Origin of the sequence: Nocardioides guangzhouensis (assembly GCF_004519545.1) — a bacterium.
In the GTDB taxonomy this organism is placed as follows: Bacteria; Actinomycetota; Actinomycetes; order Propionibacteriales; family Nocardioidaceae; genus Nocardioides; species Nocardioides guangzhouensis.
The window spans coordinates 1-168,888 of sequence record NZ_SDKM01000006.1 but is presented as its reverse complement, the minus strand read 5'-3'; the positions used below and the strand labels follow the sequence as shown (position 1 = coordinate 168,888).

Genomic DNA, 168,888 nt, shown 5'->3' with positions numbered 1-168,888 from the left:
CCTGACCACGTTCGACCTCGACGAGTACGTCCTGGCCGCACTCCGGGCCGGCGCCAGCGGGTTCCTGCTCAAGGACGCCCCCCGCCAGTCGCTGTACGCCGCGGTGCGGACCGTCGCGGCCGGTGACGCGTTGCTGGCCCCGAGCGTCACCCGACGCCTCATCGAGCAGCACCTGCGGATCGAGGAGCCGGCGCCCGCCCTGCTGCGGCGGCTGGACGCGATGACGGACCGGGAGCGCGAGGTGCTGCAGCTCGTGGCGCGCGGCCTGACCAACGACGAGATCGCGGCCCGGCTGCACCTCGGGGAGGCCACCGTCCGCACCCACGTCGGACGGATCTACGGCAAAGCCGAGGTCCGCGACCGGGCCCAGGCGGTGGTGTTCGCCTACGAGTCCGGCCTGGTGCGTGCGGGCCACGTGTCCGGGGGTTGAGCACCGTGTCCGAGGACTGGACAACCCCGGAATTTTCGGGCATTCCCCTGCGGACCCGCCGCGGTGGGTGAGAATGCCGGAATGCAGAGCACGCCCGCGGACCGCGCCGACCTGCGCGTCCGCCTCGCGGCCGACCCCGCGTGCGTGTCCGGTGCCCGGCGGTTCGTCAGCGACGGGCTGCGCTCCTGGGGCCGCGCCGAGCTGCTCGACGACGCGACGCTCTGCGTCAGCGAGCTGGCCGGCAACGCGGTGCTCCACAGCGGCACGACCTTCATGGAGATCGTGATGCACCGGCTGCGGTCCGGGATCCGGGTCAGCGTCGAGGACGACGGCCCGGTGCCGGCCGCCGCGGTGCACCCGCGGCCCGGCTTCCCGGGCGGGGACGTGGCCCCGGTCCTGGAGGAGGAGCCGACCACCGGCCGCGGGCTCGCCATCGTGTCGATCCTGGCCAGCGACTGGGGCATCGAGCTCACCAAGGCCGGGAAGCGGGTGTGGGCCGAGCTCGGCCCCGGCGACGCGTCGTACGACGTGCGACCGCCGACGCTCGAGGGTGACGTGCGCGCGCCGGTCGAGGCGGCGCCGACCGAGCTCCCCGAGGGCTGGGGGCTGGTGCGGCTGGCCGGCTGCCCGGTCGACCTGAGCCTGCGCCAGGACCAGCACCTCGACGAGCTGATCCGTGAGCTGCAGCTGATATCCGTCCACCAGGACGACCCGCGCTCGCGCGAGCTGTCCGAGCGGTTGCAGGGGCTGCTCCGCGGTCCCACCGCGGCCCGGCACACCGGCCGCAAGGTGGCCCAGCAGGCGGCCGCCGAGGGCCACGAGCTGATCGACGTCGACATGGCCATGCCACGGGAGTTCGCGGCGGAGGTCGAGAAGCTCCAGGGGGCGGTCCGGCTCGCCGACGCCCTCTGCGAGGAGCGGCAGCTGCTCACGCTGGCCTCGCCTCCCGAGCTGACCGCGCTGCGTGCCTGGATGACCGAGCAGGTCGCCGGTCAGCTGCGGGACGGCATCGCCCCGGAGGCGTGGGACGCCTGGGTCGCGCGCCACCCGGTCCCCGAGACGGCGGCCGACTAGGCTCGGGCCATGCAGCGGATCTACCTGCCGATCGTGTTCTGGCTCGGCGTGGCCATGACGCTGCTGGCAATCGTCTTCACCGACCGCACGTGGGCCGTCGGCGGCGTGCTGCTGATGGCCTGGGGACTGGTGCTCGCCCTGATCGGGCACTGGGCGCAGCGGCGCCGGCGCGAGCGGGCGAGCCGCAGCCAGTTCTAGGCCGACTCCGGGCCGACGGTCGGGCCGGCGGGCGGGGAGCGGCCGCTCAGGCCACCGGGCGACGGGGCGCCGGCACCACCCGGGTGGCCTGCGAACGCCGGCGCAGCTCGAGCAGCTGCCGGGCGATCGCCTCGCCGGCGCCGGCGACCAGCTCGGGCGGGAGCCCGTCGAGCCGGGCCCGGTGCACGGCCCGCGCCACGCACCGCAGGACCGAGCCGCTCGGGACGTCGGCGTACTCAGCGGCCAGCCGGTCCGCGACGTCGCGCCAGTCCGTGTCCGGAATTGCCGACAAAGTCACAAATGCACCCTTCCGGCGGTCATTGTCCCTCGGGTCGGCCGGGGCCGTAACCGTCCAGTGGCGCCCAACAGCATGGCCCGGTCGGGTGTCGTCCCCCGGCCCGAACGGGCCATGTCGCTACTGGGGTCCGGCACTGGGGTGGCCGACGTGCTCCGTGGTGCGGGGCCCGGTCAGTCGCGCAGGAAGGACCGGCTGATCACCTGGTTGGAGGCCCGCTGGAAGCCGCTCACGATCGCCTCGAGGGTGAGCTGGCGCAGCCGCGACATCGTGGACTCGAAGCGGGCATCGTCCAGGTCGGAGTGGCGGGCCTCGCGGTAGGGGCGGAGGACCTGGTGGCGGAAGATCTCGGTGAGCTCCTCGGCCAGCGCCTCGGTGTGCCGCTGGATCGCCTCGGTCGCCGCGAGGATGCCCTCGACCGGGATGTCCAGCTCCAGGATCTCCAGCGCCACGTCGAAACCGGGCAGCACGGCATACCGGTCACCGCGACGCTCCAGCGACCCGGACGCCAGCAGGTGGTCGAGCACGTCGTCGCCGAGCGGCCGGCCGGCCCGCGTCTCGAGCTGGCGCAGGCTCAGCTCCTCGGTCGGCTCAGGGGACCAGGAGGTGAGGATCGCGCGCTGCATCGCCAGCGTCTCCGGTGAGGCGTCGACCGGGACCCGGGCCAGGTACCGCTCGATCGCCGAGAGCGTGAACCCGTGGTCCTGCAGCGCCTTGATGAGGTCGAGGCGGCTGCGGTGCCGGGTGTCGTAGTAGGCGACCCGCCCGCGGCGCACCGGCGGCGGGAGCAGGCCGAGCGTCGCGTAGTAGCGACAGGTGCGCACCGTCGTCCCGGTGACGAGCGCGAGGTCGTCGACGGTGAGCATCTCGTCGTCGAGGTCGTGCTGCGCTGTCATGGAGGTCCCTTCGCTGCGGTCGATCACGGGGTCCGATCACGGGGTCCGATCACGGGGTCCGATCACTGGGTCCGATCACGGGGTCCGATCACGGGGTCCGATCACGGGATCCGGCCGACCCTGACACTACTACTGTCAGCGTGTTACTCCCGGGTTTCAGGACACCGCCCACAGGGTGACCACCCCGGCGACCAGGGCGACCGGCGTGACCAGGGCTGCGTGCGCGTGGAACGTCGCCGAGGAGACGGGTACGCCGCGGCGCACCAGCGCCCGGCGCCAGAGCAGGTTGGCCAGCGAGCCCGGCCAGGCCAGGCCCGAGCCCACGTTGAGGCCGACCAGGGTGGCCAGCACGGCGGTGGTGCCGAGGGGAGCGACCAGCGGCACCAGCAGGAGCGTCGCCGGCAGGTTGTTGACCAGGTTCGCCAGCACCGTGGCCACCAGCGCCAGGACCAGCAGGGCGGCCAGTCCGTCGCCGCCGGGGAGGGCGTCGCCGACCACGTCGCGGAGGAACGACCCGTCGAGCGCCGCCACCACCACGCCGAGGCAGAGCACGAACACCCCGAAGGTCAGGTGGGTCGCGTGCAGCGCGCGGGCCGCTGTGAAGTGCCCGGCCCGTACCGACCTGGCTCCGAGCACCAGCGCGGCCGCGCCGGCCACCCAGAACGGCTCCACGCCGTACGTCGACCCGACGGCGAAGCCGGCCAGCATCGCCACCACCACGACGACCGGGAAGGCGGGCAGGTGGACGAGGGTGCGGTCCGGCGCCGGCACCGCTGCGCGCAGGTCGCGGGCGAAGAACAGGCGGACGCCGGCGTACTCCACGGCGATCACCACCACCCACACCGGTGCCATGACCAGCAGCCATCCGCCGAACGAGAGCGCCACGTCGGGCAGCGCCAGCAGGTTGGTGAGGTTGGAGACCGGCAGCAGCAGCGAGGCCGAGTTCGCCAGCCGCACGCAGGAGTGCACCACCGGCCGCTGCGCGGCCGAGCCGGCCACCGCGGCCGCCACCACGGGCGTCAGCAGCACCACCGTGGCGTCCAGGCTGAGCGCCGCGGTGATCACGGACGCGGCCAGGAACGTCACCAGCAGCACCCGGTGGGCGTCGCCGCGCCCGGCCCGGCGGACGGCGTCGCCGACGGCGTCGAACACCCCCTCGGCCGCGCACGCCTCGGCCACCACCAGCACCGCGGCGAGGAACAGCACCACCGGCAGCATCCGCTCGACCTGGTCGGCGGCGGCGTCGACGCCGACCGCCCCGATCAGCAGCACGGCAGCCGCCGCGACGATCCCGGCCAGCGCCTCGGTGCGCCCCCGCGGGTGCCGGAACGCCACGACGAGGAGGCCGACCAGCGCGACCACGGAGACCGCGTCGCGCAGCGCGGATCCGGGGTCGGCGAGCAGCACCCGCGAAGCGTACGGCGCCCGACCCACGGGCCCGGCCGGTGGTCGGCGCGGCCCGTTAGCCTCGCGGACGTGACCGACCTGCGCGACGACCTGGACCATCCCGTCCGCCTCGACGGCCCCCCGTCACGCGTGGTGTCGCTGGTGCCCTCGATCACCGAGTCCCTGGCCGCGACCGTGCCGCACCGCCTGGTCGGGGCCACCGACTGGTGCACCCACCCGGCGGACCTCGACGTGACCCGGGTCCGGGGGACCAAGAACCCCGACCTGGCCGCGATCGCCGCGCTCGAGCCCGACCTCGTGGTCGCCAACCAGGAGGAGAACCGCGAGCTCGACGTACGCCGGCTGCGCGAGCGCGGCACCCAGGTGTGGGTGACCGTCACCGAGACGGTCGAGCAGGCGCTCGGCTCCCTGGACCGCCTGTTCACCGAGGCGTTCGCACTGCGGCCGGACTGGCTGGCCGCCGCCCGGGCCGAGTGGTCGGAGCCGGCAGGCGGGCGGGGGAGTGCCGCGGTCGCGATCTGGCGCGACCCCTGGATGGTGGTCGGCCGGGACACGTTCACCGGCGACCTGCTGCGGCTGCTCGGGCTCGACAACGTCTTCGCGGACGACGACGACCGCTACCCGCACACGACGCCGGCGGCGATCGAGGGCCGACAGCCCGACGTGGTCCTGCTGCCGGACGAGCCCTACGTGTTCACCGCCGACGACGGTCCCGAGGCGTTCACGGTGCCGACCGCGCTCGTGAGCGGGCGGCTGCTGACGTGGTACGGCCCCTCGCTGGTGGGTGCCCGCAGCGCGCTTTTGCGCCAGATCGGGGTCGGGCCCTAGAATTAGTAGGACGTCCTACTAATTTCTCAGGAGCCTGCGGTGAGCGACCTCCACCAGCCCCAGCACCCGGTCCGGTTCGTGACCGCCTCGAGCCTGTTCGACGGCCACGACGCCTCGATCAACATCATGCGACGGATCCTCCAGAGCCAGGGCGCCGAGGTGATCCACCTCGGGCACAACCGCAGCGTGCAGGAGGTCGTCGACGCCTGCGTCGAGGAGGACGTGCAGGGCGTCGCGGTCTCGTCGTACCAGGGCGGTCACGTGGAGTACTTCGAGTACCTCGTGGAGTCGCTGAAGGAGCGCGGCGCCGGCCACGTGAAGGTCTACGGCGGCGGGGGCGGCGTCATCGTCCACGACGAGATCGAGCGGCTCCGCGCCAGCGGCGTCACGATCTTCAGCCCCGAGGACGGCCAGAAGCTGGGCCTGGTCGGGATGATCAACACGATGGTCGAGGCCTGCGACGTCGACCTGTGGGCGCAGCAGCAGGTCACCGCGGACGCGGTGCTCTCCGGCGACCGGCTGGCCGTGGCCCGCGCCATCACCGGAGCCGAGGCCGCCGGCTTCTCCGACGAGCTCCGCGCCCGCCTCGAGCGGGCCGCCGCGCAGCGCGACGTCCCGGTGCTCGGCATCACCGGCACCGGCGGCTCCGGCAAGTCCTCGCTCACCGACGAGCTGGTCCGCCGGTTCCGCGTCGACCAGCAGGACAAGCTCCGGGTCGCCGTGATCGCGGTCGACCCGACCCGCCGACGGGGCGGTGGTGCGCTGCTGGGCGACCGGATCCGGATGAATGCCCTCGACGGTGACCGGATCATGTTCCGCAGCCTCGCCACCCGCGGCAGCCACGAGCTGCCCGAGGCGCTCGCCGACGTGATCACCGTGGCCAAGGCGGCCGGGTTCGACCTCGTGGTGGTCGAGACCCCGGGCATCGGCCAGGGCGACGCCGGCATCCTTCCGTACGTCGACCGGTCGATGTACGTCATGACGCCGGAGTTCGGCGCCGCCTCCCAGCTCGAGAAGATCGACATGCTCGACTTCGCCGACGTGGTCGCGATCAACAAGTTCGAGCGCCGCGGCGCCAAGGACGCGATGCGGGACGTCGGGCGGCAGCTGGTCCGCAACCGCGAGGCGTTCGGCAAGAAGCCCGAGGACATGCCGGTGTTCGGCACCTCGGCCGCGACCTTCAACGACGACGGCGTCACCGCGCTCTACCAGCACCTGCGCGGCCTCCTCGGCGACGCCGGGCTGACCCTCGAGGACGGCACCCTGCCGGCCGTCGACGTCCGGCACTCCAGCGGCATCGCCCAGGTGGTCCCGCCCACCCGCGTGCGCTACCTCTCCGAGATCACCGAGACCGTGCGCGACTACCACGAGCGCACCGACGAGCTCGCCGACGCGGCCCGCCGGGCGCAGCAGGTGGCCGCGGTGCGCGCCCTGCTCGGCGAGGACGAGAACGCCGGCGTGGACGCGCTGCTGGAGAAGGCCCGCCAGGACCTCCCGCGCGAGGTCGCCGACCAGATCGACGGCTGGCCCGCGGTGGTCGAGGCGTACTCCGGCGACGAGCAGGTCGTCACGGTCCGCGACCGGGAGATCCACACCCGGCTGACCCGGGAGTCCCTCTCCGGCAACCACATCCGCCGGGTCTCGCTCCCGAAGTTCACCGACCACGGCGAGCTGGTGCGCTACTGGCGGCGCGAGAACCTCCCCGGCTACTTCCCGTTCACGGCCGGCGTGTTCCCGTTCAAGCGCGACGGCGAGGACCCGGCCCGCATGTTCGCCGGCGAGGGCGACCCGTTCCGCACCAACCGCCGCTTCAAGCTGCTGTCCGAGGGCAACGAGGCCACCCGCCTCTCCACGGCGTTCGACTCGGTGACGCTCTACGGCCGCGACCCCGACCCGCGTCCCGACGTCTACGGCAAGGTCGGCACCTCCGGCGTCTCGGTGGCGACGCTCGACGACATGAAGGCGCTGTACGACGGCTTCGACCTGGTCGCGCCCACCACGTCGGTGTCGATGACCATCAACGGCCCGGCGCCTACCGTGCTCGCCTTCTTCCTCAACACGGTGATCGACCAGCAGGTCGCGAAGTTCCGGGCCGAGCACGACCGGGAGCCGTCGGCGGACGAGCGCGCCGAGCTCGCATCGTACGCCCTCGCGAACGTGCGCGGCACCGTCCAGGCCGACATCCTCAAGGAGGACCAGGGCCAGAACACCTGCCTGTTCTCGACCGAGTTCAGCCTCAAGATGATGGCCGACATCCAGGAGTGGTTCATCCAGCAGCGGGTGCGCAACTTCTACTCGGTGTCGATCTCCGGCTACCACATCGCCGAGGCCGGGGCGAACCCGATCAGCCAGCTCGCGTTCACGCTGGCCAACGGCTTCACCTACGTCGAGGCCTACCTGGCGCGCGGCATGGACATCGACGACTTCGCGCCGAACCTGTCCTTCTTCTTCTCCAACGGGATGGACCCGGAGTACTCCGTGATCGGCCGGGTCGCCCGCCGCATCTGGGCGGTGGCGATGAAGGAGAAGTACGGCGCGAACGAGCGCTCGCAGAAGCTGAAGTACCACGTGCAGACCAGCGGCCGTTCGCTGCACGCGCAGGAGATGGACTTCAACGACATCCGCACCACGCTGCAGGCCCTGATCGCGATCTACGACAACGCCAACTCCCTGCACACCAACGCCTTCGACGAGGCAGTGACCACGCCGTCGGCGGAGTCGGTGCGCAGGGCCCTGGCGATCCAGATGATCATCAACAAGGAGTGGGGCCTCGCGATGAACGAGAACCCGCTGCAGGGCTCGTTCGTGATCGACGAGCTGACCGACCTGGTCGAGGCGGCGGTGCTCGCCGAGTTCGACCGGATCAGCGAGCGCGGGGGAGTGCTCGGTGCGATGGAGACCGGCTACCAGCGCGGCCGCATCCAGGACGAGTCGATGCTCTACGAGCAGCGCAAGCACGACGGTTCGCTGCCGATCATCGGCGTCAACACCTTCCGCCGCCCCGAGGCCGGCGACGGCACCCCCGACCACATCGAGCTGGCCCGCGCCACCGAGTCGGAGAAGGAGTCCCAGCTGACCCGGGTCCGCGACTTCCAGACCGCGCACCGCTCCGAGGCCGACGCCGCCCTGGCCCGCCTCAAGGAGTCGGCGATCTCCGGCGAGAACGTCTTCGCGGTCCTCATGGACGCCGCCCGGGTCTGCTCGCTCCAGCAGGTCACCGAGGCGTTCTTCGAGGTCGGGGGCCAGTACCGCCGCAACGTATGACCGCTGGTCTGCACCACCAGCCCAGTGTTTCTGGTGCAGAGGGACTAGGTAGATGAGCGGATGTCTGGCGGGTGTCCGGGAGTGGGATGGTCGGTGGGAGCACGAGAAGACCGGGACCTGAGGGGGTGTCTCGTGAGCACACCACCTGCGCGGGTCCGCGGGACCCGCGAGGTCCTCGGTCTGGTCGGCGCCTCCCTGGGGCCGTCCGACTGGCTCACGATCACGCAGGAGCGTGTGGACGCGTTCGCGCGGGCGGTCGAGGACTGGCACTGGGTGCACAACGACCCGCGGCGGGCCGCGTTTGGGCCGTTCGGGCGCACGATCGGCCACGCGCACCTGACGCTCGGCGTGATCCCGGGGCTGTTCCACGCGCTGTTGCACTTCTGCGAGGGCGAGGACGCGATGTTCTACGGCTACAACCGGGTGCGGTTCCCCGAGCCGGTGCCGGTCGGCAGCCGCGTGCGCCTGGTCGCGGAGATCGCGGCCGTGGAGGAGCTCGAGGACGCCGAGCAGCTGGTCGTGGACCTGCGCGTCGAGGACGACGCGGGAGGGCGCCCGGTATGCGTCGCGCAGGCGGTGTTCCGCCACTACCACCTCGGCACCGCCCCGGCCTGAGGGGCCGGTGCGGAGGCGACGCACCTACGGGTCGGGGGTGAGCCACTCCCCGGGCGCGAAGTCGCGGCCGAAGTCCGGGCACGCCTCGTTCTCGCAGCGGCCCTGGGTCTCGAACGTCACGCCGGCGTTGCCGGAGGCCGTCAGCAGCGCGAGGTTCTCCCGGGTGAGGTGGCCGCCGGTCCGCAGCGGCTGACCACACGTGGGGCAGTGCGGTTCACGGCGTTCGAGGGCCTCGGTCATGCGTCCACGGTAGGCCCGACCGGCCTCGGTGGACAGCCGGTCCGGACGGCTCCGGGCGGCCCGTCCGGGGATGCGCGTCCGCGCCCGCACACCCGGTATTCTGTGCCGGTACGCCCGACCCCTCGAGAGAAAGCGACTGACGCGACCGTTATGGACGGCCCCGATAGTCCCTTGCTCTCCACCCACGGTGGAGAGCGCCCATGACCGAGTGGATCCTGCTCGGGATCTCCCTCTTACTCATCCTCGCCTGCGGCGTGTTCGTCGCCGCCGAGTTCGCCCTTGTGACGGTCGACCGGAGCGCGGTCGACAAGGCGGCCGCCGCCGGTGACAAGCGCGCCCAGGGCGTGCAGAAGGCGCTCAAGAGCCTCTCCACGCAGCTGTCCGGCGCCCAGGTCGGCATCACCGTCACCAACCTCGCGATCGGTTTCCTCGCGGAGCCGGCGATCGCCGCGCTGGTGCGCGACCCGCTCACCAGCGCCGGCGTCCCCGAGGGCGCGGTGCACCCGGCTGCCATCGGCATCGCGCTGGCGATCTCGACCGCGCTGACGATGATCTACGGCGAGCTGGTGCCCAAGAACCTCGCGATCGCGTTGCCGTTGCGGACCGCCAGGGCGACCCAGGGTGCGCAGCGTGCGTTCACCACCGTGAACAAGCCGCTGATCCGCACCCTGAACGGCTCCGCCAACGCGATCGTCCGGCGCCTGGGCATGGAGCCTCAGGAGGAGCTGCGCTCGGCGCGGAACTCCACGGAGCTCGCCTCGCTCATCTCCCGCTCCGCGGACCAGGGCACCCTCGATGCGGACACCGCCGAGCTCATGGAGCGCTCGGTGGAGTTCGGCCAGCGCACCGCCGCCGAGATCATGACCCCGCGGGTGCGCACCTCCAGCGTCGACGCGACCGACCGCGCGAGCGCGATCATCGACCTCGCCCGCAGCACCGGCCACTCGCGGTTTCCCGTGCTCGACGACGGCGACCAGGTGGTCGGCACCGTGCACGTGAAGCACGCGGTGGCGCTGCCGGTGCCGGAGCGCGCCACCACCCGCATCAAGCACATCATGGTGAAGCCGATCGTGGTGCCCGACTCCCTGCGCCTCGACCCGCTGCTCGCGCTGCTGCGTCGCGACGGGTTCCAGATGGCCATCGTGCTCGACGAGTACGGCGGCCAGGCCGGCATCGTCACCCTCGAGGACGTCGTCGAGGAGATCGTCGGCGACATCTCCGACGAGCACGACCGGCTCAGCGCCCGGGCCCGCCAGCGCCGCGACGGCAGCTGGTCGCTGTCGGGGCTGCTGCGGCCCGACGAGATCGAGGACATCACCGGGATCCAGCTGCCCGAGCACGAGGACTACGACACCCTTGCCGGCCTGGTGCTGCGCCAGCTCGGCCGGATCCCGCTCGCCGGTGACGTGGCCGAGGTGGAGCTGCCGGTCGAGCTCGGCGACGACGACGAGCAGCTGCCGCGCCGGGTCGCGGTGCTGCGGGTCGAGCACATGGACGGCCTCCGGGTCGACCGGGTGCGGCTCTCGCTGCGCGTCGAGCAGGAGACGGACGGGGAGGTGCGCCGGTGAGCGACTACACCGCCCTCGTCGTGGCGATCGCGCTGCTCGCCTTCAACGCGTTCTTCGTGGGAGCCGAGTTCGCGCTGGTCTCCGCGCGCCGTACCCAGATCGAGCCGCGGGCGCGCGCCGGCTCCTCGATGGCCCGGACCACGCTCCGCGCGATGGAGAACGTCAGCCTGGTCATGGCCGGGGCCCAGCTGGGCATCACGATCTGCTCGGTCGGCCTCGGTGCCGTCGGCGAGCCTGCCGTCGCCCACCTGCTCGCGCCGCTGTTCGAGTGGGCCGGCGTGCCGCACGACCTGCTGCACCCGGTCTCGTTCGTGATCGCGCTCGGCATCGTCGTCTACCTCCACGTGGTGCTCGGCGAGATGGTGCCGAAGAACATCGCGCTGGCCGGCCCGGACCGGGCAGCGATCGTGCTCGGTCCGCCGATGATGGCGATCGTCACGATGCTGCGCCCGATCATCGTCACGCTCAACGCGATCGCGAACGGCACGCTGCGGCTGCTGCGGATCGAGCCCAAGGACGAGGTCTCCTCGACGTTCACCCGGGAGGAGGTCGCCGCCCTGGTCGAGGAGTCGCGGGGCGAGGGTCTGCTCGAGGACGACGAGTACGTCCGGCTGGCCGGCGCCCTCGGCTTCACCGAGCGGACCGTCGACGACGTCCTGCTCCCGCTGGACACCCTCTCGACGCTGACCCAGGGCGCCACCGCGGCCGACGTCGAGGACGTCTGCGCGGCCACGGGCTACTCCCGGTTCCCCGTCGTGGACGACGCCGGCGAGCCCGTGGGCTACCTGCACATCAAGGACGTCATCGAGACCGACCCCGAGCGCCGGCGGCGACCCATCGAGGACAAGTGGGTGCACCCGTTCGCCAGCGTCCGTGCCCGGGACGCGCTGCACGAGGCGCTCGAGACCCTGCAGCGCAAGGGCGCCCACATGGGGCGCGTGGTCGCCGAGGACGGCACCACGCTCGGCCTGGTCACCCTCGAGGACCTGCTCGAGGAGCTGGTCGGCGAGATCCGCGACGCCGCGCACCTCGACGACACGGCCGGTGCCACGTGAGTCGGAGTCCGTCCGTCGCGGGGCGGCGGCTAAGGTGATCGTGCCCGGGCGCAGGTAGACGCGCGGGGCCTCGAGCATCGCGTGGAAGACGGTCAGAAGGACGTGCAGGACGAGTCACAGCCCGCCAAGGTGTGGACCCTGCCCAACCTGTTGAGCATGCTCCGCCTGCTCGGCGTGCCCCTGTTCCTGTGGCTGGTGCTCGGTCCCGAGGCAGACGGCTGGGCGCTGGTGGTGCTGGCGGTCTCGGGCTTCACCGACTGGCTCGACGGCTACCTCGCCCGCAAGCTCGACCAGCGCTCGACGCTGGGGGAGATCCTCGACCCCGTCGCCGACCGGCTCTACATCCTCGCCGTCGTCGTGGGGCTGGCGCTGCGGGAGATCATCCCGTGGTGGCTGGCGGTGGCCCTGCCCCTGCGCGACGCGCTGCTCTGGCTGCTGGTGCCGTTCCTGCGCACCCGCGGCTACAGCTCGCTGCCGGTCCACTTCCTCGGCAAGGCCGCGACCGCCAACCTCCTCTACGCGTTCCCGCTGCTGCTCCTCGGCGACGGCGAGGGCAGGGTCGCCGAGCTGGCGCAGGTCTTCGGCTGGGCATTCGCGTTCTGGGGCATCGGCCTCTACTGGTGGGCCGGCATCCTCTACGCCTGGCAGGTGCGCAAGCTGCTGGCCACCACCGAGCGAAGGGCCCCCGCGGTCGATGCCGGCTCGTGAAGACCTCCCCGAGCACGTCACTGCTCCTCTGCTGACCGTCCTCACCCAGCGCTCGCTGGACGAGGACTACCAGCACGTCGCCGACGCCCGCCGGGCGCAGGGCACCACGGGCTCCTCCCGGAAGGGCGCTGCGGTCGTGGTGGGGCTGTTCGGCCTGCTCATCGTGACCGCCGCTGTCCAGACGTCGCAAGACGCGGCCACCGAGGAGCGCGGGCGCGAGGAGCTGGTCAGCCAGATCAACTCCCGGCGTGACGACCTGGCCGACCTCGAGCAGACCATCAACGACCTGCGTGCCGAGAACTCCCAGCTCGGCGAGTCGCTCGACGACCTCGCGGGCGCCGAGCAACAGGCCTCCAACCGCGCCGACGAGCTCGGCGCCAAGACCGGCTTCCGGCCGGTGACCGGCGAGGGAGTCCGGATCCGGCTGGACGACTCACCGGACGGCTCCAAGGACGGGCGGGTGCGCGACGAGGACCTCGCGACGCTGGTCGACGGGCTGTGGAGCGCCGGCGCCGAGGCGATCTCGGTCAACGGCAACCGCCTCACGAACGTCTCGCCGATCCGCAACGTGGGCGGCGCGATCCACATCAAGTCGCGACCCCTGCGCGCTCCGTATACGGTGCTCGCGGTGGGGGACCGGGACACGCTCCAGGCCAGGTTCGCGGAGACGGCCGCGGGCGTGGCGTGGTTCAACCTCGTGGCCAGCTTCGGCTTCGACTTCGCGATGAGCAACGCGAGCTCCCTCCAGCTGCCGGGTGCCGGCAGCCCGGCCCTGCGGTCGGCGGAGCAGGCGCCGGACGGACCGGAGAAGGAGATGGGACAGTGATCGCGGTTCTCGGACTGCTCGTGGGCGTGGTGCTCGGACTGATCTTCCAGCCCGAGGTGCCGCTCGGCCTCGAGCCCTACCTGCCGATCGCGGTGGTCGCCGCCCTCGACGCCGTGTTCGGTGCCCTGCGCGCGTACCTCGACGGCATCTTCGACGACAAGGTCTTCGTGGTGTCGTTCTTCAGCAACGTGTTCATCGCCGCGGCGATCGTGTTCCTCGGCGACAAGCTCGGCGTCGGCGCGCAGCTGTCGACCGGCGTCATCGTCGTCCTCGGCATCCGGATCTTCTCCAACGTCGCGATGATCAGGCGGCACATCTTCCATGCCTGACGAGCGCCCCGACGACACCCGGGAGTCCCCGCCGCCGAGCGGCCGGGACCGGTTGTGGGGCGCGCTGACGGCCAGGCCGAGCCGGGCCCAAGTGGTGGTCGGCGTGCTGCTCGCCGCGGTCGGCTTCGCGGCGATGACCCAGGTCCGCTCCACCGAGGAGGACGACCAGTACGGCGCCCTGCGTCAATCCGACCTGATCCGGGTCCTCGACGGCCTCGCCGGCACCGCCCAGCGGGCTGAGAACGAGATCGACCGGCTGCGGCGCACCCGCGACGACCTGCAGACCTCGACGTCGAGCCGGCAGGCGGCGCTCGAGCAGGCCCGCCAGGAGTCCAACACCCTGAGCATCCTCGCCGGGACGGTGCCGACGGTCGGGCCGGGCGTCCGGATCACCATCACCGACGACCGGGGCGAGATCCAGGACGACACCCTGATCGACATCATCCAGGAGCTGCGGGCCGCCGGTGCCGAGGCCATGGAGTTCAACGACCGGATCCGGGTGGTCGCGCAGACCTCCGTGGAGGAGACCTCGCGCGGCATCGAGGTGGACGGCCAGGTCATCGACGCGCCGTACGTCATCGACGCGATCGGCGAGCCGACCACGCTGGCCGGGTCCCTCGACTTCGCCACCGGCCCCGTCGACCGGGTGCGCGACGAGGGCGGCACCATCACCTTCGAGAAGCACGACGAGCTCGAGATCGAGTCGGTGGTCCCCGACGAGGCACCTCGCTACGCCGAACCCGAGGGCGGGCAGTAGCCTGCGACCGAAGCACGTCCCACCCGACCGGCGGAGGGTCCCAGCGGGCCCGGCCGCCACCACGACGAGGAAGTGACCGTGTACCCCGAGGAACTGAAGTACACCAGCGAGCACGAGTGGGTCCGGGTTCCCGGCGAGGCCGAGGGGTCGGTCCGGATCGGGATCACCCACTTCGCGCAGGACGCCCTGGGCGACATCGTCTACGTCTCGCTGCCCGAGGTGGGGGACACGGTGATCGCCGACGGCACCGTCGGCGAGCTCGAGTCGACGAAGTCCGTGAGCGACGTCTACGCCCCCGTCAGCGGCGAGGTCGTGGCCCGCAACGAGGCGCTCGACGCGACGCCCGAGCTCGTCAACTCCGACCCCTACGGCGGCGGCTGGCTGTTCGAGGTGGTCCCCACGAACGCCGGGGACGTGGACGGTCTGATGGACGCGGCGACGTACGAGTCGTCACTGTCCGACTGATCCACCCGCCGACTGATAGGTTGGAACCGTCAACCTCGACCACCGGTTGAGGGTTCCCGGGTCGATGGTCCCGAGTGTCTGGAGGAGCGTCCATGCCGTACTGCACCAACTGTGGCGAGCAGAACCCCGACGACGCTCGGTTCTGCTCGCAGTGCGGCACCCGGATCGTCACGGCCGAGGCCGAGCCGCCGGTGCCCGCGGAGCCGGCCGTCGAGAGCACCGCGACGATCACGTTCGGCGCTCCCGACAAGGCCGAGTCCGACGACCGCGGACTCAACCACGCGGACTCGGCGGCGGTCGACGCGCTCCCGCGGGGCCACGCCCTGCTGGTCGTGCAGCGCGGCCCGAGCGCCGGCTCCCGTTTCCTGCTCGACACCGACCTGGTCACCGCCGGCCGGCACCCCGAGAGCGAGATCTTCCTCGACGACGTGACCGTGTCCCGTCGCCATGCCGAGTTCCGCCGCAGTGGCGGCGGCTACACCGTCTCCGACGTCGGCAGCCTCAACGGCACCTACGTCAACCGGGACCGGATCGACGAGGTCACCCTCCAGGACGGTGACGAGGTCCAGATCGGCAAGTACCGCCTCGTCTACTTCGCCAGCCACGCGGGCCAGGGCGGGTGACCGTGACCTCCGCAGCGGCGTCGTCCCGGGCGCGGCTCAACATCGGGGAGGTCCTCGGGCAGCTGCGCCCCGACTTCCCCGGGATCTCGATCCCGAAGATCCGGTTCCTCGAGGACAAGGGGCTGATCCACCCGGAGCGGACCCCCGCCGGCTACCGCAAGTTCTCCCCGGCCGACGTCGAGCGGCTGCGCTACATCCTGCGGATGCAGCGCGACCACTACCTCCCGCTCAAGGTCATCGGCGAGCACCTCGACGCGATCGACCGCGGTCTCGAACCGCCTCCGATCGAGTCCGTGGTGCCGACCGTCCCCAAGGTGGCGCTGGCCAGTGACGGCATGCCGAGCGCGGACTCCTTCACCCGCACCAGCGACCTGCGGCTCTCCCGCAGGGAGCTGCTCAAGACCGCCCGGATCGACGAGGACCTGCTGGCCCAGCTCGAGACCTTCGGCCTGGTGAAGGCGAGCCGGAGCGGCCACTTCGGCGCCGACGACCTGCTCATCGCCACCGTCGCCCTCGAGCTCTCCGGGTACGGCGTCGAGCCGCGCCACCTGCGGGCCTTCAAGACCGCCGCTGACCGCGAGGTCGGTCTGGTCGAGCAGGTGGTGGCCCCGGCCAAGTTCGGCCGGGACGCCGCAGCCAAGGCGCGTGCCGAGGAGACCGTCGCCGAGATCGCGGCGCTGTCGGTGAAGCTGCACGCGACCCTGGTCAAGGTCGGCCTGCGCGCCACCCACTGAGCGATCTCCGGCGTCTCGCCGACCGGCGCCACCGACGGGGTTCGGTGGCCCCCACCCCGGGAGTAGGGTGGCCGCATGCGTGAAGTGGATGTCATCGGAGTGCGGGTCGAGATGCCGTCGAACCAGCCGATCGTCCTGCTGCGGGAGGTCTCGGGGGAGCGGTACCTCCCGATCTGGATCGGGGCCGTGGAGGCGACCGCGATCGCGTTCGCCCAGCAGGGCGTCGTACCCCCGCGACCGCTGACCCACGACCTGATGAAGAGCATCGTCGAGGAGACCGGCAACGAGCTCACCGAGGTGCGCATCACCGACATGAAGGACGGCGTCTTCTACGCCGTGCTGGTGTTCGGCTCCGGGGTGGAGGTGAGCGCCCGGCCGTCGGACTCGATAGCGCTGGCGCTGCGCACCGGCTCGCGGATCGTGTGTGCCGAGGACGTGCTCGACGTCGCCGGCCTGGCGGTGCCCGAGGAGCAGGAGGACGAGGTCGAGAAGTTCCGGGAGTTCCTCGACCACGTCACCCCCGAGGACTTCGAGAGTCACTGATGCTCGGAGGAGGGGAAGAAACCTCACCCTCAAGCAGAGGTTGAGGGTTTGCGACACGCCGCCCGTTTCGTTGCGAACCCTCAGGCAGAGGCTTACCTTGAACTGTCTCTGTTGTAACTCCACCGTTGTGGTTGACCCCGACCGCGGCGGCACCTTCCCCCAGGAGTTACGCCCAACGGAGTAGCAACGGAGGAAGCACGTGGGAGTGAACGACAACGGCTCGGCCGGCCAGCAGCCGGACCAGGAGTCTGCACGGATCGCTGCGGACCAGGCCGACGAGCAGGGACTGCTCTTCACCGACGACGTCTCCCCGCTGCCGAGCGACACGGGCTACCGCGGTCCGACCGCCTGCGCCGCCGCCGGCATCACCTACCGCCAGCTCGACTACTGGGCACGCACCGGGCTGGTCGAGCCCTCGGTCCGCGGTGCCTCCGGCTCCGGCAGCCAGCGCCTCTACTCCTTCCGCGACATCCTGCTGCTCAAGGTCATCAAGCGCCTGCTCGACGCCGGCATCTCGCTGCAGCAGATCCGCACCGCCGTCCAGCACCTGCGCAAGCGCGGCACCGACGACCTGACCCGGGTCACCCTGATGTCGGACGGCGCCTCGGTCTACGAGTGCACCAGCAACGACGAGGTCATCGACCTGCTGCAGGGGGGCCAGGGCGTCTTCGGCATCGCCATCGGCGGTGTCTGGCGCGAGATCGAGGGCTCGCTGGCCGAGCTCCCGAGCGAGCGCACCGTCGAGGACGACGGCCAGTCGCACGGCACCGACGAGCTCGCCGCCCGGCGCGCGCGCAAGATCGTCTGAGTCCGCACCCCACCGACCTTCCGGATCGGCCCGTCACCCCCGTGGTGGCGGGCCGGTCCTCGTTGCGGTGGTAGATTCGACCGCGCTGACCAATCCCGCACGGGAGAGTCTCCGCCCGGTCGCCCCAGACCGGAGCGGAGCGCCGAAGGGGCAAATCCTCCCCGGAACCTCTCAGGCGCCCGGACCGTGCGGGCTGGCAACTCTGGAGCAGGGCCCGCGGGCCCGGTGACAGAGGGGGAGGGCGACCCGGACGACCCTTCGAGGAGCCCCCGTTGACCGACCACCCCAGCCTGTCCGAGCTCGACAACACCCCCGGCTTCGCGCGCCGCCACATCGGCCCCGGCGCCTCCGACGTGGACACGATGCTCGAGGCCCTCGGCTTCCGCTCCCTCGACGAGCTGATGGAAGCCGCGGTCCCGCAGGGAATCCGCGCCGCCGACGAGCTCGCCCTCCCGACTGCGGTCACCGAGACCGCCGCCGCCCGCGAGCTGCGCGCGCTGGCCGCCGAGAACAAGCCGGCCGAGGCGCTGATCGGCCTCGGCTACCACGGCACCGTCACGCCACCGGTGATCCGGCGCAACGTGCTCGAGGACCCGAGCTGGTACACCGCCTACACGCCGTACCAGCCGGAGATCTCGCAGGGACGGCTCGAGGCGCTGCTCAACTTCCAGACCATGGTCGGCGACCTGACCGGCCTGCCCACGGCGAACTCCTCGCTGCTCGACGAGGGCACGGCCGCGGCCGAGGCGATGACGCTGGTACGCCGCGCCAACCGCAGGGCAACCGGCCCCTTCGTGGTCGACGCCGACGCGCTGCCGCAGACCATCGAGGTGGTCCGAACCCGCGCCGATGCGATGGGCATCGAGGTCGTCGTCGCCGACCTCACGGACGGCCTGCCCGAGGGCGACCTCTGTGGCGCGCTCGTGCAGTACCCCGGAGCCTCCGGCCGGGTGCTCGACCCGCGACCGGTGATCGAGGCGGTGCACGAGCGCGGTGCCCTGGCCGTGGTCGCCGCCGACCTGCTCGCGCTCGCGCTGCTCGAGGCGCCCGGCTCGCTCGGTGCCGACGTCGTGGTCGGGTCGTCCCAGCGGTTCGGCGTCCCGTTGTTCTACGGCGGGCCGCACGCGGGCTTCATGGCCGTCTCGGCGGGCCTCGAGCGGCACCTGCCCGGCCGTCTGGTCGGCGTCTCCGTCGACGCGGAGGGCCGCCCGGCGTACCGGCTGGCCCTGCAGACCCGCGAGCAGCACATCCGCCGCGACAAGGCGACCTCCAACATCTGCACCGCGCAGGTGCTGCTGGCCGTGGTCGCCTCCATGTACGCCGTCCACCACGGCCCCGACGGCCTGCGGACGATCGCGACCCGAACCCACCGGTACGCCGCGGTGCTGGCGCGGGCCCTGGCCGACGCCGGCGTCGAGGTCGAGCACGCCGAGTTCTTCGACACGCTGTCCCTGCGGGTGCCCGGCCGGGCCGCCGCGGTGGTCGCCGCCGCGCGCGAGCACGGCCTGCACCTGCGCCTGGTCGACGCCGACCGGGTCGGGCTGTCGACCTCCGAGACCACCACGCGCGAGACCGTCGACGCCGTGCTGGCCTCGTTCGGCGTCGCCGGCGTGGACGTCGACGGCATCGACCAGACCGTGGCCGACGCGCTGCCCGAGGCCCTGCGCCGCACCACGCCGTACCTCACGCACGAGGTGTTCTCCGCGCACCGCAGCGAGACCCAGATGCTGCGCTACCTGCGCCGCCTCTCCGCACGCGACTACGCGCTCGACCGGGGCATGATCCCGCTCGGCTCCTGCACGATGAAGCTCAACGCGACCACGGAGATGGAGCCGGTCAGCCTGCCGGGCTTCGCCGACCTGCACCCGTTCGCGCCGGCCGAGGACGCGGCCGGCTACCACCGGCTGATCGGCGACCTGGAGGGCTGGCTGGCCGAGGTCACCGGCTACGACCGCGTCTCGATCCAGCCCAACGCCGGCTCGCAGGGCGAGCTGGCCGGCCTGCTCGCGATCCGCGGCTACCACCACGCCAACGGCGACACCGGCCGCGACGTCTGCCTGATCCCGTCCTCCGCCCACGGCACCAACGCGGCGTCCGCGGTGATGGCCGGCATGCGGGTGGTCGTGGTGAAGGGCGCCGACGACGGCTCCGTCGACCTCGACGACCTGCGGGCGAAGTGCGGGGAGCACGCCTCCGACCTGGCCGCGATCATGGTGACCTACCCGTCGACGCACGGCGCCTACGAGGACACCATCAGCGACCTCTGCACGATCGTGCACGACCACGGCGGCCAGGTGTACGTCGACGGCGCCAACCTCAACGCCCTGCTCGGCTTCGCCAGGCCGGGCGAGTTCGGCGGCGACGTCTCGCACCTCAACCTGCACAAGACGTTCTGCATCCCGCACGGCGGCGGCGGCCCCGGCGTCGGCCCGGTCGCGGTGCGCGAGCACCTCGCGCCGTACCTCCCCTCCCACGGGCAGCACCCGGTCGCGGCGAAGCGGGAGGGGATCGGCCCGATCAGCGCGGCGCCGTACGGCTCGGCCGGCATCCTGCCGATCTCGTGGGCCTACATCCGGCTCATGGGCGGAGCCGGCCTGACCCGCGCCACGGCGGTCGCGGTGCTCGCCGCGAACTACGTCGCCAAGCGGCTCGGCGAGCACTACCCGGTGCTCTACAAGGGCCACGGCGGGCTGGTGGCCCACGAGTGCATCCTCGACCTGCGCGGCCTCACCAAGGAGACCGGCGTCAGCGTCGACGACGTCGCCAAGCGGCTCATCGACTACGGCTTCCACGCGCCGACCATGTCGTTCCCGGTCGCCGGCACCCTGATGGTGGAGCCCACCGAGTCCGAGGACCTCGGCGAGATCGACCGGTTCTGCGACGCGATGATCGCGATCCGCCAGGAGATCGCCCGGGTCGGCACGGGAGAGTGGAGCCCGGAGTCGTCGCCGCTGCGCGGCGCGCCGCACACGTCGCGGGTCCTGGTCGGCGACTGGGACCGCGGCTACTCCCGCGAGCTCGCGGTGTTCCCGGCCGGCGTCGACCCCGACAAGTACTGGCCGCCGGTGGCCCGCATCGACCAGGCGTACGGCGACCGCAACCTGGTGTGCGCCTGCCCGCCGCCGGAGGCGTTCAGTGAGTGAGGTGACCTCCGTCTTCGACCCGACCGCCCGCCGGCTGCTCGCGAAGGTCGCCCACTGGCAGGTGGCCGGCCGGCTGCCGTCGATGGTGGCCGGCGTGGTCCGCGACGGCGACCTCGTCTGGTCCGCGGGGTACGGCGACGTCCCCGGCGACCCGGTCGACACCCAGTACAAGATCGGCTCGATCACCAAGACCTTCACCGCGGTCCTGGTCCTGCAGCTGGTCGAGGAGGGGCGGCTGTCGCTCGACGCCACCGTCTCCTCGGTGCTCGGCGACGTCGGCTACGGCGACCGCACGATCCGCGGCCTGCTCGCCCACAACGCCGGCTACCAGGCCGAGCCGAACGGCCCCTGGTGGGAGCGGTCGGAGGGCGGCGGGTTCGGCGAGCTCGACGCCGCGAACGACGGCTCCGACGCGGCGTTCGGGGTCGGGGAGACCTTCCACTACTCCAACCTGGCGTACGGCGTGCTCGGCGAGGTGGTGTCCCGGCTGCACGGCGGCGCGTGGTGGGACAACGTGCGCGACCGGATCTGCGCCCCGCTGGGCATGGACCGCACGTCCTACCAGTTCTCCGCGCCGCACGCGCAGGGGACGAGCGTGCACCCGTTCAGCGGCGAGGTGCTCCACGAGCCGCACCCCGACACCGGGGCGATGGCACCGGCCGGGCAGCTGTGGAGCACCGTCGCCGACCTCGCGACGTACTGCGGGTTCCTGCTCGACGGCCACCCCGACGTGCTGCCGAAGGAGCGGCTGGAGACGGCGTACGTCCCGCAGTCCGGGGCGCTCGACACCGGCCTCGACTACGCGCACGGGCTCGGCTTCCAGATGTTCCGCGGCGGCTCCGGCACCCTGGTCGGGCACACCGGCTCGATGCCCGGCTTCATCGCCACCTGCTTCGTCGACCGCAAGCGGCGCACCGGCGTGGTCGCAATGGCCAACGCCACCGCCGGGATGCCCGCCGGCCAGGTCGCGATCGACCTGCTCGCCGAGCTCGAGGCCTGCGAGCCGACCATCCCGCCCGCGTGGACGCCGTCGACCTCGGTACCCGACGCGGTGCGCGACGTGCTCGGCCAGTGGCACTGGGGGACCTCGGTGATCACCATGACCTGGGAGGGCGACGCGCTGGTCACCCGCCGGGCCGGCGTGGAGGCCTACCGGCACCAGCTCCGGGACGGTCGCCTGGTCGGCAGCAGCGGCTACATGCACGGCGAGGAGCTGGAGGTCGTCCGCAACGACGACGGCTCGGTCAGCCACCTGGACCTCGCCACGTTCATCCTGACCCGTTCGCCCTACGACCCCGCCGCGCCGATCCCGGGCGGGTCCCCGCTGGCATGAGCAAGCCCGTCGGAGACGCCGAGACGTGGCCCAGCCAGTGGATCGTGGAGTCCTGGCAGGGCGACTTCGGCTTCCAGTTCCGGCCCGGCGAGGACAGCCCGGTCCACGACCCGGCCGCGGCCCGCTCCTTCCGCGACACCCTCGGCCGGTTCGCCACCGGGGTCACCGTGGTCACCTCGACCGACGACGGGCGCCCGGTCGGCCTGACCTGCCAGTCGTTCACCAGCGTCTCGCTGGACCCGCCGCTGGTGCTGTTCTGCCCGGCCCGCACCTCCCGGTCCTGGCCGTCGATCGAGCGGTCCGGGGTGTTCGCGGTCAACCTCCTGGCCCGCGACCAGGAGCACGTCTCCGACACCTTCGCGACCCGGGGCATCGACAAGTTCGCCGGGCTGTCCTGGACCCCGGCGCCGGTGACCGGCGCGCCGCTGCTGTCCGGGATCCTCGGCCACGTCGAGTGCGAGATCGAGGCGGTGCACGACGGCGGCGACCACCACGTCGTGATCGGCCGGGTGGTCGGGCTCGGCACCACCGACGCCGAGCACCCGCTGCTGTTCGTCGACGGGCGCTACGCCGGGCGCCACCACGAGGAGCACCCGGACGGTCGCTAGGGTCGTCCGCGTGGACGCCCCCCTGAGCTGGCACACCGACCTCGCCGTACTGGCTGCCTCCGGCTCGTCGGTCGAGGAGCACGCCGACCACCTCGTGGTGCGCACGCCGGCCAACCCGGCGTACCACTGGGGCAACTTCGTGCTGGTCACCGACCGCGCCGCGGTCGACGACGCGTCGAGGTGGGACGCGCTGTTCGCGACCTGCTTCCCGGACGCCCGGCACCGTGCGATCGGTCTGGCGGCCGACCCGGGCGACCACGCCTCGTGGGAGGCCCTCGGGATGCGGATCGAGCACGAGGACGTGCTGGTCCGGGACGCGCGGCCGGAGCGGCGGCCGCTGCCCGAGGGGTACGCCGTCCGGCCGCTCGAGACCGACGACGACTGGGCCCAGTCCCACGCGCTGCGCCTGGCCGACCTGACCGAGGAGGAACGGGGCCGTCCGGGACGCGTCGAGCACGAGCACGGCTCGACCGAGGCCCGGCGCCGGCTGGTCGGGTCCGGGGACGCCGTCTTCCTCGGCGCCTTCGCCGGCGACGAGCTGGCCGCCGACCAGGGCATCCTCGACTGCGGGGGCGGGGTGGCGCGCTACCAGGACGTCATGACCAAGGCCTCGCACCGCCGGCGCGGGCTCACCTCGCACCTGCTCGGCGAGGCGGGCGCGTGGGCGGCCGGCCGCGGCGTGCACACCTGGGTGATCCTGGCCGATGCCGGCGAGGCGCCGAGCCGGCTCTACCAGAAGCTCGGGTTCCGGCCGTCGGAGCCGACCAGCCAGGCCTACCGGGGGGCGATCGACTGATGCGCAGGCTCGGGATCCGGGTTCCCGTCACGACGGCCGCGATCGTGCTCCAGCTCGGCACGCTGACGGCGTGCACCGACGACGGTGCCCGCCAGGACGCGGCCGAGGAGTACGCAGCCGACCTCGCCGCCGCCCTGACCAAGGGCGACCTCGGCGACCTGACGGTCTCCGGCGGCGGCCAGGAGGACCTCGACCGGACGCTTGGCGACCTCGGTGAGTACGACGTGGAGGTCAGCGCCGGGGACGTCGAGGTGGCCGACGACGCGGGGACCGCGATGCTGCACTGGGCGTGGCAGACCCCCGCCGGCCCCTGGGAGTACGACGCCGAGGCCACCCTCGAGCCGGACGGCGACGACTGGCTCGTGACCTGGGTGCCGTCGCTCGTCGAGCCCTCGCTGGCGTCGGGGGAACGCCTCGAGAGCACGACGCTGCGGGCCCGCCGCGGCGACATCCTCGGCGCCGGCGACGAGCCGCTGGTGACGGCGCGGCCCGTGGTCCGGTTCGGTATCGACAAGACCAAGGTCAAGGCCGCTCAGGCCCCGGTCTCGGCCCGCGCGCTGGCCGGGCTGCTCGACGTCGACCCCACGCCGTACGCGAAGCTCGTGAAGGCCGCCGGCCCCCAGGCCTTCGTCGAGGCGCTGGTGCTGCGCGAGTCCGACGCGGGGTCCGTGCGCGGCGCCGGGCTGGACGCGATCCCCGGTGCCGTCGGCATCGGCGGCGAGATGCCGCTGGCGCCGACCCGCGAGTTCGCGGCCCCGATCCTGGGCCGGGTCGGGCCGGCCACCGCCGAGATCGTGGAGAAGTCGGACGGCGCGGTGCGCCCCGGCGACGAGGTCGGCCTGTCCGGGCTGCAGGCGAGGTACGACGACGAGCTGGGCGGCACCCCGGGCATCCGCATCCAGGCCGTCGGTGGGAAGGAGGAGCGGGTTCTGTTCACGGCCGACGAGACCAACGGCGAGCCGCTGCGCACGACCCTCGACCCCGGCCTGCAGACCGATGCGGAGGCGGCGCTCGCCGGCATCGGCCCGGCCAGCGCCGTGGTCGCGATCCGCCCGTCCACCGGCGACGTCCTGGCCGCGGCCAGCGGGCCGGGTTCGGACGGGTACAACACCGCGACCTTCGGGCAGTACGCCCCCGGATCCACGATGAAGGTGGTCACCTCGCTTGCCCTCCTGCGGGCCGGGCTGCAGCCGTCCACCACCGTGCCCTGCACGCCGTCGATCGTCGTGGACGGCAAGCGGTTCGAGAACTACGACGACTACCCGTCCTCCGCCCTCGGTGACATCGCGCTGCGCACCGCCGTGGCCAACTCCTGCAACACCGCCTTCATCTCCCAGCACGGCAAGCTCGGCGAGCGAGACCTCACTCAGGCCGCCGCGGCGCTCGGGCTGGGGGTGGACCACGACCTCGGGTTCCCGGCGTACTTCGGCTCGGTGCCCAAGGCCGCCTCCGAGACCGAGAAGGCCGCCTCGCTCATCGGCCAGGGCAAGGTGCTCGCCTCCCCGATGGCGATGGCCACCGTGGCGGCGTCCGTCGTGCAGGGGAAGACCGTGCTGCCGCGGCTGCTGCCCGACCACGACGCCAGCCGGGAGCAGCCGGCCGAGCCGCTCACCGGAGGGGAGGCGCAGGTGCTCCGCGAGCTCATGCGGGCGGTGGTCACCGACGGCAGCGGTGCGTTCCTGGCCGACGTACCGGGGCCGCCGATCGGCGCGAAGACCGGCACCGCCGAGTTCGGCACCGGCGACCCGCTGCCCACGCACGTGTGGATGATCGCGATCCGTGGCGACCTTGCGGTGGCCGTGTTCGTCGACCGCGGGCAGTCCGGGTCGCAGACCGCCGGCCCGATCCTGGAGGAGTTCCTGCGCTCGGCGGGCTGACCCGTGCCATGCTCGGCTCCTGGTCCCGCCGCGGGTGGCGGGAGGCACGGGGGAGGTCGGCATGGGGGAGGTCGGCATGGGGTGGCGGTTGCTGGCAATGGCGCTCCTGGTCGCCGGGGCGACCGCCTGCACGGCGTCGAACGGCGAGACGCCGTCCCGGGACGAGCGGAGGAGCGACGCCTTCGTGCGCGGGCGCGTGCTGGCCGACGGCGAGCCGGTCAGCGGGGTCCGGGTGTCCGTGCGCCTCGAGAAGCCGGGTAGCCCCGATGGCCGTCGCCACGCCGACTACCTCGACGACGGTGGGTACGACGCCTCGGCACGGACCGGTGACGACGGGACCTACGTCGTCGAGGTCGACCCGCGCGACCTCGCCGACGAGCTCTTCACCGACGAGCGCTCCGTGACGTACGGACTCGGGCTCACTGCACGCGGCCGGTCGATGGGGTGGGGAGGCACAGCCTGGCTGGTCGGCGACGACCGGACGTGGCGCACCGACCCGCTGGCGGACGGTGACGACCGTGTCCTCGAGGTGGACATCGACGTCGTGCGGGGCAGGGTCCGGGTGACCTCGTCCAGCGGGGACACCGAGACGCACGGGCTTGCCTGGGTCGGGGCCGCGCCCGCGCCATGATGGAGTGGTGACCGACCTCGCCGCTCTGCTCGACCGACTCCCCGACGGCTGGAGCCGGGTCACCTTCGACGGGCGGACGTACGGCGTGACCAGGACGCGCGCCGTCGACGGTCACGCGATCAGCCTGTACGCCGAGGAGCTGGGCGGCACCGACGTCGTCAGCGCGAACGTCTACCGCACCGCGGAGGAGGACCTGCTCAGGCCCTGCGAGATGCCGGGCGCCAAGGTGATCGCGTTCCTGCGCGGCCTCGAACCCGCCTGACCCCGCGCGTCAGGAGAGGGCGCGGATGGCGTCGTGGACGGCGAGCGTGCGCTGCGCCGACTCGACGTGCAGGTTCTCGATCATCCGGCCCTGGTAGGTGACCACGCCCGAGTCGCGCGCCTCCCAGGCCTCGAGGATGCCACGGGCGTCGGTGACCGCCCGCTCGGACGGCGCGAACGCCTCGTTCGCGCCGTCGACCTGGCCCGGGTGGATCAGGGTCTTCCCGTCGAAGCCCATCTCGCGGCCCTGGCGGCACTCGGCGAGGAAGCCGTCGGTGTCCTTCACGTCGTTGTAGACGCCGTCGAGGATCGCCTTGCCGGCGGCGCGGGCGGCGAGCAGCGCCAGCGACAGCGAGGCCAGCAGAGGGGCGCGGCCGGGGACGTGCTCGGCGTAGAGCTCCTTGACCAGGTCGTTGGTGCCCATCACCAGCACCGCCAGGCGATCGGACGCAGCGGCGATCTCACGAGCGTTGAACATCGCCTCCGGGGTCTCGACCATCGCCCACAGCCGTGTCCGCTCCGGGGCGCCCGCCTTCTCCATCGAGGCGACCAGGGCGCGGACCTCGTCGGCCGAGCCGACCTTCGGTACGACGATGGCGTCCGGCCCGGCGGCGCTGGCGTCGACGATGTCGTCGGCGTGCCACGGGGTGTCCATGCCGTTGACCCGGATGGTGACCTCGCGGGCGCCGTACTCGCCGGACGCGGCGGCCGCGCAGGCGGCGTCGCGGGCGGCCGGCTTGGCATCGGGGGCGACGGCGTCCTCGAGGTCGAGGATCAGGCCGTCGCAGGGGATCGTCTTCGCCTTCTCCAGCGCGCGCTCGTTGGACGAGGGCATGTAGAGCACGGAGCGGCGGGGGCGGAAATCATGCATGGTGGGGCCCCCGGGCGAAGCGGAGCGGAGCGAGCATCCGGCTGGGGTGGTCACTCACCGGCGGGCACCTCGATCGCGTCGTACTGCTTCTTCAGCTCGGGGTCTATCGCGGCGAGCTGCTCGGCGAGCTCGACCAGCACCAGGCACTGCTTGAGCGAGGCGTCGTCCTCCATCTTCCCGTCCAGCATCACCGCGCCGGTGCCGTCGCCCATGGCGGCGACCACCCGGCGGGCGTGGGTGATGTCCTCGACCGACGGGCTGAACACCTTGTTCGCGATCGCGATCTGCTTCGGGTGCAGGCTCCACGTCCCGACGCAGCCGAGCAGGAACGCGTTGCGGAACTGGTCCTCGCAGGCCACCACGTCGGCGATGTCGCCGAACGGGCCGTAGTAGGGGTAGATCCCGTGCATCGCGCAGGCGTCGACCATCCGCGCGATGGTGTAGTGCCACAGGTCCTGCTGGTACGTCGGTCGTACGGCGTCGGGCTGGTCGGGGTTCGGGTCCCGCCGGACCAGGTAGCCGGGGTGGCCCCCGCCGACCCGGGTGGTCTTCATCCGGCGGTCCGCGGCGAGGTCGGCCGGGCCGAGCGAGAGCCCCTGCATGCGCGGGGAGGCCCCGCAGATCTCCTCGACGTTCGCGACCCCGCGGGCGGTCTCGAGGATCGCGTGCACCAGGATCGGGCGGTCGAGCCCGGCCTTCGCCTCGAGCTGGGCGAGCAGCCGGTCGACGTAGTGGATGTCCTCGGCGCCCTGCACCTTCGGGACCATGACCACGTCGAGCTTGTCGCCGATCGCCGGCACCAGCGTGGTCAGGTCGTCGAGCACCCAGGGCGAGTCCAGGGCGTTGATCCGGGTCCACAGCTGCGTGGGCCCGAAGCTGGTCTCCCGGGCGATCGTCACCAGGCCCTCGCGCGCGGCCTCCTTGTTGTCGGCCTTGACGGCGTCCTCGAGGTTGCCGAGCAGCACGTCGACGGTGCCGACCATGTCGGGCACCTTGGCCGCCATCTTCGGGTTGCTGGGGTCGAAGAAGTGGATGGCCCGCGACGGCCGGGCCGGGATCTCCCGGAGGGGAGCGGGGGCGCCCACCGCGAGGGGGGCGAAGAAGTCCTTGGCGCTGCGTGGGGAGCCGGTCATGGGGCGGAACCTAGCAGCGCGCCCGGCCGTCCCGGTATGACCCATGCCACGCGCCCGATCCGGACAGGAACGGCCGCGATCCTGCCATTTCGGACAGCCCTTCAGGGGTATCTAAGGCATCTTCCTGATGCCCGGGACTACCTCAGACGGCCACGCTGAGGGACAACGAGGGGAGCAACGTTGTCCGTCCTGCCATGCCAGACCCGTCCGGAGCTGTTCTTTGCCGAGCACTCGCGCGCCCTCACCGAGGCGCAGCGCCTGTGCGCCGGGTGCCCGTTGCGCGAGGCCTGCCTCGCCGGCGCCCTGGAGCGCGGCGAGGCGTACGGCGTGTGGGGCGGCCAGATCCTGATGGCCGGCGAGGTGGTCCCGTTCAAGCGGGGCCGGGGCCGTCCCCGGAAGGACGAGCGGCAGCCCGGCGCCGCCTGAACGGGCGACTCGGCGAGGCGCTGCGAGCGGGTTGGTCAGGCGTCCCGGCGGCGCAGCACCCACCAGGCGGCGAGCAGCACCGCCGCGACCTCGGAGGCGAACACGGCGAACGACGGCCAGGCACCGAGCAGGTCGGGGTTGAACGGCACCGGCGCGGCCAGTACGCCGCCGGCGTTGCCGGGCATCAGCCGCTCCAGCCAGAGGCCGAGGTCGCCGGGCACCAGGATCACCATGGTGCCGACCACGAACACCAGCGCGATCACGATCGAGATCACCGCGGCGGTGTGGCGGAGCAGGAACCCGGCGCCCAGCGCCAGGAGGCCGAGCCCGGCCATGTAGAGCCCGGAGCCGTACATCGCGCGCAGCACGTCGCCCTCGAGCGGCAGGCCGATGCCCTCGCGGTCGAGGAAGTGGTTGCCGCCCCAGTAGCCGAGCAGCGCGGTGGCGGTGCCGGTCACGAACAGCAGCCCCGCCAGCGTGACCGCCTTGGCCGCCAGCACCCGGCCGCGCTTCGGCACCGCCGCGAGCGACGTACGGATCATGCCGGTGCCGTACTCCGTGGTGACCACCAGCGCGCCCAGGACGATCGCGGTGACCTGCGCGATCATCATCCCCCACGTGATGAACGAGCCGGGCGACTCGTCGGCGTCGTCGGAGGCCAGCCAGTCGGCGTTGCCCCAGCACATGAGGACGGTGAGGCCGGCGCCGAGCACGACCATCGCGGCGACGGTCCACCAGGTCGACCGGACGCTGGCCAGCTTGAGCCACTCGGCCCGGAGGACCGCGCCGAACCCGGGGGTCCGGTCCGGCGCGGTCGTACGGGAGGTGGTGTCGGGGGCGAGAGCGGTGCTCATGCCGGAACTCCTTCGGGAGCATCGAGGTGCGCGTGGTACTCCACGCTGTCGGCGGTCAGGGTCATGAAGGCGTCTTCCAGCGAGGACCGGACCAGGGTCAGCTCGTGCAGCACCAGTCCGTGCGCACCGACCAGGTCGCCGACGCCGGCGGCGTCGGCGCCGGCGCCGGTCACGTGCAGCTCCTCACCGGAGGTGGTGGCCACGGCGGTGACGTCGAGCCCGCGGCCCGCGAGCAGGGAGGCGACCTCCGACTGGCGCGGCGCCCTCACCCGGACGAACGACGTGGCGTGCCCGGCGATGAACTCCTCCATGGAGGAGTCGGCCAGCACCCGGCCGCGGCCCACCACGATCAGGTGGTCGGCCATCAGCGCCATCTCGGACATGAGGTGGCTGGAGATGAAGACGGTGCGGCCCTCGTCGGCGAGCTTGCGGGCCAGCGAGCGGACCCAGCGGATCCCCTCCGGGTCCAGGCCGTTGACCGGCTCGTCGAGGATCACCACCGGCGGGTCACCGAGCAGGGCGGCCGCGATGCCGAGCCGCTGGCCCATGCCGAGCGAGAACCTCCCGGCCCGCCGGCCGGCGACGCCGTCGAGGCCGACCAGGTCGAGGACCTCGCCGACCCGGGTGGTCGGGATGCCGTTGCTGGCCGCCATCCACCGCAGGTGGTCGCGGGCCGAGCGGCCGGGGTGGATCGCGTGCGCCTCGAGCAGCGCGCCGACCTCGCGCAGCGGCGCCGGGGACGCGGCGTACCGGTGGCCGTTGACGGTCACCGAGCCGCTGGTCGGCCGGTCGAGCCCGAGGATCATGCGCATGGTCGTCGACTTGCCGGCACCGTTCGGTCCGAGGAAGCCGGTGACCCGCCCGGGCTCGACGGTGAAGTCGACGCCGTCCACGGCCGTCGTGGTGCCGAACCGCTTGGTCAGGGCATGGGCTGTGATCATGCCCGTCAGCCTGCCGAGCCGAGCGCCTCCCCGGCATCGGGGAGCGCCCCTGACCTGCCCCTGAGCCGACCCCGGGGCGACCACGTGACCAGCCCGAGCAGCGGGAGCAGCACCAGCAGTCCGACCACGACCTCGCGGTGCACGGATCCGTCCGGCCACACCACGCCCCGCCAGGCGAGCAGGGCCAGCCCGACGCAGGTCGCGGTCACCCCGAGCAGCGGGACGACGACCGGGGGTGCGGCGCCGGGTGGGCCAGCCGGGTGCTCGAACCGGCCGAGCGCCAGCACCAGGCCGGCAGTGACCGTGCCCACCAACGCGAACCACCAGAACCTCGACCACCACCAGCCGGCGGTGCCGTAGGGGACCTCCAGCAGCGCCGCGAGCGGGGTCCCCGGCACGCCCAGCGCCACCAGACCGACCGCGGTCAGGTGCCACAGGTAGAGCGTCATGATCCGGGCGTTCACCGCCACCGTCGCCGCCCACACCGGCCGCACCCGCGCGACCCGGCCCAGCAGCGGCTCGAGCAGCATCGCCACCCCCGCCTGGGCCACGCCGAGCCCGACCAGCGTGGTCCGCGGCGGCGCGGTGTTGCCGATCTCGGGGCCGCGGACGCCGACCATCGACGTGGCGTACGGCCCGAGGTGGGTCAGCACCACGAGCACCGCGAGTCCTGCAGCCGTCAGCAGCAGCCTCCGGGGCACGCCCGCGACCCGGCCGTCCAGCCACGCGTACCCGAGCTGGTGCAGCGTCGCCCACACCACCAGCGCGTTCACCGCGGCGACCAGCGGCAGGCCGGCGGCCAGGCTCGCGACATCGACGGCCACCACGACGGCGGCACCCGCGAGCACCGACCACAGCCCGATCCGGTCCCAGAGCGCCAGCGTCGCGGGCACCAGCGCCACCACGACGACGTACGTCGCGATGAACCAGAGCGGCACCAGGGACGCCCGGTCGGCGATCCGGAGCGCCCGCGCCGAGGTGCCGAGGCGCAGCAGCCCCGGCAGCAGCAGCCACAGCACCAGCAGCGGCACCAGTGGGCCGACCAGGCGCTGCAGCCGGTGTCGCAGCCACGCGGCGTACGGCGTCCCGGCGGCCACGGCGTGCCGCCACGACAACGCGTTGGCGAAGCCTCCGACCACGAAGACCAACGGCATCACCTGGAACAGCCAGGTCAGCGGGTGGGTCCACGTCGCCAGGCCGAGCAGGCTGCTGCGCCGTACCCCGCCGTCCTCGTCGAGCCAGAGGACCGCCATCAGCCAGTGCCCGGCGACCACGGCCAGCACCGCGCTCGCGCGGACCAGGTCGACCGCCCGGTTGCGGTCGGCCGGCGTGGTCGCGACGAGGTCGCAGATCCGGGTCTGGCTCCGCATGCTCCCAGTCTGGCTAGGTCGCTCGGCGCGCCGCCCGGGTCGAAGGTCCCAACCGGCTCCAACGGGGTCCCACGACGCAGAACGAAAACCGGGTGCGCCGGCCCACCGCGGAGCGGCACGCTGGAGGCATGCAGACCGCCACCCTGACCCTGCGCCGCGTCGATCCCGACGACGTCGACGCGGTGCGGGCGTACGTCGAGGTGACCAACGAGGTCCGCGCCGCGGACACGCCGTGGGAGCACCCGACCACGATCGCGCAGTCCCGGGGCGGCCTCCGGCACGGCTGGGAGGACGACCCGTTCACTGCCTGGCTGGGCGAGGTCGACGGGACCGTCGTGGGCGTCGCGGAGTACGCCGTGATCCGGTGGGACAACCACCACGTGGCGCTGGCCGAGGTACGGGTCCGTCCCACCTGCCGCCGGCGCGGCCACGGCAGCGTCCTCCTCGAGCGCATGGTCGAACGGGCCCGCGAGGACGGCAAGACCACCGTCCTGGTCGAGGCGTACGACGTGCCGGCGTCCCGTCCCTTCGCCGCGCGGCACGGGTTCGAGGTCGCAGCGACGGACGTCGCCCGGCGGCAGCTGCCCGGCGAGGTGGACGCGGAGACGCTGGCGGCGCTGCGGCGCGAGGCCGAGCCGCACGCGGCGGACTACGAGATCGTGCGCCGCCTCGGTGCCAGCCCCGCGGAGGAGCTCGCCGCGATCGCGGGCATGGCGGCCGCGATCAACGACGCCCCGATCGACGACCTCGACATCGAGGACGAGGTGTTCTCGGCGGAGCGGGTGCGGGCCTACGAGCACGCCCAGATGGCGCAGGGCTACCTTCTGCACCGGGTCTTCGCCCGGCACCGGGAGACCGGGGAGCTGGCCGGGCACACCGTGGTCGTGGTGTCGGCGGAGCGCCCCGAGATCGCCGGACAGCACGACACCTCCGTGGTGCGCGCCCACCGCGGACACCGGCTGGGGCTCCTTCTCAAGGTGGACATGCTCCAGTGGCTGGCCGAGACCCAGCCGCAGGTGGCCACGATCGACACCTGGAACGCCGCCAGCAACGACCACATGATCGGCATCAACGAGGCGCTCGGCTACCGGGTGATGGCGCGGGCGTTCGAGATGCAGCGCAAGCTCTGAGGCGTTTGCCGGTGCCCGTCGCGGGCTACGGACCGGGCATGACCGACCTGCCCACCCCCGACCACCGCCGCCCGGACGGCGTCGACGACGCCACGGTCGAGGCGGTCGGCCGGCTCACCGAGGCGCTCGAGACGGTCGAGCGGGCCCGCGGCCACCTCTACTCGTTCCACCAGCTGACCGGAGAGGCGGACTTCAAGCTCGGCGACGCAGCCGACCAGTTGCGCGAGGCCGGACACACCCGGCTGGCGGACCGCCTCGAGCGCGAGATCGTCGGCCGCAACGTGATCGGGGGGCGGTGGACCTTCCAGCTCACGGAGGAGTACGACGACACGTACTGGTCCGCGGTCCGTGCCGCCGAGCGCGAGGTCCGCGAGGCCCTCGTCGGCGGCCGGCGTCACCTCGCCGAGGCCGAGCTCAAGGAGCAGCGCCGGACGCCCGGGCACCCCGACCACACCGCCACACCGGGGGAGTGAGCCAGGGCCAGGCGGCTGCGCCGTCGTACGGCTGCAATTGCAGCCTTGTGACAGGGCGGGCGGACCAGCGCTCTGCCATACGGCTGCAATTGCAGCCGCGTGACAGATCCGGCGGCCGATTCCGTGGCATACGGCCGCAATTGCGGGCTTGCGGCAGGGCGGCACGCGTCGCGCGCTGTCATGCGGCTGCAATTGCAGCCGCGTGACAGATCCGGCGCCGGCGCCGAGGGACCCCCGACCCGGCGCCCGCTGGGTCGGCTCAGAACGGCAGCAGCAGGTCCGCCAGCCCGTCGACGCCCGGGTCCCCGCTCGGCCCGCGGTGCGCGAGCGACAGCAGTGCGGCGGTGGGGTCGACCCGATCGGTGGCCGGACGGTCCTCGCACCAGGTGACGGTGAGGCCCCGAGCGGAGACCCGGGCCTCCGCGACGTACGGCGCCTCCGCGACGTCGAGCACGAACCGGCGCGGGGGGTCGACCGCCTGCGCCGGGTCGAGCCACCGGTGCGCGACCCCGAGCGTGGCCCGGTAGGCGAGGACGGCGCGTTCCGGCGGGACCGCGTGCGGCCTCCGCAGCCCGGCGGCCAGGTCGTGCCCGTGCACCACCAGCTCGCCGAGCAGGCAGCCGAAGGCGTCCAGCGCGCGCACCCGGATGCCGGCCTGGAACGGGATCAGCACTTCTCCGTCGAGGACGTGCGGCAGGATCCGCCGAGCCACCACCGCGGTGTCGCGGATCAGCTCCATGCCCAGCGTGAGGATGTCGCGGGACGGCAGCGCCGCCAGCGACTCGGCGTTCACCCGGGCGGTGTCCTGCGGGGTGCTGCTGCGGCGGCGGTCGCCGAGCGCGCGGCGTACCACCGACAGCAGGTGAGCCGCGGTCTCGGCGACCGTCCACTCCAGCCCGGGGACCGAGTCGCGGCCGTTCACCGGCCGGGCGGCGTGCAGCATCCCGCCGACCGCCCGTCCCTCGGCCTCGATCGCCCGGGCCAGGGCGTCGCGGTCGGTCGGGCCGATCGGCAGGCTCACCGGACGAGGCCTCCCCGCGGCGCCGGCACCGGGTCGGGGGCGACGTACGACCAGCTCTCGGTGTCCTCCCAGACCCCCGGCCGGGAGTAGGTCTGCCGGAGCACGCCCTCGAAGCGGTACCCGGCCCGGCGTGCGACGGTCTTCGACGCGGTGTTGTCGACCGAGATCAGCAGGAAGACGCGGCGCATCCCGAGCCCGAGCGCCCATTCGGTGAGCTGGCGCAGCGCCTCGACCGCGACGCCGCGTCCGCGGGCCTCGGGTACGACGGCGTACCCGAGCTCCGCGGTGCGGGCCTCCCGGTCGACGTGCGGTGCGACCGCGATGCCCAGGAAGCGGCCGTCGGCGCAGTCCTCGATGGCGAAGTTCTCCCTGGCCGGGCGGTGCGCGTCGTAGCGCTGCCGCCAGGTCTTCGCGTAGCCCGGCGGGACTGGCCACGGCAGCGGGGTGAAGCGGGTGACGTCCGGGTCGGCCAGCATCGCGACGAACGGGGCCTCGTGCTCGTCGTCGAAGGCGACCAGACGGATGTCGGGCCGCTCGCCGCCGTCCTGCTGCCGGGTGTCGGGCATGGCGGCAGCCTAGGCTGCCCGGCATGGCCACGACCACGGATCCCGCCACGGCGCGTCAGGGGTACGGCCGGGTCGCGAAGCTCCTGCACTGGCTCACCGTCGCCGCGCTCGTCGCGCAGTTCACGATCGGCTACGTCATGGAGGCCGAGGACGGCGGCCGGGGTCGCGGGCGGGGTCGGGGGCGGGGACGCAGCGGCGACGACGGAGGCGGGCACGGCCGAGGGCGCGGCCGTGGCGGGCACGACGACGAAGGCCTGGTGGAGCAGGGCTGGTCGCTGCTCACCGCCCATGTGGCGCTCGGGCTGGCGATCCTGCTGGTGGCGCTGGTCCGGGTCGTGTGGCGGCGGGTCGACGGCCTGCCGTCGTGGGCGGAGACCCTGTCCGCGCGGGAGCGGCGGATGGCCCACGTCACCGAGCGGGTGCTGCTCGCGATGCTGTTCGTGGTGCCGGCGACCGGGCTGGTGCTGGTGCTCGTCGACGACGACTGGCTGGCCGCCCACGTCACCGCGCACGTGGTGTTCTTCGCGGCCCTGGCGGCGCATCTGGGCCTGGTGCTCAAGCACACGCTGGTCGACCGGGACCGGCTGCTGGCCCGGATGCTCTGAGCGGCACCGCGACGGAGGCGGGCGTGACCCCGGGCGGGCTGGGGCGTTGGACGGGGGAGGACCCACCCAGCCGATGACCCAGCCCGCCCGGAGGACCCGTGACGCCGACCCGCCGCCAGCCCGCCGTTCGCCGCCTGGCCGTCGCCCTGGTCCTCGTGGCCGGGGTGGCCGGTGCGCTGACCGCCGCCTCCAGCTTCGGCTCGTCGTACGACTTCCCCGAGGCGACCCCCAAGGCGCAGTGCGGGCCCGGGGCGCGGCCGGAGACCTCGTACCAGGGGCGGGTGCCGGCCCGTGACTACACGACCGGCCGGGCCGCGAAGGGCTACCGCTGCAACACCCGCGAGATCGCCCACCACGGCACCAGCGGCGGCTTCAAGGTGCACCGCTACACCGATCGGAAGGGCAACACCTGCGCGTTCTACGACTCCACGCTGGTCTTCCCGCGCGACGTGCTGGCGAACGCCGCCAGCGGCACCGGCGTGGTCGTGCTCGACATGACCGACCCCGCGCGGCCGCGGCAGACCGCCACCCTGACCACACCGGCGATGGAGAGCCCGCACGAGACCCTCCTGCTCAACCGCAGGCGGGGGCTGCTGGCCGGGGTCCTCGGCACCGCCGCGACGTACCCCGGCGTCCTCGACATCTACGACGTCCGCACCGACTGCCGGCACCCCAGGCTGCTCTCGACCACGCCGTCCGGCCTGCTCGGCCACGAGTCGGGCTGGTCCCCGGACGGGAGGACGTTCTGGAGCAGCAGCACGGTGGCTTCGCTGGTCGCCGTCGACGTGACCAACCCGAGGCTGCCGACGCCGGTGTTCTCCCAGCTCGGGGTGCAGTACCACGGGATGCGGCTCTCGGCCGACGGCCGCGAGCTGTACGCCGCCAACATCGGCTCGCCCGGCCCCACCGGCGTCACCGGGGGCGGCCTGCGCATCCTCGACGTCAGCGAGGTCCAGGACCACGAGCCGGACCCCCAGGTCGGCGTGCTGAGCGACCTGACCTGGCGGGAGCGCTCGATCCCGCAGGTGGCCGAGCCGTTCAGCCGCGACGGCCGCGACTACCTGCTCGAAGTGGACGAGTTCACCGACCTGTTCTCGTTCAGCGGCCTCACCGACCCGGTGAGCTCGCCGGTCGGTGCCGCCCGGATCATCGACGTGGAGGACCCGCGGCACCCGCGGGTGGTCTCCGACATCCGCCTCGAGGCGCACCAACCGGACCGCCGGGCCGGGCAGACGGGGGACCCCGGCGCCTCGTTCCCCGCCCAGGGGTACGCCGCCCACTACTGCTCGCTGCCCCGACGCAAGGCTCCGAACCTGGTCGGCTGCTCGATGATCCTGTCCGGCCTGCGGGTCTTCGACATCCGCGACGTCCGGCACCCGCGCGAGGTCGCCTACTTCAACAGGCCGCTGATGCCGGGGAAGAAGGTCACCCTCCCGAACGCCGAGGGCGCCTACGCGATGTCCGCACCGGCCTGGGACGTCGGTCGCCGGTCGATCTGGTACTCCGACGCCAACACCGGCTTCTACGTCGTGCGGCTGACCAACGGCGTCGGCCGGCTGCTGGACTGACCGCGGGATCCGGCAACTACAGCCCTGTAGTTCCCGCCGACACCTTGCGGTCGCCGGTGTGGTTCGTGTGACATGAGTGGTGGAAGTGATTCCTGATGCGCTCGGCCGGCGTCGTGCGCGGCCCGTGAAGGGAGCCCCCGTGTCATCTCGGCCCACCCACCGCACCCGCCCCCACCCCACCCGCCCCCACCCCACCTGCCTGGCCCGCCGGCTGGCCGTGGTCACCGTCGGACTGGCGACCGCCGCCGCCGGCCTGGTCGTCGCCGCGCCGGCTCCGCAGGCCGCCCCGGCTCCGGCACCCGCCCCGCTCGCCCTGCGCGCCCCCGACCACTACACCCCGCCCGCCGGCGCCCGGTTCAACCGGCCGATCGGCAGGAAGTCCCAGCAGTACCGCCTGTTCACCCACATCAACCGCGCGATCAACAGCACCCCGTCCGGCTCGGTGATCCGGATCGCGGTCTACTCGTTCTCCGACGGGCGCACCGCCGACAACCTGATCCGGGCCCATCGCCGCGGGGTCCGCGTGCGCCTGGTGTTCGACGACCACCACGTGTTCCCGGCCGAGCAACGGCTCCAGCGGGCGCTCGGCAAGAAGCCGGGGAGGCGGTCCTTCGCGATCCTGTGCCACAACAGCTGCCGGGCTGACGGGGGCGAGATGCACGGCAAGGTCTACATGTTCGGGCGGGCCGGCACGGCCCGCTACGTCACCATGGTCGGCTCGAACAACATGACCAGCACGAACGCCGAGAAGCAGTGGAGCGACCTGATCACGCTCCGGAACAACCCGGAGATGTACGCACCGTTCCGCCGCTGGTTCGAGCAGCTGAAGTTCGACCGCCCGGTCAGCGATCCCCGGATCGTCGAGGCCTCGAGGAGGAACCTCGCGCTGATCATGCCCCAGGACACCGCGAAGTACGGCGACCCGGTGCTGAAGGCGCTCGGCCCGATCACGTGCCGTCGTCCGGAGCCGGCACCGCGAACCCGCGTCCTCATCTCGGCCCACGCGTGGTACGGCCCCCGCGGCCAGGCCATCGCGAACCGGGTCGCTGCGCTCGCGGACAACGGGTGCGTGGTCAAGGTCTTCCACGGGGACGCGTTCGGCTCCGAGATCCGGAAGACCCTCGTCGGCGCCGGCATCCCGCTCGCCACGTCGACGCACCGCGGCATCAAGACGCACCAGAAGCTGCTGATCGTCCGCGGCGCCTACGGCGGCAACAACAACGCGCAATTCGTGTGGACTGGCTCCCACAACTGGAGCCCGTGGGCGCTCAAGCTCGACGACGTGATCCTGCGCAACGCCAACCCGGCGATCGTGAAGACCTACGCGAGGCACTTCACCGACATGTGGAAGAACGCCTGACCCGGGCGCGGACGGGTGGAAAGGGGTCGTGCCGTGGCCCCGCCCAGCGACGGGCGGGACCACGGCACGCTGCGCCGGCGCGAGTGATCAGCTGCGGCCCACCGGTGGGCCGGCCTCCCGGACGAACGTCGCGGCGAGCTCGGTCCGGGTGCGGAACCCGCGCTTGCGGAACACGTTCCCCAGGTGCCGCTCGACCGTCCGGGGACTGAGGAACAGCGACGCGGCGATCTCCTTGTTCGACCGTCCCTGCGCCGCAAGCAGCGCCACGCGGGTCTCCTGGGAGGTCAGGGGCGCGTCCTCCCCGGCACCGGTACGCCGCCGGGCGGTGGCCCCGGTCGCGGCGAGCTCCTGGTCCGCCCGGGTCGACGAGTGGGTGAGGTCCATGGACGCGAACACGTCGCGGGCGGCGGCCAGGTGCTCGCGGGCGGCGACCCGCTCGCCGGCGCGGCGCAGCCCGCCGCCGAAGAGCAGGCGGGTGCGGGCGGCCTCGAACGGGTCCCAGGCGATGGAATGCGCCTCGACCGCGGCGTCGAAGGAGGCCCGGGCGGTGGCATCGTCCGCCGCGGTCAGGAGGTGGCACCGGTGCACGAGCGCCACCGAGAGCGGGGGAGCGGCGGGGGGCGTGACCTCGGCGAAGCGGGCCGCCAGCGCCCGGGCGTCGTCGAGCCGTCCCAGCCCGACGTACGCCTCGACCAGCAGCGGAGCCACGCCGAGCGGCTCGCCTACAGCCCCCACCCCGCCGTCGACGGCCAGCCGTGCCTCGAGCACCGTGACGACACCGGGCAGGTCGTCGCGGCAGAGCGCGCAGAAGGCGGCGGTGAGGGCCTGGTGGGCAGCGGCGCCGGTGGTCCCGGCCCGGTCGGTCAGCGCGCGGGCCCGGTCCAGGGAGGCGCGGGCGTCGTCGTGCAGGCCGCGGGCCGCCTGCTGCCAGGCCGTCATCTCCACGGCCACCGACGCGTCCGCCGCGTAACCGAGGTGGTGGGCGAGCTCGGCCGCCTCGCCCGCGTCGGCGAAGGCGCCGGCATGGTCGCCGAGCCAGGCCCGTCCGGCCGCGCGGATCGCCAGCAGGGGCACCAGCAGGCCGACCGTGCCACGTCGGCGTACCTCCTCGACCCGGGGTGCCCCGACGGTCATGGCGTCGCCGACCTCCCCGGTGAAGCCGGCCGCGAGCGCCGTCAGCAGCAGCGCCCGGGGGTCGGCGCGGAGCTTGGGGAGGTCCGCCAGTCGGCGCACCTCCGCGAGCCGGGGCGGCCCGGCGGTGAGGTCGCCGGCGAGCATCAGGGCCACGCCGCCGCAGAAGGCGGCCAGCAGCCGCTGCTCGGGGTCGTCAGGGTCCGCGACCGCGTCGATCTGGTCGGCGCACGTCGCGAAGCCGGCCACGTCGTTGAGGCGGAACCGCGCCATCGCCTGCTCGGCGAGTGCACGCACCAGCGGGGGACCGGTGAGGAGGGACGACGCGAGCGTGAGGTGCTCGACCGAGCGGGGCACGGAGCCGGCGTACTGCTCCAGCGTCCCGAGCGTGAGCAGGGCCTCGCCCCGTACGTCGTCCGGTGCGCCGTCGGCGAGGACCCGGTCGACCAGGGCGCGCACCCGGGCCACGTCGCCGGCGAGGAACGCGTCGTGCGCGGCCTCGGCCAGGCGCCGGGCCGCCAGGTCCGGGTCGGGGGTGAGCGCGCTGGCGCGCTCCAGGGCCAGGGAGGCGGCCGCGTGACCGAGGCGGACCCGGTCGGCGGCCGCGTGCAGGGCGAGGTCCTCGGCCACGGCCGGTTCGGTGCCGGTCGCGGCCGAGGCTCGGTGCCAGACCCGGGCCGGGTGCCCGGCTGGAAGCGCGGCGGCGAGCGCGGCGTGCGCCGACACCAGCTCGGCGGTGCCGGCGTCCTCCAGCACGGTGCTGCGGATCAACGGGTGCCGGAACCCGTGCCGGGCGCCGTCCCGCACCAGTACGCCGTACCCGCGCGCCTCGTCCCACGCCGCCGCCGGGTCGACGCCGGACGCGACCAGCACCGTGGCCACCGCGGCCAGGTCCGCGTCCCCGGTCCCGGACAGTGCCAGGAGCAGCACAGCGCGTCGCGCGGCGGGGGAGAGGTCGCCCAGGGTCGCACGGTAGAGGCGGTTCAGCCGTTCCCCGGGCGGCAACGGGTCGGGCAGTGGCGCGGCGCCGATCCGCTGGGCGTCGTCGAGCCGACGCCCGGCCTCGAGGAGCGCGAGCGGGTTGCCTCCGGTGCCGGCGACGAGCGCCTCGAGCACCGGGTGCGCCGTACCGGCCGGGAGCAGGGCGGTCGCCTCGGGCGCGGCCAGCCCGCCCAGGGACAGGACCGGAACGCCCTCGGGCGTCTCCTGCGTCAGAGTCCCTGACCGCCCGGCCAGCAGGAACGCCACCGGGTCCGGGCCCAGCCGGCGCGCTGCGAACAGGATCGCAGCCGCGGACTCCCGGTCCACCCACTGCAGGTCGTCGACGAGGACGAGGACCGGCCCCCGCTCCGCCCGGGCCGCGAGGAGGGACAGCGTCGCCGCCGCGACGAGGAAGCCGTCGGCCGCGGCCGGGCCGGGCGACCAGCCGAGCGCGGACCCGAGCGCCGCCGCCTGCGTGTCCGGGACCTCGGCCACCAGGTCGCGGACCGGGCGCAGCAGCTCGAGCAGCCCGGCATGGGCCAGGCCCGCCTCGGCCTCGACGCCGCGGGCGGTCAGCACGGTGAAGCCGTCCGCCAGCGACCGGGCCGCCCCGAGCAACGTCGTCTTCCCGACCCCCGGCTCGCCCTCGACCAGCAGCGCCCGGCAGCGCCCCGCGGCCGCGTCCGCCAGCAGGGTGCGGAGCTCGTGGAGCTCGGCCTCCCGGCCCACCAGGAGGGGCCCCGGGTTGGGGGATTCACCGGACGCGACGGCGCCGACCCCGGTGCCACGCTCGACCGGAGTCGCGTCGTCCGAAGGAGGCCCAGATGCCGACATCACCCCCGATCGTAGGGAAGCTCGAGCGCCTCTTCACCTGGTCGGCCTGGGCGCACTGCACGGCCTGGTACGTCGCCCCGCTGGCGCGGCCCCGCCCCGGCCTCCGCCCGCCGGCCGACGCGCGGAGGCTCGGCTGATGCCCCGGCTCACCGGCGTCGACCACGTCAGCCTCACCGTCAGCGACCTCGACTGCAGCGAGCGGTTCTACACCGAGGTGCTGGGCCTGCTCCGGCTCGCGGACTTCGGGTACGCCCGGATCCTCTGCCACCGCGCCTCGTCGTTCGTGCTGGGGCTGGTCCGGCACGAGGCGGCGGACGGCGGCCGGTTCACCGAGCTCGCCACCGGGCTCGACCACCTCGGCTTCCTCGTGGACAGCCGCGACGAGCTCGTCGTCTGGGAGCGCCGGCTCCAGGAGCTCGGCGTGGAGTACACGCCGATCCGCGACATGGAGCTCGGCTCCCACCTCAACTTCCGCGACCCCGACCACATCGCGCTCGAGCTGAGCACGCCCAACGAGGTGGCGGCCGGGTGGTTCGCAGAGCTGCGCGAGCGCGAGATCCCGCGCGAGGAGATCGACGCCCGGCTCAGCGCCTACCTGATGTCCCTCGAGACAGTGTGACGTCGAGGTGAGCGCCTACCAGCCGCGCTCGCGCCACTCCGGCAGCTGCGGGCGCTCGGCGCCGAGCGCCGAGTCGTTGTCGCGGCCCGGGTAGAACCAGGTCTCGTCGGGGAGCCGGTCGAAGACCTTGGTCGACACCTCGTCGACCAGGGTCCGGAAGTTCCTCGTCCGACCCGGTCTTGCCGACGCCGCCGAGGAACGGAGAGCCAGCGCCCAGGTGACGACCTGCACGAGGCGCAGATGAACCGTGGCGACGACCACGAGTTCAAGGTCAACCCCGGAGACGTCGTGTGAGAGCAGCCCTCAGGCGGTAAGTCGTCGACGACGTGGCGCGTCCGGCCCGAACGCGCTCACCAGCCGCGGGCGCGCCACTCAGCGAGGTGAGGGCGCTCGGCACCGATCGTGCTGTCGTTGCCGTGGCCGGGGTAGAACCAGGTCTCGTCGGGGAGCCGGTCGAAGACCTTGGTCGACACCTCGTCGACCAGGGTCCGGAAGTCCTCGTCGGACCAGGTCTTGCCGACGCCCCCGGGGAAGAGTGAGTCCCCGGTGAACAGGTGCGGGTGCCCGGTCGGGTCGTCGTACAGCAGCGCCACCGAGCCGGGCGTGTGTCCGGCCAGCGCGATCACCTCGAGCACCTGGTCGCCGACCGGGATCCGGTCGCCGTGGTGGAGGCGGGCGTCGACGGCGACCCCGGTCTGGTCGGTGATCGCGTCGGCGTCCGGCTCCCCGGCGTACGTCGTCGCCCCGGTCGCCTCCACCACCTGTGCCAGCGCCCGGTGGTGGTCCCAGTGCTGGTGGGTGGTGATCACGCCCTCAAGCGTGGAGTCGCAGAGGCCGAGCAGCGCGTCGCCGGACTCGGCGGCGTCCACCAGCACCGACTCGCCGGTGGCCCGGCAGGTGAGCAGGTAGCAGTTGTTCGACATCTGCGGGTCGACCGCCAGCTTGGTGATCGTGAGGTGCTCGAGCTCGCGGACGTCGGAGCCTCCGCCCGGCTCGACCTCGCCGGTGTAGGTCTGGTCGCTCATCGCCATGGGCCCAGCGTAGGAACCTCTCCTGACAGGCCGGTACCCGAGCCCCGTCCCAGCAGCCACCAGGCGAGGTCGTGCTCGGAACCCTCGACGACCGGTCCGCCGGAGCCGAGCACCAGCTCCCGCGACGGCGAGCGCAGCGTCAGGTCGTGGTCCCGGCCGCGGTCGTCGGCCAGGTAGTCGAGCAGGTACGTCGTGAACGCGGCCGGCCAGTCCGCCGGCGTGTAGCCGGCGTCCAGGTCGGCATGGTGGATCTCGACCTCGCGCCAGCGCATGTGCACGCACTCGCCGGCGGTGAACGCACCGGTGCCCGGTGTCCGTTCCATGACCGCGTCCCAGTCCTTGACCGACTCGATCGCGTCCTTCCACCGGTCGCAGGCGTCGAAGGAGAGCTCACGCAGCTCGTCGGCGGGCAGCTCGGCGGTCGCCTCGATGTCCGCGGCCCGCTGCTCGGCGCTGTCGTAGACCGGCAGCCGCTCGCCCTGGACCAGCCCGGTCAGGGCCCGCGTGGTGCCGAGCGCGTGCAGGGCGAGGTGGGCGACGACGTGGGCCCGGGACCAGCCGGGGAGCGGCGAGGCTTCCGCCAGCCGTTCCGGCGTGAGCCCGTCGAGGGTGCGGAGGTAGCGTGTCGTTGCGTCGTAGACGTCGGCCAGTCGGTCGGTCGGGGGCACGCCGCTCATGGGCAGGGTCATGGGCACAGCCTTCCACGACCGTCGACCCCGCGCGTCGTGCGAACACCTGTTCGAACTGTCGGTAGTCTGTGCTAGGCACGACCACGACGCAGCACAGGCGTGCATCATCAGGCATCGAGACGGGAACCCCACAGACCTCATGGCCGACCAGCTGATCATCCGCGGCGCCCGCGAGCACAACCTCAAGGACGTCTCGCTCGACCTGCCCCGCGACTCCCTCATCGTCTTCACCGGCCTGTCCGGGTCCGGCAAGTCGAGCCTGGCCTTCGACACCATCTTCGCCGAGGGCCAGCGTCGCTACGTCGAGTCGCTCTCGGCGTACGCCCGCCAGTTCCTCGGCCAGATGGACAAGCCCGACGTCGACTTCATCGAGGGCCTCTCGCCGGCGGTGTCGATCGACCAGAAGTCCACCTCCAAGAACCCCCGGTCCACGGTCGGCACGATCACCGAGGTCTACGACTACCTCCGCCTGCTCTACGCCCGCGCCGGCCGGCCGCACTGCCCGGTCTGCGGGTCCCCGATCGAGCGGCAGACGCCGCAGCAGATCGTCGACCGGCTGATGACCAACGAGGAGGGCACCCGGTTCCAGGTGCTGGCGCCGGTGATCCGCGGCCGCAAGGGCGAGTACGTCGAGCTGTTCCGGTCGCTGCAGTCCCAGGGATTCTCGCGGGCCCGGGTCAACGGCGAGATCCACCAGCTCGACGACCCGCCGACGCTCAACAAGCAGAAGAAGCACACCATCGAGGTGGTCGTCGACCGGCTCGCGATCAAGGAGTCCTCGAAGCGCCGGCTCACCGACTCGATCGAGACCGCGCTGCAGCTCGCCTCCGGCCTGGTGCTCGTCGACTTCGTCGACCGTGACGCGAAGGCGAAGGACCGCGAGGCCCGCTTCTCCGAGAAGATGTCGTGCCCCAACGACCACCCGCTCGACACCGACGACCTCGAGCCGCGCTCCTTCTCGTTCAACTCCCCGTTCGGCGCCTGCCCGGAGTGCCACGGCCTCGGCACCCGCATGGAGGTCGACCCGGAGCTGGTGGTCGCCGACCCGCAGGCCACGCTCGGCGAGGGCGTCATCCAGCCGTGGAGCGGTGCCCACGTCGCCGACTACTTCGTCCGGCTGCTCGGCGCGCTCGGCGACGAGCTCGGGTTCGACCTGAACACTCCGTGGGAGGACCTGCCCCAGCGGATCCGCACGGTCATCCTCGACGGCCACCCGACCAAGGTCCACGTCCGCTCGAAGAACCGCTACGGCCGCGAGCGGTCCTACTACGCCGCCTACGAGGGCGTCCGCCCCTACATCGAGCGCCGGCACCGCGAGGCCGAGTCCGACACCAGCCGCGAGCGGTTCGAGGGCTACATGCGCGAGGTGCCGTGCCCGGCCTGCGCGGGCAGCCGCCTCAAGCCGGTGTCGATGGCGGTGACCCTGGGCAGCCGCGACAACGGCGGCCTCAACATCGCCGAGGTCTGCGCGCTCCCGATCAGCGAGGCCGCCGACCACCTGCGCAACCTCGACCTGTCGGTGCGCGAGCGCCAGATCGGCGAGCGGGTGCTCAAGGAGATCCAGGAGCGGCTCAACTTCCTGCTCGACGTCGGCCTCGACTACCTCACCCTCGACCGGCCGTCCGGGTCGCTGTCCGGCGGCGAGGCGCAGCGGATCCGGCTCGCCACCCAGATCGGCGCCGGCCTGGTCGGCGTCCTCTACGTCCTCGACGAGCCGTCCATCGGCCTCCACCAGCGCGACAACCAGCGCCTGATCGAGACCCTGGTCCGGCTCCGCGACCTCGGCAACACCCTGATCGTCGTGGAGCACGACGAGGACACCATCCGCACCGCCGACTGGGTCGTCGACATCGGCCCGGGCGCCGGCGAGCACGGCGGCCAGGTCGTGCACAGCGGCACCGTCACCGGGCTGCTCGAGCACCCCGACTCCGCGACCGGCCAGTACCTCTCCGGCCGCAAGGAGATCCCGGTCCCCGCCGTACGCCGCCCGCGCACGGTCGGCCGTGAGCTCACGGTGCACGGGGCGAAGGAGCACAACCTCCAGGACGTCGACGTCTCGTTCCCGCTCGGCCTGTTCGTGGCGGTCACCGGCGTCTCCGGGTCCGGCAAGTCGACGCTGGTCAACGACATCCTCTACACCGCGCTGGCCAAGCAGATCTACAACGCGCGCACCGTCCCCGGGCGGCACCGGCGGATCTCCGGCACCGAGCACGTCGACAAGGTGATCCACGTCGACCAGTCGCCGATCGGGCGGACCCCGCGCAGCAACCCCGCGACGTACACCGGCGTCTTCGACCACATCCGCAAGCTGTTCGCCTCGACCCCCGAGGCGAAGATGCGGGGCTACCTCCAGGGCCGGTTCTCCTTCAACGTCAAGGGCGGCCGCTGCGAGGCGTGCGCCGGCGACGGGACGATCAAGATCGAGATGAACTTCCTGCCGGACGTCTACGTCCCGTGCGAGGTCTGCCACGGCGCCCGCTACAACCGCGAGACGCTCGAGGTGCACTACAAGGGCAAGACCATCGCCGAGGTCCTCGACATGCCGATCGAGGAGGCGGCCGACTTCTTCGCGGCGGTGCCGGCGATCTCGCGGCACATGAAGACGCTGTGCGAGGTCGGGCTCGGCTACGTCCGGCTCGGGCAGCCGGCGACCACCCTGTCCGGCGGCGAGGCACAGCGGGTGAAGCTCTCCTCCGAGCTGCAGAAGCGCTCCACCGGGCGCACCGTCTACGTCCTCGACGAGCCGACCACCGGCCTGCACTTCGAGGACATCCGCAAGCTGCTGCTGGTGCTCGGCCGTCTCGTCGACGCCGGCAACACGGTGCTGGTGATCGAGCACAACCTCGACGTCATCAAGACCGCCGACTGGCTGGTCGACATGGGCCCCGAGGGCGGCTCCCGGGGCGGCACCGTGGTCGCCACCGGCACCCCCGAGGACGTCGCCGAGCACTCCGACAGCCACACCGGCCGGTTCCTGGCGCCGATGCTCGAGGGCCGGGCCGCCCAGCAGCCGGCGAAGCCGCGGCGGGCTCCCGCGACGAAGACCGCAAGGAAGGCGACCGCACGGAAGGCGCCGGCGAATAAGGCGGCTGCGAGGAAGGCCGCGACCAGGAAGTAGCCCCGGTCCGGTACTAGTACCACCGGACAATGGGGCGACCCGGTGTGCCGGGCTAGGTTCGAGGGGAACGACCCGGCCGACCCCGAGGAGCGACCTCACGTGGAACCCCTCACCCGCCGCCAGGCCCTCGCCGGCGCGACGCTGGTCGGCGTCGGCGTACCCCTGATCGCCGCCTGCGGCGGCAACAGCGGGTCGTCGGGCTCGTCCGGGACGTCCTCGGGCACGACCTCCGGGTCGACCCCGTCCGGGTCGCCCGGTGCCGGCGCGAAGGCCGGCCAGGGCATCGTCGCCGTCGGCGACGTCCCTGTCGGGGGCGGCGTCATCCTCACGAACCCGGCGCTGGTCGTCACCCAGCCGGAGGCCGGCACCTTCAAGGCGTTCAGCAGCACCTGCACCCACATGGGGTGCACCGTGAACGCGGTGGCCGACGGCACCATCGACTGCCCGTGCCACGGCAGCCGGTTCTCCATCGACGACGGCTCCGTCCAGAGCGGCCCCGCCCCGTCGCCGCTGCCCGAGACCGCGGTCAAGGTGGTCGGCGGGCAGGTGGTCGAGGCGTGAGGTCACCGGCGCGTCGCTACGCTGACCGCACCCTCGACCCAGGAGACGACCACGTGACCGACGAGACCACGTTCAGCCGCCGTTCCGTCCTCGGTGGCACTGCCGCCCTCGGTGTCGGGGTGCCGCTGCTGGCCGCCTGCGGTTCGGAGGACAGTGGTGGAGCCGAGGCGAAGGCGCCGACGTCGGGCACCGTGCTCACCACGACCAGCGAGGTCCCGGTGGGTGGCGGCGTGATCCTGGCCAAGGAGGGGCTGGTGGTGACCCAGCCCGAGCAGGGGACGTTCAAGGCGTTCAGCTCCAAGTGCACCCACCAGGGTTGCGAGGTCACCAAGGTGACCGACGGGAGCATCGACTGCCCGTGCCACGGCAGCAAGTTCTCGATCAGCGACGGCTCCGTGCAGGCCGGACCGGCTCCTTCGGCGCTGCCCGAGACCAAGGTGACCGTCGACGGTCAGGACGTCACGACGGCGTAGCCGCCGCCCGCCACGCCTCGTCGCGACGACATCGACGGCGGTCCAGCCGCCGGTCGAGCACGTCTCGAGCCTCGTCGTAGCGGCCGGCTCGCAGCAGCGCCGCGATCCGGGTCTCCTCCACCACCTCGCGCTGGGCGTCGGAGCCGCCGACCCGCCAGACCTGGGGGCCGAGCGCGGCGAGCCGGTCGGCCGCCTCGGAGCACCGGCCGCGCACGATCAGCCCCATCGCCCGGGCGAGCGGCGCGACGACCTCGGCCTGGGTCCGGTCCCGGTGGCCCCCGGTCCACGTGGCCAGGCGCTCCAGCCCGGCCGCGTCGTCGAGCGCGAGCAGGGCCACCGCGGCGTGCATCCCGAGGAATGGCGTCGCCGGGCGGGTGATCGACTCGTCGTCGACACTGCGGGCGACCTCCTCCATCGGCGGTACGTCGGACGCGCCCGGGGTCAGCGCCCACCGCCAGAGCAGCGACCCGCTGTCGACCAGGGCCCGGCAGCCCAGCCCGCGCTCCGGGCGGAGCTGGTCGTGGTAGCGCCGGCGTACGGCGTCGAGGTCACCGGTCGAGAGCTCGTGCAGGGCGGCGTGCCAGGAGAAGTGGCTGAGGCTGTCGGTGGCGGCGCCGTCGCCGGTGACCCAGCCGTCCATCCAGGCCAGGCCGGCGGCGTGGTCGCCGGTCTCGTAGTGCGCGTGCGCCCGGGCGTGCGCGGAGTGCCCGGCGTCGGGCGCCTCCGCCAGGGACGTGCAGGCCAGGTCCATCGCCTCGTCGAACCGGCCCTGCTCCTGGCGCATGAACGCCAGCAGGCCGGCGTACCACCAGTCGTTGCCGTACGCCGGCGCCGCTCGCTCGACGATCTCCCAGGCCTCCTCGGGCACCGAGGTGACCCCGGCGAAGGCGATGGTGGGGACCGCGGTCGACAGCAGCAGCGCGTCGCCGGGGTGCCGCTCGAGGTGTGCGACCAGCGCGGTCGAGTCGCCGCGGAGGTGCTGGACGATCGCGTGCACGTGGCTGCGCTCCCGGACGGTGCTCCGCCGGGCGTGCAGCTGGGCGTCGCGGAGGCGGGCGGGGATGTCGACCTGGGCGCACATCTCGTGCCCGAGCAGCGCGAGCGCCGCGTGCCCGAGCGCGAACGTGGGGTCGAGTGCGACCGCCATCGCGATCGAGTCGACCGCCCCGTTCCGCAGCCGGAGCACCCGGTCGACGCCGCGGTTGTACGCCGCGGCCGCCTCGCGGCTCGCGGTGAGCTCGAGGCCGTAGCCGTCCACCGTGCGCATGTAAGTAAACTAACTCACTAGACTAAATGAAGGCCATTCCACGCGGGCGTGTCGTCCGGCGTCGGGGGAGCCGTGGGCTGTCCCTGCCGGCCCGTAGGGTTGAGGCGTGGCCGACCCGACGACGTACCGCCCGGAGACCGGGTCGATCCCCACCCAGCCGGGGGTCTACCGGTTCCGCGACGCGCACCGCCGGGTTGTCTACGTCGGCAAGGCGAAGAACCTCCGCGCCCGGCTCTCGTCGTACTTCCAGGACCTCGGCAACCTCCACCCGCGCACGGCCACCATGGTCACCACCGCGGCCAGCGTCGAGTGGACGGTCGTGGCGACCGAGGTCGAGGCGCTCCAGCTGGAGTACTCCTGGATCAAGGAGTTCGACCCGCGGTTCAACGTGAAGTACCGCGACGACAAGTCCTACCCCTGGCTCGCGGTCACCGTGGGCGACGAGTTCCCGCGGGTGATGGTCGGGCGCGGCGCGAAGCGCAAGGGCACCCGCTACTTCGGTCCCTACAGCCACGCCTGGGCGATCCGCGAGACCGTCGACCTGCTGCTGCGGGTCTTCCCGATGCGTTCGTGCACCAACGGCGTCTTCAAGCGGGCCGGCCAGATCGGGCGGCCCTGCCTGCTCGGCTACATCGACAAGTGCTCGGCGCCCTGTGTCGGCAGCGTCACCGCCGAGGAGCACCGGGCGATCGTCGACGACTTCTGCGACTTCATGGCCGGACAGACCCGGCCGTTCGTCCGCCGCATCGAGAAGGAGATGTACGCCGCCTCCGAGGCGCTGGACTTCGAGAAGGCGGCCCGACTGCGCGACGACCTCGGCGCCCTCAACAAGGCGCTGGAGAAGCAGGCCGTGGTGCTCGGCGACGGCACCGACGCCGACGTGATCGCGCTGGCCGAGGACCCGCTCGAGGTCGCCGTCCAGATCTTCTACGTCCGGGGCGGCCGGGTCCGGGGTCAGCGCGGCTGGGTCGCCGACCGGGTGGAGGAGGGCGACACCGACGTCCTCGTCGAGAACTTCCTGCTCCAGCTCTACGCCGGCGAGCACGGCCGCGACACCATCCCGCGCGAGATCCTGGTGCCGGCCCTGCCGCCCGACCCCGCGACGATGGAGGAGCTGCTCGGCGAGCTCCGCGGCGGCAAGGTCGCGCTCCGGGTGCCGCAGCGCGGCGACAAGAAGGCGTTGCAGGAGACCGTCGCCCGCAACGCCCTGCAGGCGCTCGGCCTGCACAAGACCAAGCGGGCCAGCGATCTGACCACGCGCAACCGGGCGCTGGAGGAGATCCAGGAGGCGCTCGGCCTGTCCGAGGTGCCGTTGCGGATCGAGTGCTACGACGTCTCCAACCTGCAGGGCACCGAGGTGGTCGCGTCCATGGTGGTCTTCGAGGACGGCCTGGCCCGCAAGGGCGAGTACCGCCGCTTCGTGATCCGGGGCGTCGACGGCCAGAACGACGTGGCCTCGATGCACGAGGTGATCACGCGCCGGTTCCGGCGGCTGCTCGACGAGCAGGCCAGGCAGGGCGCGCTCGACACGGGCGGCGCCGACGGCGACGGGGTCGATGAGAGGGAGGAGGGCCCGATGCTGGTCGACCCCGAGACCGGGCGTCCCCGCAAGTTCGCCTACGCGCCCGGGCTGGTGGTCGTCGACGGCGGTCCGCCGCAGGTGGCCGCAGCCCAGCGGGCGCTCGACGAGCTCGGCATCGACGACATCCCGGTGTGCGGGCTGGCCAAGCGGCTCGAGGAGGTCTGGCTCCCGTCCGAGGAGGACCCGGTGATCCTCCCGCGGTCCAGCGAGGGGCTCTACCTCCTCCAGCGGATCCGCGACGAGGCGCACCGGTTCGCGATCACCCACCACCGGTCCCGGCGCTCCAAGACGATGGTCGAGAGCCTGCTCGACGACGTGCCGGGTCTGGGCGAGGTGCGCCGCAAGACCCTGCTCAAGCACTTCGGCTCGCTGCGCAAGCTGCGGGCGGCGGAGGTCGAGGAGATCGCACAGGTCCCGGGCATCGGCCCGGCGACCGCCCGGGCGATCAAGGATGCGGTGGCCGAACGAACCGGCAAGACTGTCTCCGTCAACACGTCGACGGGTGAGATCGAGGAGCACTGATGAGCGCGCCGGAGCAGGAGGACGACCCGCGCGGCGAGGTCGTGGTGGTCACCGGGATGACCGGAGCCGGGCGCAGCACCGCGGCCAAGGAGCTCGAGGACCTCGGCTACTACGTGGTCGACAACCTCCCGCCGCAGCTGCTCCGCGACGTGGTCCGGCTGGTCGACGAGAGCAAGGGCGTCCAGCAGCCGATCGCGGTCGTGGTCGACGTGCGCTCCGGTTCCTTCTTCGACTCGCTCCAGGCCAACCTGGCGCAGGGCGCCACCGGCCGACGCACCACCTTGCTGTTCCTCGAGGCCGACGACGACGTCCTCGTACGCCGCCAGGAGGCGGCCCGCCGACCGCACCCGCTGCAGGGCGGCGGCCGGCTGCTCGACGGGCTCGAGCGCGAGCGGGTGGTGCTCAGCGACCTGCGCAGCGGTGCCGACGTGGTCATCGACACCTCCAGCCTCAACGTCCACCAGCTCACCGACAAGGTGGCCGAGGCGTTCGGTTCGCCGCACTCGACCAGCCTCAAGATCACCGTGGTGAGCTTCGGCTTCAAGTACGGCATCCCCGTCGACGCCGACTACGTCGCCGACATGCGGTTCCTGCCCAACCCGTTCTGGGTGCCGGAGCTGCGCGACCAGAACGGGCAGGACCCGGAGGTCGCGACGTACGTCAAGGAGCGGCCGGGGGCGCAGGAGTTCCTCGACCGCTACGTCCCGGTGCTGGAGACCGCCGCCGGCGGCTACCTGAGCGAGGGCAAGCGGTTCATGACCGTGGCCATCGGCTGCACCGGCGGCAAGCACCGCAGCGTGGCGATGTCCGAGGAGATCACCGCGCGGCTGCGCAAGCTCGGCTACTCCGCGCGGGCCACGCACCGCGACCTGGGACGCGAATGACCGAGGGGACGGTCGCGCCGGCGGCCGGCGGGCTGCTGCCGCGGAAGGTGGTCGCGCTCGGGGGAGGGCACGGCCTCGCGGCCACCCTCTCCGCGCTGCGGCACGTGGTCGACGACGTGACCGCGGTGGTCACGGTCGCCGACAACGGCGGCAGCTCCGGGCGGCTGCGCGACGAGTTCGGGGTGCTCCCGCCCGGCGACCTCCGGATGGCGCTGGCCGCGCTCTGCGGCGACGACGACTGGGGCCAGACCTGGGCGAAGGTGCTGCAGCACCGGTTCGCCGGCAACGGCGAGATGCACGGTCACGCCGTGGGCAACCTGTTGATCGTCGCGCTCTGGGAGCTCCTCGGCGAGCACGTCGACGGCCTGGCCTGGGTCGGCCGGCTGCTCGGCGCCCGGGGCCGGGTGCTGCCGATGGCGATCACCCCGATGGACATCACCGCCCGGGTGCGTGGCGTCGACCCGGCCGACCCCGAGCGGGTCGACCTGGTCCGCGGCCAGGTGCAGGTGGCCACCACCGGCGGCCAGCTCGTCGGCATCCAGCTCGACCCCGAGGACCCGGTCGCCTGCCCCGAGGCGGTGCAGGCGGTCCGCGAGGCCGACTGGGTCGTGCTCGGCCCCGGCAGCTGGTACACCTCCGTGCTTCCGCACCTCATGGTCCCCGAGCTGCGCCGGGCCCTGGTCGAGACCGACGCGCGAGTGCTGGTGGTGCTCAACCTGGCGGAGCAGGCGGGGGAGACCAGCGGGTACGCCGCGGAGGACCACCTCGCCGCGCTGCTCGAGCACGCGCCCGACCTGCGCATCGACACCGTGCTGGCCGACCCCTCGACCGTTCCGGACCGGACGGTGCTGGAGGGGACGGTCGCCAGCAGCGGCGGGGAGCTGGTGCTGGCCGAGGTCCGGACCAGCGACGGCACGCCGCGTCACGATGCGCAGCTGCTTGCCGAAGCCTGCCGCGCGATCATGAGTCGTGTGACAGGATCGGCCGCATGGCAATGACGGCACAGGTGAAGTCGGAACTCGCCAGCACCACCACCACCAAGACGTGCTGTCGCAAGGCCGAGGTCTCCACCACCCTCCGGTTCGCCGGGGGCCTGCACATCGTCAGCGGGAAGATCGTGGTCGAGGCCGAGCTGGACACGGGAGCGGCGGCCCGCCGGCTCCGCAAGGACATCGCCGAGATCTACGGGCACACCGCCGAGGTCGCGGTGGTCCAGGGCAACGGCATCCGCAAGGGCAGCCGCTACGTCCTGCGCGTGGTCAAGGACGGCGAGGCGCTGGCCCGCCAGACCGGGTTGCTCGACCAGCGCGGCCGGCCGGTCCGCGGCCTGCCCCCGCAGGTGGTCTCCGGTGGCGGCTGCGACGCCGTGGCCGCCTGGCGGGGCGCCTTCCTCGCGCACGGATCGCTCACCGAGCCCGGGCGCTCCTCCTCGCTCGAGGTCACCTGCCCCGGGCCCGAGGCCGCGCTGGCCCTGGTCGGGGTCGCCCGGCGGCTCGGCATCCAGGCCAAGGCCCGCGAGGTCCGTGGCGTCGACCGGGTCGTGATCCGGGACGGCGACGCGATCGGGGCCCTGCTCACGCGGCTCGGTGCCCACGAGACTCTGATGGCGTGGGAGGAGCGGCGCATGCGCCGCGAGGTCCGCGCCACCGCCAACCGGCTCGCCAACTTCGACGACGCCAACCTGCGCCGCTCCGCCCGCGCGGCCGTCGCCGCCGGGGCCCGCGTCGAGCGGGCCCTCGAGATCCTCGGCGACGAGGTGCCCGACCACCTGCGCATGGCCGGTGACCTCCGTCTCGAGCACAAGCAGGCCTCGCTCGAGGAGCTCGGGCAGCTGCACGACCCGGTGCTGACCAAGGACGCCATCGCCGGCCGGATCCGCCGGCTGCTCGCGATGGCCGACAAGCGAGCCGAGGACATGGGGATCCCCGACACCGAAGCCTCGCTGACCCCGGAGATGCTCGCCGAGGAGGCCTGAGCCCCGGGCCGTTCGGTTACCCGCACGTAGGACGAACGCCCTGTCGCCGCGCCTGCACGCGGGCGATAGGGTCGTGATCGATGTGGCCCGCCGCACAGCGGGCCGACCAGACCGTCTTTCCCGAGGAGCACTCCCGTGACTGTTCGCGTAGGCATCAACGGCTTCGGCCGGATCGGCCGCAACTTCTTCCGCGCCGTGCGCGCGTCCGGTGCCGACATCGAGATCGTCGGTGTCAACGACCTCACCGACAACGCGTCGCTGGCCCACCTCCTCAAGTACGACACGATCCTGGGTCGCCTCGACGCCGAGGTGACCTCGACCGAGAACGCGATCAAGGTCGGCGACCAGGAGATCGCCGCGTTCGCGGAGCGTGACCCCTCGGCGCTGAAGTGGGGCGACATCGGTGCCGACGTGGTCGTCGAGTCGACCGGCTTCTTCACCGACGCCACCAAGGCTCGCGCCCACATCGACGCCGGGGCCAAGAAGGTGATCATCTCGGCCCCCGCGAAGAACGAGGACTTCACCACGGTGATGGGGGTGAACCACCTCGACTACGACCCGGCCAACCACCACGTGATCTCCAACGCGTCGTGCACGACCAACTGTCTCGCCCCGATGGCCAAGGCCCTCCACGACGAGCTCGGCATCGTCAAGGGCCTGATGACCACGGTGCACGCCTACACCTCCGACCAGAACCTCCTGGACAACATCCACAAGGACCCGCGTCGCGCGCGGGCCGCGGCGCTGAACGTGGTGCCCACCTCCACTGGTGCGGCCAAGGCGATCGGCCTGGTCATGCCCGACCTCAAGGGCAAGCTCGACGGCTACGCGCTGCGGGTCCCGGTGCCGACCGGCTCCGCCACCGACCTCACCTTCGAGGCCGGCCGCGAGACCTCCGTCGACGAGGTCAACGGGATCGTCAAGGCGGCGGCCGAGGGTGAGCTCAAGGGCTTCCTCAAGTACTCCACCGACCCGATCGTCTCCTCCGACATCGTCACCGACCCGGCGTCCTGCATCTTCGACGCCCCGCTGACCAAGGTCATCGGCAACCAGGTCAAGGTCGTCGGCTGGTACGACAACGAGTGGGGCTACTCCAACCGGCTCGCCGACCTGATCGAGTACGTCGGCAAGACGCTCTGACCCGGATGGCACAGCTCGACACCCTGGCTGCCGCCCTCGGCGGCAGCCTCCAGGGCAAGCGGATCCTGGTCCGCTCCGACCTGAACGTGCCGCTGGACGGCACCACCATCACCGACGACGGCCGGATCCGGGCGAGCGTGCCGACCATCCGGGCGCTGGCCGACGCCGGCGCCCGGGTGGTCGTGACCGCCCACCTGGGCCGGCCCAAGGGCTCGCCGGACCCGGCGTACTCCCTGGAGCCGGTGGCCGCCCGCCTCGGCGAGCTGCTGGGCACCCCGGTCGCCTTCGCCACCGACACGGTGGGGGAGAGCGCGAAGGAGACGGTGGGGAACCTCCCCGACGGCCACGTGGCCCTGCTGGAGAACATCCGGTTCAACGCCGGCGAGACCAGCAAGGACGATGCCGAGCGCGGCGCGTTCGCCGACCAGCTCGCGTCGCTGGCCGACGGGTTCGTCAGCGACGGGTTCGGGGTGGTGCACCGCAAGCAGGCGTCGGTGTACGACGTCGCGCAGCGGCTGCCGCACGCGATGGGCCAGCTGGTGGCCACCGAGATCGACGTGCTGCGCCGGCTGACCGTCGACCCGGAGCGCCCCTACGTGGTGGTGCTCGGCGGGTCCAAGGTCTCCGACAAGCTCGGGGTGATCGACAACCTGCTCGGCAAGGCCGACAAGCTGCTCATCGGTGGCGGCATGGTGTTCACCTTCCTCAAGGCCCAGGGCCACGAGGTCGGCACCAGCCTCCTCGAGGAGGACCAGCTCGACACCTGCCGCGACTACCTCGCCCGGGCGCAGGAGTCCGGGGTCGAGATCGTGCTGCCGACCGACATCGTCGTCGACACCGCGTTCCCGTCCGGCGACCGCGCGCCCGAGCCCCGCGTCGTACCTGCCTCCGGGATCCCCGAGGACAGCCTCGGCCTCGACATCGGACCGGAGTCCGGTGCCGCGTTCGCGGCCGCGCTCGCCGGCGCCCGCACGGTCTTCTGGAACGGCCCGATGGGCGTGTTCGAGACCGCGGCGTTCGCGGACGGCACCCGTGCCGTCGCCGAGGCCCTGACGAAGGTCGACGGCCTGTCGGTCGTCGGCGGCGGCGACTCGGCGGCCGCGGTGCGCCAGCTCGGCTTCGACGAGGCGGCGTTCGGCCACATCTCCACCGGCGGTGGAGCCAGCCTGGAGTACCTCGAGGGCAAGGAGCTCCCGGGGATCACCGTCCTGGAGGACTGAGAGAACAGATGAGTGCCAAGCGCACCCCGCTGATGGCGGGCAACTGGAAGTCGAACCTCAACCACCAGGAGGCCGTCGTCCTGGTGCAGAAGCTCGCGTGGACGCTGTCCGACAAGCGGCACGACTACGGCAAGGTCGAGGTGGCGGTGCTCCCGCCGTTCACCGACCTGCGGTCCGTGCAGACGCTCGTCGACGGCGACCGGCTCTCCATCAAGTACGGCGCCCAGGACGTCTCCGAGCACGACGGCGGCGCCTACACCGGCGAGATCTCCGCGGCGATGCTGGCCAAGCTCGGCTGCTCCTACGTCGTGGTCGGCCACTCCGAGCGCCGCGAGTACCACTCCGAGACCGACCAGCTCGTCAACACCAAGGCAGGCAAGGCGATCGCGGCCGGCATGGTCCCGATCGTGTGCGTGGGCGAGGGTCTGGAGGTCCGCCAGGCCGGCGAGCACGTGCCCTTCACGCTGGCCCAGCTCGACGGCTCCCTGGCCGGGCTGACTGCCGAGCAGGTCGGCGCCCTGGTCGTCGCCTACGAACCGGTCTGGGCCATCGGCACCGGCGAGGTCGCCACCCCGGACGACGCGCAGGAGGTCTGCGCCGCGATCCGCGAGCGGGTCCGCGAGGTGCACGGCGACGCCGCCGCGGACGCCGTACGCGTGCTCTACGGCGGGTCCGTGAAGGCCGCGAACATCGCGGGAATCATGGAGAGGCCCGACATCGACGGGGCCCTCGTCGGCGGTGCCAGCCTGCAGCCCGACGAGTTCGGCGGCATCTGCCGGTTCCACGAGATGCCGGTGCTGTGATCGCAGGCACGTTCGGTTAGGGTTGTCGACCGTGACTCTGATCCTGACTGCACTGCTGGTCATCACCAGCTGCCTGCTGATCCTCATGGTGCTGCTGCACAAGGGCCGCGGTGGCGGCCTCTCCGACATGTTCGGAGGCGGCGTCTCCAGCAGCCTGGGCGGCTCGTCGGTGGCGGAGCGGAACCTGGACCGCCTGACCGTCGGTATCGGCGTGATTTGGTTCGCTTGTGTCATCGCCCTGGGCCTGCTGCTGGCCTACGGTGGGATCTGAGCAGGGAGGGAAGCAGCGTGGCTGGTGGAGGAAACGCGATCCGCGGTAGCCGGGTCGGTGCGGGGCCCATGGGTGAGGCCGAGCGTGGCGAGGCCGCGCCCCGGCAGAGTGTCACCTACTACTGCTCGCACGACCACCGTTCGGTGGTGACGTTCTCGATCGAGGCGGCGATCCCGGAGGCGTGGGACTGCCCACGCTGCGGGCTGCCCGCGAGCCTCGACTCCGAGAACCCGCCCCCGGCACCGAAGATCGAGCCGTACAAGACGCATCTCGCCTACGTGAAGGAGCGCCGCTCGGACTCCGAGGCGGCCGACATCCTGGACGAGGCCCTGCAGTTGCTGCGTTCGCGCCGCAAGAACGGCGAGATCATCTTCTGACCCGCCGAGGCCCTTCGCCGCCCGGCTATCGTCGGGCGCATGGGGGCTCTCCGCGACCGCATCGGTGCCGCCGTGTTCGCACGCGTCGCCGGACCCGAGGGAGCCGAGCACCGGCGCCGCATCCACGGCACGCCGGGACCGCGCTGGTTCCCGCCCGACAGCGCGATCGCGCGCGTCCACGGGGACGCCTCGATGTTCGTCGGCGGCATGCGGGCGGTGATGCTCCAGACCCTGCACCCGGCCGCAATGCGGGCGGTCTCCGAGCACTCGGGCTACCGCGGCGACATGTGGGGCCGGCTGGCCCGCACCAGCCACTTCCTCGCGGTCACCACGTTCGGCACCGTCGACGACGCCGAGGAGGCGGTCGCGCTGGTGCGGCGGATCCACGTCGCGGTCACCGGCACGCTGCCGGACGGCACGCCGTACGCCGCGTCCGACCCGCACCTGCTGGCCTGGGTGCACGCCGCCGAGATCGACAGCTTCCTGCGGGCGCACCAGCGTTACGGCCACACGCCGCTCGACGCCGCCGGTCGTGACGCCTATGTCGCGCAGGCCGGCGAGGTGGCTGCCCGCCTCGGCGTCGTCGACCCGCCGCAGACCGAGGCGGCCCTCGCCGCGTTGCTGGACTCCTTCCGCCCGGAGCTGCGGGGCACGCCCGAGGCACGAGAGGCGGTGTACGACGTGCTCTGGCGGCCGCCGCTCCCCGCCGTCGCCCGCCCGGCGTACGCCATGGTGCGCACCGCCGCGATCGGTCTCATGCCCGACTGGAGCCGCGAGCCGCTCGGCCTCCCGCTGCGCCCCCGCGTCGACCGCACCGTCGCCCACGCCTGCGGCCACGCCGCGACCTCCTCCATCCGCTGGGCGATGACCTCCGGCAACGCCGAGTCCCGCCGCCTCCGCGCCGCCCACCCCTGACCCGGGGTCGCCGGTTGAGGAGGCCCCGCCGAGCCGTGCGAAGTGGTGGCGCGAGCCGTGCGAAGTGGTGGCGGTTTCGAGACGCTGGCTGGCGCTCGCTCCTCAACCAACGGGGTACGCCGAGGTGCCCGGAATTGCGTGCCGAGGTGCCCCGAGCTGCGCGCCACGACCACAAGTCCGGGCACCTCGGCCATCGAGAATAGGCACCTCGGCGATGAGTGGGGACGGGACGGGAGGTCAATGCAGGCATGGGAGACGGTCAGCTGGACCGGATGGCCCGCGAGGTCATCGACGCGAACGTGTTCCTCGTGCTGGGCACGAGCGAGCCCGACGGCACGCCCCGGGTGTCGCCGGTGTTCTACGGCGTGCACCGGTACCGCGACTTCTACTGGGTGTCGCACCCCGGCTCGCACCACTCCGCGAACGTCGCCGCGCGGCCTGCCGTGTCCTGGGTGGTCTTCGACTCGAGCGTGACCGTGCGCGAGACCCGAGCCGTCTACTGCTCCGGCACGGCGCGCGAGGTGCCGGCCGGCGAGCTCGCCGCGCACGTCGGGCGCGCGTTCCGCGAGATCCGCGGAGCCCGCGCGTTCACGGTCGACGAGCTCACCGGCGACGCCCTCCGCCTGTACGTCGCCCGGGCCGCGACCTGCGAGGTGCACGTCCCGGGTAGCCACCCGACGTACGGCACGGGGACCGATCGCCGGGTGGCGGCGCGCCCCTGGCCCGGCCACGACGGGACCCCACCGGGGGAGACGTGACGCGGGTCAGTCGACGTCGCGCGCCATGAGGTCGTCCCACGTCTCCCGGCGTACGACGAGGCGGGCCACGCCGTCCTTGGCGAAGACCACCGGGATGCGACGGTTGCCGTTGTAGTTGTTGGCCATCGTGAAGCAGTACGCCCCGGTCGCGGGTACGGCGAGGAGGTTGCCCACCGCCGGCGTGGACAGGTCGACGCCGTCGACGAGCACGTCGCCGCTCTCGCAGTGCCGCCCGACGACCGTGACCCGCTCGGCACCGGCGCCGTCGAAGCGGCCGACGATGCCGGCCTCGAACCGCTGCTCGAACAGCGCCACCTCGAGGTTGTCGCCCATCCCGCCGTCGACGGCCACGAACGTGATCGCGCCACGCTTGACGGTGGTCACCTCGTAGAGGGTGCAGGCCGACTCGGCCACCATGCTCCGGCCGGGCTCGATGATGACCCGCGAGTCGCGGGGCAGGTGCTCCTTCGCGGCGCCGATGAGGGCGTCCAGGTAGGCGGCGACCGAGGGCGGCTCGTCGGCCCAGGTGTACCGAGTGCCCAGCCCGCCCCCGAGGTCGTAGACGGGGAACTCCCCGAGTGCGGCGACCGGTGCGACCGACTCGGCGAAGGGCTCGACGTCGAGGATCTGCGAGCCCACGTGCACGTGCAGGCCCAGCATCCGGACCTTCGCGCTCTGCTCGATGCGCCTGATGAGCGGGGCGGCGTCCCGGGGTGCGAGGCCGAACTTGGACCCCTCGTGACCCGTCAGCACGTGGCTGTGCGTGTCGGCGGTGACCCCGGGAATGATCCGCACCAGCACGTCCTGGGTCGAGCCTGCGGGCACGATGGCCTCGAGCCGGTCGACGTCGTCGGCGTTGTCGACGACGACGAGGCCGACGCCGTGCTCGACGGCGATGCCGATCTCCTCGTCGCTCTTGGCGTTGCCGTGCAGCACCACCAGGGCGGGGTCGACGCCGGCCTTGACCGCGGTCAGGATCTCGCCGCCTCCGGCGACGTCGAGGCCGAGGCCTTCCTCCACCATCACCCGCTGGACCGCCGTGCAGGGGAACGCCTTCGACGCGAACACCACCCGCCCTCCTGGCCACCGGGCCGTCAGCTCGTCGACGTACTCGCGGGCGCGCGCCCGCAGCGCCGCCTCGGCGACCACCAGGACCGGCGTACCGAACTCCGCGGCGAGCGCGTCCGCGCGGCACCCGCCCACGACGAGTGTCCCGTCGTCGTCGAGCGCGCTCCCTGCCGGGAAGAGCGAGAGCAGGTCGTTCACGGGCGCGTCACTCGGTCCGGGCCAGGATCTCGCGGACCAGGTCCATGCTCGTGTCGGGATGGAGGAAGACGAAGCGGCCGACGGTCTCACCCTCCCACTTGCTCGGCGGGATGAAGGCGACGCCCTCGTCGTGCAGCTCGTTCGCCCAGGCGTCGTAGTCCTCCGGCTTCCAGCCGACCCGGCGGAACAGGACCACCCCCAGGTCCGGCTCGCGGATCAGCTCGAGGTGGGGCGCGGCCTCGACGAGGTCGGCGGTCTGGCGGGCCAGCGAGACGGCGACCTCGATGGCCTCCCGGTAGGCGTCGACCCCGTGCACGGCGAGCGAGAACCAGAGCGGCAGCCCCCGCGCGCGGCGGGTCAGGTGGTAGGCGTAGTCGGTCGGGTTCCACTCGCCGTCGGACACGTGGATGACGTCGAGGTACGACGCGTCCTGCGTGTGCGTGGCCCTGGCGAGCTCGGGGTTGCGATAGATCAGGGCGCAGCAGTCGAACGGCGTGAACAGCCACTTGTGCGGATCGAGGATGAACGAGTCCGCCTGCTCGATGCCGTCGTACTTCGAGCGGATCGAGCGGGCGAAGATGCCGGAGCCGCCGTACGCACCGTCGACGTGGAACCACCAGCCGTGCTCCCGGGCGATCGCGCCGACGCCGGCCAGGTCGTCGACGATCCCGGCGTTGGTGGTGCCGGAGGTGCAGATGACGGCGGCCACGTCGCTGAGGTCGTCCTCCGCGTCGACCGCCTTCTGGACCGCCTCGGCCGTCAGCCGGTGGTCGGGCGTCTCGACGACGAGCGCGTCCATCTCCAGCAGGCGCAGGGTGTTCACGATCGACGAGTGCGCGTCGGTGCCGACGACGACGCGCAGCCGCGTCGGCTCGTCTGCCTTCCGCGCCTTCTTGGCGGTCTCCCTGGCGACCGCGAGCGCGGAGAGGTTGCCGGCCGAGCCGCCCGAGACGAAGCAGCCACCGGCCGTGTCCGGGAGCCCGGCCTCGTCCGCGATGATCCGGAGCACGGTGTTCTCCGCGGCGATGGCACCGGAGGCCTCCAGCCAGGAGATGCCCTGGATCGAGGCGCACGACACGAGCATGTCGAACAGCAGGCTCGCCTTGGTCGGTGCGCCCGGGATGAACCCGAGGAAGCGCGGGCTGTCGGCCGAGATCACACTCGGTGCGATCACCGACGCGTAGACGCCGAGCACTTCGTCGGGATGCCGCGGTGTGTCGCTGATCAGGCCGTCCAGCCGCTTGTAGAGGTCGGTTGCGGAGAGGGTTCCCTTGTCGAGGGGAACCGGGTTCATCCGCAGCCGGTTCTCGGCGTACGCAAGGACGCTGCGCACCATCTGCTCGGTCGTCTGGTCCACCTCGTGCATGGCTCTCACCTCCGTGTCCGCGGAGTGCCCGGCGTCCACGCAGTCACACCACCCCGCGATTCGGAGTCTGGCACCGGTCGCGACTCGTGGGAAGGAGCTGGTCTGGCCTGCTGGTCCCGAGCCGGAGACGGGTCAGAGGCGGGAAGCGGCGGCCTCGTCCAGGAACCAGACGGTCTCGTCCTCGCCGACCACGCCGGTGGCGGGGATCTCGTGCACGTCGGCACCCCCAAGGGCCTGGGCGACGGCCTCGGCCTTGCCGTCGCCGGAGACCAGGAACCAGACGGCCTTCGCGTGGTTGAGCGCGGCGAACGTGAGCGTCACCCGCTCCGGCGGCGGCTTGGGGGAGTCGGTGATGCCGACCGCGATCCGGTCGTCGACGTCGAGCGCCGCGTCGCCGGGGAAGAGGGAGGCGATGTGGCCGTCGGGGCCGACGCCGAGCATCAGCACCTCGAACGCGCCGGCGCCGTGCTCGCGCATCGTGTGCGAGTACGCCTCCGCGCCGTCGTCCACGGAGGCGGAGTCGGCCGTCGACGGCATCTCGTGCACGTTGGCCGGGTCGACGCCGACGTCGTCGAGGAACGCCGCACGCGCCTGACTGGCGTTGCGGTCCGGGGAGTCCGGCGCGACGAACCGCTCGTCGCCCCACCAGACCACGACCCGCGACCAGTCGACCGAGGAGCCGGGGGAGAGCCGGGCAATTGCCTGATGCACGTGGTCGGCGATGGTGCCGCCGGTCAGCCCGATCTGCGGGACCTCCCCGGCGGCCTGCGCCCGCTCGAGCCGTTGCAGCAGGGCGGCGGCGACGGACTCGGCGAGCTCCTCGGCCGTGTCGTGCCGCTGGATGGTGGGGTCGCTCACGACGTCTTCCCTCCCGTACGTCGGGTGGTACGGCGCCCGGTCGAGCGCCGCTGGGCCCGCTTCGTCGCGCCACGACCGGCCAGCCGGCGCGCGGTGGCCGCGTAGACCTCGTCCTCGTCGAGCCGGCGCAGCTCCTCGGCGAGCAGCTCCGGGATCGCCCGTCGCGGCAGCGCCACCGGCCGGTCCGGCTGGCCGGGGGAGGTGAAGGTCGCCAGGCCGCCGGACGGTCGAGCGATGCGGATGTCGCCCTCACCGGTCTCCAGCACCACCTCGGTGATGCCGGGCCCTTCGGAGCTCCGGCGTTCCACCGGCACCTTGAGCCGGTCCTGCAGCCAGGCCACCAGCAGGTCGGCGCTCGGGCTGATCCGCTCGGCCTCGACGGAGGCGCGTCGCACCTTGAGCGGGTGTTGGTCGAGCGCCGCTGCGAGCAGCGCGCGCCAGCGGGTGAGCCGGGTCCAGGCGAGGTCGGTGTTGCCGCGGGCGTACGACGCGCACTGGATCTCCATCGCCTTCGTGCGGGCCCGGGTCGCGGCCGCGGCGTCGGTGATTCGCCGCTGGCCCAGGGCGCCGAGCGGGTCGGTGGCGGGGTCGTCCGGCGGGTCGCACGGCCACCAGACCGCGACCGGGGCGTCGGGCAGCAGCAGCGGCAGCACCACGGACTCGGCGTGCCGGCAGACCTCGCCGCGCATGCGGATCATCGCGGTCTCGCCGGACCAGCCCTGACCGGTCGCGACCTGGGCGTCGACCCGTCCGGTGCCGCGGCCGTCGCCGAGGATCACGCCGAGCACCCGCGCGGGGTGCTCGTGCGAGGCGGCCTTGGCCGCGTCCATCGCGGCCTCCGCCTCGTCCTCGTCGACCACGATGACCAGGGTCAGCACCATGCCCATCACCGGCGAGCCGGCGCTGGTTCGGGCCTTGACCAGCGCGGCGGCGATGCCGGCGGCGGTGGTGTCGAGAAGCTCGATCACGCGAGCACCTCCGCGGTCATGGCCGCCTCCACGTGCGCCCGTCGCGGGCCAGCATCTCGTCGGCGGTGGACGGGCCCCACATCCCGGGCTCGTACTGCTCGGGACGGCCCTGCCCGGCCCAGTGCTCCATGATCGGGTCGAGGATCTTCCAGGACAGCTCGACCTCCTCGTGCCGCGGGAACAGCGGCGGGTCCCCGAGCAGCACGTCGAGGATCAGCCGCTCGTAGGCCTCCGGCGACGCCTCGGTGAACGAGCCGCCGTACGCGAAGTCCATGGTCACGTCGCGGATCTCCATCTGCGTTCCGGGCACCTTGGACCCGAACCGCAGCGTCATCCCCTCGTCGGGCTGCACCCGGATCACCAGCGCGTTGTGGGTGAGCTCCTCGGTGGCGGTCGGCCCGAACGGCAGGTGCGGAGCCCGCTTGAAGACGACCGCGACCTCGGTGACCCGCCGGCCGAGCCGCTTGCCGGTGCGGAGGTAGAAAGGCACCCCGGCCCAGCGGCGGGTGTCCACGAGCAGCTTCACCGCGGCGTACGTCTCGGTCGTGGAGGACTTCTTGACGCCGTCCTCCTCGAGGAAGCCGCGCACCTTCTCCCCGCCGGCCCAGCCCGCGGCGTACTGGCCGCGCGCGGTGCTGAGGTCGAGCCGCCGGGGGAGGACCACGGACTCGAGCACCTTCTGCTTCTCGATCCGCAGCGAGTCCGCGGCGAACGACGTGGGCTCCTCCATCGCCACCAGCGCGAGCAGCTGCAGGAGGTGGTTCTGGATCACGTCGCGGGCTGCGCCGATGCCGTCGTAGTAGCCCGCGCGGCCGCCGATCCCGATGTCCTCGGCCATCGTGATCTGCACGTGGTCGACGTAGTTGGCGTTCCAGATCGGCTCGAACAGCTCGTTGGCGAACCGCATCGCCAGGATGTTCTGGACGGTCTCCTTGCCGAGGTAGTGGTCGATCCGGAACACCGATCCGGTCGGGAACACGTCGGCGAGAACGGCGTTGAGCTCGCGCGCGGAGGCGAGGTCGTGGCCGAACGGCTTCTCGACGACCACCCGACGCCACGAGCCCTCGTCGCGCTCGGTCAGCCCGTGCTCCTTGAGCTGGCCGACCACGTCGCCGAAGAACTTCGGCGGGATGGAGAGGTAGAACGCGTGGTTGCCGGCTGTGCCGCGCTCCTGGTCGAGCTCCTCGATGGTCCGGCGCAGCTTCGCGAACGCGACGTCGTCGGCGAAGTCGCCGGGGACGAACCGGATGCCCTCGGCGAGCTGCTTCCACACCTCCTCGCGGAACTCGGTGCGGGCGTGCCGCTTGACCGCGTCGTGCACGATCTGGGCGAAGTCCTGGTTGGCCCAGTCCCGTCGCGCGAACCCGACCAGGCTGAACCCGGGCGGCAGCAGACCGCGGTTCGCGAGGTCGTAGATCGCCGGCATGACCTTCTTGGTGGACAGGTCGCCGGTGACCCCGAACAGCACCAGCCCGCACGGTCCGGCGATGCGGGGAAGCCGTCGGTCGCGGGGGTCGCGCAGGGGGTTGGGCGCGGCATCCGTCATCGGTCGCGGTGCCCGAGGTAGTAGGAGATGAGGGCGGAGGTCGACGGGTCCTGCTCGGCCAACGCCTCGGCGTCGCCGGCGACGGCCGGCGCGACCTGCTGGGCGAGCTGCTTGCCGAGCTCGACCCCCCACTGGTCGAAGCTGTCGATGCCCCAGACCACGCCCTGGGTGAACGTGATGTGCTCGTAGAGCGCGATCAGCTGGCCGAGCACCGAGGGCGTGAGCGCCGGCGCCATGATCGACGTGGTCGGCCGGTTCCCCTCGAAGACCCGGGCCGGCACGATCGCCTCGGCGGTGCCCTCGGCGCGCACCTCGTCGGCGGTCTTGCCGAACGCCAGTGCCTTGGTCTGCGCGAAGAAGTTCGCGAGGAACAGCCCGTGCACGTCGGTGTCGCCGTCCGTCAGGGGGTACGCCGGGTCGGCGACCGCGATGAAGTCGGCCGGCACCAGCAGGGTGCCCTGGTGGAGGAGCTGGAAGAACGCGTGCTGGCCGTTGGTGCCGGGCTCGCCCCAGAACACCTCGCCGGTCTCCGTGGTGACCGGCGTGCCGTCCCAGCGCACGCCCTTGCCGTTGGACTCCATGGTCAGTTGCTGGAGGTACGCCGGGAACCGGTGCAGCAGCTGGGCGTAGGGCAGCACCGCGTGGGTCTGCGCGCCGAGGAAGTTGACGTACCAGACGTTGAGCAGGCCCATCAGCGCCGGCACGTTCGCGGCGGGGTCGGCGGTCCGGACGTGCTCGTCGATCGCGTGCATGCCGGCCAGCAGTTCGGCGAACCGCTCGGGGCCGATCGCGACCACCAGCGAGGTGCCGATCGCGGAGTCCACGGAGTAGCGCCCGCCGACCCAGTCCCAGAACCCGAAGGCGTTGGCCGGGTCGATCCCGAATGCCGCCACCTTGTCGAGGGCGGTCGAGACGGCTACGAAGTGCCGGGCGACGGCGTCCGCGTCGTCGTCCCCGATCGCTCCGGCCGCACGCAGCCCGTCCAGCAGCCACGCCTTGCACAGCCGCGCGTTGGTCAGGGTCTCCAGGGTGCCGAAGGTCTTGCTGGACACGATGAACAGCGTCGTCGCTGGGTCCAGCCCGGCCAGCTTCTGCGCGGCGTCGGTGGGGTCGATGTTGCTGATGAACCGGCACTGCAGGCCGTCCTGGCGGTACGGCGCGAGCGCCTCGTAGGCCATCACCGGACCGAGGTCGGACCCGCCGATGCCGATGTTGACCACCGTCCGGATGCGCTGACCGGTGACCCCGGTCCAGGCCCCGGAGCGGACCCGGTCCGCGAAGTCGTAGACCCGGCGCAGCACCTCGTGGACGTCGGCGTCGACGTCCTGGCCGTCGACCTCGAGCGGCTCGCCCGCGGGCCGGCGCAGTGCCGTGTGCAGCACCGCGCGGTCCTCGGTGACGTTGATGTGCTCGCCGGCGAACATCGCGTCCCGCCGCGCGGCCAGCCCGACCTCCTCGCCGAGCGCGAGCAGCGCGTCCAGCACCTGCTCGCCGAGGAGGTTCTTGGACAGGTCGACGTGGAGGTCACCGGCGGTGAACGTCAGCCGGTCGACCCGGCCGGGGTCGTCGGCGAACCACGACCGGAGGTCGGGGACGAAGCCGTCGGCGAGCGCGGCCAGCCGGGCCCACGCCTCCGTCGTCGTCGGGTCGACCGGCGGCTCGCTCACCGCGCGCTCTGGGCTGCCTCGAGCTGCTCCTCGACCGTGTCGAGGAGCTCGTGCCACGAGGTGACGAACTTGTCGACGCCCTCCTTCTCCAGGGTCGCGATCACGTCGTCATAGTCGATGCCGACCGCCGCGAGCCGGTCCATCACGGACTGCGCGTCGTCGTACTTCGTGGTGACCTGGTCGCCCGAGTCCACCTCGCCGTGGTCGGCGAACGCCTGCAGGGTCTTCTCCGGCATCGTGTTCACGGTGTTGGACACGACCAGGTCGGCGACGTACATCGTGTCGCGGTAGTCGGGGTTCTTCACGCCCGTCGACGCCCACAGCGGGCGCTGCGTGTTGGCGCCGGCATCGGCCAGCGCCTGCCAGCGGTCGCCGCTGAAGAACTCCTGGTACGCCCGGTACGCGAGCCGCGCGTTGGCCACACCGGCCAGGCCGCGGAGCGCCAGCGCGTCGTCGGAGCCGATCGCCTCGAGCCGCTTGTCGATCTCGGTGTCGACCCGGCTGACGAAGAACGACGCCACCGAGTGGATCTTCGACAGGTCGCGGCCGGCCGCGTGCGCCTTCTCCAGCCCCGCGACGTAGGCCTCCATGACCGAGCGGTAGCGGTCGAGCCCGAAGATCAGCGTGACGTTGACGCTGATCCCGTCACCGAGCGCGTCGGTGATCGCCGGGCCGCCCTCGGTGGTGGCGGGGATCTTGATGAACAGGTTGTCGCGCCCGACCTCGGCCCACAGCGTGCGGGCCGACGCGAGGGTCTCGTCGGTGTCGAACGCCAGGTCCGGCGCCACCTCGATCGAGACCCGGCCGTCGGTGCCGCCGGTGGCCGCCGCGGTGTCGGCGAGCACGTCGCAGGCGTCGCGTACGTCGGTCGTGGTCAGCGCGAACACCGTCTTGTCCACGTCGGCGCCGGAGGCGACCAGCTCGCGCACCTGGGCGTCGTACCGCTCGCCCTCCTTGAGCGCCGCAGCGAAGATCGTCGGGTTCGTGGTCACGCCGACCACGGAGGAGTTCTTGATCAGGTCGGCCAGGTTGCCGGTCTCGATCCGCTCGCGCGACAGGTCGTCGAGCCAGATCGACACCCCTGCGTCGGACAGGGCCTTCAGACGCTCGGACATGGAACCTCCCTTTTCGTTGGTCGCCGTCAGCTGACGGCGGCGATGCTGTCCTCGGCCGCGGCGGCCACGGCTGCCGCGGTCACGCCGTACTCGGCGTAGATGCGGGCGAAGTCGGCGCTCGCGCCGTACTGATCGATGGAGACGATGCGGCCGTGGTCGCCGACCACCTCGCGCCAGCCCATCGCGATGCCGGCCTCGACCGACACCCGGGCCTTCACGATCGGCGGGATCACGGTCTCGCGGTAGGACTCCTCCTGCGCGTCGAACCACTCGCGGCACGGCATCGAGACGACCCGGGCGGCGACGCCCTTCTCGGCGAGCAGCGCGCGCGCCTCGACCGCGAGCTGGACCTCGGAGCCGGTACCGATCAGCACCACGTCGGGCACGCCGTCGGTGTCGAGGAGGACGTAGCCGCCGCGGTGGACGTTGGAGGTGTCGCTGAAGCCGTCGGTGCCGCGGGGGAACGTCGGGACGTTCTGCCGGGTCAGGCACAGGCCGGCCGGGCGGTCGGTGTGCTCGAGGATCGTCCGCCAGGCGGCGGCGGTCTCGTTGGCGTCCGCCGGGCGTACGACGTCGAGGCCGGGGATGGCGCGCAGCGCGGCGAGGTGCTCGATCGGCTGGTGGGTCGGGCCGTCCTCGCCGAGGCCGATCGAGTCGTGCGTCCAGACGTAGGTCACCGGCAGCTGCATGATCGACGCCAGGCGCACCGAGGGGCGCATGTAGTCGGAGAAGGTGAGGAAGGTGCCGCCGAAGACACGGGTGCCTCCGTGGACGGCGATGCCGTTCATGATCGCGCCCATGGCGTGCTCGCGGATGCCGAAGTGCAGCACGCGTCCGGCGTACGGGTCGCCCTCGAACATCTTGCTCGAGCGGTCCTTCGGGATGAACGAGAGCGCACCCTCGATCGTGGTGTTGTTGGACTCGGCGAGGTCGGCGGAGCCGCCCCACAGCTCGGGGATGCGCGGGGCCAGCGCGTTGATGACCGCGCCGGACGCCTTGCGGGTGGCGATGCCCTTGGGGTCGGCGTCGAACGTCGGCAGGTCGTCGGCCCAGCCCTCGGGGAGAGTGCGGGTGCGCATCCGCTCGTAGAGCGCGAGGTCGGCCGACGGCTTGGTGGTCCAGTGCTGGAAGGCCTTGTCCCACTCCGCCTGTGCCTGCTTGCCGCGCTCGACAGCGCCGCGGGTGTGCTCGATGACCTCGGCCGTGACCTCGAAGGTCTGCTCGGGGTCGAACCCGAGGACCTCCTTGGTGGCGCGCACCTCGGCCTCGCCGAGCGCCGAGCCGTGCGCCTTGCCGGTGCCCTGCGCGTTCGGCGCGGGCCAGGCGATGATCGTCCGGAGCACGATGAAGCTGGGCCGGTCGGTGACCTGCTCGGCCTGGCGGATCGCGTCGTACAGCGCGGACAGGTCCTCCCGGTAGCCGCGGCCGCCGTGCGTCCAGTCGACGGTCTGCACGTGCCAGCCGTAGGCCTCGTAGCGGGCCGCGGTGTCCTCGGACAGCGCGATGTTGGTGTCGTCCTCGATCGAGATCTTGTTGTCGTCGTAGATCACGGTGAGGTTGCCGAGCTTCTGGGTGCCGGCCAGCGAGGAGGCCTCGCCGCTGACGCCCTCCTCGATGTCGCCGTCGGAGCAGAAGGCGTAGACGTGGTGGTCGAACGGCGAGGCACCCTCGTCGGCGTTCGGGTCGAGCAGGCCCCGCTCGCGTCGGGCCGCCATCGCCATGCCCACCGCGTTCGCGACGCCCTGGCCGAGCGGGCCGGTGGTGGTCTCGACGCCCGCGGTGTGGCCGTACTCCGGGTGCCCAGGGGTCTTGGAGCCCCACGTGCGCAGCGCCTTGAGGTCGTCGAGCTCGAGGCCCCAGCCGCCCAGGTAGAGCTGGATGTAGAGGGTCAGACTCGAGTGCCCGCACGAGAGCACGAACCGGTCGCGGCCGGCCCAGTCGGGGTCGGCCGGATTGTGCCGCATCACCTTCTGGAACAGGAGGTACGCCGCGGGCGCGAGGCTCATCGCCGTACCGGGGTGGCCGTTGCCCACCTTCTGCACGGCGTCCATCGCGAGGACGCGGACGGTGTCCACCGCCTTGTCGTCGACGTCGGACCAGTCGAGGGACGTGGGGAGGGGGCTCACGGATCACTCCTGTGCAGTGCGGGGAATCACGGGCGGCACCGCCGAGCCTACTCATGCCAGACGTTAGACTCGACCCTGCCCGTACCCCACCCCACCCGAGGTATCCGTGTCCCACGCCGGCCAGCCGGCCGCCGCCCAGCTGCGGGGTCGACCCACCCCCGGGGACGCGTCGCCGGAGCGGGTCGGGGAGGCTGGACCCGTGGAGGGTGCGACCAGCGAGCGGGCCGAGGGCCGGGCGGGCATCCGCGACGTCGTCGCGGCGTACGTCGGCCTCACCAAGCCCCGGGTGATCGAGCTGCTGCTGCTCACCACGGTTCCCGTGATGTTCTTCGCCGCCCGCGGCGTCCCGCCGCTCGGGCTGGTGGTCGCCACCGTCATCGGTGGTGCACTGTCGGCCGGCTCTGCGTCGGCGCTCAACTGCGTCTACGACCGCGACATCGACGAGCAGATGCGGCGCACCCGTCGCCGGGCGCTGCCCCGGCACATCGTGTCGCCGCGGGCGGCGCTGGCCTTCGGTCTGGTGCTCGGCGTGGTGTCGACGGTGGTGCTCTACGTCTGGGTCAACCCGCTGTCGGCGGCCCTGTCGGTGCTGGCCAACGCGTTCTACGTGCTCGTCTACACGATGGTGCTCAAGCGACGCACCACCCAGAACATCGTGTGGGGCGGGCTGGCCGGGTGCTTCCCGGCACTGATCGGCTGGACGGCAGTCACCGGCGAGCTGGCCTGGGAGCCGGTCGTGCTGTTCGCCGTCGTGTTCTTCTGGACCCCGCCGCACACCTGGGCGCTCGCGCTCCGCTACCGCGAGGACTACGCGAACGTCGACGTCCCGATGCTGCCGGTGGTCGCCTCGGCCTCCGAGGTGGGCCGCCAGGTGGTGCTCTACTCCTGGGCGATGGTCGCGACCTCCCTGCTGCTGTGGCCGGTCGCCGACACCGGATGGTTCTACCCGGTCGCCGCGGTCGCGCTCGGCGCGTTCTTCCTCGTCGAGGCGCACCGCATGTGGGGCCGGGCCAGGGGCAGCAACGAGCTCAGCGTGGTCAAGCCGATGCGGCTCTTCCACTCCTCCAACCTCTACCTCTCGCTGCTGTTCGTCGCGGTCGCCCTCGACCCGCTGATCGGCTGACCGGACCAGCACCCGAGTCTTCGCGCCGCCCGGGTAGCGGTACGGACAAGTGCCCCGAACGGGTCATTTCCGGGCGCGCCCGGGCCGACCTCGCGGGAAATCGGTGACCGCGGGCCACCAAATGGGCCACCGTGACGTCAGAGGGAGATGAACGGCGGTAGGCCCGGGCACGGGGGTGCGGGCCCGCCGCCGTCATCATGTCCGGCTGCGTTCGCGCCGGACGGCATACGGCCTGGCTGTTCGGGCTGTTCGGGCGACCGGACCGTATGACGTTGCGCGGGACGTCCGGCGGGCAGCCCGCGGCGCCACTCAGACCGGCGTACGGCGCGCGGCCAGCAGCACCCAGGCGAGCGCGGCCGAGGTGAGTGCGGCGCCCAGCATGTGCAGGGCGACCAGGCCGACCGGCAGGTCGAGGGCGTACTGCGTGAACCCGACGACGCCCTGCCCGATCTCCACCGCGAGCAGCACCAGCGCGGCGGTCTCGACGCTGGTGGCGCCGCCGCGCCGGGCCAGGAAGACCAGGCCGAAGGTCAGCGCGACCAGCAGGTAGACCGCGAACGCGTGCACGTGCGAGAACAGCTGCGGGTCGAGGCCGGTGCGCGCGGCCCCGTGGTCGCCGGCGTGCGGGCCCGACCCGGTGACCACGGTGCCGAGGTACAGGACGAGCCAGCCGGCGCCGTACACCAGCCCGGCCAGCTTCTGCACGCGCCGATGGATCGGGGGAGCGGCGCTGCCCGCGACGTACGACGGAGCCCAGTCCGCGACCTCCACGAGCAGCCACACGCACAGCTGGATGATCAGCATCGACACCAGCAGGTGGAACGCGACCACCCACGGGTTCAGGTCGGTGAGCACGGTGATCCCGCCGATCACGACCTGCGCCGGCACGATCGAGGCGACGCCGAGCGCGAGCCAGGTGACCCGCCGGTTGCCGGCCCGCCAGGCGGCGAGGATGCAGAGCAGCGCGACCGCGGTCACCAGGAACGTGATCATCCGGTTGCCGAACTCGATCGCCCCGTGCAACCCGAGCTCCCCGTGCGGCACGTAGGACTCGTCGGTGCAGCGCGGCCAGGTCGGGCACCCGAGGCCCGACGCGGTCAGGCGTACGGCGCCGCCGGTCACCACGATCAGCACGTTGACGACGAGGTTGGCCACGGCGAGGTGCGGGAGGTACGGCACCAGGCCGTCCCCGGCGCGCTCGAGGAGGCGTCGGGGGCCACGGGTCAGGGTCGGCACGGTCACTCCCACCGGAAGAGTCGGGCGGCGAGCACGGAGCCCACGGCCGCCCAGGCGATCAGGACGAGCAGGGCGCTCCCGGCCACGGTGCCCTCGAGCAGGGCGTTGCGGAGGACGTCGCCGAGGGCCCCGGACGGCAGCAGGGCGAGCGGAGCCTCGGCCGCGCCGTACGTCGACCGGGGCACGACCACCCCGCCACCGGTCAGGAGCAGCAGGTAGACGAGGTTGGCGGCGGCCAACGTGGCCTCCGCACGGAGGGTGCCGGCCAGCGCCAGCCCGAGTGAGGCGAACGCGAGCGTCCCGAGCAGCGCACCGAGCAGCGCCACGAGCCAGCCGGTGACGCCGCCGCCGGGGTCCCAGCCGAGCGCGAACGCGACCGCGCAGATGACGACCGCCTGGAGTCCCTGGACGATGAGCAGCGAGCCGACCTTGCCGAGCAGCAGGCCCGAGCGGGGCAGGGGCGAGGCGCCGAGCCGCTTGAGCAGGCCGTAGCGTCGCTCGAACCCGGTGGCGATCGCCAGCGACGTGAACGAGGTGGACATCACCGCCAGCGCGAGCACGCCCGGGGTGAGGACGTCCACGGGCCGGTGCGCGAGGTCGAGCCCCATTCGCTCGGCACCGAGCACCCCTCCGACCAGCGCGAGCACCGGGATCACGACGGCCAGCAGCAGCTGCTCGCCGTTGCGCAGCAGCAGCCGGGTCTCCATGGACGCCTGGGCCCGGACCATGCGGAGGTACGGCGCGGCGCCCGGCGCGGGCGTGAAGGTGCCGGTCGCGGGGCTCACGGCGCCAGCTCCCGCCCGGTGATCTGCAGGAATACGTCCTCCAGGGTGCGCTGGCCGAGGCTGAGCGACTCGGGCAGCACACCCTGCTCCTCGCACCACGCCGACACCTTCGCGAGCGTCGAGGCGTCGGCCGGCCCGGTGATCAGCAGGCTCTGCTGGTTGATCTCGGTGACCTCGGTGCCGCTGCCGAGGGTGGCGCGCAGCGACTCCGGCGCCTCCCGGGGGAACGGCTCGGTCACCACCAGCCGGATCGTGGCCTGGCCGCGCGCGCGGGTCAGCTCGAACGGCGACCCGGTGGCGACCACCCGGCCGCGGTCGATGACGTGGACGGTGTCCGCGAGCCGCTCGGCCTCCTCCATGTAGTGGGTGGTGAGCACCACAGTCACGCCGTCGGCCTTGAGCTCCTCGACCAGCTCCCAGGTGGTGCGCCGCGCGGCCGGGTCCATGCCGGCCGTCGGCTCGTCGACGAACACCAGCTCGGGCCGCCCGACCACCGCCATCGCGAGGCCGAGCCGCTGCTGCTGCCCGCCCGAGAGTCGGCGGTACGGCGTGCGGCCACACTCGGCGAGCCCGAGACGCTCGACCAGCATCGGGACCGGCAGCGGGTTCGCGTGCAGCCGGGCCACGTGCTCGAGCATCTCGACCGCACGGACCCCCGACCACGCGCCACCGGACTGCAGCATCACGCCGATCCGGGGCAGCAGCGCCCTCCGCTCGCGGACCGGGTCCAGCCCGAGCACCCGCACGGTGCCCTGCTGCGCGGCCCGGAAGCCCTCGCAGGTCTCCAGCGTGGTCGTCTTGCCGGCTCCGTTCGGGCCGAGGACCGCGGTGACCGTGCCACGTTCGACGGTGAGCGAGAGCCCGTCGACGGCGCGGGTCTCGCCGTACCGCATGTGGAGTCCCTCGATCGCCACGGCAGGGGAGGACGACGCGGGCACGCGCATAGTCTAGGAACGGGGCACGCGCCCGTCCGGCTCCGGGTGGCCCGGGAGGCCGGGGAAGGTGGCGGGGATCTCGTCCGGACGAATCGTTATCCGACCGTTCCTGCTCTCCGCCGTAAATCGTTCGGCGTCGTCGGTGGTCTCTCCTAGGGTCGGGGGCATGAGTCCACGAGCGGCGATCGAAGCCGAGAACCTCGTCAAGCACTTCGGTGAGACGGTGGCGGTGGACGGGGTGAGCTTCTCCGTGCCCGAGGGCACGGTGCTCGGCATGCTCGGTCCCAATGGCGCCGGCAAGACCACGACCGTGCGCATGATGACGACCCTGACCGAGCCGACCGCAGGCACCGCCCGGGTGGCCGGCCACGACGTCGTCCGTGAGCCGGCTGCCGTCCGTCGAGCGATGGGGCTGACCGGGCAGGCCGCCACGGTCGACGAGCTCCTGACCGGCCGGGAGAACCTGCGTCTGATCGGCTCGCTCTACGGCCTCTCCCCGGCGTACGTCAAGCGCGCCAGCGAGGAGCTCCTGGGGCGGTTCAGCCTCGCGGACGCCGGCGACCGGATCGCCAAGACCTACTCCGGCGGCATGCGGCGACGGCTCGACCTCGCGGTCAGCCTGATCGCCAGGCCGCCGGTCCTGTTCCTCGACGAGCCCACCACCGGCCTCGACCCGCGCAGCCGGGTGGAGCTGTGGGACGTCCTCCGCGGCCTGGTGCGCGAGGGCACCACGCTGCTGCTCACCACGCAGTACCTCGAGGAGGCCGACCAGCTCGCCGACCGGATCGTGGTGATCGACCGCGGCACGGTGATCGCCGAGGGCACCCCGCTCGAGCTCAAGGACGCCTCCGGAGCGGCCGCGCTGGTGATCACGGTGTCCCGCGCCGGTGACCTCCCGATCGCCGAGCGGATGCTCCGCGAGCACGTCAGCGAGGTGCACGTCGACGAGGGGGCCCGGCAGCTCACCGCCCCGGCCAACGGTCTCGGCGACATGACCCGCATCGCCGGGGTCTTCGCGCACAGCGAGATCGAGCTCGACGACCTCGGCCTCAAGCGCCCGAGCCTCGACGACGTGTTCCTGCACCTGACCGGACACCGGGCCGAGGACGCCCAGGACGGCGAGTCGTCCGACGACACCAGCACTACCGACGCAGGGGAGAAGGTCCCGTGACCACGCAGAGCGAGGCCGTCCGCAGCGAGACGCGCGACGAGCGACCGGAGATCCGCCCGACGGGACTGCTGCGCCAGTCGCTCGCGATCACCCGCCGCAACCTCATCCACATCAAGCGGATGCCGGAGATGCTGCTCGACGTGACCATCCAGCCGGTCATGTTCGTGCTGCTGTTCGCGCTCGTGTTCGGTGGGTCCATCAAGACCTCGTCGGAGAACGGCTACAACGAGTGGATCATGGCTGGGATCATGGGCCAGACGATCGCGTTCTCGTCGTTCGTCGTCGCCGTCGGGCTCACCGCCGACCTCGACAAGGGCATCGTCGACCGGATGCGGTCGTTGCCGATCAACTCGTCGGCGGTGCTCGTCGGCCGGAGCATCTCCAGCCTCATGCACTCCAGCATCGGCATCGTGGTGATGTCCGTGACCGGCCTGATCATCGGCTGGCGGATCCGTGACGGGTTCCTCGACGCGGTCCTCGCCTACGCCCTGATGCTGCTCTGGGGCTTCTCGATGATCTGGGTCGGCATCTGGGTGGGCTCGGCGATGCGCTCGGTGGAGGCGGTCAACGGCCTCATGTTCGCCACCATGTTCCCGATCACGTTCGTCGCCAACACGTTCGCGCCGACCGAGAACATGCCGGACTGGCTCCAGACCATCGCCGAATGGAACCCGATCTCCTCACTCGTCCAGGCGTGCCGGGAGCTCTGGGGCAACACGCCCCCGCTGGGTGACGACGCGGCGCTCCCGTTGCAGTACCCCGTGATCTCGACGGTCCTGTGGACGATCGCGATCACGGCGGTGGTGGCCCCGCTCGCGATCCGCTCGTTCCGCCGCCGCACCCAGGACTGAGCAGCAGGACGGGGCAGCCAAGGACGGAGCAGCCAGGACGGAGCAGCCAGGACGGGGCAGCCGGAGGGGCAGCAGGGCTGGCCCGGGCGTCACTCCCGCCCGGCGACCAGCGCGGCCAGCAGGTCCGGCTCGTCGCTGATGATGCCGTTGACCCCGATCGTCAGCAGGCCCTCCAGCACCCCGGTGTCGTTGACCGGCCAGGTCATCACCACCTCGACGTGGTCGAGGAGCTCCCCGACCAGGGTCTTGTCGAGCAGGCTGCGGTGCACCGACACCCCGTGCACCCGGCTCCCCGTGACCAGCCGGGTGCGCAGCCGGGCGAGCTCCGCGCGGGTGCGGGCGGAGAGGACGGGCCGCACGTAGGGCAGCCCCGTCAGGAGCTCGACGGACGGCCAGTGCCGCCCGCACACGAGCAGCGGGCGGTCGTGCCCGAGCTCGTGCAGCAGCCGAGCCGCGGATCGGGCGGCCCGGGTGTGCCTGCCCTTGAGGTCGAGCATGAACGTGGTGCCGTGCCGGTCGGCCTCGAGAAGCTCGCGCAGGCCGAGGCGGGGCGCGGAGGCGGAGGCCAGCTCCCACCGGTCCCAGAGGAACGGCAGCGGCCCGGCCGTCTTGAGGTGTCGCACCTCGAGCCGCCCGCGGTGCTCGTGCACGTCGCACTCGATGACGTCGACGCCCAGCGCGTTGGCCTCGTGCAGGCCGGCCAGCGAGTTGCCGGCGCGGTGCGCGATCGCCAGCACGCTCATGGTTCCTCCCTCCGCCGGCGCAGCCGTCGCCGCTCGAGCCGCAGGGCCACGGCGTGCCCGACCAGGGCGAGCGCCGCGCCGGCGACGACGTCGAGCACGAAGTGGTTGGCGGTCGCCACCACCGCCACCATCATGGCGACCGGCAGCGCGAGGCCGACCAGGCGGAGCCAGGCCGTGGTCGCCGCCGAGACGACCGCGATCCCGACCAGCAGGTCCCAGCCGTAGTGCAGGCTCGGCATCGCGGCGTACTGGTTGACGAAGGCCGGCGGCTGCAGCACCCGGTACGCGTCGGAGCTCCGGGTCACCGTGTCGACCAGCCCGTCGTCGGCCAGCCGCGGCGGCGCCACCGGGTACGTCGCGAAGATCAGCAGCCCGATGGCGCCGGAGACCAGCATCCCGTCGCGGAGCCGGAGGAAGACCTCGCGGTGGTGCCAGGCGGTCCAGACCATCACCAGCACGATGACCGGCCAGTGACCGAAGACGTAGACCCAGTTGACCAGCGTCTCGCCGAGGTGGGAGGACTCGAACGGCGCCTGCACCTCGGCCTCGACCGCGATCCCCAGCCGCTGCTCGAGAGCGGCGAGGTCGCGGGCGTGTGCCAGCGCCGTGTCCTCAGCCCCCTCGGTGAGGCCGCGCACCCGGAAGTAGACGAAGACGCCCAGCGCCACCAGCCCCGCCTGCCCGAGGACCCAGGCCAGGCGCGACCGCGCCAGCCGAGTGCCCCGCGAGATGTCCATGGCTGCCTCCGGCAGGTACGCGGTCGGTGGTGGGACGTGCCACGGCAACGTCCCCTCCATCGTGGGCAGGCCGACGCGGCCGTCGCCGGGGGCGAAGGTCCCGAGTCGGACCCCCATCCGGCCCCCGGGCGGGTACGCCGAGGGGTCAGGCGGTCACGGGAGCCGGGGTGCGGGCGGCCCGGCGGGCGAGGACCAGGCTGACGCCGCCGAGCGCGAGCGCCGGCAGCCACGCGACAGCGGCCTTGATGGCGACCGCGGCCGCAGCGGCCGCCCACGGCACGCCGAGCGCGACGAGGGCGACCACGAGGGCGCCGTCGCGCGGGCTGGCGCCGTTCGGACCGGGGACCGCGCCGGCGACCTGGCTGGCCCCGAACGCCCCCAGCAGCTGCAGGGGCGACAGGGAGTGGCCGGTGGCTGCCAGGGTCCCGAGCAGCAGGCCGGCGATGCTCAGCTGGTACCCCGCGGACAGCAGCAGGCCGTGGGCCAGCCGGCGGGGAGGCGGCAGCGGGCGCCGCGGGAGCAGGTCGGGCCGGAACCGCCGGACCACGACGAGGGCGACGAGTGCGGCCAGCGCGAGCCCGACCGCGGGGAGGAGCATGCGCAGCGGCAGCTCGGAGCCGGCGAAGACGACGAAGGCAGCCAGGCCGAGCGCGCCGAGCAGGCGGTCCGTGCCGACGCTCGCGACCGCGTCGCCGCGGCGCAGGCCGGCCTTGGTCAGGCGGTGGTAGCGCCACGCGTCCGCCCCGACGTGACCCGGCGTGAGCAGGCCGAGCAGCTCGGACTCGGCGTACGCGCGCAGGTGCCACCGCCGGCCGAGGTCGGCATCGGTCACGGCACGCCAGCGCAGCGGGCAGAGGACGTACTTGCCGATCACCCACGGCAGCAGGCCCAGCGCGACCGGCCACGGGCTCACGTGGGGGATCCGGGGGAGGGTCAGCACGGGGACGAGGACGCTGACCACCACTCCGAGGACGAGCGCGGTCCGGGACTGCAGGAGGGAGCGGAGCTGCATGGGGTCCTTCCGAGGCTCCGGGAGAGCGGCGTCCGCAGGGGCGTCGTCGACCGCGGGGACGTGCTCCATCATCATGAACGCTGCGGCGCCCGTACCCAAATTCGGACATTTCGCCACCCCGGACCGCCATCGGTCCGGACCGGTCGCGGCGCGCCACGCCGGCCTCCGGGGGCCAGGCCCTCAGGCGGTGACCGCGGCGTGCCGTACGACGCCCTCCACGACGGTGCCCGCGTCGCGGCCGACGCCGAGCAGGAGCGACGAGCCGCGCGTGCGGAGGAAATGGACGCCGCAGAACCACAGGCCGGGGACCGCGGTCGCCAGGTCCTCTCCGACGACGGGGAAGCCCATCTTGTCGAACACCGGCAGGTCCACCCAGGTGGCGTGGTCAGGCCGGAAGCCGGAGGTCACGACGACCGCGCCGAACCCGGACAGGTCGACCTCGGTCGGCGCGTCCGCCCGGAACGGTGCCGGGTCCGGGACCGGTGGAAGGGCATCGCCGAGGCTGCCGCGCAGCAGGCGGTGGGCGTCCGCCCAACGTGCGTCGCCGAAGGCCACCGACTCCGCGAGGTCCCCGGCGAACCGCGCGGTGCCGTCGCGGACGCCCTCGAGGTGGCCGACCAGGGTGACGCCGAGGTCCTGGAGGACCCGGTAGTGGAGGTCGTGGCCGCCGTGGGCACCCGTGGCCTGGATGTTCGCCCACAGGCGAGCGGCGGGCGAGGGCAGCACGGACAGCGGCTGCCCGAAGAACCCGACCCGGTCGAGCCACGTGACGAGGTCGAGATCGCCGATCCGGCGCGGCCCCCACGGCGCCCTCCCGCAGGCGAGCACCGGGTCGCGCCCCGCAACGTGCAGCTCCTCGGCGAGCTGGACGCCGGTCTGGCCGCTCCCCACGACCAGCACGCGGCCCGGGGGAAGTGACGCGGGGTCGTGGTAGGCGGTCACGTCGAGGACGCTGACGGACGCGGGGAAGCCGGCCGCAGCAGCCGGCAGGTACGGCCGGGGGAAGGCGCCGGTGCACACGACCACCTGGTCGGCGTCGACGGGCCCCTCGCTGGTCGTGGCCCGGAAGCCGCGGCCGGGTGCCCTGCCGAGCCGGTCGACGCGGACACCGGTCCGGATCTCGCCGGCGCCTCCGGCGTACGACACGAGGTAGTCGACGATGGCGTCCCTGGGCACGTGACCCTCCGGGTCCGGCCCGTCGTACGGCGCGCCCGGCAGGTCGAGCGTCCAGTTCGGCGTGACGAGGGTGAAGCTCTCCCAGCGCGAGCGCCAGGACGCGGCCACGGAGGCCTGCTCGAGCACCACGTGGTCGACCCCCGCGGCACGCAGGCCGCGGCTCACCGTGAGGCCGGCCTGACCGGCGCCGACCACCACCACGCCCGCGCGGTCGCCCATGCCTCATTGCACTGCGGCTCCGCGCGCCGCTGCCATCGAGGTCCAGACCGGCGGGTGCGGGACCGTTGACGGTCCTTAGGGAACCCTTACTTGAAGCGCCTCGGGCATTAACGTCACAATGATGTTGTGCAATTCGCCAGGACCCCGGTCGCGGCCCCCGAGGGGGACGCGCCGACCCGCGCCCGCGTGGCCCGGACGATCCTCGAGAACGGTCCCTCCACCGCGGCCGACCTGGCGCGCCGGCTCGACCTCACCCCGGCCGCCGTACGCCGGCACCTCGACCACCTGGTCGAGGAGGGCACCGTCGAGGCGGGGGAGCAGCGGGTCTACGGCACCCGCGGTCGCGGCCGCCCGGCCCGCGTCTTCCGGCTCACCGAGAGCGGGCGTGACGGCTTCGAGTCGCAGTACGACGCGCTGGCGGTCGACGCGCTCCGCTACCTCGCGGAGGCGCACGGTGAGGAGGCCGTGGTCGCGTTCGCCCGCCGCCGGGTGGCGTTCATCGAGACCGACTTCGCCGAGGTCACCGAGGCGCAGCCGGACCTCAGCCCGGCGCAGGCCCTGGCGGAGGTGCTGACCCGGGGCGGCTACGCCGCCGGCGTCCGGGACATCCCGATCGGCGAGCAGCTGTGCCAGCAGCACTGCCCGGTCGCGCACGTCGCGCACGAGTTCCCGCAGCTGTGCGAGGCCGAGACCGAGGCGATCGGCAAGGTGCTCGGCCACCACGTCCAGCGGCTGGCGACCATCGCGCACGGCGACGGCGTCTGCACCACGTGCATCCCGCACACCCCGAACCAGCACACCGCACCCGCGGCGCCGGCCTCCGGCACCGCCCACGAGACCCCCGAGAAGTAAGGACGGCACTCCGCATGACGAGCACTGCCAACGGCCCGACGATCGAGGAGCTCAACCCCGAGCTCCAGGGCATCGGCCGCTACGAGTTCGGCTGGGCCGACCCCGACACCGCCGGCGCGTCTGCGCAGCGTGGCCTCAACGAGGCCGTGGTCCGCGACATCTCGGCCAAGAAGAGCGAGCCGCAGTGGATGCTCGACCTGCGCCTGAAGGGCCTCAAGCTCTTCGACCGCAAGCCGATGCCCACGTGGGGCTCCGACCTGTCGACGATCGACTTCGACAACATCAAGTACTTCGTCCGCTCCACCGAGAAGCAGGCGGCCTCGTGGGACGACCTCCCCGAGGACATCAAGAACACCTACGACAAGCTCGGCATCCCGGAGGCGGAGAAGCAGCGCCTCGTCGCCGGCGTCGCCGCCCAGTACGAGTCCGAGGTGGTCTACCACCAGATCCGCGAGGACCTCGAGGAGCAGGGCGTCATCTTCCTCGACACGGACACCGCGCTGAAGGAGCACCCGGAGCTCTTCCAGGAGTACTTCGGCACCGTGATCCCGGTCGGCGACAACAAGTTCGCCGCGCTCAACACCTCGGTCTGGTCCGGCGGGTCGTTCATCTACGTGCCCAAGGGCGTCCACGTGGACATCCCGCTGCAGGCCTACTTCCGGATCAACACCGAGAACATGGGCCAGTTCGAGCGCACGCTGATCATCGTCGACGAGGACGCCTACGTGCACTACGTCGAGGGCTGCACCGCGCCGATCTACAGCTCCGACTCGCTGCACTCCGCGGTCGTCGAGATCATCGTGAAGAAGGGTGGCCGCTGCCGCTACACGACGATCCAGAACTGGTCGAACAACGTCTACAACCTCGTCACCAAGCGAGCGACCTGCGAGGCCGGCGCGACCATGGAGTGGGTGGACGGCAACATCGGCTCCAAGGTCACCATGAAGTACCCCGCGGTCTACCTCCTCGGCGAGCACGCCAAGGGCGAGACGCTGTCGATCGCCTTCGCCGGCGAGGGTCAGCACCAGGACGCGGGCGCCAAGATGGTGCACGCCGCGCCGCACACCTCCTCCTCGATCCTGAGCAAGTCGGTGGCCCGCGGCGGCGGCCGCACGTCGTACCGCGGCCTGATCCAGGTCAACGAGGGCGCCCACGGCTCGAAGTCCAACGTCCTCTGCGACGCGCTCCTGGTCGACCAGATCAGCCGCTCCGACACCTACCCGTACGTCGACATCCGCGAGGACGACGTGTCGATGGGTCACGAGGCGTCGGTCTCGAAGGTCTCCGACGACCAGCTCTTCTACCTGATGTCCCGCGGCATGGCCGAGGACGAGGCGATGGCGATGATCGTGCGCGGCTTCGTCGAGCCGATCGCGAAGGAGCTGCCGATGGAGTACGCCCTCGAGCTGAACCGGCTCATCGAGCTCCAGATGGAAGGCGCTGTGGGGTGACCCTCTTCCGCGGCCCCGTGGCGACCGCCGCCTACGGCGACGTCCCTCGCGCGGGGGCGGCGCGTCGGCCGGGCAACGCCGGCTGCTGGTTGCTCTCCGCTGCGGCCGCCGCGGCCAAGCCCCTTTAGTGCGCGAGGGACCTCGCCTTCGGCATCGGTCGGAGGTGGCCCGCCCGTGCATCACCCCGAACAGACGTGAAGACAGAAAGCGAACGTAGTGACTGCAACTGCTGAGACGCCGGCCGTGGCCGAGGCGATCGAGACGGCGAAGGTGTCGTCGCACCTGCACCCGGAGGGGTCGTTCGACGTCGACGCCCACGTGGTGCCGACCGGCCGCGAGGAGATCTGGCGGTTCACGCCGCTCAAGCGGCTGCGTGGGCTGCACGCGGACGCCGCGCTGGACGGGACGACCGTGGGCGCGGAGTTCGACGCGCCCGAGGGCGTCGTGGTCGAGCGGATCGCGGCCGACTCCGAGCGGCGCGGGTCGAGCGGGTTCGTGCCGCGCGACCGGATCGCGGTGCGGGCCTGGCACGGCGCCGCGACGGCGTACGCCGTGACCGTCCCGAAGGAGACCGTCCTCGACCAGCCGGTCGTCATCGACCTGACCGGCACCTCCGTCGAGGGCGCCTCCGCCACGCACGTGGTGGTGACCGCCGAGGCGCACAGCAAGGCGACCGTGGTCTTCCGGTACGCCGGCAGCGCGACGCTCGCGGACCTCGCCGAGTTCGTGGTCGGCGACGGCGCCCAGCTGACCGTGGTCAACATCGACGACTGGGCCGACGACGCGGTCCGCGCCGGCACCCGCCACGCGCAGGTCGGCCGGGACGCGGAGTTCCGCCACGTCGACGTCACCTTCGGCGGCGACGTGGTCCGCCACGACACCACCGCCGAGTACGCCGGCCCGGGTGGGTCCGTGGAGATGCTCGGCCTCTACTTCGCCGACGAGGGCCAGCACATCGAGCACCGCCTGTTCGTCGACCACACCGCGCCGCACACCAAGAGCCACGTCGTCTACAAGGGCGCGCTGCAGGGCGAGGGCGCGCACACCGTGTGGGTCGGCAACGTGCTGATCCGCAAGGTCGCGGAGGGCATCGAGACCTACGAGGAGAACCGCAACCTCGTGCTCACCGACGGCTGCCAGGCCGACTCGGTGCCGAACCTCGAGATCGAGACCGGCGAGATCGAGGGCGCCGGCCACGCGTCCGCGACCGGTCGGTTCGACGACGAGCAGCTGTTCTACCTCCGCTCGCGCGGCGTCGCCGAGGACGAGGCCCGCCGCCTGGTCGTGCACGGCTTCTTCAACGACCTGATCCGCAAGATCAACGTGCCGCAGATCGAGGAGAAGCTGGTCGCCACCGTCGAGGCCGAGCTCGCCAAGAACGTCCTGAAGGGGCTCGACTGATGGCGTTCGAGCGGGTCTGCGCCCAGGACGAGGTGTCCGCCGACGAGGCCCTCGCCGTGCTGGTCGACGACCTCGAGGTCGCGATCGCCAAGGACGGCGAGGAGTTCTTCGCCATCCGCAACGAGTGCTCGCACGCCGCGGTCGCGCTCTCGGAGGGCGAGGTCGCCGGCGGCACCGTCGAGTGCTGGTTGCACGGCTCCTGCTTCGACCTGCGCACCGGCAAGCCCACCCACCTCCCGGCGACCGAGCCGGTGGCGACGTTCCCCGTGCAGCTGAGGGACGGCGACGTCTACGTCGACGTCACCACCTCGCTCAACGGCGTACGCCCCGACTGACCGGCCGGCCGCCCCACCCCCCAGACTTCGAGAGAGAAGAGAGAACGACACGATGAGCACGCTGGAGATCAAGGACCTGCACGTCTCGGTGGACACCGAGGACGGGGCCAAGGAGATCCTCAAGGGCGTCACGCTGACCATCAAGGGCGGCGAGACCCACGCGATCATGGGCCCGAACGGCTCGGGCAAGAGCACGCTGGCCTACTCGATCGCGGGTCACCCGAAGTACACCGTCACCGCCGGCACGGTGACCCTCGACGGCGAGGACGTCCTCGCGATGTCCGTCGACGAGCGGGCCCGGGCCGGGCTGTTCCTCGCCATGCAGTACCCCGTCGAGGTGCCCGGCGTCTCCGTCGCGAACTTCCTGCGCACCGCCAAGACCGCGATCGACGGCGAGGCCCCGAAGCTGCGCACCTGGGTCAAGGACGTCAACACCGCCCTGGAGCAGCTCGACCTCGACGCGTCGTTCTCGCAGCGCTCGGTCAACGAGGGCTTCTCCGGCGGCGAGAAGAAGCGCCACGAGATCGCCCAGCTCGAGCTGCTGGACCCGACCTTCGCGGTTCTCGACGAGACCGACTCCGGCCTCGACATCGACGCGCTGAAGACCGTGTCCGAGGGCGTGAACCGGTTCCGTGCCAAGGAGGACCGCGGCGTCCTGCTGATCACGCACTACACGCGCATCCTGCGCTACATCCAGCCCGACTTCGTGCACGTGTTCGTGGCCGGCCGGATCGCCGAGGAGGGCGGCCCGGAGCTGGCGGAGCAGCTCGAGGCAGAGGGTTACGACAAGTACACGAAGGTCCGAGCGTAGCGAGGAGGTTGAGGTGCGAGGGCGCGCAGCGCCCGAGCCTCGAAACCCCCGCCCTGCCACAACAGACCGCACGAAAGGAGACCGCGATGGACGGCTTGTTGCCCGACCTGGAGCTGATCCGCAAGGACTTCCCGATCCTCCAGCGCACGCTGGCGGGTGGGCACCCGCTGGTCTACCTCGACAGCGCCAACACCTCGCAGAAGCCGCAGGTCGTGATCGACACCATGGTCGACCACCTCGAGCGGCACAACGCCAACGTCGCCCGCGCCATGCACCAGCTCGGCGCGGAGTCATCGGAGGCGTTCGAGGCGGCCCGCGACAAGGTGGCGTCGTTCATCAAGGCGCCGTCGCGGGACGAGGTGGTCTTCACCAAGAACGCCTCCGAGGCGCTCAACCTCGTGGCGAACACGCTCGCGTGGAAGGGCCCGCTGCAGGTCGGTGAGGGCGACGAGGTCGTGATCACCGAGATGGAGCACCACTCCAACATCGTGCCGTGGCAGCTGCTCACCGAGCGCACCGGCGCGACCCTGCGCTGGTTCGGCCTCACCGACGACGGCCACCTCGACACGTCGAACATCGACGACATGATCACCGAGCGCACCAAGGTGGTCTCGTTGACCTGGGTGTCCAACATGCTGGGCACGGTCAACCCGGTCGCGGAGATCGCCCGCCGGGCGCACGAGGTCGGCGCGATCGTCGTCGTCGACGCGTCGCAGGCCGCGCCGCAGCTGCCGGTCGACGTGGTCGCGTCGGGTGCCGACCTGCTCGCGTTCACCGGCCACAAGGTGGTCGGCCCGACCGGGATCGGCGTGCTCTGGGGCAAGCGCGAGGTTCTCGACCAGCTGCCGCCGTTCCTCGGGGGCGGCGAGATGATCGAGACCGTCACCATGGCGCGGTCGACGTACGCCGGGATCCCGCACAAGTTCGAGGCCGGCACCCCGCCGATCGTCGAGGCGGTCGGGCTCGGCGCCGCGGTGGACTACCTGTCCCACCTCGGCATGGAGAACGTCCACGCCCACGAGCAGGCGATCACGGCGTACGCGCTGGAGGGCCTGGCCACCGTGCCCGGCCTGACCGTGCTCGGCCCGCTCGACGCCACCCAGCGCGGGGGAGCGGTCGCCTTCGAGCTCGAGGGCGTGCACCCGCACGACGTCGCGCAGGTGCTCGACTCCCGCGGCATCGCGGTCCGGGCCGGGCACCACTGCGCGAAGCCCGCGCACGCCCGGTTCGGCGTGCAGAGCTCTACCCGGGCGTCGTCGTACCTCTACACGACGCCGGCGGAGATCGACGCGCTCGTCGAGGGCCTGGAATACGCCCGCTCCTACTTCAAGTTGGCGTGACTGCATGGACCTCGACGCGCTGTACCAGGAGATCATCCTGGACCACTACAAGAACCCCCACCATGCGGGCCTGCGGGACCCGTTCGAGGCGGAGGTGCACCACGTCAACCCCACCTGCGGAGACGAGGTGACCCTACGCGTGCACGTCTCCGACGGGGTCGTGCAGGACGTGTCGTACGACGCTCTCGGCTGCTCGATCTCGCAGGCCTCCGCGTCGGTGATGACCGACCTGGTGATCGGCAAGCCGGTCGCCGAGGCGATGGGGATCCACGAGACGTTCCTTGCCCTGATGCAGGGCCGCGGCCAGGTGGAGCCGGACGAGGAGGTGCTGGAGGACGGGATCGCGTTCGCCGGCGTCGCCAGGTTCCCGGCCCGCGTGAAGTGCGCACTACTGTCGTGGATGGCGTGGAAGGACGCCACCGCGCAGGCCGTCGGGGACGACATCACCACCAAGGAGACCAGCAATGGCTGACCAGACCGTCGACCACGGCGACCTTCCCGAGGTGACCACCGGCACCTCCACCGTCACGGAGGACGACATCACCGAGGCGATGAAGGACGTCGTCGACCCCGAGCTCGGGATCAACGTCGTCGACCTCGGCCTCGTCTACGGCGTGCACCTCGACGAGTCGTCGAACTGCGTGCTCGACATGACCCTGACCTCGGCCGCCTGCCCGCTGACCGACGTCATCCAGGACCAGACCAACGGCGCGCTCGAGGGCCTGGTCAACGACGTTGCGATCAACTGGGTCTGGATGCCGCCGTGGGGCCCGGACAAGATCACCGAGGACGGCCGCGAGCAGCTGCGCGCGCTCGGCTTCAACGTCTGACGCACCGGCCGTGACCACGGTCGCGGTGCCGGCCGCGCGCGTCGAGCGCTGGGTCGCGAACTTCGCCGACCGGCACGGGTCGGCGGAGCTCGCGGTGCGCGACGGCGCGCTGACCGGCGTCGCCGAGGACGGCTCGACGTTCGCTGCGCACCTGCCCTTCGACGCGCCGTACGACGGGCCGGCCGACGCCGCGGCGTTCGCTGCGGCGCTCACGGTCCCCGACCACTGGGGCGTGCTCCTGGTCCGCAAGGGCGGCTTCGCGGTCGCCCGGCTGGCCGGCGGCGAGCTGGTCGACCACAAGATCGGCCAGCGGCACGTCCAGGGCCGGACCAAGGCCGGGGGCCAGAGCCAGCAGCGCTTCGCCCGCCGCCGGGACAACCAGGCCCGTCAGGCGTACGAGGCCGCGGCCGGGCACGCCGCACGCATCCTGGCAGGTGGCCCTGCCCTCTCCGCCCTGGTGACCGGGGGAGACCACGCGGCGGTCGCGGCAGTCCTGGAGGAGCCGTCGCTGCGGGCGCTGCGCGCAGTCGTGGTCGAGCCGTGGCTCGCGGTCCCCGACCCGCGCCGTACCGTCCTCGACGCCGCGGTCGCCGACGCCGCCTCCGCGCGGTTCACCGTCACCAACCGCTGAGCCGCGTCCCTCCGGGCCATTGCCTGCTCGCCGCGCTTGCTGCCACTCTGGTCGCGGAGGCGAAAGGGGAGGGCCATGTTCCAACGCCACGGCGTGCCGCGGGAGCGCATCGACGTGCTCCGCCAGGTTCCGTTCTTCGACGGCCTGTCGAACAAGCACCTCGCACGGATCGACCAGCACCTCGACGAGGTGAACGTCGAGCCGGGGCGGGTGCTCACGGAGCAGGGTGAGGGCGCCTACGAGGCGTTCATCATCGCCGACGGGGTCGCCGAGATCCGCAAGGACGGCAAGGTGCTCCGCGACACCGACATCGGGGAGCTGATCGGGGAGATCGGCATCCTCAAGCACTCCCTGCGCTCGGCCACGGTGGTCGCGAAGACCCCGATGCGGTTGCTGGTGCTCAACGCCAACGAGATGTCCGCTCTGCTGCGCGAGGACAAGAAGGTCGCCGAGCGGGTCCAGGAGAACCTCGACCGCCACCTCGAGGGCCGCTGACCCCCTTCGTCGACTCGCGCCTCCCTGAGGGTTGAATCGTGCTTCCCTGAGGGTTGAGTCGCGTCTTCCTCGGGCTCGAGTTGCGCCTCGCTCCCGGCCCGGGCAAGGCAGGCGCGACTCAACGGTCAGCGAGGCGCGACTCAACGGTCAGCGAGGCGCGACTCAACGAGACCGGCGGAGGAGCGCGCGGCGGCGGTCGTCCCAGCGGGTGGCGAGGTCGGCGAGCTCCTCGTCGACGAACACCAGGAACTCGCGGGTCAGCACCAGGCGGACCCGGCGCGGGTCGTCGTCACCGAGGTCGGCGATCGCCTCGTCGAGCGCGCCCACCATCGGGGCGTAGAGCTGGTCCCGGCGCAGCATCGCGGTGTGCCAGGCGTCGTCGTCGACGACGTACACGTCCCTGCGGGAGCCGCGGTGCCGCTCGCGCCGCAGCATGCCGACCCGGGCGAGGTAGTTGACCGCCCCGGACACGCCCGCCGGGCTGACCTCCAGGGCGGCGGCCAGCTCCGCGGCCGTCATCCGGCCGTCCTCGTCGGAGAGCAGCGCCGCGAAGGCCCGCGAGGGGAGTCGGGGGAGGCCCGCGTCGGTGAGGGCGCCGCCCATCCGCTCCACGAAGCGGAGGTCGTTCACCGAGTGCGTCATGTCACGGATTCTAGAACATTCAGAAATACATGAACAGTGAGTAGGCTGCTGCCATGGGCGACCCCATCGAGATCCACCAGCTCGTGAAGACCTTCGGCCCGACGCGGGCGCTCGACGGCCTCGACCTCACGGTCCGGACCGGGGAGATCCACGGTTTCCTCGGCCCCAACGGGTCAGGCAAGTCCACGACGATCCGGGTGCTCCTCGGGATGCTGCGTGCCGACTCGGGATCGGTGCGCCTCCTGGGTGGGGACCCGTGGCACGAGGCGGCGAGCCTCCACCGACGGCTGGCCTACGTGCCCGGTGAGGTGAACCTGTGGCCCAACCTGACCGGCGGTGAGGTGATCGACCTGCTCGGCCGCCTGCGCGGCGGGATCGACGAGAAGCGGCGCGCCGACCTGCTCGAGCGGTTCGAGCTGGACCCGACCAAGAAGGGCCGCAGCTACTCCAAGGGCAACCGCCAGAAGGTGGCGCTCGTCGCGGCGCTCGCGGCCGACGTCGAGCTGCTGGTCCTCGACGAGCCGACCACCGGCCTCGACCCGATCATGGAGAGCGTCTTCCAGGAGTGCGTCGACGACTTCCGCGACAGCGGACGGTCGGTGCTGCTCTCGAGCCACATCCTCGCCGAGGTCGAGCGGCTCTGCGACCGGGTCAGCATCATCCGCGCCGGGAGGTGCGTCGAGTCCGGCACGCTCGGCGACCTCCGCCACCTCACCCGTACGTCGATCCAGGCCGAGCTCGCCCGGCCGCCGGTCGGGCTCGCGGGTCTTCCCGGCGTGCACGACGTCGAGGTCGACGGGACCCGGGTGGCGCTGGAGGTCGACACCCCGCAGATCGACGGAGTGCTCGACGTGCTCCGCGCGGGCGGCGTCCGGTCGCTGACCAGCCAGCCGCCCACGCTCGAGGAGCTCTTCCTGCGCCACTACGGCGACCAGGTGGAGGACGGAGCGCCGACCGAGGACGGCGAGCGGCCGTGACCGGCGTCCGGATCCTGCTCTGGTCCTTCCTGTACCGCGACAAGTGGCACCTGTTCTGGTGGACCCTCGGCCTCACGATCCTCTACTGGAGCCAGGCCTACAGCGTCGGCGGCCTCTACACGAGCCAGGCCGAGTTCGACACCGCCGCGGCCGCGATGGATAACAACGCCGCGTTCATCGCGATGGCCGGTCCGGCCCGGGCGCTCAACACCATCGGCGGCCAGGTCACCTGGCAGTCCACGGCGTTCGGGGCGATCCTGGCCGGGTTGATGAGCATGTTCCTCATCGGGCGACACACCCGCGGCGAGGAGGAGTCCGGCCGCGACGAGCTGCTCCGGGCCGCCCCGATCGGTCGGCAGGCCACGACCACCGCTGCGCTGCTGCACGCGATGATCGCCAACGTCCTGGCCGGCCTGGGGGTCGCGCTCAGCCTGATCGCCTACCCGCTCGACGTGCCCGACTCGATCGCGCTCGGAGTCGGCCTGACCCTGACCGGGTGGGTGTTCTGCGGCACCGCGCTGCTCGCGGTCCAGCTCACCAGCAGCACCCGGTCGGCGTACGGCATCGCCGGCACCGTGATCGGTGTCGCCTACCTGCTGCGGGCCGTCGGTGACATCGGCAACGGAGCGCTGAGCTGGCTCTCGCCGATGGGGTGGTACCAGGCGATGCACGCGTTCTCCGGCCTGCGCTGGTGGCCTGCGCTGCTGCTGGTCGTCGGCACGGCCGCCGGCGTCGTCGCGGCGTACGTCGTGTTCCTGCGCCGTGACTACGGCGCCGGGGTGGTCCCGGTACGCCCGGGACCCGACCGGGCCTCGCCCGGGCTCGGCACCGGCCTCGGCCTGGCCTGGCGGCTGCAGCGCGGCGCGTTCCTCGGGTGGGGGATCGGGCTGCTGCTGGGCGGACTGTCGTACGGCGCGATGGGTGACGACGTGGGCGACATCGTGGGGGACTCGCAGGCCTCGCGCGACCTGTTCGTCCAGTCCGGCGACATCGTCGAGGGGTTCTACGCGACCGCGGTCCTCATGCTCGCGATGATCGCCGCCGGCTACGCCATCTCGTCGGCGCTGCGACCCCGCGGCGAGGAGGACGACGGGCGCGTGGAGTCGCTGATCGCGACGGCGCTGTCGCGGCGGGCGTGGCTGCTCGGCCACGTCACGGTGACCGTGCTGGGCACCGTCGTGGTGGTGCTCGGCGGCGGCGTCGGCCTCGGCGCCGGCTTCGCGCTGGTGACCGGGGACGGCGAGGCGTTCGGCCGCTACGCCCTGGCCACGCTCGCCTACCTCGCGCCCGTGCTGGTGCTGGCCGCGCTGGCGAGGCTGCTGTACGGCGTCGCCCCGCGGTGGGCGAGCCTGGCCTGGCTGGCGCTGGTCTTCAGCTTCGTGATCATGCTGTTCGGCGAGCTGCTGCAGATCCCGCAGGGTGTCCAGGACCTCTCGCCGTTCGAGCACCTGGCCCTGGTGCCGGCCCAGCCGTTCACCTGGACCCCATGGCTGGTGCTGATGGCGCTCGCGGCCGCGCTCTCCGCGGCCGGCCAGCTCGCGTTCGCTCGTCGCGACGTCCACGGATAGCGAGCCCCGGTCTGTCAGGATGACCGCCATGTGGCAGCCGGAGCCGGGATGGCAGCCGCTCGGGTCGGGGAGCAGCAGCTCCACGGTCGGGGTGTGGCTCGCCGGGGACCGGGTGGTGAAGCGCCTGGCCGCGCCGCTGCCGGGGGACGCCGAGCTCTACTCGAACCCGCGGCACGTCGGCTACTGGCGGCGTGCCGCCGACGTGGCGCTGAGCGGCGTCGTCGAGGACACCGCCGGCCTGCGCTCGCCGGCCGCGCTCGGCGTCGAGGAGGACGACGAGGGGATCACGTTGTGGCTCCCGCAGGTGCCGGAGGCGCCGCCGACCGGGTTGTTCGTCGCCCGCAGCCTCGGGGAGCTCGCCGGGCACGTGCTGCCCGACCTGCCGTGGCTGGCCCACGACCAGCTCCGGGACCGGTTGCGGCTCGTGGAGCGCAGGGGCGGCTGGCCGACCCTCGCCCGGACCACCGTCGCCGACGTGGCCGACCACCTCTGGAACCGGCGAGGGAGGTACCTCGACCTGCTGGACGAGCTGCCGGTGGTCACCCAGCACGGCGACCCGACGCCGGGCAACCTGCACGCGCACGACGAGCGCGGGGTGATCGCGCTGGACTGGGCACAGCTCGGCACCGGCCCGGTCGGCGGCGACGTGGGGTACTGGTCGCTGTCGGCGCGCGAGGAGTTCGAGCCGCTGGCCGACGCGTACGTCGCCGCCCTGCGCCCCGGTCTGGCCACGGTCGAGGAGGTCCTGCTCGGGGCCCGCGTGACCGCGGTCTACACGGCGCTGTCGCGGGCGGAGTGGGCGCTGGCCCGTGCCGCCGCCGGGCCCGGCGCCCTGGCCGGGAAGTTCCGCCACCCCAGCGTCGCGCCGTACCTCCGTTCGCTGCAGCGGCAGTTCCCGCAGATCGAGGCCCTGCTCTAGCGACGGTCTCGTGAGGTGCCGCCAGACCTGGCCGCTCGGGGCGCAAGACCTGGTCGGTCGGCGGTCAGGAGGTACGGCGCCTGGGCGCGGCCCGCAGGTGGGCGCGCTCGCCCTGGGGGCCGAAGAGGGAGAGGAACTCCACCGACCTGCCGTCCGCCGAGCCGAACCAGTGGGGGACCCGGGTGTCGAACTCGGCGGCCTCTCCGGCCCCGAGCACCAGGTCGTGGTCGCCGAGCACCAGGCGCAGCCTGCCGTCGAGGACGTAGAGCCACTCGTAGCCCTCGTGCGTCCGCGGGTCCGGCTCTCGTTGCCGCCCGGCGTCGATGACGTGCTTGAACGCCTGCAGCCCGCCGGCGCGGCGGCTGAGCGGCAGGATCGTCTGCCCCTGGGCCCGGACCGGCTTGAGGTGCACGCGCGGGTCGCCGGTCGGGGCGCCCTCGACGAAGTCGTCGAGCGCGACCTGGTAGGTCCGGGCGAGGGGGAGCAGCAGCTCCAGGGTCGGCTTGCGGCTGCCGGACTCGAGCCGGGAGAGCGTGCTCGCCGAGATGCCGGTCGCCTCCGCGACGTCGGCGAGGGTGAGGTCGCGCTCGCTGCGCAGCGCCTTGAGGCGGGGTCCTACCTGGGTCAGCGCGGGGTCGTCCATGGACACACTTTGCCATTCCGGCAAAGGAAGTTGCCAGTTTGGGCAGATGGGCCGCAGTCTCGGGACATGAGCCAGGAGACCCCGAACCCCGACCGCGTCGACGTCCTCGTGATGGGCGGCGGCGCCGCCGGCCTCAGCGCCGGCATCTGCCTCGCCCGCTCCCGTCGCAGCGTGCTCCTCGTGGACGAGGGACGTCCGCGCAACGCGCCTGCCGCGGGGGTGCACAACCTGCTCGGCCACGAGGGCATCGCACCGCTGGAGCTGCTGCGGCGAGGGCGCGCCGACCTCGCGTCGTACGGCGGGAGCCTGCGGGAGGCAGCCGTGGCAGACCTGCACGGGGTGAAGGGCGGGTTCACCGCGTCCCTCGACGACGGCTCGACCGTGCGCGCCCGCCGGGTGGTGCTCGCCGGCGGCGTCGTCGACCGGCTGCCCGACGTGCCCGGTCTCGCCGAGCGCTGGGGCACGGACGTGCTGCACTGCCCGTACTGCCACGGCTGGGAGGTGCGGGACCGCCGGATCGGCGTGCTGGCGGGCGCGGTGATGCCCACGCACCAGGCGCAGCTCTTCCGCCAGCTCAGCGACGACGTCACGCTGTTCCGCCAGGGCCAGCCGTTGACCGGGGAGGAGCAGAGCGCGGTCGAGGCCCGAGGCATCCGGGTGGTCGACGACGAGGTGGTCGGTCTCGAGGTCCGCGACGACCGGCTGACCGGCGTCGTGCTGGCCTCCGGCGAGGTGGTCCCGGTCGACGCGCTGGCCGTGCAGACCCGGCTGGCCACCCGTGCCGGCGCAGCGGCCCGGCTCGGCGTCGAGGTCGCGGAGCTGCCGTTCGGCAGCCAGGTCACCGTGGACGTCCGCGGCGAGACCACGGTGCCCGGCGTGTGGGCGGCCGGCGACGTCGCGCAGCCGATGGCGCAGGTCGGGGCGTCGGCGGCGCACGGCACCCAGGTGGGCGCGATGGTGAACATGGACCTCGTCGAGGACGAGATCGCCGAGGCGCTCGACGACGCGAACCGTGTGAATGCCTAGAGAACCGTCACCGAGAACGTGTCGCAGGCCCGGTAGTCGCCGCTGCGGTAGCCGATCATGAACCACTTCTGGCGCTGCTCGGCCGACCCGTGCGTCCACGACTCCGGGTTCACCCGGCCCGACGTCTTGCGCTGGATCCGGTCGTCGCCGACCGCCTCGGCGGCCTCGATCGCCAGCCGGATGTCCTCGTCGGTGAGCTCGCTGATCAGCACCTGGCCGGTGGCGTCCTCGGTGCCCGTCGCGTTGCGGGCCCACATCCCGGCGTAGCAGTCCGCCTGGAGCTCGAGGCGTACGGCGTCGCTGTTCGCGCCCTGCTGGCTGCGGACCTGGCCCATGGTGCCGGTGAGGTCCTGGATGTGGTGGCCGTACTCGTGGCCGAGCACGTAGGCCTCGACGAAGCCGCCGTCCGGGCCTCCGAGCTGCTTCTCGAGCACCTCGTCGAAGAACCCCGTGTCCTCGTAGACGGTGTCGTCCTGCGGGCAGTAGAAGGGACCGACCTGCGAGGACGCCTGGCCGCACCCGGTGGAGGTCGCCTCGGTGAACGTGTGCGTCTCCGCCTCCTGGTACGCGACCCCGGTCATCGCGGGCAGCGCGTCGGACCAGTAGTCCTGGACCGAGTTGACCACCGCGACCCGCGCGCAGTCCGGGTCGTTGTTGGCGTCCTCGCCGGTCTTGCAGTGGTCGTAGCGGCCGGTGTCGCCGCCCGCGTCCTGCACCTGGCTCGGGTCCAGCCCGCTGGCACTTCCGGAGGTGCCGCCGGGCAGTCCGCCGCCGACGCAGGAGACCAGCACCACGAAGAGGACCAGCACGATGATGCCGCCGATCCCGCCGCCGGCGGCCGCGCCACCGGGGATGGGGAGCCGCATCCCGCCGCCGCCGAGGCCACCGCCGCCGCGGCCGGTGTCGGAGACCTGGCCGGTGTCGAGACGGGCCTTCGGGTTGAAGCGCATGCTCGGCCCTCCTGGTGCCAGTGACGGTACCTCCGCGCCGTACACTAACCACCCTCATGATCACTGCCCAGCAACTCGAGGTTCGCGCGGGCGCCCGCCTCCTGATGGAGGGGGTCTCCTTCCGGGTAGCGGCAGGGGACAAGGTCGGCCTGGTGGGCCGCAACGGCGCCGGCAAGACCACTCTCACCAAGATCCTCGCCGGCGACGCCCTGCCCGCGTCGGGCAAGGTGCTGACGACCGGCAGCGTCGGCTACCTCCCGCAGGACCCGCGGACCGGCGACCCCGAGGTCATCGCGCGCGAGCGGATCCTGTCGGCGCGCGGCCTCGACGACGTCGTACGCCGGCTCCGCGAGGCCGAGGTCGACATGGCCTCGCCGGACCCGGTTGTCTCCGAGCGGGCGATGAAGCGCTACGCCCGGGCCGACAACGAGCTGCACGCCAGCGGTGGGTACGCCGCGGAGTCCGAAGCCGCGCAGATCGCGCACAGCCTCGGCATCGAGGACCGGATCCTGGCGCAGCCGCTGAAGACCCTCTCCGGCGGCCAGCGGCGCCGCGTCGAGCTGGCGCGCATCCTGTTCTCCGGCGCGGAGACGCTGCTCCTGGACGAGCCCACCAACCACCTCGACGCCGACTCGATCGTGTGGCTGCGCGAGTTCCTGCGCAACCACAAGGGCGGCCTGATCGTGATCAGCCACGACACCGGACTGCTCGAGGCGTGCGTGACCAAGGTCCTCCACCTCGACGCGAACCGGGCCGAGGTCGACGTCTACAACATGGGGTGGTCGGCGTACCTCACCCAGCGCGAGACCGACGAGCGGCGCCGCAAGCGCGAGCGCGCGAACGCGGAGCGCAAGGCCACCACGCTGATGGACCAGGCCAACAAGATGCGGGCCAAGGCCACCAAGGCGCAGGCAGCGCAGTCGATGATCAAGCGGGCCGAGAAGATGATGGCCGGGCTGGAGCAGGAGCGGCGGGCCGACAAGGTCGCCAGGATCGCCTTCCCGGCCCCGGCGCCGTGCGGCAAGACGCCGCTCACGGCGGCGGAGCTGTCGAAGTCCTACGGCTCGCTCGAGGTCTTCACCGACGTCGACCTGGCGATCGACAAGGGCAGCCGGGTCGTGATCCTCGGTCTCAACGGCGCCGGCAAGACCACGATGCTGCGGATCCTGGCCGGCGTCGACCGGCCGGACACCGGCTCGGTGGTGCCCGGGCACGGCCTCAAGATCGGCTACTACGCCCAGGAGCACGAGACGCTCGACACCGGACGAACGGTGCTGGAGAACATGCAGGGGTCGGCCCCCCAGCTCACCGACACGGAGGCGCGCAGCGTGCTCGGGTCGTTCCTGTTCTCCGGCGACGACGCCCACAAGTCCGCCGCGGTGCTGTCCGGTGGCGAGAAGACCCGGCTCGCGCTGGCCTGCCTGGTCGTCTCCAGCGCCAACGTGCTGCTGCTCGACGAGCCCACCAACAACCTCGACCCCGCGTCGCGCGAGGAGGTGCTCGAGGCGATCCGGTCGTACGCCGGCGCGATCATCCTCGTCACCCACGACGAGGGCGCGGTGCAGGCGCTGGAGCCGGACCGGGTGCTGATCCTGCCCGACGGCGTCGAGGACCTCTGGAACGACGAGTACGCCGACCTGGTGGCGCTGGCCTGAATCGACCCGTCCGCGTCGGCCGCATTGACTTCAAGTCGACCTGAAGTTGTCTGATGGTTCCCTGCACCTCGGCGGCGCCGACCGCTTGTCGGTGCCGTGCGGAACAATGACGGGTGTGACGACGTTGCGCCACAGGTCCGACGAGAGGGGGTGGTGACGTGTCCGGGATGTCCGGCATGGGGCAGGTCTGGCGCCACATGCGCACCGACCGCAGCATCGCCCAGAGCAAGCTCGACCGCGGCACCGTCCGCCGCGTCTTCTCGTTCGCCCGTCCGCACCGCCGACTGATCACCGGCTTCCTCGGGCTGACCGTGATCGACGCCTGTCTCGTGGTCGTCACCCCGCTGCTGGTGAAGCGGATCGTGGACGTCGGCATCCCCGACCAGAACGTCGGCCTCGTGCTCTGGCTGGCGCTCGCGATGGCCCTGGTGGCCGTGTTCGGCGCCGTGCTGGCGGTCGGCGCGGGCTACCTCTCCTCCCGCATCGGCGAGGGCCTGATCTACGACCTGCGCACGCAGGTGTTCGCCCACGTCCAGCGGCAGTCACTGGCGTTCTTCACCCGCACCCAGACCGGCGCCCTGGTCTCGCGCCTCAACAACGACGTGATCGGCGCCCAGCGCGCGTTCACCTCCACCCTGTCCAGCACGGTCTCCAACATCATCTCGGTGCTGGTCGTGGGCATCGCGATGATCGCGCTCAGCTGGCAGGTGACGCTGGCCTGCCTGCTGCTGTTCCCCGTGCTGTTCCTGACCTCGCGCTGGGTGAGCGCCAAGCTCGCCGGCCTGACCCGCGAGCAGATGGACGGCAACGCCGACATGGGCAACGTGATGACCGAGCGGTTCAACGTCGGCGGCGCGATGCTGCTCAAGCTCTTCGGCCGGCGCTCCGAGGAGGACGCACTGTTCGCCGGCAAGGCCGCCCACGTGCGCGACCTCGGTGTCCGGATCGCGCTGATCACCCGCATCTTCGGCTCGACCATGATGACCGTGCCGGCGCTGGCGACCGCGATGGTCTACGGCATCGGTGGCTACCTCGCGATCCAGGGGCAGCTGACCGTCGGCACCATGCTCGCCCTGGCCACGCTGCTGCTGCGGCTGCTCGGGCCCCTGCAGGGACTGTCCAACGTCCGCATCGACGTGATGACCGCACTGGTCTCGTTCGAGCGCGTCTTCGAGGTGCTCGACCTGCCGTCGTCGATCCGCGAGAAGGACGACGCGGTGGCGCTGCCGCCGACCGCGGCCCGCGTCGAGTTCGACCACGTGGCGTTCCGCTACCCGCGGGCCGAGGACGTCTCGCTCGCCTCGCTCGAGGCGGTCGCCCGCACCGAGACCCGCGACACCGGTCAGGTGCTGCACGACATCTCGTTCGTGGCCGAGCCCGGGCAGATGGTCGCGCTGGTCGGCCCGTCGGGTGCCGGCAAGACCACCATCACCCACCTCGTCGCGCGGCTCTACGACGTCGGCGGGGGAGCGGTGCTGGTCGGCGACCACGACGTCCGCGACGTGACCCTGGAGTCGCTGGAGGACGTGGTCGGCTACGTCACCCAGGACGCCCACATGTTCCACGACACGATCCGCGCCAACCTTCTCTACGCCCGACCCGACGCCGACGACGAGCAGATCTGGGAGGCGCTCGAGGCCTCGCAGATCGCCCGGCTGGTGCGGTCGCTTCCCGAGGGCCTCGACACCGTCGTCGGCGACCGCGGCTACCGCCTCTCGGGCGGTGAGCGGCAGCGGCTGGCGATCGCCCGGCTGCTGCTCAAGGCACCCGCCGTGGTGGTGCTCGACGAGGCCACCGCGCACCTCGACTCCGAGTCCGAGGCAGCCGTCCAGCGGGCGCTCGACGCGGCGCTGGAGGGTCGGACCAGCCTGGTCATCGCCCACCGGCTCTCGACGGTCCGCCAGGCCGACCAGATCCTCGTCGTCGACGAGGGCCGGGTCGTCCAGCGCGGCACGCACGCCAGCCTGCTCGCCGAGGGCGGGCTCTACGCCGACCTCTACCGCACCCAGTTCATCGACGACCTGCCGGTGGCCGCGGGCTGATCCGAGGCCCGGTCAGAAGAAGTCCCGGATGTGCACCCCGGGACCGACGAAGAGCGCGTCCAGGTTCGCGTCGTAGGTCGGGTCCCCGCCGTGGGCCAGCCCGGCCAGGCGGAGGTCCGCCATGCCCAGCGCGCCGGCGTACAACGCCGACAGGCCGCCGACGGTCAGCACCGGGCCGGCCGCGTCCTCGACCCGGGCGCACCGGGCGGCCCCCTCGGCGACGGTGATCCGCCAGCCGCCGTCGAGGTCGCCGAACGCGTCGCCGGTGACGGTCAGGTCCAGGGTCCCGGTGAGCATCGGCGGGACCCGGCGCGGCTCCAGCGCGTCGGGCAGGTCGAGCACACGCAGCATGTAGTGCTGGTTGGCGACCACCTTCGGCGGCAGGCCGGGGACCACGAGGTCGACCTGCTCGGGTCGCGACGCGGGGATCCGCACGCGCGCGGCGACCGTGCGGAAGGAGCCGAGCATCCGCAGCAGGGCCCGGGTCGCCTCGGGAGTCAGCCCGATCAGGTCGCCCACCGTGATCCGGGAGTCGGCGCCCCAGCCGCTGCCGCGGTTCCACGAGGCGTAGCCGACCACCGAGCCGGTGTCGTCCTCGGCGAGCGTGACGCCCGTCCAGGCCTCGGTCACGCCCTCGGCGGCGTGCGGGAAGCACGGCCCGGTCCGGGTCAGCGGGCCGTGGTGCCGCGACGCCCACGCCGAGTAGGTGCGGAAGACCAGGTGCTCGTCGTCCGTGGTGGCGCGGCGCAGCCGGATCCCGTCGGCCGACCGCAGTGCGGAGAGCGCCGCGGTCGGCACCTCCAGGGTGATCCGGTCGGCGACCAGCTCGTAGCCGTACGTGCGGTAGATCCCGGTCGCGGTGGCGAACAGCGAGGTCAGTGCCGCCCCGCGCCGGCGAGCCTCGGCCAAGGACTCGGCGAACAGGGTCTGGAGCAGGCCCGACCCGCGGTGCTCGGCCTCCACCGCCACGCCGGCCACGCCCCAGGTGGGGATCTGGGTCCCGCCGAACCACGAGGCGTACTCCCGGCCGGTCACGTTCGCGACCAACCGGTCGTCCACGAACGTGCCGACCGAGTGCATCCCGGCGGGCGGCCACGAGGGCGGCGGAGGAGGCGGCGGGTTCGTCCTCGTCCCGAAGGCCTCCTCGCTGAGCGCCCCCAACGCGGGTCGGTCCTGCAGGGTCAGCGCCCGGACCGTCCGCCCCACGCTCACCGGAAGGCGTCCAGCCCGGTCAGCGCCTTGCCCAGGACGAGGGTGTGCATCTCGACGGTGCCCTCGTAGGTGAGCACGGACTCGAGGTTGTTCATGTGGCGGATCACGGGGTACTCCAGCGAGATGCCGTTGGCGCCGAGGACGGTCCGGGCGGTGCGGCAGATCTCGATCGCCTCGCGCACGTTGTTGAGCTTGCCGAAGGACACCTGCTCGGGGGTCAGCGTGCCGGCGTCCTTGCGGCGGCCGAGGTGGAGCGCGAGCAGGGTGCCCTTCTCGAGCTCGAGGGCCATGTCGGCGAGCTTGGCCTGGGTCAGCTGGAACGCGCCGATCGGCTTCCCGAACTGCTCCCGCGTGACGGCGTACGCGCGGGCCGCCTCGAAGCTGGACCGGGCCGCGCCCATCGCGCCCCACACGATCCCGAAGCGAGCCTCGTTGAGGCACGAGAGAGGTCCGCGCAGGCCGCGTACCTCGGGGAAGACGGCGCCTGCCGGGAGCCGGACGCCGTCGAGGACCAGCTCGGCGGTGACCGAGGCGCGGAGCGACATCTTCTGCTTGATCTCGCGGGCGCTGAAGCCGGGCGTGTCGGTCGGCACCACGAACCCGCGGATCCCGTCGTCGGTGCGCGCCCACACGACGGCCACGTCGGCGATCGACCCGTTGGTGATCCACATCTTGGCCCCGTCGAGGATCCAGTCCGCGTCGTCGCCGGATCCGTCCCGGCGGGCCCGGGTGCGCATCCCGGCGGGGTCGGACCCGTGGTCGGGCTCGGTCAGCCCGAAACAGCCGATCGCCTCGCCGGCCGCCATCCGCGGCAGCCACTCCTGCTTGTGCTCCTCGCTGCCGTGCTTCCAGATCGCGAACATCGCCAGCGACCCCTGCACCGAGACCAGCGACCGGATCCCGGAGTCGGCCGCCTCGAGCTCGAGGCACGCCAGGCCGTAGTCGACCGCGCTGGTCCCGGCACAGCCGTAGCCCTCGAGATGCATGCCGAGGAGGCCGAGCTTGCCGAGCTCCCGGCTGAGCCCGCGTGGGTCGGGCACCTCGCCGCGGTCGAACCACTCGCCGACGTACGGCGTGATCCGGTCGGCGCAGAAGCGGCGCACGACGTCGCGGACGTCGCGCTCCTCGGGGGTGAGCAGGTCGTCGATTCCGAGCAGGTCCGTCATCCCGGCAGTATCCCGCGCCCGGGGGCGTCGTCGACACGGTGGCAGGATCGGGGCCATGGACCTCAACCTCACCGACCACGTGTACGTCGTCACCGGGGGCGCCCGGGGACTCGGCCGGGCCACCGCGGACCGGCTGGTCTCGGAGGGCGCGAAGGTGGTGCTCTCGGGCCGTGACGAGGCGACCCTGGCCCAGGCCGTCGCGGATCTCGGGGACGCGGCGGTCGCCGTCACCGCCGACAACGCGGACCCTGCGACGCCCGGCCGGCTGGTCGCCGCGGCGCGGGAGGCGTTCGGGCGGCTCGACGGCGCCCTGATCTCGGTCGGCGGACCGCCGACCGGCACCGTGACCGGGACCACCGACGAGGACTGGCGGGCGGCGTTCGAGTCGGTGTTCCTCGGCGGGGTCCGGGTGGCCCGGGAGATCGCCGCCGAGCTCCCGCAGGGCGGCTCGATCACCTTCGTGCTGTCGTCGTCGGTGCGGGCACCGATCCCCAACCTCACCATCTCCAACGGGCTGCGTCCGGGCCTCGCGATGGTGGCCAAGTCGCTGGCCGACGAGCTCGGCGACCGGGGCATCCGGGTCAACGGCCTGCTGCCGGGCCGGGTGGGCACCGAACGGGTGGCCGAGCTGGACGCGTCGACGGGCGACCCCGAGGCCGCGAAGGCGAAGGCGGTCGCCGGGATCCCGCTGGGGCGCTACGGCGAGCCGGACGAGTTCGGCCGGGTCGCAGCGTTCCTCATGTCGCCCGCGTCATCCTTCGTCACCGGGATCATGCTGCCCGTCGACGGCGGCATGCTGCGAGCGCTCTGACTCCTCGGTCGCGGTGGGTCCGGGCGTTCGCTGCTGCCCGGACTGATGCCCGGGGCGTTGTCCGGGGCGCTGGCCGACCTTCCGGGCAGCCTCCTCGCGGGCGATCGCCGCGCGGATCGCGGCCCGGCGGGCGGTCGCCTCGGCCCGCTTCGCGCTCCGGTCGGCCTTGCGACGCCGTGCGGTGCCGGGGCCGCCGCGCCACTCGTCGTACGCGAGGTAGAGGAAGCCGCCGACCGCCAGCAGCCCGAAGAACCACCACTGCAGCCCGTAGAAGAAGTGCGGCCCGTTGGAGAGGTCGGGGAGCTCGGCCTTCTCCAGCGGTTGCCCGGGCGCCGGATCCTCGGCGTCGAGCTCGACGAAGCCGGGGTACGTCGTGAGGTCGAGCGCCGAGGAGATCTTCCGGCTGGAGATGGCGCGCGTGGACTTGTCGGTCACGGTGGCGGAGTCGCCGGTGGCGTCGCGGCGTACCCACCCGGTGACCGCGACCTGGCCCGCGGGCGGTGCCGGGACGTCCTCGGTGGTGGTGCCGCTGTTCTCGGTGGCCATCCAGCCACGGTCGACCAGGAGCGCCGTGCCGTCGGAAGTGACCAGCGGGACCACGACGTCGACACCCGAGGCGCCGTCGCGGGTGCGGTACCGCACGATCACGGTGTTGCCGGTGTCGTACTCGCCGGTCGCGGTGACCTCGCGCCACTCCTCGCCCGGCTCGACCCCGTCGCGCATGACCTCGGCGACCGGCACCGGGTCGGCCGCGATGTTGCGCTCGACGATCGCGTTGCGTTCCTTGCGCTCGTCGAGCCGGTGGAACTGCCACTCGCCCAGCCACCACGCCAGCCAGGCGAGCAGGACCACGGTGATGCCGAAGAGGATCCAGCGTCGGCTCAGCAGGAACGACAGGGACCTCACGCCGTCGATGCTAGGGGGCCGGAAGTCTGGGGTGGACGGCGGCTCCGGGCTGGGGTCCGGCCCCTAGGATGGGGGGATGAGCGCACTCACCGATGCCTGGGGCCGCACGGCCACGGACCTGCGGGTCTCGCTCACCGACCGCTGCAACCTCCGGTGCAGCTACTGCATGCCGGCCGAGGGCCTCGACTGGCTGCCCAACGACGACGTCCTCACCGACGACGAGGTGGTCCGGCTCACGGACATCGCGGTGCGGCTGCTCGGGGTCCGCGAGGTCCGGTTCACCGGCGGTGAGCCGCTCGTGCGTCGCGGGCTGGTCGGGATCGTCGAGCGCACCGCGGCGCTGTCCCCGCGCCCCGAGATCTCGCTGACCACCAACGCCCTCGGCCTGGCCCGCAACGCGCACGCGCTCGCGGCCGCCGGGCTCGACCGGGTCAACGTCAGCCTGGACAGCATCCGTCGCGACACCTTCGCCGAGGTCACCCGCCGCGACCGGCTCGACGACGTGCTGGCCGGCCTCTACGCCGCCCGTGACGCCGGGCTGGGGCCGATCAAGGTCAACGCCGTGCTGCTGCGCGACGTCAACGACGACCAGGCCGCCGAGCTGCTGCGCTGGGCGGTCGACGAGGGCTTCGAGCTGAGGTTCATCGAGCAGATGCCGCTCGACGCCCAGCACGCCTGGAACCGCGACCGGATGATCACCGCGGACGAGATCTTCACGCGTCTGGAGAAGGAGTTCACGCTGACTCCCGCCGCCGAGCCGCGGGGGAGTGCGCCGGCCGAGCTGTTCGCCGTGGACGGTGGCCCGGCCACGGTCGGCGTCATCGCCTCGGTGACCCGCCCCTTCTGCGGCGACTGCGACCGGGTCCGGCTCACCGCCGACGGCCAGGTACGCAACTGCCTGTTCGCGCGCGAGGAGTCCGACCTGCGCACCCCCCTCCGGGCTGGTGCCTCCGACGACGAGCTCGCCGAGCGCTGGGTGGCCGCGGTCGCCGGCAAGCGCCCCGGCCACGGGATCGACGACCCGACGTTCCTGCAGCCCTCGCGCCCGATGAGCGCCATCGGGGGCTGACGCAAGCCTGCAATTGCAGCCGCATTGCAGGGCGGTCCGCCACCCGTGATGTCGTGAGCCCGCAATTGCAGCCTTGTGACAGATCCGAGCGCGCTGGTCACGTCACACGGCTGCAATTGCAGCCGCATGGCAGTCACGTCGGCCGCTCGACGTGACGCACGCCTGCAATTGCAGCCCGGTGACAGCTCCGAGCGCGCTGGTCACGTCACACGGCTGCAATTGCGGCCGTACGGCGGCCCGCGTTAGAAGCCGCCTCAGGAGCCGAGCGGGCGCCGCTCCTTGAGGAACCCCCGCGCGCCGAGGAAGGCGCCCAGCGAGTCGCGGTGCTCGTCGCAGGCGAGCCAGGTCTTGCGCCGGTCGGGGGTGTGCAGCTTGGGGTTGTTCCAGAGCAGCTCCCACGTGGCGGGTGCCTGGCAGCCCTTGGCGGAGCAGGTGAGCTCCTCGGGGCCGGACGGGGTGCCGGGGGCGGCTGCGGGCGCGGGGGACATTCACGACCTTCCGGACATGCTGAGCCTGGAAATGGGGGATGCCGGACGACCACGGGGGGAGCCGTCCGGCATCGAGGTGAACTCAGACGGGGGAGGCTGAGCTCACTGGTTCATTGTTGCACGACAGGGTGTCGAATGCACTGCGGGACGCGTGTCAGTCGAGCCGGTCCGGTCCGGTCCCGGAGGGCGGCAGCTCCCGCCCGACATCGCCCGCCGTGGGCAGTCCGGCCTCGTCCCCGCGGCCCGCCCCGACGTTCGCCATGACCACTGCGACGTAGGGCAGGAAGATGGCGCCGACGAGGAACGCCCACATGGCCCAGCTGTCCCGGGTCAGGACCGCGCCGACGAAGCAGACGGTGCGCAACCCCATCGAGAAGATGTAGCGCTTCTGCCGCGCGGCGATGTCGTCGGCGCGGGAGCGCGGGGCGGTGGTGATACGGACCGCCTCCGGTGCATGGTGCCGGTCCCGCAGAGCCATGGACCCACTCTACGTCGCTAGGCTCGGGACTCCAGCCGCCAGCCCACCAGCCCGGAGGTTCCCGATGTCCAACCGCACCTACCGCGTCACCGAGATCGTCGGCACGTCCCAGGACGGCATCGACCAGGCGATCAGGAACGGCATCGAACGTGCCAGCAAGACCCTGCGCCACCTCGACTGGTTCGAGGTCACCCAGGTGCGCGGCCAGGTCAAGGACGGGGCCGTCGAGCACTTCCAGGTCGGGCTGAAGGTCGGCTTCCGCCTCGAGGACGAGTGAGACCGCTTTCGCCTACCCGCGGGTAGTCGCTAGCGTCACTGAGCGTGAGCAGATCAGTCCTCGTCACCGGCGGCAATCGCGGCATCGGCCGTGCGATCGCGGAGGCGTTCCTGGCCCAGGGCGACAAGGTCGCCGTCACCACCCGCAACGGCGGCGCCCCCGAGGGAGCGCTCGACGTCCGCTGCGACATCACCGACCCCGACGCCGTCGAGGCCGCGTTCGCGCAGGTCGAGGAGGCGCACGGCCCGGTCGAGGTCCTGGTCGCCAACGCCGGCGTCACCAAGGACACGCTCTTGCTGCGGATGTCCGAGGACGACTGGAACACCGTGATCGAGACCAACCTAACCGGCACCTTCCGGGTCGCCAAGCGGGCCTCGAAGGGGATGCTGCGGCAGCGCAAGGGCCGCCTGATCTTCATCTCGTCGGTGGTCGGCCTCCTCGGCTCCGCCGGCCAGGTCAACTACGCCGCCTCCAAGGCGGGCCTGGTCGGCATGGCCCGGTCGCTGGCCCGCGAGCTCGGCTCCCGCTCGATCACCGCGAACGTCGTCGCGCCCGGCTTCGTCGAGACCGACATGACCGCGGTGCTCACCGACGACCAGCAGGCGAAGATCAAGGACCAGGTCCCGTTGGGCCGCTACGCGTCGCCGGACGAGATCGCGGCGGCCGTGACCTGGCTGGCCGGTGACGGCGCGGCGTACGTCACCGGGGCCGTGATCCCGGTCGACGGCGGACTCGGCATGGGGCATTGACCCATCCGCGTCATCGGCACCGCAATCGACACCGCACTCGACAACGCATTCGACACTGAGGCTTCGGCAAGGAGACACGGACGATGGGCATTCTCGACGGCAAGCGGATCCTGGTCGCCGGGGTCACCATGGACACCTCGATCGGCTTCGCGGTGGCCCGGGTGGCCCAGGAGCAGGGCGCAACCGTGCTGATCTCGAACTTCGGGCGCGCGCTCGGCATCACCAAGCGGATCGCCAAGCGGCTGCCGACCGAGCCGCCGGTGCTGGAGCTCGACGTGACCAACGACGAGCACCTGGCCGGACTGGCGGACGCCGTGCGCGAGCACGTCGACGGGCTGGACGGCGTGGTGCACTCGATCGCGTACGGCAACCCCGAGACGCTGCTCGGCGGCAAGTTCCTCGACGGTCCGTGGCCGGACGTCGCGCAGGCGGTCCAGGTGTCGGCGTACTCGCTGAAGTCGCTGTCGGCCGCGGTGTTGCCGCTGATGTCCCCGGGCGGGTCGATCGTCGGCATGACCTTCGACGCCGGCGTCGCGTGGCCGGCGTACGACTGGATGGGTGTGGCGAAGGCCGGCCTCGAGTCCACCTCGCGCTACCTCGCGCGCGACCTCGGGCCGAAGGGGATCCGCTGCAACCTGGTCTCCGCCGGTCCGCTGAAGACCCTGGCCGCCAAGGCGATCCCGGGCTTCGAGGACCTCGAGACGATGTGGAAGGACCGCGCACCACTGGGCTGGGACGAGGGCGACCACGAGCCGACCGCGAAGGCCGTCGTGGCCCTGCTGTCCGACCTGTTCCCGGCCACCACCGGCGAGATCCTGCACGTGGACGGGGGCTTCCACGCCATGGGTGCGTGACTCGATAGCGTGCCGGTGTGACCTCACTCATCGAGCTGCGTGTACTGGAGGGCCCGAACCTCTACTTCCCGCGGGCGGCGATCAAGCTGACGCTGGACATCACCGAGCTGGCCGAGGTCTCCGAGGCCTCCGCGCGCCGGTTCGCGACCCGGATCGGGTTGAAGAACGCCCGGCCGGGGCAGGCCGGCTCGGGGTTCCGGCAGCGGTTCGCCACGCGGGCGGTGGCCCGGCTGGTGCGCGCCGTCGCGGCCGAGGCCGGTACGGCGCGGCTCGCGGTGCGGGTGCGCCCGACCAGTGACCCGCTGCGGATCGTGGTCGCCTACCCCTGGCGCCGCCGGGGCCGGGCGCAGGCCCTGGGCCGGGCGGTCGCCGACGTGCTGGACGCGATCCCCGGCGGCGAGATCGAGCAGGCGGTCACGGCGGCCGCGGAGACCGTGACCGCGGCCGACGCGGGCCCAGGACCGACCACGATCACCCCGCGGATCCCCGTCGTCGCGGTGACCGGCACCAACGGCAAGACCACGACGTCGCGGATGATCGCCCACCTCGCCCGCACCGACGGCACCATGGTCGGCTGGTCCAACACCGACGGCATCTACATCGACGGCGAGCTGGTCGAGGCCGGCGACTACTCGGGACCCAGCGGGGCCGGGCGGGTGCTGGCGCACAAGAACGTGAAGCTCGCGGTCACCGAGACCGCCCGCGGCGGCATCCTGCTCAAGGGCATCGGCCTGACCCGCAACGACGTCTCGGTGGTCACCAATGTCTCCGCCGACCACCTCGGCCTCCAGGGCATCGACACCGTCGACCAGCTCGCCGAGGTCAAGGGCGTGGTGCCCCGGATCACCCGGCCGGGCGGCTGGGCGGTGCTCAACGCGGACGACCCCCGGGTCTACGCGATGCGGACCACGATCAAGGCGCAGCCGTGGGTGTTCTCCCGCGACCCCGACTCGCCCGCCATCCGCGAGGTGCTGTCGTCCGGCGGCCGGGCGACCACCGTGATCGACGGCTGGGTCTCGGTGCTCAAGCCGGACACCGATCCCGACCCCCTCGTCGAGCTGGTGGACGTGCCGATGACGCTGGCCGGGCTGTCCCGCTTCAACGTGGAGAACACCCTGGCCGCGGCGTCCGCGGCGCTCGCGGTCGGCATCCCCAAGGCGGTCGTGACCAAGGGGCTCCAGACCTTCCGGCCGGACCCCGAGCACAACCCCGGCCGGATGAACTTCTTCTCCGTCGGTGCGGTGAGCGTGGTCGTGGACCTCGCGCACAACGAGGCCGGCCTCGAGGCCCTGCTGGAGATCATGAACGGCGTACGCCGGCCGGGCGCACGCCTCCTGCTCGGCCTGGGCGCCGTGGGGGACCGGCAGGACGAGCTGGTCGACAAGCTCGGCGAGATCGGCGCCCGGGACGCGGACCTCGTGGTGATCGCGCACAAGGCACGCTACCTGCGCGGGCGCACGATGGAGGAGCTCGACGACCTGCTGCGGGCCGGCGCCGCACGTGTGGGCGTCGAGGACGTGCCGTCGTACCCGACCGAGGTGGCGGGCCTGGAGGCACTGGTCGACCAGGCCCAGCCGGGCGACGTGGTCGGGCTGATGTGCCACGAGGACCGGCAGGGCGTCTACGACTGGATCGCCGGGCGCGGGGGCACCGCCGACGACCCCGAGACGCTGCGGGAGAAGGTCCGGGCCGCACGAGCCTGACCGAGCCGTACGCTGCGTGACCTACGACCGACGAGGCTTCCACCGCAGCCGGGGCAGCCCCGGTGGAGACGCTGGACCTCGACGACCACCTCGTCGACGCGGTGGCGCTGCTGGACCTGCTCGAGGCGGCACCGGCCACCGTGATCGGGCGCAGCACGGGCGACCAGATCTGCCCAGCGAGGTCGCGACGTCCTGGCCGGCGGGGGTGCAGCCATGGTGGCCGAGATCCGGGGACGAGGCCTCGACCTGAGCGACCATCCGTTCTCGCCGACCACCGACGACCTGGGCGGGATCGACGTCCCGACGCTCGTCCTGTCCGGGGACGCGTCGTACCCGGGCGCGCGCGGTCGACGAGGCGCTCGCCGCAGCAATTCCCGGGCTCGTCACGTGGTGGTCGGTCGAGGACATGTCATCGACCCCGCGCACGAGGTGGTGCTCGCCTTTGTCTCGGAGCTCGGGGCCACCGGGTGGTCCGGTCAGCGCTGACCGGGCTGACCGGGACTGAGACCCCGGAACCGAGGCTTCGGCAACAGCTTCGCAACGCTCAGCCCCGCGAACACGAGGGTGTTGATCGCGACGAACACCGCCAGCACCTGGAACCAGCCACTGCTCAGCACCTCCACCGGCAGCAGGATGCCGAGTCCGGTCACGTGCCCACCTCCCTCGGGACGTAGTTCCACCCGGCCTGGCGGCCGAGGACGATCTGCACCAGCCCGCTCAGGAAGGTGTACTGGAGGAACACGACGTACCCCAGCTCGAGGAAGATCGGCGCTGCGAGCAGCCGGCCGCGCCAACCCTCGCTCCACGCGGTCACCACCCGCTCGACCACGAAGATGGCGCCGATGACCGCCCAGAACCACGAGATCGTGAACGTGTCGGCGGCGAGCACGGTGATCAGCAGGAGCAGGAAGTAGGACTGCAGCGCGACCACGCCGTACCCGAGCGCGAGCTGCTGGAACCAGTAGATGGCGGTCGCCCGGGTGAAGCCGTACGCACCGATGTTCTCCAGGGCTCCGCGGTGCCAGCGCAGCCGCTGCCGGTAGAGCGCGCGCCAGTCCGGCATCACCTCGGTCACCACCCGGCACTCGATCGGCGAGAGCATCGCCGCGCCAAGCGTCTTGAGGGCGAGGGTGAGCTCGTTGTCCTCCGTGAGCGCGAGGGTGTCGTAGACCTTGCCGGGTGGCCCGGGGACCAGGGTGCCGCGCGCGTCGGAGACGGCCTGGTAGGCGCAGGCACGGAAGAGCGAGGCGGTGCCGGTGAGGACGAACACCCGCCCCTTCGACCGGGAGACGTAGCGCTGGTAGCGGGCGAACTCGTTGCGCTGGCACTGGCCGATGAAGCCGCCGCCGTCCTCGCCGTAGAACAGGCCGGAGACCGCCATCAGGTCCCCGTCTGCCTCGAGCATCCCGAGCCCACCTCGAGGTACTCCCGGGCGATCGTCGAGTCCGCGTCCATGACCAGGAAGACGTCGTGCTCGTCGGTGTCCGGGAGCAGTCGGGCGAGGACCTGGTTGAGCGCTCCGGCCTTCTTCTCGGCGTTGTCGACCGTGGCGATCACCTCGAGGCCGCGCTCCCGGGCGATCTCCTCGGTCCGGTCGGTGCAGTTGTCGGCCACCAGGACCACCCGGTCGGGCGTCCGGGTCTGCTCGTCCAGCGAGTCCAGGGTGCGGCCGAGCACCGCCTCCTCGTTGTGGGCGGGAATCAGCACCGTGCAGCGCACCGTGGTCCCCGGCCCCGGCGGCGGGCGGCGTGCGAACGACTCGGGGGAGAGCTCCCGGGCCTCCTCCGAGCGTAGTGCCACCTCGCCGGCCGGACCGAGGACGAGGCTGCGCGACAACCGAACCGACACCGGCAGCGGCTCCGGCGCCGGGCGGTCGCGGGCGAGCACCCGCATCGCGCCGGCGGCCTGGAGGGCCGCGAACCCGACCGCGACCGCCAGCACGCTCGCCACCGCGGCCATCAGCACCGCCACCCGGGGCGCGGAGTACTCCACGTCGATCGGCAGGTGTCCCACCCGGTCCGTGCCGCCGCCGTCGAGCGACAGCCACACCGCTGCCGCCACCAACGCCAGCGCGACCAGGAGCAGCCCGACGGCCAGCGCGCCGAGCCGGGCTGTGCGGACCCGCACCTCGACCACGCCCCGAGAAGCTCCGCGAGAGGTCACCCGACCAGCCTGCGGTGCCGGGGGCGGTCCGTCGATCACCCGTTAGGGGTGAATCACACCAGCCCCAAGATTCCCCGGACGTCCGGGGAATCTCATGCTGGTCAGGGAAAGCATTCCCTGACCAGCAACAGATTTCCCTGACCAAACCAGCCCGTACGGCGGCCCGGCGGTCGGCTACTCGCCCGACGCCGGCTGGTAGTCGGGGTCGGCGGTGGCCTTGTCGTCGGTGGTGCCGGAGCCGGCCTGCGCCTGTTGGGACCAGGTCTCCAGCTCGGACATCACCGCCGGGTGCTTGTCGACGCACAGCACCACCAGGTCGCCCTTGTTGGCCCGGCTCATCGCGTGGCGCACGGCCTCGATCTCGGTGAGCACCACCTCGACCTGCTTGCAGCGCGAGCCTTCGTCGATCGCCGTACGCACGCCCTCGGCGACGAGGCCGGCGACCTCGCCGCGCTCCCGGCCCCGCAGTGCCTCGTCCTCCCGGACCACGACCACGTCGAAGTGCTGCGCGGCGATGTGGCCGAGCTCGCGCATGTCGTCATCGCGGCGGTCGCCGGCGGTGGCGATGACGCCGATCCGGGACGGCCGCGCCAGCTCGTGCGAGGACTCCAACGAGTCGCCGACCCGATCGACGAAGTCGCCGAGCATGCGCATGCCGGGCGCGTTGTGGCAGTAGTCGACGACCACGTTGACGCCGTTCACCTCGACCTCGTTGAGGCGACCGGGGGAGAGGTAGTAGTTCGTCGAGAACGTGCGCAGGCCCTGGCGGATGTCGTGCAGCGGGGCGCCGGCGGCGAACGCGGCGGCCGCGGCGGCCAGCGCGTTCTGCACGTTCATCCGGGCCCGGCCGCTGAACGTGGCGGGCAGCAGGTGCGTCCACGCGAGCTGCATCTCGCGGCGACCGTGCTTGACCACGATCATCTCGCCGCGGTCGGAGGGGTTCAGCACCAGCGCCTTGCCCCCGCGCCGGCAGTGGGCGTCGATCATGTCGCGCACCTCGCTGCCCGGCTCCTCCATCGAGATCCAGACGACCTGGCCGGAGCAGCGGCGCCGCATCTCGCGGACCAGCGGGTCGTCGGCGTTGAGCACGGCGTGCCCGTCCCGGGGCACCGCCTCGACGAGGACCGCCTTCACGTCGGCGAGCTGCTCGACGGTGTCGATGCCGCGCAGGCCGAGGTGGTCGGGCTGCACGTTGAGCACCACCGCGACGTCGTTGCGCTCGTAGCCGAGGCCTTCGCGCAGGATGCCGCCGCGGGCCACCTCGAACACCGCGAAGTCCACCCGGGGGTTCTGCAGCACCATCCGGGCGCTGCGCGGGCCGGACGCGTCGGCCTTGATCAGGAGCCGCTCGTCGATGACCACGCCGTCGGTCGAGGTCATGCCGACCTTGCGACCCATGCCCTTGAAGATGTGGGAGATCATCCGCGAGGTGGTGGTCTTGCCGTTGGTGCCGGTCACGGCCACGATCGGGATCCGGCTCGGGGCACCGGGCGGGAACAGCATGTCCACCACCGGCTTGGCGATGAACTGCGGCTCGCCGATCGTCGGGTGCGTGTGCATCCGGAAGCCGGGCGCCGCGTTGACCTCGCAGATCGCGCCGCCGGTCTCGCGCACCGGCTCGGTGATGTCGGGGCAGATGAAGTCGATGCCGGCGATGTCGAGCCCGATCATGCGGGCCGCCTCCTCGGCGATCTCGACGTTCTCCGGGTGCGCCTCGACGGTGCGGTCGATCGAGATGCCGCCGGTGGACATGTTGCCGGTGAGCGCGAGCTTCACCATCTCGTCCTCGGGGGGTACGTCGGTCATGGCGTAGCCCTGCTCGCGGACCAGCTCGATCGCGGCGTCGTCGACCTTGATCCGGGTCAGCACCTTCTCGTGGCCGACGCCGCGGCGCGGGTCGGCGTTCGCCGTGTCGACGAGCTGCTCGACGGTGCTGACGCCGTCACCGGTGACGCTGGCCGGCACCCGCTCGGCGACCGCGGCCAGCCGGCCGTCGATGATGAGGCAGCGGTAGTCCTTGCCGGTCACGAACGACTCGACGATCACCCAGCCGCGGCGGCTCTGCTCCTGTGCGACCGGGAACGCCTCGCGCACCTCGTCGGCGTCCTGGAGGTTCAAGCAGACGCCGCGTCCGTGGTTGCCGTCGAGCGGCTTCACCACCACCGGGTAGCCGATCCGCTCGGCCACCTTCACCGCCTGGTCGACGCTGCGCACCGAGTCCTGCTTGGGCACCGGGAGGCCGGCCGCGCCGAGCAGCCGGGTGGTGAGGTCCTTGTCCGAGGCGACGTCGACCGCGATCGAGCTGGTCGCCGAGGTCATGGTGGCCCGGATCCGCTTGGCGTGGACGCCCTGGCCGAGCTGGACGAGGGAGTACTGGTTGAGGCGGATCCACGGGATGTCCCGGGAGACCGCTTCGTCGACGATGGCCTGGGTCGAGGGACCGAACGCCGTACGCTCCGCACGCTTGATGTACGCCTCGAGCTCCGCGTCCCAGTCGAACTCGGGGTCGGCCTCGACGAGGTGGTTGACGAGGCGTACGGCGAGGCGTGCGGCGGCCAGCCCGACCTGCTCGTCGACGTACCCGAAGATCACGTTGTAGTGACCCGGCTCGCCCTTGACCTGCCGGGTCTTCCCCCGCCGGATGTCGTGGCCGACCACCTGCTGCAGCGCCAGCGCGGTGTGCTCGGCGACGTGCCCGAGCCAGGTGCCCTCGTTGAGCCGCTCCACGAACCCGCCACGGCGCCCGCGCGAGCACGAGTGCTCGCGCAGCCCGGGCAGCATCTGCAGGAGGTTGTCGGTGAACCCCGGGATCGTGTTGGTCGGGAACTGCTCCAGCGAGCCGAGGTCCACCACGAGGTGGATCGACTTGTCGTAGGCCCAGACGTTGGCGCCGCGGTAGACCCGCGTCTCCACGATCCTGAGGTCGGGGCTGGGGCGTCCGCCGGCGAGCGGGGTGTCGGTCATCGGTCACCTTCCTGGTCGACGGTGTGCGGGGGAGCGGCGTCGCCGGGCGGGTCGCCCAGCTCGTCGTGGACTGCGGCGTGCCGGCGACGGTTCCTGCGCCGTCGCCACACGGACGGGGACGCGTCGTCGGCTGCGATGTCGCGGGCCAGCTGGCGCAGGTCGCGGCCGGCCTCGATGATCTCGTGCGCCTCGGCCTCGTCGACCCGTTGGTGTGAGGGGACCAGGCTGCGCGTGGTCAGATCGAACTCGGAGCCCTCGGGGAGCACGTGGAGCACCACGCCCGAGGCGAGCAGGGGTGCGGACCGCTTGGCCTCGAACGCGTTGGTGACGATCCGGGACGGGTCGAAGATGGTGACCGCGCCACGGCCGATCACCCGCATCACCTCGTGGTCGTCCTCGACGGTGACCACGGCGGCGGTGTCCTCGTCGACGCCCATGCCGAGCAGCTGCGGTGACTGGGAGACGATCATCAGCAGCCGGCCGTAGCGGTTGCGCTGGTCGAAGTGCTGGTCCACCACGGACTCGGTGAGCAGGCCCAGCCCGGCGGCGACCTGGGTCATCCGTTGCTTGGGCGTGGCGCCGCCGACACCGAACGCGACCATGTGCGAGGACTGGATGCTGGCACCCGCGGAGGTGCCGGCGATGACCGCGCCCCGGGCCCGCGCGGCGTGGATGGCGTCGCCGAACGGCGTGCCGCTGACGACCGCCGAGAGCTTGAGCTGGTTGCCGCCGGTCATGAAGATGCCGGTCACGTCCCGCAGCGATTCGACGTACGACGGGTCGTGCGCCTGGTCGCGGCTCTCCGGCCGCACCGAGACCACGTCGGCGGCGCCCAGCTTGCGGAACAGGGCGTCGTACACCTCGACGATCTCGGGACCGAGCGACGACGCGGTGGCGATGACCGCGATCCTCGCGTCCGGTCCTCCGCTGGCCTCGACGAAGCGCTTGAGGACCGACCTCCGCCGGAGCTTGTCCTCGGCCCCGCCGATGATCATCAGGGGTCCCGGGGCCGGCTGCTGCTGCGACGCACTGTCCCACTCCGGTGGCATGACACGCGAGCCTAGCGGCTGCCAGAGTGGCCCCGTGAACTCCGTCTCCCGCGTGCTGGTGATCATCCGGCACGCCAAGGCCGAACCGTCCGCCGCCACCGACCACGAGCGCCGCCTCACCGACGCGGGGCGGGCGGACGCGGGCGAGGCCGGGGACTGGCTGGCCGGCTTCGGCGTGGTCCCGGACCGGGTCCTGGTCTCGTCCGCCGCCCGCACCCGGGACACCTGGGAGAGCCTGGCGGAGGGCGCGGCGTACGCCGTCGAGCCGGTGTTCGACGACTCGCTGTACGCCGCGGGGCCGGAGACCGCCCTCGACCTGCTGCGCGAGACCTCCGACGAGGTGACCACGCTGCTCGTGATCGGGCACAACCCGACGATGGCCTTCCTCGCCCAGATGCTGGAGGACGGCGAGGGCGACGCCGGCGCGTCGAGCGCGATGGCCGAAGGGTTCCCGACCACGGCGGTCGCGGTGCTCGCCCACGACGGGTCGTGGGCGGAGCTCGAGATGAGCGGCGCCACCCTCCGCGCCTTCCACGTCGGCCGCGGCTGAAGCGGGCTCGCGCCGTACGCCCGCATCGGCCTGACTTGACGGGCAGTTCTTGCGCTTGTCGGCCGGAACTTCGCCCGTCATGTGCAGGATTCCCCGGTCCACCGGGGAATCCTGCGGACACCGGCGGCCCTACACCGGAGGTGCCGGCGTCACGATCCCGGCGTCGGCGTCCGCGGCGACGACCTCCTCCCGGGAGATCCCGAGGAGGTACATGATCGTGTCGAGGTACGGCACGTTGACGGCGGTGTGGGCAGCCTGCTGCACCACCGGCTTGGCGTTGTAGGCGATGCCCAGCCCGGCGGCGGAGAGCATGTCGAGGTCGTTGGCGCCGTCGCCGATCGCGATCACCGCGCCCTCGGGGACCCCCACCTCGGCCGCGAACCGGCGCAGCGCGGCGGCCTTGCCGGCCCGGTCGACGACGTCGCCGACGATCCGGCCGGTGAGCCGGCCGTCCACGACCTCGAGCTCGTTGGCGTGCGCGAAGTCGAAGCCGAGGTCCTCGGCGATCCGGTCGGTGACCGCGGTGAAGCCGCCGGAGACCATCGCGAACCGGTAGCCGAGCCTCTTGAGGGTGCGGACCATCGTGCGCGCCCCGGGAGCGTAGTCGAGCTGTTCGTAGACGTCGTCCAGCGCCGAGACCTCCAGCCCCTCGAGCAGCGCGACGCGGGCCCGCAACGACTCCTCGAAGTCGACCTCGCCGCGCATCGCCTGCTCGGTCACCCGGGCGACCTCGGCCTCGCAGCCGACCCGGGAGGCGAGCATCTCGATGACCTCGCCCTGGACCAGCGTGGAGTCGACGTCCATCACGATCAGGCGCATGCCGCGGCGCATCAGGTTCGCCGGCTGCACGGCCACGTCGACGGACTGGCGGGACGCCTCCTCGACCAGCGAGGTCCGCAGCTTGTCCGGCTCGACGCCCGAGACGTGCAGCTCGATCGCGGTGACCGGGTAGCGGGCCATCCGCTCGATCCGGTCGATGTTCGCGCCGGCGTCGGCGATCCGGCCGGCCATCGCTGCCATCGCCGAGGCCCGCAGCGGGGCGCCGATGATGGTGACGTGGCTGCGGCCGTCCTTGCGGGCGGTGTTGTCGCCGACGCCCCGGTCCACCTCGACGGACATCCCGAGGTCGGCAGCGGTGCGCTCGACGGCGTCCCGCAGCTTCTTCCAGTCCCGCGGCGCGGTCACCAGCACACCGAGGACCAGCCGGCGGCGGAGCACGATCTGCTCGATGTCGAGCACCTCGACGCCGGCCCCGGAGAGCGCGCTGAAGATGCTGGAGGTCACGCCCGGCCGGTCCGTCCCGGTGAGCGTGATCAGCAGGGTCCTGGGCTGCTCCGCGGGCTCGTGGCCCGGCGCGTCGATGTCCGTGCTCATGTCGTCGCCGAGGCTATCCCCGTCGGGTGCACGTTGTCGGTGGGCGCTCGTAGCGTGGCCGCATGGAGAGCACACACCACACCATCGCTGACGTCGAGCTCGCCGCCGACGACCTCGCGGTGTCCACGGCGTTCTACGCGGCGGCCTTCGGGTGGTCCGTCGACGACTACGGCCCGACGTACGCCGGGATCCGGGCGTCGTCGGGTGACGGCGAGGTCGGCGGGCTCAACACCAGCAACAGCGGCGGGCCGGGCGGGGCGCTGGTGCTGCTGACCTCCGACGACGTCGACGCGTCGCTGGCCGCGGTCGAGACCACGGGTGGTCGCGTCGTCACGCCCGTCGAGGCCTACTCGGGCGGCCGGCGGTTCACGTTCGCCGACCCGGCCGGCACCGTGCTCGGCGTCTTCCAGAGCGACTGAGCGCCTCGCGACCCGTCAGGCCGGCGGCCAGACCTCCGGCGAGCAGGCCGCGACCAGGGCCCGGCGCCCGGCGGCGTCGAGCGGGCGCAGCGCGTCCTCGCGGCGCATGATCTCCTGGGCGGTGGCCGCGCCGCCGTGGTCCTCGAGCGCCAGCTCCACGATGCCGATCGCCTGGAGCGCGCGGCCGGCGAGCTCGACCGCGCGGGGCGGGGTCCCGGCCGGAGCGTCGTACGTCGCGCGGTGCCGGAGGTCCATCAGCTCGTCGGCCACCTCGGGCCGCCAGCGGGCCACGTCCAGCGCGGCCAGCACGTCGGCGCTCTGCGACAGCCCGGCCCGCAGCCCGCGGTTGGCCTCGCCGAGGTCGGCGAGCGGCCGCCGCGCCGCGGGCAGCGCCTGCCACACGACGCCGGCGCCGGCCCGGTACGGCACCAGGCCCAGGTCGGCTCCCTCCAGGACCACAGCCTCGCCGGCGTCCAGTGCCGCGGCGTTGAACGCCCGCGGCCCGCCCAGCCCCACCGGGTCTCCGGGAGCGGGCAGCGCCAGGCCCGCGGACCGGGCCCCGGCCGCCCGGAACCTCCCCAGCGCCAGCACCAGCGGCACGCTCTCACCGGCAGCCGCGCCGCCACCGTCCAGCCCGGCCACGTCGTGCGCCGCGTCGTCCCCGACCACGTGGTCGAGCACGTCGTCCGGGCCCGCGTCCCCGCGCAACCAGGCCGAGAGCCACCAGGCCATCCGGGCGGCGTCGTGGGGCAGCGGCGTGGGCATGCCCGAAGCGTAGGCGGGCTACCTCTATGGTTTCCTGCATGACCGCCGTGCTGGAGTTCGCCGACGTCACCGTGCGCCGCGGCAACGCCACCCTGCTCGACGCGGTCAACTGGACCGTCGAGGAGGACGAGCGCTGGGTCGTCCTCGGCCCCAACGGGGCCGGCAAGACCACCCTGCTCCAGGTCGCCGCCGCGCAGATCCACCCGACGTCGGGCGTGGCCGGGATCCTCGGTGAGGTGCTCGGCACCGTCGACGTCTTCGAGCTCCGCCCCCGCATCGGCCTGACCAGCGCGGCGCTGGGGGAGCGGATCCCGCGCCACGAGAAGGTGCGCGACGTCGTCGTCTCCGCGTCGTACGGCGTGGTCGGGCGCTGGCGCGAGGAGTACGACGACCTCGACCACGGACGGGCCAACGCGCTGCTGATCGAGGTCGGGGCGAAGGCGCTGCTCGACCGCACCTTCGGCACCCTGTCCGAGGGCGAGCGCAAGCGGGTGCAGATCGCTCGCGCGCTGATGACCGACCCCGAGCTGCTGCTGCTCGACGAGCCCGCGGCCGGGCTCGACCTCGGCGGCCGCGAGGACCTGGTCTCCACCCTGTCGGTGCTGGCGATGGACGAGATGTCGCCGGCCACCGTCCTGGTCTCCCACCACGTCGAGGAGATCCCGCCAGGCTTCACCCACGGCATGCTGCTGCGCGAAGGACGCGTCGTCGCGTCCGGGCCGGTCGAGGAGGTCGTCACCGCCGAGGCGCTGAGCGACACCTTCGGCATGTCCCTCCAGGTGTCCCACGAGGACGCGCGCTGGACCGCCCGGCGCCGGGTCGGCCGGCACAGCGGCTGAGCCGAACACCCGCTCGCGACACGGTCCCGCAGCCGCCGCGGAACGGCCGCGCAGCAACCGTCCAGCGGATAGGGTCGACGCATGGAGTGGCTGAAGGACCATGCCTTCGAGACCTGGCTGGGTCTGACGATCCTGCTCGGGGTCGCGGAGATGTTCAGCCTGGACTTCGTGCTCCTGATGCTGGCAGGTGGCGCCGCCGTCGGCATGATCGCCGCGTTGCTCGGCGCTCCGTTCGTGGCCCAGGTGATCCTTGCCTCGGCCGCGGCCCTGGCCGCGCTGGTCGTGGTCCGCCCGAACGTCGTGAAGCGGCTCCACCAGGGACCGGACCTCGCGCTCGGGCACGGCAAGCTGGTCGGCCAGCAGGGTCTGGTCACGGAACGGATCACCGCGATGAACCCCGGCCGGATCAAGCTGGCGGGGGAGATCTGGTCGGCCCAGCCCTACGACGACACGCTCGTGATCGAGCCCGGAGAGACCGTCGACGTCCTCCAGATCAAAGGCGCCACCGCCCTCGTGCACCCGGTCCCCAGGCTGGAGTCCTGACCGGGCCGTGACGACGAGGTTTGACGCAGCACCACGGCGGGCATCGCACCGCCACCCACCCCTGAGAGGAACGAACGCATGACAGCCGCTCTGGTCGTACTGGTCCTGCTGATGCTGCTGGTGGCGGTGACCCTCGCCAAGACGGTGCGGATCGTCCCGCAGGCGCGTGCCGGCATCGTGGAGCGGTTCGGCAAGTACAAGGAGACGATGCCCGCGGGACTGAACATCATCGTCCCGTTCATCGACCGCGTCCGCTACCTCATCGACCTGCGCGAGCAGGTGGTCTCGTTCCCGCCGCAGCCGGTGATCACCGAGGACAACCTCGTGGTCTCGATCGACACCGTCATCTACTTCCAGGTCACCGACCCGGTCGCCGCGACGTACGAGATCGCCAACTACATCCAGGCCGTCGAGCAGCTCACCATGACCACGCTGCGCAACATCGTCGGTGGCATGGACCTCGAGGAGACGCTGACCAGCCGCGAGATGATCAACTCCGGCCTGCGCGGCGTCCTCGACGAGGCCACCGGCAAGTGGGGCATCCGTGTGAACCGCGTGGAGATCAAGGGCATCGACCCGCCGCCGTCGATCAAGGACTCGATGGAGAAGCAGATGCGCGCCGACCGCGACAAGCGCGCCGCGATCCTCACCGCCGAGGGCCAGCGCCAGTCCGCGATCCTCACCGCCGAGGGCCAGAAGCAGTCCGCGATCCTGTCCGCCGAGGGTGACCGCGAGTCGCAGATCCTGCGGGCGCAGGCCGACCGCGAGGCGGCGATCCTGCGGGCGCAGGGTGAGGGGCAGGCGATCCAGACGGTGTTCCAGGCGATCCACGACGGGCAGCCGGACCAGTCGCTGCTGGCCTACCAGTACCTCCAGATGATGCCGAAGATCGCCGAGGGCAACGCCAACAAGGTCTGGGTGATCCCCTCCGAGATCACCAAGGCGCTCGAGGGCCTCGGCTCCTCGATCCACGAGGTCGCGGGCATCCCGAAGGAGTCCGGCGGGCCGCGCAAGCGGGTCGACATGGGCTCCAGCGAGCCGATCGCGACCCGGGACTCCGTCGACCGCGAGCTGAGCAACACCAACGCCGCCGTGGAGGCGGCGATCGCCGAGGCCGCCTCCGCCGCGAACCCCGGCAAGGGATCCGGTACGCCGCCTCCGAGCGCGGCCGGTTCGTTCGGTGGCCCCGCCGGGGACCCGCTGACCGACCCGATGCCGGGTGACCCGCCTCCGGACGCCGGGGAGCAGCCCACGCAGTGACGCTGTTCGAAGCACTGGCGATCACGCTGGCCGGGGTCGCCGCCGGGACCATCAACACCGTGGTGGGGTCGGGGACGTTGATCACGTTCCCGACCCTCCTGGCGTTCGGCGTACCCCCGGTCACCGCGAACGTCTCCAACACCGTCGGCCTGGTCCCGGGCACCCTCTCGGGCACCATCGGCTACCGCCGCGAGCTCGAGGGGCAGCGGTCCCGGCTGCTCCGCCTCGGCCCGGCGTCGCTGGTCGGTGGCATCGCCGGGGCGCTGCTCCTGCTGGTGCTCCCCGAGGAGGCCTTCTCGGCGATCGTGCCGGCGCTGATCGTCCTCGGCTGCATCCTCGTGGTGTTCCAGCCGCGCGTGTCCGCGTGGGTGGCGCGGCGCCACGACGCCCGCGGCGGGCTGCCCGACCACGGTGCCTGGTGGGTCTGGCCGCTGGTCTTCCTGACCGGCGTGTACGGCGGCTACTTCGGGGCCGCCCAGGGCGTGCTGCTGATGGCGATCCTCGGCATCGGCGTACCCGACTCGCTCCAGCGGTCCAACGCCACCAAGAACGTCCTCGCCCTGATCGTCAACGGCGTGGCCGCGGTGCTGTTCATCGTGATGGCCCACGTCGACTGGACCGTGGCCGGCCTGATCGCCCTCGGCTCGGTCGTCGGCGGCCAGATCGGCGCCACCTGGGGCCGCCGCCTGCCCGCCGCCGGCCTCCGCGCGGTCATCGTCGTGGTCGGCATCGTCGCCGTCGTCAGCTTCCTCGTCTGACCATCCCCTGCCTCGCTTCGGATAGTCCCCAACGAAATGGTCGTGCTCTCTCCGACAGCCATTTCGTTGGGGAGGATCCCGCCGTCGGCCGGGGACGAGGTACCGGGTCGAGCAGGGCGTCGGGATCAGCGACAACGTCGGTCGGCAGCGGGCCCGGGACATGCGCCGGGGCGACCGGGCCGGCGGCGGCCTCTGAGCCGTCTCTCGGGATAGTCCCAAACGTTCGAGGGGTCCTCAGGCGCGCCGGAACCCCTCGAGGGTTTGGGACTATCCCGTCAGCCGACGTACGCCGCGTGCCAGCGGGCGATCTCGTCGTAGACGCGGGAGCGCACCGGCTCGCGGGAGAGCACGACGTCGTGACGGGCGCCGTCGATCGACACCAGCGTGACGTGCCGCCCCAGCGACGGCGCCCAGCGGCGGATCTGGTCGACCTCCAGCACGATGTCGTGCCCGTGCACGTCCTCGCCCATCTCCTTGGGCCACGCGGTCGCGCCCGAGGTGAGCACCAGCACCGGGCAGCCGACCTCGATGCCGCGGTGCAGGTCCGCATGACCCTGCCGGATCGCGCGCAGCCACCCGGCGTACACGGGCCAGCTCTCGATCGGCTTCCACGCGACGTCGAAGTCGAACTCGCCCTCGTGGTCGCGGTGCAGGCTGCGAGCGTAGAGCCCGGAGACCGTGCGCGGGATGATGCGCATGGGCTGCCGCTTGCCGACCTGCTTGAGGATCTCGGTGCCCACGGTGCGGTTGAACAGGGACCCCTGCAGGTCGAACCACGGTGAGTTCAGCACCATCCCGGCCAGGTCGGGCTTGCGGTCGGCGGCCCACAGCGGGAGGGTCAGCCCGCCCGTCGAGTGCGCACTGAGGACGACGTGGTCGTGCTCGTCGCGGCCGGTGACCCGGTCCCAGGCCTCGTCCAGCTCCGGGAAGTACTCCCGCAGGTCGGCGACGTAGTTGGGCGTCTGATGCTCGCCGAGGGAGCGGCCGTACTTCCGCAGGTCGATCGCGTAGAAGTCGTAGCCACGCTCGTTCCACCACTCGGCGTACGACGTCTGGAAGAAGTAGTCCGCGAACCCGTGCACGTGCAGCACCGCACGGGAGGTGGGCTGCTCGGCGCGGCGCCGGACCAGGGTCGCGTGGACCGGCCCCTCGGCGTCGTCGGGGAGCTCGATCATCTCCGTCGTGTACGGCGCGCCGAGGACGTCCTGCTCGTCGGTCATGCCCGCAGTCTGTCAGGCGTCGGCGGGTGCGCGCCGGGCGGCCGCGAACTCGGACGCCGCCCGCACGAGCCCGGCCAGCAGCCCCACGTCGGCGGCGGTCTCCGGGTGCCACTGCACGGCCAGGCAGAATCGGTCACCCGGGGCCTCCATCGCCTCCAGGGTGCCGTCCGCGGCCCGCGCGGACGCGACGAACCCGGGGAACCGGTCCACCGACTGGTGGTGGTGGCAGCTCACGGTCAGCCGGTCGCCGACCAGCGCGGACAGGCGGGTCCCGGGGACCGTGTCCACCTCGATATCGCCGAACACGTCGCCGCCGGGGCTGTGCTCCTCGTGGTCCACCAGGTCGGGCGTGTGCTGGTGCAGGTGCCCGCCCGCGTGGACGGCCATGAGCTGCATGCCCCGGCAGACGCCGAGCACCGGCAGCCCGGCGGCCTCGGCCGCGTCGAGCAGCGCCACCTCCCACGCGTCCCGGTCCGGCCGCCAGTTGCTGGTCTGCGGGTGCGGCTCGGCGCCGTACCGGTCGGGGTCGACGTCGGCGCCGCCGCTGATCACCAGCCCGTCCAGCCGCGCCATCAGGGCGTCCGCGGCACCGACCTGGGTCACCGGGGGCAGCAGCACCGGCACCCCACCGGTGGCCTCGACGGCCAGCGCGTAGGCGTGCGGCAGCACGTCGGCGGTCTGCTGCCAGACCCCCCAGGCCGCGTCCTCGCGGTAGGTGGTCAGGCCGATGACGGGAGCGCTCACAGCGGTGTGACGTAGGCGCCGGAGATGCCGCCGTCGACCAGGAAGGTGTTGGCGGTGATGAAGCTGGACTCGTCGGAGGCGAGGAACAGCACGGCGTTGGCCATCTCCTCCGGCTCCGCGAACCGGCCCATGGGCACGTGCACGAGCCGGCGGGCAGCCCGCTCGGGGTCCTTGGCGAACAGCTCCTGGAGCAGCGGCGTGTTCACCGGGCCCGGGCAGAGCGCGTTGACCCGCACGCCGTCGCGCGCGAACTGGACACCGAGCTCGCGACTCATCGACAACACGCCGCCCTTGGAGGCGGAGTAGGAGATCTGCGAGGTGGCCGCGCCCATCACGGCGACGAACGATGCGGTGTTGATGATCGACCCGCTGCGCTGCTCGAGCATGTGGGGGAGGGCCGCCTTGCAGCACAGGTAGACGCTGGTGAGGTTGACCTCCTGCACCCGCCGCCACGCGTCGAGGTCGGTGTCGAGGATCGAGTCGTCCTCCGGCGGCGAGATGCCGGCGTTGTTGAAGGCGATGTCGACCGAGCCGTAGGTGTCCTTCGCGGTGCGGAACAGCGCCTCGACCTGCTCCTTGTCGGTGACGTCGACCTGCACGAACGTCGCGATGTCGGTGCCGCCGAGCTGGCCGACCAGCGCATGCCCGCGCTCCTCGTCGATGTCGCCGATGACGACCTTCGCGCCCTCCTCGACGAACCGCTGCACGGTCGCCAGCCCGATGCCGGAGCAGCCCCCGGTGACCACGGCGACCTTGCCCTGGATGCGTCCTGCCATGTGCGGGTCCTTTCTGGTTGCCTCGGTTTCGAGACGGTCGCAGCGCGACCTCCTCAACCAGCGGCGAAGGGTCAGTGGGCGATGTAGACGTTCTTCTCCTCGGTGAACGCGTTCGGCGCGTCCGGGCCGAGCTCGCGGCCGAGGCCGGACTGCTTGTAGCCGCCGAACGGCGTCCAGTAGCGCACCGACGAGTGTGAGTTCACGCTGAGGTTCCCGGCCTCGACGGCGCGGGCCACCCGGAGCCCGCGACCGAGGTCGGAGGTGAAGATCGACCCCGAGAGGCCGTACTCCGTGTCGTTGGCGCGCGCCACCGCGTCCGCCTCGTCGTCGAACGGCATCACCGCGACCACCGGGCCGAACACCTCCTCGCGCCAGATCCGCTCCTGCGGGTCCTCGGAGAGCACCACGCTCGGCGGCACCCAGAAGCCGTCGCCCCCCGGCGTCGAGCCCGCGAAGGCCACGTCGACGTCGGCGAGGTAGCCCTCCACGGCGTCCTTCTGCTGCGCCGAGATCAGCGGCCCCATCTCGCTGGACTCGTCGGACGGGTCCAGCACCCGCATCCCGGTCACCGCCGGCTCCATCAGCGACAGGAACTCGTCGTACGCCGAGCGCTCGACGAGGATCCGCGAGCGCGCGCAGCAGTCCTGGCCGGCGTTGTCGAAGACGGCGTACGGCGCGCTGGCGGCCGCCGCAGCCAGGTCGGCGTCGGCGAACACGATGTTCGCGGACTTGCCGCCGAGCTCCAGGGTCACCCGCTTCACCTGCTCGGCGCAGCCGGCCATGATCCGCTTCCCGACCTCGGTGGACCCGGTGAAGCAGACCTTGCGGACCAGCGGGTGGGTGACGAAGCGCTCGCCGACCACCGAGCCCTTGCCGGGGATGATCGTGAGCACGTGCTCGGGGAGCCCGGCCTCGAGCGCGAGCTCGCCGATCCGGACCGCGGTGAGCGGGGTCAGCTCGGCCGGCTTGAGCACGACCGCGTTGCCGGCGGCCAGCGCGGGCGCGAAGCCCCAGCCGGCGATCGGCATCGGGAAGTTCCACGGCACGATCACGCCGACCACGCCGAGCGGCTCGTGGAAGGTGATGTCGACGCCGCCCGCAACCGGGATCTGGCGGCCGAAGAGCCGCTCGGGCGCGGCGGAGTAGTAGTTGAGGCAGTCCCGGACGTTGCCGGCCTCCCAGCTGGCGTTGCCCCAGGTGTGGCCGGCGTTGCGGACCTCGAGCTCGGCCAGCTCGTCGACGTGCGCGTCGACCACGGCGGCGAACCGGCGCAGGACATTGGCCCGGTCGCCGGGGGCCATCGTGCGCCAGCGCAGGAACGCTGCGTGCGCGGCCTCGATCGCGGCGTCGGTGGCGGCGACGTCCGCGAGCGGGACGTCGGTGACGGGGGTGGCCGTCGCCGGGTTGATCACGGTGTACGTGTCGGTCATGGACGGTGCTCCAGGGAAGGTGCCGGGGGAGGGTGGGTCAGAGTCGCTCGAAGCCGCGGCGCAGCTCCCAGTCGGTGACCGTGGAGTCGTACGCCGCGAGCTCGACGTCGGCCATGTTGACGTAGTGGTCGACCACGTCGTCACCGAGGGCCGCCCGGGCCACCTCCGAGGAGTGGAACCGGTCACGTGCCTCGCGCATCGTGTGCGGCACCTTGGCCTTGCCGGAGTGGTAGGCGTTGCCGACCAGCTCGTCCTCGAGCGGAAGCTCGTTCTCGATGCCGTGCAGGCCGCCGGCCAGCATGGCGGTGAGCGCGAGGTAGGGGTTGACGTCCGCCCCGGGCACCCGGTTCTCCATGCGGGCCCCGGCCCCCCGGCCGACCAGCCGCACCGCGCAGGTGCGGTTGTCGAGCCCCCAGGCGATGGTGGTCGGTGCGAACGAGCCGTCCGCGAACCGCTTGTAGGAGTTGATGTTCGGGGCGTAGAGGAGCGTGAAGTCGGCGGTGGTCGCCAGCACACCCGCCACGAACTGGTCGTAGAGCGGAGTCCGCTCGCCCGCGTCGTCGTCCCAGAACACCAGGTCGCCGTCGCGGCCGCGCAGCGACAGGTGGATGTGGCAGGAGCTGCCCTCGCGCTGGTTGTACTTCGCCATGAACGTGATCGAGCGGCCCTGCTGGGCGGCGATCTCCTTGGCGGCGTTCTTGTAGACCGCGTGGTTGTCCGCGGTCACCAGTGCCTCGTTGTAGAGGAACCCGACCTCGTGCTGGCCGAAGTTGCACTCGCCCTTGGCGCCCTCCACGTCCATCCCGGCCGCGTACATGTGGTTGCGGATGTCGCGCAGCAGCGGCTCGGCTCGCGAGGTGCCGAGGATCGAGTAGTCGACGTTGTACTGGTTGACCGGCGTGAGGTCGCGGTAGCCGAGGTCCGAGGCGTCCTCGTACGACGTGTCGAAGGCGATGAACTCCAGCTCGGTGCCGGCCAGCGCCACCCAGTCGCGCGCGGCCACCCGGTCGAGCTGTTGCTGGAGCATGGCGCGGGGCGACTGCAGCACGGGGGAGTGGTCGGGCCAGACCAGGTCGCACTGCACCATCGCGGTGCCGGGGAGGTGGGTGAGCAGCCGGATGGTGTCCTCGTCGAGGACGAACTCCATGTCGCCGTAGCCCTTGTCCCACGAGGAGATCGCGTAGCCGTCGACAGTGTTCATCTCCACGTCGACGGCGAGGAGGTAGTTGCAGCCCTCGGTGCCGTGGTGCAGCACCACGTCGACGAAGTACCTCCCGTGCAGCCGCTTGCCCTGGAGCCGGCCCTGCATGTCGGTGAAGGCGACGATGACGGTGTCGATCTCACCCGTCTCTATGAGGGAGACGAGCTCCTCCCTGGTCAGGTGCCGGTCGTTGCGCGGTGCCACGGTGTCTCCCTCTGTCGCCTGTCCGGTCGGTCGGTCGGTGGGTCAGCCCACCAGGCCGCGCAGCAGCGCGGCGGTGTCGTCGCAGTGCTCGGTCATCACGCGCCCGGCGCGTTCCTGGTCGCCGGCCAGGATGGCCCGGACCAGCGCGGCGTGCTGCCGGTCCGAGTGTCCGATGTTCGCCTCCAGGACCGGGATCGCCAGCAGCATCTCGTGCAGGGTCGCCTGGACCGAGGTCACCGCCTCGATCACCCGCGGCGACCCGGTGAGCGTGGCCACGGTGAGGTGGAACCGGGAGTCGGCCTGCCGGTGCTGCGCGGGCTTGCGTGCTGCCACCACGTCCGCGTGGGCCGCTTCGAGCTGGGCCCGACCGGTGTCGCCGAGGCGCTGGCCGGCAGCGAGCTCGGCGGCGCCCGGCTCGACGATGCGGCGGAACTCCAGGGCGTCCAGCCAGTCCTGGCGCTGGGCCGCGGTGAGCCGGGAGGCGGCCCGGGCGGACGGCGTGCGCGGCTTGAGCGTGACCACGGTGCCCCCGCCACGGCCGCGCCTGGTCTCGACCAGTCCGGCCTGGCGCAGTGCCGCCATCGCCTCGCGCAGCGTCGAGCGCGACACGTTGAGCCGGGTGGCCAGCTCACGCTCGGGCGGCAAGGTCGTCCCGCGCGGGTAGACCCCCAGCCGGATCGTGGTCGCCAGCTGTTCCACGCACGCCTCGAACGCGTGGTAGCCCCGGGCGGGACGGAGCACGGCGCGGGTGAGGTCGTGCGCGTCGTCCGGGGAAGGGATCACGTGAGTCATCCTCGGGCGACCCCGTTGGGCTGTCAATGGTCGGAGTTCATACCAATTTCGGCGCGCATCTTCACAAGCCGATCCGGGCGGGTCTAGCCTCCAACCAATCGCTGCTCCGCATCCCGAGAAGGTGCCACATGCCCGAAGGACACGAACACGTAGAAGAGCACGAAGTCCCGCACCTCACCGACGACGAGAAGCACCTTGCCAAGCTCGGGTACAAGCAGGAGCTCAACCGGTCGTGGTCCGGATTCTCCAACTTCGCTATCTCGTTCTCGATCATCTCCATCCTCGCCGGCTGCTTCACCAACTTCGGTGCCGGCTTCAACAACGGCGGCCCGATCTCGATCTCGTGGTCGTGGCCGATCCTCGGCCTGTTCATCCTGATCATCGGCTTCACCATGTCCGAGCTGGTCTCGGCGTACCCCACCTCGGGCGGGATCTACTGGTGGGCCTCCAAGCTCGGCGGTCCGGCGGCCGGCTTCTTCACCGGCTGGCTGAACCTGATCGGCCTGGTCGCGGTGACGGCCGGTGTGTCCTACGGGTGCGCCACGTTCATCGACCTGACCATCAGCACCTACTCCGAGTCGTTCGCGGCGGACTACTCGCTGACCCGGGTGTTCATCATCTTCGTGATCGTCCTGGCGCTGGTCTCGGTGCTCAACATCTTCAGCGGCCACCTCATGGCGATCATGAACAACGTGTCGGTGTGGTGGCACGTCGTGGGTGCCGCGGCCATCGTGGTCGTGCTGATCCTGGTCCCCGACCAGCACCAGAGCTTCAGCTACGTGTTCACGGAGCGCTTCAACAACTCCGGGTACGCCGACGGCAGCACCACCAGCGTCGCGTTCTGGTTCGCGATCGTGCCGTTCGGCTTCCTGCTCACGCAGTACACCATCACCGGCTTCGACGCCTCGGCCCACCTGTCCGAGGAGACCGGCGCGGCGTCGACGGCGGCGGCCAAGGGCATCTGGCGCTCGATCCTCTACTCCGTGCTCGGCGGCTACGTCCTGCTGCTGTGCGTGGTGTTCGCGATCCCGGACACCGCGGACGGGCAGCCGGACAACGCGCTGGCCGGCCTGGGCGTCCAGCCGATCTTCCTCGAGGCGCTGGGGAAGAACTGGGCGACGTTCGTGCTGTTCATCTCGGCGTCCGCGCAGTTCTTCTGCGCCACGTCCTGCATGACGTCGGCGTCGCGGATGACGTTCGCTTTCAGCCGGGACGGCGCGATCCCGGGCTCGAAGACGCTGCAGAAGCTCACCGCGTCCCGGGTCCCGGCCAACGCCGTGGTCATGGTCGGGGTCGCCTCGGCGGTCCTGAGCCTGCCGGCGCTGATCGAGGTCGACGTCAACGGCACGCCGGTGCCGCTGGCGTTCTACGCGGTCACCTCGATCGCGGTGATCGGCCTCTACCTGGCGTTCGCGATCCCGATCTGGCTGCGCTGGCGGCACGGCGACAAGTTCGACGTCGGCTCGTGGAACAACGGCGCGAAGTACAAGTGGATGAACCCGATCGCGGTCGCCGAGATCCTGATCGTGTCGGTCTACCTGATGATGCCGACCACGCCGGCGGCGAACCCGTTCCGCGACGAGTTCGAGTGGAAGTTCGTGAACTACGCGCCGATCGTGACGCTGGGTGCCCTGCTCCTGCTGGTCATCTGGTGGAACGTGTCGGCGAAGAAGTGGTTCACCGGCCCGAAGCACACGATCGACGAGGCCGTCGTCGAGGCGTTCGGCGACTGACGGCGACGGGTGCCGCTCGCGGACGAGGTGGCGGCCCTGCTGGACCGGATCCCGGTCTTGCAGGGCCGTTCCCGCGCGGTCGCGGAGCTCCCCGGCGGACTGACCAACCAGAACCTCCACGTCACCACACCGGAGGGCGACTACGTGGTCCGGGTGTTCCGGGGCGACGCGGCCCTGCTGGGGATCGACCGCGACGCCGAGCACGACAACACGGGAGCGGCCGCCGAGGCGGGCGTCGGGGCTCCGGTGGTGAGCTACCACCCGGACCTCGGCTGCCTGGTGATCGGCTTCCTCACCGGCACCACCCTCGACAACGACTCGTTCTCCGACCCCGCGGTCCTGGCCCGGGCCGCGGACGCCTGCCGCCGGCTCCACGCGGGACCGCGCTTCACCGGCGACTTCGACATGTTCCGGCGCCAGGCGACGTACCTCGCGACCGTGCGGGAGCGCGGCTACCGCCTCTTCGACGGTTACGCCGGCTTCGACGACTCCTTCCAGCGGGTACGCCGGGCGCTCGCGGTCCGCGCCACGCCGACCGTGCCCTGCAACAACGACCTGCTGGCGGGCAACTTCGTCGACGACGGCGAGCGGATCTGGCTGATCGACTACGAGTACTCCGGCAACAACGACGCCTGCTTCGAGCTCGGCAACACCGCCACCGAGTGCGACCTCGACGAGGACACCGTCGATGCCCTGGTGGCGGCGTACTTCGGCGAGCCGCTGCGTCACCTGCGCGCCCGGGTCCGGCTCCAGTCGCTGGTCTCGGAGTACGGCTGGTCGCTGTGGGGCGCCATCCAGGCCTCGGCCAGCAGCCTCGACTTCGACTTCGACTCGTGGGGGCAGGAGCGGTTCGACAAGGCGGCCGCGACCTTCACCTCCCCCCGCTTCGAACGACTTCTCGAGGAGGTCGTGCGTGACGACTGAGCCGTCCCGCTCCGGCGTGACCCTGCCCGACCGGGCCCGCGCGGTGATCATCGGCGGCGGCGTGATCGGGACCTCGACCGCCTACCACCTCGTCCGGAACGGCTGGACCGACGTGCTGCTGCTGGAGCAGGGCACGCTGTCGTGCGGCACCACCTGGCACGCCGCCGGGCTGGTCGGCCCGCTGCGGGCGACCGAGAGCGGCACCCGGCTGGTGCAGTACTCCGCGGAGCTCTACGCCCGCCTGGAGGAGGAGACCGGGCAGGCGACCGGCTACAAGCAGGTGGGCGGCGTGATCGTGGCCCGCACCGAGGACCGCCTGGTCCAGCTCCGGCGTACGGCGGCCAACGCGGCGGCGTACGACATGGAGTGCGCGCTGCTCAGCCCCGAGGAGGCGCTGGAGGCATGGCCGGTCATGCAGGTCGAGGACCTGCGCGGCGCGCTCTGGCTCCCCGGCGACGGCAAGGTCAACCCGACCGACCTCACCATGGCGCTGGCCCGCGGCGCCCGGGCCGGCGGTGCCCGGGTGGTGGAGCGCGTGCGGGTGCTCGGCGTCGACGTCACGGAGGGCCCGTTCGGCCGGCGGGTGACCGGCGTGCGCACCGACGCCGGGACCGTCGAGGCCGAGGTGGTGGTCAACTGCGCCGGCCAGTGGGCCAAGGCGCTCGCCGACCCCCTCGGCGTCACCGTGCCGCTGCACTCCGCCGAGCACTTCTACGTGGTCACCGAGGGGATCGACGGCGTGCACCCCGACCTGCCGCTGCTGCGGGACCCGGACGGCTACACCTACTTCAAGGAGGAGGTCGGCGGCCTCGTGGTCGGCGGCTTCGAGCCCGAGGCCAAGCCCTGGCGCAGCCCCGACGACCTGCCGTACCCGTTCGAGTTCCAGCTGCTCGAGGAGGACTGGGACCACTTCGCCGTGCTCATGGACGAGGCCGTACGCCGGGTGCCGGCGCTGGCGGAGACCGGGATCCGGAAGTTCTACAACGGCCCCGAGTCGTTCACCCCGGACAACCAGTTCGTGATGGGGGAGGCGCCCGGCCTGCGCGGCTACTTCGTCGGCGCCGGCTTCAACTCGGTGGGCATCGCCTCCGCGGGCGGCGCCGGACGCGCCCTGGCGGAGTGGGTGGTCGCGGGAGAGCCGACCTCGGACCTGGTGGCGGTGGACATCCGCCGGTTCGGCGCCTTCCAGGGCAACAACCGCTGGCTGCGGGCGCGGGTCTCCGAGGTGCTCGGCCTGCACTACGCGGTGCCCTGGCCGAACCAGGAGATGAGCACTGCCCGGCCGTTCCGGTGCTCTCCGCTGCACGACCGACTGGCCGCTGCGGGCTCGAGCTTCGGCTCGAAGATGGGCTGGGAGCGGCCGAACTTCTTCGCGCCGCCGGGGGAGTCCACCGAGCTGACGTACTCCTGGACCCGGCCGTCGTGGGTGCCGTGGGTCGCGGCGGAGCACCGCGCCACCCGCGAGGCGGTGGCGGTGTTCGACCAGACCTCGTTCTCGAAGTACGTCGTCGACGGACCGGGCGCGCTCGAGGCACTCCAGTGGGTGTGCGCCAACGACGTGGACGTCGAGCCCGGGCGCGCGGTCTACACCCCGCTGCTGAACGCCCGCGGCGCCTACGAGTCGGACCTCACCGTCACCCGCGTGGCCGAGCAGGAGTTCCTGCTGGTCAGCAGCTCGGCGACCACGGTCCGCGACCAGGACCTGATCCGCCGCCACCTGCCCGACGGCTGCGACGCCCGGGTCCGCGACGTGACCACCCAGTTCGCCGTGCTCGGCGTGATGGGTCCCCGCTCCCGCGACCTGCTCCGGCCGCTCACGGACGCGGACCTGTCCGAGGAGGCGTTCCCGTTCGCGACCAGCCGGGAGCTCGGGCTGGGCCCGGCCACGGTCCGGGCCACGCGGATGACGTACGTCGGGGAGCTGGGCTGGGAGCTGATGGTGCCGGTCGAATTCGCCACCGGCGTGCACGCGCTGCTGCACGCGACCGGGAGTGAGCACGGCCTGGTGGACGCGGGCTACTACGCGATCGAGGCGCTGCGCCTGGAGAAGGGCTACCGGGCGTTCGGCCGCGACCTGACCCCCGACTACACCCCGGTCGAGGCCGGCCTGGTGTTCGCGACCGCGCTCTCCGGCGACAAGCCGTTCCTGGGGCGGGCGGCGCTCGAGGAGCACCGCGAGCGGCTGCGCTCGCCCGGCCCGCGCCGCCGCCTGGTCTCGTTCGTGCTCGACGACCCGGACCCGATGCTCTGGGGCGGCGAGCTGGTGCTGCGGGACGGGACCCCGGCCGGGCAGGTGACCAGCGCCGCGTGGGGCGCCACGGTCCGGGCCGCGGTCGGGCTGGCCTACGTCCGGCACGACGAGCCGGTCACCCGGGCGTGGCTGGACTCCGGGGCCTGGCAGGTCGACGTGGCCGGCGACCGGCACGACGTACGGGTGTCGTTGAAGGCGCCGCTCGCCTGATCCGTGACCTATCCGGATACCGGTCGTTGAGCAGGGTGTCTGCACCGCAGAGTGCGGTTCTCGGGGGGATCGAGAGCGCCGGGCCAGCCCGGCGCGTTCGGGGGTTTCACATGCTTCGGCATCTGGATGCCAGGCGTTCGCTTGCCCTGACCGCGGTGGTCGCGGTCGCATCGTGGTCGACGGGGGTCCTGCCCGCCGCCGCGGACCCGGGCAACGGGAACGGTCATGGCGTCGAACGCAGCAGCACGACGAACGGACGGTCACACGGCCTGGACAAGGGCCGCGGGAACGGGTCCGGGACCAAGGGGAAGGGCCGGGAGGCCCGCACGCAGGACGAGCAGCGCCGGACCGGCCGGCAGCACGCCGACCGGTTCCGGCCGGCGCCGAAGGGCCGCAAGGCCCACAGCCGCCCGACGGCGCCCGGCGGCAAGGGTGCCGGCGGTGGCAACAACGGGACCGTGAAGATCGCGCCGGCAGGCACGGTCGACCGGATCCCGGACAACCACCCGCACGTCGGGTGCACGTTCCAGGTCGAGTGGTACGGCTTCGACGGCGGCAGCGACGTGGTCTCGCAGGTCGCGTTCACGCCGCACGCGCCGACCGGGGACGTGGGAATGGACGTCGACGGGCCGTCCCGGGTGCTCGTCGGCGGTGACCCGCAGAGCGGTGCCGGCACCGGCACGGGCTTGGACGCCGTCGCGGTCTACACGCTCTCGTTCGCGGGCGCGGCTCACCCGAAGCAGGGCTACCACGTCCGGCTGACCGTGCACACGCCGCGCTCACGCGGCAACGACACCAAGCAGAAGGTCTTCTGGGTCCGCGGCTGCGACCTGCCTCCCGAGCAGCCGCCGGGGGAGCAGCCGCCGGGGGAGCAGCCGCCGGGGGAGCAGCCGCCGGGGGAGCAGCCGCCGGGGGAGCAGCCGCCGGGGGAGCAGCCGCCGGGGGAGCAGCCGCCGGGGGAGCAGCCGCCGGGGGAGCAGCCGCCGGGGGAGCAGCCGCCGGGGGAGCAGCCGCCGGGGGAGCAGCCGCCGGGGGAGCAGCCGCCGGGGGAGCAGCCGCCGGGGGAGCAGCCGCCGGGGGAGCAGCCGCCGGGGGAGCAGCCGCCGGGGGAGCAGCCGCCGGGGGAGCAGCCGCCGGGGGAGCAGCCGCCGGGGGAGCAGCCGCCGGGGGAGCAGCCGCCGGGGGAGCAGCCGCCGGGGGAGCAGCCGCCGGGGGAGCAGCCGCCGGGGGAGCAGCCGCCGGGGGAGCAGCCGCCGGGGGAGCAGCCGCCGGGGGAGCAGCCGCCGGGGGAGCAGCCGCCGGGGGAGCAGCCGCCGGGGGAGCAGCCGCCGGGGGAGCAGCCGCCGGGGGAGCAGCCGCCGGGGGAGCAGCCGCCGGGGGAGCAGCCGCCGGGGGAGCAGCCGCCGGGGGAGACCCCGCCGGGACAGACGCCCCCCGAGGAGCACCCGCCGGCGGCCGGACCGCCGGAGCCGGCGTACCCCTCGGGCCCGGGCCTGCCGCCCACGCTGGTGATCGGTCCCGGGACGCCGCAGGGCTCGCCCCCGTCCGGCCCCGAGGTGCCGACGGTGGTCGAGGCCGGGCTCGCCCGGAGTGACGACACGACCGCATCGTCCGTGCCGCTGCTGCTGGTCGCCCTCGGAGGTGGCCTGGCCGGTGGCGCCGTGCTCGTACGGCGCCGCCAGGTCGCGGTGGCCCGGCGCAGGTGACGGCGAAGGCAGGGGTGGCGACCGGATCCGGTCGCCACCCCTGGCCGCTCGCGGTCCTCGGCCTGCTGCTCGTCGTGCTCGGCGGGATCTCCTGGCACGCCCAGCCGGGCGCCGGGGGGACCGACAGCCCGGCGCGTGCGCACGCGCCGGGCCCGGCGGGCGGAAGCCCGGCAGCCCCGGGCGACGTACCCGACGCTCTGCCCACAGCGGCGCCCGCGCCCACGCGCGCCGGAGCGCCGGTCGAGATCACGGTGCCGTCGCTCGACGTCCGGGCCGACGTGCGCCCCGTGCGGACGGTCGGCGGCCTGCTGGTGCCACCGTCGAACCCCGCGGTGCTCGGCTGGTGGGCGGCCGGCGCCCGCCCGGGCGACCCGCGCGGCACCGCCCTGGTCGCCGGCCACACGGTGCACGCCGGGGGCGGCGCGCTCGACCACCTGGCCGACCTCCGCCCGGGCGACCGGCTCACGGTGACCACCACGCGGGGCGAGCTCCGGTACGCCGTCCGGTCGGTGCGCACCTTCACCAAAGGCACGGTGGCCGAGCGTGCCGAGACCCTGTTCGGCCAGCGGGGGCCCGGCCAGCTCGTGCTCGTGACCTGCGCGGACTGGGACGGCGAGCGCTACCTGTCGAACGTGGTCGTGGTCGCCCGTCCCGGGTGAGGCCCGGACGGAATACCGTGGGGGCCGGTGCGGTTGAGCGGTGTGATTGCAGTTTCAACCATAACCCCCACGGCTCCCAGGGAGGGCACGATGCAGTTCGGCATCTTCACAGTCGGTGACGTCACCGAGGACCCGACCACGGGGAGGACGCCGACCGAGCACGAGCGGATCAGCAACACCGTCACCATCGCCAAGAAGGCCGACGAGGTCGGCCTGGACGTGGTGGCCGTCGGGCAGCACCACAACCCGCCGTTCGTGGCCTCGTCGCCGACCACCACCATGGCCTACATCGCCGCGCAGACCGAGCGGATCATCCTCAGCACCTCGACCACGCTGATCACCACCACCGACCCGGTGCGGATCGCCGAGGACTACGCCACGCTCCAGCACCTCACCGAGGGCCGGATGGACCTGATGATGGGTCGCGGCAACACCGGCCCGGTCTACCCGTGGTTCGGCAAGGACATCCGGGAGGGCGTCGCGCTCGCGGTCGAGAACTACGCCCTGCTGCACCGGCTGTGGCGCGAGGACGTCGTGAACTGGGAGGGGCGCTTCCGCACTCCGCTCCAGGGCTTCACCGCCACCCCGCGTCCGCTCGACGGCGTACCCCCGTTCGTGTGGCACGGCTCGATCCGCACGCCCGAGATCGCCGAGCAGGCGGCGTACTACGGCGACGGGTTCTTCGCCAACCACATCTTCTGGCCGGCCGCGCACACCGAGGCGATGGTCTCGCTCTACCGCCGCCGGTTCGAGCACTACGGCCACGGCTCGGCCGACCAGGCGATCGTCGGGCTCGGCGGCCAGGTGTTCATGCGCAAGAACAGCCAGGACGCGGTCCGGGAGTTCCGGCCGTACTTCGACAACGCCCCGGTGTACGGGCACGGCCCGTCACTGGAGGACTTCACGGCGCAGACCCCGCTCACCGTGGGCTCGCCGCAGCAGGTCATCGAGCGCACGCTCGGGTTCCGCGAGTACGTCGGCGACTACCAGCGCCAGCTGTTCCTCATGGACCACGCCGGCCTGCCGCTGAAGACGGTGCTCGAGCAGCTCGACATCCTCGGTGAGGAGGTCGTCCCGGTGCTCCGCAAGGAGTTCGCCGCGCTGAAGCCGGCCCACGTGCCGGAGGCGCCGACCCACGCGGCCCGGGTGGCCGCGCTGACCGACGCCGAGCAGGCTGCGCAGGCCGACCTGACCGGTGACGACACGATCGACGACACCGTCGAGGCCGGTCGATGACCCGCCGGATCGTGGTCGTCTCGGGCGGCACCAGCGTCCCGTCCAGCACCCGGCTGCTCGCCGACCGGCTGTCCGAGGCCGCGGCCGGCGCGCTCCGGGACGGCGGCGAGGACGTCCTGGTCGACGTGATCGAGCTGCGTCCGCTGGCGCGGCCGCTGGCCGACGCGGTGCTCACCGGGTTCCCGTCCGGTGACCTCGCGGCCGCGGTCGAGAAGGTACGCCGGGCGGACGCGCTCGTGGTCGTCTCGCCGGTCTTCCAGGCGTCGTACAGCGGGCTGTTCAAGCTGTTCTTCGACGTCCTCGAGCCGGGCCTGCTGGAGGGGCGGCCGGTGCTGCTGGGCGCGACCGCCGGCACCGCCCGGCACTCGCTCGTGCTCGAGCACGCGATGCGGCCGCTGTTCGCCCACCTCAAGACGATCGTGGTCCCGACCGCGGTGTTCGCGGCGTCCGGCGACTTCGGTGACACCACGGACGGCAGGCTGACCGAGCGGATCGACCGCGCCGGGGCCGAGCTCGCGGCGCTGGTCGCGGGGCGTCCGGCGGTCAGGCCCGCTGCCCGACCGGCCGGCCTCGACGGGACCGGACTCGAGCTGGACGAGTCGGTGCCGTTCGACGAGCTGCTCCGGCAGGTCGGTCAGGTTCCCTGACCCATCTGCCGGCCCAACTGCCGGGCCGGCCATGCGTCACCCGTCGGCCATGCGGTGCGCGAACCCCACGCAGTACGTCGTCGTCTCGCCGTCGACGGTGTCCGGGGGGTGGTGCCGGAACGACCAGGACGTGCGACACGCCGTACCGGCGCGTCGGCCCTAGTGCTTGCCGCGGCCGATCCGGATCGCGCTGGTCAGGTCGTTGACCGCCGTGTCGCGGATGCCCACGGGTGCCAGCCCGAACGAGCGCTCCAGCGTCGCGATGATCGACGTCGTGTCGAGGACCGTGTGGTCGACGCCGGAGCGGGTGAACGACCGGGCCAGGAGCAGGGCCGGGATCCGGGTGCCCGGCCCGAACGCGTCGTGCGCGCCGGGCGAGTCGCCCTGCCCGGGCGGGGGCACGTGGTCCCACTGGCCCCCGAACTCGTCGTAGGTCACGATCACCAGCGTGTTGCCGGCCTGCGGCCCGGTGAGGATCGCATCGAGCAGCCGCACGAGGTGGCTGCTGCCGTCGGCGGCCGAGGCGTACCCGGGGTGCTCGTTCTCCGCGCCGTACGGCTTCACGAAGCTGACCGTGGGCAGGGTGCCGGCCTCGGCCGCGTCGAAGAAGTCGTCCTCGTCCTGGAGGTGGGCCCGGCCGGGCTGGCCGGGGGCGTAGTCGGCGAAGTAGTTGAACGGCTGGTGGTGGTACTGGAACAGCGCGCCGGGGTTGCCGGCGACGGCGTCGTCCCAGCCGCCGGAGTACCAGTTCCACGAGATCCCGGCGTCGCTGAGCCGGTCGCCGATGTTCGGGTAGGCGTCGTCGTCGATGAGCGGGATGCTCACCTGTCCGGGTCGGGCCGGCGGGCTGGCCGGCTGCACCGTGTTCACGGCGAAGTTCCCGCAGGCGTGCTGGTAGTCGGCCGGGTTGCCGTCCGGGCAGGCGACCGTGAGGGCGTTGTCGGCGACCGCTCCTGTGGCGGTGTACTGCGGGTAGCTGGTCGGCATGCCGTTCGTGTCGACCTTCGAGTACTGGGTGTGCCCGGGAGTGCCGGCCGTCGGGTCGAGCGGCGCCCGACCGGCGATCAGCCACTGGTGGTTGAGGAAGGACCCGCCGAACGCGCCCTGGAAGAACCGGTCGGCGACGACGTACTTCGGGGCGCCCTTGCGGTGCAGGTAGCGGTAGACCGGAAGCTTCGTCGTGTCGTAGGTGCCCATCGTGAGCCCGACGGCGTCGGAGCCGGTGACGTAGCGGTTCTGCTGCCCGCCGTTGAGCTGGTACTGCTCCTGGTAGAAGCGGTGCACGAGGTCGCGCGTGCAGCCCCCCTCGAGGCCGCTGCCCTTCGGCACGCCGAACGGCGCGGAGGCACCCGGTGGCTTGGGGCAGGTCGTGTCGGTCGGCGCGATGTGGTCGTCGATCGTGAACGGGTCGTTGCTGAACGCGCTCGCCGGGGTGCCGTGGGCCGGGTCCGAGCAGATCGAGGTGAGTGGCGGGGAGGTCAGGTTGACGTCGTTCTGCCGCAGGCAGGCGTACGTCGACCCGTCCTGGGCCACCTGGAGGGTCCGGGCCGCCGGTGCGTCAGCAGTGCCGTCGACGTGCTCGCCGCCGACGTCGCCCCACGCGCCGTACAGGTTGTCGAAGCTGTGGTTCTCCTGGTAGATCACCACGACCTGCTTGAAGTGGCCGGCGATCCGGGGCGGCTTCGCGGGCGGCGCGGCGCCGGTGGCGCCCTCCCCGCCGGTGGCGACCATCGTGATGGCGGCGGCCAGGACGGCCGAGGCGATGCCGGAGACGACCCTTCGAGTGCGCATGTTCCCTCCCGAGAGCGCGCTGATGGTGGGCGTCTCCGACACTGCTCCCGTGCGGCGACGCGGGGCAACCCCCGTCGAGAGGACGACCCCATGACGTCATGCCGCGTGGCACCGACGGGCTGGCCCGTCCGGGTCTGTCGGTCGGGTGCGTCAGCGGGTCAGCCGGACCCGCTCGTGCGTCATCTGGCCGATGTCCTCGGCCGCGGCGTGCAGCAGCTGGTGGGCCAGCTCCGAGAGCGCCCGCGCCACCGCGAGCTCGTCCCCGATCTCGGGCACGTCGCTGTCGGTCGGGTTCAGCCGCGCCGTGCCGGTCCCGATGTGGCCGGTCGGCTCCTCGGTGTGCAGCCGGGCCTCGGCCCGGGTCCTGCCCTCGTGCTCGCCGATGAAGACCTCGACGTTCCAGCGTTTCACGGCGTGGAAGCCGGCCGTTGCCGTCGGTGGGTGTGCGCCGGTGTCCATGGGGTTCCTCCTCGTCCCTCGACTGCCACCAGCACAGACCCGGGCCGTGCGGTGGCGCAAGGGTCGAAGGTCAGGACAACAGCCCGGTCAGTGCCGGTAGGTGCCGTGGATGATCGCGCGGCCGAGGGTCTTGAACGCCAGGTTGAACGACACCACGGCGGGGGAGGCGCTCGCATCGACGCCGAGGCGGTCCTCGCCGACGGCGTGGACGACGAAGAAGTAGCGGTGCACCTGGTCGCCGGGCGGCGGGGCGGCCCCCATGAACCCGGCCTCGCCGCCGTCGTTGCGCACGTGGAACGCCTTGCCGGGCAGCGATCCGGACGCGGCTCCCGTGTCGAGGGAGGTGACGTCGGCCGGCAGGTCGACGAGCACCCAGTGCCAGAAGCCGCTGGGCGTGGGGGCGTCCGGGTCGAAGCAGGTGACGACGTACGACCTGGTGCCCTCGGGGGCGCCCTCCCACGACAGCTGCGGGGAGGTGTTGCCGAGGGCGGCGACCTGGTCGTCCTTCAGCGGCTGTCCGTCGGCGACGTCGGTGGAGGTGACCGTGAAGGACGCGGTCGCCGGCAGCAGGTCGTAGGGGTTCGGGGACACGGGGCGCTCGATGCTCATGGCCCGAACCTAGTCCGAGGAGTGAGCGGCTTCCAGCCCCTCGCGCCGGGGCCGCGGACACCCGACACAATGGGCCGGTGACCACGCCCGAGCAGCTCCTCGACCAGACCGTCTCCGCCGTCCGGCCGCTCGACGACAAGGCCATGGACGCCGCCCGCTCCCGCCAGGGCTCCCTGACCAAGCCGCCGGGCTCGCTGGGCGTCCTCGAGGAGGTGTCGGTCCGGCTGGCCGGGATCGCCGGCGCCTGCCCGCCGCCGCGACCGCAGCGGGCCGTCGTCGCGGTCTTCGCCGCCGACCACGGGGTGGTCGCCAGCGGCGTGACGCCGTGGCCTCAGGAGGTGACCACCGCGATGGTCGAGAACTTCCGGGCCGGCGGCGCCGCGGTCAACGTCCTGGCCCGCGAGGCGGGCGCGGACGTGGTGGTCGTCGACATCGGGGTCGCCTCGGACGTGAAGGAGGACGAGGTCGTCTGGGCCCGCAAGGTCCGGCCCGGCACCGCGGACCTGTCCGCGGGGCCCGCGATGACCCGGGCCGAGGCGGCCGCCGCGGTCGGCACCGGGATCCGGGTCGCGGACGACCTGGTGCGGCGGGGGTACGACGTCCTCGCCACCGGCGACATGGGTATCGGCAACACCACCGCCTCCGCCTGCCTGATCGCGCACCTGACCGGGCGGCCCGCCGCCGGGATCACCGGCCGCGGCACCGGCATCGACGACGTCATGCTGGCCCACAAGACGGCCGTCGTGGCCGCCGCCGTCGCCCGGGTGCCGGCCGGGGCCGACCCCCTCGACGTGCTGGCCGAGGTGGGCGGCCTCGAGCATGCCGGGCTGGCCGGGCTGGTCCTCGGCGCCGCCGCGCACCGGGTGCCGGTCGTCCTCGACGGCGTGATCGCCGGGGCGGCCGCGCTGGTCGCGCAGGCGCTCGCGCCCGCCGCCGTCGACCACTGCTTCGCCGGTCACCGCAGCGTCGAGCCCGGCCACGCCACCGCGCTCGCCACGCTCGGGCTGCGGCCGCTGGTCGATCTCGACCTGCGGCTGGGCGAGGGGAGCGGCGCCGTGCTGGCGCTGCCCCTGGTGCGGTCCGCGTCCGCCGTGCTCCGCGACATGGCCACCTTCGACTCCGCCGGGATCCCGACATGACCGACCCGGTCGACGTCGGGGCCGACCACCCGCCGTACCCCTCGGGGCTGCGGCTCTCCGGCCGCCGGGTGGTCGTGGTCGGCGGCGGCCACGTCGCGCAGCGCCGGGTACCGGTGCTGATTGCGGCCGGCGCGGACGTGGTCGTGGTGGCGCCGGAGGTCACCCCGGCGATCGAGGGCCTGGGTCACGAGATCACCGTGCACCTGCGGGAGTTCGAGCAGGGCGACCTCGACGAGACGTGGTACGCCATCGCCGCCACCAACGACCCTGCCGTCAACGCGTCCGTCGCCGACGCGGCCGAGAAGCGGCGGATCTTCTGCGTCCGCGCCGACGACGCCCGGCAGGCGAGCGCCTGGACGCCCGCGGTCGGGCGGCACGAGGGCGTGACCGTGGCGGTGCTCGGCAACCGCGAGCCCCGGAAGTCCGCGGCGATCCGTGACGAGATCCTGCACGCGCTGCGCGAGGGCGTGATCAGCGCCGTCCACGACCGCACCCCGGGCGTGGTGCTCGTCGGCGGCGGGCCCGGTGACCCCGAGCTGGTCACCATCGCCGCCCGCAACGCGCTGGCCTCCGCCGATGTCGTGGTCGCGGACCGGCTGGCCCCGCGCGAGCTGCTCGACGAGCTGAGCCCCGACGTCGAGCTGGTCGACGTGGCCAAGCTGCCGCGCGGGCGCTCGGCGTCCCAGGACGAGATCAACCGGGTCATCGTCGAGCGGGCGCTGGCCGGCAAGCGGGTGGTGCGGTTCAAGGGCGGCGACAACTTCGTGTTCGGTCGCGGCTACGAGGAGCTGCTCGCGTGCGCGGAGGCGGGCGTCCCCGTGACCGTCGTACCGGGGCTGTCGTCGGCGATCTCCGTCCCTGCTCGGGTGGGCATCCCGGTGACGCACCGGGGCGTGGCGCACGAGTTCACGGTGATCTCGGGCCACCTGCCGCCCGGACACCCGGAGTCGCTGGTGGAGTGGGACGCGGTCGCGCGGCTGCGCGGCACCGTGGTGCTGCTGATGGCGGTGCAGAACGCGCCGGCGATCGCGGCGGCACTGGTCGCCGGCGGCCGGGCCTCGTCGACCCCGGTGGCGACGGTGGTCGAGGGCACGATGCCGGAGGAGCGGGTGGTGCTGTCGACGCTGGCGACGCTGGAGGCCGACCTCACGACGTACGCCGTGAAGCCGCCGGCGATCATCGTCGTCGGCGAGGTGGTCGCGGTCGCGAACCCGGAGCGGTATGGCTGAGCTGGTTCCGGTCGAGGACGCGGGCGACCCCCGGCTGGCGGACTACCGCGACCTGCGCGACGTCGAGCTCCGCAAGAACCTGGAGGCCGAGCACGGGCTGTTCCTGGCCGAGGGGGAGAAGGTGGTACGTCGCGCGGTCGAGGCCGGCTACCGGCCCCGGTCGTTCCTCATGGCCGAGCGCTGGCTGGACGGGCTCGCCGACGTGCTGGAGTCGACCGACGCACCGTGCTTCGTGGTCCCGGAGGACCTCGCCGAGGAGGTGACCGGCTTCCACGTGCACCGCGGTGCGCTCGCCTCGCTGGAGCGGCAGCCGCTGCCGACGCTGTGGTCGGTGCTCGAGGACGCCCGCTCGATCCTGGTGCTGGAGGACATCGTCGACCACACCAACGTGGGCGCGATCTTCCGCAGCGGCGCGGCTCTCGGCTTCGACGCGGTGCTGCTGGCGCCGCGCTGCGCCGACCCGCTGTACCGCCGCTCGATCAAGGTCGGCATGGGGGCGGTGTTCTCGATGCCCTGGACCCGGCTCGACGACTGGTTCGAGGCCCTGCCGTCCCTGTCCCAGCTGGGGTTCACCACCATCGCGCTCACCCTCGCCGAGGACGCGGTCGACGTCGCCGAGGCGGTGCGCGGGGTCGACAAGGTCGCGCTCGTGCTCGGCTCCGAGGGGCACGGCCTGTCCGCTCGCTGGGAAGCCATGGCGGACAAGCGCGCGATCATCCCGATGGCTCCCGGCATCGACTCCCTCAACGTCGCCGCCGCCACCGCGGTCGCCTGCTACGTCACCTCCCACCGCTGACCAACCGGGTGCATGGCGGGACTCCGGTGGTTTCGAGACGCTCGCTGGCGCTCGCTCCTCAACCAGCGGAGGACGTCCGTCGGGCAGGCGTCGGGGGAGCGTCGTCCGAGTGTCTCGAAACCAGCGGAGCGCTACTCCGCGGGCCAGCCGTCGGGGAACTCCTCGGCGGCCTTCTCCTGCTGCTTGCCGAGCTTCTTGCGGGCCTTGGCGCTGAGCCGGTCGCCGAACACGGTGCCGTAGGTGTGGTCGGTCTCGTGCTGCAGGCAGCGGGAGAGCAGGCCGGTGCCCTCGAAGACCACGGGCTCGCCGTCGACGCCGAAGCCCTCGACCTTCGCCCGGTCGGGGCGGGCGCACTCGGTGTAGGCGCCGGGGAAGGACAGGCAGCCCTCGTCGTCGGCGTCCAGGCGCCGGTCGCGGCCCTCGGGCAGCGTGAGCACCGGGTTGCACACCACGCCCACCCAGCGCTCACCGTCCTCGTCGGGGCAGTCGAACACGAACACGGCGCGGTCGACGCCGATCTGGCAGGCGGCCAGGCCGACCCCGTCGGCGGCGTACATGGTCGCCACCATGTCGGCGACCAGCGTCGCCAGCTCCTCGTCGTACGCCGCGACCTTCGCCTGCGGGACGTGCATCACCGGCGTGCCCCAGCGCGTGATCGGACGGACGGTGCCGCCCTCGGGCAGCTGGCCGTACGGCGCGTGGTCGGGCGGGGAGGGCGGCTTCGGCATGCGGCGGAGTCTACGGACGGTGGTGCGTGCCGGCCCTCTCGACCTCGCTCGTCGAGGGGTGAGCGCGTCCGTGGCCCGCGACACACCGACCGGGTGTAGCGCTGTGTGTAACAGAGAGTTACATTCGAGCCATGTCCCTCCTCAGAGCCACCCGGAACGCCGGCGGCAAGCACGGACTGGCCAGCGGCGAGACCCGCGACCCGATCGGGATCGCGGTGGCCGCGCTCAACAAGGTCGCCCAGCTCGACCTGCTGGACCGGTTCGGCCTCCGCCGGCCCACCGAGCAGACGGTCTTCACCCTGACCCGCGGCGGCTTCCGCGCCGCCGGGGCCGCAAGCCGCGCGTTCCAGCGGCGCGGCAAGCGGGGCGAGCCCGGCGTGCGCGCGCCGGTCGTCGACCGCCCGGGCGTCTTCGACCTCACCCCGACCGAGGACGAGCAGATGCTCGTGGACGTGGTCACCGAGCTCGCCGACGAGGTGCTCCGCCCGGCCGCTGCCGAGGCCGACGAGACCTGCGCCGCCCCGGAGGACCTGCTGAAGGCCAGCCTCGACATCGGGCTGCCGATCCTGGGCGTGCCCGAGAAGCTCGGCGGCATCTCCGAGGAGCGCTCGGCGGTCGCCGGCACCCTGGTCGCCGAGGCGCTCGCCACGGGCGACATGGGCCTGGCCGTGGCCACCCTCGCACCCGGCGCGGTCGCCACCGCGATCAGCCTCTGGGGCACCGACGAGCAGCAGGCGACCTACCTCCCCGAATTCACCGGCGACGACGTCCCCGCCGCGGCCCTGGCGCTCACCGAGCCCGGCGTCCTCTACGACGTGCTGGAGCCGGCCACCACCGCCACCCGCACCGACGACGGCTACGTCCTGGACGGCACCAAGACCCTGGTCCCGCGCGGCTCCGACGCCGAGCTGTTCGTCATCGGCGCCCGCCTCGACGGCACGCCGGTGCTGTTCCTCGTCGAGTCCGGCGCGCAGGGCCTCACGGTCGAGGCCGACCCCGCGATGGGCGTCCGCGCCGCCGGGCTCACGAGGCTCACCCTCGACGGGGTGCGGGTCGCCGACGGCGCGGTGCTGGGCGACACCGACGGGTCGACGTACGTCGAGTGCGTGCGGCTCTCGCGCCTGGCCTGGTGCGCCCTCGCGGTGGGCACCGGACAGGCGGTCCTGGACTACGTCACGACGTACGTCAACGAGCGGGAGGCCTTCGGCGAGCCGATCAGCCACCGCCAGTCGGTGGCGTTCATGGTCGCGAACATCGCGATCGAGCTGCAGGCGATGCGGCTGGTCACCTGGAAGGCCGCGGCCCGCGCCGCGCAGGGCAAGGAGTTCGCCCGCGAGGTCGCCCTGGCCCGCAAGCTGTGTGCGGACAAGGGCATGCAGATCGGCCTCGACGGCGTGCAGCTGCTCGGCGGCCACGGGTTCGTGAAGGAGCACCCGGTGGAGCGGTGGTACCGCGACCTCCGGGCGATCGGCGTGATGGAAGGAGGCGTCCTGGTATGAGCACCCCACCCGCCCACTCGCTCCGCTCGCGGACAGGAGGGGACCCCGCGTGATCAACCTCGAGACCCCGAAGAAGCACCGCGGCCTGATCGACAACGCGCACCAGGTCGCGATGAACATGCTGCGCCCGATCAGCCGCAAGTACGACCGCGCCGAGCACGAGTACCCCAAGGAGCTCGACATGCTCGCCGCGATGATCGACGGGCTGAGCGACTCCGGCCAGAACAGCGGAGCCGGCGCGTCCGGCGTACGTCGCGGCGAGGAGCGCAAGGACGACGACGGCCGGGTGAAGAACGGCGCCAACCTGGCCAGCGTGCTCTCGATCGCCGAGATGTGCTGGGGCGACACCGGGCTGCTGCTCAGCCTGCCCCGTCAGGGCCTCGGCAACTCCGCGATCGCCTCGGTCGCGGACGACGAGCAGGCGCAGCGGTTCGCCGGGATGTGGGCGGCGATGGCGATCACCGAGCCGGGCACCGGCTCGGACTCCGCGAGCATCCGCACCACGGCGGTGCAGGACGGCGACGAGTACGTCATCAACGGCGAGAAGATCTACGTCACCTCCGGCGAGCGCGCCGACGCGGTCGTGGTGTGGGCGACCCTCGACCGGTCGCTGGGCCGGGCCGCGATCAAGTCGTTCGTGGTGCCCAAGGGCACGCCCGGCATGAGGGTGGAGCGGCTCGAGCAGAAGCTGGGCATCCGCGCCTCCGACACCGCCGCGATCACGTTCACCGACTGCCGGGTGCCGGCCGCCAACCTGCTCGGCACCCCGGAGATCGACACCAAGCAGGGCTTCGCCGGCGCGATGGCGACCTTCGACAACACCCGGCCGCTGGTGGCCGGGATGGCGGTCGGTTGCGCCCGGGCCTCGCTCGACCTCACCCGCGAGCTGCTGGAGCAGGCCGGCGTGGTCGTCGACTACGACCGCCCGGCCCAGACCCAGTCCGCCGCGGCTGCCCGGTTCCTCCAGATGGAGGCCGACTGGGAGGGCGCGAAGCTGCTGATGATGCAGGCCGCCTGGATGGCCGACAACCGCAAGCCGAACTCGCTGGAGGCCTCGATGGCCAAGGCGAAGGCCGGCCGGGTCGGCTCGGACATCACGCTGGGCTGCGTCGAGCTCGCCGGGTCCGTCGGGTACGGCGAGGGCGAGCTGCTGGAGAAGTGGGCCCGCGACTCCAAGATCCTCGACATCTTCGAGGGCACCCAGCAGATCCAGCAGCTGATCGTGGCCCGCCGGATCCTCGGCCTGTCCAGCTCCGAGCTGAAGTAGACCCTCACCGCTTCGTCGGGGTGCGGGCGGATGTTTCCGTCAGCCGAACTCCAGCCGCTCGGCGTCGGCGGACGCCTGCTCCGCGGGCGTCGACCACGGCGTGACCGGGCGGCGCTGCAGCTCGCCGTCGACCCGGATGTCGACGCGCTCGTTCCAGAACGCGACGTGGGCCTGCACACGCAGCGCGTCGTGCAGCGGCTCCCGGTAGGTCCACCCGATGTCGCGGCCCTCGGGCTGCCCGTCCGCGGTGGAGAAGTACGACGCGTGGCCCTTGTACGCGCAGGTGGTACGGGTCTCGGTCGGCACCAGCAGGTCGAGCGCGACGTCGTCGTGCGGGAGGTAGTAGCGCACCGGCAGGTGGGTCTCGAGCAGCAGCAGTGCGTTCGTGGAGGAGCCGAGCACGGTGCCGTCCAGCGAGACCTCGACCGGCCGGTGGCAGGCCAGCACGTCGATCCGCTTGAACGGGTCGTGCGGGTGCCCGACCAGCTCCTCGTCCTCGGCCTGCCAACGGTCGAAGGCAGCGAAGTCGACCACCACCAGCCCGGCCAGGTCCGGGTCGTCGGGCCGGAACCCGGCCCGCTCCAGCCGCCGGTCGCCGGCGGCCAGGTCGACGACCGTGCCCGGGGTGGTGTGCGGCTCGAAGCTGTCCGGCCCGAGCATCGGCGGGAACGCGGCGAGGTCCGGCGGCTCCGGCTGCGGGTCGGTGGGCTCGACGGCCAGCAGCAGGTCGTCCTCCGGGACCGCATAGACGGGGACGATCCGCCGCGGCTCCCACACCAGCACGCCCGCACGGGTGTCCAGCGCGGGGGAGTCGTCGACGTACGCCCGCAGGCGTGCCGGGACCGGCTCCCACCCGAGCTCCGGGGTCGCCTTGCCGAGGTGCCACTTCATCCGCAGGGCCATGCCCTCGATTGAACACCCGGGACCGAGGCGGGGCGAGCGTCAGCGGGTGAGGCCGGCCAGCGCCTCGACGTCGTCGGGACCGGCCAGGTCGTGCAGCGAGACGAACACGGTGGACACGCCGCGGGCGGCCAGGTCGGCGTACCGCTCCCGGTGGTCGGCGACGGTGCCGGCATGGGTACGCCGGGCGTACGCCGCCGCGGCGGTCCGTCCCCGCAGCCTCTCGACCCGGGCCCAGACGTCGTCCCGGTCACGGCCGACCACCGGCAGGTCGAGCACGGTCAGCGCCACGTCGGAGGGGTCACGCCCGACCTCACGGCAGTGCCCTCGCAGCACGGCGACCTTGTGGTCGAACGTCGCCGGGTCGAAGCGCACGTTGACCGCGTCGCCGAGCCGGGCCGCGATCCGCAGCGTCCGGCGCTCGCCCCCGCCGCCGACGATCACCGGCAGCGGCCCGACCGGCCGCGGGTAGGCGGTGGTCTCGGGCAGGGACACCCGGCGACCGTCGTACGCCCTGGTGCCGGGACCCCACAGTGCGCGCATCGTCTCGATCCCGCTCTCGAGCAGGTCGAGCCGCTCGCGGTCGGAGGGGAACGGGAGACCGAAGCCGAGGTGCTCGCGCTCCCACCAGCCGGCGCCGACGCCGACGAACGCGCGGCCGCCGGAGAGCACGTCGAGGGTCGCGGCGTGCTTGGCGACGATCCCGGCCGGCCGGAAGCTGGCCGGCGTGACCAGGGTGCCCAGCGTGAGCGAGGTGTCGAGTGCCGCGAGGTGGCCGAGCGTCACCCACGGCTCGGGGATCGGGTCCCAGGCCCGGCCGACCTGCGGGATCTGCACGAGGTGGTCCATCAGCGCCAGCCCGGCGAACCCGGCCCGGTCCGCGGCGAGCGCCACCGCGCGCAGCCAGGCGGACGGGTCCTCGCCCCACGGGAACCGCGAGACCTGGAGGACCACCTCCAGCCCCGCCGACGTACGGCGGTCGGGGGCGGTGGCCGGCGCGGCCGCAGGTGTCGTCGGGGCCGGGGGTTCGGGGCCCGTCACCTCGCGCACGACGTCCCAGCCCTCGTCCACCAGCTCGTCCGCGACCGCGCGCACCCGCGTGAGCTGCGCGGCCAGCACGGGAGCCGGCACGGGTCGGTCACGTGCGGCGTTGCGCCGGCGGCACTCGCCGTCCGGCGTCGCGAGCAGCACCGCCACGGCCGGCAGCCCGGCCGCCCGGCCGGCCGCCAGCCAGGCCCGGCGCCGTTCGGGTTCGAGCCCGAGCGTGTCCACGACCGTGGTCAGCCCGCGCCCGAGCCGGGCGGCGACGATCGTCTCGAGGAGGGCGAACGCGTCGGCGGAGGCGTCGAGGTCGTGCGGGCCGCTGCCGACCACGCCGCGCAGGGCGTCGGAGGACACCACCTCCTCGGCGCGGTAGCGGTCCCGGGCCCACGTCGACTTGCCCGAGCCCGACGCGCCGACCAGCACGACGAGGGCGGGGTCGGGCAGGCGCTCGCTCATCGGGACTCCTCGCGGGTGGACGGGTGCAGTCAAGCACGACGGCGCGTCGGCACCGACGTGCCGACGCCCGTCGTGCCCGGGTCGGTGGGGCGAGCGTGGAGCGGTCAGGAGACCGGCCGGAACGGGTCGTGCTCGGCGAGGATCTTGTCCACCCGGGCCTGGTCGAGCCGGGCGTGCACGGCCTGGTTCTCCTGGCTGTCGCGCACGCACTTCGCGAGCGTGAACGCGGAGGTCGTGAGGTAGAGGACCCCGAGGCCGAGGAAGGCCCGGATCCACGGGTCGACGGGCAGGTAGACGACCGCGAGGACCATGCTCAGCAGGGCGACGCCGAACGAGAGGCCGGCCTGCAGGAAGAAGGCGTTGGTGTTCTTCGGGTGGGTGGGAGCGTCCATGGGTCAAGGCTCCGGGAAACGGCTGGCCGGGCGATCCGCCGCCGCACTCGACCGGGCTGAGTACGCGGGCCCAGACCTCGACAGCCGCCCGGTGCGCTGGTCGGATGGCGGCATGAAGCTGTACGCCGACACCCCCGCCCGACGTACCCGCCAGATCGTCGCGGACCTCCTGGTCCTCCTCTGGGTGGCGTTCTGGATCTGGGCGGGGGTGTCCGTGAACGACACCGTCCAGGAGCTGGCCCGCCCCGCCGAGCACACCGGCGCGGCGGCGACCGGGATGGCCGGCAGCCTGCGGGACACCGCCGACTCGCTCGGCGACATCCCCCTGATCGGCGGCACGGCCGCGCAGCCGCTGGACGAGGCGGCCGGCTACTCCGACGACCTGGCCGCCGCCAGCGCCCGCGGCGTCGAGGCGGTCGACACGCTCGCCTTCCGGCTGGGCCTCGGGCTGGCGCTGATGCCGACGCTGATCGTGCTCGGGTTCTACCTGCCGCCCCGGGTCGGGTTCGTGCGCGACGCCAGTGCGGGTGCCCGGTTCGTCGACTCCGCGGACGACCTCGACCTGTTCGCGCTGCGGGCACTCGCAAACCAGCCGCTGCACGCGCTGGCCCGGATCTGCCCCGACCCGGCCGGCGCCTGGCGGGCCAGGGACCCGCACGTCGTGCAGCGACTCGCGATGCTCGAGCTCGACCGGGTCGGCCTGCACCCGCGCCGGGCGCTGGCCCCGCCCTCGGGTGGAGCGGGCCCCGGACCGCTCATGGCCCCTCGGGCAGACTGACCGCCATGCCCGCGACAGACACGCGCACCGCCCTGATCATCGACGTCCTCGACGACGCGTTCGCGCCGCTGATGAAGGCCGACCCGGTGGCGTTCCGCGGGAAGTACCGCAAGATGGCCGCCGACCCGCACGCGTTCTACCGCGGCTCGGCCTGCCTGTTCTACGCCGACCAGACGAAGGCGAAGGACCCGTTCGTCGACGAGCGGAGCAGCCGGATCTGGATCCACGGCGACCTGCACGTCGAGAACTTCGGCACCTACCTCAACTCCGACGGCCGCATGGTCTTCGACGTCAACGACTTCGACGAGGCCTACCTCGGCCGGTTCACCTGGGACCTCCAGCGCTTCGCCGCCTCGCTGGCGCTGGTGGGCTGGCAGAAGGCGCTGCCCGAGGACGACGTGCGGCGTCTCATCGGCCGCTACGTCCGCGCCTACCTCGCGCAGGTCGACCACTACCGCGGCACCGACGACGACTCCGACTTCGCGCTGCACCTCGACAACACCGAGGGGCCGGTGCACGAGGCGCTGGTCTCGGCCCGGTTGCAGCGTCGGGCCGACCTGCTCGACGGCTCGACCCGGATCGTCGACGGGGTGCGGATGTTCCGCGAGGACGCGTCGGTGCGGCAGTTGTCGAAGACCGAGCGGGGCAAGGTCGTGCGGGCGTTCGAGCGCTACCTGGAGACCATCCCCGAGCACAAGCGGGTCGACCGGGCGCTCTTCTACGACCTGCGCGACGTGGTCGCGAAGTCCGGGTTCGGGATCGGCAGCGCCGGCCTCCCGGCGTACAACCTGCTGGTCGAGGGGTTCAGCCAGGCGCTCGACAACGACGTGGTGCTGTCGATGAAGCAGGCGAACGTGCCGGCGGTCAGCCGGTTCGTCGACACCTCCGACGTGGATGCGTACTTCGACAACGAGGGCCACCGGACCGTGGTCAGCCAGCGCGCGCTCCAGGCGCACACCGACCCGATGCTCGGCCACACCACGCTCGACGGCGTGGGCTTCGTGGTGGCCGAGGTGTCGCCGTACGAGGTCGACCTGGACTGGAGCGACCTCACCGAGCCCGAGGACATCGCGCAGGTCGTCGACCTGCTCGGCCGGGCCACCGCGAAGATCCACTGCGCCTCCGACGAGGACAGCCAACAGGACCTCGTCGACTTCCAGGTCGAGGAGGCGATCGCGACCAGCCTCGACCGGCGGCGCAAGGAGTTCACCGCCTGGGTTCAGGACTTCGGGATCGACTACGCGGCGCGCGTGCGCAAGGACCACGCGCTGTTCGTCAACGCGTTCCGCGAGGGCCGGATCGGGGTCTCGGCCACGTAGCCGGGGAGCCTGCCTAGGCGGGCCGCGGCCGCTTGCGGCGGGTGCCCATGTCGGAGGCCTTCGGCGCATCGCCGTGGGGCGGCCAGGACGTGGCCCCGAGCTCGCGGGACACCGAGCGTGCGGCGGTGCGCAGCGCCGTGACCACTGCCGCGTCGAGCGGCCACTCCTCGGCCGGGGCCACCAGCCCGATCGCGCCGACCGGGCTGCCCAGCCGGTCGCAGAGCACGGCGGCGAGCTCGCACTCGCCGAGCACGGCCTCCTCGACCTCTTCCGCGAGGCCGGTCTGGCGGATCGTCTTCAGCTGCCCGCGCAGGGCCCGCACGTCGGTGACCGTGTCGCCGCTCATGCTGCGGAGCGGGCCGCCCAGCACCGTCTCGGCGGCCTCGTCGTCGAAGGCGAGCAGGGCCTTGCCCAGCGCGGACGCGTGGGCGGGGATCACGATCCCGACCTCCGGCATCTGGCGTGAACCGTCGGGACGCGGCTCGTGGTGGACCACCACCACGTCCTCGACGAGCATGACGGCGGTGCGGACAGCGAGCCCGGTCCGCCGGGCGAGGTCCTCGGCCCAGGGAGCGACCCGGGACCGCAGCTCGAGGGTGTCGAGGTAGACGTTGCCCAGCGTGAGCACGGCGGGCCCGAGCCGGTAGTGCCCGGAGTCGTGCTCCTGCACCACCATCCGGTGGGGGAGCAGCGTGCGCACGATCCCGTGCACCGTCGACGGGGGAAGGTCCAGGCGCTGGGCGATCTCGCCGAGGCTCAGCCGGTGGTCGCCGGCCAGCACCGTGAGCACGCGGAGCGCACGGTCGATCGACTGGATCATCGGCTCACCTCCGGAGCGGGGGACCGGTGTGGACCGGCCGTGAGAGGGGTCTTGCGAAGTTGTGAAACAGAAGCGTAGCCTCCGAGAACCATTCGACAATATCGAATGATATTCAAACACGGATCTGCGATCGCCGCACCTCGCGCGACGACCGTCTGTCGGAGGGAACCTCATGCACGTACCGTCCACCACCCAGAAACTGGCCTCGGAAGCCATCGGGACCGCGTTCCTCGTCTTCATCGGTGTGGGCTCGGTGCCCGCGACGCTGATCGTCAACGGGGACGCGCCGTTCACCATGGCCGACCTCGGGATGATCTCCCTGGCCTTCGGCACCATCGTCGTGGCCACCGTCTACGCGCTCGGCCACGTCAGCGGCAACCACATCAACCCCGCGGTCACGCTGGGGCTCGCCGTGACCGGCAAGTTCCCGTGGCGCGAGGTGCCGGGCTACATCGCCGCCCAGCTCGTCGGAGCCACGGCCGGAGCCGCCGCGATCATCGCGGTCCTCGGCCAGAAGGCCAGCGACGTCGGCCTCGGCGTCGCGTCGTACGCCGACTCGGTCGGGGTCGGCCAGGCGTTCGCCGCCGAGTTCGTCGGCACGTTCATCCTGGTGTTCACGATCTTCGGCGTCATCCACGCCAAGGCGCCGGCGGGCTTCGCCGGCGTGGCCATCGGCCTCGTGGTGTTCGCCGCGATCATCCCGGTCGCGCCGACGACAGGCGCGTCGATCAACCCGGCCCGCACCTTCGGTCCGATGCTCGTGCAGCAGATCGCCGGGGGCACGGTGAAGTGGGAGCAGCTGCCGGTCTACGTGCTGGCCGAGCTCGCGGCCGGTGCCGTCGCCGCCCTGGCGTACACCGCGCTCGTCCGTGGCTCCGACGAGCCCGCTGCTGAGACAGTGGAAGCACCCGCCCCTGCAGCCCCGGTCCGCGAGCCCGCCGGCCAGGCCTGAGCGCCACGATCCGAGAGAGGACGCAACCATGAAGAAGCTCATCAACGCTCCCGCCGACGTCCTGGCCGAGGCCCTGCTCGGGGTCGAGGCCGCCCACCCCGACCTGCGCGTCGACCACCAGAACCGGGTCATCTTCCGCGGCGACGCTCCCCGGGCGGGCAAGGTCGGCCTGGTCTCCGGCGGTGGCTCCGGACACGAGCCGCTGCACGGCGGCTTCGTCGGCCCGGGCATGCTCGACGCGGCCGCCTGCGGCGAGGTCTTCACCTCGCCGGTGCCGGACCAGATCCTCGCCGCCACCCGCGGCGTCGACGGCGGCGCGGGCGTGCTCCACATCGTGAAGAACTACACCGGCGACGTCATGAACTTCGAGATGGCCGCGGAGCTCGCGGACACCGAGGTCGTCGCGGTGGTGACCGACGACGACGTGGCCGTGCAGGACAGTCTCTACACCGTCGGCCGTCGCGGGGTCGGTGTGACCGTCCTGGTCGAGAAGATCGCCGGCGCCGCCGCGGAGTCCGGACGCAGCCTGTCCGAGGTCGCGGACGTCGCGCGGAAGGTGAACGCGCAGGGCCGCAGCATGGGCCTGGCGCTCACGTCGTGCACCGTGCCTGCCGCCGGCAGCCCGACGTTCGACCTGCCGGAGGACCAGATCGAGGTCGGCATCGGGATCCACGGCGAGCCGGGGCGCACCCGCGTCCCGCTGGCACCCGCGAGCGAGATGGCGCAGATGCTGGTGGACCCGATCCTCGACGACCACGAGTTCACCGGCGGGGACGGCGTCCTGGCGTTCGTCAACGGCATGGGCGGCTCACCGCTCATCGAGCTGTACCTCATGTACCACGAGGTCAACCGCCTGCTGGGCAAGGCCGGGATCACCGTCGCCCGCTCACTGGTCGGCAGCTACATCACCAGCCTGGACATGGCGGGGTGCTCGGTGACCCTGCTCAAGCTCGACGACGAGCTGCTCCGGTTGTGGGACGCTCCGGTCAGGACCTCCGCCCTGCGGTGGGGAGCGTGAACGCGACGAGGACCCGAGAGGTGAGTGCAGTGGTCGACGCCGGTGCCATCCGTTCGTGGCTGGGCCTGTTCGCGGAGGAGGTCGGCTCCCACGTCGACCTGCTCACGCAGCTGGACGCCGCCATCGGCGACGCCGACCACGGCACGAACCTCGATCGGGGCATGAAGGCGGTCTCCGGAGCGCTCGCAACGGCCGACGCCGAGCCGGGCGTGCTGCTCAAGACGACCGGGATGACCCTGGTCAGCACGGTGGGCGGGGCCAGCGGGCCGCTCTACGGCACGTTCTTCCTCCGCATGGCGGGCAGCGCGTCCGACGCGGACAGTCTGGATCCCGACGCGTTCGCGGCCGCTCTCCGGGCCGGGCTCGAGGGAGTCGTGGCCCGGGGACGGGCCCAGGCCGGCGACAAGACGATGTTCGACGCCCTGGCGCCTGCCTGCGACGCGCTCGACGAGGCGCTGGCCTCCGGGGCGACGTTCGACGACGCCCTGCGCGCCGCGTCCGTCGCGGCGGACGCGGGCCGGGACGCGACCACGCCGATGCTCGCCCGGAAGGGGCGCGCGTCGTACCTCGGCGAGCGCAGCGTCGGCCACCAGGACCCGGGCGCGACGTCCGCGGCGCTGCTCGTGGCCACCGCCGCCCGTGCCCTCTCGACCGGGGCGTCACCGTGACCGGACTGGTGGTCGTCTCGCACAGCCGGGCCCTCGCCGACGCCGCGGTCGAGCTGGCCGGGGAGATGCTGCACGGCTCCGACCTCCGCATCGCGGTGGCGGCCGGGCTCGACCCCACCACGTTCGGCACGGACGCCACGGCCATCGTCGCGGCGATCGAGGTCGCCGACGACGGGCAGGGAGTCGTGGTGCTGATGGACCTCGGCAGCGCGGTCCTGTCCGCCGAGCTGGCGCTCGACATGCTGTCGGCCGACGTACGGGAGCGGACCCTGCTGTGCCCGGCCCCGCTGGTCGAGGGCCTGGTGGTCGCGGCGGTCGCCGCGGCCGGCGGCGCGGCACCGGCGGACGTGGCGGCGGAGGCGGTCGGCTCGCTGGCCGCCAAGCAGTCCCAGGTGGCCGACCCGGCCCCGTCGTCCGGGACCGACCCGGGTGGCGGCCCGCCCCCCGACGCACTGGTGGCGGTGGTCAAGATCCTCAACCCGCACGGCCTGCACGCCCGGCCCGCGGCCCGGCTGGTCCAGGAGGCGAGGTTCTTCGACGCGCGCGTCGAGCTCCGCAACCTGGACACCGGGGCGGGGCCGGTGCCCGCGACCAGCCTGTCCCGGGTGGCGACGCTGGGCGCCCTGTGTGGTCACCGGGTGGAGCTGAGCGCGACCGGCAGCCAGGCGCGTGAGGCGGTCGACCACCTCGTGGCGCTCTCCGAGCGACGCTTCGACGAGCCCGAGCACGTCGCCGCCGACGTCGCTCCGCCCGCCCGGTCGGCCGGCGCGCTGGCCGCAGCCCCGGGCATCGCGATCGGTCCGGCCGTCCTCCTCTCGACCTCCGACGTGGTGGTCCCCGACGAGGTCGGCGACGACCCCTCGGTCGAGTGGCGGCGGGTGCGCGGGGCGATCGCAGAGGTACGCCGCGACCTGCAGCGCATCCGCGCCGTCACCGCCCGGGACAACGGCGAGGCCGAGGCCCGGATCTTCGACGCGCACCTCATGCTCCTCGACGACACCGACCTCGTGGACGACGTCCGGGCCCGGATCGACGCAGGCGCGGCCGCGCCCCGCGCCTGGGCCGACGCGACCTCCGGGGTCGAGGCCCAGTTCGCGACGGTCGAGGACGTCTACCTTCGCGAGCGCGCGGCCGACGTCCACGCCGTCGGCCAGCAGGTGGCCCGGGCCCTGACCGGTGCGCCGGCGTCCAGGATCGAGGGCGACGGTGTCCTGCTCGCCGACGACCTGCTGCCCGCGCAGGTCGCGGAGCTCGAGCCCGGCCGGATCAGGGGACTGGTGCTGGCGTCGGGCAGCCCGACCAGCCACAGCGCGATCCTGGCCCGGGCGCGCGGGATTCCCGCCGTGGTCGGTGCCGGGCCGACGGTGCTCACCGTCGCTCCGGGCAGCACGGTCGCGCTCGACGGCTCGACCGGCGAGCTGTACGTCGAGCCCACGGGCGACGTGCTCGACGCGCTGCTCGCCGCGGACGAGCAGGCCCGGGCGAAGGCCGACACGGCCCGGGCCGGTGCCCACCTGCCGGCGTCCACCGGCGACGGCGTCGACGTCCTCGTCAGCGCCAACCTCGGGTCCCTCGACGACGCCCGGGCGGCGGCCGCCAACGGTGCCGACGTGGCCGGCCTGGTGCGCACCGAGTTCCTCTACCTGGGGCGCGAGGAGGCACCGGCGGTCGACGAGCAGGTCGAGGTGTACCGGGCGATGGCCGCCGCCCTGGGCGGCCGGCGGCTCACCCTGCGCACCCTCGACGTCGGCGGCGACAAGCCGCTGCCGTTCGCCTCGCAGCCGGTGGAGGCGAACCCGTTCCTGGGCATGCGCGGAATCCGGCTGGCGCTGGCGGAGCGGGCCCTCCTGGAGCAGCAGCTGACGGCGTTCGTGACCGTGGCCCACGAGACCCCGGTGAGCGTGATGTTCCCGATGGTCAGCACGCTCGCCGAGCTCGAGGACGCCCGCCGCTGCCTGGACGACGCGATCGCCGCCGTCGGGAGGGGGCGACCGGAAGGGTTGCAGGTCGGGATCATGGTGGAGGTGCCGGCGGCAGCGCTGAAGGCGGCCGCGTTCGCGCCGTACGTCGACTTCTTCAGCATCGGCACCAACGACCTCACGCAGTACACCCTCGCCGCCGAGCGGGGGAACGCATCCGTGGCGGCGCTCGGCGACCCGCTCGACCCGGCGGTGCTCCAGCTGGTCGGCGCCGTGTGCCGGGCGGCCGGTGACGACACGCTGGTCGCGGTCTGCGGTGAGCTCGCCGCCGACGAGCGGGCGGCCGCCCTGCTGGTCGCCCTGGGCGTGCGCGAGCTGAGCGTGGCCCCGCCGTCGGTGGCGGCGGTCAAGCAGGCGGTGCGGGAGACGGCGCGAGCGACCGATGCCGACCTGGTGGGCCGATGCCTGACTGCGGCCGGACCGGACGACGTACGCCAGGTCCTCGGCGAGGCGCGGTAGTCGCCGACTCAGACGACCGCGGCGGCGGGGCCGGGGACGGCGAGGAGGTACGCCGGGGCTCCCCAGCCGGCCTGGACGAACGCCGCGTCGACGGCGCGCTGCACGGCGGCGACCCGCTCCTCGGGGACCAGCACGACGGCGGAGCCGCCGAAGCCGCCGCCGGTCATGCGGGCGCCGAGGGCGCCGGCCTCGACGGCGGTGGAGACGGCGGTGTCGAGCTCGGCGCAGCTGATCTCGAAGTCGTCGCGCATCGAGAGGTGGGAGGCGGCGAAGAGCACCCCGACCGCCGGCCAGTCGCCGGCAGTGCAGGCGTCGACCACGTCGCGGACGCGCCGGTTCTCGGTGAGCACGTGACGGGCACGGCGGGCGAGGACCGGGTCGGCGAGCCCCTCCCAGCCCGTGGCCCGCGACAGCACCGGCACGCCGAGCAGGGCGGCCGCGCGGTCGCACTCGGCCCGCCGGTCGCCGTACGAGCCGTCGGTGAGGGCGTGCGACACCCGGGTGTCGACGACCAGCAGCGCCAGCCCGGAGCCGGCGAGGTGCAGCGGGACCTGCGCCTGGCTGCCGGCGTCGAAGTCCAGCAGCAGCGCGGAGTCGGGCGCACCGAAGAGGGCGACCGCTTGGTCCATCCCGCCGGTCGGCGCCCCGGCCATCTCCGACTCGGCGCGGATGCAGGCGGCGAGCAGCACGTGCCGCAGGTCGTCGGTGAGGTCGCGGCCCGCCAGCGCGGCGACGGCGACCGCGACCGCGCACTCGACCGCGGCCGAGCTGGACAGGCCGGCGCCGACCGGGACCGTGGAGTCGATGTGCACGTCGAGACCCGGGACCGTGACGCCCTCGTCGGCGAGCGCCCACACCACGCCCGCGGCGTACGTCGCCCAGCCGTCGACCTTGCCGGCTGCCAGGTCGGCGACCCGGCCCTCCCAGGGCGTGTCGAACGCGGCCGCCGAGATCCGAAGCACCTCGTCGTCGCGGGACGCCGCGGCGGCGTACGTCGCGTGGGGAAGCGCGAGCGGCAGGCACAGGCCGCCGTTGTAGTCGGTGTGCTCGCCGATCAGGTTCACCCGCCCCGGCGCCCGCCCGACCACGGTCGGCGGTCGCCCGAGCCGCTGCTCGAACGCGTGCGCCACCCGTGCGCGCAGGTCGCTGGTGCTGCCGGGGTCGACGAGGGCCATGGCCGCCACCCTAGGGCCGCCACGACAGCGATAGATTCTCGACGTGCGCTTCCTCGACGATGCGACCCCGTCGCACGACCTGACCTACGACGACGTCTTCATGGTGCCGCGGCACTCGGCCGTGGGCAGCCGGTACGACGTCGACCTCGCCACGAGCGACGGCACCGGCGCCACCCTGCCGATCGTGGTGGCCAACATGACCGCGATCGCGGGCAAGCGGATGGCCGAGACCGTGGCCCGCCGCGGCGGGATCACCGTGATCCCGCAGGACATCCCGATCCCGGTGGTGACCGAGGTGGTGCGCTTCGTGAAGTCGCGCGACCTCGTCTACGACACCCCGATCGAGCTCACGCCGCACCAGACCGTCGCCGAGGCGCTGGCGCTGATCCCGAAGCGGTCGCACGGCGCGGCGGTCGTGGTGAAGGACGGCGTGCCGGTCGGTGTGGTGAGCGCCGCCGACTGCGCCGAGGTGGACCGCTTCGCCCAGGTTGGCGACGTGATGAACACCGCGCTCGTGACGCTGCCCGCCGACACCGACCCGCGCAAGGCGTTCGACGCGCTCGACGCCGCCCGGGTGCCGCTGGCCACCGCCGTCGACGTGGACGGCCGACTGGTCGGCGTGCTCACCCGGACCGGCGCGCTGCGTGCCACGCTCTACAAGCCGGCGGTGGACCCGTCCGGCGGACTGCGGATCGCGGCCGCCGTCGGTGTGAACGGCGACGTCGCCGCGAAGGCGACCGAGCTGCTCGAGGCGGGCGTGGACTGCCTGGTCGTCGACACCGCGCACGGCCACCAGGACCGGATGCTCGAGGCGCTGCGCGCGGTCCGCTCGGTCGGGCCGTCCGTCCCGGTCGCGGCCGGCAACGTGGTCTCCGCGGAGGGGACGAACGCGCTCATCGACGCCGGCGCCGACATCGTGAAGGTCGGCGTCGGGCCCGGCGCGATGTGCACCACCCGGATGATGACCGGCGTCGGCCGGCCGCAGTTCTCCGCGGTGCTGGAGTGCGCGACCGCCGCCCGTGCCCGGGGCAAGCACGTCTGGGCGGACGGGGGAGTGCGGCACCCGCGCGACGTGGCGCTGGCGCTGGCCGCGGGCGCCTCGTCGGTGATGATCGGCTCCTGGTTCGCCGGCACCCACGAGTCGCCGGGCGACCTGCTCGTCGACTCCGACGGCCGCGAGTTCAAGGTCTCCTTCGGCATGGCCTCGGCGCGCGCCGTCGCGAACCGGACCTCGTCGGAGTCGGCGTACGACCGGGCGAGGAAGGGGCTCTACGAGGAGGGCATCTCGTCCTCGCGGATGTACCTCGACCCGCAGCGTCCTGGCGTCGAGGACCTCATCGACCAGATCTGCTCGGGCGTCCGCTCGGCCTGCACGTACGCCGGCGCCACCGGACTGGAGGAGCTGCACGAGCGTGCGGTGGTCGGCGTCCAGTCGACCGCCGGCTTCCACGAGGGCCGCCCGCTCTCCACCTCCTGGTGACCCGCGCCCTCCTCGACCAGCGGCCACGCCGACGTGCCCGGAATTGCGCCGCGAGGTGCCCCTTCTTGCGGAGTCGTGCGCAAGAAGGGGCACCTCGGGCGTCAAGACCGGGCGCCTCGTCGGTCAGGCGTCGGCGTTGGGGTCCTTCTCGACGGGGATGACGAAGTCGTCGCCGTGCTCGGTGACACCGGCAACGACCGCCGCATCCACCGCGTCGAGGGCGTACTGGCGCCGGACCACCATCGGGTCGGAGGACAGGTCCTTCACCAGCGCGACCGCGAGGCCGACCATCACCACCACGAACGGCAGGGCCGCCACGATCGTGATCGTCTGGAGGCCGCTCAGGGCGTCCTCGCCGCCGACGAGCAGCATCACCGCCGCGACCGCACCGGTGGCGACGCCCCAGAAGATGACCGTCGCCTTGGACGGCTCGAGCGCGCCGCGCTCGGACAGCGACCCCATCACGATCGACGCGGCGTCCGCGCCCGACACGAAGAAGATCGCGACCAGGACCATCACCAGGACCGAGGCGGCCGTGGCCGCCGGGTAGGCCGCGAGCGTGTCGAAGAGCTGCGACTCGGGCGTCGCCGCACCGGCGATGTCGGTGCCGGTCTTCTGCAGGTGGATGGCCGCGCCGCCGAAGATGCAGAACCACACCAGGCTGACCAGGCTCGGCACGAGCAGCACGCCGGTGACGAACTGGCGGATGGTGCGCCCGCGCGAGATGCGGGCGATGAACATGCCGACGAACGGCGTCCACGACAGCCACCAGGCCCAGTAGAAGACCGTCCAGCCGGCGAGCCAGTCGCGGGTCTCGGTGCCTTCGGCGCTGGTGCGCGCGGACATCATCGGCAGGTCGCCGACGTAGGTGCCGATCGAGGTCGGGACCAGGTTGAGCATGAACACCGTCGGGCCGACGATGAACACGAACAGCGCCAGCACGACCGCGAGCACCATGTTGATGTTCGACAGCCACTGGATGCCCTTCGCGACGCCGGACACCGCCGACAGCACGAAGGCGACGGTCAGCACCGCGATGATCGCGATCAGGACCGAGTTCCCGACCTCGCCGATGCCGGCGACGATCTGCAGGCCGCTCTGGATCTGGAGCGCACCCAGGCCCAGCGAGGCGGCGGACCCGAACAGCGTCGCGAAGATCGCGAGCATGTCGATGACCTTGCCCCACGGGCCGTTCGCCCGATCGCCGAGCAGCGGCTCGAAGGCCGAGCTGATCAGCTGCAGGCGGCCCTTGCGGTAGACGCCGTACGCGATGGCCAGGCCGACCACGGCGTAGATCGCCCACGGGTGCAGGGTCCAGTGGAAGAGGGTGGTGGCCATCGCGGTCTGCGCGGCCTCCGGGTTGCCCGCCTCGCCGGTGCCCGGCGGGGGAGTCGCGAAGTGCGAGATCGGCTCGGAGACGCCGTAGAACATCAGGCCGATGCCCATCCCGGCGGAGAACATCATCGCGACCCACGAGACGGTCCGGAACTCCGGCTCCTCGTCGTCACGGCCGAGCGGGATGTTGCCGAACTTGCCGAGCGCCAGCCAGATGACGAACACGACGAACGCGCTCGCGGTGGTCACGAACAGCCAGCCGGCGTTGGTCATCGTCAACGTCAGGCTGTCGGAGGAGACCGACGCCAGCGAGGAGGTGCTCACGAAGCCCCAGACGAGGAACCCGATCGCGATCAGCGCGGTGACGCCGAAGACTAGCTTGTCGACGCCGGACTTCTCGGGCTCCGCGACCTCGACGGGCACGTCGAGAGCGGGGTGAGGGATCACGTCCGGAGGTGGCGTCCGCCTGCCGGCCACGGGGTTCTTCTTCGCAGCGTGCTCGGCGGACTCGGGCTTCGTTGTCGACGTCTCGGTCGTCGTCGGTGGGTTCACTACGTACGGCGCCGACGGGCGCCTTCCTCCTGTCGGAAGGGGACACAGGGCGTCTTCGACCGTGTCAAGGTTCGGTTGAAGAGTGCAACTTCTGACGACGTGACCTCGCCCACGAGGTCCGGACGAGCCGGTCCAGACCGGGACGGCCGGACGGGAGGCGCTCCGCGTGTCGCCGCTGACCGTCGTACCCCGATTCCTACGCTCCGACACGGGGGATGACCGACGGCTTCATCCCGTGGGGAGTCCTTGGATGAGAACACGCGTCGTCCTGGTCGTGCTGCTGCTCGGCGTCGTGGGCTGGTGGCGGTCTGGCACGACGGGGGCGGGGACGACCCGGGCGCGTCACTGCAGCGCTCGGGTGGCTACGACCCGCACGACCGCCGCCAGGTGATCGACACCTTCTACGACGTCTGGCTGCGCAACCAGCAGGTGCCGCTCGGCTGGACCGGGTCCCGCGACGGCTGCCGCGCCGGCAGCGTCTCCGCGCGGACCCGGGCCGCGACCCTCTCCCAGGTCAACTACTTCCGGATGCTCGCCGGGCTGCGCCGGGTCCGCTTCGACGACGCGACCGGCGGCCTGGCCCAGCGGACCGCGCTGATCATGGACGCCAACAGGGCGCTGAGCCACCACCCGCCGCTGGGATGGCGGTGCCGGACGAAGGCGGCCGCCTGGCTGGCGTCCCGGTCCAACCTCGCCCTCGGCACGGCCGGCCGGGCGCGCGGTGCGCAGGCGGTGACCCGGTACGTCGAGGACGCCGGCGCGGGCAACCGGCCGGTGGGGCACCGCCGCTGGCTGTTCAGCCCGCACACCGCGGTCATGGCCAGTGGCAGCACCGAGCGCGCGAACGCCCTCGTGGTCGTCGGCATGCCGCAGCACCGCGACGCCGTGCCCCGCTACGTCCCCTGGCCGAGCGCCGGCTACTTCCCGGCCCCGCTCGAGCCGCGCGGGCGCTGGTCGCTCAGCGCGTCGCGGCCGGGCACGGACTTCCGCCGGGCCCGGGTCGAGGTCCGGGGGCCGGACGGGGTTCGCCTGGCGGTCGACCGGTACGCCGTGCGCAACGGCATGGGCCCGAACACGCTGGTGTGGAGGGTGCGCGGCCTGGTCCGGCCGACGCTGGCCACCGACGCGGGCTACCGCGTGCGGGTCGCCGGGATCCGTCGGAACGGGCGGGTGCTCGCCCCGGTCGCGTGGACGGTGACGCTGGTCCGCCCCGACCGGGCGCTGCAGCCGGTCCAGGCGCCCGAGGTGATCGGCACGTACGTCGCGGGGGAGACCGTGTTCGCCACGGCCGGCACCTGGTCGCGCACCCCGGACCGGGTGACCTACCAGTGGCTGCGGGACGGCGAGCCGATCCCGGGACAGGTGTACCGGTTCTACCGGCTGGGTCTCGGCGACGAGGGGCACCGGATCGGCGTCCGGGTCCGGGCGGTCGCCGGCTACTTCGTGCCGGCCGCCGCCGAGGTCGCGGGATCCCCGGTTGCCGGCCGGGGCTAGCCAGCCCCGGTGGCCGGTCGGGGGCGACCTAGCCCCGGCGTCGCCCGCCCGAGCCACGCCGGTTCGACCTGCCGCCGCGGCCCGCCTGGTTGCGGCCCTGGCCGCGGGCCGTCCGCCCGCTGCCCTGGCTCGCGCCCTGTCTGCCACCCGAGCCGGGTGGCGTACCGCCACCGACGGCCGCGCCCTTCTTCGTGCCGGCCTGCTGCTCGCCGCGGGAGCTGCGGACGGTGCGGCCGCGGACGACGCCCACGAACGCGTCGAGGTCCGGGTCGTCGGAGCTGGTCGGCCAGGCCAGCCCCACGCGAGTCGGTGGCACGTCGGACACCGGGCGGAAGGTGAGGTCCTTGCGGTGCAGCAGCCGGGCCACCGACATCGGAACGACCGCGATCCCGGTCCCGGAGGCCACCACCTCGAGCGCCTGCTTGGTGGTCATCGGCGGGAACGGCAGCGGCTCGGCCGTGGCCACCGCGTCCCAGCCCTCCGCCCAGCCCTCGGCCGCGCCGGCCACCAGCTGCTCGTCGGCGAGGTCGGCGAGCGTCACCTCGTCGTACGCCGCGACCGGGTGCTCGACGGGCACCACCACGACCGCGAGCTCCTCGTAGAGCGGGATCAGGTGCAGACCCTCGCGGTCCACCGGCAGCCGCACGAACGCCATGTCGGCGGCGCCGTCGCGGAGCGGGGCCAGCTGGTCCGGCTGCTCGACCAGGGAGAGCTCGAGCGGGGTGCCGGGCTCCCGCTCGCGCCAGGTGCGGGCCCACTTGTCGGGGGTGACGCCGGCGACGAACGAGATCCTCAGGATTTCCGGCACCGGCACAGGCTACGGGTCTTGACCGCGGCGCCGCCGGGCGATTCACTCGGAGTGAGGGTCTAGACAGGCCGACAAGGAGCACCCCCGTGACCATCTACACGTGCCATGACTGCCTCGGGCCGGTCCCGGCAGGTGAGGCGCTGCTGCGCTCCATCTCCTTCCACCAGGTCGCCTACTGCCGCGACTGCTGGGAGCAGGAGCACCACGGTGTCGTCCCGGCTCCGCGGCGCAGCCCGGAGGACGCCTGGCGGCCGGTCTCGGTCGAGGCCTGACCGACGCCGCGCCCGACGGCCCGGGCGGGGACGCCTGTTCTGAGGGCAGGACGTGACCCCAGTGGATAGCGCGGAACCCCAGTTTTTCCACGCCACGCCCGCGCCTCCTTGACCCGGCCCCCCGGGGTCCCGACACTTGGCGCAGGGGAACGCTTGACCAGCGGGAGGGGCCACCATCATGAGCTACATCTGTCGAGACTGTCTGGAGACCGTGGGCAACGGTGACGCGATCCTGCGCTCCGTGTCGTTCCAGGTCGTCGCGTACTGCCGCGACTGCTGGCAGGAGTTCCACAGCGACGACGTCGTGCCGGCCCCGCGCCGCTCGTACGACGACGTCCGGGAGACCGCCGAGACCACCCAGAACTGAGACCACCCCGAACTGACGGGCCCCGGCCGCCCCGCCGGCCGGTTCGAGGTCGCGGCACCTCGCCGGGCCCGATGGTCTGGACCTGTGCCCGCGACGGGCACCGGGAGTACGCCACCGCGCCGATCATCATGCTCACCGCGCGGTCGCTGGGGAAGGACCTCGAACAGGCCTTCGCCGCGGGCGCCGGTGGCTACATCACCAAGCCGTTCCGCACCCGTGAGCTCGCGATGCGGGTCAGGGCGGCGCCCCGGTCCGCCGGCCACTGACCTCCCCTCGCGCACCGGGTGCGCGACTCGCCGGGGACCAAGGTCCCTTGCCGCCCCGATGTGATCCACGCCACGATCAGGGGACCGAGGACGTCGACTCGGGCGACGGAGGAGGGCTCATGGACGTGGACCGGGACCGATGACGGAGGCTCGGGACAGAGGAGCGCGGACCGACGGCCCGGCGGCCGACGCCCTGCTCGGCCTGGGGCGCTTCTTCACGCGCTGGGACGAGACGGACGACGGGCGCGCCGTGTTCCGCGAGGGCGGCCGGCAGGGCGACGTGTTCTACCGCGACCGCTGGAGCCACGACAAGGTCGTCCGCTCCACCCACGGCGTGAACTGCACGGGCTCCTGCTCGTGGAAGGTCTACGTCAAGGACGGGATCATCACCTGGGAGACCCAGGAGACCGACTATCCCTCGGTCGGGCCGGACCGGCCGGAGTACGAGCCCCGCGGCTGCCCCCGCGGGGCCGCGTTCTCCTGGTACACCTACTCGCCGACGCGGGTCCGCTACCCCTACGTGCGCGGCGTCCTGCTCGAGATGTTCCGCGATGCCCGGGCCCGGCTCGGCGACCCGGTGCTGGCGTGGGCCGAGATCACCGGCGACCCGGAGCGGCGGCGCCGCTACCAGCAGGCCCGCGGCAAGGGCGGGCTGGTGCGCGCGTCCTGGGACGAGGCGGTCGAGATGGTCGCCGCCGCGCACGTGCACACGATCAAGACCTACGGCCCGGACCGGTGTGCCGGCTTCTCGCCGATCCCGGCGATGTCGATGGTGTCGCACTGCGTCGGCACCCGCTTCATCCAGCTCATCGGCGGGGTGATGACCTCGTTCTACGACTGGTACGCCGACCTCCCGGTGGCCAGCCCGCAGGTGTTCGGCGACCAGACCGACGTCCCCGAGTCCGGTGACTGGTGGGACGCGACGTACCTCATGATGTGGGGCTCCAACGTCCCCGTCACCCGCACGCCGGACGCGCACTGGATGGCCGAGGTCCGCTACCGCGGCACCAAGGTGGTCACGGTCAGCCCCGACTACGCCGACAACACCAAGTTCGCCGACGAGTGGATGCCCGCGCAGGCCGGCACCGACGCCGCGCTGGCGATGGCGATGGGGCACGTCGTGCTCAAGGAGTTCTTCGTCGACCGGCGCACGCCGTTCTTCGTCGACTACGTCCGCACCTACAGCGACCTGCCGTTCCTGGTGCACCTCGACGAGCACCCCGACGGCGGCCTGGTCCCCGGCAAGTTCCTCACCGCGACCGACCTCGGCGGCACCGCGTCCGAGGACGCCTGGAAGACCGTGCTCCTCGACGGGGCCAGCGGCGAGCCGGTGGTCCCCAACGGCTCGATGGGCTTCCGGTACGCCGACTCCGGCATCGGCCGCTGGAACCTCGACCTCGAGGGCGTCTCGCCGGCGCTGACGATGGCCGGCGAGGGCAGCGCGCCGGTCGAGGTGCTGCTGCCGGCGTTCGACGACCCCGACGGCAGCGGCTCGGTGCTGCGCCGCGGCGTGCCGACCCGGCGCGTCGGCGGGCACCTGGTCACCACGGTCTACGACCTGATGCTCGCGCAGTACGGCGTGGCCCGCGACGGCCTGCCCGGCGAGTGGCCGACCGGCTACGACGACGCGGGGACGCCGTACACCCCGGCCTGGCAGGCGGAGGTCACCGGCGTCCCGGCCGACCAGTGCATCCGGGTGGCGCGCGAGTTCGCGACGAACGCCGAGGAGTCCGAGGGCCGGTCGATGATCATCATGGGCGCCGGGATCTGCCAGTGGTTCCACGGCGACGCGACGTACCGCTCGATCCTGTCGCTGCTCGTGCTGACCGGCTGCATGGGCCGCAACGGCGGTGGCTGGGCGCACTACGTCGGGCAGGAGAAGTGCCGCCCGATCACCGGCTGGATCTCGCTGGCGAACGCGCTGGACTGGACCCGGCCGCCGCGGACCATGATCGGCACGGCGTACTGGTACATGCACACCGGGCAGTGGCGCACCGACGGCTACTCCGCCGACTCGCTGTCCTCGCCGCTGGCGCGCGGTCACCTTGCCGGCAAGCACACCGCCGACACCATCGCGCAGTCCGCGCGGCTCGGCTGGATGCCGTTCTACCCGCAGTTCGGCACCAACCCGCTCCAGGTCGCCGAGGACGCCCAGGCCGCGGTGGACGAGGGACGGGCCCCCGACCCCGCGTCGTACGTCGCGCAGGCGCTGCACGAGGGCACCCTGACGCCGGCGATCGAGGACGTGGACGCGCCGGAGAACTGGCCCCGGACCCTGGTGCTGTGGCGCTCGAACCTGATGGGCTCCTCGGCGAAGGGCAACGAGTACTTCCTCAAGCACCTGCTCGGCACCCACTCCAACGTGCTGGGCAGCGAGAACCCCGAGGCACCGCGACCGAGCGACGTCCGGTGGTACGACGAGGCGCCGGAGGGGAAGCTCGACCTCCTGGTCTCGGCCGACTTCCGGATGACCTCGACCACGCTGCTCTCGGACGTCGTGTTCCCGGCCGCCACCTGGTACGAGAAGCACGACCTCTCCTCGACCGACATGCACCCGTTCGTGCACGCGTTCTCCCCGGCGATCGACCCGCCGTGGGAGGCGAAGACCGACTTCGAGACCTTCCACCTGCTGGCCCGGCGGCTCTCGGCGATGGCGACGACCCACCTCGGGGTGCGCAAGGACCTGGTCAGCGTGCCGCTCCAGCACGACACCCCGGGCGAGACCGCGCAGCCGGGCGGCCGGGTCGACGACTGGCGGGGGAGCGGCGCCCCGGGCACCCCCGGCCGGAACATGCCGGTGTTCACGGTCGTCGAGCGCGACTACACCGCGATCGCCGACAAGCTCGCCGCGGTGGGGCCGCTCGCGGACTCGCTGGGATTCACGGTCAAGAACGTGACCTACCGGCTGGAGGAGCAGACCCGGCGGCTGGCGCGCGAGAACGGCGTGATGCTGGGCGGGGCGGCGGACGGCCGGCCGGCGATCGACACCGACGCCAAGATGGCGCAGGCGATCCTCACCTTCTCCGGCACCACCAACGGCGAGCTGGCCGTGCAGGGCTTCAAGACCCTCGAGCAGCGGGTCGGCATGGAGCTCGCGGACCTGGCCGAGGGGTCGGAGGAGAAGCGGATCACCTTCGCCGACACCCAGGTCGCCCCGGTCCCGGTGATCACCTCGCCGGAGTGGTCGGGCTCGGAGACCGGTGGCCGGCGCTACGCGCCGTTCACGGTCAACATCGAGCGGCTCAAGCCGTTCCACACGCTGACCGGCCGGATGCACTTCTACCTCGACCACGACTGGATGCAGGACGTCGGCGAGTCGCTGCCGACGTACCGGCCGCCTCTGGACATGCACCGCCTGTTCGGGGAGCCCAGGATCGGGCCGGACGGCGCGGCGCAGGTCACCGTGCGCTACCTGACCCCGCACTCGAAGTGGTCGATCCACTCGGAGTACCAGGACA

165 protein-coding genes, 1 pseudogene and 1 riboswitch are annotated in these 168,888 nt (G+C 72.6%); of the genes and pseudogenes, 103 read left to right on the top strand and 63 right to left on the bottom strand.

Annotated features, from left to right (window positions below; all coding sequences use genetic code 11):
• The 3 genes from EKO23_RS06090 to EKO23_RS06080 all read left to right on the top strand — a co-directional run.
• A partial coding sequence (locus EKO23_RS06090) for a response regulator transcription factor (protein WP_134715143.1) occupies nt 1-430 on the top strand: 430 nt, incomplete at its 5' end.
• A gap of 81 nt (nt 431-511) precedes the next feature.
• Entirely contained in the window at nt 512-1,504 is a 993-nt protein-coding gene (locus tag EKO23_RS06085) for an ATP-binding protein (RefSeq protein WP_134715139.1), read from the top strand.
• Nucleotides 1,505-1,513: 9 nt separating this feature from the next.
• Complete coding sequence (locus EKO23_RS06080; protein WP_134715137.1) at nt 1,514-1,702, top strand: hypothetical protein; 189 nt, start codon at nt 1,514-1,516, stop codon at nt 1,700-1,702.
• A 46-nt stretch (nt 1,703-1,748) separates the two neighbouring features.
• Here EKO23_RS06080 and EKO23_RS06075 read toward each other — a convergent pair whose 3' ends face one another.
• The 3 genes from EKO23_RS06075 to EKO23_RS06065 all read right to left on the bottom strand — a co-directional run bounded on the left by EKO23_RS06075 (nt 1,749) and on the right by EKO23_RS06065 (nt 4,300).
• Entirely contained in the window at nt 1,749-2,000 is a 252-nt protein-coding gene (locus EKO23_RS06075; protein ID WP_134715134.1) for a hypothetical protein, read from the bottom strand.
• A 170-nt stretch (nt 2,001-2,170) separates the two neighbouring features.
• Nucleotides 2,171-2,893 carry a MerR family transcriptional regulator gene (locus tag EKO23_RS06070; RefSeq protein ID WP_134715131.1) on the bottom strand — a complete coding sequence of 241 codons (723 nt, stop codon included), beginning with the start codon at nt 2,891-2,893 and terminating at the stop codon, nt 2,171-2,173.
• A 156-nt stretch (nt 2,894-3,049) separates the two neighbouring features.
• Nucleotides 3,050-4,300, bottom strand: coding sequence for an SLC13 family permease (locus EKO23_RS06065; protein WP_167880342.1), 1,251 nt, complete (start codon nt 4,298-4,300; stop codon nt 3,050-3,052).
• A gap of 78 nt (nt 4,301-4,378) precedes the next feature.
• On the opposite strand from EKO23_RS06065, the gene EKO23_RS06060 reads away from it, so the two are divergent.
• The 3 genes from EKO23_RS06060 to EKO23_RS06050 all read left to right on the top strand — a co-directional run bounded on the left by EKO23_RS06060 (nt 4,379) and on the right by EKO23_RS06050 (nt 9,007).
• The gene (locus EKO23_RS06060; protein WP_217702501.1) at nt 4,379-5,128 is read left to right on the top strand and encodes a helical backbone metal receptor; all 750 of its coding nucleotides are present in this window, start codon (nt 4,379-4,381) and stop codon (nt 5,126-5,128) included.
• Nucleotides 5,129-5,167: 39 nt separating this feature from the next.
• Complete coding sequence (icmF, locus tag EKO23_RS06055) at nt 5,168-8,392, top strand: fused isobutyryl-CoA mutase/GTPase IcmF (RefSeq protein ID WP_134715122.1); 3,225 nt, start codon at nt 5,168-5,170, stop codon at nt 8,390-8,392.
• Nucleotides 8,393-8,524: 132 nt separating this feature from the next.
• On the top strand, nt 8,525-9,007 hold the full coding sequence (locus EKO23_RS06050; protein WP_217702495.1) for a MaoC family dehydratase: 483 nt from the start codon (nt 8,525-8,527) through the stop codon (nt 9,005-9,007).
• A gap of 24 nt (nt 9,008-9,031) precedes the next feature.
• On the opposite strand, the gene EKO23_RS06045 is transcribed toward EKO23_RS06050, so the two are convergent.
• Nucleotides 9,032-9,247 carry a hypothetical protein gene (locus EKO23_RS06045; protein ID WP_134715116.1) on the bottom strand — a complete coding sequence of 72 codons (216 nt, stop codon included), beginning with the start codon at nt 9,245-9,247 and terminating at the stop codon, nt 9,032-9,034.
• 200 nt (nt 9,248-9,447) lie between these two features.
• Between EKO23_RS06045 and EKO23_RS06040 the strand changes: the two genes are divergently transcribed.
• From EKO23_RS06040 to EKO23_RS05955, 18 genes are all read left to right on the top strand, one after another.
• A complete protein-coding gene (locus EKO23_RS06040) occupies nt 9,448-10,815 on the top strand; it encodes a hemolysin family protein (RefSeq protein WP_134715114.1) in 1,368 nt (455 codons plus the stop codon).
• Nucleotides 10,812-11,870 carry a hemolysin family protein gene (locus tag EKO23_RS06035; protein WP_134715111.1) on the top strand — a complete coding sequence of 353 codons (1,059 nt, stop codon included), beginning with the start codon at nt 10,812-10,814 and terminating at the stop codon, nt 11,868-11,870. The genes EKO23_RS06040 and EKO23_RS06035 overlap by 4 nt, the downstream gene beginning before the upstream one ends.
• An 81-nt stretch (nt 11,871-11,951) precedes the next feature.
• The gene (gene clsA, locus EKO23_RS06030; RefSeq protein ID WP_281280874.1) at nt 11,952-12,578 is read left to right on the top strand and encodes a cardiolipin synthase ClsA; all 627 of its coding nucleotides are present in this window, start codon (nt 11,952-11,954) and stop codon (nt 12,576-12,578) included.
• Nucleotides 12,565-13,404, top strand: a complete 840-nt coding sequence (locus EKO23_RS06025) for a DUF881 domain-containing protein (protein ID WP_134715108.1) — start codon at nt 12,565-12,567, stop codon at nt 13,402-13,404. The genes clsA and EKO23_RS06025 overlap by 14 nt, the downstream gene beginning before the upstream one ends.
• Nucleotides 13,401-13,733 carry a small basic family protein gene (locus EKO23_RS06020; RefSeq protein ID WP_134715106.1) on the top strand — a complete coding sequence of 111 codons (333 nt, stop codon included), beginning with the start codon at nt 13,401-13,403 and terminating at the stop codon, nt 13,731-13,733. Before EKO23_RS06025 ends, EKO23_RS06020 begins: the two co-directional genes overlap by 4 nt.
• Nucleotides 13,726-14,490, top strand: a complete 765-nt coding sequence (locus tag EKO23_RS06015; protein ID WP_134715103.1) for a DUF881 domain-containing protein — start codon at nt 13,726-13,728, stop codon at nt 14,488-14,490. Before EKO23_RS06020 ends, EKO23_RS06015 begins: the two co-directional genes overlap by 8 nt.
• A 78-nt stretch (nt 14,491-14,568) precedes the next feature.
• The gene (gene gcvH / locus EKO23_RS06010) at nt 14,569-14,955 is read left to right on the top strand and encodes a glycine cleavage system protein GcvH (RefSeq protein ID WP_134715101.1); all 387 of its coding nucleotides are present in this window, start codon (nt 14,569-14,571) and stop codon (nt 14,953-14,955) included.
• 92 nt (nt 14,956-15,047) lie between these two features.
• Entirely contained in the window at nt 15,048-15,578 is a 531-nt protein-coding gene (locus EKO23_RS06005) for a zinc-ribbon and FHA domain-containing protein (RefSeq protein WP_134715098.1), read from the top strand.
• Between the two features lie 2 nt (nt 15,579-15,580).
• A complete protein-coding gene (gene ftsR, locus EKO23_RS06000) occupies nt 15,581-16,312 on the top strand; it encodes a transcriptional regulator FtsR (RefSeq protein ID WP_134715095.1) in 732 nt (243 codons plus the stop codon).
• A 75-nt stretch (nt 16,313-16,387) separates the two neighbouring features.
• Nucleotides 16,388-16,855 (top strand): bifunctional nuclease family protein, encoded by a 468-nt coding sequence (locus EKO23_RS05995; RefSeq protein WP_134715092.1) that lies wholly within the window; start codon nt 16,388-16,390, stop codon nt 16,853-16,855.
• Between the two features lie 199 nt (nt 16,856-17,054).
• The gene (locus EKO23_RS05990) at nt 17,055-17,663 is read left to right on the top strand and encodes a MerR family transcriptional regulator (protein WP_425464385.1); all 609 of its coding nucleotides are present in this window, start codon (nt 17,055-17,057) and stop codon (nt 17,661-17,663) included.
• Between the two features lie 90 nt (nt 17,664-17,753).
• Nucleotides 17,754-17,860: riboswitch (glycine riboswitch) on the top strand.
• 75 nt (nt 17,861-17,935) lie between these two features.
• Entirely contained in the window at nt 17,936-20,806 is a 2,871-nt protein-coding gene (gene gcvP / locus EKO23_RS05985) for an aminomethyl-transferring glycine dehydrogenase (protein ID WP_134715090.1), read from the top strand.
• A 1-nt stretch (nt 20,807) separates the two neighbouring features.
• Nucleotides 20,808-22,139: a serine hydrolase domain-containing protein gene (locus tag EKO23_RS05980; protein WP_246050928.1), complete on the top strand. Its 1,332-nt coding sequence runs from the start codon at nt 20,808-20,810 to the stop codon at nt 22,137-22,139.
• A complete protein-coding gene (locus EKO23_RS05975; RefSeq protein ID WP_134715087.1) occupies nt 22,136-22,747 on the top strand; it encodes a flavin reductase family protein in 612 nt (203 codons plus the stop codon). The genes EKO23_RS05980 and EKO23_RS05975 overlap by 4 nt, the downstream gene beginning before the upstream one ends.
• 10 nt (nt 22,748-22,757) lie before the next feature.
• Nucleotides 22,758-23,543, top strand: coding sequence for a GNAT family N-acetyltransferase (locus EKO23_RS05970; protein WP_134715085.1), 786 nt, complete (start codon nt 22,758-22,760; stop codon nt 23,541-23,543).
• Entirely contained in the window at nt 23,543-25,420 is a 1,878-nt protein-coding gene (locus EKO23_RS05965) for a penicillin-binding transpeptidase domain-containing protein (RefSeq protein WP_134715082.1), read from the top strand. The genes EKO23_RS05970 and EKO23_RS05965 overlap by 1 nt, the downstream gene beginning before the upstream one ends.
• Nucleotides 25,421-25,481: 61 nt before the next feature.
• Complete coding sequence (locus EKO23_RS05960; protein ID WP_134715079.1) at nt 25,482-26,051, top strand: transthyretin-like family protein; 570 nt, start codon at nt 25,482-25,484, stop codon at nt 26,049-26,051.
• A gap of 7 nt (nt 26,052-26,058) precedes the next feature.
• Nucleotides 26,059-26,313, top strand: coding sequence for a peptide methionine sulfoxide reductase (locus EKO23_RS05955; RefSeq protein ID WP_246050927.1), 255 nt, complete (start codon nt 26,059-26,061; stop codon nt 26,311-26,313).
• Nucleotides 26,314-26,322: 9 nt separating this feature from the next.
• Here EKO23_RS05955 and EKO23_RS05950 read toward each other — a convergent pair whose 3' ends face one another.
• Nucleotides 26,323-27,183, bottom strand: a complete 861-nt coding sequence (locus tag EKO23_RS05950) for an HpcH/HpaI aldolase/citrate lyase family protein (protein WP_134715075.1) — start codon at nt 27,181-27,183, stop codon at nt 26,323-26,325.
• A 50-nt stretch (nt 27,184-27,233) separates the two neighbouring features.
• A complete protein-coding gene (locus tag EKO23_RS05945) occupies nt 27,234-28,316 on the bottom strand; it encodes an HpcH/HpaI aldolase/citrate lyase family protein (RefSeq protein WP_134715073.1) in 1,083 nt (360 codons plus the stop codon).
• A 180-nt stretch (nt 28,317-28,496) separates the two neighbouring features.
• Between EKO23_RS05945 and EKO23_RS05940 the strand changes: the two genes are divergently transcribed.
• Nucleotides 28,497-28,742, top strand: coding sequence for a WhiB family transcriptional regulator (locus tag EKO23_RS05940; protein ID WP_134715071.1), 246 nt, complete (start codon nt 28,497-28,499; stop codon nt 28,740-28,742).
• A 35-nt stretch (nt 28,743-28,777) separates the two neighbouring features.
• Here the strand turns inward: EKO23_RS05940 and EKO23_RS05935 are convergent, their stop codons facing one another.
• The 3 genes from EKO23_RS05935 to EKO23_RS05925 are packed head-to-tail and all read right to left on the bottom strand — an operon-like array spanning nt 28,778 to nt 31,907.
• Entirely contained in the window at nt 28,778-29,596 is an 819-nt protein-coding gene (locus EKO23_RS05935) for an ABC transporter permease (RefSeq protein WP_134715069.1), read from the bottom strand.
• The gene (locus EKO23_RS05930) at nt 29,593-30,537 is read right to left on the bottom strand and encodes an ABC transporter ATP-binding protein (RefSeq protein WP_134715067.1); all 945 of its coding nucleotides are present in this window, start codon (nt 30,535-30,537) and stop codon (nt 29,593-29,595) included. The genes EKO23_RS05935 and EKO23_RS05930 overlap by 4 nt, the downstream gene beginning before the upstream one ends.
• 5 nt (nt 30,538-30,542) lie before the next feature.
• The gene (locus EKO23_RS05925) at nt 30,543-31,907 is read right to left on the bottom strand and encodes an acyltransferase family protein (RefSeq protein WP_134715065.1); all 1,365 of its coding nucleotides are present in this window, start codon (nt 31,905-31,907) and stop codon (nt 30,543-30,545) included.
• Between the two features lie 128 nt (nt 31,908-32,035).
• On the opposite strand from EKO23_RS05925, the gene EKO23_RS05920 reads away from it, so the two are divergent.
• Entirely contained in the window at nt 32,036-33,037 is a 1,002-nt protein-coding gene (locus EKO23_RS05920) for a GNAT family N-acetyltransferase (protein WP_134715063.1), read from the top strand.
• Nucleotides 33,038-33,075: 38 nt separating this feature from the next.
• Nucleotides 33,076-33,510, top strand: coding sequence for a hypothetical protein (locus EKO23_RS05915; protein ID WP_134715061.1), 435 nt, complete (start codon nt 33,076-33,078; stop codon nt 33,508-33,510).
• 259 nt (nt 33,511-33,769) lie between these two features.
• Here the strand turns inward: EKO23_RS05915 and EKO23_RS05910 are convergent, their stop codons facing one another.
• Together EKO23_RS05910 and EKO23_RS05905 are read right to left on the bottom strand one after the other, a co-directional pair.
• Nucleotides 33,770-34,531 carry a hypothetical protein gene (locus EKO23_RS05910; protein WP_134715059.1) on the bottom strand — a complete coding sequence of 254 codons (762 nt, stop codon included), beginning with the start codon at nt 34,529-34,531 and terminating at the stop codon, nt 33,770-33,772.
• Nucleotides 34,528-35,097, bottom strand: coding sequence for a GNAT family N-acetyltransferase (locus EKO23_RS05905; RefSeq protein ID WP_134715057.1), 570 nt, complete (start codon nt 35,095-35,097; stop codon nt 34,528-34,530). Before EKO23_RS05905 ends, EKO23_RS05910 begins: the two co-directional genes overlap by 4 nt.
• Nucleotides 35,098-35,120: 23 nt before the next feature.
• Between EKO23_RS05905 and EKO23_RS05900 the strand changes: the two genes are divergently transcribed.
• From EKO23_RS05900 to EKO23_RS05890, 3 genes are all read left to right on the top strand, one after another.
• A complete protein-coding gene (locus EKO23_RS05900) occupies nt 35,121-35,702 on the top strand; it encodes a cytochrome b (RefSeq protein WP_134715055.1) in 582 nt (193 codons plus the stop codon).
• A gap of 98 nt (nt 35,703-35,800) precedes the next feature.
• Nucleotides 35,801-37,270: an LVIVD repeat-containing protein gene (locus EKO23_RS05895; protein WP_217702492.1), complete on the top strand. Its 1,470-nt coding sequence runs from the start codon at nt 35,801-35,803 to the stop codon at nt 37,268-37,270.
• Nucleotides 37,271-37,409: 139 nt separating this feature from the next.
• A complete protein-coding gene (locus tag EKO23_RS05890; protein ID WP_167880341.1) occupies nt 37,410-38,630 on the top strand; it encodes a phospholipase D-like domain-containing protein in 1,221 nt (406 codons plus the stop codon).
• Nucleotides 38,631-38,717: 87 nt separating this feature from the next.
• Here EKO23_RS05890 and EKO23_RS05885 read toward each other — a convergent pair whose 3' ends face one another.
• Entirely contained in the window at nt 38,718-41,471 is a 2,754-nt protein-coding gene (locus EKO23_RS05885; RefSeq protein WP_167880340.1) for an AAA family ATPase, read from the bottom strand.
• Nucleotides 41,472-41,566: 95 nt separating this feature from the next.
• Between EKO23_RS05885 and EKO23_RS25105 the strand changes: the two genes are divergently transcribed.
• Together EKO23_RS25105 and EKO23_RS05880 are read left to right on the top strand one after the other, a co-directional pair.
• Nucleotides 41,567-41,713: a hypothetical protein gene (locus EKO23_RS25105; RefSeq protein ID WP_167880339.1), complete on the top strand. Its 147-nt coding sequence runs from the start codon at nt 41,567-41,569 to the stop codon at nt 41,711-41,713.
• Entirely contained in the window at nt 41,713-42,195 is a 483-nt protein-coding gene (locus EKO23_RS05880; protein WP_134715049.1) for a VOC family protein, read from the top strand. The genes EKO23_RS25105 and EKO23_RS05880 overlap by 1 nt, the downstream gene beginning before the upstream one ends.
• A 15-nt stretch (nt 42,196-42,210) precedes the next feature.
• Here the strand turns inward: EKO23_RS05880 and EKO23_RS05875 are convergent, their stop codons facing one another.
• The 3 genes from EKO23_RS05875 to EKO23_RS05865 all read right to left on the bottom strand — a co-directional run bounded on the left by EKO23_RS05875 (nt 42,211) and on the right by EKO23_RS05865 (nt 43,915).
• A complete protein-coding gene (locus EKO23_RS05875) occupies nt 42,211-42,456 on the bottom strand; it encodes a hypothetical protein (RefSeq protein ID WP_134715047.1) in 246 nt (81 codons plus the stop codon).
• 89 nt (nt 42,457-42,545) lie between these two features.
• The gene (locus EKO23_RS05870; RefSeq protein WP_246050926.1) at nt 42,546-43,226 is read right to left on the bottom strand and encodes an MBL fold metallo-hydrolase; all 681 of its coding nucleotides are present in this window, start codon (nt 43,224-43,226) and stop codon (nt 42,546-42,548) included.
• On the bottom strand, nt 43,217-43,915 hold the full coding sequence (locus tag EKO23_RS05865; protein ID WP_167880338.1) for a maleylpyruvate isomerase family mycothiol-dependent enzyme: 699 nt from the start codon (nt 43,913-43,915) through the stop codon (nt 43,217-43,219). Before EKO23_RS05865 ends, EKO23_RS05870 begins: the two co-directional genes overlap by 10 nt.
• Nucleotides 43,916-44,054: 139 nt before the next feature.
• On the opposite strand from EKO23_RS05865, the gene uvrA reads away from it, so the two are divergent.
• From uvrA to EKO23_RS05850, 3 genes are all read left to right on the top strand, one after another.
• Entirely contained in the window at nt 44,055-47,033 is a 2,979-nt protein-coding gene (gene uvrA / locus EKO23_RS05860; protein WP_134715043.1) for an excinuclease ABC subunit UvrA, read from the top strand.
• A 99-nt stretch (nt 47,034-47,132) separates the two neighbouring features.
• On the top strand, nt 47,133-47,594 hold the full coding sequence (locus tag EKO23_RS05855; protein WP_217702491.1) for a Rieske (2Fe-2S) protein: 462 nt from the start codon (nt 47,133-47,135) through the stop codon (nt 47,592-47,594).
• A 53-nt stretch (nt 47,595-47,647) separates the two neighbouring features.
• Entirely contained in the window at nt 47,648-48,067 is a 420-nt protein-coding gene (locus EKO23_RS05850; RefSeq protein ID WP_134715038.1) for a Rieske (2Fe-2S) protein, read from the top strand.
• Here EKO23_RS05850 and EKO23_RS05845 read toward each other — a convergent pair.
• Nucleotides 48,054-49,334, bottom strand: coding sequence for a tetratricopeptide repeat protein (locus tag EKO23_RS05845; RefSeq protein WP_134715036.1), 1,281 nt, complete (start codon nt 49,332-49,334; stop codon nt 48,054-48,056). The genes EKO23_RS05850 and EKO23_RS05845 overlap by 14 nt on opposite strands.
• 106 nt (nt 49,335-49,440) lie before the next feature.
• Here EKO23_RS05845 and uvrC point away from each other — a divergent pair, with 106 nt between their 5' ends.
• From uvrC to EKO23_RS05790, 11 genes are all read left to right on the top strand, one after another.
• Nucleotides 49,441-51,438 carry an excinuclease ABC subunit UvrC gene (uvrC, locus tag EKO23_RS05840; protein ID WP_134715034.1) on the top strand — a complete coding sequence of 666 codons (1,998 nt, stop codon included), beginning with the start codon at nt 49,441-49,443 and terminating at the stop codon, nt 51,436-51,438.
• The gene (gene rapZ / locus EKO23_RS05835; protein ID WP_134715032.1) at nt 51,438-52,322 is read left to right on the top strand and encodes an RNase adapter RapZ; all 885 of its coding nucleotides are present in this window, start codon (nt 51,438-51,440) and stop codon (nt 52,320-52,322) included. Before uvrC ends, rapZ begins: the two co-directional genes overlap by 1 nt.
• Nucleotides 52,319-53,320: a gluconeogenesis factor YvcK family protein gene (locus EKO23_RS05830; RefSeq protein WP_134715030.1), complete on the top strand. Its 1,002-nt coding sequence runs from the start codon at nt 52,319-52,321 to the stop codon at nt 53,318-53,320. Before rapZ ends, EKO23_RS05830 begins: the two co-directional genes overlap by 4 nt.
• On the top strand, nt 53,311-54,297 hold the full coding sequence (whiA, locus tag EKO23_RS05825) for a DNA-binding protein WhiA (protein WP_134715028.1): 987 nt from the start codon (nt 53,311-53,313) through the stop codon (nt 54,295-54,297). Before EKO23_RS05830 ends, whiA begins: the two co-directional genes overlap by 10 nt.
• 135 nt (nt 54,298-54,432) lie before the next feature.
• Nucleotides 54,433-55,437, top strand: coding sequence for a type I glyceraldehyde-3-phosphate dehydrogenase (gene gap, locus EKO23_RS05820; protein WP_134715025.1), 1,005 nt, complete (start codon nt 54,433-54,435; stop codon nt 55,435-55,437).
• A gap of 5 nt (nt 55,438-55,442) precedes the next feature.
• Entirely contained in the window at nt 55,443-56,657 is a 1,215-nt protein-coding gene (locus EKO23_RS05815; protein WP_134715023.1) for a phosphoglycerate kinase, read from the top strand.
• 8 nt (nt 56,658-56,665) lie between these two features.
• A complete protein-coding gene (gene tpiA / locus EKO23_RS05810; RefSeq protein WP_134715021.1) occupies nt 56,666-57,460 on the top strand; it encodes a triose-phosphate isomerase in 795 nt (264 codons plus the stop codon).
• 31 nt (nt 57,461-57,491) lie between these two features.
• Nucleotides 57,492-57,731, top strand: a complete 240-nt coding sequence (gene secG, locus EKO23_RS05805) for a preprotein translocase subunit SecG (RefSeq protein ID WP_175582663.1) — start codon at nt 57,492-57,494, stop codon at nt 57,729-57,731.
• Nucleotides 57,732-57,748: 17 nt separating this feature from the next.
• On the top strand, nt 57,749-58,108 hold the full coding sequence (locus EKO23_RS05800) for an RNA polymerase-binding protein RbpA (RefSeq protein ID WP_134715019.1): 360 nt from the start codon (nt 57,749-57,751) through the stop codon (nt 58,106-58,108).
• A gap of 39 nt (nt 58,109-58,147) precedes the next feature.
• Nucleotides 58,148-59,023: an oxygenase MpaB family protein gene (locus tag EKO23_RS05795; RefSeq protein WP_134715017.1), complete on the top strand. Its 876-nt coding sequence runs from the start codon at nt 58,148-58,150 to the stop codon at nt 59,021-59,023.
• Nucleotides 59,024-59,271: 248 nt separating this feature from the next.
• Complete coding sequence (locus tag EKO23_RS05790; protein WP_134715015.1) at nt 59,272-59,781, top strand: pyridoxamine 5'-phosphate oxidase family protein; 510 nt, start codon at nt 59,272-59,274, stop codon at nt 59,779-59,781.
• Between the two features lie 6 nt (nt 59,782-59,787).
• Here the strand turns inward: EKO23_RS05790 and lysA are convergent, their stop codons facing one another.
• The 8 genes from lysA to tkt form a co-directional block, all read right to left on the bottom strand.
• The gene (gene lysA, locus EKO23_RS05785) at nt 59,788-61,047 is read right to left on the bottom strand and encodes a diaminopimelate decarboxylase (protein ID WP_134715013.1); all 1,260 of its coding nucleotides are present in this window, start codon (nt 61,045-61,047) and stop codon (nt 59,788-59,790) included.
• 7 nt (nt 61,048-61,054) lie between these two features.
• Nucleotides 61,055-62,413, bottom strand: a complete 1,359-nt coding sequence (locus tag EKO23_RS05780) for a pyridoxal phosphate-dependent decarboxylase family protein (RefSeq protein WP_134715011.1) — start codon at nt 62,411-62,413, stop codon at nt 61,055-61,057.
• Between the two features lie 132 nt (nt 62,414-62,545).
• Complete coding sequence (gene pgl, locus EKO23_RS05775) at nt 62,546-63,271, bottom strand: 6-phosphogluconolactonase (protein ID WP_134715009.1); 726 nt, start codon at nt 63,269-63,271, stop codon at nt 62,546-62,548.
• The gene (locus tag EKO23_RS05770; RefSeq protein ID WP_217702490.1) at nt 63,268-64,239 is read right to left on the bottom strand and encodes a glucose-6-phosphate dehydrogenase assembly protein OpcA; all 972 of its coding nucleotides are present in this window, start codon (nt 64,237-64,239) and stop codon (nt 63,268-63,270) included. The genes pgl and EKO23_RS05770 overlap by 4 nt, the downstream gene beginning before the upstream one ends.
• A 16-nt stretch (nt 64,240-64,255) precedes the next feature.
• Nucleotides 64,256-65,785, bottom strand: a complete 1,530-nt coding sequence (gene zwf, locus EKO23_RS05765; RefSeq protein WP_134715007.1) for a glucose-6-phosphate dehydrogenase — start codon at nt 65,783-65,785, stop codon at nt 64,256-64,258.
• Nucleotides 65,782-67,452, bottom strand: coding sequence for a glucose-6-phosphate isomerase (gene pgi, locus EKO23_RS05760; protein WP_134715005.1), 1,671 nt, complete (start codon nt 67,450-67,452; stop codon nt 65,782-65,784). Before pgi ends, zwf begins: the two co-directional genes overlap by 4 nt.
• Nucleotides 67,449-68,567: a transaldolase gene (gene tal / locus EKO23_RS05755; protein ID WP_134715003.1), complete on the bottom strand. Its 1,119-nt coding sequence runs from the start codon at nt 68,565-68,567 to the stop codon at nt 67,449-67,451. The genes pgi and tal overlap by 4 nt, the downstream gene beginning before the upstream one ends.
• Nucleotides 68,568-68,593: 26 nt before the next feature.
• Nucleotides 68,594-70,618 carry a transketolase gene (gene tkt / locus EKO23_RS05750; RefSeq protein ID WP_246050929.1) on the bottom strand — a complete coding sequence of 675 codons (2,025 nt, stop codon included), beginning with the start codon at nt 70,616-70,618 and terminating at the stop codon, nt 68,594-68,596.
• A 181-nt stretch (nt 70,619-70,799) separates the two neighbouring features.
• Between tkt and EKO23_RS05745 the strand changes: the two genes are divergently transcribed.
• On the top strand, nt 70,800-71,816 hold the full coding sequence (locus EKO23_RS05745) for a heme o synthase (RefSeq protein WP_425464384.1): 1,017 nt from the start codon (nt 70,800-70,802) through the stop codon (nt 71,814-71,816).
• A 309-nt stretch (nt 71,817-72,125) separates the two neighbouring features.
• Here EKO23_RS05745 and EKO23_RS05740 read toward each other — a convergent pair whose 3' ends face one another.
• From EKO23_RS05740 to EKO23_RS05730, 3 genes are read right to left on the bottom strand one after another with little or no spacing between them, the layout of a single operon-like run.
• On the bottom strand, nt 72,126-73,052 hold the full coding sequence (locus tag EKO23_RS05740; RefSeq protein ID WP_246050923.1) for a COX15/CtaA family protein: 927 nt from the start codon (nt 73,050-73,052) through the stop codon (nt 72,126-72,128).
• A gap of 2 nt (nt 73,053-73,054) precedes the next feature.
• Entirely contained in the window at nt 73,055-73,837 is a 783-nt protein-coding gene (locus EKO23_RS05735; protein ID WP_342773564.1) for an ABC transporter permease, read from the bottom strand.
• Nucleotides 73,834-74,775, bottom strand: a complete 942-nt coding sequence (locus tag EKO23_RS05730; RefSeq protein WP_246050922.1) for an ABC transporter ATP-binding protein — start codon at nt 74,773-74,775, stop codon at nt 73,834-73,836. Before EKO23_RS05730 ends, EKO23_RS05735 begins: the two co-directional genes overlap by 4 nt.
• 163 nt (nt 74,776-74,938) lie before the next feature.
• On the opposite strand from EKO23_RS05730, the gene EKO23_RS05725 reads away from it, so the two are divergent.
• Nucleotides 74,939-75,943, top strand: coding sequence for an ATP-binding cassette domain-containing protein (locus EKO23_RS05725; RefSeq protein ID WP_134714997.1), 1,005 nt, complete (start codon nt 74,939-74,941; stop codon nt 75,941-75,943).
• The gene (locus tag EKO23_RS05720; protein ID WP_134714995.1) at nt 75,940-76,794 is read left to right on the top strand and encodes an ABC transporter permease; all 855 of its coding nucleotides are present in this window, start codon (nt 75,940-75,942) and stop codon (nt 76,792-76,794) included. The genes EKO23_RS05725 and EKO23_RS05720 overlap by 4 nt, the downstream gene beginning before the upstream one ends.
• 89 nt (nt 76,795-76,883) lie before the next feature.
• On the opposite strand, the gene EKO23_RS05715 is transcribed toward EKO23_RS05720, so the two are convergent.
• The 4 genes from EKO23_RS05715 to EKO23_RS05700 all read right to left on the bottom strand — a co-directional run bounded on the left by EKO23_RS05715 (nt 76,884) and on the right by EKO23_RS05700 (nt 80,681).
• Entirely contained in the window at nt 76,884-77,537 is a 654-nt protein-coding gene (locus EKO23_RS05715; RefSeq protein ID WP_134714993.1) for a glycerophosphodiester phosphodiesterase, read from the bottom strand.
• Nucleotides 77,534-78,274 (bottom strand): phosphatase PAP2 family protein, encoded by a 741-nt coding sequence (locus EKO23_RS05710; protein WP_134714991.1) that lies wholly within the window; start codon nt 78,272-78,274, stop codon nt 77,534-77,536. The genes EKO23_RS05715 and EKO23_RS05710 overlap by 4 nt, the downstream gene beginning before the upstream one ends.
• Nucleotides 78,275-78,419: 145 nt before the next feature.
• Nucleotides 78,420-79,286, bottom strand: a complete 867-nt coding sequence (locus EKO23_RS05705) for a lysylphosphatidylglycerol synthase domain-containing protein (RefSeq protein ID WP_167880337.1) — start codon at nt 79,284-79,286, stop codon at nt 78,420-78,422.
• A 180-nt stretch (nt 79,287-79,466) separates the two neighbouring features.
• Nucleotides 79,467-80,681: a flavin-containing monooxygenase gene (locus EKO23_RS05700; RefSeq protein WP_134714987.1), complete on the bottom strand. Its 1,215-nt coding sequence runs from the start codon at nt 80,679-80,681 to the stop codon at nt 79,467-79,469.
• A gap of 126 nt (nt 80,682-80,807) precedes the next feature.
• On the opposite strand from EKO23_RS05700, the gene EKO23_RS05695 reads away from it, so the two are divergent.
• The 10 genes from EKO23_RS05695 (at nt 80,808) to EKO23_RS05650 (ending at nt 88,827) form a co-directional block, all read left to right on the top strand.
• Nucleotides 80,808-81,533, top strand: a complete 726-nt coding sequence (locus EKO23_RS05695; protein WP_134714985.1) for a helix-turn-helix transcriptional regulator — start codon at nt 80,808-80,810, stop codon at nt 81,531-81,533.
• A gap of 14 nt (nt 81,534-81,547) precedes the next feature.
• Nucleotides 81,548-82,984 (top strand): Fe-S cluster assembly protein SufB, encoded by a 1,437-nt coding sequence (gene sufB / locus EKO23_RS05690; RefSeq protein WP_134714983.1) that lies wholly within the window; start codon nt 81,548-81,550, stop codon nt 82,982-82,984.
• 243 nt (nt 82,985-83,227) lie between these two features.
• Entirely contained in the window at nt 83,228-84,385 is a 1,158-nt protein-coding gene (sufD, locus tag EKO23_RS05685; RefSeq protein WP_246050921.1) for a Fe-S cluster assembly protein SufD, read from the top strand.
• Nucleotides 84,385-84,720: a non-heme iron oxygenase ferredoxin subunit gene (locus EKO23_RS05680; RefSeq protein WP_134714979.1), complete on the top strand. Its 336-nt coding sequence runs from the start codon at nt 84,385-84,387 to the stop codon at nt 84,718-84,720. Before sufD ends, EKO23_RS05680 begins: the two co-directional genes overlap by 1 nt.
• A 52-nt stretch (nt 84,721-84,772) precedes the next feature.
• Entirely contained in the window at nt 84,773-85,531 is a 759-nt protein-coding gene (sufC, locus tag EKO23_RS05675; RefSeq protein WP_134714977.1) for a Fe-S cluster assembly ATPase SufC, read from the top strand.
• 86 nt (nt 85,532-85,617) lie between these two features.
• Nucleotides 85,618-86,871, top strand: a complete 1,254-nt coding sequence (locus tag EKO23_RS05670; protein ID WP_134714975.1) for a cysteine desulfurase — start codon at nt 85,618-85,620, stop codon at nt 86,869-86,871.
• Nucleotides 86,872-86,875: 4 nt separating this feature from the next.
• Nucleotides 86,876-87,343 (top strand): Fe-S cluster assembly sulfur transfer protein SufU, encoded by a 468-nt coding sequence (gene sufU, locus EKO23_RS05665; RefSeq protein WP_134714973.1) that lies wholly within the window; start codon nt 86,876-86,878, stop codon nt 87,341-87,343.
• On the top strand, nt 87,336-87,701 hold the full coding sequence (locus EKO23_RS05660) for a metal-sulfur cluster assembly factor (RefSeq protein ID WP_134714971.1): 366 nt from the start codon (nt 87,336-87,338) through the stop codon (nt 87,699-87,701). Before sufU ends, EKO23_RS05660 begins: the two co-directional genes overlap by 8 nt.
• A gap of 10 nt (nt 87,702-87,711) precedes the next feature.
• Nucleotides 87,712-88,332, top strand: coding sequence for an acVLRF1 family peptidyl-tRNA hydrolase (locus tag EKO23_RS05655; RefSeq protein ID WP_134714969.1), 621 nt, complete (start codon nt 87,712-87,714; stop codon nt 88,330-88,332).
• A 75-nt stretch (nt 88,333-88,407) separates the two neighbouring features.
• The gene (locus EKO23_RS05650) at nt 88,408-88,827 is read left to right on the top strand and encodes a cyclic nucleotide-binding domain-containing protein (protein WP_134714967.1); all 420 of its coding nucleotides are present in this window, start codon (nt 88,408-88,410) and stop codon (nt 88,825-88,827) included.
• A 162-nt stretch (nt 88,828-88,989) separates the two neighbouring features.
• Here EKO23_RS05650 and EKO23_RS05645 read toward each other — a convergent pair whose 3' ends face one another.
• Entirely contained in the window at nt 88,990-89,469 is a 480-nt protein-coding gene (locus EKO23_RS05645; protein ID WP_134714965.1) for a MarR family transcriptional regulator, read from the bottom strand.
• Between the two features lie 53 nt (nt 89,470-89,522).
• On the opposite strand from EKO23_RS05645, the gene EKO23_RS05640 reads away from it, so the two are divergent.
• Genes EKO23_RS05640 through EKO23_RS05630 form a run of 3 tightly spaced genes read left to right on the top strand, consistent with a single transcriptional unit; the run spans nt 89,523 to nt 92,933 of the window.
• Nucleotides 89,523-90,446, top strand: a complete 924-nt coding sequence (locus EKO23_RS05640; RefSeq protein WP_134714963.1) for an ABC transporter ATP-binding protein — start codon at nt 89,523-89,525, stop codon at nt 90,444-90,446.
• Nucleotides 90,443-92,014 (top strand): ABC transporter permease, encoded by a 1,572-nt coding sequence (locus EKO23_RS05635; protein WP_134714961.1) that lies wholly within the window; start codon nt 90,443-90,445, stop codon nt 92,012-92,014. The genes EKO23_RS05640 and EKO23_RS05635 overlap by 4 nt, the downstream gene beginning before the upstream one ends.
• Nucleotides 92,015-92,042: 28 nt before the next feature.
• A complete protein-coding gene (locus EKO23_RS05630) occupies nt 92,043-92,933 on the top strand; it encodes a phosphotransferase (protein ID WP_134714959.1) in 891 nt (296 codons plus the stop codon).
• A 64-nt stretch (nt 92,934-92,997) separates the two neighbouring features.
• Here the strand turns inward: EKO23_RS05630 and EKO23_RS05625 are convergent, their stop codons facing one another.
• On the bottom strand, nt 92,998-93,576 hold the full coding sequence (locus tag EKO23_RS05625) for a helix-turn-helix domain-containing protein (protein ID WP_134714957.1): 579 nt from the start codon (nt 93,574-93,576) through the stop codon (nt 92,998-93,000).
• A gap of 66 nt (nt 93,577-93,642) precedes the next feature.
• Here EKO23_RS05625 and EKO23_RS05620 point away from each other — a divergent pair, with 66 nt between their 5' ends.
• Entirely contained in the window at nt 93,643-94,602 is a 960-nt protein-coding gene (locus EKO23_RS05620; protein WP_134714955.1) for an NAD(P)/FAD-dependent oxidoreductase, read from the top strand.
• Here EKO23_RS05620 and ypfJ read toward each other — a convergent pair.
• Nucleotides 94,599-95,552 carry a KPN_02809 family neutral zinc metallopeptidase gene (ypfJ, locus tag EKO23_RS05615; RefSeq protein WP_134714953.1) on the bottom strand — a complete coding sequence of 318 codons (954 nt, stop codon included), beginning with the start codon at nt 95,550-95,552 and terminating at the stop codon, nt 94,599-94,601. The genes EKO23_RS05620 and ypfJ overlap by 4 nt on opposite strands.
• 56 nt (nt 95,553-95,608) lie before the next feature.
• On the opposite strand from ypfJ, the gene EKO23_RS05610 reads away from it, so the two are divergent.
• Both EKO23_RS05610 and EKO23_RS05605 read left to right on the top strand, forming a co-directional pair.
• Nucleotides 95,609-97,207 carry an ABC-F family ATP-binding cassette domain-containing protein gene (locus tag EKO23_RS05610; RefSeq protein ID WP_134714952.1) on the top strand — a complete coding sequence of 533 codons (1,599 nt, stop codon included), beginning with the start codon at nt 95,609-95,611 and terminating at the stop codon, nt 97,205-97,207.
• 176 nt (nt 97,208-97,383) lie between these two features.
• Complete coding sequence (locus EKO23_RS05605; protein ID WP_246050920.1) at nt 97,384-99,249, top strand: ABC transporter ATP-binding protein; 1,866 nt, start codon at nt 97,384-97,386, stop codon at nt 99,247-99,249.
• 12 nt (nt 99,250-99,261) lie between these two features.
• Here EKO23_RS05605 and EKO23_RS05600 read toward each other — a convergent pair whose 3' ends face one another.
• Both EKO23_RS05600 and EKO23_RS05595 read right to left on the bottom strand, forming a co-directional pair.
• Nucleotides 99,262-100,461, bottom strand: a complete 1,200-nt coding sequence (locus tag EKO23_RS05600) for a GNAT family N-acetyltransferase (RefSeq protein WP_134714950.1) — start codon at nt 100,459-100,461, stop codon at nt 99,262-99,264.
• Nucleotides 100,458-101,627: an acyl-CoA dehydrogenase family protein gene (locus EKO23_RS05595; RefSeq protein ID WP_134714948.1), complete on the bottom strand. Its 1,170-nt coding sequence runs from the start codon at nt 101,625-101,627 to the stop codon at nt 100,458-100,460. The genes EKO23_RS05600 and EKO23_RS05595 overlap by 4 nt, the downstream gene beginning before the upstream one ends.
• A gap of 55 nt (nt 101,628-101,682) precedes the next feature.
• Between EKO23_RS05595 and EKO23_RS05590 the strand changes: the two genes are divergently transcribed.
• A complete protein-coding gene (locus tag EKO23_RS05590; protein ID WP_134714946.1) occupies nt 101,683-102,438 on the top strand; it encodes an SDR family oxidoreductase in 756 nt (251 codons plus the stop codon).
• Here EKO23_RS05590 and EKO23_RS05585 read toward each other — a convergent pair.
• A complete protein-coding gene (locus EKO23_RS05585) occupies nt 102,379-103,344 on the bottom strand; it encodes an SURF1 family cytochrome oxidase biogenesis protein (RefSeq protein ID WP_134714944.1) in 966 nt (321 codons plus the stop codon). The genes EKO23_RS05590 and EKO23_RS05585 overlap by 60 nt on opposite strands.
• A gap of 76 nt (nt 103,345-103,420) precedes the next feature.
• On the opposite strand from EKO23_RS05585, the gene moaA reads away from it, so the two are divergent.
• The gene (gene moaA, locus EKO23_RS05580) at nt 103,421-104,413 is read left to right on the top strand and encodes a GTP 3',8-cyclase MoaA (protein ID WP_134714942.1); all 993 of its coding nucleotides are present in this window, start codon (nt 103,421-103,423) and stop codon (nt 104,411-104,413) included.
• Nucleotides 104,414-104,667: 254 nt separating this feature from the next.
• Here moaA and EKO23_RS05575 read toward each other — a convergent pair whose 3' ends face one another.
• Entirely contained in the window at nt 104,668-104,901 is a 234-nt protein-coding gene (locus EKO23_RS05575; RefSeq protein ID WP_134714940.1) for an acetone carboxylase, read from the bottom strand.
• A 154-nt stretch (nt 104,902-105,055) separates the two neighbouring features.
• Nucleotides 105,056-105,379: a DUF3099 domain-containing protein gene (locus tag EKO23_RS05570; protein WP_134714938.1), complete on the bottom strand. Its 324-nt coding sequence runs from the start codon at nt 105,377-105,379 to the stop codon at nt 105,056-105,058.
• Nucleotides 105,380-105,443: 64 nt separating this feature from the next.
• Between EKO23_RS05570 and EKO23_RS05565 the strand changes: the two genes are divergently transcribed.
• From EKO23_RS05565 to EKO23_RS05545, 5 genes are all read left to right on the top strand, one after another.
• The gene (locus EKO23_RS05565) at nt 105,444-105,656 is read left to right on the top strand and encodes a dodecin (RefSeq protein ID WP_134714936.1); all 213 of its coding nucleotides are present in this window, start codon (nt 105,444-105,446) and stop codon (nt 105,654-105,656) included.
• A 44-nt stretch (nt 105,657-105,700) separates the two neighbouring features.
• Complete coding sequence (fabG, locus tag EKO23_RS05560) at nt 105,701-106,405, top strand: 3-oxoacyl-[acyl-carrier-protein] reductase (RefSeq protein ID WP_134714934.1); 705 nt, start codon at nt 105,701-105,703, stop codon at nt 106,403-106,405.
• An 83-nt stretch (nt 106,406-106,488) separates the two neighbouring features.
• The gene (fabI, locus tag EKO23_RS05555) at nt 106,489-107,259 is read left to right on the top strand and encodes an enoyl-ACP reductase FabI (RefSeq protein WP_134714932.1); all 771 of its coding nucleotides are present in this window, start codon (nt 106,489-106,491) and stop codon (nt 107,257-107,259) included.
• 17 nt (nt 107,260-107,276) lie between these two features.
• The gene (locus EKO23_RS05550; protein ID WP_134714930.1) at nt 107,277-108,962 is read left to right on the top strand and encodes a Mur ligase family protein; all 1,686 of its coding nucleotides are present in this window, start codon (nt 107,277-107,279) and stop codon (nt 108,960-108,962) included.
• A gap of 213 nt (nt 108,963-109,175) precedes the next feature.
• Nucleotides 109,176-109,448: a hypothetical protein gene (locus EKO23_RS05545; protein WP_134714928.1), complete on the top strand. Its 273-nt coding sequence runs from the start codon at nt 109,176-109,178 to the stop codon at nt 109,446-109,448.
• Here EKO23_RS05545 and EKO23_RS25100 read toward each other — a convergent pair.
• The 5 genes from EKO23_RS25100 to EKO23_RS05530 form a co-directional block, all read right to left on the bottom strand.
• Nucleotides 109,439-109,612, bottom strand: a complete 174-nt coding sequence (locus EKO23_RS25100; RefSeq protein WP_167880336.1) for a hypothetical protein — start codon at nt 109,610-109,612, stop codon at nt 109,439-109,441. The two genes, EKO23_RS05545 and EKO23_RS25100, sit on opposite strands and share 10 nt — an antisense overlap.
• Nucleotides 109,609-110,367, bottom strand: a complete 759-nt coding sequence (locus EKO23_RS25795) for a glycosyltransferase family 2 protein (protein WP_217702489.1) — start codon at nt 110,365-110,367, stop codon at nt 109,609-109,611. Before EKO23_RS25795 ends, EKO23_RS25100 begins: the two co-directional genes overlap by 4 nt.
• Nucleotides 110,343-111,125, bottom strand: a complete 783-nt coding sequence (locus EKO23_RS25790) for a glycosyltransferase (protein WP_217702488.1) — start codon at nt 111,123-111,125, stop codon at nt 110,343-110,345. The genes EKO23_RS25795 and EKO23_RS25790 overlap by 25 nt, the downstream gene beginning before the upstream one ends.
• A 174-nt stretch (nt 111,126-111,299) precedes the next feature.
• Nucleotides 111,300-114,089, bottom strand: coding sequence for a cyanophycin synthetase (gene cphA, locus EKO23_RS05535; protein WP_134714926.1), 2,790 nt, complete (start codon nt 114,087-114,089; stop codon nt 111,300-111,302).
• The gene (locus tag EKO23_RS05530) at nt 114,086-115,138 is read right to left on the bottom strand and encodes a cyanophycinase (RefSeq protein WP_134714924.1); all 1,053 of its coding nucleotides are present in this window, start codon (nt 115,136-115,138) and stop codon (nt 114,086-114,088) included. The genes cphA and EKO23_RS05530 overlap by 4 nt, the downstream gene beginning before the upstream one ends.
• 34 nt (nt 115,139-115,172) lie before the next feature.
• On the opposite strand from EKO23_RS05530, the gene EKO23_RS05525 reads away from it, so the two are divergent.
• Nucleotides 115,173-115,688 (top strand): SixA phosphatase family protein, encoded by a 516-nt coding sequence (locus EKO23_RS05525; protein WP_246050919.1) that lies wholly within the window; start codon nt 115,173-115,175, stop codon nt 115,686-115,688.
• Nucleotides 115,689-115,817: 129 nt separating this feature from the next.
• Here EKO23_RS05525 and serB read toward each other — a convergent pair whose 3' ends face one another.
• Complete coding sequence (serB, locus tag EKO23_RS05520; protein WP_134714920.1) at nt 115,818-117,062, bottom strand: phosphoserine phosphatase SerB; 1,245 nt, start codon at nt 117,060-117,062, stop codon at nt 115,818-115,820.
• Nucleotides 117,063-117,124: 62 nt separating this feature from the next.
• Between serB and EKO23_RS05515 the strand changes: the two genes are divergently transcribed.
• On the top strand, nt 117,125-117,481 hold the full coding sequence (locus EKO23_RS05515) for a VOC family protein (protein ID WP_134714918.1): 357 nt from the start codon (nt 117,125-117,127) through the stop codon (nt 117,479-117,481).
• A gap of 15 nt (nt 117,482-117,496) precedes the next feature.
• Here EKO23_RS05515 and EKO23_RS05510 read toward each other — a convergent pair whose 3' ends face one another.
• Nucleotides 117,497-118,246 (bottom strand): hypothetical protein, encoded by a 750-nt coding sequence (locus EKO23_RS05510; RefSeq protein ID WP_134714916.1) that lies wholly within the window; start codon nt 118,244-118,246, stop codon nt 117,497-117,499.
• A 38-nt stretch (nt 118,247-118,284) separates the two neighbouring features.
• On the opposite strand from EKO23_RS05510, the gene EKO23_RS05505 reads away from it, so the two are divergent.
• The 4 genes from EKO23_RS05505 (at nt 118,285) to EKO23_RS05490 (ending at nt 121,646) form a co-directional block, all read left to right on the top strand.
• On the top strand, nt 118,285-119,085 hold the full coding sequence (locus tag EKO23_RS05505; RefSeq protein WP_134714914.1) for an ABC transporter ATP-binding protein: 801 nt from the start codon (nt 118,285-118,287) through the stop codon (nt 119,083-119,085).
• An 81-nt stretch (nt 119,086-119,166) separates the two neighbouring features.
• Nucleotides 119,167-119,628, top strand: coding sequence for an NfeD family protein (locus tag EKO23_RS05500; protein WP_134714912.1), 462 nt, complete (start codon nt 119,167-119,169; stop codon nt 119,626-119,628).
• Nucleotides 119,629-119,706: 78 nt separating this feature from the next.
• Complete coding sequence (locus tag EKO23_RS05495; protein WP_134714910.1) at nt 119,707-120,888, top strand: SPFH domain-containing protein; 1,182 nt, start codon at nt 119,707-119,709, stop codon at nt 120,886-120,888.
• On the top strand, nt 120,885-121,646 hold the full coding sequence (locus tag EKO23_RS05490; RefSeq protein ID WP_134714908.1) for a sulfite exporter TauE/SafE family protein: 762 nt from the start codon (nt 120,885-120,887) through the stop codon (nt 121,644-121,646). Before EKO23_RS05495 ends, EKO23_RS05490 begins: the two co-directional genes overlap by 4 nt.
• Nucleotides 121,647-121,921: 275 nt before the next feature.
• On the opposite strand, the gene EKO23_RS05485 is transcribed toward EKO23_RS05490, so the two are convergent.
• The 6 genes from EKO23_RS05485 to EKO23_RS05460 all read right to left on the bottom strand — a co-directional run bounded on the left by EKO23_RS05485 (nt 121,922) and on the right by EKO23_RS05460 (nt 128,013).
• On the bottom strand, nt 121,922-122,866 hold the full coding sequence (locus tag EKO23_RS05485) for an alpha/beta hydrolase (RefSeq protein ID WP_134714906.1): 945 nt from the start codon (nt 122,864-122,866) through the stop codon (nt 121,922-121,924).
• 12 nt (nt 122,867-122,878) lie between these two features.
• Nucleotides 122,879-123,610 (bottom strand): gamma-glutamyl-gamma-aminobutyrate hydrolase family protein, encoded by a 732-nt coding sequence (locus EKO23_RS05480; RefSeq protein WP_134714903.1) that lies wholly within the window; start codon nt 123,608-123,610, stop codon nt 122,879-122,881.
• Complete coding sequence (locus EKO23_RS05475) at nt 123,607-124,386, bottom strand: 3-oxoacyl-ACP reductase (RefSeq protein WP_134714901.1); 780 nt, start codon at nt 124,384-124,386, stop codon at nt 123,607-123,609. The genes EKO23_RS05480 and EKO23_RS05475 overlap by 4 nt, the downstream gene beginning before the upstream one ends.
• 71 nt (nt 124,387-124,457) lie before the next feature.
• Nucleotides 124,458-125,816: an aldehyde dehydrogenase family protein gene (locus EKO23_RS05470; protein WP_134714899.1), complete on the bottom strand. Its 1,359-nt coding sequence runs from the start codon at nt 125,814-125,816 to the stop codon at nt 124,458-124,460.
• A gap of 37 nt (nt 125,817-125,853) precedes the next feature.
• On the bottom strand, nt 125,854-127,221 hold the full coding sequence (locus tag EKO23_RS05465) for a glutamine synthetase family protein (protein ID WP_134714897.1): 1,368 nt from the start codon (nt 127,219-127,221) through the stop codon (nt 125,854-125,856).
• A 42-nt stretch (nt 127,222-127,263) separates the two neighbouring features.
• A complete protein-coding gene (locus EKO23_RS05460) occupies nt 127,264-128,013 on the bottom strand; it encodes a FadR/GntR family transcriptional regulator (RefSeq protein WP_134714895.1) in 750 nt (249 codons plus the stop codon).
• Between the two features lie 128 nt (nt 128,014-128,141).
• On the opposite strand from EKO23_RS05460, the gene EKO23_RS05455 reads away from it, so the two are divergent.
• From EKO23_RS05455 to EKO23_RS05425, 7 genes are all read left to right on the top strand, one after another.
• On the top strand, nt 128,142-129,746 hold the full coding sequence (locus tag EKO23_RS05455) for an amino acid permease (RefSeq protein ID WP_134714893.1): 1,605 nt from the start codon (nt 128,142-128,144) through the stop codon (nt 129,744-129,746).
• A 9-nt stretch (nt 129,747-129,755) separates the two neighbouring features.
• The gene (locus tag EKO23_RS05450) at nt 129,756-130,670 is read left to right on the top strand and encodes a phosphotransferase (RefSeq protein WP_134714891.1); all 915 of its coding nucleotides are present in this window, start codon (nt 129,756-129,758) and stop codon (nt 130,668-130,670) included.
• Nucleotides 130,660-133,131, top strand: coding sequence for a GcvT family protein (locus EKO23_RS05445; protein ID WP_217702487.1), 2,472 nt, complete (start codon nt 130,660-130,662; stop codon nt 133,129-133,131). Before EKO23_RS05450 ends, EKO23_RS05445 begins: the two co-directional genes overlap by 11 nt.
• A gap of 110 nt (nt 133,132-133,241) precedes the next feature.
• Nucleotides 133,242-134,837 carry a hypothetical protein gene (locus EKO23_RS25665; RefSeq protein WP_175582662.1) on the top strand — a complete coding sequence of 532 codons (1,596 nt, stop codon included), beginning with the start codon at nt 133,242-133,244 and terminating at the stop codon, nt 134,835-134,837.
• Nucleotides 134,838-134,851: 14 nt separating this feature from the next.
• A complete protein-coding gene (locus EKO23_RS05435) occupies nt 134,852-135,496 on the top strand; it encodes a class F sortase (protein WP_246050917.1) in 645 nt (214 codons plus the stop codon).
• A gap of 90 nt (nt 135,497-135,586) precedes the next feature.
• Nucleotides 135,587-136,732 (top strand): LLM class flavin-dependent oxidoreductase, encoded by a 1,146-nt coding sequence (locus EKO23_RS05430; protein WP_134714889.1) that lies wholly within the window; start codon nt 135,587-135,589, stop codon nt 136,730-136,732.
• On the top strand, nt 136,729-137,379 hold the full coding sequence (locus EKO23_RS05425; protein WP_134714887.1) for an FMN reductase: 651 nt from the start codon (nt 136,729-136,731) through the stop codon (nt 137,377-137,379). Before EKO23_RS05430 ends, EKO23_RS05425 begins: the two co-directional genes overlap by 4 nt.
• 159 nt (nt 137,380-137,538) lie before the next feature.
• Here EKO23_RS05425 and EKO23_RS05420 read toward each other — a convergent pair whose 3' ends face one another.
• The 3 genes from EKO23_RS05420 to EKO23_RS05410 form a co-directional block, all read right to left on the bottom strand.
• Entirely contained in the window at nt 137,539-139,170 is a 1,632-nt protein-coding gene (locus EKO23_RS05420) for a phospholipase C (RefSeq protein ID WP_134714885.1), read from the bottom strand.
• A gap of 150 nt (nt 139,171-139,320) precedes the next feature.
• Entirely contained in the window at nt 139,321-139,629 is a 309-nt protein-coding gene (locus EKO23_RS05415; protein WP_134714883.1) for a DUF1876 domain-containing protein, read from the bottom strand.
• 87 nt (nt 139,630-139,716) lie between these two features.
• Nucleotides 139,717-140,238, bottom strand: a complete 522-nt coding sequence (locus EKO23_RS05410) for a YbhB/YbcL family Raf kinase inhibitor-like protein (protein ID WP_134714881.1) — start codon at nt 140,236-140,238, stop codon at nt 139,717-139,719.
• 77 nt (nt 140,239-140,315) lie between these two features.
• Between EKO23_RS05410 and cobT the strand changes: the two genes are divergently transcribed.
• From cobT to EKO23_RS05395, 3 genes are read left to right on the top strand one after another with little or no spacing between them, the layout of a single operon-like run.
• Entirely contained in the window at nt 140,316-141,377 is a 1,062-nt protein-coding gene (gene cobT, locus EKO23_RS05405; RefSeq protein ID WP_246050916.1) for a nicotinate-nucleotide--dimethylbenzimidazole phosphoribosyltransferase, read from the top strand.
• Nucleotides 141,374-142,606 (top strand): uroporphyrinogen-III C-methyltransferase, encoded by a 1,233-nt coding sequence (gene cobA, locus EKO23_RS05400; protein WP_134714879.1) that lies wholly within the window; start codon nt 141,374-141,376, stop codon nt 142,604-142,606. The genes cobT and cobA overlap by 4 nt, the downstream gene beginning before the upstream one ends.
• On the top strand, nt 142,599-143,402 hold the full coding sequence (locus tag EKO23_RS05395; protein WP_134714877.1) for a TrmH family RNA methyltransferase: 804 nt from the start codon (nt 142,599-142,601) through the stop codon (nt 143,400-143,402). Before cobA ends, EKO23_RS05395 begins: the two co-directional genes overlap by 8 nt.
• Before the next feature lie 131 nt (nt 143,403-143,533).
• On the opposite strand, the gene def is transcribed toward EKO23_RS05395, so the two are convergent.
• Nucleotides 143,534-144,130 (bottom strand): peptide deformylase, encoded by a 597-nt coding sequence (gene def / locus EKO23_RS05390; protein WP_134714875.1) that lies wholly within the window; start codon nt 144,128-144,130, stop codon nt 143,534-143,536.
• Nucleotides 144,131-144,261: 131 nt separating this feature from the next.
• Between def and EKO23_RS05385 the strand changes: the two genes are divergently transcribed.
• Both EKO23_RS05385 and EKO23_RS05380 read left to right on the top strand, forming a co-directional pair.
• Nucleotides 144,262-145,629, top strand: coding sequence for an acyl-CoA dehydrogenase family protein (locus tag EKO23_RS05385; RefSeq protein ID WP_134714873.1), 1,368 nt, complete (start codon nt 144,262-144,264; stop codon nt 145,627-145,629).
• 49 nt (nt 145,630-145,678) lie between these two features.
• Nucleotides 145,679-146,896, top strand: a complete 1,218-nt coding sequence (locus tag EKO23_RS05380) for an acyl-CoA dehydrogenase family protein (protein WP_134714871.1) — start codon at nt 145,679-145,681, stop codon at nt 146,894-146,896.
• Between the two features lie 39 nt (nt 146,897-146,935).
• Here the strand turns inward: EKO23_RS05380 and EKO23_RS05375 are convergent, their stop codons facing one another.
• The 3 genes from EKO23_RS05375 to EKO23_RS05365 all read right to left on the bottom strand — a co-directional run bounded on the left by EKO23_RS05375 (nt 146,936) and on the right by EKO23_RS05365 (nt 149,688).
• Nucleotides 146,936-147,799: a DUF427 domain-containing protein gene (locus EKO23_RS05375; RefSeq protein WP_134714869.1), complete on the bottom strand. Its 864-nt coding sequence runs from the start codon at nt 147,797-147,799 to the stop codon at nt 146,936-146,938.
• Between the two features lie 39 nt (nt 147,800-147,838).
• The gene (locus EKO23_RS05370) at nt 147,839-149,296 is read right to left on the bottom strand and encodes an LLM class flavin-dependent oxidoreductase (protein ID WP_134714867.1); all 1,458 of its coding nucleotides are present in this window, start codon (nt 149,294-149,296) and stop codon (nt 147,839-147,841) included.
• Between the two features lie 104 nt (nt 149,297-149,400).
• A complete protein-coding gene (locus EKO23_RS05365) occupies nt 149,401-149,688 on the bottom strand; it encodes a YiaA/YiaB family inner membrane protein (protein WP_134714865.1) in 288 nt (95 codons plus the stop codon).
• A gap of 112 nt (nt 149,689-149,800) precedes the next feature.
• Between EKO23_RS05365 and EKO23_RS05360 the strand changes: the two genes are divergently transcribed.
• On the top strand, nt 149,801-150,466 hold the full coding sequence (locus EKO23_RS05360; protein ID WP_175582661.1) for a hypothetical protein: 666 nt from the start codon (nt 149,801-149,803) through the stop codon (nt 150,464-150,466).
• A 5-nt stretch (nt 150,467-150,471) separates the two neighbouring features.
• Nucleotides 150,472-151,785, top strand: coding sequence for a DUF2252 domain-containing protein (locus tag EKO23_RS05355; RefSeq protein ID WP_134714863.1), 1,314 nt, complete (start codon nt 150,472-150,474; stop codon nt 151,783-151,785).
• A 13-nt stretch (nt 151,786-151,798) separates the two neighbouring features.
• Here EKO23_RS05355 and EKO23_RS05350 read toward each other — a convergent pair whose 3' ends face one another.
• On the bottom strand, nt 151,799-152,605 hold the full coding sequence (locus EKO23_RS05350; protein WP_134714861.1) for an IclR family transcriptional regulator: 807 nt from the start codon (nt 152,603-152,605) through the stop codon (nt 151,799-151,801).
• 172 nt (nt 152,606-152,777) lie between these two features.
• Here EKO23_RS05350 and EKO23_RS05345 point away from each other — a divergent pair, with 172 nt between their 5' ends.
• The 5 genes and pseudogenes from EKO23_RS05345 (at nt 152,778) to ptsP (ending at nt 157,681) form a co-directional block, all read left to right on the top strand.
• On the top strand, nt 152,778-153,557 hold the full coding sequence (locus EKO23_RS05345; RefSeq protein ID WP_134714859.1) for an MIP/aquaporin family protein: 780 nt from the start codon (nt 152,778-152,780) through the stop codon (nt 153,555-153,557).
• 28 nt (nt 153,558-153,585) lie between these two features.
• Nucleotides 153,586-154,575 carry a dihydroxyacetone kinase subunit DhaK gene (gene dhaK, locus EKO23_RS05340; protein ID WP_134714857.1) on the top strand — a complete coding sequence of 330 codons (990 nt, stop codon included), beginning with the start codon at nt 153,586-153,588 and terminating at the stop codon, nt 154,573-154,575.
• A 20-nt stretch (nt 154,576-154,595) separates the two neighbouring features.
• The gene (gene dhaL / locus EKO23_RS05335; RefSeq protein WP_134714855.1) at nt 154,596-155,243 is read left to right on the top strand and encodes a dihydroxyacetone kinase subunit DhaL; all 648 of its coding nucleotides are present in this window, start codon (nt 154,596-154,598) and stop codon (nt 155,241-155,243) included.
• Nucleotides 155,240-155,644: pseudogene (dhaM, locus tag EKO23_RS26580) on the top strand (dihydroxyacetone kinase phosphoryl donor subunit DhaM); the annotation flags it as partial. The gene dhaL and the pseudogene dhaM, both read left to right, overlap by 4 nt.
• Nucleotides 155,636-157,681, top strand: coding sequence for a phosphoenolpyruvate--protein phosphotransferase (ptsP, locus tag EKO23_RS05330; protein WP_342773565.1), 2,046 nt, complete (start codon nt 155,636-155,638; stop codon nt 157,679-157,681). The pseudogene dhaM and the gene ptsP, both read left to right, overlap by 9 nt.
• 8 nt (nt 157,682-157,689) lie before the next feature.
• On the opposite strand, the gene galK is transcribed toward ptsP, so the two are convergent.
• Nucleotides 157,690-158,856, bottom strand: a complete 1,167-nt coding sequence (gene galK, locus EKO23_RS05325; protein ID WP_134714853.1) for a galactokinase — start codon at nt 158,854-158,856, stop codon at nt 157,690-157,692.
• 43 nt (nt 158,857-158,899) lie between these two features.
• Here galK and EKO23_RS05320 point away from each other — a divergent pair, with 43 nt between their 5' ends.
• Nucleotides 158,900-160,336, top strand: a complete 1,437-nt coding sequence (locus EKO23_RS05320; protein ID WP_134714851.1) for a GuaB1 family IMP dehydrogenase-related protein — start codon at nt 158,900-158,902, stop codon at nt 160,334-160,336.
• A 123-nt stretch (nt 160,337-160,459) separates the two neighbouring features.
• Here EKO23_RS05320 and EKO23_RS05315 read toward each other — a convergent pair whose 3' ends face one another.
• Entirely contained in the window at nt 160,460-162,148 is a 1,689-nt protein-coding gene (locus EKO23_RS05315; protein WP_134714849.1) for a BCCT family transporter, read from the bottom strand.
• A 375-nt stretch (nt 162,149-162,523) separates the two neighbouring features.
• Between EKO23_RS05315 and EKO23_RS05310 the strand changes: the two genes are divergently transcribed.
• A complete protein-coding gene (locus tag EKO23_RS05310; protein ID WP_134714847.1) occupies nt 162,524-163,717 on the top strand; it encodes a CAP domain-containing protein in 1,194 nt (397 codons plus the stop codon).
• 28 nt (nt 163,718-163,745) lie between these two features.
• On the opposite strand, the gene EKO23_RS05305 is transcribed toward EKO23_RS05310, so the two are convergent.
• Nucleotides 163,746-164,525, bottom strand: a complete 780-nt coding sequence (locus EKO23_RS05305; RefSeq protein WP_134714845.1) for a LysR family substrate-binding domain-containing protein — start codon at nt 164,523-164,525, stop codon at nt 163,746-163,748.
• Between the two features lie 86 nt (nt 164,526-164,611).
• On the opposite strand from EKO23_RS05305, the gene EKO23_RS05300 reads away from it, so the two are divergent.
• From EKO23_RS05300 to EKO23_RS05285, 4 genes are all read left to right on the top strand, one after another.
• Nucleotides 164,612-164,797: a hypothetical protein gene (locus EKO23_RS05300; RefSeq protein WP_134714843.1), complete on the top strand. Its 186-nt coding sequence runs from the start codon at nt 164,612-164,614 to the stop codon at nt 164,795-164,797.
• Nucleotides 164,798-164,975: 178 nt separating this feature from the next.
• Entirely contained in the window at nt 164,976-165,164 is a 189-nt protein-coding gene (locus tag EKO23_RS05295; protein WP_134714841.1) for a hypothetical protein, read from the top strand.
• Nucleotides 165,165-165,235: 71 nt separating this feature from the next.
• Nucleotides 165,236-165,430, top strand: coding sequence for a response regulator (locus EKO23_RS05290; protein ID WP_134714839.1), 195 nt, complete (start codon nt 165,236-165,238; stop codon nt 165,428-165,430).
• 139 nt (nt 165,431-165,569) lie between these two features.
• The coding region (locus tag EKO23_RS05285; protein ID WP_134714837.1) for a nitrate reductase subunit alpha at nt 165,570-168,888 on the top strand (3,319 nt) is incomplete at its 3' end.

Excerpts from the sequence above, each read along its gene's own strand:
- EKO23_RS06085 (WP_134715139.1), top strand. The coding sequence starts at position 512 with ATGCAGAGCACGCCCGCGGACCGCGCCGACCTGCGCGTCCGCCTCGCG.
- EKO23_RS06080 (WP_134715137.1), top strand. The coding sequence starts at position 1,514 with ATGCAGCGGATCTACCTGCCGATCGTGTTCTGGCTCGGCGTGGCCATG.
- EKO23_RS06070 (WP_134715131.1), bottom strand. The coding sequence starts at position 2,893 with ATGACAGCGCAGCACGACCTCGACGACGAGATGCTCACCGTCGACGAC.
- EKO23_RS06045 (WP_134715116.1), bottom strand. The coding sequence starts at position 9,247 with ATGACCGAGGCCCTCGAACGCCGTGAACCGCACTGCCCCACGTGTGGT.
- EKO23_RS06040 (WP_134715114.1), top strand. The coding sequence starts at position 9,448 with ATGACCGAGTGGATCCTGCTCGGGATCTCCCTCTTACTCATCCTCGCC.
- EKO23_RS06025 (WP_134715108.1), top strand. The coding sequence starts at position 12,565 with ATGCCGGCTCGTGAAGACCTCCCCGAGCACGTCACTGCTCCTCTGCTG.
- EKO23_RS06015 (WP_134715103.1), top strand. The coding sequence starts at position 13,726 with ATGCCTGACGAGCGCCCCGACGACACCCGGGAGTCCCCGCCGCCGAGC.
- EKO23_RS06005 (WP_134715098.1), top strand. The coding sequence starts at position 15,048 with ATGCCGTACTGCACCAACTGTGGCGAGCAGAACCCCGACGACGCTCGG.
- EKO23_RS05995 (WP_134715092.1), top strand. The coding sequence starts at position 16,388 with ATGCGTGAAGTGGATGTCATCGGAGTGCGGGTCGAGATGCCGTCGAAC.
- EKO23_RS05975 (WP_134715087.1), top strand. The coding sequence starts at position 22,136 with ATGAGCAAGCCCGTCGGAGACGCCGAGACGTGGCCCAGCCAGTGGATC.
- EKO23_RS05965 (WP_134715082.1), top strand. The coding sequence starts at position 23,543 with ATGCGCAGGCTCGGGATCCGGGTTCCCGTCACGACGGCCGCGATCGTG.
- EKO23_RS05960 (WP_134715079.1), top strand. The coding sequence starts at position 25,482 with ATGGGGGAGGTCGGCATGGGGTGGCGGTTGCTGGCAATGGCGCTCCTG.
- EKO23_RS05950 (WP_134715075.1), bottom strand. The coding sequence starts at position 27,183 with ATGCATGATTTCCGCCCCCGCCGCTCCGTGCTCTACATGCCCTCGTCC.
- EKO23_RS05945 (WP_134715073.1), bottom strand. The coding sequence starts at position 28,316 with ATGACCGGCTCCCCACGCAGCGCCAAGGACTTCTTCGCCCCCCTCGCG.
- EKO23_RS05935 (WP_134715069.1), bottom strand. The coding sequence starts at position 29,596 with ATGAGCACCGCTCTCGCCCCCGACACCACCTCCCGTACGACCGCGCCG.
- EKO23_RS05930 (WP_134715067.1), bottom strand. The coding sequence starts at position 30,537 with ATGATCACAGCCCATGCCCTGACCAAGCGGTTCGGCACCACGACGGCC.
- EKO23_RS05925 (WP_134715065.1), bottom strand. The coding sequence starts at position 31,907 with ATGCGGAGCCAGACCCGGATCTGCGACCTCGTCGCGACCACGCCGGCC.
- EKO23_RS05920 (WP_134715063.1), top strand. The coding sequence starts at position 32,036 with ATGCAGACCGCCACCCTGACCCTGCGCCGCGTCGATCCCGACGACGTC.
- EKO23_RS05915 (WP_134715061.1), top strand. The coding sequence starts at position 33,076 with ATGACCGACCTGCCCACCCCCGACCACCGCCGCCCGGACGGCGTCGAC.
- EKO23_RS05905 (WP_134715057.1), bottom strand. The coding sequence starts at position 35,097 with ATGCCCGACACCCGGCAGCAGGACGGCGGCGAGCGGCCCGACATCCGT.
- EKO23_RS05900 (WP_134715055.1), top strand. The coding sequence starts at position 35,121 with ATGGCCACGACCACGGATCCCGCCACGGCGCGTCAGGGGTACGGCCGG.
- EKO23_RS25105 (WP_167880339.1), top strand. The coding sequence starts at position 41,567 with ATGCCGACATCACCCCCGATCGTAGGGAAGCTCGAGCGCCTCTTCACC.
- EKO23_RS05880 (WP_134715049.1), top strand. The coding sequence starts at position 41,713 with ATGCCCCGGCTCACCGGCGTCGACCACGTCAGCCTCACCGTCAGCGAC.
- EKO23_RS05870 (WP_246050926.1), bottom strand. The coding sequence starts at position 43,226 with ATGGCGATGAGCGACCAGACCTACACCGGCGAGGTCGAGCCGGGCGGA.
- EKO23_RS05865 (WP_167880338.1), bottom strand. The coding sequence starts at position 43,915 with ATGACCCTGCCCATGAGCGGCGTGCCCCCGACCGACCGACTGGCCGAC.
- uvrA (WP_134715043.1), top strand. The coding sequence starts at position 44,055 with ATGGCCGACCAGCTGATCATCCGCGGCGCCCGCGAGCACAACCTCAAG.
- EKO23_RS05845 (WP_134715036.1), bottom strand. The coding sequence starts at position 49,334 with ATGCGCACGGTGGACGGCTACGGCCTCGAGCTCACCGCGAGCCGCGAG.
- rapZ (WP_134715032.1), top strand. The coding sequence starts at position 51,438 with ATGAGCGCGCCGGAGCAGGAGGACGACCCGCGCGGCGAGGTCGTGGTG.
- EKO23_RS05830 (WP_134715030.1), top strand. The coding sequence starts at position 52,319 with ATGACCGAGGGGACGGTCGCGCCGGCGGCCGGCGGGCTGCTGCCGCGG.
- whiA (WP_134715028.1), top strand. The coding sequence starts at position 53,311 with ATGGCAATGACGGCACAGGTGAAGTCGGAACTCGCCAGCACCACCACC.
- EKO23_RS05815 (WP_134715023.1), top strand. The coding sequence starts at position 55,443 with ATGGCACAGCTCGACACCCTGGCTGCCGCCCTCGGCGGCAGCCTCCAG.
- tpiA (WP_134715021.1), top strand. The coding sequence starts at position 56,666 with ATGAGTGCCAAGCGCACCCCGCTGATGGCGGGCAACTGGAAGTCGAAC.
- EKO23_RS05795 (WP_134715017.1), top strand. The coding sequence starts at position 58,148 with ATGGGGGCTCTCCGCGACCGCATCGGTGCCGCCGTGTTCGCACGCGTC.
- EKO23_RS05790 (WP_134715015.1), top strand. The coding sequence starts at position 59,272 with ATGGGAGACGGTCAGCTGGACCGGATGGCCCGCGAGGTCATCGACGCG.
- EKO23_RS05780 (WP_134715011.1), bottom strand. The coding sequence starts at position 62,413 with ATGCACGAGGTGGACCAGACGACCGAGCAGATGGTGCGCAGCGTCCTT.
- zwf (WP_134715007.1), bottom strand. The coding sequence starts at position 65,785 with ATGACGGATGCCGCGCCCAACCCCCTGCGCGACCCCCGCGACCGACGG.
- tal (WP_134715003.1), bottom strand. The coding sequence starts at position 68,567 with ATGTCCGAGCGTCTGAAGGCCCTGTCCGACGCAGGGGTGTCGATCTGG.
- tkt (WP_246050929.1), bottom strand. The coding sequence starts at position 70,618 with ATGGACGCCGTGCAGAAGGTGGGCAACGGCCACCCCGGTACGGCGATG.
- EKO23_RS05725 (WP_134714997.1), top strand. The coding sequence starts at position 74,939 with ATGAGTCCACGAGCGGCGATCGAAGCCGAGAACCTCGTCAAGCACTTC.
- EKO23_RS05715 (WP_134714993.1), bottom strand. The coding sequence starts at position 77,537 with ATGAGCGTGCTGGCGATCGCGCACCGCGCCGGCAACTCGCTGGCCGGC.
- EKO23_RS05710 (WP_134714991.1), bottom strand. The coding sequence starts at position 78,274 with ATGGACATCTCGCGGGGCACTCGGCTGGCGCGGTCGCGCCTGGCCTGG.
- EKO23_RS05705 (WP_167880337.1), bottom strand. The coding sequence starts at position 79,286 with ATGCAGCTCCGCTCCCTCCTGCAGTCCCGGACCGCGCTCGTCCTCGGA.
- EKO23_RS05700 (WP_134714987.1), bottom strand. The coding sequence starts at position 80,681 with ATGGGCGACCGCGCGGGCGTGGTGGTGGTCGGCGCCGGTCAGGCCGGC.
- sufB (WP_134714983.1), top strand. The coding sequence starts at position 81,548 with ATGACGAGCACTGCCAACGGCCCGACGATCGAGGAGCTCAACCCCGAG.
- EKO23_RS05680 (WP_134714979.1), top strand. The coding sequence starts at position 84,385 with ATGGCGTTCGAGCGGGTCTGCGCCCAGGACGAGGTGTCCGCCGACGAG.
- sufC (WP_134714977.1), top strand. The coding sequence starts at position 84,773 with ATGAGCACGCTGGAGATCAAGGACCTGCACGTCTCGGTGGACACCGAG.
- EKO23_RS05670 (WP_134714975.1), top strand. The coding sequence starts at position 85,618 with ATGGACGGCTTGTTGCCCGACCTGGAGCTGATCCGCAAGGACTTCCCG.
- sufU (WP_134714973.1), top strand. The coding sequence starts at position 86,876 with ATGGACCTCGACGCGCTGTACCAGGAGATCATCCTGGACCACTACAAG.
- EKO23_RS05660 (WP_134714971.1), top strand. The coding sequence starts at position 87,336 with ATGGCTGACCAGACCGTCGACCACGGCGACCTTCCCGAGGTGACCACC.
- EKO23_RS05650 (WP_134714967.1), top strand. The coding sequence starts at position 88,408 with ATGTTCCAACGCCACGGCGTGCCGCGGGAGCGCATCGACGTGCTCCGC.
- EKO23_RS05645 (WP_134714965.1), bottom strand. The coding sequence starts at position 89,469 with ATGACGCACTCGGTGAACGACCTCCGCTTCGTGGAGCGGATGGGCGGC.
- EKO23_RS05640 (WP_134714963.1), top strand. The coding sequence starts at position 89,523 with ATGGGCGACCCCATCGAGATCCACCAGCTCGTGAAGACCTTCGGCCCG.
- EKO23_RS05630 (WP_134714959.1), top strand. The coding sequence starts at position 92,043 with ATGTGGCAGCCGGAGCCGGGATGGCAGCCGCTCGGGTCGGGGAGCAGC.
- EKO23_RS05625 (WP_134714957.1), bottom strand. The coding sequence starts at position 93,576 with ATGGACGACCCCGCGCTGACCCAGGTAGGACCCCGCCTCAAGGCGCTG.
- EKO23_RS05620 (WP_134714955.1), top strand. The coding sequence starts at position 93,643 with ATGAGCCAGGAGACCCCGAACCCCGACCGCGTCGACGTCCTCGTGATG.
- ypfJ (WP_134714953.1), bottom strand. The coding sequence starts at position 95,552 with ATGCGCTTCAACCCGAAGGCCCGTCTCGACACCGGCCAGGTCTCCGAC.
- EKO23_RS05610 (WP_134714952.1), top strand. The coding sequence starts at position 95,609 with ATGATCACTGCCCAGCAACTCGAGGTTCGCGCGGGCGCCCGCCTCCTG.
- EKO23_RS05605 (WP_246050920.1), top strand. The coding sequence starts at position 97,384 with ATGGGGCAGGTCTGGCGCCACATGCGCACCGACCGCAGCATCGCCCAG.
- EKO23_RS05595 (WP_134714948.1), bottom strand. The coding sequence starts at position 101,627 with ATGACGGACCTGCTCGGAATCGACGACCTGCTCACCCCCGAGGAGCGC.
- EKO23_RS05590 (WP_134714946.1), top strand. The coding sequence starts at position 101,683 with ATGGACCTCAACCTCACCGACCACGTGTACGTCGTCACCGGGGGCGCC.
- moaA (WP_134714942.1), top strand. The coding sequence starts at position 103,421 with ATGAGCGCACTCACCGATGCCTGGGGCCGCACGGCCACGGACCTGCGG.
- EKO23_RS05575 (WP_134714940.1), bottom strand. The coding sequence starts at position 104,901 with ATGTCCCCCGCGCCCGCAGCCGCCCCCGGCACCCCGTCCGGCCCCGAG.
- EKO23_RS05570 (WP_134714938.1), bottom strand. The coding sequence starts at position 105,379 with ATGGCTCTGCGGGACCGGCACCATGCACCGGAGGCGGTCCGTATCACC.
- EKO23_RS05565 (WP_134714936.1), top strand. The coding sequence starts at position 105,444 with ATGTCCAACCGCACCTACCGCGTCACCGAGATCGTCGGCACGTCCCAG.
- fabI (WP_134714932.1), top strand. The coding sequence starts at position 106,489 with ATGGGCATTCTCGACGGCAAGCGGATCCTGGTCGCCGGGGTCACCATG.
- EKO23_RS05545 (WP_134714928.1), top strand. The coding sequence starts at position 109,176 with ATGGTGGCCGAGATCCGGGGACGAGGCCTCGACCTGAGCGACCATCCG.
- EKO23_RS25795 (WP_217702489.1), bottom strand. The coding sequence starts at position 110,367 with ATGCTCGAGGCAGACGGGGACCTGATGGCGGTCTCCGGCCTGTTCTAC.
- cphA (WP_134714926.1), bottom strand. The coding sequence starts at position 114,089 with ATGACCGACACCCCGCTCGCCGGCGGACGCCCCAGCCCCGACCTCAGG.
- EKO23_RS05530 (WP_134714924.1), bottom strand. The coding sequence starts at position 115,138 with ATGCCACCGGAGTGGGACAGTGCGTCGCAGCAGCAGCCGGCCCCGGGA.
- serB (WP_134714920.1), bottom strand. The coding sequence starts at position 117,062 with ATGAGCACGGACATCGACGCGCCGGGCCACGAGCCCGCGGAGCAGCCC.
- EKO23_RS05515 (WP_134714918.1), top strand. The coding sequence starts at position 117,125 with ATGGAGAGCACACACCACACCATCGCTGACGTCGAGCTCGCCGCCGAC.
- EKO23_RS05510 (WP_134714916.1), bottom strand. The coding sequence starts at position 118,246 with ATGCCCACGCCGCTGCCCCACGACGCCGCCCGGATGGCCTGGTGGCTC.
- EKO23_RS05505 (WP_134714914.1), top strand. The coding sequence starts at position 118,285 with ATGACCGCCGTGCTGGAGTTCGCCGACGTCACCGTGCGCCGCGGCAAC.
- EKO23_RS05500 (WP_134714912.1), top strand. The coding sequence starts at position 119,167 with ATGGAGTGGCTGAAGGACCATGCCTTCGAGACCTGGCTGGGTCTGACG.
- EKO23_RS05495 (WP_134714910.1), top strand. The coding sequence starts at position 119,707 with ATGACAGCCGCTCTGGTCGTACTGGTCCTGCTGATGCTGCTGGTGGCG.
- EKO23_RS05485 (WP_134714906.1), bottom strand. The coding sequence starts at position 122,866 with ATGACCGACGAGCAGGACGTCCTCGGCGCGCCGTACACGACGGAGATG.
- EKO23_RS05475 (WP_134714901.1), bottom strand. The coding sequence starts at position 124,386 with ATGGCAGGACGCATCCAGGGCAAGGTCGCCGTGGTCACCGGGGGCTGC.
- EKO23_RS05470 (WP_134714899.1), bottom strand. The coding sequence starts at position 125,816 with ATGACCGACACGTACACCGTGATCAACCCGGCGACGGCCACCCCCGTC.
- EKO23_RS05460 (WP_134714895.1), bottom strand. The coding sequence starts at position 128,013 with ATGACTCACGTGATCCCTTCCCCGGACGACGCGCACGACCTCACCCGC.
- EKO23_RS05455 (WP_134714893.1), top strand. The coding sequence starts at position 128,142 with ATGCCCGAAGGACACGAACACGTAGAAGAGCACGAAGTCCCGCACCTC.
- EKO23_RS25665 (WP_175582662.1), top strand. The coding sequence starts at position 133,242 with ATGCTTCGGCATCTGGATGCCAGGCGTTCGCTTGCCCTGACCGCGGTG.
- EKO23_RS05430 (WP_134714889.1), top strand. The coding sequence starts at position 135,587 with ATGCAGTTCGGCATCTTCACAGTCGGTGACGTCACCGAGGACCCGACC.
- EKO23_RS05425 (WP_134714887.1), top strand. The coding sequence starts at position 136,729 with ATGACCCGCCGGATCGTGGTCGTCTCGGGCGGCACCAGCGTCCCGTCC.
- EKO23_RS05420 (WP_134714885.1), bottom strand. The coding sequence starts at position 139,170 with ATGCGCACTCGAAGGGTCGTCTCCGGCATCGCCTCGGCCGTCCTGGCC.
- EKO23_RS05415 (WP_134714883.1), bottom strand. The coding sequence starts at position 139,629 with ATGGACACCGGCGCACACCCACCGACGGCAACGGCCGGCTTCCACGCC.
- EKO23_RS05410 (WP_134714881.1), bottom strand. The coding sequence starts at position 140,238 with ATGAGCATCGAGCGCCCCGTGTCCCCGAACCCCTACGACCTGCTGCCG.
- cobA (WP_134714879.1), top strand. The coding sequence starts at position 141,374 with ATGACCGACCCGGTCGACGTCGGGGCCGACCACCCGCCGTACCCCTCG.
- EKO23_RS05395 (WP_134714877.1), top strand. The coding sequence starts at position 142,599 with ATGGCTGAGCTGGTTCCGGTCGAGGACGCGGGCGACCCCCGGCTGGCG.
- def (WP_134714875.1), bottom strand. The coding sequence starts at position 144,130 with ATGCCGAAGCCGCCCTCCCCGCCCGACCACGCGCCGTACGGCCAGCTG.
- EKO23_RS05385 (WP_134714873.1), top strand. The coding sequence starts at position 144,262 with ATGTCCCTCCTCAGAGCCACCCGGAACGCCGGCGGCAAGCACGGACTG.
- EKO23_RS05375 (WP_134714869.1), bottom strand. The coding sequence starts at position 147,799 with ATGGCCCTGCGGATGAAGTGGCACCTCGGCAAGGCGACCCCGGAGCTC.
- EKO23_RS05370 (WP_134714867.1), bottom strand. The coding sequence starts at position 149,296 with ATGAGCGAGCGCCTGCCCGACCCCGCCCTCGTCGTGCTGGTCGGCGCG.
- EKO23_RS05365 (WP_134714865.1), bottom strand. The coding sequence starts at position 149,688 with ATGGACGCTCCCACCCACCCGAAGAACACCAACGCCTTCTTCCTGCAG.
- EKO23_RS05360 (WP_175582661.1), top strand. The coding sequence starts at position 149,801 with ATGAAGCTGTACGCCGACACCCCCGCCCGACGTACCCGCCAGATCGTC.
- EKO23_RS05355 (WP_134714863.1), top strand. The coding sequence starts at position 150,472 with ATGCCCGCGACAGACACGCGCACCGCCCTGATCATCGACGTCCTCGAC.
- EKO23_RS05350 (WP_134714861.1), bottom strand. The coding sequence starts at position 152,605 with ATGATCCAGTCGATCGACCGTGCGCTCCGCGTGCTCACGGTGCTGGCC.
- EKO23_RS05345 (WP_134714859.1), top strand. The coding sequence starts at position 152,778 with ATGCACGTACCGTCCACCACCCAGAAACTGGCCTCGGAAGCCATCGGG.
- dhaK (WP_134714857.1), top strand. The coding sequence starts at position 153,586 with ATGAAGAAGCTCATCAACGCTCCCGCCGACGTCCTGGCCGAGGCCCTG.
- galK (WP_134714853.1), bottom strand. The coding sequence starts at position 158,856 with ATGGCCCTCGTCGACCCCGGCAGCACCAGCGACCTGCGCGCACGGGTG.
- EKO23_RS05295 (WP_134714841.1), top strand. The coding sequence starts at position 164,976 with ATGAGCTACATCTGTCGAGACTGTCTGGAGACCGTGGGCAACGGTGAC.
- EKO23_RS05290 (WP_134714839.1), top strand. The coding sequence starts at position 165,236 with ATGGTCTGGACCTGTGCCCGCGACGGGCACCGGGAGTACGCCACCGCG.